The 230686-nt window shown below is 63.6% G+C and carries 204 protein-coding genes, 7 tRNA genes and 1 riboswitch (1 of these 212 running past the window's edge); of the genes, 116 read left to right on the top strand and 95 right to left on the bottom strand.

What is annotated here, in order from left to right:
* The 5 genes in view from ACVCMJ_RS01340 to ACVCMJ_RS01320 are tightly spaced (at most 46 nt apart) and all read right to left on the bottom strand, a layout consistent with a single transcriptional unit that may run on beyond the window.
* A protein-coding gene (locus tag ACVCMJ_RS01340; RefSeq protein ID WP_447082555.1) for a tryptophan--tRNA ligase crosses the window boundary here: on the bottom strand, positions 1-297 show its 5' end (the start). It extends 1029 nt beyond the left edge of the window; only the first 297 of its 1326 coding nucleotides appear in the window; its start codon is at positions 295-297; its stop codon lies beyond the left edge, outside the window.
* A 37-nt stretch (positions 298-334) separates the two neighbouring features.
* Positions 335-1429, bottom strand: coding sequence for a cell division protein ZapE (gene zapE / locus ACVCMJ_RS01335; RefSeq protein ID WP_447082554.1), 1095 nt, complete (start codon positions 1427-1429; stop codon positions 335-337).
* Between the two features lie 9 nt (positions 1430-1438).
* Complete coding sequence (gene lpdA, locus ACVCMJ_RS01330) at positions 1439-2866, bottom strand: dihydrolipoyl dehydrogenase (RefSeq protein ID WP_447082553.1); 1428 nt, start codon at positions 2864-2866, stop codon at positions 1439-1441.
* Positions 2867-2880: 14 nt separating this feature from the next.
* A complete protein-coding gene (gene odhB, locus ACVCMJ_RS01325; protein WP_447082552.1) occupies positions 2881-4101 on the bottom strand; it encodes a 2-oxoglutarate dehydrogenase complex dihydrolipoyllysine-residue succinyltransferase in 1221 nt (406 codons plus the stop codon).
* Between the two features lie 46 nt (positions 4102-4147).
* A complete protein-coding gene (locus ACVCMJ_RS01320) occupies positions 4148-7027 on the bottom strand; it encodes a 2-oxoglutarate dehydrogenase E1 component (protein WP_447082551.1) in 2880 nt (959 codons plus the stop codon).
* A gap of 259 nt (positions 7028-7286) precedes the next feature.
* Between ACVCMJ_RS01320 and ACVCMJ_RS01315 the strand changes: the two genes are divergently transcribed.
* A complete protein-coding gene (locus ACVCMJ_RS01315) occupies positions 7287-9581 on the top strand; it encodes an NADP-dependent malic enzyme (protein WP_447082550.1) in 2295 nt (764 codons plus the stop codon).
* A gap of 114 nt (positions 9582-9695) precedes the next feature.
* On the opposite strand, the gene gltA is transcribed toward ACVCMJ_RS01315, so the two are convergent.
* The 7 genes from gltA to ACVCMJ_RS01280 all read right to left on the bottom strand — a co-directional run bounded on the left by gltA (position 9696) and on the right by ACVCMJ_RS01280 (position 15425).
* Entirely contained in the window at positions 9696-10991 is a 1296-nt protein-coding gene (gene gltA / locus ACVCMJ_RS01310; protein ID WP_447082549.1) for a citrate synthase, read from the bottom strand.
* 16 nt (positions 10992-11007) lie between these two features.
* Positions 11008-11271, bottom strand: a complete 264-nt coding sequence (locus tag ACVCMJ_RS01305) for an FAD assembly factor SdhE (protein WP_447082548.1) — start codon at positions 11269-11271, stop codon at positions 11008-11010.
* A 12-nt stretch (positions 11272-11283) separates the two neighbouring features.
* A complete protein-coding gene (locus tag ACVCMJ_RS01300; protein ID WP_447082547.1) occupies positions 11284-12000 on the bottom strand; it encodes a succinate dehydrogenase iron-sulfur subunit in 717 nt (238 codons plus the stop codon).
* 13 nt (positions 12001-12013) lie between these two features.
* Complete coding sequence (gene sdhA, locus ACVCMJ_RS01295; protein WP_447082546.1) at positions 12014-13789, bottom strand: succinate dehydrogenase flavoprotein subunit; 1776 nt, start codon at positions 13787-13789, stop codon at positions 12014-12016.
* A gap of 1 nt (position 13790) precedes the next feature.
* Entirely contained in the window at positions 13791-14171 is a 381-nt protein-coding gene (sdhD, locus tag ACVCMJ_RS01290) for a succinate dehydrogenase, hydrophobic membrane anchor protein (protein ID WP_447082545.1), read from the bottom strand.
* Entirely contained in the window at positions 14171-14584 is a 414-nt protein-coding gene (gene sdhC, locus ACVCMJ_RS01285) for a succinate dehydrogenase, cytochrome b556 subunit (protein WP_447082631.1), read from the bottom strand. Before sdhC ends, sdhD begins: the two co-directional genes overlap by 1 nt.
* Positions 14585-14654: 70 nt before the next feature.
* Positions 14655-15425, bottom strand: a complete 771-nt coding sequence (locus tag ACVCMJ_RS01280; protein WP_447082544.1) for a GntR family transcriptional regulator — start codon at positions 15423-15425, stop codon at positions 14655-14657.
* Positions 15426-15629: 204 nt separating this feature from the next.
* Between ACVCMJ_RS01280 and ACVCMJ_RS01275 the strand changes: the two genes are divergently transcribed.
* From ACVCMJ_RS01275 to efp, 9 genes are all read left to right on the top strand, one after another.
* Positions 15630-16619 (top strand): malate dehydrogenase, encoded by a 990-nt coding sequence (locus ACVCMJ_RS01275; protein ID WP_447082543.1) that lies wholly within the window; start codon positions 15630-15632, stop codon positions 16617-16619.
* Between the two features lie 180 nt (positions 16620-16799).
* Entirely contained in the window at positions 16800-17693 is an 894-nt protein-coding gene (prpB, locus tag ACVCMJ_RS01270; RefSeq protein WP_447082542.1) for a methylisocitrate lyase, read from the top strand.
* 44 nt (positions 17694-17737) lie between these two features.
* A complete protein-coding gene (gene prpC / locus ACVCMJ_RS01265; RefSeq protein WP_447082541.1) occupies positions 17738-18928 on the top strand; it encodes a bifunctional 2-methylcitrate synthase/citrate synthase in 1191 nt (396 codons plus the stop codon).
* Positions 18929-18951: 23 nt separating this feature from the next.
* Positions 18952-20403, top strand: coding sequence for a bifunctional 2-methylcitrate dehydratase/aconitate hydratase (locus tag ACVCMJ_RS01260; RefSeq protein WP_447082540.1), 1452 nt, complete (start codon positions 18952-18954; stop codon positions 20401-20403).
* On the top strand, positions 20393-20701 hold the full coding sequence (locus ACVCMJ_RS01255; RefSeq protein ID WP_447082539.1) for a GNAT family N-acetyltransferase: 309 nt from the start codon (positions 20393-20395) through the stop codon (positions 20699-20701). Before ACVCMJ_RS01260 ends, ACVCMJ_RS01255 begins: the two co-directional genes overlap by 11 nt.
* A gap of 174 nt (positions 20702-20875) precedes the next feature.
* Positions 20876-23461: a bifunctional aconitate hydratase 2/2-methylisocitrate dehydratase gene (gene acnB, locus ACVCMJ_RS01250; RefSeq protein ID WP_447082538.1), complete on the top strand. Its 2586-nt coding sequence runs from the start codon at positions 20876-20878 to the stop codon at positions 23459-23461.
* A 265-nt stretch (positions 23462-23726) separates the two neighbouring features.
* Entirely contained in the window at positions 23727-24920 is a 1194-nt protein-coding gene (locus ACVCMJ_RS01245; protein WP_447082537.1) for a DUF2863 family protein, read from the top strand.
* A 57-nt stretch (positions 24921-24977) separates the two neighbouring features.
* Positions 24978-26069, top strand: coding sequence for an elongation factor P maturation arginine rhamnosyltransferase EarP (gene earP / locus ACVCMJ_RS01240; RefSeq protein ID WP_447082536.1), 1092 nt, complete (start codon positions 24978-24980; stop codon positions 26067-26069).
* Between the two features lie 98 nt (positions 26070-26167).
* A complete protein-coding gene (gene efp / locus ACVCMJ_RS01235; protein ID WP_447082535.1) occupies positions 26168-26725 on the top strand; it encodes an elongation factor P in 558 nt (185 codons plus the stop codon).
* An 80-nt stretch (positions 26726-26805) separates the two neighbouring features.
* On the opposite strand, the gene ACVCMJ_RS01230 is transcribed toward efp, so the two are convergent.
* From ACVCMJ_RS01230 to ACVCMJ_RS01220, 3 genes are all read right to left on the bottom strand, one after another.
* Positions 26806-27285 (bottom strand): DUF1178 family protein, encoded by a 480-nt coding sequence (locus ACVCMJ_RS01230; protein WP_447082534.1) that lies wholly within the window; start codon positions 27283-27285, stop codon positions 26806-26808.
* A 2-nt stretch (positions 27286-27287) separates the two neighbouring features.
* Positions 27288-27878 (bottom strand): thermonuclease family protein, encoded by a 591-nt coding sequence (locus tag ACVCMJ_RS01225; RefSeq protein ID WP_447082533.1) that lies wholly within the window; start codon positions 27876-27878, stop codon positions 27288-27290.
* 141 nt (positions 27879-28019) lie between these two features.
* A complete protein-coding gene (locus tag ACVCMJ_RS01220) occupies positions 28020-29669 on the bottom strand; it encodes an acyl-CoA dehydrogenase family protein (protein WP_447082532.1) in 1650 nt (549 codons plus the stop codon).
* A gap of 136 nt (positions 29670-29805) precedes the next feature.
* Between ACVCMJ_RS01220 and ACVCMJ_RS01215 the strand changes: the two genes are divergently transcribed.
* From ACVCMJ_RS01215 to ACVCMJ_RS01205, 3 genes are all read left to right on the top strand, one after another.
* Positions 29806-30849 (top strand): adenosine deaminase, encoded by a 1044-nt coding sequence (locus ACVCMJ_RS01215; protein ID WP_447082531.1) that lies wholly within the window; start codon positions 29806-29808, stop codon positions 30847-30849.
* A 7-nt stretch (positions 30850-30856) separates the two neighbouring features.
* Positions 30857-31528 (top strand): DNA-3-methyladenine glycosylase, encoded by a 672-nt coding sequence (locus ACVCMJ_RS01210; RefSeq protein WP_447082530.1) that lies wholly within the window; start codon positions 30857-30859, stop codon positions 31526-31528.
* A gap of 186 nt (positions 31529-31714) precedes the next feature.
* Positions 31715-31791: transfer RNA gene (locus ACVCMJ_RS01205), tRNA-Arg, on the top strand.
* 76 nt (positions 31792-31867) lie between these two features.
* Here the strand turns inward: ACVCMJ_RS01205 and ACVCMJ_RS01200 are convergent.
* The 4 genes from ACVCMJ_RS01200 to ACVCMJ_RS01185 all read right to left on the bottom strand — a co-directional run bounded on the left by ACVCMJ_RS01200 (position 31868) and on the right by ACVCMJ_RS01185 (position 35995).
* Positions 31868-32482 (bottom strand): 2OG-Fe(II) oxygenase, encoded by a 615-nt coding sequence (locus ACVCMJ_RS01200; RefSeq protein ID WP_447082529.1) that lies wholly within the window; start codon positions 32480-32482, stop codon positions 31868-31870.
* Positions 32483-32552: 70 nt separating this feature from the next.
* On the bottom strand, positions 32553-34286 hold the full coding sequence (locus ACVCMJ_RS01195) for a 5-oxoprolinase subunit B/C family protein (protein WP_447082528.1): 1734 nt from the start codon (positions 34284-34286) through the stop codon (positions 32553-32555).
* A 4-nt stretch (positions 34287-34290) separates the two neighbouring features.
* Positions 34291-35055, bottom strand: a complete 765-nt coding sequence (locus tag ACVCMJ_RS01190) for a LamB/YcsF family protein (RefSeq protein ID WP_447082527.1) — start codon at positions 35053-35055, stop codon at positions 34291-34293.
* 91 nt (positions 35056-35146) lie between these two features.
* The gene (locus ACVCMJ_RS01185) at positions 35147-35995 is read right to left on the bottom strand and encodes an oxidoreductase (protein WP_447082526.1); all 849 of its coding nucleotides are present in this window, start codon (positions 35993-35995) and stop codon (positions 35147-35149) included.
* A 158-nt stretch (positions 35996-36153) separates the two neighbouring features.
* Here ACVCMJ_RS01185 and ACVCMJ_RS01180 point away from each other — a divergent pair, with 158 nt between their 5' ends.
* From ACVCMJ_RS01180 to ACVCMJ_RS01145, 8 genes are all read left to right on the top strand, one after another.
* Complete coding sequence (locus ACVCMJ_RS01180; protein WP_447082525.1) at positions 36154-37377, top strand: ABC transporter substrate-binding protein; 1224 nt, start codon at positions 36154-36156, stop codon at positions 37375-37377.
* Positions 37378-37458: 81 nt separating this feature from the next.
* The gene (locus ACVCMJ_RS01175; protein ID WP_447082524.1) at positions 37459-37974 is read left to right on the top strand and encodes a MarR family winged helix-turn-helix transcriptional regulator; all 516 of its coding nucleotides are present in this window, start codon (positions 37459-37461) and stop codon (positions 37972-37974) included.
* A gap of 81 nt (positions 37975-38055) precedes the next feature.
* Positions 38056-39246: an efflux RND transporter periplasmic adaptor subunit gene (locus tag ACVCMJ_RS01170; protein ID WP_447082523.1), complete on the top strand. Its 1191-nt coding sequence runs from the start codon at positions 38056-38058 to the stop codon at positions 39244-39246.
* A 12-nt stretch (positions 39247-39258) separates the two neighbouring features.
* Entirely contained in the window at positions 39259-42420 is a 3162-nt protein-coding gene (locus tag ACVCMJ_RS01165) for a multidrug efflux RND transporter permease subunit (protein ID WP_447082522.1), read from the top strand.
* 480 nt (positions 42421-42900) lie between these two features.
* The gene (locus tag ACVCMJ_RS01160; RefSeq protein ID WP_447082521.1) at positions 42901-44136 is read left to right on the top strand and encodes an ATP-binding protein; all 1236 of its coding nucleotides are present in this window, start codon (positions 42901-42903) and stop codon (positions 44134-44136) included.
* A 26-nt stretch (positions 44137-44162) separates the two neighbouring features.
* On the top strand, positions 44163-45500 hold the full coding sequence (locus ACVCMJ_RS01155) for an HD domain-containing phosphohydrolase (RefSeq protein ID WP_447082520.1): 1338 nt from the start codon (positions 44163-44165) through the stop codon (positions 45498-45500).
* On the top strand, positions 45497-48694 hold the full coding sequence (locus tag ACVCMJ_RS01150; RefSeq protein ID WP_447082519.1) for an EAL domain-containing protein: 3198 nt from the start codon (positions 45497-45499) through the stop codon (positions 48692-48694). Before ACVCMJ_RS01155 ends, ACVCMJ_RS01150 begins: the two co-directional genes overlap by 4 nt.
* Positions 48695-48858: 164 nt before the next feature.
* Positions 48859-48943 (top strand) — tRNA-Leu (locus ACVCMJ_RS01145).
* A 175-nt stretch (positions 48944-49118) separates the two neighbouring features.
* On the opposite strand, the gene secG is transcribed toward ACVCMJ_RS01145, so the two are convergent.
* Genes secG through ACVCMJ_RS01130 form a run of 3 tightly spaced genes read right to left on the bottom strand, consistent with a single transcriptional unit; the run spans position 49119 to position 52051 of the window.
* Complete coding sequence (gene secG / locus ACVCMJ_RS01140; RefSeq protein ID WP_447082518.1) at positions 49119-49604, bottom strand: preprotein translocase subunit SecG; 486 nt, start codon at positions 49602-49604, stop codon at positions 49119-49121.
* 26 nt (positions 49605-49630) lie between these two features.
* On the bottom strand, positions 49631-50374 hold the full coding sequence (gene tpiA / locus ACVCMJ_RS01135; protein ID WP_447082517.1) for a triose-phosphate isomerase: 744 nt from the start codon (positions 50372-50374) through the stop codon (positions 49631-49633).
* 51 nt (positions 50375-50425) lie between these two features.
* Entirely contained in the window at positions 50426-52051 is a 1626-nt protein-coding gene (locus ACVCMJ_RS01130; protein ID WP_447082516.1) for a methyl-accepting chemotaxis protein, read from the bottom strand.
* A 565-nt stretch (positions 52052-52616) separates the two neighbouring features.
* Between ACVCMJ_RS01130 and ACVCMJ_RS01125 the strand changes: the two genes are divergently transcribed.
* Positions 52617-52979 (top strand): glycine zipper family protein, encoded by a 363-nt coding sequence (locus tag ACVCMJ_RS01125; protein ID WP_447082515.1) that lies wholly within the window; start codon positions 52617-52619, stop codon positions 52977-52979.
* A 771-nt stretch (positions 52980-53750) separates the two neighbouring features.
* Here ACVCMJ_RS01125 and ACVCMJ_RS01120 read toward each other — a convergent pair.
* Positions 53751-53835 (bottom strand) — tRNA-Leu (locus tag ACVCMJ_RS01120).
* A 117-nt stretch (positions 53836-53952) separates the two neighbouring features.
* Between ACVCMJ_RS01120 and ACVCMJ_RS01115 the strand changes: the two genes are divergently transcribed.
* Both ACVCMJ_RS01115 and hppD read left to right on the top strand, forming a co-directional pair.
* Positions 53953-54327 (top strand): DUF423 domain-containing protein, encoded by a 375-nt coding sequence (locus tag ACVCMJ_RS01115; RefSeq protein ID WP_447082514.1) that lies wholly within the window; start codon positions 53953-53955, stop codon positions 54325-54327.
* A gap of 18 nt (positions 54328-54345) precedes the next feature.
* Positions 54346-55431: a 4-hydroxyphenylpyruvate dioxygenase gene (hppD, locus tag ACVCMJ_RS01110; RefSeq protein ID WP_447082513.1), complete on the top strand. Its 1086-nt coding sequence runs from the start codon at positions 54346-54348 to the stop codon at positions 55429-55431.
* Positions 55432-55486: 55 nt separating this feature from the next.
* Here hppD and ACVCMJ_RS01105 read toward each other — a convergent pair.
* The 8 genes from ACVCMJ_RS01105 to ACVCMJ_RS01070 all read right to left on the bottom strand — a co-directional run bounded on the left by ACVCMJ_RS01105 (position 55487) and on the right by ACVCMJ_RS01070 (position 63397).
* Positions 55487-55576, bottom strand: a tRNA-Ser gene (locus ACVCMJ_RS01105).
* A 140-nt stretch (positions 55577-55716) separates the two neighbouring features.
* A complete protein-coding gene (pnp, locus tag ACVCMJ_RS01100; protein ID WP_447082512.1) occupies positions 55717-57861 on the bottom strand; it encodes a polyribonucleotide nucleotidyltransferase in 2145 nt (714 codons plus the stop codon).
* Between the two features lie 94 nt (positions 57862-57955).
* Positions 57956-58225 (bottom strand): 30S ribosomal protein S15, encoded by a 270-nt coding sequence (gene rpsO, locus ACVCMJ_RS01095; protein ID WP_447082510.1) that lies wholly within the window; start codon positions 58223-58225, stop codon positions 57956-57958.
* Between the two features lie 155 nt (positions 58226-58380).
* Complete coding sequence (gene pssA / locus ACVCMJ_RS01090) at positions 58381-59172, bottom strand: CDP-diacylglycerol--serine O-phosphatidyltransferase (RefSeq protein ID WP_447082630.1); 792 nt, start codon at positions 59170-59172, stop codon at positions 58381-58383.
* Positions 59165-59860 carry a phosphatidylserine decarboxylase gene (locus ACVCMJ_RS01085; protein ID WP_447082508.1) on the bottom strand — a complete coding sequence of 232 codons (696 nt, stop codon included), beginning with the start codon at positions 59858-59860 and terminating at the stop codon, positions 59165-59167. The genes pssA and ACVCMJ_RS01085 overlap by 8 nt, the downstream gene beginning before the upstream one ends.
* 232 nt (positions 59861-60092) lie before the next feature.
* The gene (gene ilvC / locus ACVCMJ_RS01080) at positions 60093-61109 is read right to left on the bottom strand and encodes a ketol-acid reductoisomerase (RefSeq protein ID WP_447082507.1); all 1017 of its coding nucleotides are present in this window, start codon (positions 61107-61109) and stop codon (positions 60093-60095) included.
* Positions 61110-61170: 61 nt separating this feature from the next.
* The gene (gene ilvN / locus ACVCMJ_RS01075) at positions 61171-61662 is read right to left on the bottom strand and encodes an acetolactate synthase small subunit (RefSeq protein ID WP_447082506.1); all 492 of its coding nucleotides are present in this window, start codon (positions 61660-61662) and stop codon (positions 61171-61173) included.
* 13 nt (positions 61663-61675) lie between these two features.
* The gene (locus ACVCMJ_RS01070; RefSeq protein ID WP_447082629.1) at positions 61676-63397 is read right to left on the bottom strand and encodes an acetolactate synthase 3 catalytic subunit; all 1722 of its coding nucleotides are present in this window, start codon (positions 63395-63397) and stop codon (positions 61676-61678) included.
* A 485-nt stretch (positions 63398-63882) separates the two neighbouring features.
* On the opposite strand from ACVCMJ_RS01070, the gene ACVCMJ_RS01065 reads away from it, so the two are divergent.
* Positions 63883-66117, top strand: a complete 2235-nt coding sequence (locus ACVCMJ_RS01065) for an FUSC family membrane protein (protein WP_447082505.1) — start codon at positions 63883-63885, stop codon at positions 66115-66117.
* Positions 66118-66162: 45 nt separating this feature from the next.
* On the opposite strand, the gene yaaA is transcribed toward ACVCMJ_RS01065, so the two are convergent.
* Entirely contained in the window at positions 66163-66939 is a 777-nt protein-coding gene (yaaA, locus tag ACVCMJ_RS01060) for a peroxide stress protein YaaA (protein ID WP_447082504.1), read from the bottom strand.
* A 120-nt stretch (positions 66940-67059) separates the two neighbouring features.
* Positions 67060-67126, top strand: a riboswitch (Fluoride riboswitch).
* A gap of 88 nt (positions 67127-67214) precedes the next feature.
* On the opposite strand from yaaA, the gene crcB reads away from it, so the two are divergent.
* The gene (crcB, locus tag ACVCMJ_RS01055; protein ID WP_447082628.1) at positions 67215-67604 is read left to right on the top strand and encodes a fluoride efflux transporter CrcB; all 390 of its coding nucleotides are present in this window, start codon (positions 67215-67217) and stop codon (positions 67602-67604) included.
* A gap of 75 nt (positions 67605-67679) precedes the next feature.
* Here the strand turns inward: crcB and ACVCMJ_RS01050 are convergent, their stop codons facing one another.
* The 3 genes from ACVCMJ_RS01050 to ACVCMJ_RS01040 form a co-directional block, all read right to left on the bottom strand.
* The gene (locus ACVCMJ_RS01050) at positions 67680-68465 is read right to left on the bottom strand and encodes a lipoate--protein ligase family protein (protein WP_447082503.1); all 786 of its coding nucleotides are present in this window, start codon (positions 68463-68465) and stop codon (positions 67680-67682) included.
* The gene (locus ACVCMJ_RS01045; protein WP_447082502.1) at positions 68462-68758 is read right to left on the bottom strand and encodes a biotin--protein ligase; all 297 of its coding nucleotides are present in this window, start codon (positions 68756-68758) and stop codon (positions 68462-68464) included. Before ACVCMJ_RS01045 ends, ACVCMJ_RS01050 begins: the two co-directional genes overlap by 4 nt.
* Before the next feature lie 92 nt (positions 68759-68850).
* Positions 68851-69633: a 3-hydroxybutyrate dehydrogenase gene (locus ACVCMJ_RS01040; protein WP_447082627.1), complete on the bottom strand. Its 783-nt coding sequence runs from the start codon at positions 69631-69633 to the stop codon at positions 68851-68853.
* Between the two features lie 190 nt (positions 69634-69823).
* On the opposite strand from ACVCMJ_RS01040, the gene ACVCMJ_RS01035 reads away from it, so the two are divergent.
* Entirely contained in the window at positions 69824-70444 is a 621-nt protein-coding gene (locus ACVCMJ_RS01035; protein WP_447082501.1) for a GNAT family N-acetyltransferase, read from the top strand.
* Positions 70445-70500: 56 nt separating this feature from the next.
* Complete coding sequence (locus tag ACVCMJ_RS01030; RefSeq protein ID WP_447082500.1) at positions 70501-71988, top strand: catalase; 1488 nt, start codon at positions 70501-70503, stop codon at positions 71986-71988.
* Positions 71989-72116: 128 nt separating this feature from the next.
* Here ACVCMJ_RS01030 and ACVCMJ_RS01025 read toward each other — a convergent pair whose 3' ends face one another.
* Both ACVCMJ_RS01025 and ACVCMJ_RS01020 read right to left on the bottom strand, forming a co-directional pair.
* Positions 72117-72248: a type II toxin-antitoxin system HicB family antitoxin gene (locus ACVCMJ_RS01025; RefSeq protein ID WP_447082499.1), complete on the bottom strand. Its 132-nt coding sequence runs from the start codon at positions 72246-72248 to the stop codon at positions 72117-72119.
* Positions 72249-72275: 27 nt separating this feature from the next.
* Positions 72276-72437, bottom strand: a complete 162-nt coding sequence (locus tag ACVCMJ_RS01020; protein ID WP_447082498.1) for a type II toxin-antitoxin system HicA family toxin — start codon at positions 72435-72437, stop codon at positions 72276-72278.
* A 24-nt stretch (positions 72438-72461) separates the two neighbouring features.
* Here ACVCMJ_RS01020 and ACVCMJ_RS01015 point away from each other — a divergent pair, with 24 nt between their 5' ends.
* Positions 72462-72584 carry a hypothetical protein gene (locus ACVCMJ_RS01015; RefSeq protein ID WP_447082744.1) on the top strand — a complete coding sequence of 41 codons (123 nt, stop codon included), beginning with the start codon at positions 72462-72464 and terminating at the stop codon, positions 72582-72584.
* Between the two features lie 17 nt (positions 72585-72601).
* On the opposite strand, the gene ACVCMJ_RS01010 is transcribed toward ACVCMJ_RS01015, so the two are convergent.
* The 3 genes from ACVCMJ_RS01010 to ACVCMJ_RS01000 form a co-directional block, all read right to left on the bottom strand.
* A complete protein-coding gene (locus ACVCMJ_RS01010; protein WP_447082743.1) occupies positions 72602-73228 on the bottom strand; it encodes an SDR family oxidoreductase in 627 nt (208 codons plus the stop codon).
* 416 nt (positions 73229-73644) lie between these two features.
* Positions 73645-74052, bottom strand: a complete 408-nt coding sequence (locus ACVCMJ_RS01005; protein WP_447082496.1) for a DUF2231 domain-containing protein — start codon at positions 74050-74052, stop codon at positions 73645-73647.
* Positions 74053-74087: 35 nt separating this feature from the next.
* Positions 74088-74178 (bottom strand) — tRNA-Ser (locus tag ACVCMJ_RS01000).
* Positions 74179-74246: 68 nt separating this feature from the next.
* On the opposite strand from ACVCMJ_RS01000, the gene hutC reads away from it, so the two are divergent.
* From hutC to hutH, 8 genes are all read left to right on the top strand, one after another.
* Positions 74247-74978 (top strand): histidine utilization repressor, encoded by a 732-nt coding sequence (gene hutC, locus ACVCMJ_RS00995; protein WP_447082495.1) that lies wholly within the window; start codon positions 74247-74249, stop codon positions 74976-74978.
* Positions 74979-75399: 421 nt separating this feature from the next.
* A complete protein-coding gene (locus ACVCMJ_RS00990) occupies positions 75400-76230 on the top strand; it encodes a transporter substrate-binding domain-containing protein (RefSeq protein ID WP_447082494.1) in 831 nt (276 codons plus the stop codon).
* Between the two features lie 113 nt (positions 76231-76343).
* Complete coding sequence (locus ACVCMJ_RS00985) at positions 76344-76994, top strand: amino acid ABC transporter permease (protein ID WP_447082493.1); 651 nt, start codon at positions 76344-76346, stop codon at positions 76992-76994.
* Between the two features lie 21 nt (positions 76995-77015).
* Entirely contained in the window at positions 77016-77657 is a 642-nt protein-coding gene (locus ACVCMJ_RS00980; RefSeq protein WP_447082626.1) for an amino acid ABC transporter permease, read from the top strand.
* Between the two features lie 12 nt (positions 77658-77669).
* Entirely contained in the window at positions 77670-78488 is an 819-nt protein-coding gene (locus ACVCMJ_RS00975) for an amino acid ABC transporter ATP-binding protein (RefSeq protein ID WP_447082492.1), read from the top strand.
* An 11-nt stretch (positions 78489-78499) separates the two neighbouring features.
* Positions 78500-79870: an FAD-binding oxidoreductase gene (locus ACVCMJ_RS00970; RefSeq protein WP_447082491.1), complete on the top strand. Its 1371-nt coding sequence runs from the start codon at positions 78500-78502 to the stop codon at positions 79868-79870.
* A 212-nt stretch (positions 79871-80082) separates the two neighbouring features.
* Positions 80083-81807, top strand: a complete 1725-nt coding sequence (gene hutU, locus ACVCMJ_RS00965) for a urocanate hydratase (protein WP_447082490.1) — start codon at positions 80083-80085, stop codon at positions 81805-81807.
* Between the two features lies 1 nt (position 81808).
* Positions 81809-83350, top strand: a complete 1542-nt coding sequence (gene hutH / locus ACVCMJ_RS00960; RefSeq protein ID WP_447082489.1) for a histidine ammonia-lyase — start codon at positions 81809-81811, stop codon at positions 83348-83350.
* Positions 83351-83366: 16 nt separating this feature from the next.
* Here hutH and hutI read toward each other — a convergent pair whose 3' ends face one another.
* Together hutI and serS are read right to left on the bottom strand one after the other, a co-directional pair.
* Positions 83367-84593 (bottom strand): imidazolonepropionase, encoded by a 1227-nt coding sequence (gene hutI / locus ACVCMJ_RS00955; protein WP_447082488.1) that lies wholly within the window; start codon positions 84591-84593, stop codon positions 83367-83369.
* Positions 84594-84607: 14 nt separating this feature from the next.
* Positions 84608-85948: a serine--tRNA ligase gene (serS, locus tag ACVCMJ_RS00950; RefSeq protein WP_447082487.1), complete on the bottom strand. Its 1341-nt coding sequence runs from the start codon at positions 85946-85948 to the stop codon at positions 84608-84610.
* Between the two features lie 114 nt (positions 85949-86062).
* Here serS and ACVCMJ_RS00945 point away from each other — a divergent pair, with 114 nt between their 5' ends.
* On the top strand, positions 86063-86683 hold the full coding sequence (locus ACVCMJ_RS00945) for a HutD/Ves family protein (RefSeq protein ID WP_447082486.1): 621 nt from the start codon (positions 86063-86065) through the stop codon (positions 86681-86683).
* Here ACVCMJ_RS00945 and ACVCMJ_RS00940 read toward each other — a convergent pair.
* Positions 86662-87702, bottom strand: coding sequence for a LysR family transcriptional regulator (locus ACVCMJ_RS00940; protein WP_447082485.1), 1041 nt, complete (start codon positions 87700-87702; stop codon positions 86662-86664). The genes ACVCMJ_RS00945 and ACVCMJ_RS00940 overlap by 22 nt on opposite strands.
* Before the next feature lie 97 nt (positions 87703-87799).
* Between ACVCMJ_RS00940 and ACVCMJ_RS00935 the strand changes: the two genes are divergently transcribed.
* The 8 genes from ACVCMJ_RS00935 (at position 87800) to ACVCMJ_RS00900 (ending at position 96615) form a co-directional block, all read left to right on the top strand.
* A complete protein-coding gene (locus tag ACVCMJ_RS00935) occupies positions 87800-89305 on the top strand; it encodes an aldehyde dehydrogenase family protein (RefSeq protein WP_447082484.1) in 1506 nt (501 codons plus the stop codon).
* Positions 89306-89389: 84 nt separating this feature from the next.
* Positions 89390-90352, top strand: a complete 963-nt coding sequence (locus tag ACVCMJ_RS00930) for an ABC transporter substrate-binding protein (protein WP_447082483.1) — start codon at positions 89390-89392, stop codon at positions 90350-90352.
* Between the two features lie 41 nt (positions 90353-90393).
* On the top strand, positions 90394-92223 hold the full coding sequence (locus ACVCMJ_RS00925; RefSeq protein ID WP_447082482.1) for a thiamine pyrophosphate-binding protein: 1830 nt from the start codon (positions 90394-90396) through the stop codon (positions 92221-92223).
* Positions 92224-92227: 4 nt separating this feature from the next.
* On the top strand, positions 92228-93094 hold the full coding sequence (locus tag ACVCMJ_RS00920; protein WP_447082481.1) for an ABC transporter ATP-binding protein: 867 nt from the start codon (positions 92228-92230) through the stop codon (positions 93092-93094).
* Entirely contained in the window at positions 93081-93854 is a 774-nt protein-coding gene (locus tag ACVCMJ_RS00915; protein ID WP_447082480.1) for an ABC transporter permease, read from the top strand. Before ACVCMJ_RS00920 ends, ACVCMJ_RS00915 begins: the two co-directional genes overlap by 14 nt.
* Positions 93830-94609: an ABC transporter permease gene (locus tag ACVCMJ_RS00910; protein WP_447082479.1), complete on the top strand. Its 780-nt coding sequence runs from the start codon at positions 93830-93832 to the stop codon at positions 94607-94609. Before ACVCMJ_RS00915 ends, ACVCMJ_RS00910 begins: the two co-directional genes overlap by 25 nt.
* Before the next feature lie 32 nt (positions 94610-94641).
* Positions 94642-95604 (top strand): ABC transporter substrate-binding protein, encoded by a 963-nt coding sequence (locus ACVCMJ_RS00905; RefSeq protein WP_447082478.1) that lies wholly within the window; start codon positions 94642-94644, stop codon positions 95602-95604.
* A gap of 18 nt (positions 95605-95622) precedes the next feature.
* Positions 95623-96615, top strand: a complete 993-nt coding sequence (locus ACVCMJ_RS00900; RefSeq protein WP_447082477.1) for an ABC transporter substrate-binding protein — start codon at positions 95623-95625, stop codon at positions 96613-96615.
* Positions 96616-96656: 41 nt separating this feature from the next.
* On the opposite strand, the gene ACVCMJ_RS00895 is transcribed toward ACVCMJ_RS00900, so the two are convergent.
* The 3 genes from ACVCMJ_RS00895 to ACVCMJ_RS00885 all read right to left on the bottom strand — a co-directional run bounded on the left by ACVCMJ_RS00895 (position 96657) and on the right by ACVCMJ_RS00885 (position 101191).
* Positions 96657-98057, bottom strand: a complete 1401-nt coding sequence (locus tag ACVCMJ_RS00895) for a replication-associated recombination protein A (RefSeq protein WP_447082476.1) — start codon at positions 98055-98057, stop codon at positions 96657-96659.
* Positions 98054-98767, bottom strand: coding sequence for an outer membrane lipoprotein chaperone LolA (lolA, locus tag ACVCMJ_RS00890; protein WP_447082475.1), 714 nt, complete (start codon positions 98765-98767; stop codon positions 98054-98056). The genes ACVCMJ_RS00895 and lolA overlap by 4 nt, the downstream gene beginning before the upstream one ends.
* A gap of 66 nt (positions 98768-98833) precedes the next feature.
* Complete coding sequence (locus tag ACVCMJ_RS00885) at positions 98834-101191, bottom strand: DNA translocase FtsK (RefSeq protein WP_447082474.1); 2358 nt, start codon at positions 101189-101191, stop codon at positions 98834-98836.
* A 45-nt stretch (positions 101192-101236) separates the two neighbouring features.
* Between ACVCMJ_RS00885 and trxB the strand changes: the two genes are divergently transcribed.
* Genes trxB through ACVCMJ_RS00870 form a run of 3 tightly spaced genes read left to right on the top strand, consistent with a single transcriptional unit; the run spans position 101237 to position 103210 of the window.
* On the top strand, positions 101237-102196 hold the full coding sequence (trxB, locus tag ACVCMJ_RS00880) for a thioredoxin-disulfide reductase (protein ID WP_447082473.1): 960 nt from the start codon (positions 101237-101239) through the stop codon (positions 102194-102196).
* Positions 102183-102884, top strand: a complete 702-nt coding sequence (locus ACVCMJ_RS00875; protein WP_447082472.1) for a Smr/MutS family protein — start codon at positions 102183-102185, stop codon at positions 102882-102884. The genes trxB and ACVCMJ_RS00875 overlap by 14 nt, the downstream gene beginning before the upstream one ends.
* Positions 102881-103210: a DMT family transporter gene (locus ACVCMJ_RS00870; RefSeq protein WP_447082471.1), complete on the top strand. Its 330-nt coding sequence runs from the start codon at positions 102881-102883 to the stop codon at positions 103208-103210. The genes ACVCMJ_RS00875 and ACVCMJ_RS00870 overlap by 4 nt, the downstream gene beginning before the upstream one ends.
* Positions 103211-103441: 231 nt before the next feature.
* Here the strand turns inward: ACVCMJ_RS00870 and ACVCMJ_RS00865 are convergent, their stop codons facing one another.
* Positions 103442-104365 (bottom strand): LysR substrate-binding domain-containing protein, encoded by a 924-nt coding sequence (locus ACVCMJ_RS00865; RefSeq protein WP_447082470.1) that lies wholly within the window; start codon positions 104363-104365, stop codon positions 103442-103444.
* A 168-nt stretch (positions 104366-104533) separates the two neighbouring features.
* On the opposite strand from ACVCMJ_RS00865, the gene ACVCMJ_RS00860 reads away from it, so the two are divergent.
* The 6 genes from ACVCMJ_RS00860 (at position 104534) to ACVCMJ_RS00835 (ending at position 110345) form a co-directional block, all read left to right on the top strand.
* Positions 104534-105319, top strand: a complete 786-nt coding sequence (locus ACVCMJ_RS00860) for a class II aldolase/adducin family protein (RefSeq protein WP_447082469.1) — start codon at positions 104534-104536, stop codon at positions 105317-105319.
* Between the two features lie 40 nt (positions 105320-105359).
* Positions 105360-106334, top strand: a complete 975-nt coding sequence (locus ACVCMJ_RS00855; RefSeq protein ID WP_447082468.1) for a Bug family tripartite tricarboxylate transporter substrate binding protein — start codon at positions 105360-105362, stop codon at positions 106332-106334.
* A 2-nt stretch (positions 106335-106336) separates the two neighbouring features.
* Entirely contained in the window at positions 106337-107254 is a 918-nt protein-coding gene (locus ACVCMJ_RS00850) for an amidohydrolase family protein (RefSeq protein ID WP_447082467.1), read from the top strand.
* Positions 107255-107329: 75 nt separating this feature from the next.
* The gene (locus tag ACVCMJ_RS00845; protein ID WP_447082466.1) at positions 107330-107797 is read left to right on the top strand and encodes a tripartite tricarboxylate transporter TctB family protein; all 468 of its coding nucleotides are present in this window, start codon (positions 107330-107332) and stop codon (positions 107795-107797) included.
* Positions 107794-109329: a tripartite tricarboxylate transporter permease gene (locus ACVCMJ_RS00840; protein WP_447082465.1), complete on the top strand. Its 1536-nt coding sequence runs from the start codon at positions 107794-107796 to the stop codon at positions 109327-109329. The genes ACVCMJ_RS00845 and ACVCMJ_RS00840 overlap by 4 nt, the downstream gene beginning before the upstream one ends.
* Positions 109326-110345 carry a hydroxyacid dehydrogenase gene (locus ACVCMJ_RS00835; protein WP_447082464.1) on the top strand — a complete coding sequence of 340 codons (1020 nt, stop codon included), beginning with the start codon at positions 109326-109328 and terminating at the stop codon, positions 110343-110345. Before ACVCMJ_RS00840 ends, ACVCMJ_RS00835 begins: the two co-directional genes overlap by 4 nt.
* 278 nt (positions 110346-110623) lie before the next feature.
* On the opposite strand, the gene ACVCMJ_RS00830 is transcribed toward ACVCMJ_RS00835, so the two are convergent.
* Together ACVCMJ_RS00830 and icd are read right to left on the bottom strand one after the other, a co-directional pair.
* Positions 110624-111649, bottom strand: a complete 1026-nt coding sequence (locus tag ACVCMJ_RS00830; RefSeq protein WP_447079836.1) for an IS110 family transposase — start codon at positions 111647-111649, stop codon at positions 110624-110626.
* A gap of 130 nt (positions 111650-111779) precedes the next feature.
* Complete coding sequence (icd, locus tag ACVCMJ_RS00825) at positions 111780-113036, bottom strand: NADP-dependent isocitrate dehydrogenase (RefSeq protein ID WP_447082463.1); 1257 nt, start codon at positions 113034-113036, stop codon at positions 111780-111782.
* A gap of 244 nt (positions 113037-113280) precedes the next feature.
* Here icd and ACVCMJ_RS00820 point away from each other — a divergent pair, with 244 nt between their 5' ends.
* Positions 113281-113712: a DUF1841 family protein gene (locus ACVCMJ_RS00820; protein WP_447082625.1), complete on the top strand. Its 432-nt coding sequence runs from the start codon at positions 113281-113283 to the stop codon at positions 113710-113712.
* A 45-nt stretch (positions 113713-113757) separates the two neighbouring features.
* On the opposite strand, the gene ACVCMJ_RS00815 is transcribed toward ACVCMJ_RS00820, so the two are convergent.
* The 6 genes from ACVCMJ_RS00815 to ACVCMJ_RS00790 form a co-directional block, all read right to left on the bottom strand.
* Positions 113758-114129: a c-type cytochrome gene (locus ACVCMJ_RS00815; protein WP_447082462.1), complete on the bottom strand. Its 372-nt coding sequence runs from the start codon at positions 114127-114129 to the stop codon at positions 113758-113760.
* Between the two features lie 12 nt (positions 114130-114141).
* On the bottom strand, positions 114142-114498 hold the full coding sequence (locus ACVCMJ_RS00810) for a c-type cytochrome (protein ID WP_447082461.1): 357 nt from the start codon (positions 114496-114498) through the stop codon (positions 114142-114144).
* Positions 114499-114748: 250 nt separating this feature from the next.
* Positions 114749-115471, bottom strand: coding sequence for an SDR family oxidoreductase (locus tag ACVCMJ_RS00805; protein ID WP_447082460.1), 723 nt, complete (start codon positions 115469-115471; stop codon positions 114749-114751).
* A gap of 80 nt (positions 115472-115551) precedes the next feature.
* Positions 115552-118074, bottom strand: coding sequence for a branched-chain amino acid ABC transporter ATP-binding protein/permease (locus tag ACVCMJ_RS00800; RefSeq protein ID WP_447082459.1), 2523 nt, complete (start codon positions 118072-118074; stop codon positions 115552-115554).
* Positions 118075-118084: 10 nt separating this feature from the next.
* A complete protein-coding gene (locus ACVCMJ_RS00795) occupies positions 118085-118960 on the bottom strand; it encodes a branched-chain amino acid ABC transporter permease (protein ID WP_447082624.1) in 876 nt (291 codons plus the stop codon).
* An 80-nt stretch (positions 118961-119040) separates the two neighbouring features.
* Positions 119041-120309 (bottom strand): ABC transporter substrate-binding protein, encoded by a 1269-nt coding sequence (locus tag ACVCMJ_RS00790; protein WP_447082458.1) that lies wholly within the window; start codon positions 120307-120309, stop codon positions 119041-119043.
* A gap of 206 nt (positions 120310-120515) precedes the next feature.
* Here ACVCMJ_RS00790 and ACVCMJ_RS00785 point away from each other — a divergent pair, with 206 nt between their 5' ends.
* The 11 genes from ACVCMJ_RS00785 (at position 120516) to ACVCMJ_RS00735 (ending at position 133394) form a co-directional block, all read left to right on the top strand.
* A complete protein-coding gene (locus ACVCMJ_RS00785; protein ID WP_447082457.1) occupies positions 120516-121454 on the top strand; it encodes a LysR substrate-binding domain-containing protein in 939 nt (312 codons plus the stop codon).
* Between the two features lie 129 nt (positions 121455-121583).
* A complete protein-coding gene (locus ACVCMJ_RS00780; RefSeq protein ID WP_447082456.1) occupies positions 121584-123056 on the top strand; it encodes an aldehyde dehydrogenase family protein in 1473 nt (490 codons plus the stop codon).
* Positions 123053-124840, top strand: coding sequence for a thiamine pyrophosphate-binding protein (locus ACVCMJ_RS00775; RefSeq protein WP_447082455.1), 1788 nt, complete (start codon positions 123053-123055; stop codon positions 124838-124840). The genes ACVCMJ_RS00780 and ACVCMJ_RS00775 overlap by 4 nt, the downstream gene beginning before the upstream one ends.
* A gap of 1 nt (position 124841) precedes the next feature.
* Positions 124842-126347: an FAD-dependent oxidoreductase gene (locus ACVCMJ_RS00770; protein ID WP_447082454.1), complete on the top strand. Its 1506-nt coding sequence runs from the start codon at positions 124842-124844 to the stop codon at positions 126345-126347.
* Positions 126344-127186 carry a sugar phosphate isomerase/epimerase family protein gene (locus ACVCMJ_RS00765; RefSeq protein ID WP_447082453.1) on the top strand — a complete coding sequence of 281 codons (843 nt, stop codon included), beginning with the start codon at positions 126344-126346 and terminating at the stop codon, positions 127184-127186. The genes ACVCMJ_RS00770 and ACVCMJ_RS00765 overlap by 4 nt, the downstream gene beginning before the upstream one ends.
* Positions 127187-127273: 87 nt before the next feature.
* Complete coding sequence (locus ACVCMJ_RS00760; protein ID WP_447082452.1) at positions 127274-127666, top strand: cupin domain-containing protein; 393 nt, start codon at positions 127274-127276, stop codon at positions 127664-127666.
* Between the two features lie 13 nt (positions 127667-127679).
* Positions 127680-128660, top strand: a complete 981-nt coding sequence (locus ACVCMJ_RS00755) for an NAD-dependent epimerase/dehydratase family protein (protein ID WP_447082451.1) — start codon at positions 127680-127682, stop codon at positions 128658-128660.
* A 138-nt stretch (positions 128661-128798) separates the two neighbouring features.
* On the top strand, positions 128799-129986 hold the full coding sequence (locus ACVCMJ_RS00750) for an amino acid ABC transporter substrate-binding protein (RefSeq protein ID WP_447082450.1): 1188 nt from the start codon (positions 128799-128801) through the stop codon (positions 129984-129986).
* 74 nt (positions 129987-130060) lie between these two features.
* A complete protein-coding gene (locus ACVCMJ_RS00745; RefSeq protein WP_447082449.1) occupies positions 130061-130936 on the top strand; it encodes a branched-chain amino acid ABC transporter permease in 876 nt (291 codons plus the stop codon).
* A complete protein-coding gene (locus ACVCMJ_RS00740) occupies positions 130933-132657 on the top strand; it encodes a branched-chain amino acid ABC transporter ATP-binding protein/permease (protein WP_447082448.1) in 1725 nt (574 codons plus the stop codon). Before ACVCMJ_RS00745 ends, ACVCMJ_RS00740 begins: the two co-directional genes overlap by 4 nt.
* On the top strand, positions 132654-133394 hold the full coding sequence (locus ACVCMJ_RS00735) for an ABC transporter ATP-binding protein (RefSeq protein WP_447082447.1): 741 nt from the start codon (positions 132654-132656) through the stop codon (positions 133392-133394). Before ACVCMJ_RS00740 ends, ACVCMJ_RS00735 begins: the two co-directional genes overlap by 4 nt.
* A gap of 149 nt (positions 133395-133543) precedes the next feature.
* On the opposite strand, the gene tcuB is transcribed toward ACVCMJ_RS00735, so the two are convergent.
* From tcuB to ACVCMJ_RS00720, 3 genes are all read right to left on the bottom strand, one after another.
* Positions 133544-134719, bottom strand: a complete 1176-nt coding sequence (tcuB, locus tag ACVCMJ_RS00730; protein ID WP_447082446.1) for a tricarballylate utilization 4Fe-4S protein TcuB — start codon at positions 134717-134719, stop codon at positions 133544-133546.
* Positions 134720-134728: 9 nt separating this feature from the next.
* Positions 134729-136132, bottom strand: coding sequence for an FAD-dependent tricarballylate dehydrogenase TcuA (gene tcuA / locus ACVCMJ_RS00725; RefSeq protein ID WP_447082445.1), 1404 nt, complete (start codon positions 136130-136132; stop codon positions 134729-134731).
* 81 nt (positions 136133-136213) lie between these two features.
* Positions 136214-137143, bottom strand: a complete 930-nt coding sequence (locus tag ACVCMJ_RS00720) for a LysR family transcriptional regulator (protein ID WP_447082444.1) — start codon at positions 137141-137143, stop codon at positions 136214-136216.
* 224 nt (positions 137144-137367) lie between these two features.
* Between ACVCMJ_RS00720 and ACVCMJ_RS00715 the strand changes: the two genes are divergently transcribed.
* Entirely contained in the window at positions 137368-140151 is a 2784-nt protein-coding gene (locus ACVCMJ_RS00715; RefSeq protein WP_447082443.1) for a M16 family metallopeptidase, read from the top strand.
* Positions 140152-140227: 76 nt separating this feature from the next.
* Here the strand turns inward: ACVCMJ_RS00715 and dnaJ are convergent, their stop codons facing one another.
* The 5 genes from dnaJ to hrcA form a co-directional block, all read right to left on the bottom strand.
* A complete protein-coding gene (gene dnaJ, locus ACVCMJ_RS00710; RefSeq protein ID WP_447082442.1) occupies positions 140228-141355 on the bottom strand; it encodes a molecular chaperone DnaJ in 1128 nt (375 codons plus the stop codon).
* Between the two features lie 97 nt (positions 141356-141452).
* Positions 141453-143381: a molecular chaperone DnaK gene (gene dnaK / locus ACVCMJ_RS00705; RefSeq protein ID WP_447082441.1), complete on the bottom strand. Its 1929-nt coding sequence runs from the start codon at positions 143379-143381 to the stop codon at positions 141453-141455.
* 104 nt (positions 143382-143485) lie between these two features.
* A complete protein-coding gene (gene grpE / locus ACVCMJ_RS00700; RefSeq protein ID WP_447082440.1) occupies positions 143486-144073 on the bottom strand; it encodes a nucleotide exchange factor GrpE in 588 nt (195 codons plus the stop codon).
* Between the two features lie 106 nt (positions 144074-144179).
* Positions 144180-145226 (bottom strand): ferrochelatase, encoded by a 1047-nt coding sequence (hemH, locus tag ACVCMJ_RS00695; protein WP_447082439.1) that lies wholly within the window; start codon positions 145224-145226, stop codon positions 144180-144182.
* A gap of 72 nt (positions 145227-145298) precedes the next feature.
* Positions 145299-146312: a heat-inducible transcriptional repressor HrcA gene (gene hrcA, locus ACVCMJ_RS00690; RefSeq protein ID WP_447082438.1), complete on the bottom strand. Its 1014-nt coding sequence runs from the start codon at positions 146310-146312 to the stop codon at positions 145299-145301.
* A 119-nt stretch (positions 146313-146431) separates the two neighbouring features.
* Between hrcA and ACVCMJ_RS00685 the strand changes: the two genes are divergently transcribed.
* Together ACVCMJ_RS00685 and recN are read left to right on the top strand one after the other, a co-directional pair.
* Positions 146432-147331: an NAD kinase gene (locus ACVCMJ_RS00685; protein WP_447082437.1), complete on the top strand. Its 900-nt coding sequence runs from the start codon at positions 146432-146434 to the stop codon at positions 147329-147331.
* 5 nt (positions 147332-147336) lie between these two features.
* Complete coding sequence (gene recN, locus ACVCMJ_RS00680) at positions 147337-148986, top strand: DNA repair protein RecN (protein ID WP_447082436.1); 1650 nt, start codon at positions 147337-147339, stop codon at positions 148984-148986.
* 105 nt (positions 148987-149091) lie between these two features.
* On the opposite strand, the gene fur is transcribed toward recN, so the two are convergent.
* Complete coding sequence (fur, locus tag ACVCMJ_RS00675; RefSeq protein ID WP_447082435.1) at positions 149092-149517, bottom strand: ferric iron uptake transcriptional regulator; 426 nt, start codon at positions 149515-149517, stop codon at positions 149092-149094.
* 168 nt (positions 149518-149685) lie between these two features.
* Between fur and ACVCMJ_RS00670 the strand changes: the two genes are divergently transcribed.
* Positions 149686-150282, top strand: coding sequence for an outer membrane protein assembly factor BamE (locus ACVCMJ_RS00670; RefSeq protein WP_447082623.1), 597 nt, complete (start codon positions 149686-149688; stop codon positions 150280-150282).
* Positions 150282-151070, top strand: a complete 789-nt coding sequence (gene dapB / locus ACVCMJ_RS00665) for a 4-hydroxy-tetrahydrodipicolinate reductase (protein ID WP_447082434.1) — start codon at positions 150282-150284, stop codon at positions 151068-151070. Before ACVCMJ_RS00670 ends, dapB begins: the two co-directional genes overlap by 1 nt.
* Before the next feature lie 92 nt (positions 151071-151162).
* On the opposite strand, the gene murB is transcribed toward dapB, so the two are convergent.
* Positions 151163-152260: a UDP-N-acetylmuramate dehydrogenase gene (gene murB / locus ACVCMJ_RS00660; RefSeq protein ID WP_447082433.1), complete on the bottom strand. Its 1098-nt coding sequence runs from the start codon at positions 152258-152260 to the stop codon at positions 151163-151165.
* Between the two features lie 201 nt (positions 152261-152461).
* Here murB and ACVCMJ_RS00655 point away from each other — a divergent pair.
* The 7 genes from ACVCMJ_RS00655 to ACVCMJ_RS00625 all read left to right on the top strand — a co-directional run bounded on the left by ACVCMJ_RS00655 (position 152462) and on the right by ACVCMJ_RS00625 (position 157038).
* A tRNA-Gly gene (locus ACVCMJ_RS00655) sits at positions 152462-152537 on the top strand.
* Positions 152538-152781: 244 nt separating this feature from the next.
* Positions 152782-153048 (top strand): DUF1330 domain-containing protein, encoded by a 267-nt coding sequence (locus ACVCMJ_RS00650; RefSeq protein WP_447082432.1) that lies wholly within the window; start codon positions 152782-152784, stop codon positions 153046-153048.
* Between the two features lie 383 nt (positions 153049-153431).
* The gene (locus ACVCMJ_RS00645) at positions 153432-154511 is read left to right on the top strand and encodes a hypothetical protein (protein ID WP_447082431.1); all 1080 of its coding nucleotides are present in this window, start codon (positions 153432-153434) and stop codon (positions 154509-154511) included.
* A 27-nt stretch (positions 154512-154538) separates the two neighbouring features.
* On the top strand, positions 154539-155090 hold the full coding sequence (locus tag ACVCMJ_RS00640; RefSeq protein ID WP_447082430.1) for a DNA-binding protein: 552 nt from the start codon (positions 154539-154541) through the stop codon (positions 155088-155090).
* 134 nt (positions 155091-155224) lie between these two features.
* Positions 155225-155476 carry a multiubiquitin domain-containing protein gene (locus ACVCMJ_RS00635; protein WP_447082429.1) on the top strand — a complete coding sequence of 84 codons (252 nt, stop codon included), beginning with the start codon at positions 155225-155227 and terminating at the stop codon, positions 155474-155476.
* Positions 155451-156653: a ThiF family adenylyltransferase gene (locus ACVCMJ_RS00630; RefSeq protein WP_447082428.1), complete on the top strand. Its 1203-nt coding sequence runs from the start codon at positions 155451-155453 to the stop codon at positions 156651-156653. Before ACVCMJ_RS00635 ends, ACVCMJ_RS00630 begins: the two co-directional genes overlap by 26 nt.
* The gene (locus ACVCMJ_RS00625; RefSeq protein ID WP_447082427.1) at positions 156643-157038 is read left to right on the top strand and encodes a DUF6527 family protein; all 396 of its coding nucleotides are present in this window, start codon (positions 156643-156645) and stop codon (positions 157036-157038) included. The genes ACVCMJ_RS00630 and ACVCMJ_RS00625 overlap by 11 nt, the downstream gene beginning before the upstream one ends.
* Positions 157039-157326: 288 nt before the next feature.
* On the opposite strand, the gene ACVCMJ_RS00620 is transcribed toward ACVCMJ_RS00625, so the two are convergent.
* The 3 genes from ACVCMJ_RS00620 to ACVCMJ_RS00610 form a co-directional block, all read right to left on the bottom strand.
* On the bottom strand, positions 157327-157995 hold the full coding sequence (locus ACVCMJ_RS00620; RefSeq protein WP_447082426.1) for a dihydrofolate reductase family protein: 669 nt from the start codon (positions 157993-157995) through the stop codon (positions 157327-157329).
* Positions 157996-158029: 34 nt separating this feature from the next.
* A complete protein-coding gene (locus ACVCMJ_RS00615; protein ID WP_447082425.1) occupies positions 158030-158809 on the bottom strand; it encodes an SDR family oxidoreductase in 780 nt (259 codons plus the stop codon).
* Between the two features lie 114 nt (positions 158810-158923).
* Positions 158924-159853 carry a DMT family transporter gene (locus tag ACVCMJ_RS00610; RefSeq protein ID WP_447082424.1) on the bottom strand — a complete coding sequence of 310 codons (930 nt, stop codon included), beginning with the start codon at positions 159851-159853 and terminating at the stop codon, positions 158924-158926.
* 257 nt (positions 159854-160110) lie between these two features.
* Here ACVCMJ_RS00610 and ACVCMJ_RS00605 point away from each other — a divergent pair, with 257 nt between their 5' ends.
* Positions 160111-161370 (top strand): FAD-dependent oxidoreductase, encoded by a 1260-nt coding sequence (locus ACVCMJ_RS00605; RefSeq protein WP_447082423.1) that lies wholly within the window; start codon positions 160111-160113, stop codon positions 161368-161370.
* Positions 161371-161383: 13 nt separating this feature from the next.
* On the opposite strand, the gene ACVCMJ_RS00600 is transcribed toward ACVCMJ_RS00605, so the two are convergent.
* The 6 genes from ACVCMJ_RS00600 to ACVCMJ_RS00575 all read right to left on the bottom strand — a co-directional run bounded on the left by ACVCMJ_RS00600 (position 161384) and on the right by ACVCMJ_RS00575 (position 166539).
* Complete coding sequence (locus tag ACVCMJ_RS00600; protein WP_447082422.1) at positions 161384-162328, bottom strand: LysR family transcriptional regulator; 945 nt, start codon at positions 162326-162328, stop codon at positions 161384-161386.
* Entirely contained in the window at positions 162325-162912 is a 588-nt protein-coding gene (locus tag ACVCMJ_RS00595; RefSeq protein WP_447082421.1) for an isochorismatase family protein, read from the bottom strand. Before ACVCMJ_RS00595 ends, ACVCMJ_RS00600 begins: the two co-directional genes overlap by 4 nt.
* A 183-nt stretch (positions 162913-163095) precedes the next feature.
* Positions 163096-163923 carry an ABC transporter permease gene (locus tag ACVCMJ_RS00590; RefSeq protein ID WP_447082420.1) on the bottom strand — a complete coding sequence of 276 codons (828 nt, stop codon included), beginning with the start codon at positions 163921-163923 and terminating at the stop codon, positions 163096-163098.
* Positions 163920-164711 (bottom strand): ABC transporter permease, encoded by a 792-nt coding sequence (locus tag ACVCMJ_RS00585; RefSeq protein WP_447082419.1) that lies wholly within the window; start codon positions 164709-164711, stop codon positions 163920-163922. The genes ACVCMJ_RS00590 and ACVCMJ_RS00585 overlap by 4 nt, the downstream gene beginning before the upstream one ends.
* Entirely contained in the window at positions 164708-165490 is a 783-nt protein-coding gene (locus ACVCMJ_RS00580) for an ABC transporter ATP-binding protein (RefSeq protein WP_447082418.1), read from the bottom strand. Before ACVCMJ_RS00580 ends, ACVCMJ_RS00585 begins: the two co-directional genes overlap by 4 nt.
* Positions 165491-165537: 47 nt before the next feature.
* Positions 165538-166539, bottom strand: coding sequence for an ABC transporter substrate-binding protein (locus ACVCMJ_RS00575; RefSeq protein WP_447082417.1), 1002 nt, complete (start codon positions 166537-166539; stop codon positions 165538-165540).
* 617 nt (positions 166540-167156) lie between these two features.
* On the opposite strand from ACVCMJ_RS00575, the gene ACVCMJ_RS00570 reads away from it, so the two are divergent.
* Positions 167157-169385, top strand: a complete 2229-nt coding sequence (locus tag ACVCMJ_RS00570; RefSeq protein ID WP_447082416.1) for a TonB-dependent receptor — start codon at positions 167157-167159, stop codon at positions 169383-169385.
* Between the two features lie 50 nt (positions 169386-169435).
* On the top strand, positions 169436-170707 hold the full coding sequence (locus ACVCMJ_RS00565) for a PepSY-associated TM helix domain-containing protein (protein WP_447082622.1): 1272 nt from the start codon (positions 169436-169438) through the stop codon (positions 170705-170707).
* Between the two features lie 81 nt (positions 170708-170788).
* Here ACVCMJ_RS00565 and ACVCMJ_RS00560 read toward each other — a convergent pair whose 3' ends face one another.
* The gene (locus ACVCMJ_RS00560; protein WP_447082415.1) at positions 170789-171928 is read right to left on the bottom strand and encodes a metallophosphoesterase; all 1140 of its coding nucleotides are present in this window, start codon (positions 171926-171928) and stop codon (positions 170789-170791) included.
* Between the two features lie 267 nt (positions 171929-172195).
* Between ACVCMJ_RS00560 and ACVCMJ_RS00555 the strand changes: the two genes are divergently transcribed.
* A tRNA-Cys gene (locus ACVCMJ_RS00555) sits at positions 172196-172269 on the top strand.
* A gap of 221 nt (positions 172270-172490) precedes the next feature.
* On the opposite strand, the gene ACVCMJ_RS00550 is transcribed toward ACVCMJ_RS00555, so the two are convergent.
* Both ACVCMJ_RS00550 and ACVCMJ_RS00545 read right to left on the bottom strand, forming a co-directional pair.
* Positions 172491-172700 (bottom strand): cold-shock protein, encoded by a 210-nt coding sequence (locus ACVCMJ_RS00550; protein ID WP_447082414.1) that lies wholly within the window; start codon positions 172698-172700, stop codon positions 172491-172493.
* Between the two features lie 86 nt (positions 172701-172786).
* On the bottom strand, positions 172787-173725 hold the full coding sequence (locus ACVCMJ_RS00545; RefSeq protein ID WP_447082413.1) for a LysR family transcriptional regulator: 939 nt from the start codon (positions 173723-173725) through the stop codon (positions 172787-172789).
* Between the two features lie 277 nt (positions 173726-174002).
* Here ACVCMJ_RS00545 and ACVCMJ_RS00540 point away from each other — a divergent pair, with 277 nt between their 5' ends.
* Positions 174003-175361 (top strand): MFS transporter, encoded by a 1359-nt coding sequence (locus ACVCMJ_RS00540; RefSeq protein WP_447082412.1) that lies wholly within the window; start codon positions 174003-174005, stop codon positions 175359-175361.
* A gap of 11 nt (positions 175362-175372) precedes the next feature.
* Positions 175373-176017 carry a 3-isopropylmalate dehydratase small subunit gene (gene leuD / locus ACVCMJ_RS00535; RefSeq protein ID WP_447082411.1) on the top strand — a complete coding sequence of 215 codons (645 nt, stop codon included), beginning with the start codon at positions 175373-175375 and terminating at the stop codon, positions 176015-176017.
* A 64-nt stretch (positions 176018-176081) separates the two neighbouring features.
* On the opposite strand, the gene ACVCMJ_RS00530 is transcribed toward leuD, so the two are convergent.
* Positions 176082-177551, bottom strand: coding sequence for a M20 family metallopeptidase (locus ACVCMJ_RS00530; protein WP_447082410.1), 1470 nt, complete (start codon positions 177549-177551; stop codon positions 176082-176084).
* Between the two features lie 159 nt (positions 177552-177710).
* On the opposite strand from ACVCMJ_RS00530, the gene ACVCMJ_RS00525 reads away from it, so the two are divergent.
* From ACVCMJ_RS00525 to ACVCMJ_RS00485, 9 genes are all read left to right on the top strand, one after another.
* Entirely contained in the window at positions 177711-178388 is a 678-nt protein-coding gene (locus tag ACVCMJ_RS00525; RefSeq protein ID WP_447082409.1) for a DUF2946 family protein, read from the top strand.
* Complete coding sequence (locus ACVCMJ_RS00520; RefSeq protein ID WP_447082408.1) at positions 178385-178972, top strand: NUDIX hydrolase; 588 nt, start codon at positions 178385-178387, stop codon at positions 178970-178972. The genes ACVCMJ_RS00525 and ACVCMJ_RS00520 overlap by 4 nt, the downstream gene beginning before the upstream one ends.
* A gap of 5 nt (positions 178973-178977) precedes the next feature.
* On the top strand, positions 178978-179760 hold the full coding sequence (aat, locus tag ACVCMJ_RS00515) for a leucyl/phenylalanyl-tRNA--protein transferase (protein WP_447082407.1): 783 nt from the start codon (positions 178978-178980) through the stop codon (positions 179758-179760).
* Positions 179761-179842: 82 nt separating this feature from the next.
* Positions 179843-180607, top strand: a complete 765-nt coding sequence (locus ACVCMJ_RS00510) for an arginyltransferase (RefSeq protein ID WP_447082406.1) — start codon at positions 179843-179845, stop codon at positions 180605-180607.
* A 43-nt stretch (positions 180608-180650) separates the two neighbouring features.
* The gene (locus ACVCMJ_RS00505; RefSeq protein ID WP_447082405.1) at positions 180651-181697 is read left to right on the top strand and encodes a quinone-dependent dihydroorotate dehydrogenase; all 1047 of its coding nucleotides are present in this window, start codon (positions 180651-180653) and stop codon (positions 181695-181697) included.
* A 338-nt stretch (positions 181698-182035) separates the two neighbouring features.
* Positions 182036-183514: an ABC transporter substrate-binding protein gene (locus ACVCMJ_RS00500; protein WP_447082404.1), complete on the top strand. Its 1479-nt coding sequence runs from the start codon at positions 182036-182038 to the stop codon at positions 183512-183514.
* Positions 183515-183534: 20 nt separating this feature from the next.
* Entirely contained in the window at positions 183535-184557 is a 1023-nt protein-coding gene (locus ACVCMJ_RS00495) for an ABC transporter ATP-binding protein (protein WP_447082403.1), read from the top strand.
* A 3-nt stretch (positions 184558-184560) separates the two neighbouring features.
* Positions 184561-185484 carry a carbohydrate ABC transporter permease gene (locus ACVCMJ_RS00490; RefSeq protein ID WP_447082402.1) on the top strand — a complete coding sequence of 308 codons (924 nt, stop codon included), beginning with the start codon at positions 184561-184563 and terminating at the stop codon, positions 185482-185484.
* Positions 185485-185486: 2 nt separating this feature from the next.
* Positions 185487-186353: a carbohydrate ABC transporter permease gene (locus ACVCMJ_RS00485; protein ID WP_447082401.1), complete on the top strand. Its 867-nt coding sequence runs from the start codon at positions 185487-185489 to the stop codon at positions 186351-186353.
* Between the two features lie 88 nt (positions 186354-186441).
* On the opposite strand, the gene ACVCMJ_RS00480 is transcribed toward ACVCMJ_RS00485, so the two are convergent.
* The 6 genes from ACVCMJ_RS00480 to ACVCMJ_RS00455 all read right to left on the bottom strand — a co-directional run bounded on the left by ACVCMJ_RS00480 (position 186442) and on the right by ACVCMJ_RS00455 (position 194430).
* Positions 186442-189603, bottom strand: a complete 3162-nt coding sequence (locus ACVCMJ_RS00480) for an efflux RND transporter permease subunit (protein WP_447082400.1) — start codon at positions 189601-189603, stop codon at positions 186442-186444.
* The gene (locus ACVCMJ_RS00475; RefSeq protein WP_447082399.1) at positions 189600-190841 is read right to left on the bottom strand and encodes an efflux RND transporter periplasmic adaptor subunit; all 1242 of its coding nucleotides are present in this window, start codon (positions 190839-190841) and stop codon (positions 189600-189602) included. Before ACVCMJ_RS00475 ends, ACVCMJ_RS00480 begins: the two co-directional genes overlap by 4 nt.
* Before the next feature lie 225 nt (positions 190842-191066).
* Complete coding sequence (locus ACVCMJ_RS00470) at positions 191067-191639, bottom strand: phasin family protein (protein ID WP_447082398.1); 573 nt, start codon at positions 191637-191639, stop codon at positions 191067-191069.
* A 145-nt stretch (positions 191640-191784) separates the two neighbouring features.
* A complete protein-coding gene (locus tag ACVCMJ_RS00465; RefSeq protein ID WP_447082621.1) occupies positions 191785-192507 on the bottom strand; it encodes an IclR family transcriptional regulator in 723 nt (240 codons plus the stop codon).
* 177 nt (positions 192508-192684) lie between these two features.
* Positions 192685-193503, bottom strand: coding sequence for a competence/damage-inducible protein A (locus ACVCMJ_RS00460; protein WP_447082397.1), 819 nt, complete (start codon positions 193501-193503; stop codon positions 192685-192687).
* A gap of 135 nt (positions 193504-193638) precedes the next feature.
* Positions 193639-194430 (bottom strand): EI24 domain-containing protein, encoded by a 792-nt coding sequence (locus tag ACVCMJ_RS00455; protein ID WP_447082396.1) that lies wholly within the window; start codon positions 194428-194430, stop codon positions 193639-193641.
* 56 nt (positions 194431-194486) lie between these two features.
* Between ACVCMJ_RS00455 and ACVCMJ_RS00450 the strand changes: the two genes are divergently transcribed.
* On the top strand, positions 194487-194861 hold the full coding sequence (locus ACVCMJ_RS00450) for a thioredoxin family protein (RefSeq protein ID WP_447082395.1): 375 nt from the start codon (positions 194487-194489) through the stop codon (positions 194859-194861).
* A 43-nt stretch (positions 194862-194904) separates the two neighbouring features.
* Here ACVCMJ_RS00450 and ACVCMJ_RS00445 read toward each other — a convergent pair whose 3' ends face one another.
* Positions 194905-196278: a DEAD/DEAH box helicase gene (locus ACVCMJ_RS00445; protein ID WP_447082394.1), complete on the bottom strand. Its 1374-nt coding sequence runs from the start codon at positions 196276-196278 to the stop codon at positions 194905-194907.
* A 124-nt stretch (positions 196279-196402) separates the two neighbouring features.
* Here ACVCMJ_RS00445 and ACVCMJ_RS00440 point away from each other — a divergent pair, with 124 nt between their 5' ends.
* The 3 genes from ACVCMJ_RS00440 to ACVCMJ_RS00430 are packed head-to-tail and all read left to right on the top strand — an operon-like array spanning position 196403 to position 198016.
* The gene (locus ACVCMJ_RS00440) at positions 196403-197323 is read left to right on the top strand and encodes a branched-chain amino acid transaminase (protein ID WP_447082393.1); all 921 of its coding nucleotides are present in this window, start codon (positions 196403-196405) and stop codon (positions 197321-197323) included.
* A gap of 50 nt (positions 197324-197373) precedes the next feature.
* On the top strand, positions 197374-197586 hold the full coding sequence (locus ACVCMJ_RS00435) for a zinc-finger domain-containing protein (protein WP_447082392.1): 213 nt from the start codon (positions 197374-197376) through the stop codon (positions 197584-197586).
* A 7-nt stretch (positions 197587-197593) separates the two neighbouring features.
* Positions 197594-198016 (top strand): YybH family protein, encoded by a 423-nt coding sequence (locus tag ACVCMJ_RS00430; RefSeq protein ID WP_447082391.1) that lies wholly within the window; start codon positions 197594-197596, stop codon positions 198014-198016.
* Positions 198017-198041: 25 nt separating this feature from the next.
* On the opposite strand, the gene ACVCMJ_RS00425 is transcribed toward ACVCMJ_RS00430, so the two are convergent.
* Both ACVCMJ_RS00425 and ACVCMJ_RS00420 read right to left on the bottom strand, forming a co-directional pair.
* Positions 198042-199535 (bottom strand): M48 family metalloprotease, encoded by a 1494-nt coding sequence (locus ACVCMJ_RS00425; protein ID WP_447082390.1) that lies wholly within the window; start codon positions 199533-199535, stop codon positions 198042-198044.
* A 9-nt stretch (positions 199536-199544) separates the two neighbouring features.
* A complete protein-coding gene (locus tag ACVCMJ_RS00420) occupies positions 199545-200399 on the bottom strand; it encodes a cytochrome c oxidase assembly protein (RefSeq protein ID WP_447082389.1) in 855 nt (284 codons plus the stop codon).
* A gap of 86 nt (positions 200400-200485) precedes the next feature.
* Between ACVCMJ_RS00420 and ACVCMJ_RS00415 the strand changes: the two genes are divergently transcribed.
* The 13 genes from ACVCMJ_RS00415 (at position 200486) to ligD (ending at position 215948) form a co-directional block, all read left to right on the top strand.
* On the top strand, positions 200486-201664 hold the full coding sequence (locus ACVCMJ_RS00415; RefSeq protein ID WP_447082388.1) for an FAD-dependent monooxygenase: 1179 nt from the start codon (positions 200486-200488) through the stop codon (positions 201662-201664).
* A gap of 24 nt (positions 201665-201688) precedes the next feature.
* Positions 201689-202702 carry a tRNA dihydrouridine synthase DusB gene (gene dusB / locus ACVCMJ_RS00410; RefSeq protein ID WP_447082387.1) on the top strand — a complete coding sequence of 338 codons (1014 nt, stop codon included), beginning with the start codon at positions 201689-201691 and terminating at the stop codon, positions 202700-202702.
* Positions 202703-202719: 17 nt separating this feature from the next.
* Positions 202720-202956: a helix-turn-helix domain-containing protein gene (locus ACVCMJ_RS00405; protein ID WP_447082386.1), complete on the top strand. Its 237-nt coding sequence runs from the start codon at positions 202720-202722 to the stop codon at positions 202954-202956.
* Between the two features lie 44 nt (positions 202957-203000).
* A complete protein-coding gene (purH, locus tag ACVCMJ_RS00400; protein ID WP_447082385.1) occupies positions 203001-204593 on the top strand; it encodes a bifunctional phosphoribosylaminoimidazolecarboxamide formyltransferase/IMP cyclohydrolase in 1593 nt (530 codons plus the stop codon).
* A complete protein-coding gene (gene ruvC, locus ACVCMJ_RS00395) occupies positions 204593-205141 on the top strand; it encodes a crossover junction endodeoxyribonuclease RuvC (RefSeq protein WP_447082384.1) in 549 nt (182 codons plus the stop codon). The genes purH and ruvC overlap by 1 nt, the downstream gene beginning before the upstream one ends.
* Before the next feature lie 16 nt (positions 205142-205157).
* On the top strand, positions 205158-205739 hold the full coding sequence (ruvA, locus tag ACVCMJ_RS00390) for a Holliday junction branch migration protein RuvA (RefSeq protein WP_447082383.1): 582 nt from the start codon (positions 205158-205160) through the stop codon (positions 205737-205739).
* 10 nt (positions 205740-205749) lie between these two features.
* Entirely contained in the window at positions 205750-207612 is a 1863-nt protein-coding gene (recQ, locus tag ACVCMJ_RS00385; RefSeq protein WP_447082382.1) for a DNA helicase RecQ, read from the top strand.
* 201 nt (positions 207613-207813) lie between these two features.
* On the top strand, positions 207814-209088 hold the full coding sequence (locus tag ACVCMJ_RS00380) for an ABC transporter substrate-binding protein (RefSeq protein WP_447082381.1): 1275 nt from the start codon (positions 207814-207816) through the stop codon (positions 209086-209088).
* A gap of 87 nt (positions 209089-209175) precedes the next feature.
* Positions 209176-210054 carry a branched-chain amino acid ABC transporter permease gene (locus tag ACVCMJ_RS00375; RefSeq protein WP_447082379.1) on the top strand — a complete coding sequence of 293 codons (879 nt, stop codon included), beginning with the start codon at positions 209176-209178 and terminating at the stop codon, positions 210052-210054.
* A 16-nt stretch (positions 210055-210070) separates the two neighbouring features.
* Positions 210071-211039 (top strand): branched-chain amino acid ABC transporter permease, encoded by a 969-nt coding sequence (locus ACVCMJ_RS00370; protein ID WP_447082378.1) that lies wholly within the window; start codon positions 210071-210073, stop codon positions 211037-211039.
* Entirely contained in the window at positions 211036-212505 is a 1470-nt protein-coding gene (locus tag ACVCMJ_RS00365; protein WP_447082377.1) for an ATP-binding cassette domain-containing protein, read from the top strand. The genes ACVCMJ_RS00370 and ACVCMJ_RS00365 overlap by 4 nt, the downstream gene beginning before the upstream one ends.
* Positions 212506-212625: 120 nt before the next feature.
* Entirely contained in the window at positions 212626-213495 is an 870-nt protein-coding gene (gene ku / locus ACVCMJ_RS00360) for a non-homologous end joining protein Ku (protein WP_447082376.1), read from the top strand.
* The gene (gene ligD, locus ACVCMJ_RS00355) at positions 213492-215948 is read left to right on the top strand and encodes a DNA ligase D (RefSeq protein WP_447082375.1); all 2457 of its coding nucleotides are present in this window, start codon (positions 213492-213494) and stop codon (positions 215946-215948) included. Before ku ends, ligD begins: the two co-directional genes overlap by 4 nt.
* A 20-nt stretch (positions 215949-215968) precedes the next feature.
* Here the strand turns inward: ligD and ruvB are convergent, their stop codons facing one another.
* From ruvB to ACVCMJ_RS00335, 4 genes are all read right to left on the bottom strand, one after another.
* Positions 215969-217036, bottom strand: a complete 1068-nt coding sequence (gene ruvB / locus ACVCMJ_RS00350) for a Holliday junction branch migration DNA helicase RuvB (protein ID WP_447082374.1) — start codon at positions 217034-217036, stop codon at positions 215969-215971.
* 77 nt (positions 217037-217113) lie between these two features.
* Positions 217114-218868, bottom strand: coding sequence for a ClcB-like voltage-gated chloride channel protein (locus ACVCMJ_RS00345; protein ID WP_447082373.1), 1755 nt, complete (start codon positions 218866-218868; stop codon positions 217114-217116).
* 3 nt (positions 218869-218871) lie between these two features.
* Positions 218872-219921 carry a cytochrome d ubiquinol oxidase subunit II gene (locus tag ACVCMJ_RS00340; protein ID WP_447082372.1) on the bottom strand — a complete coding sequence of 350 codons (1050 nt, stop codon included), beginning with the start codon at positions 219919-219921 and terminating at the stop codon, positions 218872-218874.
* Positions 219918-221246 (bottom strand): cytochrome ubiquinol oxidase subunit I, encoded by a 1329-nt coding sequence (locus tag ACVCMJ_RS00335; RefSeq protein WP_447082371.1) that lies wholly within the window; start codon positions 221244-221246, stop codon positions 219918-219920. The genes ACVCMJ_RS00340 and ACVCMJ_RS00335 overlap by 4 nt, the downstream gene beginning before the upstream one ends.
* 33 nt (positions 221247-221279) lie before the next feature.
* On the opposite strand from ACVCMJ_RS00335, the gene ACVCMJ_RS00330 reads away from it, so the two are divergent.
* The 4 genes from ACVCMJ_RS00330 to minE all read left to right on the top strand — a co-directional run bounded on the left by ACVCMJ_RS00330 (position 221280) and on the right by minE (position 225053).
* Positions 221280-223031 carry a glutamine--tRNA ligase/YqeY domain fusion protein gene (locus tag ACVCMJ_RS00330; RefSeq protein WP_447082370.1) on the top strand — a complete coding sequence of 584 codons (1752 nt, stop codon included), beginning with the start codon at positions 221280-221282 and terminating at the stop codon, positions 223029-223031.
* A 6-nt stretch (positions 223032-223037) separates the two neighbouring features.
* A complete protein-coding gene (minC, locus tag ACVCMJ_RS00325; protein ID WP_447082369.1) occupies positions 223038-223850 on the top strand; it encodes a septum site-determining protein MinC in 813 nt (270 codons plus the stop codon).
* A gap of 112 nt (positions 223851-223962) precedes the next feature.
* Positions 223963-224778: a septum site-determining protein MinD gene (minD, locus tag ACVCMJ_RS00320; protein ID WP_447082368.1), complete on the top strand. Its 816-nt coding sequence runs from the start codon at positions 223963-223965 to the stop codon at positions 224776-224778.
* 2 nt (positions 224779-224780) lie between these two features.
* Positions 224781-225053: a cell division topological specificity factor MinE gene (gene minE / locus ACVCMJ_RS00315; protein WP_447082367.1), complete on the top strand. Its 273-nt coding sequence runs from the start codon at positions 224781-224783 to the stop codon at positions 225051-225053.
* A 58-nt stretch (positions 225054-225111) separates the two neighbouring features.
* On the opposite strand, the gene ACVCMJ_RS00310 is transcribed toward minE, so the two are convergent.
* Positions 225112-225999 (bottom strand): AEC family transporter, encoded by an 888-nt coding sequence (locus tag ACVCMJ_RS00310; protein ID WP_447082366.1) that lies wholly within the window; start codon positions 225997-225999, stop codon positions 225112-225114.
* Between the two features lie 325 nt (positions 226000-226324).
* On the opposite strand from ACVCMJ_RS00310, the gene ACVCMJ_RS00305 reads away from it, so the two are divergent.
* A complete protein-coding gene (locus ACVCMJ_RS00305) occupies positions 226325-226867 on the top strand; it encodes a hypothetical protein (RefSeq protein WP_447082365.1) in 543 nt (180 codons plus the stop codon).
* 70 nt (positions 226868-226937) lie between these two features.
* Here ACVCMJ_RS00305 and ACVCMJ_RS00300 read toward each other — a convergent pair whose 3' ends face one another.
* The 3 genes from ACVCMJ_RS00300 to ACVCMJ_RS00290 all read right to left on the bottom strand — a co-directional run bounded on the left by ACVCMJ_RS00300 (position 226938) and on the right by ACVCMJ_RS00290 (position 230655).
* On the bottom strand, positions 226938-227924 hold the full coding sequence (locus ACVCMJ_RS00300; RefSeq protein WP_447082364.1) for a serine hydrolase: 987 nt from the start codon (positions 227922-227924) through the stop codon (positions 226938-226940).
* Between the two features lie 115 nt (positions 227925-228039).
* Complete coding sequence (locus tag ACVCMJ_RS00295; protein WP_447082363.1) at positions 228040-229989, bottom strand: hypothetical protein; 1950 nt, start codon at positions 229987-229989, stop codon at positions 228040-228042.
* A gap of 39 nt (positions 229990-230028) precedes the next feature.
* Complete coding sequence (locus tag ACVCMJ_RS00290) at positions 230029-230655, bottom strand: TadE/TadG family type IV pilus assembly protein (protein ID WP_447082362.1); 627 nt, start codon at positions 230653-230655, stop codon at positions 230029-230031.
* Between the last annotated feature and the right edge of the window lie 31 nt (positions 230656-230686).

Below are 230686 nucleotides of genomic sequence, written 5' to 3'. Positions count from 1 at the left end.
CAGCATCCAGCACAGCTCGGGAATCTCCGGCACGTCCGACTGGCGGTAAAAGGTGACCCGATCGGAATCCAGACCGGCCGCCAGCCAAGTGGCGGCAATCTCCATTCGCGACCGCGCCACCACGACCGGGTCGGCGCACTTGATGAGCGCATGGAAATCGGCCAGAAAGAAAAACGCGTCCACCCCGGACCGGGCACTGGCCTCGATCGCCGGCCGTATGGCACCGGCATAGTTGCCCAAATGGGGAGTGCCCGACGTCGTGATGCCCGTCAGGACCCGCGTGACTGCTGTGCTCATGACTTTGAACTCCGCAAGTTCGGGTCCGCCCCCGGCCCTATAGAACCACCGCCATCCGGCGGGCTTCGGCCAGGTATTCACGCGACTGCATTTCCATCAGCCGCGACACCGTGCGCGAGAACTCGTTGGACATGGGGCCCTGAGTATAAAGCTCATCGGCGGGGCACTGCGCCGAGAGGATCAGCTTGACCTTGTGGTCGTAGAACACGTCAACCAGCCAGGTGAATCGACGCGCCTCCGAGGCCTGGCGCGGTGCCATGCGCGGCACGTCGGACAGGATGATCGTCTGAAACCGGTCCGCCAGGTCGAGATAATCGTTCTGTGAACGGGGCGTGCCGCACAGGGACGCGAAATCGAACCATACGACTGTGCCCGCCAGCGCAATCGCGCGGACTTCGCGCCCCTCCACCATCAGCACCGGAGGTTTCTGCTCGGCCGTATCTGCCAGCCGATCGAAGGCCGACCGCAACTCGTCATGGGTGGAAGCCACGACAGGAGTGATATAAGTGCGGATCTCGGCCAGCGTGCGGCGGCGGTAGTCGACGCCGGCGTCCACGTTCAGGATGTCCATCTTGTCCTGAATGAGCGCGATGGCGGGAAGAATGCGGTCGCGATGCAGGCCATCCGGATACAGCTCGGAAGGCTCATAGTTGGAGGTCATGACGAAGGACGTGCCATATTCGAACAGGCGCATCAACAACCGATACAGGATCATCGCATCGGCCACATCGGAGACGTGGAATTCGTCAAAACAGATCAAGCGGTACCGCTTGACGATATTGCGGGCCACGTGATCCAGTGGATCGGCTTCGCCGCTTACCGCGCGGATCTCGCGATGCACCCCACGCATGAACTCATGGAAATGCAGCCGCACCTTGCGCTTGACCGGCACGGTCAAGTAGAACGCGTCCATGAGGAAACTCTTGCCGCGCCCCACCCCGCCCCACAGGTAAATCCCGCGAGGCACGGGAGGATGCAGGAAGAGCTTCTTCAGACGGCTGGACCGCTGCCGCTTGAACTCGATCCAGTCGTCGAAATAACGCTGCAGACGTTCGACCGCCACGCGCTGCGCGTCGTCGGCAACAAAGCCCCTCTCGCGCAGCGCCTGCGTGTAATACTCGCTGACGTTCATCGAGACGAATTACAGGTTCAGCGTGCGCTTGTCCACCGCCAGGGCCGCTTCCTTGACCGCCTCGGACAGTGTCGGGTGCGCATGGCAGATGCGCGCGATGTCTTCGGCGGCCCCCCGGAACTCCATGATGGTGACGGCTTCGGCGATGAGCTCGGATGCCATCGGCCCCACGATATGCACACCCAGGACCTCATCCGTCTTGGCGTCCGCCAGGATCTTCACGAAGCCGGTCGTATCACCCAGCGCCCGCGCGCGGCCATTGGCCATGAACGGGAAGCTGCCTGCCTTGTAGTCGCGGCCGGCAGCCTTCAGGGCCTGCTCGGATCTGCCCACCCAGGCAACCTCGGGAGAGGTATAAATGACCCACGGAATGGTGTCGAAGTTCACATGGCCGTGCTGGCCGGCAATGCGCTCGGCCACCGCCACGCCTTCTTCTTCGGCCTTGTGCGCCAGCATGGGACCGCGAACCACATCGCCCACCGCCCAGACATTGGGAAGATTGCTGCGGCAGTCCTCGTCCACCACGACAAAGCCGCGGTCATCGAGCTTCAGGCCTACGGTCTCGGCCCCAAGGCCCTGCGTGTTCGGCACACGGCCAATGGAGACCATCAGATGGTCCACCGTCAGCTTCTGGTCGGCGCCCGCCGCGTCCGTATACTGAACCGTGACCGCCTTGGCCGACGATTTGACCTCGGTGATGCGCACACCGGTGTGGATGTCCAATCCCTGCTTGGTCAGCGCCTTCTGGGCTTCCTTGGCAACATCGCGGTCCACGGCACCCAGGAAATCGGGCAGTGCTTCGAGGACGGTGACTTCGGCGCCCAGGCGGCGCCAGACGCTGCCCATCTCAAGCCCCACGACGCCAGCGCCGATGATGCCGAGCTTCTTCGGCACGGCAGCCAGACGCAGCGCGCCATCGTTGGACAGGATGCGATCCTCGTCGAAAGGAGTGCCCGGCAGTTCACGCGCGTTGGAACCCGTCGCCACGATCACGTGGCGCGCCTCCAGGTCCTCTTCAGTCGCACCCGAGACCTTGACCGCCCAGCCGAAATCGGTCTTGGCACCCAGGGAACCGGTCCCGTGGAAGAAGGACACCTTATTCTTTTTGAACAGATACAGGATGCCTTCGTTGTTCTGCTTGACGACCGTGTCCTTGCGGCCGATGAGCTTGGCCAGATCCAGGGAAACACCTTTGACCGTGATGCCGTGGTCGGCGAAATGCTCGTTCACCTGCTCGTAGTGCTCGGACGACTGCAGCAGCGCCTTCGAGGGGATGCAACCCACATTGGTGCAGGTGCCGCCCGGCGCCGGCTTGCCCGCCGGGCTCGTCCAGGCGTCCACACACGCCACTGCCAATCCCAACTGGGCGGCGCGGATCGCCGCAATATAACCGCCGGGGCCGGCACCAATGACGACCACATCAAATTGCTTTGCCATGATTATCGTGTCCCTCAGATGTTCAGCAACAGGCGTTGCGGATCTTCCAGGGCTTCCTTCATGGCGACCAGTGCCAGGACGGCTTCGCGGCCGTCGATCAGGCGGTGATCATAGGACAATGCCAGATAGTTCATCGGACGGATCACGACCTGGCCGTTTTCCGCCACCGGTCTATCCTTGGTTGCGTGAATGCCCAGGATGGCCGCCTGCGGCGGGTTGATGATGGGAGTGGAGAGCATGGAACCGAACACGCCGCCGTTGGAGATGGAGAACGTGCCGCCCGTGAGTTCGTCCAGCGTGAGCTTGCCGTCCTGGGCACGCTGACCGAAGTCGGCGATCTGCTTTTCAATGTCGGCCAGCGTGAGCTGGTCCGCATTGCGCAGGATGGGCACCACCAGGCCGCGTGGACTACCCACGGCGACACCGATGTCGAAGTAGCCGTGATAGATGATGTCCTTGCCGTCGATGGACGCATTGACGATGGGGTAGCGCTTGAGGGCCGCAACCGCCGCCTTGACGAAGAACGAGGTAAAGCCCAGCTTGACGCCGTGTTCCTTCTGGAAGGCGTCCTTGTATTTCTTGCGCAGGTCCATGATGGCCTGCATGTTGACCTCGTTGAAGGTCGTGAGAATGGCGTTTTCAGTCTGCGACTGGATCAGGCGTTCGGCCACGCGGGCGCGCAGGCGGCTCATCGGCACGCGTTGCTCGGGGCGACCGTCCAGCCCGACGGGTACGGGAGCGGACGGCGTCGCGGGCGCTGCCGGCGCGCTGGTGGCCTGCAGGGCGTCGCCCTTGGTCACGCGGCCATCCCGCCCGGACCCCTGTACCGAGGCGGGATCGATGCCTTTTTCAGAGAGGATCTTGCCGGCAGCCGGCGAGGCCGCGGATGACTTGGCGCCCGTCTTCGGCGCCTCGGCGGCGGCCGCAGCAGCCGGTGCCGCAGCAGCCGGTGCCGGCTCGGCCTTGGGCGCTTCAGCAGGCGCCGAGGCCTTTGCGGCCGTATCGATGCGGGCCAGGACCTCGCCCGCCGTGACGGTGCTGCCGTCGCCCTTGACGATCTCGGTCAGCACACCCGACGCCGGTGCCGGGACTTCGAGCACCACCTTGTCGGTTTCGACTTCGATCAGGATCTCGTCAGCCTCGACGCTTGCGCCAGGCTGCTTCTTCCAGTTCAACAAGGTAGCTTCGGAGACCGATTCCGAAAGCTGGGGAACGACGACTTCTTTGATAGCCATGATAATTTTCCGTATTGTGCAATTTTCTGGGTAGGGATCGGTCCGATCACTTGATCATCGAGAGGCTCTTCAGCTTGGGCGAAAAGGCCTGTTCGACCAATGCGCGCTGCTGCTCCTGGTGTTTCGCCAGGTAACCCACGGCAGGCGAGGCCGACGCCGCCCGCCCCGCGTAACCGAGCCTTTGCCCATCACTCATGTTTTCGTAGAGGTGGTGCTGGATGTAGAACCACGGGCCCTGGTTCTGCGGCTCATCCTGCACCCACACCAGTTCCTTCGCATTCGAGTATTTCTGCAGCTCCGTCTGGAACGATTTATGCGCAAACGGGTAGAGTTGCTCGATGCGCAGAATGGCAACATCCGTCCGTTTCTGGTCGGCACGCGCCTGCACCAGGTCGTAGTAGACCTTGCCGGAACACAGCATCACGCGCTTGACGTCACTGGCCACGATAGCGGAATCGACTTCGCCGATCACCGGCTGGAAGGTGCCAGTCGCCAGGTCTTCCAGCGGGGAAGTGGCATGCTTGTTGCGCAGCAACGACTTCGGCGTGAAGATCACCAGCGGCTTGCGGAACGGCCGGATCATCTGGCGGCGCAGCACGTGGAAAATCTGTGCGCCATTGGTGGGCTGCACGACCTGTATATTGTTGTCCGCACACATCTGCAGGAACCGCTCGACACGGGCGGATGAGTGCTCGGGGCCTTGGCCCTCGTAGCCATGCGGCAACATCAGCGTCAGCCCGCATTGGCGGCCCCACTTGGCTTCACCCGAGGTAATGAACTGGTCGATCACGACCTGGGCCCCATTGGCGAAATCGCCGAACTGGGCTTCCCAGATGGTCATCACGTTGGGCTCGGCGGTGGCATAGCCATATTCGAAGCCCAGCACGGAGAGCTCGGACAGTACGGAATCGATCACCGTGAAATTCGCCTGATTGTCCGAAACGTGCTCCAACGGCACGTAAACGCCCGCGTCCCAGCGTTCGCGATTCTGATCGTGCAGGACTGCGTGACGATGGCTGAACGTGCCCCGTCCTGAATCCTGCCCGGTGATGCGAATCGCATAGCCGTTCGTCAGCAGCGTCGCAAAGGCCAGGTGTTCGCCCATGCCCCAGTCGATCGCATGTTCGCCATGCGCCATCGCCAGGCGATCGGCCAGAAGCTTTTTCACCAGCGGGTGCACGGTGAATCCGTCAGGGACCTGGGTGATCCTTTCGCCGATGCGCGTCAATTCCGCCAGAGGGACACCCGTATCGGCATGATCCGTCCACTTCGCCCCCAGGAACGGCGACCAGTCGGTGGAGTATTTGTTCTTGTAGTCGGTCAGCACAGGTTCCACCGTATGCTGGCCGTCTTCCATGAGCTGACGGTAATCCTTGACCATCTGGTCGGGCTCGCCTTCAGCCAGCACGCCCTGGGCCACCAGCCGGTCGCCATAGACCTTGCGCGTGCCGGGGTGCGTGCCGATGCTCTTGTACATCAGCGGCTGGGTCAGCGATGGGGTGTCCTGCTCGTTGTGCCCCAGCTTGCGGAAGCAGACGATGTCCACCACCACGTCATGGTGAAACTGCAGCCGGTAATCCAGTGCGATCTGCGTCACGAACACAACGGCTTCGGGATCGTCGCCATTGACGTGGAAGACCGGGGCCTCGATCAGCTTGACCACGTCCGTGCAATACGTGGAAGAACGCGTGTCGCGCGGGTCGGAAGTGGTGAAACCGATCTGGTTGTTGATGACGATGTGCAGCGTGCCGCCAGTACCATAGCCTCGGGTCTGGGCCAGATTCAGCGTTTCCATCACCACGCCTTGGCCGGCAAAGGCGGCGTCGCCGTGCACGAGCACCGGCAGCACCTGGCTGCCCTCGTGATCGCCGCGGCGATCCTGGCGGGCGCGTACGCTGCCCTCGACCACCGGGTCGACGATCTCCAGGTGAGACGGGTTGAAGGCCAGCGACAGATGGACCGGCCCGCCACGCGTGGACAGATCGCTGGAGAAGCCGTTGTGGTATTTGACGTCGCCGTCACTCAGGCCCTGGGTGTGCTTGCCCTCGAATTCGGCAAACAGGTCCCCGGGCATCTTGCCCATGATGTTGACCAGCATGTTGAGGCGCCCGCGGTGGGCCATGCCCACCACGATATCCTGGACGCCGTTCTCGCCGGCGTGATTGACGACCTCGTCCATGGACGCGATGAAGCTCTCGCCGCCTTCGAGCGAAAAACGCTTCTGGCCGACGTACTTGGTGTGCAGGAAGCGCTCCAGACCCTCGGCCTCGGTCACCTGGCGAAGGATGTTGCGCTTCTGTTCGCTGGTATATTCGGGTACACCCAGCGTCGATTCGAGACGTTCCTGGATCCAGCGTTTGACCGCCGGATCGGTGATGTGCATGAATTCAGCGCCGACATTGCGGCAATACGTGTCCTGCAGGGCCTTGAGGATGTCCCGCAGGGTCATCGTGTCGGCCTTGGTGAAATACGTGTTGGTCGCGGAATAGATCTGATCCAGATCAGCCTCGGACAGTCCGTAGAAAGCGGGATCGAGCTCGGGGATTTCCGGGCGATCGCGGCGCTTCAGCGGATCTAGCTGCGCCAGGCGCAGGCCCAATGACCGATAGGCGGCGATGATGGATTGGACGTAGACTTGTTTGCCGGCGATCGCCAGCGACTGGTCCGAGGCAACCGCCGGACGCACATGGAAGGTGTTTTCGCGGGCTCGCTGTGCGAAGGACGCAACGATAGGCGCATGCGCCTGGTCCCGCGTGGCCTCGCGGCCGTCAGCCGCCGGTTGATGCTGGAGCTGGTCGAAATAGCTGCGCCACTGATCCGGAACCGCACCCGGATTGCCTAGATACGATTCGTAGAGTTCTTCTACGTAGGGAGCGTTTGCGCCAAAAAGATAGGAATTAGACTGGAGTTCTTGTTCCGTTGACATTTATGCTTCACCTGACGGGTGCTTCACCCGAACGATGCAGATTGCGAAACCTTCCGCGGCTCGGCCCGACCGATAAGCGGATAGCAGGGGCAGAAGGCTGATGTACGACGCCTTACATATGCCGTATTAAGGGTGAAGTATACCCGGGTTGGAACTGGGGTATACACTTGACGGCTTGAAACGCCGCATTCGCGCCGTTTTACGTTGGCTTTACAAAACAACCGGGACCCGCCAAAAGCAAGCAGGAGCATGAGCCGCTATGAACCTCAATGACGACCGCGCCAGGATGGCGCTGGACTACCACGCCTACCCGACGCCTGGAAAGATTTCCGTGGTGCCCACCAAGCCGCTCGCCAACCAGGATGACCTGACACTGGCCTATTCCCCAGGGGTCGCGGCCGCCAGCATGGCCATCCACGCCGACGGCGAACCGGCAGCGACCAAATACACGTCACGCGGCAACCTCGTCGGGGTAGTGACCAACGGTACGGCCGTTCTGGGCCTGGGCAACATCGGTCCCATGGCCGCCAAGCCGGTGATGGAAGGCAAAGGCTGTCTCTTCAAGAAATTCGCCGGCATCGACGTGTTCGACATCGAGCTGGACGAGCACGATCCCGACAAGCTGGTGGATATCATCGCGGCGCTCGAGCCGACCCTGGGCGGGATCAATCTCGAAGACATCAAAGCGCCGGAATGCTTCTATATCGAGAAGAAGCTGCGCGAGCGCATGAAGATACCGGTCTTTCATGACGACCAGCACGGCACCGCCATCATTTCGTCAGCCGCCATCCTGAACGGCCTGAAGGTTGTCGGCAAGAAGATGGGCGAGGTCAAGCTGGTGTGCTCCGGCGCAGGCGCTGCCGCCATCGCCTGCCTGGATCTGCTGGTCAAACTGGGCATCAATCACCAGAACATCTTTGTCGTGGATTCGCGGGGCGTCATCTGGAAGGGCCGCGACGAACACATGGAGCCCAACAAGGCCCGCTATGCCCAGGACACCCGATCGCGCACGCTCGCCGACGTGGTGAAGGACGCCGACGTCTTCCTGGGATGCTCCGCCCCGGGCGTGCTCACGCAGGACATGGTCCGTTCCATGGCCGGCCATCCGATCATCCTGGCGCTCGCCAACCCCGACCCTGAGATTCGCCCTGAGGATGCAAAGACCGCTCGCCCGGACTGCATAGTGGCCACGGGCCGCTCCGACTACGCGAACCAGGTCAACAACGTCCTGTGCTTCCCCTTCATTTTCCGCGGGGCCCTCGACTGTGGTGCCAGCGTCATCAACGAAGACATGAAGCTCGCGTGCGTGAAGGCGATTGCCGAACTCGCGGAAGCGGAGCCCAGTGCCGAAATGGCGGCGGCCTACGCCGACCAGGATCTGAGCTTCGGACCGGAATACATCATTCCCAAGCCTTTCGATCCACGCTTGATTCTGAAGATCGCTCCCGCCGTTGCGGAAGCGGCCGCTACTTCCGGGGTCGCACGCCGCCCGATCCAGGACATGGATGCCTACCGGCAATCGCTGATGAGCATCGTGTACCACTCCGGCCAGCTCATGCGTCCCCTCTTCAACCGGGCCAGGGTCTCGCCCAAGCGCGTCATCTACGCCGACGGCGAGGACGAGCGCGTGCTGCGGGCCGCTCAGACCGTCCTGGAAGAACGGATCGCCCGCCCTATCCTGGTCGGCCGCCCGGCCGTCATCGAGATGCGCATCCGCAAGTTCGGCCTGCACCTGGTGCCGGGCCAGAACATCGAGATCGTGAATCCGGAAGACGACTCGCGCTTCAATGAAACCTGGAATGCTTACTTCAAGCTGCTGGGGCGCGAAGGCGTCACGCCGGACATCGCCAAGGCCATGGTGCGCAAGCACAATTCGCTGATCGGCGTGATGCTGCTGCAGCGGGGCGATGCCGACGCCATGCTGTGCGGCGTGGCCAGCCGCTTCGACAATCAGCTCAAGTACGTGGATCAGGTCATCGGCCTGAAGCCGGGCGCCCGGACTTTCGCCGCGATGAACGTCCTGATGTTGCCGATGCAGACGCTATTCATCTGCGACACGCATGTCAACGAGGACCCGACCGCCGAGCAGATTGCCGACATGACGATTCTCGCGGCCGAGGAAGTCCGGCGCTTCGGCGTGGTACCGAAGGTCGCGCTGCTGTCGCACTCCAACTTCGGCAGCCGACCGACCGCCTCGTCCCGCAAGATGGCCGAGGCGCGCCGCCTGATCACGCAACGCGCTCCCGACCTGGAGGTCGACGGGGAAATGCACGCCGACTCGGCGCTGTCCGAAGCCATCCGGCTGAAGTCCTACCCCGACTCGACGCTGAAGGGCCCGGCCAACCTGCTGATCACGCCCAACCTGGACACAGGGAACATCACGTACAACATGTTGAAGATGACCGGCAGCCACGGTGTGGCCATGGGTCCGGTGCTGCTGGGAGCGGCCCGTCCCGTCCACATCCTGACGACCAGTTCCACGGTTCGTCGCATCGTCAACATGACAGCGCTGGCGGTGGTGGACGCCCAGCAAGAGGCCGGCGAACAGGTGTAGGAACCGGCGGGCGGGCTGCTTGCCGGCTCGAAGCAGCCGGCCTCACCTTTTTCGATCCGGCAAGCGCCCACGAAAAACGGACCCGAAGGTCCGTTTTTCTTTGCAGGCGACGGCTTATTTCACGTCGCGCTTGGCCGAACCGGTGTACAACTGGCGGGGCCGACCGATCTTGTATTCCGGATCGGAGAGCATCTCGTTCCATTGTGCGATCCAGCCTGCCGTGCGAGCCAGCGCGAAGATCGCGGTGAACAGGGACGAGGGAATGCCGATGGCGCGTTCCACGATGCCCGAATAGAAGTCCACGTTCGGATAGAGCTTGCGATCCACGAAATAGCGGTCTTCCAGCGCGATGCGCTCGACTTCCATCGCCAGCTTGAAGAGCGGGTCATTGTGCAGGCCCAGTGCGTCGAGCACTTCGCGGCACGTTTCCTGCATGAGCTTGGCGCGGGGATCGTAGTTCTTGTAGACGCGGTGGCCAAAGCCCATCAGGCGCACGCCTGAATCCTTGTCCTTGACCTTCTCCATGAACTCGCCGACCTTGGCGATGCCGCCGTTGGCCTGCAGATGCTCCAGCATGTTCAGGCAGGCCTCGTTGGCGCCGCCGTGCGCGGGACCCCACAGGCAGGCCACGCCCGCCGCAATGGCGGCAAACGGGTTCGTGCCAGAAGAACCGCACAGGCGCACCGTGGAAGTGGAAGCATTCTGTTCATGGTCCGCATGCAGGATGAAGATGCGGTCCAGCGCGCGTTCCACGACGTCGTTGACCTGATAGTCGTCGCACGGGGTGGCGAACATCATGCGCAGGAAATTGCCCGTATAGGACAGATCATTGCGCGGGTAGATGAAGGGCTGCCCCACCGAATGCTTGTATGCCATGGCCACCAGCGTCGGCATCTTGGCGATCAGGCGGATGGCCGAGATCTCGCGATGGCGCGGGTTGGTGATGTCCGTGGAATCGTGGTAGAAGGCCGACAGTGCCCCGACCAAGCCAGTCAGGATCGCCATGGGGTGGGCGTCGCTGCGGAAACCGCGCAGGAAGATGTGCATCTGCTCATGCACCAGCGTGTGATGCGTGACCAGATTGTCGAACTCCTGCTGCTGCGCCTCATTGGGCAGCTCCCCGTTCATGATCAGGTAGGCGACCGACAGGAAGTCGCAGCGGTGGGCCAGTTGCTCGATGGGGTATCCGCGGTACAGGAGCTGGCCTTCTTCGCCATTGATGAAGGTGATGGCCGACTCGCACGAGGCCGTCGACTTGAACCCCGGATCGAACGTGAACAGGCCCGTCTTGCCGTACAAGGAACGAACGTCAACCACATCCGGGCCGATGGTGCCCTTGTACATAGGAAATTCAACGGAAGGGCTGCCATCGGAAAACGATAGCGTGGCTTTCTTATCGGATAACTGCATGTGATTTTCCTTAAATTTACAGCGATTTCATGCGCTCGACGAGGGTGCGAATCCGCGGGTCGTCATACGCCCCGGCCAGATCCGCGCGATCCAGGAAGATGTCGAGCAGGTCGGTATCGTCCATCTCGAGCAGCCGCGTCAGCGCGCCGACATCCTCCTCGGTCAGATCCGCTTCATAGGCATCGAAGAAGCGCTGGAGGATGAGGTCGTTTTCGAGTAAACCGCGGCGTGCGCGCCAACGCAGGCGCGCACGCTCCAGATGAGTTAGATCGCCAGACATGCTGCGAAGTTCCTATACAGTCCGGCGCACCAGCATTTCCTTGATGCTGCCGATGGCCTTGGAAGGATTCAGGCCCTTGGGACAGACATCCGTACAGTTCATGATGGTGTGGCAACGGAACAGACGATACGGGTCCTCGAGGTCGTCCAGACGCTCGTCGGTCGCCTGGTCCCGTGAATCCACGAGGAAACGATAGGCCTGCAGCAGACCGGCGGGACCGACGAATTTGTCCGGGTTCCACCAGAACGACGGGCAGGCCGTCGAACAGCAGCCGCACAGAATGCATTCGTACAGGCCATTGAGCAGTTCGCGTTCCTCCGGCGACTGCAGGCGCTCCTTCTCGGGCGGCGGGTCGTTATTGATCAGGTACGGTTTGATCGAATGGTACTGGTCGTAGAAGAAGGTCATGTCCACGATCAGATCGCGCACCACGGGCAGCCCGGGCAGCGGCTTGAGCACGACGGGCTCGGTCACCGTCTTCAGGTTCGTGATGCAAGCCAGGCCGTTCTTGCCATTGATGTTCATCGCATCGGACCCACACACGCCTTCGCGGCAGGACCGGCGAACGGCCAGGCTGTCGTCCAAATCGTTCTTGATGCGCAGAATGGCGTCCAGCAGCATCCGGTCCGTCGGCTGCAGCTCGACTTCGAATTTCTGCATGTAGGGCCGCTCGTCCTTGTCCGGATCGTAGCGGTAAATCTCGAACTTCATGACACGTTTTTCACTCATGACACTATCCAGATTAGAAGGTACGGGCTTTGGGCGGGATGGTATCCACCGTCAGCGGCTTCATGTGAACCGGCTTGTATTCCAGGCGGTTGTCGTCAGCGAACCACAAGGTATGCTTGAGCCAATTCACGTCGTCGCGCTCGGGATACTCGTCCAGCGCATGGGCGCCCCGCGATTCGAGGCGATTGGCCGCCGAGGTGGTCGTGGCCCGTGCGACCTCGATCATGTTGGTCAGTTCGAACGCCTCGAAACGGGCCGTGTTGAACGTCCTGGATTTGTCCGCGAAGTGAACGTCGTTGACCTCCGATACCAGGTCGGCAATCATCTTCTGGCCTTCCTTGAGCATGTCCAGCTTGCGGAACACGCCGCAGTGCGACTGCATGATGGTCTGCATCTTTTGAGCCACGTCCTGGGCCTTGGTCCCCGAAGTGCGGCTTTCGATGCGGTCAATCCGGTCGCGCGAGGCCTCGACGTCGGTCTCGGGAAGCACCTCGTGCGAGTGCTGCTTCTCCGGGTGCTGGCCGATGATGTGATTGCCGGCCGCGCGGCCGAATACGATCAGATCCAGCAGCGAGTTCGTCCCCAGGCGATTGGCACCGTGAATCGAGATCGCCGCGCATTCGCCGATGGCGTACAAGCCATTGACGACCTTTTCCTCGCCATTGACGTGCGTGACCACCTGGCCGTGGATGTTGGCCGGGATACCGCCCATCTGATAGTGGATCGTCGGCACGACCGGGATGGGATCATGAATCGGATCGACGTTGGCGAACCGGATCGCGATCTCGCGAATCGATGGCAGGCGTTTCATGATGGTGTCGGCGCCCAGGTGATCGAGCTTCAGCAGGACGTGGCTGCCGTCGCCGCACCCGCGGCCTTCCTTGATTTCCTGGTCCATCGAACGCGATACGAAATCGCGCGGTGCCAGATCCTTCAGCTGGGGCGCATAGCGCTCCATGAAGCGTTCGCCGTCCTTGTTCAGCAGGAAGCCGCCTTCGCCGCGCACACCTTCGGTGATGAGCACGCCCGCGCCCGCCACCCCGGTGGGGTGGAACTGCCAGAATTCCATGTCTTCGAGCGGAAGCCCCGCGCGCGCCGCCATGCCCAGACCGTCGCCCGTATTGATGAAGGCGTTGGTCGTGGCCGCCCAGATACGGCCCGATCCGCCCGTCGCCAGCACGGTCTGCTTAGCCTCGAGCACAAACATCTGGCCGGTTTCCATCTCCATGGCCGTCACGCCCAGGATGTCGCCGGCATTATTGCGCAGCAGATCCAGCGCCATCCATTCAACGAAGAAGTGCGTGCGGGCGGCCACGTTGCGCTGATACAGCGTGTGCAGCATCGCGTGACCGGTCCGGTCAGCCGCCGCACAGGCGCGCTGCACGGGCTTTTCGCCGAAGTTGGCGGTGTGGCCGCCAAACGGGCGCTGATAGATGGTGCCGTCGGCATTGCGGTCGAACGGCATGCCGTAGTGTTCGAGCTCGTAGACGGCGTTGGGCGCCTCGCGCACCATGAATTCGATGGCGTCCTGGTCGCCGAGCCAGTCGGAACCCTTCACCGTATCGTACATGTGCCACTGCCAGTGGTCTTCGCTCATGTTGCCCAGCGAAGCGCTGACGCCGCCCTGGGCCGCCACCGTGTGCGAACGCGTCGGGAAGACCTTGGAGACAACAGCCACGGTCAGGCCGGCATGGGAGAGCTGAAGCGCACAGCGCAGCCCGGCCCCGCCAGCGCCGACGATCACAACGTCGAATCGGCGGTGCGGAATAGATGTCTTGACAGCAGCCACGTTACAGACTCCAGAGAATTTGACCAAAAAACACGACCGATGCCACGATCCACAGAACCGCCACGGCTTCCAGGAACAGGCGCAGCCCGTCCGCGTGCGCGTAATCCATGAAAATGTCGCGAGCCCCTACCCAGGCATGCCACGCCAACGACAGGAACGCGACCGAACCGAGCATCTGGCCCACCGGCAGCGTACCGACCTTGAACGCGAAAAAGGCACGCCAGGATTCGAAATCCAGGCTGGGAACGAACACCGCGTAAAGAACCAGCGCCAGCGTGTACAGAGCCATGATGACGGCCGTCGTACGCTGGACGATGAAATCGCGGGTCCCGTAATGCGCACCGACGACACGACGCCGGCGACCAATGCGTGCTTCTGCCATTACCAGACTCCAAAAAGTTTCAAACCGAAGACGACCGTCAGCCCCAGGGCCACACCAATGACGACCGCGCCCGAGCGCTGGGAATCGGCGCGCGAATTGCCGATATGCAGATCCAGCGTGAGGAAACGGATGCCTGCGCAGAAGTGATGGAAGTACCCCCACATCAGCACCAGGAGGACGATCTTGCAAAGCGGCGTCGCGACCCACGCTTTCATGGCGGCAAAGGTCTCCGGGGAATGGACGCTCTGGCCGAACAGGGGCACAATCACCAAGGGGAGGGCCAGGAGCAGCAGCGCCCCGCTGATCCGGTGCAGAAAGGATGTTTTCGCAGCCGGCGGCAGGCGGTAACTCATGAGGTCGGTCACCCCCAGATTACGGAACTGCGGGCGTGGCTTCGTTGCTGATTCAGACATGATGCCCTCGTAGTGAATAAATGTAAAAATCTCTGGTGCACCGCAATGGGCATTTTCGCCCATTGCGCGGTCAATTCAAACTGTTCCGGTAATGATAGCGTTCGGTCACATAGTGCCCGCGGCGCAGCTCCACGGGCCGGTCCCCGTAGGTGTAGGCCACGCGCTCGACCTGCAGCAATGGGCTGCCCGTCCCGACATGCAGCAGCTTGGCCTGAGCCTCACTGGCAGCCACCGCGCGGATCTTTTCGTCCGCCCGCACCATGCTCACCCCGAATTCGGTCTCGAACAGGGCATACATGGGGCCACGATACCTCAACAGCGATTCCAGCGTCAGCCCTTTGAAAGGGTTGCCCGGCAGCCAGATGTCGTCCAGGATGGTCGGGATGTCGCCAAAGGACAGGACCCGACGCAGACTCACGACGGCATCACCCGTGCGAAGCCCGAGCGCACCCGCGATTTCGACGGTGGCCTTGATACGGTGGCAGTCCAGGATCTGACTGGAGGAAGGCTGCGGCCGGGCATCATCCGGCGTCAGGCGCAGGAATCGATACCGGACCCGGGCTTCGTTGTGGGTGGCGACATAGGTGCCCTTCCCCTGGCGGCGGATGAGCAGATTGTCCGCCGCAAGCTCGTCGATGGCCTTGCGCACGGTGCCCTGGCTCACCTGGAAGCGGGCCGCCAGTTCGAGTTCGCTGGGGATGGCTTCGCCAGGCTTCCATTCGCCCCGGTCCAGTCCCTGCAGGATCAGCGCCTTGATCTGCTGATACAGCGGGCTGAACGCGGCGCTGTGGGAAGTGCGACCCAGGGGCTGCTTGCGATCAATGAGGCGCGAATCGGACATGTCGGACGAAGGTGCGGCAGGACGGCCATGCTACAAAATGAGACCTGCGCATTTTCGCATTTCCACGTCGGGATGTCTAATACTCTTCTGTCTTATATAAGATATAAGAGTCTTGACGCTGCGCGATGAAATACACTAACCTCTTCGCCGTTTGTGGGTACCGCCCCGATATTCTTTTGTATCACCATTGATTGGAGAACCACGATGTCCAAACCCGCCATGCGCGTTGCCGTCACCGGCGCAGCCGGTCAGATCGGCTATGCATTGCTGTTCCGCATTGCATCCGGAGAAATGCTGGGCAAGGACCAGCCCGTCATCCTGCAGTTGCTGGAGATCCCCGCCGAGAAAGCCCAGAATGCCCTGAAGGGCGTCATGATGGAACTGGAAGATTGCGCCTTCCCGCTGCTCGCCGGCATGAGCGCGCACAGCGACCCGCGCACCGCGTTCAAGGACGCCGATGTGGCGCTGCTGGTGGGCGCGCGCCCCCGCGGCCCCGGCATGGAGCGCAAGGACCTGCTGCAGGTCAACGCCCAGATCTTCACGGAACAGGGCAAGGCGCTGAACGAAGTCGCCAGCCGCAACGTGAAGGTGCTGGTGGTCGGCAACCCGGCCAACACCAATGCGTACATCACCATGAAGTCGGCACCTGATCTGCCGGCCAAGAACTTCACGGCCATGCTGCGCCTGGACCACAATCGCGCACTGTCGCAGATCGCCACCAAGACGGGCAAGGCAGTGGGTGACATCGAGAAGCTGGTGGTGTGGGGCAACCACTCTCCCACCATGTACCCGGATACGCGTTTCGCCACCATCGGCGGGAAATCGGTGCAGTCGCTCATCAACGACCAGGCCTGGATCCGCGACACTTTCATCCCCACAGTGGGCAAGCGCGGTGCCGCCATCATCGCGGCACGCGGTCTGTCGTCGGCTGCGTCCGCGGCGAATGCGGCGATCAGCCACGTCCGCGACTGGGTATTGGGCAGCAACGGCAAGTGGGTCACCATGGGCATTCCGTCTGACGGCTCCTACGGCATTCCCGAAGGCATCATCTACGGGGTGCCCGTGACCACGGCCAACGGCGAATACACGCGCGTGACCGGCCTGGAAATCGACGCCTTCTCGCGCGAGCGCATGGACCATACGCTCAACGAACTCCTTGAAGAACGGGACGGCATCAAGGATCTGCTGAAATAAGCCGGCCGGCGAACGGCGCACGTCCCCGCGGGCTGCTCCGGTCGCCGCCGAATGTCCAATCAACGACAGACAAACCCGGTCCCCGTCTTCACAATGGGCCGGTCCACCCCTGATGCGGGGTGATTGCTGTCGTGCCCGCGGCTCCGTCCGGCGGCACGGCAGTCTTCCGGAGTGCGCACCATGACTCGTCCTGCCTCACCTGGCGCCCTGCTGCGCCAGGCCCTCATTGAAGAATCCCCGCTGCAGATCATCGGCGCGATCAACGCCAATCATGCGCTTCTGGCCAAACGGGCGGGCTATCGCGCCATCTACCTGTCCGGCGGCGGCGTGGCAGCCGGGTCGCTGGGGCTCCCGGACCTGGGCATCAATACGCTCGACGACGTGCTGACCGACATCCGTCGCATCACCGACGTGTGCGATCTGCCCCTGCTGGTGGACATCGACACGGGCTTTGGCCCTTCCGCCTTCAATATCGCCCGCACCGTCAAGTCACTGATCAAGTTCGGCGCCGCCGGTTGCCACATCGAGGACCAGGTCGGCGCCAAGCGGTGCGGCCACCGTCCGGGCAAGGAAATCGTCACTACCGAGGAAATGGCCGACCGGGTCAAGGCGGCGGCGGATGCACGCACCGACAGCGATTTCTATCTGATCGCCCGCACCGACGCGATCGCCGTGGCCGGTGTGGACGCTGCCCTGGAACGCGCGCACGCATGCGTCGAGGCCGGCGCGGATGCGATCTTCGCGGAGGCCTCCTACGATCTGGAGACCTATGCGAAGTTCACGCAGTCCCTGGACGTGCCCGTCCTGGCGAACATCACCGAGTTCGGCAAGACTCCGCTGTTTTCAGTGCAGGAACTGGCCGGCGTGGGCGTGGGCATCGTGCTCTATCCACTATCGGCCTTCCGCGCCATGAACAAGGCCGCCGAGACCGTATACAACGCCATCCGGCGCGATGGCCACCAGCGCGATGTGGTCGACCTCATGCAGACCCGCGAAGAACTCTACGACCGTATCGGCTACCACCGCTTCGAAGAGCAGCTCGACGCCCTGTTCCGGAAGAACAAGGCATCCTAACCCTGGCTGCTGCTTCGCACCCTCACTTATCAAGGAGACTCCTCATGGCAACAAGATCCAGCGCCGCAGCCAGCAAGGCGGCGACTCCAGCCGCCCCCACCGGCTTCAAACCCAAGAAGTCGGTCGCGTTGTCCGGCATCGCCGCCGGCAATACGGCGCTGTGCACGGTCGGCCGCAGCGGCAACGACCTGCACTACCGCGGCTACGACATTCTGGACATTGCCGACACCTGCGAATTCGAGGAAGTCGCCCATCTGCTGATCCACGGCAAGCTGCCGAACAAGGCGGAACTAACCGCCTACAAGGCCAAGCTGCGCCGCCTCCGAGGCCTGCCCGCCCAAGTGCAGGACGTGCTGACCACGCTGCCCGCCTCCAGCCACCCCATGGACGTGATGCGCACCGCCGCATCGGTGCTGGGCTGCGTACTGCCCGAAAAGGACGATCACAATCTGCCCGGCGCGCGCGACATCGCCGATCAGCTGATGGCCAGCCTGGGTTCCGCGCTGCTGTACTGGTACCACTACAGCCACAACGGCCGCCTGATCGACGTGGAAACGGACGACGACAGCATCGGGGGCCACTTCCTGCATCTGTTGCATGGCGAGCCCCCTTCGGACGAGTGGGTGCGCGCCATGCACACTTCGCTCATCCTGTACGCCGAACACGAATTCAACGCCTCGACCTTCGCGGGGCGCGTCATCGCCGGCACGGGCTCCGACATGTACTCGGCCATCACCGGTGCGATCGGTGCGCTGCGCGGTCCCAAGCACGGCGGCGCCAACGAAGTCGCCTACGAGATCCAGAGCCGCTACGACACGCCCGACCAAGCCGAGGCCGACATCCGCCGCCGTATCGAGGCCAAGGAAATCGTGATCGGTTTCGGCCACCCCGTCTACACGGTATCCGACCCGCGCAATCAGGTCATCAAGTCCGTGGCCAAGCAACTGTCGAAATCGGCGGGCTCCACCAAGCTGTTCGACATCGCCGCACGGCTGGAATCGGTCATGTGGGACGCCAAGAAAATGTTTCCGAATCTGGACTGGTTCTCGGCCGTGTCCTACCACATGATGGGCGTACCGACCAGCATGTTCACGCCCCTGTTCGTGATCGCCCGCACCGCCGGATGGTCGGCCCACATCATCGAGCAGCGTGTGGACAACAAGATCATCCGGCCGACCGCCAACTATGTGGGTCCCGAGGACCTGAAGTTCGTTCCGCTGGCCAAGCGCAAATAAGCCGCAACCTTTCAGGAACCATCATGTCTGCGACTCTTTCCAACGTGCGTCCCCAACCCGACCAAGTGCTGGTGGACATCGTCAACTACGTATTCGACTACAAAATCGACAGCGCACTGGCACTTGAAACCGCCCGCAATTGTCTGATCGACACGCTGGGCTGCGGTCTGGAAGGCTTGGAATACCCCGCCTGCCGCAAGCTCATGGGTCCCATCGTTCCCGGCACCATCGTCCCCAACGGAGCGAAGGTCCCCGGTACGCAGTTCCAGCTCGATCCGGTCCAGGCAGCCTTCAACATCGGCTGCATGATCCGCTGGCTGGACTTCAACGACACCTGGCTGGCCGCCGAATGGGGCCATCCTTCCGACAACCTCGGCGGGATCCTGGCAGTGGCCGACTGGCTGTCTCGCAACGCGGTCGCGGCCGGCAAGGCGCCGCTGACCATGCGCGCGGTGCTCGAGGGCATGATCAAGGCGCACGAGATCCAGGGTTGCATCGCACTGGAGAACTCCTTCAACAAGGTCGGCCTGGATCACGTGCTGCTGGTCAAGGTCGCGTCGACCGCCGTAGTCTCCCAGATGCTGGGCCTGTCGCGCGACGAGGCCACCAATGCGGTGTCACTGGCGTGGGTGGACGGACAAAGCCTGCGCACCTATCGCCACGCGCCGAACACCGGCAGCCGCAAGTCCTGGGCGGCAGGCGACGCCACTAGCCGTGCGGTTCGCCTGGCGCTCATGGCGCGCACCGGCGAGATGGGATATCCGTCGGTATTGACGGCTCCCGTCTGGGGCTTCTACGATGTCCTCTTCAAGGGCCAGGCGTTCAAGTTCCAGCGTCCGTACGGCAGCTATGTCATGGAAAACGTGCTCTTCAAGATCTCGTTCCCGGCCGAATTCCATTCGCAAACGGCTGTGGAATGCGCGATGCAGATCCACGACAAGCTGAAAGCGCTGGGCAAGACCGACGCGGATATCAAAAAGATCACAATCCGTACGCACGAGGCCTGCATCCGGATCATCGACAAGAAGGGGCCGCTGAACAATCCGGCCGACCGCGACCACTGCGTGCAGTACATGGTTGCGGTGCCCATCCTCTTCGGGCGGCTGACGGCGGGCGACTACGAGGATTCCGTGGCCGCCGACCCGCGCATCGACGCATTGCGCGCGAAGATCACTTGCGTCGAAGACCCCGCCTTCACACACGACTATCACGATCCCGACAAGCGTTCCATCGCCAACGCGCTCACGGTGGAATTCAACGACGGCACGAAGATGGACGAGATCGTCTGTGAATACCCGATCGGCCACAAGCGCCGGCGCAAGGACGGCATCCCGCTGCTGGAGGCCAAGTTCCGCACCAACCTGGCACGTCAGTTCCCGGCGAGGCAGCAGCAGCGCATCCTGGACGCATCGCTGGATCAGGCACGTCTGGAGGCGATGCCGGTGCACGAGTACGTGGATCTATATGTCATCTGACCAATCGACGGTTCCCGGGTCGGGCCGCGTCATTACGCACAATGAGGCGGCCCACCGGTTCGAGACGACGCAGGAGGGCCACCTGTGCGTGCTGGATTACGCGCTGGAAGGCCTGGTGGCGGAGTATTACCACACGGGTGTGCCGGCCGCCGTGGGCGGGCGCGGCATCGCGGCGGATCTGACGCGGGTGGCGCTGGAAACTGCGCGGGCACGAGGCTGGCGGGTGGTGCCGACGTGTTCGTATGTGGCCGCGTATGTGCGGCGGCATCCGGAATATGCGGATGTCGTGAGCCGCTAGACGGCGGCTGTTTTCACACGGACCGGTCGCAGGCTGGCGACCTGGTGCGGATATCGGCTCGACCCGTTAAAGTGAAACACCAATGTCTTATATCTTATATAAGACTGTTGCCGAAACAGCTTTCCCCCCGTACAATGGCGGCGATTTCAAACATCCATTTTCGGGGCATCCGACATGCTGGACTCTTACCGCACTGAAGCCGCCGCCCGTGAAGCGATCGGGATACCGCCGCTTCCACTGACGGCCCAACAAACGGCCGATCTGATCGAGCTGCTGAAAAACCCGCCGGCCGACGAGGCACAGTTCCTTCTGGATCTGTTCACCCACAGGGTGCCGGCCGGAGTGGACGACGCCGCGCATGTCAAAGCGTCGTATCTTGCAGCAGTCGCATTGGGCAAGGAAAAGTGCCCGCTGATCAATGCGAAGCATGCGACGGAACTGCTGGGGACAATGCTGGGCGGGTTCAACATCAGTGCCTTGATCGAGCTGCTGGACCATGCGGAACTGGCGGGGATTGCGGCTGAAGGCCTGAAGAAGACGCTGCTGGTGTTCGATGCCTTCCACGACGTGGAGGAAAAGGCGAAGGCCGGCAACGCACATGCGCAAGGCGTGCTGCAAAGCTGGGCGGATGGCGAATGGTTCACCAGCCGGCCGGAAGTGCCGAAAAGCCTGACATTCACCGTTTTCAAGGTGACGGGCGAGACCAATACGGACGACCTGTCGCCCGCACCGGACGCGTGGAGCCGCCCGGACATTCCGCTGCACGCGCTGGCGATGCTGAAGAATCCGCGCGACGGGATCACGCCTGACGTGCCCGGCAAGGTCGGCCCCATCAAACTGCTGGACGAGCTGAAGGCGAAGGGTCATGTCGTCGCGTACGTGGGCGACGTGGTGGGAACGGGTTCGTCGCGCAAGTCGGCGACCAACTCGGTGATCTGGCTCACCGGCGAAGACATTCCGTACGTACCCAACAAACGCTTCGGCGGGGTGTGCCTGGGCGGGAAGATCGCGCCGATCTTCTACAACACCATGGAAGACTCCGGCGCACTGCCGATCGAGCTGGACACCTCGGCCATGAACATGGGTGACGTGATCGAATTGCGCCCCTACGAAGGCAAGGCGCTGAAGGACGGCAAGGTCATCGCGGAATTCAAGCTCAAATCCGATGTGCTGCTGGATGAGGTCCGGGCTGGCGGGCGTATTCCGCTGATCATCGGTCGCGGCCTCACGGCCAAGGCTCGCGCCGCGCTGGGCCTGCCTGCAACGACGCTGTTCCGCCTGCCGGAGGCGCCTGCCGATTCGGGCAAGGGGTTCTCGCTGGCGCAAAAACTGGTGGGTCGCGCCTGCGGGCTGCCGGAAGGCCAGGGTGTGCGCCCGGGCACCTATTGCGAACCGCGCATGACCTCGGTAGGCAGCCAGGACACCACCGGCCCCATGACGCGCGACGAGCTGAAGGATCTCGCCTGCGTGGGCTTCTCGGCGGATCTGGTGATGCAGTCCTTCTGCCACACAGCCGCATACCCCAAACCGGTGGACGTGAAGACCCACCATGAGCTGCCTGCCTTCATGAGCACGCGCGGCGGCGTATCCCTGCGCCCCGGGGACGGCATCATCCACTCGTGGCTGAACCGCATGCTGCTGCCCGACACCGTCGGCACCGGCGGCGATTCCCACACTCGCTTCCCGATCGGCATCAGCTTCCCGGCGGGTTCGGGGCTGGTGGCCTTCGCGGCCGCCACGGGCGTCATGCCGCTGGACATGCCGGAATCCGTACTGGTGCGCTTCAAGGGCAAGATGCAGCCGGGCGTGACGTTGCGCGACCTGGTCAACGCCATTCCGCTCTACGCCATCAAGCAGGGCCTGCTCACGGTCGAGAAGAAGGGCAAGAAGAACATCTTCTCCGGCCGCATCCTGGAGATCGAAGGGCTGCCGAATTTGAAGATCGAGCAAGCCTTCGAACTGACCGACGCATCGGCGGAACGGTCGGCCGCCGGCTGCACGGTACGGTTGAACAAAGAACCCATCATCGAATACCTGAACAGCAACATCACGCTGCTCAAGTGGATGATCGCCAACGGCTATCAGGATGCCCGCACGCTCACGCGCCGGATCAAGAACATGGAAGCCTGGCTGGCCGACCCGCAGCTCGTGGTCCCCGACGCGGACGCCGAATACGCCGCAGTCATCGACATCGATCTGGCCGGCATCCAGGAGCCCATCGTCGCCTGCCCGAACGATCCGGATGACGTGAAGACGCTGTCGGACGTCGCCGGGACGAAAGTCGACGAAGTCTTCATCGGCAGTTGCATGACCAACATCGGTCACTTCCGGGCGGCCGCCAAGCTGCTGGAGGGCCAGCGCGACCTGCCGTCCAAGCTCTGGGTGGCGCCCCCCACCAAGATGGACGCGAGCGAACTCACCAAGGAAGGCCATTACGGTACGTTCGGCACCGCGGGTGCCCGCATGGAAATGCCGGGCTGCTCGCTGTGCATGGGCAACCAGGCGCAGACTCGCGAAGGCGCCACCGTGTTCTCGACCAGCACGCGGAACTTCCCGAACCGGATGGGCAAGAACACCAATGTGTTCCTGGGGTCGGCCGAGATGGCCGCCATCTGCTCGCGCCTGGGCCGGATTCCGACCCGGGAGGAGTACCTGAAGGACATGGGTGTGCTGGCGCAGGACGGGGAGCGCATTTACCGCTACATGAACTTCGATCAGATCGAAGACTTCACGCAAGTGGCCGACACGGTCCAAGCCTGACAACGCCCGTTCCCGCCTTCGCGCGGGAAAGCCGGCCAGCCTCGATCCGTCCGGCGGATCGAGGCTTTTTTTGCGTTCCGGCCCAGGCAGTACACTAGTACAACCGTCAAGCCCGGTCGAGCCACCCCATCGTGTGACTCGACGGACCGGACGCAACAGTCTGCCGCACCGTTTGGGCCTGATCGCCCGGACCGGACGCAACTCCCGTATAGTGCAGGTTTTCCGCCGCCATCGGCGGGGACCCGACCGCCCACCTCCGTTTGCCATGCCCTCCCGTTCATCCTCCGCTCCCTCCAAGGCATCACTCGCGCTGATTTCCCTGGCCGAGGCCCTGTCGCGTTCCGGCAGCCAGCTCGAAGACCTCTTCTGGGAAGAACGTCTGGGTCAGGCGCTGGACAAAGCGCTCGCCACCCGTCATCGGCGCACGGTGGAGACCGCACTGGACAACCTCCTGGACCAGCACTCCCCGGCCTACGACGTGCTCATCGAGCAGGCCGAAACACACTCCGAGTCCCTCCGGCTGACGCACGACGACCAGGAGTGGGACGCGCTGCTCTTTTCAGCGCCCTCCCTGGCCTGGACCCGCTATCAATTGCCGGAAGGCAGGCTGCGCGAGGCTCAGGCGCAACAGCTCGCTGAACTGCTGCGAACCGCGATCCTGGCACCCCAGGCGCACGCCGCACTGCTTCCCGAACTCGTCCGGTTCGATCGCTTGCCGCAGTCCTTCCAGGAAGCTCGTGGCTGGGTCCAGTCCATGGCCGCGCAGGCGCTGGGTCGACGCGACAGGCCCGCAGTGCGCGATGCGGAGTCCCCGGCGGATCTGCTGGCCGACGCATACTTCCTGGTGGGCGTGATCGTCGTACCCCGCGGCGAAGCCCTGTTTCAATGGCAGACGGCAGAACCGGAAGCCGAGGCCCGCAAGGCCATCGCAGCTCGATGGGCCGAAGGGTGCGCCCAGATCCTGGATCCGGTCTTCACGGGCTGCCGCATGGAATATCTGGCTCCCGATGCCTACTACACCAGCACGCGCCAGGCGGACCAATCCATCCGGCCGCTCACGCTCAAGGCGGCCATCACCTGGCTGCAGACCGCCGCCAAGCTGCCCACAGCGGACCTGCGCTGCGCCATCGTGGCCTGCGGCGAACAGTCGATCGAAGAATACCGCATCGGGTTTTGTACGCGCACCAGCAACGACGTGATCTATGGCTGCGTCTGGCCGGCGCTCAGCCGCGAAGAATCCGCCCCCGACCAGGCCCAGGAAGGCGAAGTCGATACCTGGGACGCCATCGCCGCACTGCTGCGCGAATCCGGCATCCTGGACATCCGCCGCCTGCCCGGGATGCAGGGGTTGGATTACTGCGAAGACTGCGGCGCGCCCTATTTCCCGAACATGCTGGGCGAAATGCAGCATCCGGAACTTCCCGAAGAGATCGATCCGGAACCGTTGCAATTGCACTGACGCGGGCGGTTTTCCGCCTTCACGCGATTTGCGCACCTCCCCGGAAACGAGGCCATCATGCAGCCCGCATTCGACCTTTTTTGCCGCGTCATCGACAATTTTGGCGATGCGGGCGTCTGCTGGCGGCTGGCGCGCCAGCTTGCCGCCATGGGCTACCCCGTACGCCTGTGGATCGACCGGTTGGACGTGCTGGCGCAGTTGCTGCCGGATCTCGATCCCGCCGGGAAAGGGCAGCGGATCGATGGCGCCGAGGTCCTCCCCTGGCACTTGGCGGACCAAGCCTCCCCGCCTCGCCATGGGATCGTGATCGAGGCTTTTGCGTGCGCCTTGCCACCGTCTTACGAGGCCCGCATGGCACAACAAGGTTGCCTGTGGATCAATCTGGAATACCTCAGCGCGGAAACCTGGGTGACCGGCTGCCACGGACTTCCATCACCGCAGGCCAACGGAGTTCCGAAATATTTCTACTTCCCGGGATTCACGCGAGCAACCGGCGGGCTGTTGCGGGAACCCGGCCTTAAGGACCGACAGACACGGGCGCAGGCAACCGATCGCCGGGGGCGCTTGCAGGCCCTGACGGGCATCGACGCTGCCAGGATCCCGGCGAATGCATGCTGCGTATTGCTATTCGGATATCCGGATGGGCCGTACGCAGGACTGGCCGATGCGCTGGCCGCGCATCACACCCCTGCCTGGCTGCTGGTGCCTGGGGATCCGCCGCCCGGCCTGCACAGCCGGGGCAACCTGACGGTAGCCGCCGTCCCGTTCGTCCCTCAGGCCCGCTTCGACGAATTGCTATGGTGCTGCGACCTGAACTTCGTGCGCGGCGAAGATTCTCTGGTCCGTGCTCAATGGACCGGCAGCCCGCTGGTGTGGCAGATCTACGCTCAGGACGGCGATGCGCACCGTATCAAGCTGGAGGCCTGGATGCAAGCGGCTGGCTGGCCGGATGACGTGCGCGCACTACACCGCGCCTGGAACGGCCATGATGACCGCCTGATGGCGCAGGCGCTTTCCGCCGTCCTCCGGCCCGCGGCGTGGGCCGCCTGGAGCGAACGCAGCCATGGGTGGTCCCAGGAGCTGACCCGATTGCCGGATATGGCGAGCAGTCTGGTGGAGTTCTGCCAGAGCAGGCGCCAAAAGGGTTAGAATATACAGTTAATTTTTTTCGCGCTGCCTCGGAGTAGTGCGGGGGCGCCCTGCGCGCACCCATTCCGGGGCGCTTGAACCCCCGGAGTCCTACCCCTATGAAAATCGCACAGGAACTGCGCGTCGGCAACGTCGTCATGGTCGGCCACGACCCCCTGGTCGTCCAGAAGGCCGAATACAACAAATCGGGCCGCAACGCGGCCGTGGTGAAGCTCAAATTCAAGAACCTGCTGACCAACAGTCCCAGCGAATCCGTCTACAAGGCTGACGAAAAATTCGAGCAGGTCGTGCTCGAGACGAAGGAGTGCACCTACTCCTACTTCGCCGACCCGATGTACGTATTCATGGACGAGGAATACAACCAGCACGAAGTCGAAGCCGACAGCATGGGCGACGCGCTGAACTACCTCGAAGAAGGCATGACGGTCGAAGTCGTCTTCTACGAAGGCCGTGCGATTTCGGTGGAACTGCCCACCATCATCGTGCGCGAAATCATCTACACGGAACCTGCGGTCAAGGGAGATACCTCGGGCAAGGTCCTGAAACCCGCGAAGATCAACACCGGCTACGAAGTGCAGGTGCCCCTGTTCTGCAATATCGGCGACAAGATCGAGATCGATACCCGCACCAACGAATATCGCAGCCGGGTCATGTAATGTTCGGCGCGCGCCGCTCACAGCGGCGCGCCGGGGCTCGCCGCCCCTTTGAGATTACCGCTACAGGGTCTGCGCGTCTGCTACTGCAGCCGGTCGTCGTCAAGAATGTCGGGGATGGGCATGATGGTGATGCCTTCCTCGGCCAGTTCCACGCATTCTTGAGCTGAAGCCGTCCCCCGGATGGGCCGCTCTTCAATTTCGCCACTGTGCATGCGGCGCGCCTCATCGGCAAACTGCGCACCCACGTCGTCGGTCTGGCGCACGATGCGGCGGATCTGCCTGAGCACTTCGGCCTGCAGCCGGGACATCTGGTCGCCCGAGGGAGACGCCACTGCGGCTCGCCCCTCCGGGAGGTTCTGCTCCCGGGTCCCGGGATCGGCACGCAAATGGCTGACGTTGAGATGCGGCGCGGACACGCGCCGCGTGATCTCCGTGCTGTCGCATACAGGGCAGCGAACCAGCCCGCGCGCGAGCTGGTCGTCATAGCTTTCCGCAGAAGCGAACCAGCCCTCGAAGAGGTGCTCGTGCTCACACGCGAGATCGAATACTTTCAGTGCCATGATCAGCAAATGGGGGTCGAATTCCCGGATTCAAGAGCCTTCCAGCATTCCTGGCGCCATTCCCAAGGAGGCACCGGGGCCTTGTCCCGCCACAGCCCCAGCCGCTGATCGCGCGCCTGCCTTTCCATCGCGAGCAGGCCGCGGTCCCGCAGGTATTTCCCGCCGCCCTGCAGGTTGGCCCAGGCCATGCCCGTCGCCACCTGCACCTGGCTCGCTGTGCGGCCCTCCTCCAGCGGCACATCGCAGACGTCCCGCCCGTAGTGATCCCGCTCATAGCACCGCAGAACAACGGATTTCCCGGCCACCAGACCCGACAAGGATCGGCGAGACGCCTCACCATAGGGTTGATTGGGCCGCTTGCGGCCATGCCCTGTTTCAGGTGCGTCGATACTGGCCAGGCGAATACGATGCTGCACGCCCGAGATCAGCAACGTGAGGGTATCGCCATCGGCGACACGGACCACGCGGCCCGCCAGGGTATAAGTGGTGGACGCGGCCTGAGCCGCACAGGCGACAAAGAGCCAGACCAGCCACGTCCAGCAAAGGCGGCAGGCGGCCGCGCGTCTGGAGACTGCAACGCTGGACTTCCGCATCAATAGACCTCGCCAACGGAAATGGGCATCAACAAAGGCACCTCTGGGTAACTGGCGATTGTAGACGAACAGACCGCCCTCTTGCGGCACCACGACGACCGTTTCCGCCTGCGCGCCGCGATAGGTGACGCGCGAATGGCTTCACGCCGGCCACGCGCGCTCGAACAATGCCTCGGAGGCGAGCGCACCCGAACGAGCTCCGTAGACCTGATCCCCGCCCTCCCCCAGGCGGCTCTGAATGAAAGGCCCCGATATGTCCCCAGGCGCATGACGCAGCAGCAGGTCCGCCTGAACCAGCAACACCACATCACGCGCAACCAGCCGGGCTTGGCGCTGCTGGGCATCCTCGTCCGCCTGAAGAACCCGCAGCAGGCGATGCGCCACCGGCCCCAACAGGCCCGTACCGGAATGCGCCGCCGCCAAGGCATCGACGAATTGGGCTGTACGTTGCGGATTCTGGCGCGCAGCACGCAGCACGTCCAGGCACATGACATTGCCGGAACCCTCCCAGATCGAATTGACGGGGGCCTCGCGGTAGAGGCGCGCCAGCGGGGCATCCTCGACATAGCCGTTGCCGCCCCACACTTCCATGCACTCTGCGACGGCCGTAACGGCGCGCTTGCAGATCCAGAACTTGGCGGCCGGCGTCAGGATGCGGCGCAAGGTCTGTTCGAACAGGCTTTCGGGGTGATCGAAAGCAGCCGCGAGGCGTAACGCCAAGACATTGGCTGCTTCGCTTTCAAGGACCAGATCGGCCAGTACCTGTCGCATGAGCGGCTGATCGATCAGGAAGCGGCCAAAGGCGCGGCGATGGCGGGCATGGTGAATGCCCAGTACCACCGCACGCCGCAGGAGCGCGGCACTGCCCAGAACACAATCCAGGCGGGTGTATGAAGCCATCTCGACAAGCGTTGCGATCCCGCGTCCCGGCTCCCCGACGCGCCGTCCGAGCGCGCCTGCGAATTCGACCTCGGCACTGGCGTTGGAGCGGTTGCCCAGCTTGTCCTTCAGACGCTGGATATGCACCGGATTGCGCTGGCCATCATCCAGCCAGCGCGGCACATAAAAGCACGAGTGCCCATCGGGTTCCCGGGCCAGCATCAGATGGGCATCCGACATCGGAGAGGAAAAGAACCACTTGTGCCCGGTGAGCCTGAGCCACTCATGTTCGCCGGCAATCGGCTCCGCCTGGGTGGCATTGCTGCGCAGGTCGGATCCTCCCTGCTTCTCCGTCAGGCCCATCCCTACCATCATGGACCGTTTCTCGACCACTGGCCGATCGGCCGCATCGTATTCCCGGCTGGACAGCTTGGGGCGTATCGCCTCGAACCAGGACTCGCGCGCCAGCAACGGGATCGCGGCGCTGGTCATCGTGACGGGACACAACGACCCCGCCTCGACCTGGCCATGCATCAGATAGTGGACGGCGCGGGCTACCTGCGCACCGGGCCGGCGCGCCGTCCAGGCACTATCGTGCATGCCCTGCGCAAACGCCAGAGACAAAAACTGCTTCCACCCAGGATGGAAATCGACCGCATCGATGCGATGCCCCGTGCGGTCGAACGCCCGCAGCACTGGAGCGTGCCGATTGACCTGGTCGGCCAACGCTGCCAGATCGGCTCGACCCAGGCGTTCCCCCCACGACTCGAGCTCCGATTCGTAGTCCTGAGCGCCCTCGCGGCGCACCCCCTCCGTGAGCACCACGTCGGTCAGGAATAAATTGGACTCGGGCAGGTCGGGCACCTGGTTGTCGATACGGTGCGTAGCCTGCAGGTCTTCCACAGAAGCCATTTCAGCCTCCTGGCGTGCGTCGTTGCCCCCAGTCTACGCGCGACCCGGAGATTGACCAAGACGACAGCGTAATGGCAGCGCCCCCTCCCCGGGCCACTGCCTATAATCACGACATCGACGGTTTTACCAAACCCCCATGTCCGAACACGACGACAACACCCATCTGCGCACTTGGCTGAGAACCCTGCCCAAGGCCGAGCTGCACCTGCATATCGAAGGCACGCTGGAGCCGGAGATGATGTTCGAGCTGGCACGACGCAACGGCGTGACGCTCCCGTACTCCAGTGTGGGCGCGGTACGGGCGGCCTACCAGTTCACCAGCCTCCAGTCCTTCCTGGACCTGTACTACGCTGGAGCCGGTGTCCTTCGGACCGAGCAGGATTTTTACGAACTCGCCATGGCTTACTGGCGGCGCGCGCATGCCGATGGCGTGGCGCACGCGGAAATCATGTTCGACCCGCAGACGCATATCCATCGTGGCGTCGCGATCGAGACGGTGTTCGCGGGCCTGGCGCGGGCGCTGCGAGAGGTTCGGGATGCCTGGGGGGTCAGCAGCTTCCTGCTCCTGAGTTTCCTCCGCCACCTGAGCGAAGAAGACGCCATGGCGACGCTGGAAGCGGCCTTGCCCTTGCGCGACGCCTATCGGGACCTCTGGATCGGCGTCGGGCTGGACTCCTCCGAGCAGGGCAATCCGCCCGAAAAGTTCGCGCGGGTCTATCAGCGATGCGCCGAACTGGGATTCAAGCGCGTCGCGCACGCGGGCGAGGAGGGCCCCGCGCAGTACGTGCGCGACGCCTTGGACATCCTGGGTGCGGACCGGATCGACCATGGCGTCCACAGCAGCGACGACCCCGAACTGATGGCCGAGATCATCCGCCGCGGGATCCCGCTGACCGTCTGCCCGCTGTCCAACCTCAAATTGGGCGTATTCAAGGATCTGCATGATCACAATCTGGCGCGCATGCTGCGCGCCGGGGCCATGATCACGATCAACTCCGACGATCCGGCGTACTTCGGCGGCTACGCGCTGGATAACTATGTCGCCACCGCACAGGCGCTGGATCTGTCGCACGATGAACTGCTCACCCTGGTCGCCAACAGCCTTAAATCCACTTTCCTTCCCTCCACCGACAAGACCCGCCTGCTGGACAGCCTGGCCCACGCCGCAAGCCGGTCCTGACCCCCAGATGCCCGCCTTTTCTCCTCTCAGCAAACTCAATCTGTCGACCGACGCCATCCAGGGCAGTTGCCACAAGTTGAGACGATCATTTTTCAATCGCCCGGCGGCCGAAGTCGCCCCAGATCTCCTGGGCCGTCTGCTCGTGCACCGGATGCCGGACGGGCGGCGACACATCGGTCGCATCGTGGAGGTCGAGGCCTATCTGGGCCCCAGCGATCTTGCCGCACACACGTCGAAGGGCCGCACCGCCCGTACGGAGGCGATGTTCGGGCCGCCTGGCCACGCCTACGTCTATCTGATCTACGGGATGCATCACTGCATCAATGCCGTCACCGGCCCCCGCGGCAGCGGCACTGCAGTATTGCTGCGGGCGCTGGCGCCGGTGCGAGATATTGCAGCCGGCACCAACGGCCCCGGCCGCCTGTGCAAGGCGATGGACATTACGATGGACCACTACGGCCACGATCTGTGCGGCAGCGGAACGGACCTGTGGATCGCACGCGACGAGTGGCCGCAGCCCCCGGTTATCGCCACCAGCCCCCGCATCGGGGTGGATTATGCCGGCGAGGAATGGGCGAGCAAGCCGCTGCGCTTCTACATCGAGGGGCACCCCGCCGTCAGCCGCAGGCCATCGAGGAAAAAAGCGCCGGTGGCGGCCGAGACGCTCAGCCTCATGTGAGGCACAACGAACTCCCGAAGGCCATCACATGTCCCTGGAGGCAAAGTGACAGGCGCCGGTGTGCTAAACTACGCGCCTTCCGGGCGATGGCGTGGTCTGATGTTTGGTGCAGTCCACGCGAGCTGTCCACCGGAGGTTGCGATTTATGACAGGTCCTGAAAAACATGTTATAGTTTCGCCTCTATTGCGCCTGTAGCTCAGTTGGATAGAGTACTTGGCTACGAACCAAGGGGTCGTGGGTTCGAATCCTGCCAGGCGCACCAGAATTACACTGTTGTTTCAACAGGTTTGGAAACCGCCTAGGGCCCAACGCCTAGGCGGTTTTTCTTTGCCTTTCAACTAGGCGTGCGGGCGCGTCAAGTCCGTGCGCAACCACCCGGCGATGCTCCAGCGCGGTTTGCGGCATGGCAGCACGGCATGCGGAATCATGCCGCTTACGAAGACAGCCAGCCGTGCCCCCAGCGGCAGGATACGCTGCATTTCGTCGTCCGGATGATAGGGCTGGTACAGGCACAGCTCGCCGCCGTCGGTGGCGTCCCATTCCGGGTTCAGATACAGCACGATGGAAACCTTGCGGTAGTCGGTGCCCCGATGCTGGTCAATGTGCTTTTGGTAGCCCTTGCCCTCCGCATAACGGGCAAAGTGGAATTCCTGGCTGCGCAAGCCCATTCCGAACCGCTCGTTCAGCGCCTCGCGGAACCGGGTCATCCACACGAAGAATGGGTGTGCTCCCTCCGGTGAGTCGGCTTCGATCCAGTGGATCCAGTCGCCCCGCACTTCCGGCAGGTTGACCTTCGCCTCACGGCCGACTTGCCCGGCCCGGAAGCTGCCGTGCTCCCACAGCTGCCGGCTTTGGGCCAACAGGTCCGATTGCCATTCCGCCGGGATGGCGGAATCGGAAATCGCCCAACCCTGCCGATTCAGCAGATGGATGATCTCGTCATATTGATCCATGAAACGCACCCCTGGCCCAAAGGCCCGACACCGCCGAATTCTACCCCGGAGCCGGCCGCCCCTGCGGGACTCAAGCGACCCGAAATTTCAGCCGAACGCCCGGAGACACCTGTGCCAGCTTGTTCAGGTCCCGGCCCATGGCAACGGCAACCACGGGATAGCCGCCCGTCAACGGATGATCGGCCAAAAACAGCACCGGCTGCCCGCTGGGCGGCACCTCGATGGCGCCCGCCACCATGCCTTCGCTGGGAAGCTCGCCACCCTTCGCCCGCGTCATCGGCTGCTCGCCTTCGAGACGCAGACCCACCCGGTTGGACTGCGGTGTGACGGTCCAGTCCTGACGCCGAAGCCGGTCCAGGCTCGGCGCATCGAACCAGTCATCACGTGGTCCCAGAATGATATCCAGCAAGACCTGATCGCCGGGCCGAGGAAAGAACCACGCCGGGTCGGCTTCATTTTCGACGTCAACGCCGGGATTCGGAGCGCCAGCGCCGCGTCCGCCTGCGGCCCGCGCGCCGAGCGTCGGATCCGCGATCTTCAGCCGGCTGCCCTTGCTCACGATGGCCGGCCCAATTCCTGACAGCACATCCGTCGATCGGCTGCCCAGCACAGGAGGCACATCCCAGCCTCCCCGAACAGCCACGTAACAGCGCATGCCGGCGCGCGGCCGGCCCAGCCGCAACGTCTGCCCGTCTTCGATCAACAGGCCGCTTCCCCCGGCTGCCGGAATCCGCATGCCCGACGCCGTGGTCAGGACGACGGCGACCGGCGCCCCCGTCACCGCGACGACAGCTTGTCCCCCGTGGCAGACCATCGTCAGCCCACCCCAGACGTTCTCCAGCACTGCCGTTTCGGGCGGATTGCCGGCCAAGCGATTGGCCGCCGCCATCGACGCACGGTCAAGGGCACCGGAACCTGATACGCCGAGCGCGGTCATGCCCGGTCGCCCGCAATCCTGGAACAGCGTTTGAGGACCCGGAGTCAGGACCTCGAACCAGGTCTGATCCGATGTAGCGCCGGAGTCTTCATCCGAGCGCCTCCCGCGAGCGGAGCGAATGGCCCCATTGCCTGCATGCGGCGCCTCCTCACCGGCAGAGGGGACGTCTTCACATGCCGGCGGCCGCGACTCCCCGTTGGACCCGTTTGGCAGGCTGTAACGCACATCGGGCGCGGCCAGGTCCCGAAACCGGACTCCGAAACCGGGCTGCAGAAGCGCGGGCGCATCGCGATCCAGATCCCACATCCGCAACGGCGTCACGCCCAGCAGCCGCCAGCCTCCCGGACTGTCCGAGGGATAGACGGCACTGAAATCCCCCCCTATGGCGACAGAACCGGCCGGCACACGTGTGCGCGGCACGGCCCGGCGCGGCGTCCCGGCGAAGCAGGGATCCCCCCCCGTCAGGTAGACAAAGCCCGGCGCGAAGCCCGTAAACGCAGCGAGATAGTCGCGGCCGGTGTGCCGCTCGATCACCTGCGCAGGCGACAGGCCAAGCATGCCGGCCACTTCATCCAGGTCTTCCCCGGTGTAGCGCACCGGGATCTCCACGCGATGTGACGGCCGGGACAAGACCGACGCCACACCTTCCGTTTGCATTCTGCGCGACAGGCTCCGCAGCCAACCAGAGATGGCCAAAGGCGATGCGGCTTCGGGATCGAACTGGACCAGCAGCGTCCGGGCGGCCGGAACGATTTCCCGAATTCCCTGTGGCGGACACCCGGCCGCTTCGCGAAACAACGCCAGGACCTCGGCCAGCGAACTCAGTTCCACCAGCAACGCGCAGTCACCCGATGGCAGGACGCGCATGAGCTCAAGCTCCCGCGGAAGGGGCAAACGCCTTCAACACAACGCCGGCAGCGTCAAAGCGGGCCCGCAGCGTCTGCGCCATGACCACGGCGCCAGGGCTGTCCCCGTGCACACAAATGGAATCGGCGTGCAAGCGGATCCTGCTGCCATCGATTGCGGTGATCCGACCGGTCCGCACCAGGTCCAGCATACGATCGGCCACCTGGACCGGATCAGTCAGTACGGCACCGGGTTCACGCCTTGACACCAGCAGGCCTTCAGGGGTGTAGGCCCGATCCGCAAAAGCCTCCGCCGCGACCTGCAGGCCGCGTTCCCGGGCCCAGTCAAGAATGGGCGTGCCGGCCAGTCCCATCAGCACCAGCGTCGGATCCACCGTCAGGATCGCGGTAATGACATCCGCCGCCTGACGCGGTTCACCGGCGATGGTGTTGTACAGGGCACCGTGAGGCTTCACATAAGTGACGCGCGTGCCTGCCGCAGCGGCGAGACCCTGCAGTGCGCCAATCTGGTAAATCACGTCGCTCACCAGCTCGCGGCTGGTGGGGTCCAGGTTGCGCCGACCAAAACCCACGCGATCCGGATAACTCACGTGCGCCCCGACGGCTACGCCCTGGGCAGCCGCCGCACGCAGGGTGTCCAGGATTCCCGCCGGATCGCCGGCATGGAAACCACACGCCACATTGGCGCTGGTGACGACGCCCAGCATGCTGGCATCGTCGCCCATGCGCCAGGCACCGTAGCCTTCGCCCAGATCGCTGTTCAAATCCATGATGCTTCCTCGCCTTCGTGCGCGCTGGCCGCCGGGCATGGCGGGGTTACAGAGGGAGCCGCGCCACCGCACCCGCCGCTCGCCAGGGCGATCAGGCCTTGGGGAAATCCGTAGCCAGGCTGCGCGCGCGCCACGCTTCGATGTCGGCCAGCTTCTGCCGCAGACGTTCCGTGCCACGCTCCATCGCCATCCCACCCAGCGCGACATTGCGCGGCGGGTCGGGCAGCTCGCTCAGGTCCAGAATCAATTGGGCCGCGCGGACCGGATCCCCGGCCTGGTGGCCGCTGATGCTGGAGGTCAGATCCAGCCGCTTGCCCACCGTATCCACATAGTCGGCAATGCGAACCTGCGTTTGATGCAGCGAACGACCGGCCCAGTCCGTGCGGAACGGCCCCGGCTCAATGCAGGTGACGTGGATGCCCAGCGGGCCGCCCTCTACTGCCAAAGAATCGGCCCAGCCTTCCACCGCATGCTTGGACGCCGCGTAATAGCCCGACGCCGCGAACCCGTTCAAGCCGGCCAGCGACGTAATGTTCACCACATAGCCCTTGCGGCGCTCGCGCATGCCCGGCAGCACGGCACGTGTGAGCGCGAACAAGCCAAACACATTGGCGTCGAAAAGTGCGCGAATCTCGGAATCTTCGCCCTCCTCGACCGAGCTCTGATAGCCGTATCCGGCATTGTTCACCAGCACGTCCACAGCTCCGAACGCCTTCCGGGCGGCGGCCACCGCAGCCTCAACCTGGTCCGCCCGGGTGACGTCGAGCTCCAGCGCGAGGGCGTGAGACTCGTGCCCCACCACCAGGTCGGCCACCCGACTGCGGTCCCGCGCCGTCACGACCGTGCGCCACCCACGGGCCAGCGTCAGACGGGCGATCTCACGACCAAAACCGGTGGAACATCCGGTGATGAACCACACTGGGGAATCATTCTGCGACATGGACCGCCTCGAAAAGAAAGTGAAGGGAACCTGCAGCCCATTGTACGGTGGACGGGCCTCGCCCATACACACAACGCCGGGGAATGTACCGGGCCGTTCGTCCCGGCGGCATGGCACCATGACGACCGGCATTCTCAAACAACGCTTCGGGAGGAAGCATGAAGAACATCAATCCTCGCTGGCACATCGCGATGGGCGCCCTATTGGTGCTGGCGGCCGCGCACGCCGCCGCAGCCGCGCTTTCCGATGACGTGATCCGCATCGGTTTCATCACAGACATGTCGGGGGTCTACGCCGACGGCGACGGCCCGGGGGGCGCCGAAGCCATCCGCATGGCCATCGCCGATGCCGGAGGCGCCGTCGACGGCAAAAAGATCGAGCTGATGGTGGCAGACAGCCTCAACAAGCCCGACGTCTCGGCAGCCCTGGCCCGCGACTGGTTCGACAACAAGAAGCTGGATCTGCTGATCGGAGGCACCAATTCAGCCGCCAGCCTCGCCATGTCGGCTGTTGCAGCCGACAAGAAGAAACTGTTCATCACCTCCGGCGCAGGGGCGTCGGCCTTCACCAACGAGAAGTGCACGCCCTATTCAATCCAATACACTTACTCCACACGCGGCCTCGCACGCGGTACCGGTTCAGCGGTCGTGGCACAGGGCGGGAAAAAATGGTTCTTTCTGACCACCGACTACACATTCGGCCATGAGCTGGAACACGACACGGCCGCGGTCGTCCAGAAGGCAGGCGGAAAAGTCCTGGGCAACGTGAACACTCCGTTGGGCACATCGGATTTTTCATCCTTCATCCTGCAGGCACAGGCTTCCGGAGCCCAAGTTCTGGCATTGGCCAATGCCGGTGCCGACTTTGTCCGCTCCTTGAAGGCCGCCGCGGAATTCGGATTGACGCGCACGATGACGCCGGTGGGACTGACGGCGACCCTGAACGACATCCATTCGCTGGGGCTGGAGGCGACCCAGGGCATGTACCTGACGGTGCCCTGGTACTGGAACAAGGACAAGGCCTCCGAGGCCTGGTCGCGGCGCTTTTTCGCCAAGATCGGTCGCATGCCCACTTACGGCCAAGCGGGCGACTACTCGGCAACCGCCAGTTATCTGAAGGCCGTTCACCACACAGGGACTGACGAGACACAGGCCGTCATGGCGTGGTTGAAGGCGCACCCGGTCAATGATTTCTTCGCGCAGAATGCCACCATCCGCGCCGACGGTCGGCTGATGAACGATCTGACGCTGCTGCGGATCAAACAGCCGGCCGAAAGCACGGGGCCATGGGATTACCACAGGGTTATCGCCACGATTCCGGCGGAAGTCGCCTATGGCCCGCTTGCCGAGTCCACGTGCCCGTACGTCAAGACGCACTCGTGAGGGGCGACGCTGCGACTTGAACGCTATACAGATTGTTCACTACACTAATATTTCGTTGGCTAAATATACATTGGCTAAACAATGAGCAATCTGGCACGACACCTGCAGAAGATGGAGGCCAGCCTGAACCTCGTCGCCCGCAGCGTGACGGATTTCCCGTTGCAGGACGCCGAGCTGGCAGGCTGGCTGAATCTCGCCGCCGCGGGCTCGACCGACTTGTCAGATGCGGCATTGGGCCCTTACGACATGCATCAGAGCGACTTCCGCGCGCTCGTGTATTTGTTCGTCAATGCCAACGACCCTGTTTTTCCGAACGAGCTGGCCGCTTACCTCGCACAGACCCCGGCCAATGTCACGCGGATCGCAAGCCTCCTCGTCGACCGCAGGCTGGTGGACCGCGCCAACAGCATCGAAGACCGGCGCAGGGTGGAACTGCGAATCACCAATGCCGGCCGTCAGTTCGTCCTCGAGCTTCTACCGAAATTCTTCCCGCCGTTGCGCGAAACATTTTCCTGTTTCAGTGCGTCTGAAAAGCGCGTACTGCAGCACCTGTTGCAACGCCTCGTCAGTTCGATGGACACAGTGATCGACTCCTGATACGGACCCGAAGCCCTACCGCCGAGCACCGCCGGCCATTGGGGCGGGCTTGGAAGACGGGCCCCTCATGCCACCACTTCCATGAAAAACTTTGTTTTGCGCGCCGCCCCCTTGTGCCTGGTGCTGCTTTTGACGGCCTGCGGTGAAAGCTCGAAACAGGCTCCGGCATCGCCCCCGCCTCAGGTCGGCGTGGTCACGGCGCATCCATCGAACGCACCGCTCGTCCGGAGTCTGGTGGGGCGCCTGTCGGCATTCCGCAGTGCCGACGTCAATGCCCGAGTAGCAGGCGTCCTGCTCAAGCGCGCCTACGTCGAGGGCAGCGAGGTGAAGAAAGGGCAACTGCTGTTCGAAATCGATCCCGCTCCCCTGAAAGCGGCCCTGGCGAGTACCGAGGCACAACTGTCAAAAGACCGCGCGATTCTCGGTCAGGCGCAAGCTGATTTTGCCCGGTACCAGCAACTGCACCGGCAAAAATCCATCGCGGAACAAACCTACACCGATCAAAAGTTTCTGGTGCAACAGCAGGAAGCCACGGTGAAGGCCGATCAGGCGAGCGTGCAGATGGCGCGCATCAATCTGGGCTATGCCTACGTCACCTCGCCCATAGACGGCCGCGCAGGCCAACAGCGTGTCACGGAAGGCGCGCTCGTGGGCCAAGGCTCTGCCACCCTGCTGACGACGGTGAGCCAACTGGACCCGCTGTATGTCAACTTCACCCTGGGCGTCAACGACCTCAACGCTCTGCAAATGGCCGCCGAACAGGGCGACATCCAGCTCGCCGAGCCCAACAAGACCACCGTCAAGGTGACGCTGCCGAACGGCACGCCGTACCCGCTGCCGGGCACGCTGGACTTCTCCGCGCCCACGGTCGACCCCGCCACGGGGTCGGTCACATTGCGGGCCCTGCTGCCGAACCCGAAGTTCCGGCTGCTTCCGGGCAGCTACGTCAACCTGCAATTGGCGCTGGGTGAACGCCATCACACTTTCCTGATTCCGCAAGCCGCCGTTCAGCGTGACATCACCGGCACTTACGTGCTGGTGGTCGGGAAAGACGGCAAGGTCACTCACCACAACGTGGCGACGGACGGCACACAGGGCCTGGACTGGGTTGTCACGTCCGGGCTCGATGACGGCGACCAGGTGATCGTGTCCGGGCTGCAGACGGTACAGGTCGGTGCGCAGGCCAGGACGGAACCCTGGCAGCCGCCGGCGCCGGCGGCAAAAACGGCGGGCGACGTGGCTCGCTCCTCCCCGGCCGCAGTTGGCGACTAACGGAATTCTTCCATGTCGAATTTCTTTATCGACCGGCCCATTTTCGCGTGGGTGATCGCAATCCTGATCACGCTGGGCGGTGTGCTCGCGATCGACAACCTCGGCGTCCAGTCGTACCCGAACATCGCGCCCCCGCAGGTTTCGATCGTCGCCCATTACCCCGGCGCCAGTTCCAGCACCGCCGAAGGCTCCGTGACCGAAGTGATCGAGCAGCAGCTCACCGGCATCGACAACCTGCTCTACTTCAGTTCATCGACGAGTTCCAGCGGCCGTGTAGCCATCACACTGACCTTCAAGCCCGGTACCGATCCCGACATCGCGGCGATGCAGACGCAGAATCAGGTGACGCGGGCCGAGCCCCGGCTTCCGCCCGCAGTGCTCGCACAGGGCATCGTGGTCGCCAAGACGAATCCCGACACCCTGATGGCCATTGCGTTGAGCTCGGATAACCCGACCATCGGCCGTGACCGGCTGAACGACATCATCGCCTCACAGGTGCTGAACCCGATTTCACGTATCGCCGGCGTGGGAGCCACCAATCAGTTCGGCGCCGAATACGCCATGCGAATCTGGTTGAACCCGGAGAAGATGCACGGCTACGGCCTGTCGGCGACCGACGTGATCGGCGCGCTGCAAACGCAGAACATCCAGGTGGCGGCCGGTACGCTGGGGGCCGACCCGGCGGTCAAGGGCTGGGGCTTCACCGCCAACGTAGCCGGCGCAGGGCTGTTTTCAACACCCGAACAGTTTCTCGGAATCATCCTGCGCGCCAATGCCGACGGCACCGTGGTGAAGCTCGGCGACATCGCGACGGCGGACTTCGGGCCCCAAGGCTATGGCTTCGACACCCTCTACGATGGCAAGCCCATCGGCGCATTCGCGATCCAGACTTTGCCGGGCGCCAATGGCCTGGCCGTCGCAAAGGCAGTGCGAGCCGAAATGGCAAAGCTGCAAGTGGGCTTCCCGGAGGGGGTGAGCTGGTCTGTCCCCTATGACACCACGACCTTCATCACGATTTCGATCCAGGACGTGCTGACGACGCTCGTCGAGGCGCTGGTCCTGGTATTCCTGGTGATGCTGGTTTTCCTGCAGAACTTCCGTGCCACCATCATCCCGGCCATCGTGATCCCGGTGGCCCTGTTCGGGGCGTTCATCGGCATGAACGCGCTCGGATTCACCATCAACCAGCTCAGCCTGTTCGGCATGGTGATGGCAATCGGGATCGTGGTGGACGACGCGATCGTCGTGATCGAGAACATCGAACGCATCATGACGGAACAGGGACTGTCCCCCAAGGAAGCCGCACGCAAGGGCATGAGGGAAATTTCGGGCGCCGTGGTGGCGATCACGGCGGTGCTGCTGGCGGTGTTCGTGCCTTCGGCGCTGCAATCCGGTTCGACCGGCATCATCTATCGCCAATTCGCCCTGACCATCGCCGTGTCGATGTTCTTCTCCGCGTTCCTCGCGCTGACTTTCACGCCGGCGCTGTGTGGCCGCTACCTGAAGGCGCAACATGAGCGCAAGAAAAACGTCTTGTTTCGCGCATTCAACAGCCTGTTCAACTGGACACATCACACCTATGTCGGCCACGTCGCTCACGCCGTGCGCCACGCGCCGCGCTGGATGATGGTGTTCGCGGTGGTGGTGGCCGCGGCCGGGTTCCTCTATCTCAAGCTGCCGGGCAGCTTTCTGCCACAGGAGGACCAGGGCTACCTGCTCGCCATGGTGCAACTGCCGCCAGGTGCGACCAAACAACGCAGCCAAGCGGTGATGGACCAGGTGTGGGACACACTGCGAAAGGACCCGGAGATCGAGCATGTAATGCAGATCATCGGTTTCAGCCCGGTGGGTTCGGGTGAAAACAACGGCATGGCGTTCATCCAGTTGACGGACTGGAGCAAGCGCGACCTCCCGGCGGAGCAGTTGATCCCGAAACTCAATGCGCAACTGCACAAAAGCATCCGCGACGCGTCCATCGTCGTCGTCAATCTGCCGACGGTTCACGGCCTGGGACAGTTCGGCGGCTTCGACATGTACCTCGAGGACACCGGCGGCCTCGGGCGAGAGGCACTGGGCCAAGCGCTCCAGACCGCGCAGGCCAAGGCCAGGCAGGACAAGGTGCTGGTGAACGTACGCGCCAATCAGTTGCCGCCAGCGCCGCAACTGGACTTCGACATCGACCGCGTGCAGGCGGCCTCGATGGGGCTTTCGGCGGCTGACGTGGCCAGTGCCGCGAGCCTGATGCTCGCGCCCACGCAGGTCGGCCAGATGTTTGCCGAGGGCCGCGTGAAGTTCGTGATGCTGCAGGCAGACGCGCCCTATCGCATGAACCGTTCCGCCTTCAACGAGTTCTACACGCCCAGCACCACGCAGAAGAATCCGGATGGCACGCCGGCCATGATCCCGATTTCCAGCGTCATCAAGAGTCACTGGGATCTGGTATCACCCTCGCTGGCGCGCTTCAATGGAAATCCGGCGACCGAAGTCGTAGGCGACGCAGCGCCGGGCTTCACCTCAGGCCAGGCGATGGATGCGATGCAGGGCATCGTCGCGCATGACCTCCCGCGTGGTTTCGGATTCGACTGGGCCGGCGAGTCATTCCAGGAAGTGGCGTCGAGCAGCGGTGCACCCATGCTGATGGCGTTATCCATCCTGGTCGTATTCCTGGCGCTGGCAGCCTTGTACGAAAGCTGGTCGGTCCCGATCGCCGTCCTGCTGATCGTGCCGCTCGCGCTGCTGGGCACGGTGCTGTTCACGATGGGGCGTGACCTCGCCAACGACGTATTTTTCAAGATCGGCCTTGTGACCGTGATCGGGCTGGCTGCCAAGAACGCCATCCTGATCATAGAGTATGCCGTCGCAGCGCAGGAGGAAGGGAGGACTCTTCGCGAAGCCATCCTGACCGCGGCGAGGCTGCGATTCCGCCCCATCCTCATGACCTCGTTCGCATTCATCCTGGGCGTATTCCCGCTCTTCATTTCCACCGGCGCGGGCGCCAATGCGCGCCACGCGATCGGCACCGGCGTGATCGGCGGCATGCTGTTCGCAACGTTCTTCGGTCTGTTGCTGATTCCAGTGTTCTATGTGATCGTGCGGCGACTGGCGGGCGACAAGCTCGATGGCGCGAAATCAACGAACGCCGAACCGGCAACGACACCAGCAGAGCGGACGTGATGCAATCCTGCGGCGCCACATGAGAGGACCGGCGCCGGCAGCGACCGGCAAACTGCCAGAATAGATATTCACTGGTGAATACCGGCGGCCCGGGTTGGCCGGGCAAAACCGCATGAGGAAATGGGGTCCGGTCAATACCTCCTGATTGCGGTGTTCTTCAAAGCCGGACGCGAGGCGTACGTCAAAATCCGCGCGGGGCAAGGTTTCAGCGACCACAGAGCCATTCCGGTCCAGGCAGGTACTGGGCGGACTCTGCCGGAGAAAGATCATAAAATAATCGGCAGAGCGCGTTTCAATAGCAGCGCAAGCACCGTGCATACGGACACCGTCCATATATGCGGGTGTTGCCGTTCTGCACTACCGCGGCCTCGCTCGGATGCGTGCACCTTCCCACCGGAGACCATCAGCAACCTATACGGAAAGGGATCGTGGCGCGCGCCATGCATTGGCCCACGCAACAATCTATAGGGGTATCGATCCATGCAGCATATTTGGGAACTGATTGGCGCCGACGCGCCATTGGGGCTCGTAATCCTCCACAACGATGGAGAAATCACGTACATAAATGGGCGAATGCTGTCCTGGATCAAGAAGACAAAGGAAGAATGCCTGAACAGGCCATTCTTGTCACTTTTTCCCGAGGCCGAAAGCGCGGATTGGCCATACCCCCATGGAGAAAAGTTCGACTGTGGGTCGATTGCCACGGTTTCACCAAGCCAACAGGAAAGTACCCACGACCAAACGATTCTCATAAATCAGGGTCGCCGTCAATTGACCTGTCTGCTGCGGTTCCCGTTTAGGGACGAAGAAGACCGGAAAAATTGTGCTTTGCTGTTCTACGACGCCGATGAACAGACCGGATTTCAATTGGGGCTGGCTCTCACAATAAAGAGATTGCAGGAGACCCAACTCGATCAGCGCCGCTTGCTCACGGAGCTCGAGCATGCAAGCAGCCATTTGATACGTGTCGAGAAGATGGCTGGCATCGGTCAGTTGGCAGCCGGCGTCGCCCACGAAATCAACAACCCTATTGGCTATATTTTTTCCAACCTGAAGACATTGGCCGGCTACATGCAGAACATGATCAAGATCATAGACGCCACGGACAACGTAAAATCGATCGAGGAACTACGCATACTGAAACAGACGCTGGATTACGACTATATTCGCAATGATGTCGAGGCGCTCATCGACGAATCGCAGGAAGGCATCGACCGCGTGAAAAAGATCATCACAGCCCTGAAGGATTTCTCCCATATCGACGAAGAGGGATTTCACCAAGCCGATCTGCATCATGCGATAGAAACCACACTCAGCGTCGTCAACAATGAGCTCAAATATAAAGCGCAATTGAAAAAGTCATACGGTACCCTTCCCTTGGTCGATTGCGACATTTCGCAGATCAAGCAGGTCATCATGAATCTGCTTATGAATGCCGCACAGGCTCTGGACGAGTTCGGGGTCATAACCATTCGCACAGGATGCGAGCGCGAATGGGCATGGTTTGAAGTGGAGGACGACGGCAAAGGCATGGAACCGTCGATACAAGACAGGATATTCGAACCGTTCTTTACCACGAAACCGCTCGGTCAGGGGACCGGCCTGGGCTTGTCGCTCTCCTACAGCATAGTCCACAAGCACCAGGGCCGAATTGACCTCACCAGCGAGCCTGGCAAGGGTTCATGCTTTCGTGTGTGGCTCCCAATCGCACATTAATATAAGAATCCCAAAGGACAACTAACATGAATGATGACGCCTTCCCGGCCGGTTCTGCGACCCTGCTCTTGGTGGATGATGAAGTAAACGTCGTGAAAAGTCTGCATCGGGCACTGAAAAACCACCCCTATAGGATCCTGGTCGCCTGTAGCGGCGAAGAGGCTCTGGCCATCCTGGAAAGGCAGGATGTTGACGTGGTCATTTCAGATAGTCGGATGCCCGGCATGGACGGTCCCACCCTACTGAGTCACGTGCAGGATCGCTGGCCCGACCGGATGCGCATCATGCTTACCGGATATTCCGATATGAAGGCGACCATCAGAGCCATCAACGACGGAAATATCTATCGATATATCGGGAAGCCCTGGGACGATTTCGAACTGGTGCTTGCGATAGAACAGACGCTGTCCTACAAGCATCTGAAAACCGAGCGAGCGCGGCTGCAGCAATTAACGCAGCAGCAGAATCTCGCGCTCCAAGAAGCAAACGCTACGCTTGAAGCCAGGGTCCTCGAGCGGACGCAGGATCTGGCCCGCACAGCGGAGCTGCTCAGCGTGGCCAGGGATCACCTGCACCGAAGCTACATAACAGCAACGGAGGTCTTTTCATCGTTGATAAACCAGCGGCTTCCGCCAAGCCGGCAAACCAATCAACAAGTAATCGCTCTGGTACGTGCTTTCTGTCGCGCCCAGGCGCTACCGCAGGAGCTGACCGACGACCTTGCGATGGCCGCGGCTTTTTATAACTTGGGAAAACTGACCTGGACCGATACGCTCATTGCGTTGCCTCCCGAACGCATGAATAGAGAACAGCGTGGCAGCTACCGCCAGTATCCCGAAATCGGGGAGAGCCTGCTCATGGCCCTGGAGCCCGCTCAAGAGGCAGCCCGATTCGTACGCCACCACCAGGAGCGGTGGGACGGCGCCGGATTCCCCGACGGGCTGTCAGGCCATGCAATCCCGCTAGGCGCTCGAATTTTGAAGATGGCAGTGGACTTTGTCGAAATGCAGATGGGAATGGTCCTGCCCCGAAAGCTGGCCCTGGAGGAGGTACTGTCCGGCATGCCGCGATATGCGGGTCGCCTGTACGACCCTGCGCTTTGCGCTGAATTCGTCGATGTTGCCTCAAAGATGCAACAGGAAGAAGCCGGGGGGCAGGAAGCTACCCTTGTGATGGACTCGGCGGCCATCGAGCCCGGGATGGTCATGGTGCGCGATTTGTGCTCTGCGGGGGGAACTTTGCTGTTGAAAGCGGGTACGGTCCTCACCGAGAAGATGATTGAGAAATTGCAGGCCTTTGAGCACAACGAAGGAAAGCCCTACACGTTCTACACTGTGAGACCCGAAAGCGAGGACGGCGAATGAATACGGACGACGCGACCCATTATTCCATTTCCGCTCGCGTCGAGCCGATGTGTGATGCGATCATCGAGGAAAACCCGGATCAGGCAGGATATTTCCCTGTCCTCATATGTGGATGGATACTGATCTGGACGGGAAGCGTCGGTTATGTCGAGCATCTGCTGACCGCATCAACCACCAGCCCCTCATCTTCGCTCTCCATAGTCTTCGCCATCGCCTTCGCGGCGTGCGGAACGGCCATGATCATGGTATTGCGCCAGCCCAAGGGGTCGCTGATCCTGGCATTGGTCGCACTGGGGCTCAGCATCTACGGCTCTATTTCTCCCGCCTCGCTGGCATCCCAGCAGGACTTTCTCGTTTTCGATAATCCCCTGCACGTCAACAGGGCATGGACATTATTGCTCGCCAGCCTGTCGGTCAGCATCGTGTTGGCAAGTTCGGGGCGGCAAGGCGCGAAGGTCGCCCGCCTGTCGGGCATCTGCATCATTCTCGGTTCGATGGGATTTCGGTTCTCCACCTATTGGATAGGCAACCAGAGTTATCCGATTGCCGCCGTCGCCAATTTAACCATGTCGGTCGGGATCATAGGGGGAGTTGCGGTCCTCGCGATGAGCCTTAGAAAGGACAGGATAAAGCCAGTGCTGTACGGGCGCATCGCCTTCATATGCGCTGCCGGCACGCTGCTGGGCCTCCTGGCGTGGTACACGATGATCAGCGGCAACAGGGACCGTACGGCGGACCACGCCGAAGCCGTAGCCGACCGCGTAGTGTCGGCCGTGAACGACGTGATCAATCAACAGGAATCAAGAGTAGCCAGAATGGCCGAGCGCTGGGACCTGCTGGGAACCCCCTCTGAATCGCTGATCCACCAGGAGTTTCAAAGCTATCTCAGAGATATGCCCGCGCTGAATCTGATCGCCGCTCTTGACGCCGACGACAGGATCCGCTGGGTCTCGGGCGACTCGGACGCGGAAACGTGGCTCGTTAAGGTCCTTGGGAATCCTTCTTTGCGCCTATGGCTGGATCACACCCGTAAATCCGATAAAGCTCGCTTCAAGTCGGTGGGCGTAGGCAATACCGGGCCGGCACGCGGTGTCGCGGCGGCTCCTTTGTCAGGACCCACTATGCGCGGGTGGACCATCGTCACCGTGAACGACGTCCGCCTCCTCCTGAAGGAAGCACTGGATCGAACCCAAGGCCCCATCTATTTCCAGCTCGCAAACGGCAGTCGGCTGTTGTACAGCGGCGCCAATATCGACAGCATGGGGCCGATGATCTGGGAGAGGACCATACCCCTACTCGACGGCCTGGACTGGCATCTATCCGCATGGACCGGCGCTCCCAATCTGCACCCGTTGGCCGACCCATTGCCCGATATCTCTTTCTGGATCTGCCTGATTTTTACATACCTGCTCGCTCGTTCGCAGCGACTTACCACGACGCTGGCAAGACGTTCCGAACAACTTTACTACAGCTCTCTGCATGATGGCTTGACGGGCCTGCCCAACAGAAGGCATTTGATTCTGAAGCTGAAGGAGCTTTCCATCCATGCTCCCCCGGGACGGCGCCTGGCCGTCCTGCTGCTCGATATGTATGGCCTGAAGCTGATCAATGACACGATGGGCCATCATGTGGGCGACAAGGTCCTTTCGATGGCGGCCGCGCGCATACAGTCCGAACTCGGCACGGACGAGTTTTTCGCGCGAATGGACGGAAATGAATTCGCCGTTATTTTCTTGACCGATGTCTCGCTTGATGGCCGGCAAGAAGTCATTGACAGAATCATAGAGTCAGTCGCCCAGCCGTATATGGTGAAGAACACCGAACTCCGCCTTTCCTCGAATGGCGGACTGACGGTTCAAGACAAGCTGATAGGAAACCCGATACAGTTGCTGCGCGAAGCCGATCTGGCCATGACGCGATCAAGAAGAGACGGCAGCAACTCCTGGTACCGCTACTCCGACGAGCTGGGCACCGAAGTCGCAGAACGGCTCGTCCTGCGCAACGACCTGCAAAAGGCCGTGGAAAATGATCAGCTTCGACTTCACTACCAGCCTTTGGTCGACGGCCACACGGGGCGGCTGACGGGTGTGGAGGCGCTTCTCCGTTGGCCTCACCCCGAAAAAGGCGACCTTGCTCCTTCCACTTTTATCCCTCTGGCTGAAGAAACGGATCTCATCATCCCGATCAGCCTATGGGTCCTGGATGCCGCATGCCGCGACATTGCCCGCCTGAAGACGAGGAATTCATCTGATCTACGGGTCATGATCAATATCTCGCCCTCGCTGTTCCGGCGCCAGGATTTCATCGCGAGCATCAAGCAATGCCTCCACAAGCACGTCCTTCCAGCCGAGAGTCTCGAGTTGGAAATCACCGAGAGCGTCCTGCTCGAAGGTTCCGATCGCGTCATTGAAAAGTTGCATACATTGCAGGATCTCGGCATCACGATATCAATCGACGATTTCGGCACCGGTTATTCAAGCCTGAGCTATCTGAAAAATCTCCCGATAGACAAGATCAAGATCGACCGGTCATTTGTGAACGAGATAATAAGTGACCGGCATGATGCGGCGATCACAAGAGCGATCATTTCGTTAGCCCACCATCTGAATCTGAAAGTAGTGGCTGAAGGAGTCGAAACAGAGTCCCAATACTGGTTTCTGAAGCGCAATTCCTGCGATGAATTCCAGGGATTCCTATTTGCACGTCCAATGCCCTTGGATGAGCTGGCCTTGCGCCTGCAGGAACAAGGCGGACGCGAATCCCTGCCGCTCGCACCCGACAGACGGGAATATGAGCGTACCCTGCTGATTCTGGATGACGAAGAAAACATATTGCGCGCATTGACCCGGTTGCTCCGGAAGGACGGGTATAGGATATTGTCGGCAAAAACAACGTGGGAAGCTTTTTCAATTCTTGCAATAGAAGACGTGCATGTCATCATATCCGATCAACGCATGCCCGGCATGACTGGCACAGAATTCTTCAGTCGGATAAAAGAGCTCTACCCGGAAAAAATAAGGCTGATCCTTTCGGGATATACCGACCTTCGCTCCGTCACAGAAGCCATCAATCGCGGTTCCGTATACCGGTTTCTGACGAAGCCATGGGATGACCAGGAATTGAGAAACGAGGTGGCTCAGGCCTTCAGGAAAAGAAACTTATATGACGCCAGCGCAGCCTCCGGCTCGTCCTGACGTCTCTACCCTCTTGATCGGCCGGTAACCGGAGTACCCGTCACGAATGGCGCGGGCCGCCCCGGGCGGGCTTTCCGCGACGGACGCGCAGGACGGCGAGACGAGGCCCACGACGCCCACATTGGACCACAGACATGGTATATTCTCTCCTCTTTAGAGAAATTGCCCGGATGGCGGAATTGGTAGACGCGCAGCCTTGAGGTGGCTGTGCCGAAAGGTGTGGGGGTTCGAGTCCCCCTTCGGGCACCAGACACCCGCGCGATCTCCGGCTTTCCCGGACGAGGCGTGCGAGTTGGGTGAAATGAAGGCTTCCACATGGAAGCCTTTGGTTTATGCGGGACCGCCATCCCAAAAACAAGGCGAGGCCCTGAACAGGACCTCGCGGTGGGGCGAAAAATTTTTGTATTCGTCTGCTGCGATCCGCCTACTTTTTGGCTGGAGGAACGCTGGGCACCGCGCTGCCCACGCCCGAGGCCGGAGCGGCGGGTACGGCGGCAGCTCCGTTCTGCGGTGCGGCCGCGCCAGAAGCCGGCTCACGGGTCGAAGGCGCCACGCTCCTGGAGGGTACATTCGGCACAGCCGTGCCGGTGGGCGCCGGTGCGGCGGCTGGCGCCTTCTTCGCCGGTTCGGAAAATCCCGACATGATGCCGGATTCGATCGGCGAGCTGGACGGATGGTGCGCGACCCAGGCCAGACCACCCGTCGTCACAAAGAAGATGATGGCCGCCCACTTCGTCATGCGCGACAGGAAGTTCGCGGCGCCCGCCGAGCCGAATACACTGCCTGCCGACCCGCTGCCGAAGGCGGCTCCCATGTCGGCCCCCTTGCCCTGCTGCAGCAGCACCAGAACAATGATCAGAATCGACGAGATGATCTGCAGCGTCAGCAGGATCGAGTTAAGCAATTGCATGTTGACAGGGCTCCGGGCTGCGCGGTTTACGCAGCCGCAATTTTCAAAAATTCATCGGCAACCAGAGAAGCTCCGCCCACCAGTGCGCCGTCGATATCAGGCTGAGCAAAGAGCGAGGCCGCATTGGCCGCCTTCACGCTGCCGCCGTACAGGACACGCGTCTGACCGGCGCCGTGGCGGGCCAGAGCCGCACGGATGAATGCATGTACGGCCTGGGCCTGATCCGGCGTGGCCGTACGGCCCGTCCCGATGGCCCAGACGGGCTCATACGCGATCACCATTTGGCTCAAAGCCTCGGCGCCCAGCGCCAGGACAGGATCGAGCTGATCGCCGATCACGCATTCCGCGCCACCGGCATCCCGATCCGACAAGGTCTCGCCCACGCATACCACCGGAGTCAGTCCGCAGGCCAGCGCACTGGAAGCCTTGGCAGCCACCAGGCTGCTGGATTCCGCATGCATGGCCCGGCGTTCGGAATGCCCGCACAGAACCCACGAGCATCCGAAATCAGCCAGCATGGCTGCGGAAATCTCGCCGGTGTAGGCGCCATGGTCATGGACACTGACATCCTGGGCACCCCACGAAATACGCGAACCGGCCAGCGACGCCTGGGCCTGGGCCAGATAAGGGGAAGGCACGCAAACCGCAAGCTCGGTATCGCCGGCGCGGCCAGCGCCAGACAGCAATGCGCCCAACAGCGCTGCATTATCCTGCAGGCTGCCGTGCATTTTCCAATTGCCCATGACAAGGCGCTTGCGAGGGTGGCTCATGAGAGTCGAAGCAGGCAAATAAAAATCGAGTAACCCTGAATTGTAGCGTGTTTACCGAGCAGGTGCTCCCAAGAGCGGCGTCAGGACCGGTGCATCCAGCAGGGGCCGTTCAACAGCGGCATCTTCCGCCAACTCCTCGGCCGGCTGGCCCAGATTGAAGGTGGCCACCAGGCGCGCCAGCGTATCGGCCTGGTCTTGCAGACTGGTCGTTGCCGCGGCGGACTCTTCCACCAGGCTGGCATTCTGGCGCGTGACTTCATCCATCTGCGTCACGGCGGTATTGACTTCCTCGATGCCGGTGGTCTGCTCGCGATTGGCCGCGCTGATCTCGCCCATGATGTCCGTCACCCGTCGGATGCCGTCCACGATATCCTGCATGGTCGCGCCCGCATGGCTTGCCTGGTCATTGCCCCGGGAAGCCGATTCCACCGAAGCCACAATGAGCGTCTTGATTTCCTTGGCGGCTGCGGCGCTGCGCTGGGCCAGCGCCCGCACTTCGGACGCCACCACCGCAAAGCCGCGCCCCTGTTCGCCGGCGCGCGCGGCTTCCACCGCCGCATTCAACGCGAGAATATTGGTCTGAAAGGCAATCGAATCAATAACACCGATGATGTCGGTGACCTGCCGTGATTTCTGGTTGATCTCGCTCATCGTGGACACGAGCTGCGAGACGATGGCACCGCCATCCGTGGCTGTCCGGGCAGCCGCTGCCGCCAGCGAGTTGGCCTGGTGCGTGTTGTCGGCATTCTGCCGCACCGTGGCCGTCAGTTGTTCCATGGTGGCCGCCGTCTGCGCCAGAGAGCTGGCCTGATGTTCGGTGCGCGAAGAAAGATCCAGATTGCCGGCCGTGATTTCCGCCGCCGCCGAGGCGATCGCGTCGGAGCCACTGCGGACCTCTCCCAGGGCGCCTCGCAAATTGCGCGCCATCGTCCCAAGAGCCTCCAGCAACTGTGCGACTTCATCACGGCCGCCCGCATTGATTTCCACGCTCAGGTCGCGCCGAGCGACCGCCCCGGCGAGATCCACCGCGTGGCGCAGCGGACGCGTCACCGAACGCGTCACGCGCCACGCGAACAGCGGCCCGAGCAGAAGCGCCAGCAGCGTGGCCACAGCGAGCACGGACAGCCCCAGCCGGCTGGATTGAGCGCTTTGGTTAAACAGTTCCTGCACCGAATCGTCCTGGAACCGGGACAGCCGGTCGACCCGATCCAGCAGACCGGTCGTCACCTTCGGAAGCTCTTGATTGAAGAAGGCGTCAGCGGCACCATAGTCCCCGCCATCCAGGCTCTTGAAAGCCTGGTCGCGCGCCTTCAGAAAGACCTCTCGCGCCTGGCGGAATTGCTGCAACAGTGCGATCGATTGAGGGTGGGTAAGCTCCTGTGCCAGCGCCTCGCCGAGCTTTTGCATCTGCTGGTCCGAGGCCAGAATGGACGACTTCAGCTTGCGCAGCGTGTCAGGGTCCGCCGCCAGAGTGGCCTGCGTCTGGTTCGCGCCCATGCTGATCTGGCGCGTCAACTGCTGGATCAAGGCATTGGTCTGAAGCCTGTGATTCAGCGCCTGATTGTCTTGCTGAGAATTGATGATGCGCCAGGCGCCAATCCCCGACATCACGAGCAAAAGGATGATGACAAAGCCAAATCCCAGGCCAAGCCGGGTGCCGATTTTGAAATTGCGCATAGGAGAGTCTCGATGTGGCCGGAGCCCGACAGGGACACCAGCGCTGAGGCGCGTCAAGGGAACGATGAACCATTAACGGCAGGACTTCGGAATTTCTTATGGTGCTCCCAGCCGGGGTCGAACAGCTAGTATTTATGCGGTTTTCCAAGAGGTTTGGGGACAGTTTTGTCCCCAAATTCATTTTTTGAGGCCAAAACTCCTGAAAATGCCACGTGGTCAGAATCACTACGAAGTAATAAAAAGGACTACAGTGTGTGACGCAAAGGATGGCCTTGGCCCCGTCAGGTCGCGACCACGGCGACCGGGTCCCGTTCTGATCCCGAGACTCGTCAGCACCTTTAGGACAGGTGTTTGGCTTAGGGCTATCTCGTCCGCACCCGATGCGGTCTTATCGGCACATTAAAAATTCAAGGGAGACATTGAGATGAGCGAGGATGCAAAGAAGCTACTTCACTACGTAAGCAACTGGCGCAAATGCGGCTCGAAAGAAGGCGACGGAACGACGTGCCATCACACCGCGAGCGTGTGGGCCGAATACATCATCGCCGCGTAACGGGGCCCCATCATGAAACGAGTGATCCTGGCCGTTCTGTGCGCCGCCATCGCAGGCTGTGCGTCCTACCGCCCGGTGGTTGACACACAAGGCGTGGACCCTGCCCAGTATGAGAAGGACCTGAAGGAGTGCCAAGCATACGCCAAGCAAGTCAACCCCGGCGCACAAGCAGGGGTGGGTATGGCACTCGGCGCCGTGCTCGGCGCGCTGCTGGGTGCCGCTGTTGGAGGCAACAACGCGGGCTACTACGCGGGCGTCGGCGCGGCTTCGGGCGCTGTCACAGGCGGTGCCTACGGCGCAGCGGGTGGCGCGGGTGATCAGAAGACCATCATCGTGCGATGTCTCATGTATCGCGGATACCGCGTGTTGGGGTGAACGCCTGAAACTGTCGGGCATGATGAGCGCATAACTCCGATTTCGTCCCATTTCGATTGTCGCAGGACTGCTAGCCGAGCAAAGGCCATCTGCACTTACTGCTTGCCCGGCCGGCAGACGCGACCGCGACCATCCCCAGCCGCCGGAAATGCAGGGTCGGTTAACTGCGTCTGGTTAGAAACGGGTCCAGGTTCTTGGAATCGACGGCCGGTGGCAGTGTGATCATGTCCAGATATCTGTGCAGGCGAGCTGCTGTTTCGTTCTTGGTGTCGTTAAATATCAAGTCTTCAGCTTCAGACCCGTTGCGGCACTCGCGTCAGTTGGTGCCGCCCTGCTGATCGGTCAATCTCACAATCTCAGGGTGTTTCGTGTTGCGCTGCTTCAGAAGCTGCGCGATACGCCAGTCATACTACCCTTTCCGGGGACCCAGCGTGTCCGTTAAGGCTAACCTACACTTCACCTTTCCGACCCACCACTACTGACAATGGTGTCGAAGGTGACGACAGTCTACTTGCGCTGCCTGGCGTATACACAGTGGCCCTCATGGATGCGCCGCGCATCTCATACAAAACCACGGCTCTGCCATTGGATTACTCAAAAAATTTTGGGGACAATTTTGGGGACACTATGGGGACAGGCGAACAGCTTCCCCAGGAGAAATCAGGGAAAAATCGAGGGTTTTGCGGCCCAAACCGTCCCCACGAGTCTTGTGTTGAATATAAAAATATTCATATAAATCAACTAATTACAGATTATTCTTCAAGTTTTTTCTGGTGCTCCCAGCCGGAGTCGAACCGGCATGACCGAAGTCGAGGGGTTTTAAGCCCCTTGCGTCTACCAATTCCGCCATGGGAGCCGCCCGTCGGCAGGCTCGGCGCATTGTACTCGAACCCTGCCGCCCGGCATGGGGTCGCCCGGTGAATCATCGCGGGCCTCCTCTACAATCGGGGCTGACCTTTGAATGGAACCGACCATGAACCCACGCATGCTGATAGTTTACGGCGCACTGGTGCTCGCACTGGGTGTGGCGGCGGGCGCCTTCGGCGCGCACGGGCTGCGCCGCATCGCCTCGCCTGAATCGCTCGAGACTTGGCGCACCGCCGCCCATTACCAGATGCTGCACAGCCTGGGGCTCCTGTTGATCGCCGCGATCTGGTCTCATGTCTCGCCAACGCCGGCGTCCTGGGCCGCCGGCCTGATGCTGGCGGGTATAGTGGTATTCAGCGGCAGCCTGTACGCACTGGTCCTCACGGGCACCCGGGTGCTTGGGGCCATCACGCCCGTTGGCGGGCTGCTCATGATCGCGGCCTGGATTGTGCTTGCGTGGGCTGCGTGGCGGGGGCGTTAGCTCCCAGAGGAGCACACCATGACCGATCTGTTCGAGAACCCCATGGGACTGACGGGGTTCGAATTCGTCGAATTCGCATCGCCGACTCCGAACGTCCTGGAACCGCTTTTTGAGAAACTCGGGTTCACGCTGGTGGCGAATCACCGATCCAAGAACGTCGCGCTTTACCGCCAGGGCGACATCAACTTCATCGTCAACCGCGAGCCCAGGAGTCCGGCCGCCTATTTTGCCGCCGAACACGGTCCCGCCGCCTGCGGCCTGGCGTTCCGCGTGAAGGACGCCCACCACGCCTATGAGCGCGCGCTGACGCTGGGCGCCCAGCCCATCGATGTGCCCACCGGACCCATGGAATTGCGCCTGCCCGCCATCAAGGGAATCGGCGGCGCTCCGCTCTACCTGATCGACCGGTTCAGGGACGGGGAATCCATCTACGACATCGATTTCGAATTCATTGCGAACGTCGACCGACACCCAAAAGGGCACGGCCTCAAGATCGTCGACCATCTCACGCATAACGTCTACCGCGGCCGGATGGAATTCTGGGCCGGCTTCTACGAAAAATTGTTCAATTTTCGGCAGATCCGATATTTCGACATCACGGGCGAATATTCCGGCCTGACATCCAAGGCCATGACGGCACCCGACGGCCTGATCCGCATTCCGCTGAACGAGGAATCCTCGAAGGGCGCGGGCCAGATCGAAGAGTTCCTGATGAAATTCAACGGCGAAGGCATTCAGCACGTCGCATTGCTCAGCGACGACCTGATTGCCACGATCGATAGACTGAGAGCTGCCGGCGTACCGCTGATGGCCGCGCCTCCGGACACGTACTATGAATCGCTGGACACGCGCCTGCCCGGCCATGGCCAGCCTACCGCGGCCCTGAAGGCGCGGGGCATCCTGCTGGACGGCAACACCGGCGAGGGTGGGCCCAGACTCCTGCTGCAGATTTTCTCCGAGACGCTGCTGGGCCCCGTTTTCTTCGAATTCATCCAGCGCAAGGGCGACACCGGCTTCGGCGAAGGCAACTTCAAGGCTCTGTTCGATTCCATCGAGCGCGACCAGATCCGCCGGGGTGCGATCAAACCGGCCCAGGACCTCTAGGGAGCCGGCGCCATTTAGCAGGCGCCGTTTCACCGGCCAAGGCCGGGCAGGCAACTGGCGGAAGCGGTGAGATTCGAACTCACGGATGGGTTGCCCCATCGCCGGTTTTCAAGACCGGTCCATTCAACCACTCTGGCACGCTTCCATGGATGGCTGCACCGGCGACGACCGCGCTGTGCAACCATGAAGACCGCAAGTGTAGCGCATAGTCGTGCATGACAATGAAGGCGCCGCCAGGCGCCTTCATGGGTGGATCGTCCCCCTGGAGGGGACGCTGCTATGCGATCACTCGCCAGCCGGCGCAGGAGCGGAGGGGCCGCCCTGCGCTTCGATCCCGCCGATGGCCTTCACCGACAGGCGCAAGCGACCGCGCTCGTCCGCTTCGATGACCTTCACGCGCACCGACTGACCGACCTTCAGCACGTCGTTGATGTCGGCGATGCGATAGTTGGCGATCTCGGAGATGTGCAGCAACCCGTCGCGTCCCGGCAGCACCTGAACGATGGCGCCGAAATCCAGCAGGCGCTGGACTGTGCCCTGGTACTCCTGGCCAACCTCGACGTCAGCCGTGAGTTCCTTGATCCGGCGCTCGGCTTCGTGGGCCTTGTCCAGGTCCGCACTGGAGATCACGATACTGCCATCGTCGCTGATGTCGATGTGCGTGCCGGTTTCCTCGGTCAGCGCGCGGATGGTCGCACCGCCCTTGCCGATCACGTCACGAATCTTCTCGGGGTTGATCTTCATCTGCAGCATGCGCGGCGCAAAATTCGACAGCTCGGTGCGCGAGCCCTCGAGAGCCTTATGCATCTTTTCCAGGATATGCAACCGGCCTTCGCGCGCCTGCGCCAGGGCAATCTGCATGATTTCCTTGGTGATGCCTTGGATCTTGATGTCCATCTGCAGGGCCGTGACACCGTGGTCGGTGCCCGTGACCTTGAAGTCCATGTCGCCCAGGTGATCTTCATCACCCAGGATGTCCGTCAGGACGGCGAACTTGTTGCCTTCCTTGATCAGGCCCATGGCCACGCCAGCGACGTGATCCTTGATCGGCACGCCGGCATCCATCATGGACAGGCAGCCGGCGCAGACCGACGCCATCGAGGAGGAACCGTTCGATTCCATGATTTCGGACACCACGCGAATGGTGTACTGGAATTCTTCCGGGGCGGGCAGCAATGCCAGCAAGGCCCGTTTGGCCAGACGGCCATGGCCGATCTCGCGGCGCTTGGGCACGCCGAAGCGGCCCGTCTCGCCGGTCGCAAACGGAGGCATGTTGTAGTGCATCATGAATCGATCACGGTATTCGCCCATGATGGAATCAATGATTTGTTCGTCCTGCTTGGTCCCCAGCGTAGTGATCGCCAACGATTGGGTTTCCCCACGCGTGAACAGCGCCGAGCCGTGGGCGCGCGGCAGCACGCCCAGCCGGATGCTGATCGGGCGCACGGTGCGCGTGTCGCGCCCGTCGATACGGGGCTCACCGCGCAGGATACGGCCGCGGACGATTTCGGATTCCAGATCGAACAGGAGATTTTCGACTTCGACGCCGTCGGGCGCGTCATCGCCGCGGGCGGCGGCGTGCTCGGCCAGCTTCGCCTTCACATCGGCGTAGGTCTGGCGCAGCGCGGTCGTACGTTCCTGCTTGTCATGAATCTTGTAGACGCCTTCGAGCGCCTCGAAGGCGGCGCTGCGCACGGCCGTCGACAGGACTTCATTCACCGGCGCGGGCTGCCAGTCCCATTCGGGCTTGCCCGCTTCGGCCACCAGGTCGTCAATGGCATTGATCGCCGCTTGCAGTTGCTCGTGACCGAACACTACGGCGCCCAGCATCACGTCCTCGGGCAACTGCTTGGCTTCGGATTCCACCATCAGCACCGCGGCTTCGGTTCCGGCAACCACCAGGTCGAGCTGCGATTCTTTCAGCTGGGAGACGGTCGGATTGGCCACGTACTGGCCGTTCACGTAACCGACGCGGATGCCGCCCACCGGGCCATTGAACGGAATGCCGGACACGGCCAGCGCCGCGGACGCCCCCAGCATGGCCGGGATGTCGGGATCGACTTCGGGATTGACCGACAGAGTGTGGATGATGATCTGGACGTCGTTGTAGAACCCGTCAGGGAACAGCGGGCGCAGCGGACGATCGATCAGGCGCGAGGTCAGGATTTCCTTTTCGGAAGGCTTGCCTTCGCGCTTGAAAAAGCCGCCCGGAATCTTGCCGGCGGCGTAGGTCTTCTCGACGTAATCGACGGTCAGCGGGAAGAAGTCCTGGCCAGGTTTGGCGGTCTTGGCAGCGACCACCGTCGCCAGCACCACGGTATCGTCCACCGACACCAGCACCGCACCGGAGGCCTGACGCGCGATTTCACCCGTCTCCATCACCACCGTGTGGTCGCCGTACTGAAACGACTTGCTCACTTTGTTGAACATTACGTTATTCCTTTTGCTTACGAAAAAACCGTGTACCCCGCGCACGAAATCGCGGCATACACGGTTCAACCATGGGGCACCAGACCCCTGGGCATTACTTACGGAGCCCGAGCTTTTCGATCAGGGCGCGATACGAATCCGGCTTGCTACCCTTCAGGTAGTCCAGCAGCTTGCGGCGGCGGCTCACCATGCGCAGCAGGCCGCGGCGGGAATGGTGGTCCTTGGTGTGCAGCTTGAAGTGACCGGTCAGCTCATTGATACGAGCGGTCAACAGGGCGACCTGGACTTCGGGAGAGCCAGTATCACCGGCAGCGCGCTGGAATTGCGCAACGATGTCAGACTTGACAATATCTGCTACAGACATGCTATGAACCTCTGGGACAGGCGGCGGCACCGAGGCGTGCGGCCGTGAAATGAAAAAAGCGCCACGCAGGTGTGGCGCGGCGCTCATTATAGCGGATCGGCCGCGATTTCGCGCGCAGCCTGTGGAAGGATTGGAAACGCCCACGGCGGGGCGACTCAGTGCGGCACGCCGCCGCCCGCGTCGCCGCCGCCCCGCATGCGCTGTCCCAGTCGCCGAGCACGGCGCACCCGCCACAGCCAGGCGACCCAGCCGGAAAGGCTATAGAGGATGAACAGCCCGAACAGCACAACGGGCGGATCGCTGGACACGAACACGAAGACAGCCACCAGGGCGATCATGACCCAGAACGGCACGCTGCGCCCCAGGGCGAAGGACTTGCCACTGAAAAACGGTGCATTGGACACCATGGCGATCCCCGCATACACCGTCAGTCCAAAGGCGGCCCAAGCGACCGGACCGTCCGAAAGCGAGAGCCTGTTATCCACGGACAGCCACACGAAGCCGGCGACCAGTGCCGCCGCCGCAGGACTGGGCAGCCCCTGAAAGTACTGCTTGTCGACCTTGCCGATATTGGCATTGAACCGCGCAAGCCGCAGCGCCGCCCCCACCACGTACACGAAGGCGGCCAGCCAGCCCCAGCGACCCAGCCCCAGCAACGACCACTGGTAGACCACCAGAGCGGGCGCCATGCCGAATGAAACCATGTCTGCCAGCGAATCGTACTGTTCGCCAAACGCCGACTGGGTGTGCGTCAACCGTGCGACTCGGCCATCCATGCTGTCGAATACCATCGCCAGGAAGATCGCCATCGCCGCGACTTCGAAGTTATGGTTCATCGCCTGAACCACGGCATAGAAGCCGGCGAAAAGATTTGCTGTGGTAAAGGCGTTGGGCAACAGGTAAATGCTGCGGCGTCGCTGAGGTTCGTCAGGCATGGATTCAGGCAACGGATTCATCGATATCCAAAGTAGCAGGCAACCCGGTAGCAGGCAACTCGGCAAGGATCGTGCTGGTCGCCTGGACTTTGTCGCCCAGGGCAACCCGGGGGCGCGAGCCCGGAGGCAAGTATACGTCTACCCGCGACCCGAAGCGGATGAAGCCATAGCGCTGGCCGGCATAGAGCCGCTGGCCCACGTGCGCGTGGCACAGGATGCGCTTGGCCACCAGCCCGGCGACCTGTACGGCCGTCACCGTCTGTCCATCGGACGTGCGCAGCACCATGGCATTGCGCTCGTTTTCCAGAGACGCCTTGTCCAGGGAAGCATTGAAGAACCGGCCGGCAAAGTACGTGAGGGACTCGACTTCACCATCGACCGGAACCCGGTTCGAATGGACGTTGAACACATTCATGAACACGCTGATCCGGAGGGCGGCTCGATCTTCGGCATACGGATCCGTCGCCTCCTCCACAGAAACGACACGCCCGTCGGCCGGACACAGCACAAGGCCTTCGCCCTCGGGCGCCTCGCGCACCGGATCGCGGAAGAACTGCAGCGCAAACAGGGTAAAGATCCAGAACGGGATGGAGGCCCAGCCCGACCAGGCACTCACCAGGAGCGACACAATCACGCCGCCCGCGAGAATGGGCCAGCCCTCCCGGGCAATCAGGGGATGGGGATAAGGAGGAATCTTCATGGTGCGCAAGAATAACTCATTTCACCATGTTGACACAGAATGCCTCCCCCCGGTATCACCGGCGGCGCGCGACGGATCAGGGGTTGGCCGGGCATGCAAAAGGCCGATGCGGGTGGCGAGGGACGGGCGCCCCGTCCATCACCACCGCATCGGCCATATCGCCGCCGAGGCCCCAGCCTAGAACAGGAGCGACCGCCCCCTGCCCCGGCGCGAACCGCATGCCTGCGCGAGATCAGTTCTTGGTCTGATCCACGAGCTTGTGCGCCGCGATCCAGGGCATCATCGCCCGCAGCTTGCCGCCCACCTGTTCGATCTGCAACTCGGACGTGAGGCGACGGCGCGACGACAGCTCCGGCGCACCCGCCGCGTTTTCCAGGATGAACTTCTTCGCGTAGACGCCGGTCTGGATGTCGCGCAGGACATCCCGCATGGCTGCACGCGACTCGTCATTGACCACGCGCGGGCCGCTGACGTACTCGCCGAACTCCGCATTGTTGGAGATCGAATAGTTCATGTTGGCGATGCCGCCCTCGTAGATCAGGTCGACGATCAGTTTGAGCTCGTGGCAGCATTCGAAATACGCCATTTCGGGCGCATAGCCGGCATCCACCAGCGTCTGGAAGCCCGATTTGATGAGTTCCACGGCGCCGCCGCACAGCACGGCCTGTTCGCCAAACAGGTCCGTCTCCGTCTCTTCACGGAAAGAGGTTTCGATGATGCCGGCACGACCGCCGCCATTGGCCATGGTGTAGGACAACGCCAGATCACGCGCCTTGCCGGAATGATCCTGGTGCACCGCGATCAGCATGGGCACGCCGCCGCCCTGGGTATAGGTGCTGCGCACCGTGTGGCCCGGGGCCTTCGGGGCGATCATGATGACGTCGATGTCGGCGCGCGGCACGATCTGCCCATAATGGATGTTGAACCCGTGAGCAAAGGCGAGCGCGGCGCCCGACTTCATGTTGTCGGCAATCTGCGTGCGGTAAACCTGGGCGATGTGCTCGTCGGGCAGCAGCATCATGACGACATCCGCGCTCTTGACGGCGTCGGCGACTTCTTTGACTTCCAGACCGGCATTGACAGCCTTGTTCCATGAAGCGCCACCCTTGCGCAGCCCCACCGTGACATGCACTCCTGAATCATGCAGGTTCAGTGCGTGCGCATGGCCCTGGGAACCGTAGCCGATGATGGCTACTTGCTTGCCCTTGATGAGGGACAGGTCACAATCTTTGTCGTAGAAAACTTTCATTGGATACTCCGTTGATTTTTTGCAATTCGGAAAAAGAGAGATTCGGGGTTGCCCCCGACGGTTACAGTTTGAGGACGCGCTCGCCTCGCCCCACCCCGGACACGCCCGTGCGGACCGTTTCCAGGATGGCGCTGCGATCCAGCGCGTCAATGAAGGCGGCGATCTTGTCCTGCACGCCGGTGAGTTCGATGGTGTAGGTCTTGTCGGTGACATCGATGATGCGCCCGCGGAAGATCTCCGCCATGCGCTTCATCTCGTCGCGTTCCTTGCCCACGGCGCGCACCTTGATGAGCATGAGCTCGCGCTCGACGTGGGGCCCCTCGGACAGGTCCACGACCTTGACCACATCCACGAGACGATTCAGGTGCTTGGTGATCTGCTCGATGACTTCGTCGGGCCCGACCGTCACGATGGTCATGCGCGACAGCGTCGGATCCTCGGTGGGAGCCACCGTCAGGGTTTCGATGTTGTAGCCGCGCGCCGAAAACAGGCCCACCACGCGCGACAAGGCGCCCGGCTCGTTTTCCAGCAGAACGGAAATGACGTGTTTCATGATTTCGATCCCCTCACAGATCCTCGGAACCCAGCAGCATCTCGGTCAGGCCGCGGCCCGCCTTCACCATGGGCCAGACGTTCTCGGTCTGATCGGTGATGAAATTCATGAACACAAGGCGATCCTTGTGTTTCGTGAATGCCTCGCGCAGCGCGGGTTCGACATCGGCCGGCTTCTCGATTTGCAGACCGATGTGCCCGTAGCTTTCCGCCAGTTTGACGAAATCCGGCAGCGCTTCGACATAGGTTTCGGAATACCGTGACCCATAGTCGATCTGCTGCCACTGCCGGACCATGCCCAGATACCGGTTGTTCAGGCAGAGGATCTTGGGCGTCAGGCGATACTGCTTGCAGGTCGACAGCTCCTGGATATTCATCTGGATGGAGCCTTCGCCGGTAATGACCGCCACGTCGCGTCCCGGGTTGGCCATTTGCACGCCCATGGCGAACGGCAACCCCACGCCCATGGTGCCCAGACCGCCCGAATTGATCCAGCGGCGCGGTTCCGCAAAGGGGTAATACTGCGCGGCCCACATCTGGTGCTGCCCCACGTCCGAGGTCACAAAGGCCTGTCCGCGCGTGACTTCCCAGAGCTTCTGGATCACGAACTGCGGCTTGATGATGGTGTCGGAATGATCGTAATCCAGGCATTTGCGCGCGCGCCACCCATCGATCTGCTTCCACCACGCATCCAGCCGACGCTCGGTGCCGCCCTGTTCGGCAAGCGCCTGCGCGTACAGGCCAATGAGGTCCTGGAGGACTTCCTTCACGTCGCCCACGATAGGCACGTCCACACGCACCCGCTTGGAAATCGAAGACGGGTCAATGTCGATATGAACGACTTTGCGCGGGACCTGCGCGAAGTTGCGAGGGTTGCCGATCACGCGGTCGTCAAAACGCACCCCGATGCCTATCAGCACGTCGCTGTTCTGCATGGCCATGTTGGCCTCGAAGGTGCCGTGCATGCCCGGCATGCCGACGAACTTCTCATCGGTTCCCGGGAAGGCGCCCAGCGCCATCAGCGTCGTGGTGCAAGGAGCCCCCGTGACGCGGACCAGCTTGCGCAGCTCGTCGGACGCATTGGAGAGCACCACCCCACCGCCGGCATAGATCATGGGGCGCTCGGCCGCCAACAAAAGTTGCACGGCCTTCTTGATCTGGCCCTGGTGTCCCTTGGTCACGGGCGAATACGACCGCAGCACCGTGGGGCCCCGCTTGGGCATGAACTTGCAAGTCGCCACCGAGACGTCCTTGGGAATGTCCACCAGCACCGGACCGGGACGCCCCGAGCGGGCGATGTAGAAGGCGCGGCGCATGGTTTCAGCCAGATCCTTCACGTCGCGCACCAGGAAGTTGTGCTTGACGCAGGGCCGGGTGATGCCCACGGTGTCGCATTCCTGGAACGCGTCCTGGCCGATCGCGTGGGTCGGGACCTGGCCGCTGATGATCACCAGGGGGATCGAGTCCATGTAGGCCGTGGCGATGCCGGTGATGGCATTGGTCACGCCCGGACCGCTGGTGACCAGGCAGACGCCAGTCTTGTCGGAAGAACGGGAATAGGCATCGGCTGCGTGAACGGCGGCCTGCTCATGTCGCACGAGAATGTGCTGGAATTTATCTTGCTTGTAGATCGCGTCGTAGATATAGAGGACCGCGCCGCCGGGGTAGCCAAAGAGATGGTCTACGCCTTCCTCGATCAGACAACGCACGACGATGTCGGCGCCATTGAGTTCCATCATGGGTTCCTTTCATGACCAGTGCTTCGCACCAAGCAGTCGACAATCGACCTGGGCCACGACCGATGATCCACGACACGGCCGACGCTCGACGGTTCACGGAACCGCTTGGCTCGACCACCTCGTGGGAACGGCCTGCACCCCTTGGCACAAGACACGAGCGCTCTGGGAGCGCGGGAGGTAGAAACGGACGCTTCGGGCGACGCTTGTGGCGCTCCCTGAAGCATTGGACAGGTAGAGTCCCGGGCGCGTGGCCCGTGTGTCTCCTGGTTGATCTGCCTGGATGCAACAAATCGAGGCACTAATTTAATGCATCGCAACATTTGCCGCAACCGAAGAGCGGGTTGTCAACCAACTGGCGACGAAGCAACGCCATGGCGCGGCCGCAGCCGAATTCGAGTTGCTGACGTAAACGTCAACTCGAGTCTGGCGCTTAATTCCCTATACTTGACAGAATCGCCACAGGCGCCTGGACGACCGGCCGCATGACATCGACCCTTTCCCAGTTGCAGCGTTTTTTCTACAGCCACTACTTTTTCGGCGGTCTGCGCCAGTCCGTGGGCGTCCTGCTGCCCGCCTTCGTGCTGTGGGGAATCTTCGGCTGGATCGCCGGCGGCTTCGTGGCGGCCGTGGGGGCGGGCTGCGTCGCCATCCTGGACCAACCAGGCGGCCCGCGCCGCTATGGCCTCAACGGCATGGTGGCGGCCCTGTGCCTGAGTTCGCTGACCACGGCGATCACGGGACTGGCCTCCAGCTACGCGCTGGTGATCTGGCTGACGGTTCCGGCACTGTGCTTCGCCTTCTCGATGCTCACCGTCTACGGCAAGCACGGCGGCCTGCTCGGGTTCGCCTGTCTGCTCATCATGACATTGACGATGCGCATCCCGATGGCGCCGGCCGACGTCTGGGAGCACACGCTGACATCATTCCTGGGCGGCGCCTTCTACCTGGGATATAGCGCCATCGCGCACCGCGTCCTATGGCACCGTGAAGAACAACAGGCCCTTTCGGTGGCGCTCTTTGCCACCGCCGACTATATCGCCGCGCGCGCGCGCTTCTATGACGTTCATCTGGATCTGGAGGACAGCTACCGGCAGCTCGTACGCCACCAGGCCGCGATGACGGACGCCCACCAGGCTGCGCGTGACATGGTACTGCGGGAGCTGCCGCGCGGTACGCGATCGCGCGGCGACCGCCTGCGCCAGGGGCTGTTGAATCTGTTCGTGGACATGGTGGGCCTGCTCGACAGCATGGTGGCCACCCACACCGACTACGCCACGCTGCGCCGCGCGCTGCCCGAGAGCGATTTCCTGCTGTTCGCACGCGACGCCATGATCAAGCTGGCCAACAACATCGGGGGGCTTGCGCTGAACGTCGCGCGCAACCGGAACACCCGTGTGCGCAACAGCGTCAAAGCCGAGCTCAGGGCCATGGAGTTCGAGCTCCAGCAACTGCGCGAATCGGGAATGGCGCAGTCGGATCCCGAGCTGTACGCCCTGCTGCTCCAGGTTCTGCGCAGGCTGCGCAACATGACCAATCGCGTGGACCGCATGGCGGCGCACACCCAGAGCCAAGTGTTGCCGATCGCCGACAACACTCGCGAAAACAAGACGCTCAACCGCTTCCTGACGCGCCAGAAATGGCGCTCGGACATGCTGCTGCGCAATCTGAACATGCAGTCGGTGCACTTTCGCTACGCGCTACGCGTGGCGGTGGCCGCCATGGTGGCCATGGCCATCGGCCTGGCCATGGGTCACGCGCCGGTCGTGCGCACACTGGACCCGGGCATGGCCGGCCACAGCTATTGGATCATCCTGACGGTGCTCATCATCATGAAGCCCGGCTTCGCCTTGACCCGCCAGCGCAACGGCTGGCGGCTGATGGGCACGTTGCTCGGGTGCGGCCTCGCCCTCATCCTGTTCGCCGTGGTGAAGAACCAGGCGGTCTTCCTGCTGATGCTGGTGGTATGCAGCGTTTTGGGCTATGCGCTGGTCCAGGTCAATTACACCCTCTCGGCACTGGCCAATACGACGCTGGTGCTGCTGGTGTTTCATCTGCTCATCCCGGGATCGAACGCCGTCGTGGGCGAACGCCTGATCGACACGCTGATCGGGAGCGCCCTGGCGCTGGGCTGCAGCTACATCCTGCCGGCCTGGGAACGCCACAATCTGGACGCGCTGGCGCGGGCGCTGCAAACCGCCAACCTGGAGTTCCTGCGCACCGGGCTGGAGTACGTGAGCGCCGAGCGCCGCGCCCGGGCCAGCGGAATCGCATCGCCCACCGACACGCCGACGGAAGCCCAGGTGAACTGGAGCGTGGCCCGCAAAAACGTACACCTGGCGTTCAGCAACTACACCGCCGCTTTCTACCGCATGATGGACGAGCCCGTGCGCCGGCAGCGCCACGTCCCGGAACTGAATCGGTTGCTGATCCAGCACCACACGCTGGCCTCGCAGATCGCAGCCGTCATCCCGCATCTGGCGCGCATGGATGCCGAGCCCGGCGGGATCGCGCGTGCCATCGAGACCACACAGGACCTGCTTCAGGACCGCGATGCCACGCCGCCCAACGTGATCGAAACCGAAGGGGACCTTGCGAGCATCGCCTATCCGCTGAGACAGATGACCAAGGCTGCCCGAATCATCCGCGAGAACATGAAGGCGCTGGAAACAGCGCCCGCACCGGAGTCTCTGCCGCAGAGCCGCGTGCCGGCGGCCTGAAGCCCTCGACAGGCCGCGAGCGCCGCCCGCGGCCGTGCGCCGATATCAGCAATGCGAGCGCCGGAAGACCAGCCGGTCGGCGGTCGATTCATCGGCTGCATAGCGATATCCGCCGGCATCGAACGCACTCAGATCGGCTGCCGAGTCGATCTGCCGATCGATCACGAACCGCGCCATGAGCCCCCGGGCGCGCTTGGCGTAGAAACTGATGACCTTCCAGGCGCCGTTTTTCTCGTCCTGGAAGACACATTCGACCACCCGCGCCTGCAGGGTCTTCAGAGCCACCGACTTGAAATACTCCTGGGATGCCAGGTTCAGCAACACCCGTTCGCCCGACGCCTGGTCCAGTCTCCGGTTCAGCTCCTGTGCGATACGATCCCCCCAGTACGCATATAGCGTGCTGCCACGCTTCGTGTGCAATGAGGTCCCCATTTCGAGACGGTAGGGCTGGATCAGATCCAGGGGCCGCAACACGCCATACAAGCCGCTCAGAATGGCGAGATGGTCCTGTGCCCACGAAAGCCGGTCGTCCGACAGATCCGGGGCCCGCAGACCGTCATAGACGTCGCCATTGAAGGCCATCGCCGCCTGGCGGGCGTGGCGTGCATCCGGTTTGTCCACCCAGGCCGCATAGCGCTCGGCATTCAGGCGCGCCAGCGCGTCCGACAGATCCATGAGGCGGGACAGGCTGGCGACCGATTGCCGCCGCATGACCCGGACCAGCTCCAGTGTCTGCTCGGGAAATACGGGGTAGGTCTGCAGCGTGGTACGCACCGGCGTGTCATAGTCCAGCTTCTTCGCCGGCGACAGGACCATCAGCATGAGGAAGACTCCGTGAGTTTGGCGACCTGAGCGGCCCACGCAGGTCGAGTACGCCATTAAAGCAGATCAGGCGCGGGTGTGCCGTGCTTGTTTTCCCGGCGAGCGGGCTGCTAATATTGATGCCGCACTGGAGATGGCATGCCTCCATGAACCGCCCGACCATCGGGCTGATGAGGCCTACAACCACCGGAGACGGGTTGTAGGCATTTTTGTGCCGCCCGTGCCCGGAATACCTGCTTCCTCCAACTGACAAAAGGATTCCTGTGCCGACCGCCGTGACTTATTCGCTGATCGCTATCGTTCTGGGTGCGGGCGCTGGCGCCGTACTGCGCTGGTGGCTGGGGCTCACGCTGAATGCCATTCTGCCGACCCTGACGCTGGGCACACTGGCCGCCAACCTGCTGGGCGGCTACATCATCGGGGTCGCGGTCGCCTGGTTCGGCGCCCACCCGGGGTTCTCCCCGCACCTCCGACTGTTCATCATCACGGGCTTCTGCGGCGGCCTGACCACGTTCTCGACCTTCTCGGCCGAACTTGCGTTGCTGCTGCAGGAAGGGCGCTATGGCTGGATGGCCACCTCCATGGCGATCCACGTCGGCGGATCGCTGGCCATGACGCTGCTGGGCATTGCAACCGTGGTGACACTACGCACGGCTCAGGGCTAGAGGCATACCGAGGACCGGAGCCACGTCGTCCGTGGCACCTCTCCCGCCAGCGGGCCGGCGATACCACAGGTCTCTTCAGACGACCTTGTTCAACCAGGCCCGAGTCGCGAATTTCTCTTCGATGAGCCGATCGGCCGCAGTCTGCTCGGCGGCCGTCAGCGAACCCGCTCGCAACCCATGCCGCTGCCGGAAGACCTCCAGCATGCACGCGATGATGTCCTCGCGCGGCAGGCCGGTCTGGCGACGCAGCGGATCCACGCGCTTGGCCGCCGACGCGGTGCCCTTGTCCGACAGCTTTTCCCGCCCGATGCGCAGCACCTGCACCATCTTTTCCGCGTCCATGTCATAGGCCATGGTCACATGGTGGAGGACCGCGCCGCGCCGGCGAGCCTGGGCCGCGCCCCCGATCTTGCCGTCTCGCGACGTGATGTCGTTCAGCGGCTGGTACCAGGCGTCGATGCCGACCTTTTCGAGCGCTTGCAGCGCGAAGGCGTCCATGCTGGCATACGATTCCTGGAAGCTCATGCCCGCGACCAGCGCCTCGGGGGCGTAGATCGAATAGGTAATGGCGCTGCCAGGTTCGACGAACATGGCGCCCCCGCCGCTGATGCGCCGCACGACCTGGACGCCGAAGCGCCTGGCCGCTGCCTCATCGACTTCGTTTTTCAGCGACTGGAAGATGCCGATGATGATGGCCGCCGCAGACCATTCCCAGATCCGCAGCGTGGGGGCGCGGCGCCCTGCCGCGACCTCGTCGAGCAGGACCTCGTCCAGTGCCAGATGCTGCAGCGGGGTCTGCGGCGGCAGATGGATGAGCTGCCAGTCATAGTCCGTCCACTGCCGGCGCGCCTTCTCCGTCATGACAGCGCCCTCTGGATCACCACGGCAATACCCTCGACGGTAAGGCCGTACATCATGACATCCGGATTCAGCACCGCCTGAACTGCCCGCCCGATGCGCTCCGCATCACCGTCAGCCGGCAAGCCGACCAACGCGGCATTGATGGCGTCCAGCGTCTCGGGGGGCTCCAGGAAGAAGTCGCCCGACAGCTGGACAGCCTTCAGGGATCCATCGGCCACCTGAAGATCCACGACCAGAAGCTTTCCCCCTGGGATTTTGTACTCGGCATGGCGCACCGCGCGGAAATCGGGCATCTCGCATTCCCCCGTCTTGGATGAATGGTGCCCATTATGCCTTCACCGCGCGCAGCCTCCGCCAATTTCCATGAACCGGAGTCGGCGAAGCTTCACTGCATGAACCAGCCGTGGCTCACTACCAGCGATTGGCCGGTCAAGGCGTTGCTCGGGAACGCGGCAAATGTCAGCGCCACTTGAGCGACGTCATCCACCGTCGTGAATTCGCCGTCCACCGTGTCCTTCAGCATCACGGTCTTGATGACGTCCTCTTCGCTGATGCCAAGCTCGTGGGCCTGCTCCGGGATCTGCTTTTCCACCAGCGGCGTGCGCACGAAGCCCGGGCAGATCACGTTGGTGCGGATGCCATAAGGCGCGCCTTCTTTGGAGATGACCTTGGCCAGCCCTTCGAGGCCATGCTTGGCGGCCACGTACGGGCTTTTGAGCTTGGAGGCCTCTTTGGAGTGCACCGAACCCATGAACAGGATGCAGCCGCCGCGCTTGGAGGCAATCATGTGGCGCACCGCCGCGCGCGAGGTCAGGAACCCGCCATCGAGATGGACGGCCAGCAGCTTCTTCCAGTCGGAAAATTTGAAATCCTGAATGGGTGCCACGATCTGGATGCCCGCATTGCTGACGGCGATGTCGACATAACCCAGTTGCTTCTGGACCGCGTCGAACCCGCCGTCCACCGCGGATTCATCCGTCACGTCCATGGCGATTGCCAGGGTCTTCACGCCTTTCCTGGCAATGGCATCGGCGGTCGCCTGGGCCGCATCCAGCTTGAGGTCCGCGATGATGACGTTGGCGCCAGCGTCAGCGAAGACCTCGGCGATCCGCTTGCCCAGACCACTTGCGCCCCCTGTCACCAGGGCATTCTTGCCCTTCAGGCTCAGCACGGGACTGGCATGGACTTCGGCGGACGATTGCGTGCTCATGATGCTTTCTCCAGGAAGAATGATTGATCAAACAGAGCATACAGCGATTCGCTGACCGTCCGATTACACTGGAAACGCGGCGGCAGGATGGCGGCCGCTCGCTCTTCCAGTCATCGCCGTTGCCCTCCCCGACCCACGGAACGTCCGTATGAACAGCGCATTCACTCATCTGCCGCAACCCGTCACGCTGGAGGGCCACGGCGTTCGCCTGGTCCCGCTGTCCCCAGCGCACGCACCGGGATTGCGCGCCGCGGCGGCCGATGGCGCACTCTGGAACCTGCGCATCACGTCAGTCCCGGCCCCCGACGAGACCGAAAGCTACATCGCCCAGGCACTGCAGGCGCAGGCCGAGGGCCGCATGCTGTGTTTCACCGTGCTGGAGGCCGATCACGAAACCATCCTGGGCACGACGAGCTATCACGACATCGTTCCGGCCGTTGCGCGCCTGGAAATCGGCCATACATGGTACGCCCGATCGCACCAACGCACCCACGTGAACACGGCCTGCAAGCTCCTGCTGCTGCAGCATGCCTTCGACGGCTTGGGCGCCGCCGTCGTAGGCTGGCGAACGGACAATTTCAACCTGGCCTCCCAACGTGCCATCGAGCGCCTGGGCGCCCGGCGCGACGGTGTGCTGCGCCACCACGCGCTGCGCCGGGACGGGACGGTGCGCGACACCGTGATGTACAGCCTGCTGGCGGGAGAGTGGCCGGAAGTCCGGGCGCACCTGCTGTATCTACTGGGGCAGAAGCGTCGACCGGTTCCCTAATCGGGAGCGAAGTGGTAGCTTGAAGCTACCACAGCTCCGTGCAGGAGGGACTCAAAATGTCCGACTCGAAAGGCAGATCCACGACGAGCACGGGCGCCCCGGCGCCCAGTGATCGCCACTCACTGACGATTGGCCCAAATGGGCCAATTCTGCTCCACGACGTGCACTTTCTGGAACAAATGGCACACTTCAACCGTGAGAAGGTGCCGGAGCGGCAACCACACGCCAAAGGCGCGGGCGCTTTCGGGGTGTTCGCCACCACCGAGGACGTCTCCGCTTACACCCGCGCGGCGCTTTTCCAGAAAGGCGCGAGTACCGACATGCTCGCGCGTTTCTCGACGGTGGCAGGCGAATCCGGCAGCCCTGACACATGGCGCGACGTGCGCGGCTTTTCCCTGAAGTTCTACACCGACGAAGGCAACTACGACCTGGTGGGCAACAACACACCCATCTTCTTCGTGCGCGATCCCATGAAGTTTCCCCACTTCATCCGCAGCCAGAAGCGCTTGCCCGACTCGGGTCTGCGCAACAACCATATGCAGTGGGACTTCTGGACCAGCAACCCCGAAAGTGCCCACCAGGTCACCTACCTCATGGGGGAACGGGGACTACCTCGGACCTGGCGCCACATGAACGGCTACGGGTCACACACCTATATGTGGATCAATGCCGCCGGCGAGAAATTCTGGGTGAAATATCACTTCCACACCAACCAGGGCATGCAGTTTTTCAATAACGCCGAGGCAGCCGCCATGGCCGGTACCGACGCGGACTTTCACCGGCGGGATCTGTTCACGGCCATTGCCGGCGGCAACTACCCGAGCTGGACGCTGTCCGTGCAGATCATGCCCTATGCGGACGCCAAGACCTACCGGTTCAATCCCTTCGACCTGACCAAGGTGTGGCCGCACGCGGACTATCCCTTGATTCGGGTGGGAACGATGACGCTGAACCGCAACCCGGAAAACTTCTTCGCCCAGATCGAGCAGGCTGCCTTTTCCCCGGGCAACACGGTCCCCGGCATCGGACTGTCACCCGACAAGATGCTGCTGGGCCGCGCGTTTGCCTATAGCGACGCGCAGCGCAATCGCATCGGCGCGAACTTCCACCAGCTTCCCGTAAACCAGCCCAAAACTCCCGTCAACACCTACCTGTTCGATGGCCATATGGCGTTTGAGCATAGCGGCAACGCGCCCGTCTATGCACCCAACAGCGGCGGGCGGCCGTACGCCGACGACACTGGGCCCGCCCCGGATGGGTGGGAAGCCGACGGCGACATGATGCGCAGTGCCTACTCCTTGCACGCCGAAGACGACGACTTCGGCCAGGCGCACGCGTTGGTGCGCAACGTATGGAACGACGCGCAACGCCAGCAATTCGTCGACCAGGTGGCCGGCAGTCTGCTGGATGGGGTGTACGGCACCGTGCTCGAACGCGCCTTCGAACTCTGGAAGAATGTCGACGCCGAGGTCGGGCGACAAATCGAAGAGAAAGTGAAATCCGGCGCTGCGCCCAAACCGGCCGAGGGCATGGGCGAGGCTTAGCGCGCAACGCCCGATATGGTCATGTTTCGATCATGCGCGGCCGCAGAGCTTCTCATGTCAGGCTTCCGCCATTTCCCGCTCCGCCGCCTTCGCCAGGAAGGCGGAGCGCGACAGGCGTTGATCGTTAGCTACCGCGTGAATACGGCAGCGCGAGGCGGACCCTGTAGGTCCTCGGCGCCGGCGAAGCATCCGGGCAAGTCGGTAAAAGACGCGCCGTAGGCACTGTCTTGGTCCTTGTCCACATGGATCGGATAGAGCATTTTGTTTTCTCCTGGCGGCCTTGCTTATCACAGGCCCGCTTGTTTGAGGATGCTGCGCTGCGTCGCCACCGGCAGGTCCTTCTTGGGGTGCGGCACTGTGACCTTGCCAGGCTTGGTTGGATGCCTGAACTGGTGATGTGACCTAACGGTATGCACCAGATACCAGCCGTCGGCCGCATCGACTCTCAAAAGATCGAAAGGGCACTCAGGGGAATGGCGGATCCGTTGTTCTATCTGGCGGGTCCTCCCGACATGGTCGGGGCCACCTACGAATTGCTCGAACGCATGGGCATCGCCGATAGCGACATCCGTGAAGAAGGGTTCTACGGTTACTGAAAGCCCCGTAACAAGGCTCAGGGATTCGAACGATCCACGGCGGCCGCATTGATGGCCGTATTGTCCAGCACCGCGGGCATAGGTGTCATGCGGGCGGCTTGCAACATGGCTTGTCCGATCGCCCGGGTGGTCGTGAACTGTTTAGGAGCCATCCGACAAAATAGTGCCAGAATCGGGTCCCCAAGCCTGTAAACCCATTGGCGGGCCGGATAAGGGGAAGTTTCCCCTTGCACCGGACGAGCCCCGCCAGGACGGAGGCAACATACCGGAATCCCCAGTGCGCGCAGGGCCTGCTCGGCTTCTCCCTTGATCCTGAACGGCATCAGGCGGCTATTGATATCGGCCCCCATGCCGGAGACATACAGGAATCTGCCCCGGGGATTGCCGGCGGCATAAGCAGACGCAACCCGTACGGTCATCTGAACGGTCAGCTCGCGGTAGGCCGCCTCGCTCACGCCCAAAGGCAATGGTCCGGCGCAATAAAAACAGGCGTCCAATCCGCCCCATTCCAGCCGGCGCAGGTTGTCCTCAGAAAACACATCAGCCTGCAAGAGCGAGACCCGCTCGTCCGCGACCTGGATCGGGCGCCGCACCAGCAGAACGATCCGGTTGATCGATGCGTCCTGCAGGACCACCTTGAGCACGCCTTGTCCGACCAAACCGCTAGCCCCGACAATCAAGATACCTGGTCCCATAGCGCCACCTGCGATCCGCCGACGCCCCCCCCCGGGAAGCGCGTCTTTCCTGGAAAACCCAGCAGTTCTACACAGTGCGATGGAACGCGTTGTGTGGAACTCCTTGGCGCAATCTTAGGCGACATCTGGAGCTCCGACAACCCGACCCGCCCCCCTCTTTACCTGGGCTATGGTGTGTGGAGGCCTGGATATTCCAACAGGTGACTCCCAATCAGCTCTCGCAGCGCCTTCTCAGCAACGCACCGATGCGCGGGCACGGGTCATCGAGAGTTGATGCCCGGCCGCGATTTCGTTCATCAGGTCGATGGGACCCACCAAGGCGGTATCAACCCACCGCGTAGTCGCCGGTCGCCTCGAGGATCGGTTTACCGGCCGATGCCGTAACCGAAGACAAGCCGCCCTCCCAGCCAGCCACCGGCGAGGAGCACGATGAACGCTGCTGCGTCGATTGACAGAGAAAGCGCGTCAGGGGGCAAAGGATGCGCATGATCCATCCGCAACACCAAGCGGAAGGCGTACAGCAAGAACGCCGCCAGCATAAGGCTCAAGTGCAGAAAGGTGTCACGCAGAGCCGCGCCATTCGGAACGCGTGAAAATTCGAGCAGGCCCGCCAGCATGGCCGCCAAGGCGATCAAGCAGCCGACGGACAGCAAACCTGCGGACCAATGCCATAAGGACTGGCCTGACCGCAGGCTCGCGAAGTCTGCAAAGGTCGCGAGGGACCAGCAGGCGATGGGGAAATGAACCAGAACAGGATGAAGGGGATGGCGCATGACTCGAGAGTAGCAGCCCGATTTTATTGACGTTCTGGCGGAGAGGGTGGGATTCGAACCCACGGTACGGGGAAACCGTACGCCTGATTTCGAGTCAGGTACATTCGACCACTCTGCCACCTCTCCGGCACGACTGCGGTCAAGGCGCGCATCTTAGCATAGAATGAGCCCCAACCCCCAACAGGACGCTTGCCATGCACCGCAAGGCACAGGTTTCCCCGCCTGCCGATCGGGCCATCCCCGCCTACCAGCGCGTCAAGGACTACGTGCTCGCACAGGTTCAACAGGGCGTCTGGACCGAAGGCGACCTGATTCCGACGGAACTGGCGCTGTGCCGGCAGTTCGGCGTGTCACGCATGACCGTGCACCGCGCATTGCGGGAGCTGACCGCCGACCAGATCCTGGTACGGTACCAGGGGTCGGGAACATATGTCGCCGCAGCCAAGATTCCTTCCACACTGATCGAAATCCGCAGCATCGCGCAGGACATCAGGGATCGAGGGCATCGCCATTCCTGCCGGGTGCTGCACCTGGATCGCACGCAGGTCACAGCCAACCAGACACAGCGCTTTCATCTGGGGGCAGGGGCGCCGCTCTTTCGTTCGATCATCGTGCATTACGAAAACGCCATGCCCATCCAGCTCGAAGATCGCGTGGTCGACGCCCACCGCATGCCGGATTACCTCGATCAGGACTGGACCGATACCACCCCCAACGAATACCTGATGCGGGCGGCTCCCGGACCCAGCGGGCTCTATACCATCGAGGTCAAGCTGCCGCCCGAAGAAATTGCCACCCCGTTGGACATCCCGCCGGCTCAACCCTGTCTGGTGCTGGACAGAACGACGTTCTCGGGCGGCGCGTTCGCCTCACAGGCCACCATGTGGTACCCCGGGAATCGCTACAAGCTGGCCGGCCGGACCTAGCGTCCGCCGGGATCGCCGGGACCTGGGCGCCAACCGAGTCCGTGAACAATCGCGGCAAGCCGGACAGCCAACTGACCGATTCCGCGGACCTCAAGGCTGAAGCAGCATCCACATCAACCGCGCCACCACGCGGGCCGTGTGCTCATCGTCTGGTAGAGCCTGCGCGTATCCCCACTCTCGGCGGAATCATCACGTCCGGTCCAGAGTTCTTCGCGATCCATAGTATCCTTACACGCCAGCCGCGCGGCGAGCCCCTCCGCATCTGCCGGGAAACCCCGCTGCAACGCCGACGTTCGTTGACAGCACATTGCCAATGTATATACTTTTTCAGGGCCTTGAAAAGCCCTCATTCCGCCGCTGACACATAACGATTGGTACAGGCGCGGCTGACGCTGCGCAGGCATCAGGAGGAGCTCACATCATGCGCATGACCCGGACGTTCAAATGGCTGCTGGCCAGTACCTGCCTTGCGGCCGCTTCCTTCACCCTGCCCGCGCAGGCCGGCCAGCTGGCCGATGTCCACAAGGCCGGAGAACTGGTCATTGGCACCGAAATGCAGTTCGCGCCGTTCGACTTTCTGAAGGACGGCAAGCAGGAAGGCTTCAATAAAGAATTCTTCGCCGAGGTCGGCAAGGCGCTGGGCGTGAAAATCCGCTTCATCGACCTGCCGTGGGCCAGTGTGCTGCCCGGGCTGGACGCCAACAAGTTCGACTTCGTGGCGGGACCCTTGAACGTCACCAAGGCGCGCAAGGAGCGCTACCACTTCACGCTTCCCATCGCCGACGGTACCGTGGCGCTCCTGAAGAGCGCCAAGAACACGGCCTTCACCAAGCCCGAAGACATTGCCGGCAAAGTGATCGGCAGCCAGCGAGGATCGGCGCAGCTGGATCAGACCAAGACGTACGCCAACTCGCTGAAGCCGGCTCCGGAAGTTCGCGAATACGTGGATTTCAACCAGGCCTACGCAGACCTGGCGAACGGACGTATCTTCGCCGTGGGCAACTCCATCACCAACATCGCCGTGGTCGCCAAGGAGCGCCCCGACACGTTCGCGGTGGTCCAGCCCAGCATCGGGAAGAAGGTCTACTTTGCCTTCATGGGCCACAAGGGCGCGAACAGCGACTCGCTCATCAAGGCGATCGACGACGTGATCCTGACCATGCACAAGGACGGCCGGCTGGCGGCCCTGCAGAAGAAGTGGTTCGGCATGGAGATGGACGTCCCGACGGCGGACTTCGTTCCCAACGTCTGATCGCGGATCCCGCTGACCGGCCCGCATACGGCCGGCCGCGCGGCTCGATGAGGGGGGCGCACGGACCTGACGCGGTGCGCGCGCCCCCCTCACGTTGCACTTCAGTCGACCTGATGTTTGACGCCCAGTCTTTCCTGCATGCCCTGCCCCTGCTGCTGCGCGCGGCGCAGATGACCGTGTTCGTCTCTGCGGTCGGGCTGCTGATTGGATTCCTGATCGCCATCGCCGTGGTCAGCGCCTGCCTGTCGCCTCGTCCGCCGATGCGCCGGCTGGGCAATTTCTACACCTTCGTCTTCCGCGGCGTGCCGCTGCTGGTGCAGCTCATGCTCGCCTACTATTTCCTGCCCACCCTGGGAATCAACGTCTCCCCGGACGTCGCCGCCATCGCGGCCGTTTCGTTGTGCGAAGGCGCCTACCTGGGGGAGATCCTGCGGGGCGGCTTCCTGGGAATCCCGCGTGGGCAGATCGAGGCCACGCAAATGCTGGGCATCTCGCGGTTCGCCACCCTGGTCCACATCGAGATTCCCCAGGCGCTCAAGCTTACAGCGCCCTCGCTGGTCAATGAAATGATCCTGCTGGTCAAGGCGTCGTCGCTGATCTCGGTGGTCGGTGTGGCGGAGATCACCCGCACGGCCCAGAACATTGCGGCCAGCACTTTTCGTCCGCTGGAAGCCTATGTCGCGGCGGGCCTGATGTACATGGCCGTCAACGGGATCCTCTCCGTGCTGGGCCACTACGCCGAGCGGCATTTCGAGCGCGCGTAGATGACGGCCAGCCTCTCCCTGATCCAGCAATACGGGCCACAGGTGCTGTCCGGATTCGGCATCACCATCGTGAGCTGGCTGGGCGCGGTCGTGCTGGGCATGGCGCTGGGGTTCCTGATCGCGGTCCTGCAGCTCTTCGCGGGACGCTGGGTGCGCACGGTCCTGCGCATCTACATCGAAGTCCTGCGCACCACGCCCTTCCTGGTGCAGCTCTTCATCCTCTACTATGGCGGGCCGAATTTCGGTCTCTCGCTGCAGGCGCTGGATGCCGGGATCATCGCGCTGGCCATCTACGGCAGCGCCTACTTCGCCGAAGTCTTCCGCTCGGGCTTCACATCGGTTCCGCGTGGCCACCTCGAGGCCGCGCAATGCCTGGGCATGTCGCGCCTGACGACCATCTGGCGCGTGCAGCTTCCACAGATGCTGGTCATCATCACCCCGTCGCTGGTGAACCTGATCATTATCCTGAGCAAGGAAACCTCGGTCCTGTCCATCGTCACGGTCCCCGAGCTGACCGCGATCCTGACCCAGATCGGCTCCGAGCAGTTCATCTACGTACAGACCATGCTGATCCTGAGCGTCTGCTATCTGCTGCTGGTCGGCGTCACACAGAAACTGGGAAGCTGGGCCGAAGCCAGGGCCAGCCGATTCCTGCAGCATTGAGAGAACCGCACCATGACGCCCACGGCAACCCAGCCCCTCAGCCCCGACGCGCCGCTGATCGACATTCGCGGCATCAGCAAGCACTTCGGACCCAACCGTGTGCTCGACGGCATTTCGCTGGGAGTGCGCCGCTCGGAGGTCATCTGCATCATCGGCCCGTCGGGTTCGGGCAAGAGCACGCTGCTGCGCTCCATTGCCTTCCTCGAAAAATACGACGCCGGCGAGATTTTCATCGAAGGCCAGCTTCTGGGCTACGTGAATCAGGGCCAAGGGCGGCGCGACGCCACGACCGCCGAAATCAACCGCGTGCGCCAGCACGTGGGGATGGTCTTCCAGCACTTCAATCTGTGGCCCCACATGACGGCGCTGGGGAACGTGGCCGAGGCGCTGATCCGCGTCAAGCGGCTGTCGCGCGACGAGGCCCGCCGCAAAGCGATGGCCATGCTGGAGCGGGTGGGCCTGGCCGCCAAGGCGGACGCCTATCCCATCCGGCTGTCGGGCGGCCAGCAGCAGCGCGTGGCGATCGCGCGAGCGCTCGCCATGGAGCCGCACATCATGCTGTTCGACGAACCCACGTCCGCGCTGGACCCGGAACTCGTGGGCGAAGTGCTGCAGGTCATGAAGAATCTGGCGCACGACGGCATGACCATGATGGTCGTGACGCATGAAATGGGCTTTGCGGCACAGGTTGCGGATCGGGTGATTTTCCTTGACCAGGGCAAGATCGCGGCCAGCGGCCCGCCCGCCACACTCTTTCGCGATGTGCAGCAGGAACGATTGAAGCAGTTCCTGCAGAATTACCTGGACCGCAACGCGTTCTGGGAACGATGAGAGGAAACGGGATGCCTACCTTGCAAACGCTATCGAAGAGGATCTCCAGCCTGGGGCCCGACGACGACCTGTCGCGCTACCTGCAGGACGGCAGCGGACTGAAGGCCGAAGGTCTGCCTGCACAGGTGCTGCGCCCGCGCACGACGGCCGAGGTCGCCGCCATCGTCCGGGCCTGCGTGGCGGAGAACCAGCGGATGACGATCCAGGGCGGCCGCACTGGCATGGCGGGGGGCGCCATCCCTGATCCCGGCGACGTGGTGCTATCGCTGGAGCTCATGGATAAGGTCGAGGCGCTGGATGCCGTCAGCGGCACCGTGACGGTGCAGGCCGGCGTGGTGCTGGAGGCTCTGTGCCAGCAGGTGGAAGCCCAGGGCTGGTATTTCCCCATGGACTGCGGGGCGCGCGCTTCCTGCCAGATCGGCGGCAACATCGCCACCAACGTCGGCGGCAACCGGGTGCTGCGCTACGGCACCATGCGCGAACTGGTGCTGGGCCTGGAAGTCGTGCTGGCCGACGGCACGGTACTCACCATGATGAACCAGGGCCTGAAGAACAACACGGGACTGGATCTGAAGCACTTGTTCATCGGTACGGAGGGCACGCTGGGCATCGTCACACGGGCGGTGCTGCGGCTGTTTCCCAAGCCGGTCGAACGCCACAGCGCTCTGGTGGCGCTGGCCGACTTCAACCAATTGACGGAACTGCTGAAAGCCGCTCGCAGTACGCTGCCCACGCTGTCCTCGTTCGAGGTGATGTGGCGCGGCTACCTGCAGGCCGCCGCGCAGACCTTGGGCTCCCACGAGCCCTTCGACGGCGCCTACCCGCTGTGCGTGCTGCTGGAAGTCGAAAGCGGCCGGCCGGACGACGGCGACGGCAAGGCGCTGCACCATTTTCTGGAAGAGCGTATCGCCAGCGGACGGGCGCTGGACGCCATCCTTCCCCAGAGCCGGCAACAGGCCGCGCAACTCTGGCGCCTGCGCGATGCCATCGGCGAAATCCTGCACGGCATGCAGCCTTACGTCGCCTTCGACGTGGGGATCCCGCTGCAAGCCCTGCCGGGATTCATGGAACGCGCCTGCGCCCGGCTGGATGCCCGCTGGCCGGACGCGCGTCGGCTGCTGTTCGGGCACCTGGGCGACGGCAATCTGCACCTGTCTACCGGCCCCCACCCGCCGGTGGACCTGGGCGCGGTCGAGTCGCTGGTGTACGAGGAGGTTGAACGTGTGGGCGGCAGCATCTCGGCCGAACACGGCATCGGCCGCATCAAGAAGCCCTTCCTGCACCACAGCCGCTCGGCACCTGAACTGGCGCTGATGCGCCAGATACGGCAGTTGCTGGACGGGCGCGAGCAGTTGAACCGGGGCCGCGTCCTCGACCTCTGAACAACGGGGCGCACCGGCTGGGCCGCGTCGGGCCGCACCGGAGTCCGCAAGGGTTCCTCTGATTCCGGGCTACCGGGCAGCAGGTTCGCGGACTTATATGTATAGACATTTAACAAAGCCCACTATACATTTGATCCTGTTCTTTTCTTCCAGGCGGTCGGGCCCCGGCTAGCCGCGCGCCAGCACCGCCCAGCCCTTTCATGGAGCAGACCATGAGCCCCGCAGATCCCTCCGACGATCCCCGCTACGACGACGGCCGTGAAATTCACGCGCCTACCGGCGGGCAACTCCACTGCGGCAACTGGGTGATCGAGGCCGCCTATCGCATGATCCAGAACAACCTGGACCCGGCGGTCGCCGAAAATCCCAAGCATCTGGTGGTCTACGGCGGGATCGGACGCGCGGCCCGCAACTGGGCCTGCTTCGACGCCATTCTCCAGAGCCTGCGCACACTGGGCGAGGACGAGTCGCTGCTCATCCAGTCGGGCAAGCCGGTCGGGGTCTTCAAGACCCACCCGGACGCCCCGCGCGTACTGATCGCCAATTCCAACCTGGTTCCGAAATGGGCCACCTGGGAAAAGTTCAATGAGCTGGACCGCGCCGGTCTGTTCATGTTCGGCCAGATGACGGCCGGGAGCTGGATCTACATCGGCACCCAGGGCATCGTCCAAGGCACCTACGAGACCTTCGCCGAGGCTGCCCGCCAGCACTTCGGCGGATCCATGCGCGGCCGCTGGATACTGACGGCCGGATTGGGCGGCATGGGGGGCGCGCAGCCCCTGGCGGCCAGCTTCGCGGGCGCCTGCTCGCTGACCGTCGAATGCCAGCAGGACCACATCGATTTCCGGCTGCGCACGCGCTACCTGGACCGACAGGCCAGCAATCTGGACGAGGCACTGGGCCTGATCCGGCAACACACCCAGAGAAGTGAAGCCGTCTCCATCGGACTGCTGGGCAATGCCGCCGACATCATCCCCGACATCGCCCGGCGCGCCCGGGCGGGCGGCCTGTGTCCGGACCTGGTCACCGACCAAACGTCGGCGCACGACCTCATTCACGGCTACCTGCCGGCCGGCTGGACGGTGGAACAATGGCGGGCCGCACAGAACGATCCGGCACAGCACGAACGGCTGCGCGCGGCGGCCGGCCAGTCCTGCGCCCGCCACGTACAGGCCATGCTGGACTTGCACGCGCTTGGCATCCCCGCCGTGGACTACGGCAACAACATCCGCCAGGCGGCCTTCGACGCCGGGGTGCAAAACGCCTTCGACTTCCCCGGTTTCGTGCCAGCCTACATCCGCCCGCTGTTCTGCGAAGGCAAAGGGCCATTCCGCTGGGTGGCCCTGTCGGGCGATCCGCAGGACATCTACAAGACGGACCAGAAGCTGAAGGAGCTGTTCCCGCGCAACACGCACATGATCCACTGGCTGGACATGGCCCGCGAGCGCATCGAATTCCAGGGGCTGCCGGCCCGCATCTGCTGGCTGGGGCTGGGAGAACGCGACGTGGCCGGCCTGGCCTTCAACGAGATGGTGCGATCGGGCGAATTGAAAGCGCCCATCGTGATCGGCCGTGATCATCTGGATACCGGCTCGGTCGCCAGTCCCAACCGGGAGACCGAGGCCATGCGCGACGGCACGGACGCGGTCTCCGACTGGCCGTTGCTCAACGCGCTGCTGAACACGGCCAGCGGCGCGAGCTGGGTGTCCTTCCACCACGGCGGCGGCGTAGGCATGGGCTACAGCCAGCACGCCGGCATGGTCATCGTGGCGGACGGCACGGACGCGGCGGCCCGCCGCCTGGCGCGGGTATTGGTCAACGATTGCGCCAGCGGCGTGATGCGCCATGCGGACGCCGGCTATCCCGCCGCCATCGCCAAGGCCCGAGACTACGGGCTGAATCTGCCGATGGTTTCGGGGACTTCGCGGGGGACCTGACATGGCGGACACGCTGATGCTGGAGCCGGGGGCGGTCGACTTGCACCAGTTGCGCCGCATCTGGCGCGGCGAGGTGGCGCTGACGCTGCCCGCGCGGGCCGAAACCGCCATGGAGGACTCGGCGGCCATCGTGCAGACCATCATCGTGCAGGGCGCGCCGGCCTACGGGATCAACACCGGCTTCGGCAAGCTCGCCAAGACCCGGATCGCCGATGAACAGCTCGAACAGCTCCAGCGCAACCTTATCCTGTCCCATTCCGTCGGCGTGGGCGAACCGCTGGAGCCGCGTATCGTGCGCCTGGTGATGGCACTGAAGATCGGCAGTCTGGCGCGCGGCTATTCGGGCATCCGGACACACGTCGTCAGGGCACTGCTGGGCATCTTCAACGCCGGGCTCATCCCGCATATCCCCGAACAGGGCTCGGTCGGCGCTTCGGGCGACCTGGCGCCTCTGGCGCACATGACACTGGCGCTGATCGGCGAAGGCCGCATCCTGGCGCACGGCCAATGGCTGCCCGCCGACCAGGCCCTGTCGCAAGCGGAACTTGCACCCGTCCACCTGGCCGCCAAGGAAGGCCTCGCACTCATCAACGGCACCCAGGTATCCACGGCGCTTGCGCTGCACGGGCTTTTCCTGGCGGAACGCCTGTTTCACAGTGCCGTGCTCGCCGGTGCCATGAGCGTGGACGCCGCGAAGGGCAGCGACGCACCGTTTGATCCGCGCGTGCACGAGATCCGGGGGCAACCCGGTCAAACCCGCGCGGCGCACATGTACCGCACACTGCTGGCCGACAGCGCCATCCGCAAGTCGCACATCGTGGCGGACGACAAGGTGCAGGATCCATACAGCCTGCGTTGTCAGCCGCAGGTGATGGGCGCCGCGCTCGATCTCATGGAGCAGGTCGCCCGCACGCTGCTCATCGAAGCCAACGCCGTCACCGACAATCCGCTGGTGTTTCCCGGACAGAACGGCCTGCCGGACCAGGTGATCTCGGGCGGAAACTTCCACGCCGAACCGGTGGCCTTCGCGGCAGACATCCTGGCCCTGGCCATCGCGGAGATCGGCGGCCTGTCCGAACGACGCGTCGCCCTGCTGATCGACGCCAGCATCTCGGGCCTGCCGCCCTTCCTGGTCCCGTCCGCGGGGTTGAATTCCGGCTTCATGATTGCCCACGTCACGGCTGCGGCGCTGGCCTCGGAGAACAAGTCCCTGGCCCATCCGGCCAGCGTGGACAGCCTGCCCACATCCGCCAACCAGGAGGACCATGTCAGCATGGCGACCTTCGCCGCGCGCAGGCTCGTACCCATGGCCCGCAACACGGCTCACATCATCGGCATCGAACTGATGTGTGCGGCGCAGGGCATCGATTTCCACGCACCGCTGAAAACGTCGGCGCCACTACAGGCGCTGCATGGGCAGATCCGCAAGGAAGTGCCGTTCTATCAGCAGGACCGGCTGCTCGCTCCCGACATCGAAGCCCTGTCCCGCCATGTGCTGGACGGCTCGTATACCGTGGATCAGCCCGAACTGCTGGTCCCTTGATCCAGCGCCCTGCCGATCAGAGGGCCGCCTCATGCACAACCTCGCCGTGTCGCACGACCAGACCGCAGCGAGGCAGGCCGGTCCAGTAAGCGAGCTCGGCCGGACTGTCGACGTGCCAGGCCACAAAGTCGGCCAGATGTCCCACCGCCAGGCGGCCGCTCACGCTGGGGGCGCCCAAGGCGTCCGCCGCGTGCCGCGTCACCCCGTCCAGCGCTTCGCCCACCGTCATGCGAAACAACGTGCAGGCCATGTTCATCATGAGCAGCAGGGACGTGCTCGGAGAAGTCCCCGGGTTGCAGTCGGTCGCCAGTGCCATCGGTACGCCGTGGCGACGTAGCAGATCGATGGGCGGACGGCGCGTTTCACGCAGGAAATAGAAGGCCCCCGGCAGCAGCACGGCCACCATTCCGGCATCATGCATGAGCTTCACGCCGGCTTCGTCCAAATATTCCAGATGATCGGCGGACAAGGCCCCGTAGCGCGCGGCCACCGCCGTGCCGCCCATCAGAGACAACTGCTCGGCATGCATCTTGACAGCCAGGCCCCGCTGCGTGGCGGCCTGCAGCACCCGTTCGGACTGCGCCAGCGAAAACCCGATGTTCTCGCAGAACACGTCCACGGCGTCGACCAGCCCCTCCTCGTCCAGCACCGGCAGCATGATGTCGCACACCAGGTCAATGTATTCATCGGCGCGACCTGCATATTCCGGGGGCAGTGCATGGGCCCCCAGGAAGGTCGTACGCACCGTCACGGGGCGGACTTCTCCCAGCCGCCTGGCCACCCGCAGCATCTTGCGCTCCGTCGCCAGATCCAGCCCATAGCCCGACTTGATTTCGATGGCCGTGACACCCTCGGCGCGCAGCGCATCGAGCCGGCGCAAGGCCCGGGCAAACAGCTCGTCCTCGGATGCGGCACGCGTGGCACGTACGCTGGAAAGGATGCCGCCGCCCTGCCGCGCAATCGCTTCGTAGCTCGCGCCGGCCAGCCGCATGGAAAATTCGTCGGCGCGCTGGCCGCCGTGAATGAGGTGGGTATGGCAATCGACCAGCCCCGGAGTGACCAGCGCGTTGCCCAGATCGCGGTGAGCCGCGCCGGAAGCGAGATCAGCAGGCGCCTCCCCCGGCGCGCCCAGCCACACGATGCGGCCCCCTTCGGTGAGCAGATCGCAGGCCGGTATCTCGCCCGCGCTCCAACCGGGCGGCACCAGGCGAAGGTTTTTCCACAGGGTTGGACCAGTCGCCATGAGGAGATCTCCGATCAATCCGCCCGGATGACTTCCAGGCCGCCCATATAAGGCCGCAGCACGTCGGGCACGACAATGCTGCCGTCCGCCTGCTGGTAGTTTTCCAGGACTGCGACCATGGCGCGGCCCACGGCGAGCCCCGAACCGTTCAGCGTGTGGACGAACTCCGGCTTGGCCTTGGGTCCCGCCGGACGGAAACGCGCCTGCAGGCGCCGTGCCTGGAAGCCCAGACAATTGGACACGGACGAGATTTCCCGCCAGGTATTCTGCGCCGGCAGCCAGACTTCCAGGTCGAAGGTCTTGGCCGAGCTGAAGCCCATGTCGCCCGTGCACAGCAGCACCACCCGGTAGGGCAGACGCAGCGCCTGAAGCACATGTTCCGCATGCCCCACCATCTCGTCCAATGCCTTCCAGGACTCGTCCGGATGCACGATCTGCACCATCTCCACCTTGTCGAACTGGTGCTGGCGGATCAGTCCGCGCAGGTCGCGGCCGCCACTGCCGGCCTCGGAGCGAAAGCACGGCGTATGCGCCGTCAACCGGATGGGCAGGTCTGCGGCATCCACGATGCGGTCGCGCACGGTGCCAGTCAGCGGAATCTCGGCCGTGGAAATCAGATAGAGCTCTTCGGCCTGCCCCTCGTCATCCGGCGTGCTGCCCTTGCCGCCACGCGTCACCCAGAACATGTCGTCCTTGAACTTGGGAAGCTGCCCGGTCCCGAACAGCGTCTCGCTGTTCACGATGTACGGGGTATAGCATTCCTGGTAGCCATGCTCGCCCGTCTGCAGATCCAGCATGAACTGCGCCAGCGCCCGGTGCAGCCGGGCAATGGGGCCGCGCAGCATCATGAAGCGCGCACCGACCAGGGCACGCGCCGATTCGAAGTCCAGCCCGAACGGCTCGGCAAGGTCCACATGGTCCCGGGGCTGGAACGCGAGCGGCGCCGGATTGCCATTGGCGTCCGCCGCAGCGGGCAGCCAGCGCCGCACTTCAACGTTGTCCGCATCGGACAGGCCGTCAGGCACGCTGTCATCAGGCAGATTGGGAATGGTCATGAGCCAGTCCCGCAGTTCTTGTTGCACGGCCGCCAGGTCCTGCTCCAGCACCTTGAGCTGATCGGGGATGGACTGCGACTCAGCCAGCAGGCCGGATGCGTCTTCGCCACGCGACTTCAGTTGGCCGATCTGCTTGGCCAGCGCGTTCCGGCGAGCCTGAAGTTCCTCGGTGCGCACCTGGACGGACTTGCGTCGGGCTTCCAGCGCGTGATAGCGATCCGCGTCGAAAACAAAGCCGCGGCGAGCGAGCGTGCGAACCACGTGGTCCAGGTCCTTGCGCAGCAGATTGGTGTCTAGCATGGTGTCAAACGGAATAGGGAAATCGGGGAAACAAGGCCCGTATTGTATTAAATTCAGGAGTCGACCCGTCACCCGACGGCGCGACGCAAAACCCGCACCGTCACCACCGCCCATATGCACGACCAGATCCGGATCACCACCGCCGAGGAAATTCGGCCGCAACCCTGGAAGAACGGCGGCGGAATCACGCGCCAGCTTGCCATCCATCCCGAAGGCGCGAGCCTGGAGGACTGCGTCTGGCGCGTGAGCGCCGCCGAGATCAATGCGCCGGGTCCGTTTTCAGCCTGGGAGGGCTACGACCGCATCCTGATGGTGACCGACGGGGGCGCCGTGCGCCTGACGCGGACCGACACGGGGGCCGTCACGCTGCTGGAACCGGGCTCAAGACTGTACTTCGCGGGTGAGACGCCCTATACCGCCGAGCTGCTCGGCGGCCCGGCGCGCGACTTCAACCTGATGCTCCGGCGCAAGCACGCCCATGGCTGCATCGATCTGCGGCGCGGTACCCAGGCCATCGCACTGCGCCCCGGCGACACCATCCTGTACTGCACGCAAGGCCGGTTCAGGCTGGATTTTCCGCCACGGATGGGCGGCTCCCGCACGCTGGCCGCCGGCGACACGTTGCACCTGACGCTGGATTACATCCCCGCCTTCCGGCTGGACATCCACCCCGAGACTCCCGATGCGTGCCTGGTCGATGCCCGCGTCAACCTCTACCCCGGCGCCACGCGATGAAGGTCATGAACCAGATCGCCCTGCTCCCGCGCGAACTGGTCCACCATGGCATTGATGAACGCCAGCACGGCAGATTCCGCCTGCAGCGGCTGCCGCTGGGCACGTTCGATCAGGTAGAGCCGCCGGCACAGCGTCGGTTTGACGATCCTGCGCATTCGCAGGGCGCCTGAGCGCAACTCCGCCATCACGGTGCCGCGCGGCAGGATGCCCGCGGCCTCGCCGTGCAGGATGATGTTCTTCATCGTCGAAATGGAGGATGCCTCGTACGCCACGCTGAACACGCAGGCCAGCCGCCCCGCCTCTCTCTCGATCAGGCGGCGGACGGGATCGCGCCCGTCGGCCAGGACCAGCGGGTGCGACACAGCCTGCGCCAGCGTGATCTCCGCCGCCCCGCCTTCGTCGCATTGCGAGAAGGGAGACGACGGCTTCGAGACAAACACCAGTTCTTCCTGGAGCAACGCGGTGCTCCGCAACGCAGGCTTGTCGCCGACCTCGTAGGCCAGCGCCAGATCCACATCCGCGCGCATCACGGCATCGGCCAGCACGTAGCTCATTTCCTCGACCAGGCTGATGTGCACGGTGGGAACGGCGTCGCGCGCCTGCACCAGCAGGCCGCTGCCCAGGACGTTGGCGATTCCGGGGGTCACCCCCAAAACCAGGCTTTCCCGACGGCCATGGCCCGATGCCATGACCTCCTGGCGCAAGGACTCCAGATCCTGGAGGATGGGCAGCGCGCGGCGGTAGAGCAGATCCCCCGTCGGCGTGGTGCGGACTCCGCGCGAATGCCGCTGCAGCAGGTTGACGCCAAGCTCGGCCTCCAGCAGGCGCATCTGAGAACCCAGGGCCGGCTGTGCCACATACAGTTCATTGGCGGCCTGCGTGATGCTGCCGGCTTCGACGATGCGGGTGAAATAGCGGAGTTGGCGTAGATTGATGACGGCCCCCTGAGCAAAGCGGATCGGAACATACGGCCACGTTGCCGCCTCGTGGAGGCGCCAGCCCACTATAGCACGAGCCATACAAAATACTTTGAGCAGAGCAACAAAAGCCGTTCTGGACGCCCACCCTACCCGTTCTTAACATGAACCTCATTCCGAGACGCCTCAGGACGATCCCATGCCACCCACCCCCACGCCCGCCCTCTCATCTTCGCTCCCGCCCGTCCTGCCCGCACACCGGCAGCTGTTCTACGGCGGCGAGTGGCACGAAGCCGAGCGTGGCGCGTCCTGGGAACTCTTCAGTCCCGGAGATGGAACGGCACTCGGGCCGTGCGCCGATGCTTCGGATCGCGACGTGGACGCCGCCGTCCGGGCCGCAGATACGGCTTTTCGCCAATGGCGCGACACGCCGCCGTTCGAGCGGGCGCGCGTCCTCCGCCACGCGGCTGACGTCATCCGCCGCCACCGCGACGAGCTGGCGCTCATCGATGCCTACGACGGCGGCAATGCCATCACCCCCATGTCAGGCGACATCGAAGCCGCCGCCCAGCAGCTCGAGTTCTTCGCGGGCCTGATCACCCAAGTCAAGGGCGAAACGATCCCCATGGGTAGCGGGCGGTTCAACTTCACGTTACGTCAGCCGCTCGGCGTCGTAGCCCGTATTGGGGCGTTCAACCATCCCGTCATGTTTTCCGCCGGAAAAGTCGCCGCGCCGCTGGCGGCCGGCAACACCGTGATCGTCAAGCCGCCGGAACAGGCGCCCCTGTCGACGCTGCGGCTGGCCGAACTCTGGAACGATGTGTTCCCTCGCGGGGTCTTCAACGTCGTGACCGGCCACGGAAAGGAAACCGGAGAGGCGCTGGTGCGGCACCCCGGCGTAGCGAAGATTGGCCTCATCGGCAGCATCGTCGCGGGCCGCGCCGTAATGAAGGCCGCTTCGGACACTCTGAAACCGGTTCTACTCGAGCTCGGCGGCAAGAACGCGCTGATCGGCTTCCCCGACAGCGACCTCCCGGCGCTGGCGGACGCCATAGTCGCCGGGATGAACTTCGCCTGGTGCGGCCAATCCTGCGGTTCGACCAGTCGGGTGTTCCTGCACGAAGCCATTCACGACCAGGTGCTCGCTGCCGTACTGCAGCGCTTGCCGGAATTCAAGCCGGGCTTGCCACAACTGTCCGCCACGACCATGGGAGCCATCGTGGACGCGCGGCAGCATCAGCGGATTCTGGAATACATCGAGCATGGCAAGCGCGAAGGCGCCACCCTGGCCTACGGTGGACGGGTCCCGGATGACCCCGCGCTCTCAAAAGGCCTGTTCGTCATGCCCACCATCTTCAGCGACGTGACGGCGGACATGCGCATCGCCCGGGAAGAAATCTTCGGACCCGTGCTGTCCGTCCTGCGCTGGAACGACGAGGAAGCCGTCATCTCGCAGGTCAATGCGCTGGAGTACGGACTGACCTGCTCCATCTGGACCAACGACCTCTCCACGGCACTGCGCACGGCCGAGCGAATCGAAGCGGGCTACGTCTGGGTGAACGAAGTCGGACGCCACTTCCTCTCGGCCCCGTTCGGCGGCTTCAAACAATCCAGCACGGGCCGGGAAGAATGCTTCGACGAGTTGATTGGATTCACGCAGACAAAGAACGTTCACGTACGTTTCAGGGGGGCCGTCGCCCGCTAGCACCCCCGAAACTCACGGCCTGCAAACGCGCGCCGGCCGAGCAAACACATAAATGAATAAATAAATAAACCACCAGGAGACACCATGATGATCAAGCCCTTGACCTCGATGCTGGGTGCTGCCCTGCTGGCCTGCGTGTGTTCGTCGTCCGCGTTCGCGGCACAGACGCTCAAGGTCGCCATCGGGCAGCACGGAAATTGGGACACAGGCATTGTCCAGCTCGGGACTGATGCCGGAATTTTCAAGAAGCACGGACTCGACCTCGAGCTGCTCTACACGCAGGGCGGGGGCGAAACCATGCAAGCCGTCATTTCGGGCAGCGTGGACATCGGCACCGGGGTGGGGACCATCGGGGTATTTGCGGCATACGCAAAAGGCGCGCCGGTGCGCATCATCAGCTCGGAAGCGACAGGGTCTGGAGAGTTCTGGTATGTACGTTCCGACTCCAAGCTGAAAAGCATCAAGGACGCGGCGGAGGACACCACCATCGCCTACTCTACACACGGGTCTTCCACCAACAGCATCGCGCTGGGGTTCGCGAAGGCGTATGGCCTGAAATCGAAGCTCGTTCCCACCGGGAACGCCGTATCGACGCTCACGCAGGTCATGAGCGGGCAGGTGGATGTGGGCTGGGCTTCGCCGCCATTCGGCTTCAAGGATCTCGCCAACGGGAAGATCCGGATCGTCGGCAAGGCCTACGACCTGGACGAAATCCGGCACGAGAGTGTCCGGGTCAACATCAGCAACGCATCGGCCCTGAAAGACAAACACGATGCCATCCAGAAGTTCATGGACGCCTATCGCGAAACGCTGGATTGGATGTACAGCGGGGATGATGCCCTGAAGGCGTACGCCAAATTCGCAAAGGTCGACCTGGATACTGCGCGCCGGGTCCGCGATGAGTTTCATCCAAAAGCCATGCTGGATCCGGACAAGGTCAATGGAATCGATGCAATGGTCCGCGAAGGCACGGCATTCAAGACGCTGTCTTCCCCGCTGACTCCTCAGCAGATCGGGACACTCATTCAGATTCCGCCACAGCAATGAGCCGTCTCCAAGCCGCCTCCACGCACAACACGAACCCATTTATGCAAAAGCCCGTCAGCACCGCTCCGGACCGTACGCCGGCACCGCTCCTGAATCCCGGGGAGCAGCCAGCCTCATACAGCCCGGGCCAACCCATGTTCGGCAGCGACGTCATCGCCGAGACCCTTCAGGCTCTGGACCTTCCCTACATCGCCCTCAACCCCGGGGCGAGCTATCGCGGCCTGCATGACAGCCTGGTGAACCACCTGGGCAATCGCGCACCACAGATGCTGCTGTGCCTGCACGAAGAGCATGCGGTGGCGATCGCCCACGGTTATGCCAAAGTCACAGGCAAGGCCATGGCTGTGGCCGTGCACGCGAACGTGGGATTGATGCATGCCACGATGGCGGTCTTCAACGCGTGGTGCGACCGCATGCCGCTGCTGCTGCTGGGCGCGACGGGCCGCCTGGATGCCGCCCAACGGCGGCCCTGGATCGAGTGGATCCACACAGCGCGCGACCAGGGCGCTCTGGTGCGCGGTTACACCAAATGGGATGATCTGCCCGGGTCACCCGCCGCCGCCCGGGAGGCACTGTACCGGGCGAGATGGCTCACGGAGTCCGCGCCCCGGGCGCCGGTCTACGTCAACCTGGACGTCAGCGTGCAGGAGCAGGCTCTCGATTCACCTTTGCCACCGTCAAGTCCAGCCGACTTCATCCCGGCCACGCAAGCCGGCGCCTCTGCCGATCAGATCGCGGAACTGGTCCGGCTCATTCATGACGCGCGCCACCCTGTCATCCTGATGGGCCGCGTTTCGCGCGACACCTCATGCTGGGCACAGCGAGTGAGCCTTGCCGAGGGCATCGGAGCTCAGGTGCTGACCGACCTGAAGGTCGGCGCCGCGTTCCCGACGGACCATCGGCTGCATGCCGGCGCTCCCGGCATCTTCGCCGATGCGGCCTCTCTGGAAGCCGTGCGACGGGCCGACCTCATCATCAGCCTGGACTGGGTGGACCTCGGGGGCCTGCAACAGACCGCCTTCCCGAATGCCCGCCCGAATGCCCGAATCGTTCAGATTTCGGTTGACCACACGCTCCATCGGGGCTGGAGCATGGATTACCAGGCGCTTCCGGTAGTGGATCTCCATATCCAGGCCGAACCCGACTTGCTGGTCAACAATCTGAACCGGGCGTTGGGGTTTACGCCGGACGACACGCTTCCACCCTCCGCCGTCGGGGTCCCGACCCTTCCGGCGGCCCCCGCCCCCCAACCCTCCTGGCTCTCCATGGCCGAGCTCGCCCGCGGCTTGCGCGCATGCCTGGCTGGCCGCCAAGTCTCGCTCACGCACCTGCCTTTGGGGTGGGACGGCTCCCTGTGGCCCTTCCACCATCCGCTGGACTTCCTGGGCTCGGATGGCGGCGGCGGCGTGGGCGCGGGTCCCGGCCTGACCGTGGGGGCGGCGCTGGCGCTGCGAGGCTCCTCCCGCATCCCGCTTGGAATCTGCGGCGACGGCGATTTCCTCATGGGGGCAACCGCCCTGTGGACGGCCGTACACTATCGCATCCCGCTGATTTGCGTGGTGGCCAACAACCAGTCTTTCTTCAACGACGAAGTGCACCAGGAACGTGTCGCCCGAGCCCGCGGACGCGCCGTGGGCAACAAATGGATCGGCCAGCGCATCGCCGATCCCGACGTGGACATTGCGAGCCTCGCGCGAGCCCAAGGAGCGGTCGCCTACGGACCGGTGGAAACCGTGCAGGAGCTGGACCGGGTCTGCGCCGACGCACTGAGGGACTTCGACCAGGGTCGCGTGGTCGTCATCGACACCCGGGTCGCCTCGGGCTACACACCGGCCATGACGAACGCACTGACTGAACAACAGGCGGACTGAGTCCATGAATACTGCCAGCAGACAGCCCGGCAGCGCGGCCAGCGCGCGGACCCCGGCACCCATCCTCACCGTGGACCAGGTCAGCCGGCATTTCGACACGGCCGATGGCCGGATCGACGCCGTCAGCGACATCTCGCTCTCCGTCAGCCGCGGGGAATTCGTCTCCATCATCGGACCTTCCGGCTGCGGGAAGTCCACGCTGTTCAGCATGATCGGCGGCTTGTTGCCAACGAGCGCCGGAGCCATCCGCATCGAGAACGAAACCATCCGCGGACCGCACCCCGCCATCGGGATGGTGTTCCAGGAGGACTCCACGTTTCCCTGGCGCACCGTCATCGAAAACGTCGCCTTCCCACTGGAGCTGCAGGGGATGCCCAAGGCCTCCCGGTTGGAAAAGGCCCGGCACTTCATCGATCTGGTGGGATTGTCAGGCTTCGAGCGCAGCTATCCCGCGCAGCTTTCGGGCGGCATGCGTCAGCGAGTGTCCATCGCCCGCACACTGGTCTTCGAGCCCAAGCTGCTGCTCATGGACGAGCCCTTTGCCGCCCTCGACGAGCAGACCCGGCTGTTGCTGGGCGACAAGGTCTCACAGATCCAGGCCGCGCTGAACCAGACCGTACTGCTCATCACGCACAACATCGCCGAAGCCGTGCAGCTCTCGGATCGGGTGATGATCATGACCTACAGGCCGGGCCGCAACAAGCGCATCCTGCCCATCGATCTGCCACGCCCGAGAACGTCGGAGATGCTGAGCAGCGATGCCTTCGGACACTACGTCGCCCAGATCTGGAGCGACCTGCGCGAAGAAGCCGGCCGCGGCATGCGAGAGTCCGAGGCTCAGGCACAGGGAACCGCTCATGCGCAGGCCTGAATCCGCAGCCCTCCGCTTCGGGCCGGAACTGGCTGGCCTGGCCGTACTCGTTGCGTTCTTCGGGATCGTCGAACTGATGGTCCGATCGGCCCTGCTCAACCCGTTTCTGGTCCCACAGCCATCGGCGGTGGTGATGGCGTTCGGCCGAATCATCACGCAGGAAAACGTGCTGCACCGGTTCCTCATTACTGGCAGCGAGGCCGGCATTGCCGCCGTGCTGGTCGCCTGCATCGGTGTGCCGTTGGGGGCGCTGCTCTACAGCGCTCACCTGCTGCGGCAGGCCATCGGCTCCTGGATCGCGGCGCTCGCGGCCGCACCCATTGTGCTGGCCTACCCGCTGTTTCTGGTCATGTTCGGGCGCAGCGCCTCGACCATCATCGTGATCGGCGTGCTCTCCGGTCTGCCGCCGGTGATCCTCATGACGACCGACGGCCTGCAGTCGGTACGCCCCGCCCTGATCAACGTGGGCAAGAGCCTGCGGCTGGGATCCTGGGCCCTGTTCTGGAAGATCATGTTTCCCGCCGCCCTGCCGGGCATTTTCTCGGGGCTGCGCATCGGCCTGATCTTCGCGCTCATCAATGTGGTGGGGGTCGAATTCCTGATCAACTTCGGCGGCCTGGGACCCCTCATCAACGAACTGGCCGAGCGCTATGACTTGCCCGGCACCTATGCCGCGATCGGATTCGTGATCCTGGTGAGCATCATCGTTTTCGTCATCCTGGAGAGCCTGCAGAAATGGCTAAGCCCCGGAAACCGCTGACGCGCGACGCGGACACACGTCGCCGCGTCCTCCGGCTGCGCCTGTTCATCATTGCCATCCTGCTGCTGGCCTGGCAATTGTTGGCCCAGTCGGGGCTGTTCTACCAGGACGTGGTGCTGGGTCTGCCCGACATTGCGGTCGGCCTGTACCAGCTTCTGCTGGACCCTGATTTCTATCGGAACCTCTGGGTGACGCTGGCGGAAGTCATCGGAGCCTCTCTCATCGGCACCGTGGCGGGACTGGCCTGCGGCATGCTGCTGGGAGCCAGCCGCATTCTGGAGCGCGCTTTCGAGCGCTACCTGTACTACCTGGGTCCGACACCCAAGATCATCTTCTTTCCGCTAATGATCCTGTGGTTCGGTGTCGGTCCCGGCTCCAAGGTCGCGTTGGGAGCGCTGTCGTGTTTCTTTCCGGTTGCTCTGGCCGTGGCGGCCGGCATGCGGGAAATTCCCTTCATCCTGAAGTGCGTAGGCGTCAGTCTGCGTGCCACCACCCTGCAGAAAGTGCTGAAGATCTACCTGCCCGCCATGCGCGGCCCCGTCATCAACGGCCTGCGCATGGGTTTCGGGGTGGCCGTGATCGGTGTCCTGCTGGCCGAAACCAAACTGTCCAACCGGGGACTGGGATACCTGGTCATCCAGAACTATCAGCACTTCGACATGCAGGCCATGTATGCCCTGCTCATCGCCATCTTCGGCCTGGCCGTGCTGGCCAACTCTGCCCTGAGCCACTGGGCCGCGCCCGACCGTCGCTAACCCCCAAAGACAACACCAAGGAGACATCTGCCATGCGAAACTCTCGCCCCTTACTGGGCATTCTCGCCCTTGCTTCAGCTTGCGTCTGCGCGACACCTGCCCAGGCCAACGACACGCTCAAACTCGCCGTCGGCCAGCGCGGCAACTGGGACACCATCGTGGCCCAGCTCGGCCAGGATGCCGGGATCTTCAAGAAGCATGGACTGGACCTGGAGATCCTGTACACCCAAGGCGGCGGTGAAACGCTGCAGGCCGTGATCTCCAACAGCGTGGATATCGGCGTGGCCGCCGGCACCATCGGCGTGTTCTCCGCCTTCCAGAAGGGGGCCCCGGTGCGCATCATCGGCGCTGAAGCCACGGGTGCCGCTGACTTCTGGTATGTGCGTTCGGACTCGCCGCTGCACAGCATCAAGGATGCCACGCCCAAGACCACGATCGCCTATTCGACCAACGGCTCATCGACCAACAGCGTGGTGCTGGGCTTTGCCAAGGCCTATGGCATCAAGTCCAAGTTCGTGGCCACCGGCAGCCCGTCGGCCACCTTCACCCAGGTCATGACGGGGCAGGTGGACGTGGGCTGGTCCGCGCCGCCCTTCGGCTTCGATGCCCTGTCCAAGGGCAAGATCCGCATCGTCGCCAAGGCCAACGACCTGGACGAGATTCGCCACGAGTCCATCCGCACACTGGTCGCCAACGTGAACGTCCTGGAGCACAAGCAGGACCAGCTCAAGCGCTTCATGGCCGCATACCGTGAAACCATCGACTGGATGTACAACGGGGATGCACCGCTGAAGGCCTTTGCGACGTTCAACAAGACGGACATCGCCACCGCCCGCAAGGTGCGCGACGAATTCTTCCCGAAAAGCCTCATCGATCCCGACAAGATGATCGGCCTGGATCTGCTGAACAAGGACGGGATCGCGTTCAAGGCGCTGAGCCAGCCGCTGACCCAGCAGCAGTTCGATACACTGATCCAGATCCCGCCCCGCCAGTAAATCCAGGAGCCCCTAGCCATGTCCAATCTGAAACTGTCCTTTGCCATCGGGGACTATGATCGCAACCGCGCCATCATCGACGGGCAGGTTCTGGTCGACGGCGTAGATCCCGTCGTCATGAAGCTCTCGCCCGAGGAGATCTTCTTCCGGGCCATGCGCCACGAGTCCTTCGACGTGTGCGAGCTGTCCCTGAGCAGTTTCACCTTGCGCGTGGCGCGGGGCGACAATCCCTACGTCGGGATCCCGGTGTTTCTATCCCGCGCCTTCCGCCACGGCTCGATCATCGTTCACACAGACAGCGGCATCCGCACACCGGCCGACCTGGCCGGAAGGCGGGTCGGCACTCCTGAATGGCAGCTCACGGCCAACGTCTGGACGCGGGCGTTCCTGCAGGATGACTTCAACGTGCACTCCCGGAACATTCACTGGCTGCGCGGCGGGGTGGAAGACCCGGGACGCGTGGAAAAGCTGAAGACGAACCTGCCCGACGGCGTCGTGATGGAGGACATCCCTGCCGACCGGACGCTGGGAGACATGCTGGATCGCGGCGAGATCGACGCCTACATCGGCCCCAGGGCGCCGCGCTGCTTCACCACGGACAATCCGCGGCTGCGCTGGCTGTTCGACGATCCCACCGAAGCGGCGCTGGACTATTACAAGCGCACGAAGATCTTCCCCATCATGCACTTGCTGGGCGTGCGCCGCAGCCTGGCCGAGGCCCATCCCTGGTTGCCCGTCGCGCTGCAAAAAGCCTTCAATCAGTCCAAGGCGCTGGCGTTGGAAGCGCTGGCCGACACCTCGGCCACGAAGGTTACGCTGCCCTTCGTCGAAGAACAGCTGCGGCTGGCCCAGACGCATATGGGCATGGATTTCTGGACCTACGGGGCCCACGAAAATCAGCATGTCCTGGAATATTTCCTCGCACACCACCATGCCCAGGGCGTCTCCAGCCGGCTGGTGGACGTCTCCGAACTGTTCCACCCCGCCACGCTGGAAAGCTACCGGATCTGAGGCGGCGCCGGGTCGGCCGGACGCGTTCTGGCGCCCGGATTTCAGTCCCCGGGCTCGTCCTTGTCCAACTGGCGCAGGTGCGCCAGCTTCTCGGCAATCCTCGCTTCCAGCCCGCGCGGCGTGGGCTGGTACCACCCAGGCTCGGCCATGCCATCGGGAAGATAAGTCTCGCCGGCGGCATAGGCCTCGGGTTCATCATGCGCGTAACGGTAGTCGTGACCGTAGCCCAACTCTTTCATGAGCTTGGTCGGGGCGTTGCGCAGGTGGACGGGCACTTCCCGGCTCTTGTCCTGCCGGATGAAGGCGCGCGCCCGGTTGTACGCCAGGTAGCCGGCATTGCTCTTGGCGGCGACGGCCAGGTAGATCACCGCCTGGCCCAGCGCGAGTTCGCCTTCGGGGGAACCCAGCCGCTCATAGGTGGCTGCCGCGTCATTGACGATCTGGATCGCCCGGGGATCGGCCAGGCCAATGTCTTCCCACGCCATGCGTACGATGCGCCGCGCCAGATAGCGCGGATCGGCGCCGCCGTCGAGCATGCGGCACAGCCAGTACAGCGCCGCATCGGGGTGCGAGCCTCGCACCGATTTGTGCAAGGCCGAAATCTGGTCGTAGAAGTTGTCGCCGCCCTTGTCGAATCGGCGGCTGTTGAGCGTCAGCGCATTCCGGACGAAGGCCGCGTCCACCCGGGTAACGCCGGCCGCGCCGGCCGCCGTGTGGCATTGTTCCAGCAGGTTCAGAAACCGCCGCGCGTCGCCATCCGCATAGCCGATGAGCGTATCCACCGCCAGGTCATCGAATTCCAGATCGCCCAGCGCCTGCGCCCGCGCCCGCACGAGAAGCTGCCGCAAATCGTCATCGGTGAGCGGCTCCAGCACATAGACCTGGGCGCGCGACAGCAATGCCGAATTGACCTCGAACGACGGGTTCTCCGTCGTGGCGCCCACCAGCGTGACCAGGCCGCTTTCGGCATACGGCAGCAACGCGTCCTGCTGCGATTTATTGAAGCGGTGGATCTCATCCACGAAAAGAATGGTCTGGCGGCCTTCGGCCTGGTGCCGCTGAGCCTGCTCCATCGCGGCCCGGATGTCCTTGACGCCCGAGAACACCGCCGACAGCGCGATGAACTCGCAATCGAAGGCATCCGCCATCAACCGCGCCAGCGTGGTCTTGCCCACGCCCGGCGGGCCCCAAAAGATCATGGAATGCGGCTTGCCGGCCTCGAACGCCAGGCGTAGCGGCTTGCCTTCGCCCAAAAGCTGGGATTGGCCGACGACATCCGCAAGCGTCCTGGGCCGCAAAAGCTCTGCCAGCGGCGCGCTCAGCACGGGGCCCGGCGCGACGGCGCCCGGTTGACCGGATGCTGGGCTCCGTCGGGAGTGAGCCGGCCGCGGCCCCGTGGGCGGCGGCGGCTCCATGCCCGGCAGGTTATCCTGGGTGCTCATTCATTCATCTTGACCAGCGCCGCACCCTGGGGCACGGTGAACTGAAACTGATCTGCCGCGATGGCCGGATTGGCTTTCATCTGGCTCAGCACAATGCGTGTGGTCTGCCCAAAGGCGTCCAGCAATTCCAGCCGCACCGGCACCCCCGCAGAAAATGCAATGTCTACATGGGCGAAACCGGCATCGGTACTCTTGGGCGTCGCACGCAGCCACTGGAACCCGTCCCGATCGGGCTGGTCCTTCAGCGTGAAGGCATCGCCCAACGACCCGGAACCAAACAGCAACGCGGCAGGCGATGCCCCCACGGCCTGGCTGGCCTTGCGTTCAGTCACCTGCTCCAGATCGGGATCGTACTGATATACATGCCGGCCATCGGAGACGATGAGCTGCGCATAGGGTTTGGTCACCTGCCAGCGAAACTTGCCGGGCCGCTGGAAAGCGAACGTGCCGCTTTGCGAACGCTGCGCGGCCGCGCCATCACCTGAGCGATCCTGCTGGAACTGCCCAGTGGCCGAGTGGACCTTGTCCACGAAGGACTGAAGCTGTGCACTGGCCGTGGCCGCTACGGACGACAACGGCAGCGTCAGCAGCACTGCGGCCGCAAGGCCACCCAGGACCCGGCGCCCGCGCGCGACCGCGCCACGCCCGGCAGTCCGCTGTTTCCACCGCAGAGAGGACTGAACATTCCCTCGCATCTGCAAGATTTCCATCAACGCATTTCCTGAAAGGTCCGTCTGAAGCGGGGCGCCGGTCGAACCGCTCACCCCAACCGTATGTCAATCATCGTCGGCCGCGCTACTCGCCGGCGCCAGGATCTCGCGGTTGCCATTGGGCTGCATGGCCGACACCAGGCCGGAACGTTCCATTTGCTCCAGCAGGCGCGCGGCGCGGTTGTAGCCGACCCGCAAATGCCGCTGCACCGAGGAAATCGAAGCCCGGCGGTTGCGTAGGACGATCTCGACCGCCTGATCGTACAGCGGGTCGGATTCCTGGTCGGTGAAACCGGTGACCGAACCCACTCCGTCTCCGGTTTCACCCGGCACCGTGCCATCCAGCACGCCGTCGATGTAGTCGGGTTCGCCGTCCGCCCTGAGTGCATCGACCACGCGGTGGACCTCATCGTCGTGCACAAAGGCCCCATGCACCCGGGTCGGCACGTTGGCGCCGGGCGGCTGGTACAGCATGTCGCCCTGTCCCAACAGCGCTTCGGCTCCCATCTGGTCCAGGATGGTGCGCGAATCGACCTTCGAGGACACCTGGAAAGCAATGCGTGTCGGGATGTTCGCCTTGATGAGGCCCGTGATCACGTCCACACTGGGACGCTGAGTGGCCAGAATCAGGTGGATGCCGGCCGCCCGCGCCTTCTGGGCGAGCCGGGCAATGAGTTCTTCGACCTTCTTTCCGACTACCATCATCAGGTCGGCCAGCTCGTCGATGATCACCACGATCATCGGCATCGTCCCGAGGGGCTCAGGCGCGTCCGGCGTCAGGGAAAACGGATTGGGGACCGGTTCCTCGCGCTTCTGGGCTTCGCGGATCTTGGTGTTGTAGCCCGCCAGGTTCCGCACCCCCAGCTTGCTCATGAGCTTGTAGCGCTTTTCCATCTCGGCCACGCACCAGTTCAGCGCATTGGCCGCGTGACGCATGTCCGTGACCACCGGCGCGAGCAAGTGGGGAATGCCTTCGTAGACGGACATCTCCAGCATTTTCGGGTCGATCAGGATCAGGCGCACCTGACTGGCGTCGGCCTTGTAGAGCAGGGACAGGATCATGGCGTTGATCCCGACGGACTTGCCCGACCCCGTCGTTCCGGCCACCAGCAAATGCGGCATCTTGCCCAGATCCGCCACGACAGGATTGCCGGCAATGTCCTTGCCCAGCGCCATGGTCAGCAGGGAACCGCTGGCGTGATAGATCTGGGACCCCAGAATTTCCGACAGGCGCACCATCTGGCGGCGCGGATTGGGAAGTTCCAGTCCCATCAGGTTTTTCCCGGGAATGGTCTCTACCACCCGGATCCGCACCAGGCTGAGAGCCCGAGCCAGATCCTTGGCCAGATTCACGATCTGACTGCCCTTCACGCCGGTGGCGGGTTCGATCTCGTAACGCGTGATCACCGGGCCGGCCTGTGCCGACACTACGGTGACGCTGACCCCGAAGTCGGACAGCTTCTTTTCAATCAGACGCGAGGTGAATTCGATCGTCTCGGGCGAGACGGTCTCCTGGGTCTGCTCCACCGGATCCAGCAGCGACAGCGGCGGCAGTCGTCCGACCATATCGGGCTCTTCGCGCGCGGTGAACAGTGTTTGCTGTTTTTCCTGCTGCACGCGAGGCGACCTGGGGACCGTGGTGACGGAAGGTTCGATACGGACTGGCTGCTCATGGACGAACTGCGGCTGGCGCGTCTCGACCAGCTCCTGGCGCTCCGCCTGTGCCGTGACCCCCGCCCGCCGATCCTGCCAGGCGTTCTTCACGTCCAGCGCCCCGCGGATGCTGCGTTCCAGCCAGAGCCCGATCCGTTCCGAGATGTTGAGCCAGGAAAATCCGAAGAACAGGCTGGACCCCATGACGATGAACGCCAGCAGCAACAGCGTGCCGCCGGCGGCGCCCATCAGCTCGGCCAGGCTACTGGCCAGCAGGCGCCCCAGCTGCCCGCCGGCACCCGCCGGCAGCGCCGCACCCCAGGCCTTCAGCCGCAGCGCTTCGATGCCCATGCATCCCAGGAACAGCAGCGTGAAGCCGATACCGACCTCCCAGCGCACGCGCGGCAGGATCTCGGGGACCTTGGTGGGGAGGACGACACGGGTAAGCCGGTAGAAGCCCGCCGCCACGCGCCGCCCCAGCCACAGCACCCAGAGCCACGCTGTCGCCCCGAACAGGTACAGAAGCAGATCCGCGACATAGGCGCCAAAGGTGCCGCCCCAGTTCAGCGTGGATCCGCTGTAGACGGAGTGTGACCACCCGGGATCCGATTTATGCCATGTGGCGAGCACCAGGACGAGCCAGACGGCGACCACCGCCATCAGGATCCACCGAGCCTCACGCAGCAGGCCTGAGAGCCGCGTCTGAAGGGGCGACGGGCCGTTGCGCACGTTGCGCGAGGAGCGGGACGAGGGAGCCGGAATTCTTGCCATCGCATCATTATAATTGCGGGGTCATTGATGAATGGATTTTCTGTGATGTCTACCGCAAAACACGCGAAAGTGATGATACTGGGCTCGGGACCGGCCGGCTATACCGCTGCCGTCTACGCCGCGCGGGCCAACCTGTCCCCCGTCCTGATCACGGGGCTTGAACAGGGCGGCCAGCTCATGACCACCACCGAAGTCGACAACTGGCCGGCCGACGTGGCCGGCGTCCAGGGTCCGGACCTGATGCAGCGGTTCCTGGAACACGCCCAGCGCTTCAATACGGACATCGTCTTCGACACGATCGCCAAGGTAGACCTGTCGGTGCGGCCGTTCGTGTTGACGGGAGACACCGGCGAGACCTACACGTGTGATTCGCTCATCATCGCCACCGGCGCCTCGGCGCAGTATCTCGGGCTGCCGTCGGAGCAGCACTTCATGGGGCGCGGGGTCTCGGGCTGCGCCACGTGCGACGGCTTTTTCTACAAGAACCAGGATGTGGTCGTAGTGGGCGGCGGGAACACCGCCGTCGAGGAAGCCTTGTACCTGGCAAACATCTGCAGGACCGTGACGCTGATCCATCGGCGGGACAAATTCCGCGCCGAACCCATTCTGGTCGACAAGCTGATGGAAAAGGTCGAGCACGGCAACATGCGCCTCAAGCTGTTTCGCGAGCTGCAGGAAGTACTGGGCGATGATTCCGGCGTGACCGGCGTGCGACTGCGCAACAAGCAGACCGACGAGACAGAGGACCTGGCCGTGACCGGTGCCTTCATCGCGATCGGCCACAAGCCCAACACAGCCATCTTCCAGGACCAGGTCGACATGAAGGATGGCTATATCATCACCCGCGGCGGCCTGCAGGGAATGGCCACCATGACATCGGTACCCGGCGTGTTTGCCGCTGGCGACGTACAGGATCACGTCTACCGCCAGGCGATCACCAGCGCCGGAACCGGCTGCATGGCTGCCCTGGATGCACAGCGCTGGTTGGAGAATGAAGTCCTCTAAACCCACGCTGGCGGACTTGCGGCGGCTGCAGGCGCAGCGGGCCGAGGACCCCGCCCCATCCGCTCCGGATCCTGTTCGGAATTCACGTACTGAAGCGCGGGCTGCCGCGCCAGCGGCGCCTGAGCTGGCCACCGAGGACCGGGCCTTGTTCCGGCAGGCCATGCGATTCGTACAACCGCTGGCTCGCCACGGCGGGCGTGCGCGCCGAAGCGCCAAGCGGGTCCCGGAAGGCCTGTTGCGCGAGCGGCGCGCCCACGCGCAGGGCGAGGAGGCACGGCAGGAACCCCCACCGACGCGCAGCCGGCGCAGGCCAACCGCCGCCCCCGACCCCGAGGCCAGCGAATTCCTGCAGCCGGGATGCGGCACCGATCTGCTGCGCGGTTTGAGGCGCGGCAAATGGCGGCCACAAGCCATTCTGGACCTGCACGGCAGCACCGAAGACCAGGCGCATGAGCGGCTGGATCGCTTCGTGGCGACCTGCGTGGAACACGACATCCGCTGCGTGTGCATCGTCCACGGCAAGGGCATCGGATCGCGGCATGGCACGCCCGTCCTGAAATCCGCCGTGCGGCTTCACCTGTGCCGTTTGCAAGCGGTACAGGCCTGGGTACAATGCGCCGAACCAGACGGCGGAGCAGGCGCCGTCACCGTTCTCCTTCGCCTTCCACGGGAAACAGGATCCCCATGAGCTGGCTGTACCTGGCCATTGCAATCGTCGCGGAGGTCGTCGCCACCACCGCCCTGAAGGCGTCGGACGGCTTTACCCGTATGGGGCCCACCGGCATCACGGTCGTCGGCTATGGCATTGCGTTCTATCTGCTGGCCCTGGCACTGAAGACCATTCCCGTTGGCATCGCATACGCAATCTGGTCGGGCGCCGGCATCGTGGCCATTGCCGCCATCGGGTATTTCATCTTTGGACAAAAGCTGGATGCGGCCGCGCTGATCGGTATTGCGCTGATCCTGGCGGGAGTCCTGGTGCTCAACGTATTTTCGAGCACCAGCGCACATTGAGCATCCGGAAATGGAAGGGGCCGACGACTTCTGTCATCGGCCCCACCAGGTTTTCATTATTATGAATACTGCCACTAATGATGGCGCCGTCTTCGTGCGCCGGTGCCCGCGCAGGGCTGTCTCCTCACCTGCATGAAGCGATTATGCCGCCCAGGCATTTGAATATCACTTAGGGAAGTCCCTACAACTGGGGCATTGGGCCGCAAGCCGGGAAATGCCGACCTCCCGCTCTCACTGCATCACGTACGCGCCGCCCCACTGGCCGCTGCGGATGAGATCCCGGGCCACCCACTTGAGCGTCACGCGTGTCGCCAGGGCCGCAGGCGAAAGTTCGTCGTCGGGCTGGCTGGTGAGGATGCTGCACCGGAAAAGTGTCTTGTCCGCAATCGGCACGACCCGCACATGGTCACTGCGCAGCATCAAGGCCGCCGAACTGGGATGAATCGTCGCGCCAATGCCCGCCTCCACCGCGCCCATCAAGGTGTTCAGCCCATCGATTTCTTCGACCACGTTGGGTGTCATGTTGCGGCGCTTGAACGCATTCAGGATGATGCTCGCCAGCGTATGCCGGCCGCTGGGCAATATGAGCGGCAGATGCCCAAGGTCCAGCAGCCGGGTCTGGCCACCCGGCGGCATGCCCGAAAGATCTCCCCGGCCGATGACGAAGAGATATTCCTTGAGCAGCGGCACCGTCCCCAGCCGGCTGTCTTCGCCCATATCGAACCGCATGCTGAGATCCAGCCTGCGTGAGTCCAGCAATGACGTCAGGTGCGCCGAAAGGCCCTCCACGATGTGCACGCGAATCTTGGGGTAGCGTGCACGCATCTCCTTGAGCAAAGGCAGCGCGAGCATGAGAGCGGTGGTCGGGGCCATGCCCACGCTCACCCTGCCGGAGAGGCGCTCGCCCTGAGCGGCCTCGGCGGCCACCTCGACCTGGCGCAGCACCGTCTGTGCATGCCGATACAAGACGACCCCTGCGCCCGTCGGGACCACCCCGGTTGGAAGGCGCTGCAGCAATCGCGTCGAAAGCTCGCTCTCCAGGTGGCTGATCTGCTGGCTCATGGTGGACGTCGTGACGTTGAGCGCATGCGCCGCCTTCCCCATGCTGGAGAGCTCGACCACCCTGACAAAGTAACGCAACTGTCTAAGTTCCACGCGCGCCCGCCCCTCTCATCAGACCCAAGCTGTTCACTTAAATTAAATACCCATTCAAGGGTCGAGGCTAGCTCCCCACAGAAGACCGGACCTAGACTCGGAGGAACTGAAACAACGGTTGGACCTGCACGTGCCGCACGCCTGACCACTCGCGGGAGGCTTGCGCTCATGAATGGGTACGAACTGAAAATCACGTCGATGCGGGAGCACTGTTCACCCGAGGAATGGCAGCAACGGATCGACCTGGCGGCCTGCTACCGCCTCGTGGCGCTCTACGGGATGTCGGACATGGTCGCGAATCACATTTCGTGCACCGTCCCGGGCGAAGCCGGCGCTTTTCTCATCAACGCTTACGGCATGCTCTACGAGGAGATCACCGCATCGAGCCTGATCAAGGTCAATCTCGCCGGCGATGTGCTGTCCAAACCGGATTTGGGAGGCCTGGAATACGGCGTCAATCGTGCCGGATACGTGATTCACAGCGCCGTCCACGAAGCGAGGCCGGACGCGACCTGCGTCATCCATACGCATAGCTGGGCATCCATGGCGGTGTCGGCACTGGAGTGCGGACTGTTGCCCATCACGCAGACCTCCATGCGATTTTTGAAAATCGCCTATCACGACTATCAGGGCGTGGTCCTGAACGCGTCCGAGAAACAATCCCTGGTGAACGACCTGGGCGACGGCGAAGCCATGTTCCTCAGGAATCATGGAGCGCTCGTAGTGGGGCACAGCATCGGCGAGGCCTTCAACTGGCTGCACCGGCTGGAACTGTCCTGCCGAGCCCAACTGGCAGCCATGGCTTGCCACACACCGCTGGTCCACGTCGAGCGCTCGGTGCTGGAGGAAACGTGGAACAACTATCAACCCGGAACCAGAAGACCGTACGGCCTGATGGAATGGCCCGCGCTCCTGAGAAAACTCGATCGCCTGGATCCGTCCTACCGCACCTAGCCGCCATTCGCGCACCCATCCAAAAAACCAGGAGACAACCGTGAAAAACAGTCATTCAATTGCGCAGTACGCGCGCGTCACCGTCTTGGGCGTAGCTCTCGCCCTCCCTTTTTCGTCCCAAGCGGAATACCCCGACAAGCCGATCACCCTCGTTGTCCCCTTTGCACCGGGCGGCAATCTTGACATTACGGCACGCACATTCGCGCCGGAGCTTTCCAAGGCACTGAAGGTGGATGTCACCGTCGAGAACAAACCGGGCGGCGGGGGAGCCATCGGCGCCGGCTACGTCGCCCACGCGCACGCGGACGGCTACACGGTCCTGGTGTCCACACCCAACGCGATCGCCGTGGTCCCCCATATGACCCGGGCACCCTACAAGCCGACGGACTTCCAGGCGATCGGCCTCATGGCCACCACGCCGCTCCTGATTGAGGTCAACAAGGACAGCAGGTTCAAGGACTTCAAAGGCCTGTTGGATTACATATGCGCCAATCCCGGGAAACTGACCGTAGGGCACTCGGGCATTGGAACCACCAACTACATGGGGTTGATCGCCATGGAGGAAGCATCGAAGTGCGAGGTGACCCCAGTTCCCTACAAAGGCTCGGGCCCCGCGCTGGTCGATTTGCTTGGCGGCCAGATTGATGCCGTGGTGGATCAGCTCAGCAGCTCGTCCGGAATGATTCACTCCGGGAAACTCAGGGCGCTCGCCGTACTGACTGCGAAACGCGTCAGTGCCCTGCCCGACGTTCCGACCGTCGCGGAATCAGGCATCAAAGGCATCGATGCCGCAACGGATACCGGCCTGCTCGTCGCTGCCAAGACACCCTCTGCCATTACAGAGCGTCTGAACAAGGCGATGCACGACGCAAGCAGCAGCCCACGCGTCCAGAAGGCAATGGAGAATATCGGCAGCGCCGCGATCGCGTCGACTCCCGATCGGTTCGCGGCCATGATCACGGACGAAGACGCATTCGCCGGCAAGCTCAGTGCCGAAGGCAAGCTGAAGAGGTGATCGTGCCGGCTATCCAATCCGCCATCGCCCCCTCCTGTTGCAAGCCGCGCGACGCTTTCACGCCGCCCGGCTACGCAATCCCGGCGCTGGCATGCGACTCACACGCACACGTCTTCGGGCCGTTCCAGCGTTTTCCCCTGGATGAAAACCGCAGCTACACCCCCGAAGAAAACAGCATCGAACGCTTCCGCTGGCACTTGTCGCGATTGGGTCTGCAGCGCGGGGTCCTGGTCACGGCCAGTGCGTACGGGCTGAACAACAGCATCCTGCTGGATGCGCTGGGCCGCTATCCCGACCAGCTCCGAGGGGTTGCGGTGGCGGATCGCCATACCTCGATCGCCACGCTGATCGCCTGGAAGGAAACAGGCGTTCGTGGCCTGCGATTCAACCTCTATTCCATCAGCGGCCAGAAAATCTACCGGAACGGCGTGGGCCTGGAAGCGCTGGAGGCGCTCGCACCCGGCATGAGAGAAGCCGGGATGCATGCGCAAATCTGGGTCCATGCGCCCGACCTCGTCGAACTCGAGCCGCGATTCCGGGCTCTGCGCGTCCCAGTCGTCATCGACCACATGGGACGCATGAACGTTTCGTACGGAGCGGACAATCCGGGCTTTCTGCGATTGTGCGCCATGCTGGCCGATGGCGTGGCCTGGACAAAACTGTCCGGAGCCGACCGAAACACCGGCGGCCAGCCCGGCTACCGGGACATTGACGGGTTTGCCGCCCGCCTGATCGCCGCCAATCCGGAACGTCTGGTCTGGGGAAGCGACTGGCCGCACATCAACTACTTCAAGGACAGCGACGTCCCGGACGACGGGATCCTTCTACAAGCCCTCAAGCGGTGGCTGCCCGACGGGACACGGCGCAACGCTGTTCTGGCCGACAATCCCGCCACGCTCTATGGTTTTCCAATGCTTTGACGCGAAAGGAGCCCTCACCGAAGCGGCTGCCCGCCTCCACGGGGTGCCGCTGGCCGACAGGGCGGAAGGAGACCGATGAAAAAGCGCGAAATCAACAAAGACTATTACGGCGGCGCTCTCATGATTCTGATCGGGCTGGGAGCGACGTTCGAAGGGGCGAGCTACCACCTCGGGACGTTGATCCGGACCGGCCCCGGATTCTTTCCGACGACCATCGGCATCCTGCTGGTCGTGACGGGCGCGATCATCGCCATCGAGGGCATCAATCGTGCGAACGTCGTCACCGCCGAGGCACGCGCGCAGGCCGAGTGGCGCGGCTGGCTATGCATCCTGGGAGGGATCGTGGCCTTCATTGTCCTCGGAAAATACACCGGCCTGCTCCCTGCAACCTTTGCGGTCGTCTTCATCTCCGCACTGGGAGATAACCAAAACACCGTGAAGGCCGCCGCGCTCCTCGCCAGCGCCATGTGCGTGATTGCGATCGTCGTGTTCTGGTGGATGCTGCAACTGCAGTTCCCGCTGCTCACCTGGGGGCAATCATGATCGAAAAGGCTGCACTCGACCTTCTTTACGGGTTTCAGATCGCCTTCGAGCCGCACAATTTCATGTGGTCGGTCTTCGGAGTCGTGGCCGGCAATCTGGTCGGCGTGCTGCCCGGGCTCGGCGCCCTGGCCGCCATCTCGATCCTGCTGCCCATCACCTACACGATGTCCCCCGTTGCCGCCATTCTGATGCTGGCGGGTATCTTCTACGGTTCCATGTACGGCGGAGCCATCGGCGCCATTCTCCTGAACCTGCCCGTCCATTCGCCGCACGCCGTGACCTGCCTGGACGGCTACCCCCTGACACTCAAGGGGCGGGGCGGCGCGGCGCTCGGAATTGCCATGATGGCCTCGTTCGTGGCGGCGTCCGTCGGCATCCTGGTGATGGTGTTTTTTTCGCCCGTCCTGGCCGAGATCGCGTTCAAGTTCGGCCCCACTGAAGTGTTCTCGATCATGCTGCTTGGCCTGCTGGCGGGATCGACGATGTCCAAGGGGTCGGCTGTCAAAGGTGTCGCCATGACGCTGATCGGACTGTTGCTCGGGATCGTCGGCACGGACGTCAGCACGGGCGATCTGCGCTTCACGTTTGGGCTGATCCCGCTCGACGACGGAGTGGACCTGGTCGCGATGGTCATGGGGCTCTTCGGCGTCGCGGAATTCCTGCGCAGCGTCAACCACATGACCGCAATCGGCGGCGGCCTGAAGATGCGCTTTCGCGATCTCATCCCTACCAAAGAGGAACTCAAGCGCTCGTTCTGGCCCATGCTGCGCGGTACGTCGGTCGGAACGTTCTTCGGCGTCCTGCCGGGCACGGGGCCCACAGTGGCATCGTTCGTCGCCTACGCAGTCGAACGAAAGGTCACGAAGAAGCCCGAGACGTTCGGCCATGGCGCCATCGAGGGCGTGGCGGCCCCGGAAGCCGCGTCCCACTCCAAGACCCAGGTCGATTTCATTCCGACCATGACCCTGGGGATTCCCGGCGACGCGGTGATGGCGCTGATGCTGGGAGCGCTGCTCATCCAGGGGATACAGCCGGGCCCGCAACTCATCACCGCGCACCCGGATATTTTCTGGGGACTGATCGCCAGCTTCTGGGTCGGTAACCTGCTGCTGGTCGTGCTGAACGTGCCGCTCATCGGTCTATGGGTCAAGCTCCTCAGGGTGCCTTATAAATACCTCTATCCGTCAGCGCTGTTCTTTATCGCGGTGGGCTGCTACAGCACGCAGAACAGCCTCTTCCAGGTCGGGGAGGTTCTGGTGTTCGGGATCGTCGGCGCGGTCTTCGCGTATCTGGAATTCTCCGCGGCGCCCATTCTCCTGGGCTATGTCCTGGGTCCCATGGTCGAGGAGAACTTTCGCAGGGCTCTCCTTATCTCACACGGCAATCTGTCCGTATTCATCGATCGCCCGATCAGCGCGTCCTTCCTGGCCGCCTCGATCCTGTTGATACTGGCTCAGGTCATCGCGTTCGCGGTTCGAAAGAGGCGGTCGGGGCAAGCCGCAACGACCGGTCAGGAGAGCCCCTGCACATGATCAACATCCTCCGTACGGACCGCTGGATTCATCCGATCTTCGATGAGACGCTCGCGGAGAACAAGGCGGTCGCGCTCGACATCATGCCGCTGCTGAAGGCCGACAAGACCAAGGCGCCCCAGCTCGAACTGGCGGACATTTACCTCGTCCCCTCAACTCGGACGGACATCCCGGAACGATGGCAGGTGACGGCAAGCCTGCTGTCCGCATGCCCCAGGCTCAAGGTCGTCTCCAGCACGGGATCGGGCGTCGACACCATCGACGTCGACGCCTGCACCAAGGCGGGAGTACTGGTCGTGAATCAAGCGGGCGGCAATGTCGATTCGGTAGCCGAACACACGATGGGCCTGCTGCTGGCACTGAGTCATCGGATCGCGGAAGCCGACCGCTCCCTCAGGACCGGCCCCCGAGTGTCTCGGGAAGCGCTGATGGGCCATGAGATCGCCGGGCTTACGCTGGGGCTGGTCGGCATGGGGCAAGTAGCCTGCAGGGTCGCCGAACTGGCCACCGCGTTTCACATGAAAGTGATCGCGACCGATCCGCTCCTGAGGGACACCACCATCAAGGCCAGGGGAGCCATTCCCGTCTCCATGGGTGAACTGCTGGATGCCAGCGATGTCATCAGCCTTCACTGCCCGCACCGGTCAGCCACCACACACCTGTTCGGCGACGCTCAATTCGAGCGAATGAAGCAGGGATCCTGGTTCCTGTCCACTGCGCGCGGCGGCATCCACGACGAAGCTGCGCTGTATCGTTCGCTGCTCTGCGGCCACTTGGGCGGTGCCGGCCTGGACGTGTGGAAACCCGAGCCCCCGCCGAAGGATCACCCCTTGCTCAGCCTGCCCAATGTCGTGGCGACCTACCATACGGCCGGCGTCACGCACGAGGCACGTAAAAAGATGGCCTTGATCGCAGCCCGCCAGATTCTGGACATCTGCTCCGCCCGCCGGCCACCGCGGCCCATCAACCCGGAGGTCTGGCCGACGGTGCTCGAAAGACTGGATGCGCAACGGTAGGGGTCCGACGAAAATCTATGGTCAGCCCGATTTTTGCAAGCGGGACGACGTTGACGTAAATTGGGCTTGCTTAAATCTATCCGGGGTCGTGGTGGAGGAATCCCCCCGCCCCATGATGAGAGCCGCGCCGGACAAACCTCAAAAAGCCCTCAGTGTCATGCACTGTTTTTTGTGCCAGGTTCGTTGTCCGGCCGTTGAGCCGTTTATGTCTTCACGTATCTCGCGTCGCAAAACCAGGAAGTGGGTACTGCTGAAGGTTGCTGTGTAAACGGTGTGCGTCAGGCTGCTGTCACAGCCTGCTCGCTACGGTAGTTCGTCCCTCTGGCGAGGATGGCCCAGGCTATCCTCGCCAATTTGTTGGCCAGCGCGCAGGCCACGACATTCGAGTGGCGTCGGGTTAATAGGCTGCGGACCCAGACGCCCAAAGTATCGGTGCGTTTGTCGACGCGCTGCATGATGGTCCGCGCGCCTTGCACTAGCAGCCGTCGCAGATTCTTGTCGCCGCGCTTGCTGATGCCCAACAGCGTAGGCTTGCCGCCGGTGCTGTACTGGCGTGGCACCAACCCCACCGAGGCGGCAAACTGTCTTGCCGAACCGAACTGTCGAGCGTCGCCCAGCTCGGTCGTCAGCACGCTGGCGGTGATCGGCCCGATGCCGGGTATCTCCAGCAGCCGCTGGCCGCGCTCGTCCTGGCGCAGTTGTGCCGACAGCTCTCGCTCTGTCTGGGCGATCTGCTCATCAAGGTATTTGAAGTGCGCCTGCAGCCGTTCGAGCAGCGCCACCAAACGCGGCGGCAGTTCATGCGCGACCAGTACCGCCGGTAATTTGCGGATGATCGCCGGCCCCTTGGGCAGGCCCACACCAAACTCCAGCAGGAAGGCGTGGATTTGGTTAATAGCGCCGGTTCTGTCGCGTACCAAAGCCTCGCGCACCCGGTGCAACATCGATACCGTCTGCTGAGCCTGATTGCGCGGGCTCACGAACCGCATACTCGGGCGACTGGCTGCCTCACAGATCGCTTGCGCGTCGGCGAAATCGTTCTTGTTGCCCTGCACGAAGGGCTTCACGAACTGGGGAGAGATCAGCTTGGCCTGGTGACCCAGATCTTGGACTCTACGGGCAACCCAGTGTGCCCCAGCACACGCCTCCATCACGACGGTACAGGCCGGCGTATTGCCTAGCAGCGTGAACATCTGGCTGCGCGTGAGCTTCTTGCGAAACACCATCCTGCCAGCCCTATCCTGACCGTGAAGGTGAAAACTATGCTTGCCCAGATCAATGCCAATCAGCGCGACGGTGCTCATGACGGTCTCCAAGAAAGAACAATCCCCACTCAGCGTACCGCTTCGTGGGGATCGGGCTGACCATCTCATTAAGCCCCGTCCTCTGACGGGGACGGGGCTATCCGTTCCGGCGCAGCCGCGCAGGCCTCGATCACATATTGTTGATCATCACCTGGCCGAAGCCAGAGCACGACACCTGGGTGGCGCCTTCCATCAGACGCGCGAAGTCGTACGTGACCTTCTTCGACAGGATGGACTTTTCCATGCTGCTGATGATCAGATCCGCGGCTTCCGTCCACCCCATGTGGCGCAGCATCATCTCGGCCGACAGAATTTCCGAACCCGGATTCACGTAGTCCTTGCCCGCATACTTCGGCGCGGTGCCGTGGGTCGCTTCGAACATCGCCACGGAATCGGACAGATTGGCCCCCGGGGCGATGCCGATGCCGCCGACCTGCGCGGCCAGCGCGTCGGAGACATAGTCGCCATTGAGGTTCAACGTGGCGATGACATCGTATTCCGCCGGACGCAGCAGGATCTGCTGCAAGAAGGCGTCGGCGATGACGTCCTTCACCGTGATGTCCCGTCCCGTCCGCGGGTTCTTGAATTTGCACCATGGGCCGCCATCGATGAGCTGGGCGCCGAATTCGCGCTGCGCCAGGGCATATCCCCAGTCGCGGAAGCTGCCTTCGGTGTACTTCATGATGTTGCCCTTGTGCACCAGCGTCACAGTCGGGCGGTCGTTGTCGATCGCATACTGGATCGCCTTGCGCACCAGACGCTCGGTGCCCTCGCGCGAAACGGGCTTGACGCCGATGCCGGACGTCGCCGGGAAGCGGATCTTTTTCACGCCCAGCTTGTCCTGCAAGAACTCGATGAGCTGGCGGGCCTTGTCGGATTCGGCCTCGAACTCGATGCCGGCGTAGATGTCTTCGGAGTTTTCACGGAAGATGACCATATTGGTCTTTTCCGGTTCGCGCACCGGCGAAGGCACACCCTTGAAGTAGCGCACCGGCCGCAAGCAAACGTACAGGTCGAGTTCCTGACGCAGCGCCACATTCAGCGAGCGGATGCCGCCGCCCACCGGGGTGGTCAGCGGACCCTTGATGGCGATGACATACTCGCGCACAGCCTCCAGTGTTTCTTCGGGCAACCAGACGTCCGGCCCATAGATCTTGGTGGATTTTTCACCGGCATAGACCTCCATCCAGTGAATCTTGCGCTTGCCGCCATAGGCCTTCGCCACCGCCGCGTCCACGACCTTCAGCATCACCGGAGTGATGTCCTGACCGGTGCCGTCACCCTCGATATACGGGAGAATGGGCTCGTCTGGGATATTGAGGGTGAAATCGGCGTTGACCGTGATTTTCTGCCCGCCGGCCGGGACCTTGATGTGCTGATAAGACATGGATGCTCCAGTGACTCCGGAATGATTGGTATGAAAAGCGAAAGAAGTCGAGTCTTATATAAGAGTTTAACGTAAACTGGACCGGCTGCTGCCGCAACGACCATGATTGCACAGCAGAAACCACAAAAAAGTTGCAAGCCCGCCGATAAAATGAAGGCTGGCACAGGCGCGCCAGTGCTTCTGGCCGCATGCTACCCGAACCACCCTATCGCTGCCTGACCAGGGCACCGCATTTCTCATGGCTATCTTCAACCCCTCGAAAGACCAGGTCCGCAGCTTCTTCACCGAGGCCTGGCGCAAGCGGCGCGCAGCCGGAGTGCTTACCCCGCTGGAGACCATGGCTGCCGATCTGATCGCCCAGCATCCGGAGTACCACTCCGATCTGGAAGACCCGGATGCCGGGCAACGCGAATACACGGTAGAGGACGGCCGCACCAATCCATTCCTGCACCTGTCCATGCATCTGGCGATCCAGGAGCAGCTGTCCATCGACCAACCGCCCGGCATCCGGACGGCGTGGGATCAATTGTTGCGCAGCCACGATGAGCACGAAGCCGCCCACATCATCATGGAGGCGCTGGGCGAGGTCGTCTGGGAGGCCCAGCGGTTGGGAAAACCGCTAGACAACGACCATTATCTCGATCTGATTCGCCGACAGGCCACGCGCGACCGCTAGGCCAAGCCGGAAGCGCCGCGGGCGGCAAGCCGCCCGCCGACATCGCTAGCGGAATTCGTTGGGATGCACCGAAAGCGGCGTGGGCAGGCTGGACAGCCACGACGTGATGTTTTCGATGTCGGTCGCCGAGAGCTGCATCGCCATGCCGCCCATGATGGCGTTCTTGCGCACATTGGCCGACGCCGGTTCACCCTTCTGGCCACGCTGGTATGCGACGAGCGCATGCTTCAGGTAGTCCTGATGCTGGCCGGCCAGAACAGGGTAAGTCGGCAGAATGGGAGATTTGGCATCCGCCCCATGGCACGATGCACAGTTGAACTTTTCGAAGCTGGCCTTGCCGGCCGCCAGGTCTGCGGCCTGGGCCGTACCGACCATCAGCAGGCCACACCCAAGGGCTGCGATCCAGAATTTACGCATGATGTCTCCCGATCATTTGAGGCTGGAATAATAGGCGGCGACGTCAGCCATGTCCTGTTCGGACAGGCCTCGCGCAATGGCTCCCATGGTCGGGAAGGTTCGGGAACCATCCGCGTATTCCTTCAGTGCGGCGACAATATAAGGGGCGTTCTGCCCCGCTATCATGGGCACGTGGTACAGCTCCGGGTACGCTGTCTTGTAGCCCTGGATCTGATGGCATCCGATGCACATGGATACCTTATGGGCGCCCGCCTGGGCGTCTCCCTTGATGGCCGGGGCGTCTGCCGCAAACGCAGTTCCAGCAAACAGACAGGATGCCGCAACCAGCACGGAACCTACCCCACGATCAAGCAATTGTCGCGACTTCATATGGCCTCTAGTCTCCAGAGTTCATTCTTAAACGGTCGGGCATCGGCTACCCTTTTGCCAGCCGATGAGGCACTCCGATTGTACGATAATTATCCTTACACGCAGTAAGCCGATCGCAAGCCTATACCATGGCAAACCCAAAGGGGAATCGTGATCTCCCCTACTGTGCCATCGGGCCGGTTTGTGCCATTCGCTCCGGATACAGGTGCGCGGTCCGCGCAACCGGCCAGCCGCCGGGCGCTCAGGATCCTTAGACGAGGCCGCCATTGGGCTGGACAATCTGCCCGTGCACCCACGAAGCGCGGTCCGATGCCAGGAAGCTCACCACGGCGGCAATCTCGGCGGGCTCGCCCACCCGATTGAAGGGACTCATGGCTGCGGACCGCTGCAGGGCTTCCGGTCCCTTGCCGGACCGGAACAGGTCCGTGTCCACAGGGCCGGGGGCCACCGCATTGACCCGGATCTTGCGCGCCGCCAGCTCGCGCGCAAGCGACCGCACCAGACACTCCACCGCCGCCTTGGTCGCGCTATAGGGTCCGATCCCGGGGACCGCGCACCGCACCAGCGAAGTCGTCACCGCAATGATGGTGCCGCCGTCCTTTACGTTGCGGGCCGCCTCGCGGAGCACGTTGAAGGCGCCGACGATATTGACTTCCACCAGCCGCCGGAAATTGTCGGTATCGAACTGGGCAAGCGGGCTGGGAGGAACATTGATCCCGGCATTGGCCACCACGCAGTCCGGCGCGCCGCCAAAATCCTTCGCCACGAAGGAAAAGACCCCGGCCACCTGCTCGGGGTCGCGAATGTCGGCGGCATAGCCGTTACAGCGGCGCTGACCGAGACGTTCTGGAAAATCGCCGGCCTTGGTGACGTAAGTGTAAGCGACGTCAAAGCCGTCGCTGGCCAGCGTCTGGACACACGCGGCCCCTATGCCGCGAGAGCCGCCAAAAATCAGGGCTGTCTTGTTGCTCATGGGAAATCCTCACTGAAAGGGGTTTAAGGAAAGTCATGTCCCGGCGGGGGCGGGACGCCATATCCGGCAGCCGCTGGCCACTACAGCCATAGGATCTGCTTGCGATAATCGAGATCCGTGAGCAGAGGCTGGGCGGGTCCCTCGTGGAAGACCGAGCCGCGCTCCAACGCGTAGACGCGGTCCGCCAACGCCAGGACCAGATCCAGATTGTGCTCGACGATAACGATCGAAAGATGCTGCCGCAGTCTATCGAACACAGTGAACAGCTCCTGCACGACGGCCGGAGCCAGGCCCTCGAACGGTTCATCGAGCAGCAGCAGGCGGACATTGCCGGAGAGCGCGCGGGCGACCGCAACCATCTGCTGCTCGCCACCCGACAGGTAATCGGCTTCCACATCCATGCGCTCACGAATGCGCGGAAAATACTCGAAGATCCTGGCTTCATCCCACACTACACCCGTGCTGCCATCCGTGGGACGGGCCTGGCGACCCAGCGCGAGATTCTCGGCCACGGTCATGCCCGCAAACAGGCCACGCCCCTGCGGCACATATCCGATGCCCATGCGAGCGATATCCGGAGCCGCCATCTGCGCGATGTCTTGTCCCGAGAATTCGACGGCCCCCGAAACCGCGCGCACCAAGCCCACCATGGTCTTCAGCAGCGTCGACTTCCCTGCGCCGTTACGGCCCAGCAGCGCCACGATTTCGCCTTCCCGGACATCGAGCGAAGCCTTCTGCAAGATGTGGCTCTTGCCATAATAGGCGTCCACCTGATCGAAATGCAGCAGCGTCGGCCGATCGGCATCATTGCCCCCGGACCGTCCCGTCACCGGAGGAGTCCCGGTACCGGTGTAGATCTCCTGAACATTCCGGTCCTGACGAATGGTCTCGGGATCGCCGGTGAGCAGGACCTCGCCCTGATTCATGACCGTCACCTGATGCGACATCGCCAGCACGCGATCGATGTCGTGTTCGACAATCAGGACCGGAATATTGCTGGCGATCGTCTGGACCAGCCGCGACACTCGCTCGCGTTCCGCGGCGGCCAGCCCGGCCAGCGGTTCATCCAGCAACAGCAGCCGCGGCTTGGATCCCAGCGCGATACCCAGATCCACCAGGCGTTGTCCGCCGTAAGAAAGCTGGTCTCCCCGCACTTCCTCCATGCCCTCCAACCCAAGAAAGCGCATGAGCTCGGTCGTCTCGGCATGAACCCGCGCATAGTCGTCGCTATCCCGCCACAGGTTGAAGCGGCCGGGGCTGCAAGACTGCAGCGACAGGCGCAGGTTCTCGTAGATGGTGAGCCCCTTGAACAAGTTGGTGATCTGGAAGGAGCGCGTCAGTCCCATCCGGCAGATGGCCTGCGCATGTTCGTTCTGGATCTCCCGCCCGTGCAGCAGCACACGTCCCGACGTCGGCATGAACATGCCGGAGATCAGGTTGAAGGTCGAGGTCTTGCCCGCGCCATTGGGTCCGATCAGCGCATGGATTTCGCCTGACCGAACCGTCAGGTTCACATCCTGGACCGCATGAATGCCACCAAATCGCACATTGAGGTCGCGCACCTGCAGCACATCACCTCTGCGGCCATCCGGGTGCAGGAATTGGGGCAACGGCAGGCCTTCGTAAATCTTGCGCTTGCTCATCGCGGCGCTGTCCGTGGGCAGCGGCCGCAACACGCCCCGCACTTTCTCCCAGATACCCGTGAGGCCCGTGGGCGAAAACAGCACGAAACCCATGAACACCAGGCCGAACCACAGCAGCCAGTTGTCGGTATAGATGGAGAACAATTCACGGAAAAGCTGATAGAACAGCGCGCCCAGGGCCGGCCCCAACAGACTGTGCATGCCGCCGATCACCACCATGGCCAGCAGTTCGCCGGAGAACTCGACCGTCGTCGACTCGGCCGCCGCAATGTGATGCAGGAAGACCAGCAATGATCCGGCCAGTGCCGTGATGCAGGCCGACAGCACGAACGCGACCAGTTTGTAGTATTCGGTGGTGTAGCCCTGGAAAACCGCACGCTGCTGGTTTTCGCGGATCGCCACCAGCACGCGGCCGAAAGGCGAACGCACGACCCGCAGCAACAGGTATAGCACCAGGGTGGCAATGACCGCCGTGAAGACGTAATAGGCCAGATAGCCTTCCAGCGCGAAGGGCCCCAACACGCCACGCTGGAGTCCGCCCAGCCCCCCTTCACCGCCCGTCACGCTGGTCCACCGGAAAGCCACGGAGAACGTCAACGCGCACAGGGCCAGCGTCAGCAGCGCGAAATAGACCCCGCGCCGCCGCAGGATCAGATACCCCACGATCACCGCGGCGATAGCGGTGAACAGCACCGAGCACACGATGGGCAACAGCACCTGATCCGGAAACAGGTAGAGCTGCGCCAGCGCGGCCACATACCCGCCGATGCCAAACCATGCACTATGGCCGAAGGACACCAGGCCGGTGTAGCCGACCAGCACGTTCAGCCCCATCGCCGCCATGGCCAGGATCACCACCAGCGTGGCGCTATCCAGCGTCAACCCCAAAGCCTGGAAGACGAACGGCAGCAGCACCAGACCCAGAACGCCGACCCAGAGCGGCTGATATTTACGCATCATTGCCCGCTCCTTAATCGAAACGCTCGATGCGTTTGCCCAGCAGCCCGCGCGGCCGGAACATCAACACCAGGAACATCAATACATACATGGAAGCCTCACCCGCGGCCGAGTCGAAATAGATAGTGACGCCACGAACGACGCCCACCAGGACCCCCGCCAGCACCACCCCCCAGAAACTTCCCAGTCCCCCGATGACGACCACCACGAAGGCGACCGTCATGATGTCGGTCCCCATGGCGGGCTGAACTACGGCAATGGGCGCGAAGAGCACCCCGGCCAGCGCCGCCGTGGCCACCCCCAGCATGACAATGGCCGTCAGGTAGGGCTGCAGGCGAATACCGAGCACCGCGACCATATCGGGCTTCTGCACACCGGCGCGAATCACGCGGCCAAAGGGAGTCTTGTTCAACAACATCCAGATTCCCACCATCAGAACCAGCACGACCAGCAGGATGAAGAGGCGGTACTTTGAAAGGAAGAAACTGCCCAGCACCACGGAGCCCTTGAAGGATGCCGGCATGGACAGGAACAACGGCGCCGCTCCCCAGGTCATGCGGATCGCCTGCTCGACCACCATGGCCAGCGAGAATGTGACCAGCAACCCGAGGATGGGATCCGCCGTATAGAATCGCCGCAGCAGGAAACGCTCGAATACGATACCCAGCAGTCCGACCAGCACGGGGGTGATGACGATGCTGCCGCCAAAGCCCACATACTTCATGAGTTCGAACGAGACGTAGGCGCCAATTGCGTAGAAGGCGCCGTGCGCAAGATTGACCACGCCGCCGACGCTGAAGATCAGCGACAGGCCCAGTGCGATCAGGACGTAATAGCCGCCCAGGACCAGGCCATTGACGACCTGCTCGAATAAAAAGAGGAGTTGCATGGTGAACCGGAAGGTAAGGGGTACGGCCACGAACCGCATCCGCTGCAGCCCTCAGGCCGCGGCGGATGCGCGCGGTAGCGTCACATATGACACAAGCTCTCGGACCTCGACGGCGCGAGGATCTCGAGCGGCTGGTTGGCGCCCGGAACAGAGTCGCCCAGCACCAGGAAGTCATGCGGTCCCTTCGCCTGATCGGGCGGCATGACGGTGTACGTGTAGGCCTCTTGCATCAATTGATGGTCCCACGACCTGAAGTACGCCTCGCGCGCCTTCAGGATGTCGAACTTGGCCTCGGATTCCAGATAGGCGATGAGCTTGTCGGTATCGGTCGATTTCGTCGCCGTCATGGCCTGCGCCAGGATCTTGAGTGAAACGTATTCCACCCAGGCGTGGTTTTCAGGCTGCGTGTGGTATTCCGCCTCGAAGGCCTTCACAAAAGCGGCCGATCCGGGCGTCTTCAGCTTGTATTGCCACACCGTCGGCCAGATTCCCGACAGATTGCCGGGCCCCGCCGCCCAGGCATCGGCAATATTGAGATTGAAGCCGGCCAGGGGAATCTTCAGGCCGAATTCCGCATATTGCTTGATGAAGTTGGTCACCTGGTTGCCGGCCAGATTGCATGCGATCACATCGGGATTCGCCTGGCGAATCTTCAGCAGATAAGGGCTGAAGTCCGTCACGTCGGTTGCCACCAGCGCATTGCCGATCATCTTTCCGCCGTGCGAGCCGACAAACTTCTCGACGGCCTTGGCCAGATCGTGGCCGAACAGGTAATCGGCCGTCAGCCCATAGAGCTTCTTGCCCTTGATCAGCCCGGCACGGTCGAGTGCCAGACCCGCCGCATTGGCCAGGACGGTGACCGGAATATCGGCGTGGAAGGTATAGCGGTTGCAATCCTTGCCGCGCAGTGAATCCGAACGCGCGCCGGTATTCAGGAAGAGAATCTTGTTACGGGCGGCGACCTGGGAAATCGCCAGGGCCGAAGCCGAACTGATTTCGCCCAGGAGCACCACGGCCTTGTCGCGCTCGATCAACCGCTGGGCCTTGGTCGAGGCCACCTGCGGATTTACCGAGTCCTCGGAGATGACCTCGATCTTGCGCCCCAGCACCCCGCCCGCGGCGTTGATCTGCTCGGCCTGCAGTTGAATGCCTTTGACCGCGTACCCGCCCAGTGCCCCCAGGAACCCGGTCAAGGGTGTCAGGTGCCCGATCTTGATGGGGCCAGACGAGTCGGCGCTCCAGGCCCAGGGGCTGAATCCCAGTGCCGTACTGCCTATCAATGCCGCGCCGGACTTCAGCACGGCCCGACGCGACAGGGTCGCGTCCGTGATCCGCTTGCCGTTTTTCATGGCTTTGTCTCCGATGATGGAATATGCAGGGTGCTGCTGTCTTGCAGGGAGCCGCTTCTTGTGAGAAATGACGATTTGATGATAGGGGTTTCTTCCTTTTCTGATGAAATACTGTTTTTCAAGGTAAGGCATAGGCAAATCTTATGGGAGCGCCTGCGCGCCCCCGAATGACCCATAATGGCCGCATCCGCCACGTGGAGGCCGCCATGAACCTGAAGCAGCTCCAGTACTTCGTTCAGACCGTTGAAAGTGGAAGCATGACCAAGGCTTCCCTGCAGCTTTTCATCGCTCAGCCGGCGCTGAGCCAACAATTGACCAAACTCGAAGACGAGGTGGGAAAGCCGCTGCTGGTGCGCTCCGCGCGGGGCGTCACCCCCACGGACAACGGGCTGGCGCTCTATCACCACGCCAAATTCATGCTGCGGCAACTGGACCAGGCGCTGTCGATCGCTCGCCAGGAAACCATGGAAACATACGGGATGGTGACTGTCGGGCTGGCCGCCACCACCGTTTCGGCGCTGGGGCTGCCATTGGTCAAGCGGATCCGGGAGCGCTACCCGCGCATTCTGCTCAACGTCGTCGAAGGGATGAGTGGCCACCTCGGGCAAATGATGCGCATGGGGCAGCTCGATATTGCCATCCTGTTCAAGGCCAACGTCGCGCCCGACCTGACCGCCGTCCCCATCCTCGAGGAAGAGCTGTTCGTGCTGCTGCCCAAAGCGAGCCCTCTGGTGCCGCCGGACCAGAAAGAAATCACGCTGGCCGAAGCCGCCAGCCTGCCGCTCATTCTTCCCACCGGCAAGCATGGCCTGCGCCAGCGCATCGAAAGCGAACTCGAAGCGCGCAGCCTGAATTCGCGCATCGTGGCCGAGATCGATTCGCTGTCGCTGCTCATGAACTGCGTCTATGGTGGCATGGGCGCCACCATCAAACCGATCTCGGCGCTCGTCCTGGAAGGCGAACGGGGCAAGGAATGGCGGGCGCTGTCCATTTCAGACGCGCGCATCAATCGACGCAACTACCTCTACACGATTTCACACGAAATGCTGTCGCCGGCGACGGCCCTGATCGCCTCCGAAATCAAGAACACGATCCGCTGGCTATCCAAGACGCGGAAGTGGCCGACCATCAAGCTCCTGTACTGAGGTCTTGCCGCGGCGCCCGGGACCCGTTCCTCTGTTTCGCTTATACCCTTCCTTAAAAAACAGTATTTTTCTTTCGACGACCAGCTCCTTATCCTGTCCTTATCCACTCATCGAACAAGGCGGACTTCAATGGAAGCACAGGTCGCTCACCACCTTGAGACAGGTTGCAGCCTGCTCATCGCAGGCAAATGGACGCAGGGGTCCGCGGCGCCCTTCAAGGTGCTGAACAAATTCGATCAACAGGTGCTCGCCGAAATTGCGACGCCGACGGCCACGGAGATCCACGCGGCCGTGCAGGCGGCCGTGCAAGCCTTCCACGACAATCGGACGCTCAGCCCGCGCGACCGGGGCCAATTCCTGGACGACGCGGCCTCGGTGCTGGAGGCCCGCACCGAGCGCCTGCAGCACATCATCTGCGCCGAAACGGGGTTCACGCTCAGCGACGCCGCCGGGGAAATCCGGCGTACCGTCCAGACGATGCGGCTGTCCGCCGAGGAAGCACGGCGCTTCGTGGGAACGCTGATACCCGTGGAAGGAACAGCGGGCCAGGCGGGTCGGATGTGCTGGACGCAGCGCGTGCCCTTGGGCGTCGTGGCCGCCATCACGCCCTTCAACGCGCCCCTGAACACCGTGGTGCATAAAGTCGCGCCCGCGCTGGCGGCCGGCAACGCCATCATCCTGAAGCCGTCGCCCCACACCCCGCTGATTGCGTGTGAACTGGCGGACGCCCTGATCGAAGCCGGAACTCCGCCGGGGCTCATCACGGTGCTGAATGGCGGCACCGACGTCGTCAACGCACTGCTCGACGAACAGGACATCCGGTTCTACGCGTTCACCGGCAGCACCGAGGCGGGGCGCGCCATCCAGCAGCGAGCGGGCCTGCGGCGCACCCAGATGGAGCTCGGCTCCATCGCGTTCGCCGTCCTTTGCGACGACGCCAATCTGGATTTCGCCCTCCCGAAGATCATCAATGCCGCCTACCGCAAGGCCGGCCAGGTCTGCACTTCCATCCAGATGCTGCTGGTCCATGAGAAGATTCTCCCGACGGTGGAACGCAAGCTCACGCAGCTCGTGAAAGCACTGAAGGCCGGCGACCCCGCCGACCCCGCGACGCAGGTCGGCCCCGTCATCAGCACGCAGTCGGCCGATCGCATCGCCGACTGGATCGCTCAAGCCACCAGGAGCGGCGCGGCCTGCCTCGCCGGGGGCACGCGCCAAGGCAACGTCATCGCGCCCACATTGCTCAAAAACCTGGCTCCTGACACGCCGCTGGGCTGCCAGGAAGTCTTCGGCCCCGTGATGTCGCTCATGCCGTTCTCCAGCATCGACGCGGCCATTGCGCGGGTCAATGACACGCCGTTCGGCCTTGCGACCGGAATCTTCACCAACCGCCTCGACGACGCATTCCGCTTCATCCGCGAACTCGAGGTCGGCGGGGTTCACATCAACGAAACGCCCAGCTCCCGCGTCGACATGATGCCGTACGGGGGGTCCAAAGCCAGCGGTTTCGGCCGCGAGGGCCCGTACTACGCCATGCGCGAGATGAGCGAGGAGCGCGTTGCCACCTTCATTCCCAATACCAGTCCAGGAAAACGGCCATGACCAAGCGAAAAGGCGGAGAAGTCATCGTTGACTATCTCATCCAGCAAAAAGTGCCTTACGTGTTCGGCATCTGCGGACACGGCAACGTGGGCATCCTCGATGCCCTGCACGAGCGCAAGGATGAAATCAAACTCGTGGCGCCGCGCCACGAACAGTGCGCCGGCCACATGGCCGACGGCTACTTCCGGGTGAAACATGCGCCAGCCGCCACGCTGACGTCCACCGGACCGGGGTCGGCCAACCTCGTGATGTCGCTGGTCACCGCGCTGTCGGACTCGTCCGCCTTCCTGGCGATCACCGCCAACGTCCCGACCTCGCAGGCCAATCGCGCCCCCTTCCAGGAACTCTACAGCCACAACCAGGCCGATTTCGCCCAGGTCCTGCGCCCGGTCGTGAAACGCAGCTTCCAGCCGACCCGCGTGGACATGCTGCCGCTCGCGCTACGGCAGGGTTTCAACACCATGCTCACGGGCCGGCCCGGCCCCGTCAACCTGGACATTCCCTACAACGTCTTCCAGGAAGAAGACGAAGTGGAGACGCCAGCCGACGCACATACCTTCGGGTCGCACCGGCCCGCCGCCAGTGAATCCGACCTGGCACAAGCCGTCGCGCTGCTGGCGGACTCCCGCCGCCCGGTTTTCTTCATCGGCCAGGGCACCACGCTCTCGGGGGCCGGCGCGGTGCTGTCCGAGCTGCAGGCCACACTGGGCATCCCCGTCATCACCTCGCCCAACGGCATGGGCTGCGTGCCCGCCGACGACCCGCTGACGCTGGGCTTCATCGGCCGCAACGGCGCTTACCCGGCCAACCAGGCCGGACGGCACGCCGACCTGGTGCTCTGTGTGGGCACTCGCTTCGATGACCGCTCATCGTCGACCTGGAAAACCGGCTACTCCTGGAATTTCCCCAGCACGAAGCTGATTCAGGTGGACCTGGATCCTGCCGAGATCGGCCGCAACTACCCGCCCACTCTGGGCCTGGTGGCCGACGCGCGAACATTCTGCGAGCAACTCCAGGGCGCCATCCAGCGCCATGGATCGATTCGCCGCGAGCAGTTTTCCTCCTGGCGCGACGAGATCGCGGGCTGGCGAGGCGAATGGGACCGATTCGTGGCGCCCAACTTCAGCGCCATCACGACGCCGATCCGCCCCGAGTACGTAGTCGGCACCTTGCAGAAAGTCCTGCCCGAGGACGTGATCCTGACGCTGGACTCCGGCGTGCACCACAACTGGTTCATGCAGTTCTGGCAGCCGCGCCGGCCCGCCAGCATGCTCAATAGCTGGGGATACTCCTCCATGGGGTTTGGTGTCTGCAGCGTGCTCGGCGCCCAACTGGCCGCGCCCGATCGGACCTGCGTGGCCGTGGTCGGGGACGGCGGCTTCATGATGGCGCCCTACGTGGTCGCAACCGCGGTGGAATACCAGCTCCCCTGCATCTGGATCGTCTGGAACAACTTTGCCTGGGGCGCGATCCGCGACCTGCAGTACGGCCTGTTCGAGGGGCGCGAGCTGGGCACCGCCTTCTATAAGGGGGCACAGGGCCCGGGGGGCCAGCGCTACAACCCCGACTTCGCTGTCTGGGCGCATGCCTGCGGTGCCGACGGCGTGACCGTCACCCGCAGCGAGGATCTGGCGCCCGCGGTCGAACAGGCGGTCCGCAACCGCCGCCCTTGCGTCATCGACGTCCATGTGGACGGCGAAGTCCGTCCACCCTCGACCGGCACCTGGCAACTTCCGCCGATCCCCTATCCAGAACCGCTTTTCGGTAAACCCTGGGTGGCTTGAGATGGCCGGGAATTCGACCGAAGAGGTGTTCGACGTCGTCGTCATCGGGGGCGGCGGTTCGGGCCTGGCGGCCGCCATCGAGGCGCGCGAAGCGGGGGCCCGCGTCGTGCTCCTCGAGAAGAATCCGAAACTGGGCGGCTCGACCGCCTGGTCCATCGGTTCGATCTCGTCGACGCAGACACCCCACCAGCGCGCCAAAGGCGTGGACGACAACCCGCGGCAGCATTGGGAGGACATGCCCAAGTTCGCAACGGGGATGAACCGCGAAGACAACGACGCCTTGCGCAAGATCCTGTGCGACGAGGTTCCAGCGGCGTTCCAATGGCTGCTGGATTCGGGGGTGCGCTTCATGGGACCCATGCCAGAGCCGCCGCACCGGTTGCCGCGCATGCACAACGTGCTGCCCAACTCGCGCTCCTATATCTATCATTTGGAACGGCGCGCGCGCCGCGCCGGCGTGGACATCCGCTGCAACGCGCCGGTGCGGGAACTGGTGCTCGACAAGGGGCGCGTGATCGGCGCCAAAGTCCAGCTCGATGGGCGCGACGCATTCGTTCGAGGCGTCAACGGGATCATCCTGGCCGCCGGCGATTTCACCAACAGCCCGGAACTGAAGGCGCGCTTCATGGGCCCGCGCGAAGCCAAGGTCGAAGCCATCAACATGACCGCCACCGGCGACGGCCAGAAAATGGCCGAAGCCCTGGGCGCCACGGTGCTGAACGGCGATCTGGCGCTGGGCCCCGAACTGCGCTTCATCCCGCCGGCGAAGGAAACACTGGTCCGCCGCCTGCCCCCCTGGCGCGCGCTGGCGGTCTTCATGCAGTGGTCCATGTCGCACGTGCCGCAGGCTGTCCTGCGCCCATTTCTCATGCAGTTCCTGACCACCGCGCTGGCGCCCTCGCTGTCTTTGTTCGAAGCGGGCGCCGTGCTGGTCAATCAGGACGGCAAGGCAGTGCGGGATGTGCCCCAGAAGCTGGCCTTCGCGCTGGCCGACGAGCCGGGCAACCGTGGCTGGATCATATTCGGGAGCGAGATCGCCCGGCGTTTCTCGGCCTGGCCGGACTTCATCTCCACGGCGCCGGGCGTCGCCTACGCCTATCTCGCCGATTACGCCCGCAACCGCAAGGACATCTACACCCGCGCGGATGCCATTCCGGCCCTGGCGGCCCAGCTCCACATGCAGGATGCGCTGCTGCGGGAAGCGCTGGGCGAGCATCCCATGCCGGGCCCCTATGTCGCCCTGGGTCCAGTGCGGTCCGTCTTCGTCCACAACGAGGGCGGACTGAAGGTTGACACGTCCCATCGGGTATTGGGCGCCGACGACCAACCGATCGAGGGCCTGTACGCCGTCGGTTCCACTGGCCAGGGCGGCCTGCTCCTGAAGGGACACGGCCACCATATCGCCTGGGCCTTCGTCTCGGGACGCCGCGCCGGGAAGCTGGTGGCTTCGCTGCCGCGCGGGCGCCGGCAACCGCGGGCCCCAGCCACACCCGAGGAGGCCGCGTGACGTCCTGCCCACCTGCCAGCATCAATACCTACAGCTACATCTGGAGCCACCCCCTGCGGGCGTGTCTGGAGCAGCTTGCACGCTATGGATATCGCCAGTTCGAAGGCGTCATCAACCCCCCCCATCTGGATGTGGAGGCTTCGGCGACCGAGCGCCGCGAACTCAGGGCCTATATGCAAAGCGAGGGGCTGTCCTTCACTTCCCTGAATCTGCCGAGCCTGGACACCAATCTCGCCAGCCCGTTTGCCTATACCCGCGAATACACGGTCGCACTATTCCAGAAGGCGATGATCCTGGCGGCCGATCTGGGCGCACCGCGCCTGGTGACGGTACCGGGGCGCGTGAACCCACTGCTGCCCTGCCCGCCGGAGCGGTCCCGCGCGATCCTGCAAGAGACGATAGGCGCCCTCCTTCCGCTCGCTCGCGAACTGGGCATCAAGCTGGCCATCGAGAACGTCCCTTTCGCTGCACTGCCGCACTGCCGGGACATCTGCCGATTCCTGGATGACATGAACGACCCGGCGTTGTGCGCCTGCTACGACGTGGCCAACGCCCACTTCGCCGGGGAATCGCCGGCCGCCGGAGTAGCGCGCCTGAACGGCCGGATCGAGCTGGTGCATTGCTCGGACACGACCCGCAACGCATGGCGCCACGATCCCGTCGGCGCGGGGAACGTCCCCTTCGATCTGCTGATGGACGCCCTGCAGGCCCACGGCTACGACGGGCCGCTGCTCCTCGAAATCATCGCACCCGACATCCTGCCCTCGATTCTGTCCAGCCATGACGCGCTTGCCGGAGCGGGGCTCACCCAGGAGCGGCCAGACCTGCAAGACCGCTGATTTTCCGCGCGGACAGCGCGAACCCCTCACCCGGCGCGGCGGCGCCTGAATGAAGGGATGCCCACATTCAAAAACAAGGAGAGACACATGACGATATCAACCACACGCAAGGCGACCCGCAAAAAGGCGGCCATCACTCGCAACCTCGCCGAGCTGTTCTGGACGGAGTACCCGGGACACCATCACCAGGCGCTTTCCAAGGCCATCGTGACGCCGGAGCTCAGCGGAAGCCGGTTCTTCGACCACCGCATTTCCTGCTATGAACCGGGTGCCTTCGTGGAAAGCCACGTCCATAAGGTCCAGGAGCAGATCTACCATTTCCTGAGCGGCGAAGGCGTACTGATCACCGACGGAGAAAGCCGGGTCGTCCGAGGCAACGACGTGGCTTTCATTCCCCCGGGGGTCGTGCACGAACTGCACTGCACGGGAACGGACACCCTGGTGTTCCTGGTGATTACCACACCGCCGACGGATGAGTGAAGGCGAGGCCCCCATGGCACAAGGCATTCTCGTCACAGGCGCCTCCGGCTGGCTGGGTTCGGCCATCGTCGAGGCATTGCTGGCGCGGGGCGACGCGGTCACAGGCCTGGATCTGCGTTCCTCGGCGGCGGCGCTCGCCCTCGCGCAAAAATACCCCTCGCTGTCCCTGGTGGAGGCGGACTTGGGCGAATGGGGACAAGTGGTGGATGTATTCGGATCCGCGCAGCCGCGCGCCGTCATCCACACGGCCGCCATCGTCGGCGTGGCGCCAGCGGCCGATATCCCGATCAAGGCGTTGCGCGTCAACACCGAAGCCTCCGTCAATGTGCTCGAGGCCATGCGGCTGAGTGGGACGCGGCGGCTGATCTACGTCAGCACGGAAGAAACCTACGGCGACTTCACGGCCCCGATCATCACCGAGGATCACCCGCAAAAGCCCAACAGCATCTACGGACTGACCAAGCTGGCGACCGAGCACTACGGCCAGATCTTCGCAGAGCGGTATGGCCTGGAGTGCATCAACGTGAGGACCTGCTGGGTCTACGGGCCCGACATCCCCAGGGCGCGGGTTCCGAAGATCTTCATCGATGCGGCGCTCGACGGCGTGCCCTGTCATCTGGAAGAAGGCGGCGACCTCGCGGTGGATCAGGTCCACATCAGCGACACCGTGGCCGGGGTCCTGCTCGCGCTGGACAAAGAGCACCACCGGTACGACGCATACCACATCGCCACCGGACAGGCTCCCACCATCGCCGATGTCGCCCGCATCATCGGCGAACTCATCCCCGGCGCGGACCTCTCCGCGGCTCCCGGCCGCTATCTGCATGGGGGCCGCTTCCCGACCGCGCGTAAAGGCGCACTGGACATCTCCCGCGCACGGAGAGAACTGGGCTATGCGCCTCGCTACGATCTTCGGGCGGGACTGGAACAGACCGTTCTCGCGACGCGGGCCGAGCGGGCCGCCCGCACGGGCAACTACCCGCCGGACCCATAGAAACACCCACCCCGTCAACATCAAAGGGATTCCGCCCCGCAGGCGACGACTTCCCGCAGCAAAAAGAAGGGACCGGCAGGGCAACGCCCTGAACGCGTTCCACAGCCTGCGCCATCCGTTCCCATACAAGGAGACACTATGCTTAGCTCTTACAACGGCCGCTTTTCCCCGCGGCTCGTCGCCGGCGCCATGCTGCTGGCCGCCACCAGCCTGGGAAGCGTCCAGGCCGCACCCGCCAACATCAAAGTCGGCCTCTCCATCACGCAGACAGGGCCGTATTCGCCACCCGCCATTTTCGAACTGCGCGGCTATCAGCTTGCGATCGACGAAATCAACCAGTCGGGCGGCCTGCTGGGCCGCAAGCTGGATCTGATCAAATACGACGACCAGGGAAATCCCTCCACCGCCGTGCAGCTCTACCAGAAGCTGCTGACGGATGACAAGGTGGACCTGCTCGTCAGCCCCTACCAGACCGATCTGACGGCTGCGGTGGCGCCCATCGTCAACCGCGCCAAGAAGGTCATGCCCTCGCTGGCCGCCAACGTCGAAAACTACTCCGGGAAGTACCCGTATCTCATCCAGGCCATCACCCAGACGCCGCAGTACATGACGCCGGCGCTGGATCTGGCAGCCTCCAAGGGCTACAAGACGGTCGCGCTGCTGATCCAGAATACCCAGTTTCCGATCCAGCTCGCGGGCGGGATCGAAGACGAAGCCAAGAAGCTCGGCATGAAGATCGTCTTCAAGGAATCCTACGATCCCAGCACGACGGACTTCAGCGCGCTGGTCCTGAAAGCCGGCAATCTGCACCCCGATGTGATCGTGGGGGCCACCTACCTGGCGGACGCGGAAGGCATCGTGCGAGCTGCGAAATCGCAGAACGTGGGGGCCAAGATGTTCGCGTTCAGTATCGGCCCCGTGGAACCGGAGTTCCACAAATCGCTGGGCGCCGCCGCAAACGGCATATTCGGCACCACGCTCTACTTCCCGTCGCTGAAGACCCAGGGCAACGCGGAATTCGTCAAGGCCTTCCAGGCGAAATTCAATGTGGCGCCGGACTATCACGCCGCGGTTGCCTACGCCAGCATGAAGCTGTTCGGCAAGGCCGTCACTCAGGTCGGCAGCCTGGATCAGACCAAGATCCGCGACGCGTTCCTGAAACTGTCGGAAGACACCGTCGTCGGACACTTCAAGCTCAGCCCTACCGGACTGCAGACCGGCTACCGCAGCTATGTCCTGCAATGGCAGGACGGCAAGCAGGTCCTGGTATGGCCCACGGAAGACGCGCAGGCCGCACCGGTGCTTCCGCACGGCGGCTGGAAATAGGCGGCTGACCGATCGTGGCCGGATTGCAGGCACACCGGCCATGACATGACAAACCCTCAGGGATAGACCCAGACATGTGGATCACCATCATCAACCTGCTGCTCCTGGGCTTGCTCTGGGGCGGCGTCTACCTGCTCATGGCCACCGGTCTGAACCTGATCTACGGGGTCATGAAGGTCGTCAATCTGGCGCATGGCGACATGATCATCGTGGGCGGGCTGCTGGCCTTCACGCTGTTCTCCGCCCATGGCATCTCGCCCATCATCGCGTTTCCGCTGGCCGCCGCGCTGCTCTTCGTGATCGGCGTGGTGGTTCAGTTCGTGATCCTGGAGCGCATCCCTGTCAAGGGATCCCTGGGAGAGCTGCGGACGCTGCTGGCAACCTTCGGGCTGTCCTACGTCATCGCCAATACCAGCTTCCTGATCTGGGGTTCGCAATTTCAATCCCTGCCGTTTCTCCAGGGATCCGTCCAATTGGGCCGCATCGCGCTGCCGCAGGCCCTGGTGGCCGCGTCCGTGCTGGCCTTCTGTGCCGCGCTGGTGCTGCACCTGTGGCTGACCTACACCATGCTGGGGAAGTCGGTGCGCGCCACGGCGCAATCCGGACTGGGCGCCGCCTGCTGCGGCCTGAACAGCCGATTGATCCGCGTCATCACCTTCGGCGTAGGCGCCGCGCTTGCGGGAGCCGCCGGCTCGCTGGTCATCACCCTGATCCCGTTTCAGACTACGGCCAGCGGTGAACTGACGATCCAGGCGTTCACCATCATCGCTCTCGGGGGCCTGGGGAATTACATGGGCGCACTCATTGCCGCCGAAATCCTCGGCATCGTGGAGGTCTTCACGCAATACTACCTGGGGTCCAACCCCGCCAGCGCCGCCATCTACGTGATCTTCATTGCCGTCCTGATCTTCAGGCCGCAGGGTCTGTTCGGCAAAGTGGGGCGCGTATGAAGAGCAACATCATCCAAGGCGTCTGCCTGGTCCTGCTCACCCTCGCCGGCGTCGGCATTGCACTGGGCGGCTCCGGGTACTATGCGCAGACACTGTTCACGATCGCGCTCTACATCGTGCTGGCGCTGGGGTGGAACATCATCAGCGGCATCGCCGGCTATGTGTCCTTCGGGCAAGTGGGCTTCTTCGGCTTTGGCGCCTATGCAGCAGCCCTGGCGATGATCCACCTGGAGGTCGAGTGGTACCTGGCGGCACCGCTGGCCGCCGGCGCCTCCGCCCTTCTGGCACTGGTCCTGGGCGGGATCATGCTCCGGCTGAACGGCATTTTCTTTGCGCTGGGCATGTTCGGCCTGGCGCGCATCCTGCAGATCACCGCCAGCAGCCTGTCCATCACCGGCGGCCCCATGGGCACCACCGTCCTGCCCGCCGAATCGCCCAACGAAAGCGCGCTGATCATGGTCCTGGTGGCGGCCGGCGCGATCCTCATCGTTCACGCCCTGAGCCGCTCGCGACTGGGCCTGCGGCTGATGGCCACCCGCGACGATGACTTGGCTGCACAGTCTTCAGGCGTCAACACCTTCAGGGCGAAACTGCGGGCACTTTGCCTGAGCGCGGCTTTCGGCGGCGTGGGCGGCGCCCTGTATGTCTGGAACATCGGTTACCTGGATCCCAACAGCGCCTTCAACGGCAACATCGAGCTGCAGACCGTGCTCATGGTGCTGGCCGGCGGCATCGGAACTGTCTGGGGCCCAGTCATCGGCGGAATCCTGATTTCCCTCATCGGTACCTTCCTGTGGGCCCGCTTCCCCACCGAACAACAGGTCATCCTGGGAGCCCTGACGATCTTCATCGCCGTCGTCATGCCGGGCGGCCTCACGGCCTTCTTCGAGAAACTCGGCTGGTGGCGGCGCCAGCCGATCTGGAGTCCACCGCCCGCCGCATCGCTGAAGCCCGCCCCCAGCCCCCGCACCGGGGCAACGGCGGACGAGCATTCCGTCGCACTCTCGTGCCGCGGGCTGGGCATCCGCTTCGGCGGCGTCACGGCAGTGGACGACGTGGATCTGGAAGCGCGGTCGGGTGAAATGCTCGCCATCATCGGCCCCAACGGGGCCGGCAAGAGCACGTTGTTCAGCCTTATGTCCAATTACCTGACGGGCAGCGGCGCGACCCGCTTTGGCGAGCGCGACATCCATGGACTGAAACCCTACGCTCTGGCCCAGATGGGGCTGGCCAGGACATTCCAGTCCAGCCGACTGTTCCCGTCCCTGACCGTGTGGGAGACCGTCCTGGTCGCCGCCTCCTCTGGGCGCGTGCCGCGCCAGACCGCCATCCACATCACGACGGAGCTCCTGAGAGAAACGGGTCTTCTGGACCACTGGTCCGAACAGCCCGATACGCTGCCCCCGGGGCTGCAACGCCTGCTGGAGATTGCCCGCGCCCTGGCCCTGCGGCCCAAGGTGCTGCTGCTGGACGAGGCAATGGCCGGCATGACGCTGCACGAGATCGAACAAGTCCACGCGGCACTGCGCCGCGCCATGTCCGGCGGCTGCGCGATCGTCGCGATCGAACATGTCCTGCCCGCCATCGTGGATCTCGCCAGCCGCGCACAGGTACTGGATTTCGGCAGAATCATCGCAAGCGGGACGCCGCACGAAGTGCTGCGCAATCCCGAAGTGATCAGCGCCTATATGGGTGCCGACTACGAAGGCGGAACACAATGAACACCACCCCATGCCTCACACTGGAATCCGTGGCGGCCGGCTACGGCAAGGTCCCCGTGATCTCCGGCATCGATCTGCAACTGAACGCCGGCGACACCATCGCGGTGGTCGGTGCCAATGGGGCGGGAAAGACAACCCTGCTGCGCACCATCATGGGCGAGGTTTCCACCTCCCAGGGAACCGTGGTCTTCGACGGTCAGCCCCTGGCGGATCTGCCGACCTATCGGCGCTGCAAGATGGGAATAGGCTACGTCCCCGAAGGGCGCCAGTTGTTCCCCGACATGTCGGTCCGTGAAAACCTGGAACTGGGCGCGGCCCGCGAGACGGGGACTGAAAGAAACCGCAGGATAGCCGAGACCCTGCAGGTCTTTCCGAAGCTCCAGCCGCTGATCCGTGGACGCTGCGGACTGCTGTCGGGCGGAGAACAGCAGATGGTCGCGATCGCCCGGGCCCTCATGGGGAAGCCTCGGCTGCTCCTGCTGGACGAACCGTCCACCGGGCTCGCGCCGAAAATCATCTCGGAGCTGTATGCGACGCTTTCGAGCCTGCTGAAATCGGGGCTCACCATCATGGTCGTGGAGCAGAACGCCCGCGCCGCGCTGCGCTTTGCCAGTCGCGCACTGGTGTTCGAACAAGGACGAATCGCAGCCACCGGCACCTCGAAGGAGCTGCTGGCCGACGCGCGTATGGTCGAGGCTTACATGGGAATGGCGGGCGCGCGCCCGGGCCAAGCCTGACAAGGGGCCAGGGTCCCGCCCTTGTGCGCGGCTCGCGGCCCTCGGGCCTCAAACCTGGAATCTGGAACCTGGAACCTCGAACGTCGGACCTCGGACCCGAGATTTCGGGAGAACCGGGCCGGGCCGGGCCCGGCCCGCCCGCCCGCCGCTCAGTGTGCCGCTGATGCGGCCGTCGCCGCCGCGTCCATCCGCTTGTCCACGGCATTCTTGAGCAGCGAGGCCGAGCGGAAGACGCCATGCGCGAACTTGCCATACGGCATGGTGAGGAAGAAGGCCATGACCGTCCCGAGGTGGACCGCCAGCAGCAATCCCATGGCGCCCGTATCCCGCCCGATCAGCAGGGCCAGACCGGTGACGCTGACCAGCATCAGAAGCGCGATGAACCCCAGGTCCATGGGCTGCTGCGCCTTGACCAGATGCTGTGGATTACGGTGCTGGTTGAGCCACAACAGACCCGCCGGGCCGACCAGCAGACCGATGCCGCCCACCGTGCCAAACAGCACCGGTGCGCTGAAGAAAGGATACGGCGCCGGATCACCCAGGTAGTGATAGATCGTTCCCAGCGAGGTCGCTATGAAGCAGCACAAGAAGCCGTAGAAGGTGAAGTGGTGGAACACCCGCCGGCGCAGCGTGAAGCGATCGTCCTCGTCATTGCACCCCAGCCCGTGGCCGCCATCCAGGTACTTCAGCGTCACCACGTTGCCGGTCGCCTGAAGCCCCGCAATGGCCATCGTCTCGTGCGGGACCGCGGCCGGTGAAATCATGCGCCAGAACGACGTGACGCCCATTCCCAGGGCGACGATGGCATACAGGAAGACGATGCCAAACATCGCCACCAGCATGTTGTGCGGAAAGATCGCATAGAAATTGCCCGCTAGCGGCGGGTGCAGCCACGATCCTTGATTGACGAGCAGCACGAGCACGAGGAATAACGCCAGGCCGCCGGCCGTGGCCAGTGCCATGGTCAAGCCGGCCCGATCATACAGGCGCCCCAGGGCACGCGGCCAGGCGAATTCGGAGTAGGTCTTGGGCCGGACCGCGGCCATGGCCTGCGGGACGTTGACGCCGAATTCGTGCGGCGGCGCGTACTGACAGGAATGCAGACAGGCGCCGCAGTTGAAGCAGACATTGGCCAGATAATGAATGTCCGCCTTGCCGAATTCCAGCAGCCGGGTCATCGCCGGAAAGACCGCGCAATAGCCCTCGCAATAGCGGCAGGCATTGCAGATGGTCATGACCCGCCGGACTTCCTCTTCCTCGGGCGACAGCATCAGGGTGGAGACGGCGTCATGCGTCAGAAGCTGAAGATCTTGCAAAGTATCCATGAAATTCTCCTACGCGGCGACCGGGGCCGCCTGCTTGAGCGCCGCCGCCGCGGCCTGCGTGCCGGCGATGCGGCCAAAGGCGGTCCCGATGCTCATGCCCACGCCCGCGGTATAGCCCTGGCCCAGGACGTTGCCGGCCATGACCTCGCCCGCCGCGTACAGGTTGTCGCTGGGCTGGCCCCCAAAGTGCACGGTGGCACGCTCGTCCACACGCACGCCAAGATAGGTGAAGGTAATGCCCGGTCGCAGGGCATAAGCATAAAAAGGCGGCGTATCCAGCGGTAGCGCCCAGTGCGTCTTGGGCGGCGCCAGGCCCTCGGTGTGGCAGTCGTCCAGGACCTGGTGATTGAAATCGCCGACCCGGCACGCTTGGTTGTATTCCCCCACCGTCGCGGTGAAAACCTGGGGGTCCAGCCCGATCCGGGTGGCCAGATCTTCGAACGTATCGGCCTGATCGCCTTTGAAGACCGGCGGCATGAAGCGCCCGATGGCCTTGCGGTCGATGATCGAGTACGCGATCTGCCCGGGCTGCCCGGCGACCAGCCGCCCCCAGATGGCATAACGCTTGGGCCAGAAATCCTCGCCCTCGTCGTAGAAGCGGCGTGCTTCGCGGTTCACCACGATTCCCAAGGACACGCAATCGATGCGTGTGCAGATGCCGCCGTCATACAAAGGCGCACGGGCGTCGATGGCGACCGAGTGGCATTGCGTCGGATCGCCGATCCGGTCGGCACCCTGATCCAGCAGATCGCGCAGCAGGACGCCCTGGTTGAACCGCGTGCCCCGGATGAGAAAGTTGTCGGCCGGCCACTCGCCAGCGGCGTTCCGACCCCAGGCTTCGCGCAGCCATTCCCGATTGGATTCGAAACCGCCCGCTGCCACGACACAGGCCCGGGCCTCGATGCGTTCCCGACCCACCCACGCGGCACGGAAATGACCGTCGTCGAGTTCCAGCCTGTCCACCGGCGCCTCGTAGCGAACCTGGACACCCAGGGCCTCGGCGCTGCGATAGTAGGCATTCACCAGCGCCTTGCCGCCACCCAGGAAAAACGCATTGGTGCGTGCCACATGCAACGCCCCCGACAGCGGCGGCTGGAAGTGCACCCCGTGCTTGTGCATCCAGGGTCGACAGGTCGATGACGCCCGGATGGCGATCCGCGCGAGCGTCTCATTGGTGCGCCCGCCCGTGACCTTCAGCAGGTCCTGCCAGAATTCCTCTTCGGGGTAGGCGTCAACCAGCACGTCCTGCGGCGCGTCGTGCATGCAGCGCAGATTGCGCGTGTGCTGGGAGTTGCCGCCGCGCCAGACCTTGGGGGAAGATTCCAGAAGCAACACGCTGGCGCCCGCCTCGCGAGCCATCAGCGCTGCGCACAAGGCGGCATTGCCACCACCAATCACCAATACATCGAGCATGGGGCGCCCCCATCGTTGGAACGGCTATCAGGATAGACACCCAGTCGGGTGGCGCCTAGTCGGTCACCGAACAACGGGTATTCACGAATCGTGAATGTCGCGCGCGCCCACCCACTCCTGCCGCTGCATGAGCTCGCGTGCCACGTCACGCATCACGACACGGGCCGCCAGCGCGGCCGGCGACAACTCGTCATCCGACAGACTGACCAGCAAGTTGCGGCGCATCAAGCCGGGATCGGAAACCCGGGCCATGCACAGGTCCGCGTGCGCCACCCTCCGGATGGCGACCCCCGGCTGGATCGTAGCCAACAGCCCCGCACCGACCACATCCATCAGCATGGCCAGCGAATCGATCTCCAGGGCGATCTTCAAGCCCAGGAACTGGCGGTCGGCCACCGACGTCAGCACGCTGCGCAGCCCATGCAGGTGTGTGGGCATCGCCAGCGGAAGATCCGCAAGATCGGCCAGAGCCACCTCGTCGCCGGGCGGAAAATGCTCGAATCCGCGCGCGGCGATGAGATAGAGATTTTCTTCCAGCAGCGGGGTCACGTTCCAGCGATGACCGGCCTCGTCGTTGAACAGGATGGCCAGATCCAGTTGCCGTGCGTTGAGCATGGCCGCCAGATGCCCCGACAACGATTCCACCAGATGAAAACGAACGTCCGGATAGCGATGACGCATGGCACGGATGAGCGGCAGCCCCATGACCGATGCCGTGGTGGGGGCCAAGCCGACACTGACGTAGCCCGACAGGCGCGCCTGCCGCGCCGCGCGCGCCGCTTCGTCGATGTTGCGCAAGGCAAGCTGGGCCTGGCGGAAAAAAGCGATCCCCGCATCGGTGGGAATGGCCCCCAGATGAGTGCGCTGCAGCAGCCGGGTGGACAGTTCCGATTCGAGCCGGCTGATCTGCTGGCTGAGCGCCGAAGTCACCACCCCGAGCTCCCGGGCGGCCTTGCCCAGACTGCCGCGCTCGACGACACAGACGAAATAACGCAGTTGACGAATTTCCATCGCCCGATCTTATCGGGGAAGCGCGGGCCGCGTCCACCCGGCCGGCAGCAAGCCGGCGGGCCGGATCGCCGAACCGGTCCGCGCCACGCTTTCGGAACCAATCCGGTCTCCCGGCCGTCAAACAGTCCCACCGGACGCGACGGCGCAGCACAAATAGTGCCGGACGGCTACAGTGTCTCCATCGCGCACTTTCCGGCGTGCCGACCTTCCCTACACGGCCTCTCATGACATCTCTCAAAGCGATCTTCCTGTTGACTGCCCTGCTGTTGCTGCCCGGCCTCGGCCGCGCCGCGCCGCCGCAACCCGCCGGTACCCCGCCGCCAGCCGCCGCGATACCGCTTCCGGGAGGGATCCATGAAGTCGTCCTCATTCAGGGCGTCACCGAATACACATTGGACAATGGCCTGACGGTCCTGCTCGCACCCGATGATTCGCGGGCGCAGACCACGGTCAACATGAGCTATCGCGTGGGTTCGCGCAACGAGGGGCCCGGGGAGACGGGCATGGCCCATCTGCTGGAGCACCTCCTGTTCCGGGGCACACCGACCCATCCCGATGCGCTGGCTGAATTCTCGCGTAAAGGCTTGGCGGCCAACGGCTCCACGACCGTGGATCTGACCAACTTCTACGCCACATTCGCCAGCGACGCCCGGACGCTGCGCTGGTTCCTGAGCTGGCAGGCCGACGCCATGCTCAATGCTCCAATCACCAAGGCGGACCTGGATGCGGAGATGACGGTGGTGCGCAACGAAATGGAGCGCGATGAAAACAGCGCCTTCAGCTCTCTGCTGCAACAGACGAACGCGGCGGCGTACGTCTGGCACCCCTATGGGCGCGCCGTCGTGGGGGCACGCTCGGACGTGGAACATGTGGACGTCACGCAGTTGCGCGCCTTCTACCACCGGTACTACCAACCCGACAACGCCGTACTCATCGTCGCCGGACGCTTCGACCCCCATCAGGCCTTGCAGTGGATTGCGCAGGACTTCGGGTCCACGGCCCGGCCCACACGCACGCTGCCCCGGGAATACACCATTGAACCCGTGCAACAGGGCGCGCGCGCGGTGACGCTGCGCCGCATCGGCGGCAGTCCCATCGCGATTGCCCAATACCATATCCCGGAGGCCGCCGGCGACGCGTTCACGGCGCTGTCGATTGGCAGCGACATGCTGGCCGACAGTCCCTCGGGGCCCTTGTACCAGGCGTTGGTCCAAAGCGGCGAAGCGAGCAGCGTATTCGGCTTTGCCCGGGCAATGAAGCAGCCCGGCTACATGATCTTCGGCGCTCAGCTCCAACCCGGCACCGATGCCCAGGCGGCACTTCACACGTTGGAGACCACGCTGGAGTCGGACGGCATCGCCCGGCTGGATGAAGCCTCGCTCACGCGGGCGCGAACAGCGTGGCTGAATCAATGGAAGCAGACTTACAACCAGCCGGCCAGCCTCGCCGACGCGCTCTCGGACGCCGTCGCAGAGGGCGACTGGCGGCTCTTTTTCATCGAGAAGTTGCGTGTACAAGCTTTGACTCTGGACGCTGTCCGCACTCAACTGAGGACATGGCTGCTGCCGGCCAACCGCACCAGCGGCCTCTATCTGCCTACCGCCGCACCCAAGGACGCGCCTACCGCACCGGCAGCAGCCCTTGCCCCCTGGATCAGCAAGCTCGGGACCGGGACGACGCGGACCGCGGTCGCCGCCTTCGACACCAGTCCAGAAGCCGTCGATGCCGCCACGCAACGCAGCACGCTGAAGCTCGCCAACGGCGCTGTCAAGCTTGCACTTCTGCCCAAACCGTCAGCCGGCGAGCGGGTACAGGCGGTATTGCAGCTTCGATGGGGCACCGCGGAGCAGTTGCGTGGACTGAATCTGGTCCCCGAAGTCACGGCGGCCATGCTGACGCGCGGAACGCGGGACATGAGCCGCCAGCAGATCGAAGACCGGCTCAATACGCTGGACGCGGAGTTGTCCTTCCGCGCCGACGGCAACGTGCTGACGGCACGCCTGTCCAGCGGACGCGCGCAGTTTCCGGACCTGCTGGATCTGACTTTTCGTCTGCTGCGCGATGCGTCCTTTCCGGCACCGGAACTGGCCAAGATCCAGCGCAGCCTGGCGGTGAACGTCGAGAACCAGTCGTCCAGCCCGAGCTTCCTGGTGCGCAACGCGCTGGACCGGCACGACCAGCCGTGGAAACCGGATGACATCCGCTACGAAGCCACACCGCAGCAGACGCTCGAGTGGTCCAAAAAACTGACCTCGCAAGACCTCCAACACTTCCACGACGAATTCTACGGTGCGGGCGACATCACCATGGCTGCGGTGGGCGACTTCGACCCGGCCACCGTCACGCAACATCTGAAGGCCGGCCTGAGCGGATGGAGAGCCGCACCGCCCTATCAGCGGATCCCCGACCCCTGGTATGCCATGAAGCCGGACGTTTTCCGCATTCCCACGCCCGGCAAGGCGAACGCCGACTACCGGGCTACATTGCCCGTGAAACTGCAGGACACCGATCCCCGATGGCCGGCCCTCTTGCTTGCCAACTATCTGTTGGGCGGGTCGGAGGACTCATTGCTCTGGCAACGCGTACGGGTCAAGGACGGCCTGTCTTACAGCGTCGGGAGCAATCTGAGCGTCTCTTCGTGGGAACCGTCGGGCGACTGGACCTTCTTTGCCAGCATGGCTCCGCAGAATGCCGACTCTCTGAAACGGGCCGTACGGGATACGCTGGATGCGGCACTCCAGACCGGCTTCACGCAAGCCCAGGTGGATCAGGGCGTCAAGTCGCTGCTCAACTATCTGCAGCTTGGACGCTCCAGCGACGGATACCTGAGCAGCCGTTGGAGCGACTACCTCGAAACCGGTCGAAGCTTTGCCTGGCAGCAGCATATCCAGGAAAAACTGCAGGCATTGACAGCCGATCAGGTCAACGCCGCGATGCGCGACATCCTGAAGCCCGACGCCCTGAGCATTGCCATTGCCGCAGCCCCCGGCATTGCCACCGAGCACTGACCCGGCATGCAAAAGCCCCCGGATAGTACTTTCCGGGGGCTTTCTCAAAGACATCCACAGGGCGGTACATAGGCCGTCACGAGAAAAAGTTCTTCACCTTGTCGGTCCACGATTCGCTTTTGGGAGAATGGCGGTCGCCGCCGCTTCTGAGCGAGGTCTCGAACTGGCGCAACAGCGCCTTCTGCTCATCATTCAGGCGCACAGGCGTCTCCACCGTCACGTGGCAGTACAAGTCGCCCGGGTAGCTGGAACGGATGCCCTTGATGCCCTTGCCACGCAGCCGGAACGTCTTGCCGGCCTGGGTGCCTTCCGGAATGGTGATCTCCCCGCGCCCGGCCAGCGTGGGCACCTCCAGCGTGCCGCCCAGCGCCGCTGTCGTGAACGGGATGGTCAGTTCGCAGTGCAGGTCCTCGCCGTCGCGCTGGAAGATGCCGTGCGGCTTGATGCGGATCTCCACATACAGGTCGCCCGCCGGCCCCCCATTGACGCCGGGCTCGCCATTGCCGGATGACCGGATGCGCATGCCATCGTCGATCCCCGAGGGAATCTTCACCTGCAGCGTCTTGTTCTTGCGGATGCGTCCCACCCCGTCGCACTCGGGACACGGGTCGGTAATTTCCTTGCCGGTTCCATGACAGGTCGGACACGTCTGCTGAACGCTGAAGAAGCCTTGCTGCATGCGGACGGCGCCGCTGCCGCCGCACGTGTGGCAAGTGCGCGGCTTGGTCCCGGGCTTGGCGCCGGAACCGTGGCAAGTCTCGCAAGGATCCCAGCTCGGGATACGGATTTCCGTGTCGAAGCCGTTGGCCGCCTGCTCCAGGCTGATCTCCAGGGAGTACTTCAGGTCGGCCCCCCGGTATACCTGCGGCCCGCCGCCGCCCCGGCGCCCCGCCGCGCCACCAAAGATCTCGCCGAAAATGTCGCCGAAGGCATCGGCGAAGCCACCTGCCCCCGCCATGCCGGCACCCGCAGCGTTCGGATCCACGCCCGCGTGGCCGAAACGGTCATAGGCCGCACGCTTCTCCGCATCCGACAAGACCTCGTAGGCCTCCTTGACCTCTTTGAATTTGTCTTCAGCCTCCTTGCTGCCCGGATTGCGGTCCGGGTGGTATTTCATCGCCAGCTTTCGGTAGGACTTGCGGATCTCATCGTCCGAGGTGTTCTTGGCAACGCCCAGGACCTCGTAAAAATCTCTTTTTGACATGGATGTCGTTTGCTTGCAAAAGGCTGCTCGTTTCAGAAATCATGCCCGGCGAGGCACGAAGCCATCGCCGGGCACACGCATTTCACCCTGAAGGGGTTTAGTCGCGCTTGACTTCCTTGAAGTCGGCATCCACGACGTCGTCCTGGGCCGGCTTGGCGTCATCCGCCGCAGCCGCTGCCGCGCCATCCGCAGCCGACTTTGCCTGCATGTCGGCGTACATCTTTTCGCCCAGCTTCTGGGACGCCGAGGACAGCGCCTCGACCTTGGCATCGATGGCGGCCTTGTCGTCGCCGCGCGCCGCGTCTTCCAGATCCTTGATCGCCGCCTCGATGCCTTCCTTCTCGGATGCATCGAGCTTGTCGCCATACTCGGTCAACGACTTGCGGGTGGCATGCACCAGTCCATCGGCCTGGTTGCGCGCCAGCGCAAGCTCGGCCACGCGGTGGTCTTCCTCGGCATTGGCCTCGGCGTCCTGCACCATGCGCTGGATTTCATCCTCGCTCAGGCCGGAGCTGGCCTTGATCGTGATCTTGTTTTCCTTGCCAGTGCCCTTGTCCTTGGCCGACACGTGCAGAATGCCGTTCGCGTCGATGTCGAAGGTGACCTCGATTTGCGGCAGGCCGCGCGCCGCCGGCGGGATGCCTTCCAGGTTGAACTCGCCCAAAGCCTTGTTGCCGGCCGCCACTTCGCGCTCACCCTGGTAGACCTTGATGGTCACGGCCGGCTGATTGTCGTCCGCCGTGGAGAACACCTGCGAGAACCGCGTCGGAATCGTGGTGTTCTTCTTGATCATCTTGGTCATCACGCCGCCCAGGGTTTCGATCCCCAGCGACAACGGGGTGACGTCCAGCAGCAGCACATCCTTGCGGTCGCCCGAGAGCACGGAACCCTGGATCGCGGCGCCAGCGGCCACGGCTTCGTCCGGGTTCACGTCCTTGCGCGGATCCCGGCCAAAGAATTCCTTCACCTTGTCCTGGACCTTGGGCATGCGGGTCATGCCGCCCACCAGAATCACGTCATCGATGTCGGACACCTTCACGCCGGCGTCCTTGATGGCCACGCGGCAAGGGTCGATCGTGCGATCGATCAGGTCCTCGACCAGAGCCTCAAGCTTGGAGCGGGTGATCTTCAGGTTCAGGTGCTTGGGGCCCGAGGCGTCGGCCGTGATGTACGGCAGGTTGATCTCGGTCTGTTGCGTCGAAGACAGCTCGATCTTCGCCTTTTCAGCGGCTTCCTTCAGGCGTTGCAGCGCCAGCACGTCCTTGGACAGGTCGGCTCCGGATTCCTTCTTGAACTCTGAGATGATGTAGTCGATGATGCGGCGATCGAAGTCTTCACCACCCAGGAAGGTATCCCCGTTGGTCGACAGCACTTCGAACTGCTTGTCGCCATCTACGTCGGCAATTTCGATGATGGATACGTCGAAGGTGCCACCGCCCAGGTCATAGACGGCAATCTTCCGGTCGCCCTTCTCGGACTTGTCCAGGCCAAACGCCAACGCGGCCGCCGTGGGCTCGTTGATGATGCGCTTGACTTCCAGGCCGGCGATGCGGCCCGCGTCCTTGGTCGCCTGGCGCTGGCTGTCATTGAAGTAGGCCGGCACCGTGATCACGGCCTCGGTCACTTCCTCGCCCAGATAGTCTTCGGCGGTCTTCTTCATCTTGCGCAGGACTTCGGCCGACACCTGGGGGGGCGCCAGCTTCTTGTCCTGGGCTTCGACCCAGGCGTCGCCATTGTCTGCCTTGATGATCTTGAACGGCATCAGGCTGATGTCCTTCTGCACGTATTTTTCGTCGTATTTGCGCCCGATCAGGCGCTTGGCCGCGTATATCGTGCTCTTGGGATTCGTGACGGCCTGACGCTTGGCCGGAGCACCCACCAGGATCTCGCCATCCTGCATGTAGGCCACGATGGACGGCGTGGTGCGCGCGCCTTCGGAGTTTTCGATGATGCGGACCTTGGACCCGTCCAGCACCGCCACGCAGCTATTGGTCGTGCCCAGGTCGATCCCGATGATCTTGCTCATGTTAGTGAATCCTGTCGATATTTGAAGAGAGGGGCAGGCTGATCCTGCCGTTGTTTCTTAAGTGGAGGCAACCGGTGCTTTTTCAAGTCCGCCGCACGGCCGGATCAGCCCTGGCCGGCCGACACCATCACCAACGCGGGGCGCAATACGCGGTCCGCGATCAGATAGCCCTTTTGCAGTGTCTGCGCGACGGTTCCTTGCGCATGTTCCGACGGCACCGTGGAAATCGCCTGGTGGCGGTGGGGGTCGAACACGTCGCCGGGTACCGGCGCGATTTCGTGCATCTGATTGCGCTCGAAAGCATTATTGATCTGGCGCAGTGTCGATTCGACGCCCTTTCGCCAGTCCTCGACGCTCTGGTCTTCGTGGGCCAGCGCCGCCTCGAGGCTGTCGCGCACGGGAATCAGGCTCTCGGCAAATGATTCCGTGCCGAACTTGCGGGCCTTGGAGATGTCCTCCTGGGCTCTGCGCCGGACGTTTTCCACCTCCGCGCGCGCCCGCATCAACTGGTCGTGATAATCCGCGATCTGGGCCTGGGCCTCGGTGAGCAGGGCGGCCAGATTGTCCTCTGGAATGGCGGTCACGCCTTCGGTCGCCTCAGGGACATCGGGGGTGCCGCCTTCCGGAACGGTATCCTGCGCCTGCTGGCCGGGCGGGGCCTTGGGGTCCTGATCTTCCTGGGATGCCGACATGCTGAAATCTCCAAAACAATAAGATGACGCGAATATTCAAAAGATGGGGTGCGCCCGCAATTCTTCAAGACCCGTGAGGGCAATGCGCCGACAGCCCGTGTCCGGATCACCGCCAGCCGGCGAGATTATCCACCAGAAGGCGAGCGAATCCGTCCACCCACCGAGATTCGGCGTTGAGGCACGGAATATAACGAAACACTTTTCCGCCCGCCTCCAGAAACGCCTCGCGGCAACCCATGTCGATTTCCTCGAGCGTTTCCAGGCAGTCCGCCACAAAACCGGGACACATCACATCCACGGTTTCGATCCCCTCTCGGGCCCAGGACTCCAGTGTGGGCTGGGTATAGGGCTGCAGCCACGGCGCCCCCCCGAACCGGCTCTGGAAAGCCACATGGAGCAAAGCCCCATCCGCCCCCAGGCGCCCACGCAAGGTCTGCGCGGTCTGCATGCACTCGCGAAAATACGGGTCCCCCCGGCGCACCGCTTCCTGTGGCAGGCCATGGAAACTCAGCAGCAGGCGGTCCGGCTTGCCGGACCGTTGCCAATGCCCCTGCACCGCGTGATACAGCGCGTCCTGATAGGCCGGCGCCTGGTGAAAACGATCCAGAAAACGCAACGTGGGTTGATGCCGCATGCGGCCCAAGCTGGCACTCACGGCGTCGACCACCGTACCCGTGGTACCGGAGGCGTACTGGGGGTACAGCGGCACCACCAGAATCCGGCCGCAGCCGGCTGCGCGCAATTCCTGCAGCTGTTCATCGATGGCGGGCCGCCCGTAGCGCATGGCCAGTGCAACCCGCACCGGCACGCCTTGGTCCGTCAGGGACCGCGCCACCGCATCGCGCAGATCCTCGCCGTGCACCATCAGGGGCGACCCGCGCGCCATCCAGATGGATTGATATTTGGGCGCGATGACGGCGGGACGCCGCGTGAGGACGAACAGACGCAGAATGATCTGCCAGAGCCAACGCGGCAATTCCACCACGCGCGGGTCGGACAGGAACTCGGCCAGATAGCGGCGCACGGCAGCCGGGGTGGCGGCATCGGGGGTGCCCAGATTCACCAGCATCACGCCCAGCGGCCCGCGCTCGGGCGCAGGCCCATCCGGATTCAGCGCCTGCGGATCGGCAGGCTCCGGCAAGAAGCGATTCATGAATTGATAGACTCACGATTCAAAAGAGGGGGAAAAACATGACGCACCGGCAGGAATCCAGCAGCCACCCCGTCAGGAAGCCGCATGCCCCAGCGCATTGGACAGCATGCGGGCGGTGATATCCACGATGGGAATGACGCGCTCGTACGCCATGCGGGTCGGACCGATCACTCCCAGCGTTCCCACCACCTGGCCGTCGACCTTGTAGGGTGCGGTGATCACGGACACGTCTTCGAGCGGCACCAGGCGTGAATCCCCGCCAATATAGATCTGAACGCCCTGGGCCTGGCTGGAGACGTCCAGCAGGTGCAGCAGGTCCGTCTTCTGCTCGAACAGCGCAAACAGCCGCCGCAACCGCGCCATGTCAGCCGTCATCTCCGAAATGTCCAGCAATTTGCCTTCGCCGGAAATGACCACCGATTCGTCGACCGTGTCCGGCGTGCCGATGCCCGCTTCCACCGCCTGCTGCATGAGACGCGAGATGTCGGACCGCAGCGAGGCCAGTTCCGCGGCCAGCGCGATCCGCACTTCATGGAAGGACCGGCCCGAAAAGTGATGATTGAAGAAATTGGAGGCCTCGAGGAGCTCCACTTCGGTGTACTCGCGCGGGACGAACAGAATGCGGTTCTGCACATCGCCATTGGGCGTCACGATGATGAGCAGCACGCGCTTGTCCGACAGGCGGATGAATTCGATATGCCGGAAGACCTGTGTCCGCTTGGGGGTCAGCACCACGCCCGCGAATTGCGACAGATTGGACAACAGCGACGCCGCCGCCATCACCGCGCGCCCCGGTTCGGCCGCCGGCAGGCAATCGGCGATTTGCAAATCCGGGCTGAGTTCGTAAGGCCGCACCGTCAGAAGACTATCGACGAACAGCCGATAGCCGCGGGGCGTGGGGATCCGGCCGGACGACGTGTGCGGACTATGAATCAGCCCGAGGTCCTCGAGATCCGACATGACGTTGCGGATGGTGGCAGGCGACAGATCGAAGACTTTCGACAGGGTGCGCGAACCCACCGGCTGTCCGTCCGCGATGTAACGCTCCACCAGCGCCTTGAGCAATGCCTTGGCTCTATCATCCATGACCGTTCATCCACTGTGCAGGATATTTGCAGCGCGGCGACCCCGACAAGGCTGCAACCATCCCCCTATAATCGGATAGTCCCCTATTATTCCATCATTTGCTCGAGGTACCCCTCCCCATGCACTTTCACACGGTCGCCTTGGTCGGTCGGCACCAGGACAGCGGCATGGACGCACCCTTGCGGCGGCTGGGCAATGTCCTGCAAAGCGCCGGATGCACGGTCCTCATCGAGGCCGAAACCGGTCACCGCACCGGCGTGACCGATTTCGAACAGGCCAGTTTCCAGCAGATCGGCACGCGCGCGGATCTGGCGGTGATCATGGGCGGCGACGGCACCATGCTGGCGGCCGCGCGCCAACTGGCCACCACGGACGTGCCGATGATCGGCATCAACCACGGGCGCCTGGGCTTCATCACCGACATCCCGCTGAACAGCGCGGCCGAGGCCATCACCAGCGTGCTGAACGGCGCCTTCGTCCAGGACGAGCGCATCCTGCTGGAAGGCCGGGTCATGCGCGGGGGTCAACAGATCTTCTCGGGCATGGCGCTGAATGACGTCATCATCAACCGCGCGGGGCGCGGCGGCATGATCGAACTGCGCGTGGAATGCAACGGCGCCTTCATGCACAGCCAGCGGGCCGACGGCCTGATCATTGCGACGCCGACCGGCTCCACCGCCTACGCGCTGTCGGCGGGCGGACCGATCCTGCATCCGCAGGTTCCCGCCCTGGTACTGGTCCCGGTGGCACCCCAGACACTGTCCAACCGGCCCATTACCCTCCCGGCGGACAGCGTGCTCAGCATCACCATCCTGGCGCTGGGCCGCGTCGAATCGGGCGCGAGCGTGCATTTCGACATGCAGGCCCTGTCCAACTGCCAGGAAGGCGACCGCATCGACGTGCGGCGCAGCCCCTACCGGGTTCGCTTCCTGCATCCCCAGGGCTACAGCTACTTCGCCACCCTGCGCAGCAAATTGAACTGGAACCGCATGCTGCACCCCTGGGACGAACCGGACTGACATCCATGCTGCGCGCCCTGCACATCCACGACTTCGTCATCGTCGATCAGGCCGAGCTCGGCTTCGAAACGGGGTTCACGGTATTCTCAGGGGAAACCGGGGCGGGCAAGTCGATCCTGATCGACGCCCTGTCGCTGGCTCTCGGCGGCAGGGGCGACCCGACGCTGGTGCGCGAAGGCGCCGCCCGCGCCGACATCAGCGCCGTTTTCGAGGCCCCGCGGATGGCGACCGACTGGCTGGCCGAACAGTCGCTGGACGGCCCCGAAGTCATCCTGCGGCGCGTCATCGACACGCAAGGCCGCAGCAAGGCCTACATCAACGGACAGCCAGCCACCCTCACCCAGCTTCGCGACCTGGGCACGCTGCTGGTCGACATTCACGGGCAGCACGCGCACCAGAGCCTCCTCGAGCCGGTACGGCAGCGCGCCCTGCTCGACACACAGGGCGGCCATGCCGACCAGGCCGCGGCGCTCGAACAGGCGTGGGCCCAGTGGCGCGATGCCCGGGCGGCGCTGGAAAAGGCACAATCCCAGGCAGCCGACCAGACGGCCCTCAGGGACCGCCTGATTCAGGACGTGGCCTTTCTGGACGAACTGGCGCCGCAGCCCGAAGAATGGGCCGACCTTTGCACACGACAATCCCGCATGGCCCACGCCCAAGCGCTGCTCTCGGGCGCGCACCAGGCCGTCGAGGCGCTGGACGGCGAATCCGGCTCGGCCATCCAGGCGCTGCGGGCCGCCCACCAGGCGTTGCAGTCGCTGGTTCGCCACGACCCGGGGCTGGCCGAGCACTGCCAGGCCATGGAATCCGCCCAGATCCTCTGCAGCGAGACGGTCTCGGGACTGAACGCCTATGCCGACCGCCTGGAACTGGACCCCGACGCATTGGCGCAGGCCGAAACGCGGATGAGCCACCTGTTCGAGGCGGCCCGGCGGTTTCGCATCGAGCCCGAGGACCTTCCACACCATCACGAAACGCTGCGGGCCCAGTTGCAACAGATCGAGGCGAGCCGCGATCTACAGGCGCTGGCACAGGCCTGCGAACGCGCGGAGGCCGATTACCGGATCCGGGCAACGGCGTTGACCGCCGCCCGCAACGCCACTGCCCAGCGGCTATCGGCCCAGGTCAGCGAAGCCATGCAGTCGCTTTCCATGAAGGGCGGCAGCTTCCAGGTGGCACTCGAACCCTGCAAACCGTCCGCGCACGGCATGGAAACAGTGGAGTTCCTGGTATCCGGCCACGCGGGCGTCACACCTCGTCCGCTGGCCCGCATCGCCTCGGGAGGCGAACTGGCCCGCATCTCGCTTGCCCTGTCGGTCATCGCCAGCCAGGCGGCGCGCGTGCCCACGTTGATTTTCGACGAGGTGGACGCCGGCATCGGCGGCGCCGTCGCGGAGGTCATCGGGCGCTTGCTTCGGCAGCTGGGCCGGCGCCATCAGGTGCTATGCGTGACCCACCTGCCCCAGGTCGCGGCCTGCGCGAGCCACCATTTCCAGGTCAGCAAGACGACGCACCAGGGACGGACGGCCTCTTCCATTCGCGACCTGCCCGACGACAGCCGCGTGGACGAAATCGCCCGCATGCTGGGGGGCCTGAAGATGACGGCCGCAACCCGCGACCATGCCCGGGAGATGCTGAAACTGTCCGCGGTTTAGGGATTTCGTGTGCCGGACCGGCGGCTGAGGTCGACCGGCTGCTGTGTGCCGCCGGTTGTCTGGTGCCGGTTACCCGCTGCGGGCCACGCCGACATCAGCTTCGAATCAGGCTTTCTTGGCGGCCTGGCACTTCGGGCAAATACCGTAGAGCATCATGTGATGGCTCTCGAGCGCAAAGCCGTTGTCCTTGGCAACGCGCTGCTGGCGTCTTTCGATTTCGGGGTCCGAAAATTCCACGACCCGGCCGCAGTTGGTGCAGATCAGGTGATCATGATGATCGCCGTCATTCAGTTCAAAAACGGCCTTGCCGCCATCAAATTGACTGCGCAGCAGGATGCCCGCCTGCTCGAACTGAGTGAGCACGCGGTAGACGGTCGCCAGCCCGATGTCGACGTCCTCTGCGATCAAGGCGCGGTACACGTCCTCTGCGCTGTGGTGCCGGGTTTCGGCCTTGCGGAATACATCGAGGATCTTCAGGCGGGGAAATGTCGCCTTCAGCCCCATGTTCTTGAGCTCAGTCTGGTCGTTCATGATGAAAGTATCCCGGGTCGAGGACGGGAAAGCAAGTCGCGGCGACGATCGCCGCACGCCGCCCGCACGGGACCCCGCACGTGCGTGAATCGGAATTCCCTTTATGATAGCGGTTTTGGGGCCTGCGGACCGCAGGTCGCTCATCCGTTTACGGGGGGTTTTGTGCGTATCCTAGCGAGTACCCATTCTCACAGAGTGAAGATCGGCCTGGCGACAGGCTTGCTGGCCATCAGCCTGACAGGATGCGGCTCGACCCACTGGGGATTCCCCTATCGTCCGACGGTCCAGCAAGGCAACTGGGTCACATCCGAACAGGTATCGAAGCTCGAGGTCGGAATGACCCGCGACCAGGTCCGCTTCGTACTGGGCACCCCGACGCTGCAGGACGCCTTCCACGCCGATCGCTGGGACTACCCCTTTTACAACCAGCCCGGCTACGGCAAGGACGAACTGCGGAAATTCACCGTCTGGTTCCAGGATGACAAGCTGGTCCGATGGGACGGGGACCGGCAGCCTGACCGGCAACCCTTCCAGAAAGTCGACAGCGGTCGTGAAGCCATTCAATCGAGACCGAGTGCTGACAAAGACGCCCAGAAAGCCGCTTCGCCTGGCCTGAGTTCGCCGGGGGCGCCCAACCAGCCGAGCCTGGACAATACGACGGCGGCACCCTCGGCGGTGACCGTGCCGGTTCACCAGGCGGGCACTCCGTCTGCCACTCCGGCCCCTGCCGCCCCCTCCACCCCTTCTTCCGGAGACAAACAGTAATGCGGATCGCCATTGCCGGGGCCTCCGGCCGCATGGGACACATGCTGATCCAGGCCGTACTCGATGCTGAAGACCTGACGCTGACGGTCGCGCTGGACCGGACGGGCGGCGAGACCATCGGCCAGGACGCAGGGCTGTTCCTCGGACGCGAGACGGGCGTGCAGGTCACCGACGACCTGGGCGCGCTCGCCCAAGCCGACTGCCTGATCGACTTCACGCGCCCGGAGGGCACGCTGGAGCACCTCCAGGCCTGCGTCGCGCACGGCGTCAAATGCGTGATCGGCACGACCGGATTCGACGCCCAAGGCAAGCAGGCCATCCGGGCGGCCGCCCAGAAAATCGGGATCGTGTTCGCTCCCAACATGAGCGTGGGGGTGAACGTCACGCTGAAGCTGCTGGAGACCGCAGCCAAGCTGCTGAACAGCGGCTACGACGTGGAGGTCTTCGAGGCCCACCACCGCAACAAGGTCGACGCCCCGTCGGGCACCGCGCTCGCCATGGGCGAAGCCGTGGCGCAAGCCTGGGGAGTCCCGCTCAATGACGTGGCCGACTGGGCCCGCCACGGTCACACGGGGGCGCGCGAAACGGGCCACATCGGCTTTTCGGTGCTGCGCGGCGGCGACATCGTGGGCGACCATACCGTGTACTTCTGCGGAACCGGCGAGCGCATCGAGATCACCCACCGGTCCAGCAGTCGCGCCACCTACGCCCAGGGCAGCTTGCGCGCGGCCCGCTACCTGGCTCGCAAGCAGTTCGGCCTGTTCGACATGCAGGACGTGCTGGCGTAGGGCGGCACCACAAAGCCCGGCAGACCCGAAATTTTGTCGGCCACTGGCCGGGGCCTGTCCGGCCATGCTCACCGGTCGCCCGACACCGGTCGTCAATCCAGTTGGACCGGTTCCTGCTCCAGCTCCACGCCAAAGCGGGCCTGCACATCCCGCTGCACGGCCGTGGCCAATGCGCGCACATCGGCGGCCGTAGCGCCACCATGATTGACCAGCACCAGCGCCTGCCGCTCGTGCATGCCCACTGGCCCCAGGCGCTTCCCCTTCCAGCCCGCGTGCTCAATCAACCAGCCGGCGGCCAGCTTGGCCCGGCCATCGGGTTGGGGATAGATGCGCACATCCGGGAATCGCAGCCGCAACGCCTCCGCCTGCGCCACCGGGACCAGAGGATTCTTGAAGAAGCTGCCGGCATTACCCAATACCGCCGGATCGGGAAGCTTGCGCCGCCGAATCTCGCACACGGCATCGAACACCTGATTGGGGGTCGGGCCGGACACAAGCGTTTCCCCTGTCCGCCGCTCCCGGTCGCGGGGTTGCAACAGCGCGTGCTGCCGCAGATCCGGATAGTCCAGGCGCGGCTCCCAAAGCTTGGGGAGCGACACGCGCACGCGCACGATCAGCCAGCGACCGGCCCCTGCCCGCTTGAACAGACTGTCCCGATAGGCGAACTGACAATCCTGGGGCGACAGCTCGCACTCGCGGCCGGCCTGCAGGTCCCAGGCCACCACGGAATGCAGCCGGTCAGCCAGTTCCACCCCATACGCGCCAATGTTCTGTACCGGCGCCGCTCCCACGGTCCCGGGAATCAGCGCCAGGTTTTCCAGGCCCGGCCAACCATGGGCCAGGCAATGCGACACGAAGCCGTGCCATGACTCCCCCGCCGCCGCCTCCACGATCCAGTGCGTCGCCGTCTCGCGCCACAAATGAATGCCACGCAACGCCACCCGCAGTATCCGATGCCGCGTATGGACCTCCGCGACGACGTTGCTGCCGCCCCCCAGCACGAAAAGTGGCGACTCCGTCTCGTCAGCGGCCGCAAGCGAGCGGGACAGATCGGGAATGCCCGTTTCATCCTCCAGGACCGCCGTCAGCGCACGCACCGGCAGACCCAGCGTGTTGCAGGGCTGCAGATCCTGTTCGACAAACGTCAGTGGCACGGCAAGGGCCTGTATGGGATGGGAAGGCGTAAGCATACCCCGCTTCCTTTTCCGGGCGGCCTCTTTCGGTGAATTTGACAGGCGCCGGAGCGATCCCGTATAGTTCGCTTCCTGCAAGATTTCGTGTCGGTCCGGGCTCCTCCGGAAGCGCCTTCAGGCCGCGATCAGCGCGACAGTGATTTGACGAGCTGATGGGTACAAGATAAAATGCAGAGCTTAGCTTGATCAGCAAGCAACGCGGGAATAGCTCAGTTGGTAGAGCGCAACCTTGCCAAGGTTGAGGTCGCGAGTTCGAGACTCGTTTCCCGCTCCAGATTCAAGAAAGGCCCAAACTTCGGTTTGGGCCTTTTTGCGTTTTGAGGTGTCTACGGCGATTGTCGGCGCTGCTTACGACCATGGGCAGTCATAGCCATAACGTCAGTTCGGGACACTCGGCTCCGACGCCTCTTGAGATCATGAATCAAAATCGGCCGCGTCCACTTCGTTGACAGTACTACGGTCACGCAATAGTGTATATATGAAGGAGCGACCATGCCAGCATATGTCCACGTCAATCTATGGATCATCGACCCGCTAAGCAAGCCGCACTCGCGCCAAGTTTTCAGGCCGCTCTAAGAGAAGCAGGCGGGCAGATTCTACATTTCGGTCCGGTTGCGCAGATTCTGGAAGGGGACGACACGCCCTTGCCGATGGCCGGAGTGTTTGAATTTCCGACACTTGACCAAGCGCTTGCCTTCTACCACTCCGAGAAATATAAGCCGATCAAGATCCAACTCCAGGAAGCTCAGCAAGCACGAATGTTCATAGTTGAAACGCAGTCGTGAATGACCGCCTTCGGAACACCCAACTGTCTGGAATGAGTCGGTGTCGGTTTCCACGCCTTGGCTACTATCGGCCAGCCGCCGACATTCGCGGTTCACTGAAATTGCCAAAATAAACGGCAGCAGCACCGGGCTGCGGTCGTTCAAAATATCGCCATCAATGAGTGCTCATCGGCCAAAGCGGGCATCAAGCCTCCTCACGTCCAGTGCAGGTATATGATCATAAACGGCCGTAGAGAGATAACCGCTTGTAAACAAAATTATGAGCGCCGTCTTGTTTCGGTGTTGCCTCATTACATCGCACGGTAGAAAACTATGTCAGAATTCCAGTCCAGATGCGAGGCTCAATAGCCTACACTATATTTAGTGATTCTATGTGAATAGTGATGCTCGCACGAATACAAGCCCTCCTAGAGCGCAAACCTGGTCAGAAAGCCAAGTCAATAGCTGCAAAGCTTCGAATAGACAAATCAGATGTCAGCCGGCTCTTGCACGAGCATAAGGACCTTTTTACCCAAGATCCGCAAGGGTTCACATGGTCGCTGGCAGAGGTACGTGTTACCCTCGGAAGCCACTGCTGGCTCGATGCCCGATCCTTTGAAAGCGCCGTACTGGCGGCCGGGTCACCACTTGATTCGGCAACTCATCTGGTGACGTTTGTTGTGGGCGATGGCTGTAAGGTATTGCTTGAAGCCCTGGCCCGACTACTCGCAATTAGCAATCAATTGGCAGCTCTCGGCAAAATCGTTTCGATAGATTTCAGCACGTCGCAATCGACGTTGAGCTACCTGAACCGCATCGGCTTCATTGACCTTCTGCGTCATGACGTGAAGATCTTGCCGAAGCGTCCACCCATTTCGGCAGCCGCTACATATGAGGGTAACAACCACGCCGTTGTTGAGCTGAGAGCTATTGATCATATACATCCTGATGACGATATTCCGGGTCTATTGCGGCAAAGCTTCGTTTCTTGCGCTGGGAGTCAATACAATGTCGCTGCCCACACTGTCATATCGGAGCTCTATGGAAATGTCACTGAGCATTCAGGCGCGACATCAGCAGGTTTTGCGGGCCTTCAGTACTATGCTGGGGGCAGGAGGCCACATATACAGACGGTGATCTCAGATGGAGGTCGTGGGATTGTTGGAACACTGATGCCGATCTTGAAGCAAAAGTATCCCGAAGTTGCGAGGAAGATCAACAAATCCGCGCTGGATCCCCGTGTTACCCTCCTGCAAGAGGTATTTTCGGAAGGAGGCATTAGCCAAGCAAGCGGGTCTGGCCGAGGACTTGGGCTCAAGGAATCGGGCCAATATGCTCAGAAGTACAACGCGCTTATCTCAGTAAGGCAAGAGACCTTCGAACTGAAGATAACACATAATGGTGAGCAGATACAGTTTTCTAGCCGCATGGAGTTGGCTAGGATCGCGGGTACGCACATCTGCTTTGATTTCTTCCTTGACTGAGTTCACAAATCCGGTTAAATTAAGGCAATGAACCAGAAGACACTCGTCGTAAGGCTAAGGGACTTTACGAAGAACGCCCATCCTTTCGGTAACAGCGAAGGGAAAGAGGTTTTCCGAAAGCTTCTGGACTTTGTCGAGCAAAGGCCGGATACCGACGTATTCGGTATCTCCCTTGATGGGATCGAAGCTACAGACGCATCGTTTCCGCGTGAAAGTGTCATCTCGGTAGCGAAGCAACTAAGGGGCGAGAAAGGATTCTACCTTGCAGATCTAGTCAATCGGGATCTGATCGACAACTGGAGTTATGCTGCAAAAGCAAAAGAGCAGCCCCTGGTGATCTGGAGCAACAGTGAATTTGAAATCATTGGCCCCGAACTGAACAAGTCCACGCGAGATCTTGTCCAGTACGTCCTTGCCAAGAAATCGGTATTGGCCTCTCAGACAGCTAGCGACCTCGGATTGTCGGTGGCCAACGCGAGTACCCGCCTGAAGAACCTTGTTTGGCAAGGCTTCATCCGGCGCACGGAAGACGCGGCCGACTCCGGCGGCATCGAGTACCGCTACATGGCGATAAAGTAGGCTGGTTAAACAGCTTGCTTTAACGAGATTACTCGGTATATACTATGGCTGTCCTCGGGTTGCGTTGGTCCAGATGAAGTTAAACTGGATCATTTAACCAGAATTTACAACTTCACCTGGTAAACGAGACTTTTATGTCAGAGCATCCAAAGAAGTCGATCATCATCGTTGTCGAGGCGACCGCCCATGAGTGGCCAAAGGACGAAATCACATATGCCGAGGTCGTCACACTGGAGGATCCGACCTTCCCACAACATCCCGAGCGCGTCTATTCGGTTACCTACCAAGGGGCACATGGGAACAAGAGCGGCGTCCTGTCTCTTGGTGGCTCTGTCAAAGTTAAAGAAGGAATGATGTTCTATGTTAAAGACACTGGCGAGTCATAATCCTGATCTGCAGCGGCTTCTCGAAAAAGGCTATGCCCTGACGATCGATAGCAATTACTTGGTCGTACGGGACATTCCGTATATTGATTCGGCCGGGCACTTGCAGTGGTCAGCCTTCGTCGGAAAGCTGGTCTTGGAGGATCAGACCAGGGTTCGCCCAGAAAATCATCAAATCTTTTTTGCGGCGCCGCGCCCTTTTGGGCTTGACGGCCAAGTCGTTCGCGGCTTGGGGGGAGGTGCGGCAACACTAAGCCTGAGCGACAGTTGTTCAGACATTATCGTCAAGCAGAGCTTTTCGCATAAGTTAAAGGAGTGCGGCCAGCTTCGCGACTATGTCGATCACTTTGAAAAGATCGAGAGCTACGTCGCGATGGTTTGCGGCCCCGCAATGGAGCGGTTCGGGGTCAATCCCTATACTTTCCACGAATACGAAGAGGAAACGCCAAACTCGGTTTTCAAGCTGCGCGACACGATGACAAGCCGGGCGGAAATCTCCGATTTGGCCAAGCTGCTTGAGAACGACGTGGTTGCCATCATCGGCTTGGGCGGAAGCGGCGGCTACGTGCTCGACTTCATGGTGAAGACGCCGGTTCGGGAAATTCGCGGGTTCGATCCAGACAGGTTCTTCGTGCATAACGCCTTCCGCTCACCAGGACGGCTGGACGCGGAGGACGACGCCGAACTACGGCAATTCAAAGCCGAGGTTTTCAGGAAGCGCTACGAAAACTTTCGCCACGGGCTCACCATCAAGCCGCTGTTCATTGACGAAACGTCGGCTGCGGAGCTCGACGGTGTCACCTTCGCGTTCGTGGCGGTCGACAAAGGAAGCTCTCGTAAGCGCATTATCGAATTGCTGATAGCAAGGAACATTCCATTCATCGACGTGGGGATGGGCCTGAAGCGACATGGCGGGCCTATCAGCGGAACGGTGCGAACGACCTACTTTCCCCACGATAGTGGTCAAATCGTACGGAGCAAATGCTATGTGCCGGAGACCGATCCGCCGGATGATGTCTACAGGAGCAACATTCAGATCGGCGAACTCAACGCTCTGAATGCGGCGTTGGCCGTGCTCCGATTTAAGCAGATTCGCGGGTTTTATGCGGGGCCCGCACGCTCCAATCAATTGCTTTTAACTCTGGATAACCTTTCGCTGTTGGCCCCCGATGAAAATTGATCGCATACGCCTAGAACTCGTCGAGTTCATGCCTTCGACACTGGAGTCGGGAGTGCTTTACGTCTCGGAGAAATATCGGACTGCGGCGCATCTGTGCGCCTGCGGCTGCGGCGAAAAGATACGTACGCAGCTCGGTCCGTTGGGCTGGAAATTTGTTAATCATCGCCAAGGCCCCAGCCTATATCCATCGATCGGCAACTGGCAAAAGCCTTGTCGCTCACACTACTTCATCAAGAGAGGCGGTGTGGTTTGGGCGCCAACTCTGGCAGAAACCGACGTTCTCTATAGGCGCCGAGCGGAGGTCCAGCGTCGCGATGCCTATTTCCGCGAGCAAAATTCTGGCTGGTGGGCACGACTGAAGCGGCGGTTGAACGCAGGTCGTTAGCCGCGATCCCAGTATGACACGGGATATGACGAGGTTGGCAATGGGCAACGTTGTTTGTCGCCGGTGGAGGGTCCATTCGTATCGCGCATTGTCGTAGCGGCGTCTGTGAGTAGCCTCTGCGGCGGCCGGCTTCACTGCCGGAGCGGCCCCTCAAGCTCAACGTGGACCTTCACTTTCCCTTCGCGAAGGCCAGCTTCCAATTTCCTGCCCGACGACCAAAGCAAATGCCAAATTCACGCAAATGAAAACGGCCCGTTCATCGAACCGACGAACTCGCAGAGACCCCCCTCAGTCTTCCCCGCGCGCCAATTTCGCACGCCTCTTCACTTCCTTCGCGCTCGGCTTGGTCTGCGCAAACGACCCGATCGGGACGTCGCCGGTCGGCACATAGGTGCTCATCACGACCCCGGTGGTCGAAGTCTGCGAAGCGACAAGTCGCAGCGCACCGGGCTTTGCTCCGGCTTCGAACAGCCGTTTACCATGTCCGAGCACGACGGGAAAGGTCCACACGTTGTACTCGTCGATCAGCGATGCGGCCCGCAGTGTCTGGATCAGGTTGCCGCTGCCGATGATCTGCAGGTCCAGTCCCGGCTCTGCCTTGAGTGCCGCGATTGCCGAGGCAGCGTCGCCGCGCAGGAGCGTCGAGTTGTTCCAATGCAGCTTCTTCAGCGTGCGCGAGGCGACGTGTTTCCGGGTCGCGTTGAACGTCCGCGCGATCGGGTCGTCGGCCGGCTGATACGGCCAGTACGCCTCGAAGATCTCATACGTCCGGCGGCCGAGCACCAGCTCGCGGTCCTTGCCGTCGAAGCCGCTCATGGAGCGGCCCATGGCCTCGTCCCAGTAGTTGAACGTCCAGCCCCCGAAGGTGAAACCGCCGGTGGGGTCTTCCTCCGGGCCACCCGGTGCCTGCATGATGCCGTCGAGCGAAACGAAGGTGGATGCGATGAGTTTTCTCATGGCGCGACTCCGAAATTAAGAGGGTCGAGCGACGTCAGTAGGTCCCCGGGTAGGCAGCACCGTCAATGAGCAGGTTCAAACCAGAAATGAAACCTGCATGGTCGCTACAGAGAAATGCACAGGCCTTCCCAAACTCGTCAGGCTGGCCAAAACGTCCGGCGGGGACATGATTCAGCCGCTCGCGCCGCACGGCTTCCATGCTGCGGCCCGTGGAATTCGATACGGCGGTCAACACGGACGTCAGCCGGTCCGTCTCGAAAGACCCGGGCAGCAAATTGTTGATGGTGACGTTTCGCGCAATCGTTTTGCGCGCCAGGCCCGCGACGAATCCGGTCAGGCCGCTTCGGGCGCCGTTGGACAGGCCCAGCACATCGATGGGCGCCTTCACCGACGAGGAAGTGATATTGACGATACGCCCGAAATTCCGGTCCATCATGCCGTCGACAGTCCGGCGGATCATGTCAATGGGCGCCAGCATGTTCGCGTCCAATGCGGAAATCCAGTCGTCGCGGCCCCAGTCCCGAAAGTCACCCGGCTTTGGACCGCCGGCGTTGTTCACAAGAATGTCGGGCGCCGGACAGGCCTGGAGGGTCCGATCGCGTCCCTCGGCAGTCGTGATGTCCGCCACCACGATCTGCACATTGACACCCGTCGAGTCCCGAATGAACTGCGCGGTCTGCTCCAACGGCTCGCGGTGACGAGCGACGATGGTGACGTTGACGCCATCCTCGGCGAGCGCCACGGCGCAGGCGCGTCCCAGTCCCTTGCTGGCCGCGCATACGATTGCATTCCGGTTGCGGATGTTCAAGTCCATGAGTTCCGACCTCCATCTGATGGGACGAGCGGACTTCACTATACAAGCTGGATGCAGCCGCGCCCAGCGTCACCCCCAGCCTCTTCGTCGCCGCCAACGCGGGAAGCACGGCCCTTACGCAGGCGCCGCGCGCTGACGACCTCCATGCTCCCGCCGCCATTCGACCAGCGTGATGGTCAGGCCGCTTCCCACGATGATGGCGATACCCAGCCAGCTTGCGAGGTCGGGCATGTCGCCCCAGATCAACCAACCCAGAATTGCGGCGCTCAGGATCTCCGAGTAGAAAAACGGCGAGAGCAGCGATGCCGGGGCATTGCGGTAGGCCTGGATCTGCAACAGGTGCCCCAAGGCCCCCCAGAACCCGGTCGAAATCAGCACCAGCCACTGCCCCACCGACAACGTCGATACCAGGTCGGGCACCGAGGGCAGGAGCGGAATCAGAATGGCGGAGACCGTGACGCTGCCGACCAGACCGCTCCAGACCAGCGTGGTGAATGCGTTGTCCTTGTAGACCAGACGATTGACGGTGTATTGGCCCGCCATGAGGCAGGCGGTCAGCAGCCCGAAGAGTGTGCCGATCGGACTCAGACCTGAACCCGGTCTCACGACGATGAGTACCCCCACAAAGCCGGCAAGAGCCGCGAGCCAGCGTGAGATTCTGGGAGGTTCCTTCAAGATCCATGGGGCCGCCGCCAGCACCAGGAGCGGGGCCAGAAAGCCAATGGCCGTGGTCTGCGCCTGAGGCAGATAGCTGAGCGCCGTGAAACCGGCCATCGTGGCGGACAACATGAACGCGCCCCGCAGAATCTGGTAACGCGGATGGACGCTTCTCAGAATCTGTTTGCCTTTGGCGGGCACGACGATGGCCAGGCCCAGGATCAAATGCACGACGTAGCGGAACCAGACGACCAGCAGCAGCAACGTGCCCGATTCCAACAGCCACTTGGCGCTGGAATCCAGTCCCGACAATGCGAAGCACGACAGGACCAACTGAGCAATGCCGACAAACGCGCCGCCGCCTGCGGGAAGAGGACCGACTTTCAATTGATCTGGTGCTCCGCTACGGGGTGAGAGGATCCATTCCACGGGGGCGCCCCCGCCGATGAAGCATCGTAGCATCCGCGCGGCCCCGGGATCAGCGAGCGGCAGCGCTCCTCCACCGACGGCGGACGAGAGACCCGCCTGGGCAAATGGCGTAAGCTGTTCAACGTTGTTCCCGCATCCGTTCAGCGATAGGCAGCCCCTTCGCCTGGAGATTCTGGAACCTGCGCAGGCGGACTCACAGTCTGGGGCATACTTCCATGCAACTCGACGCAAGATCCCACCCTCCTGCCCGCTGCTGCATCGTGGGCGGCGGCCCGGCCGGCATCATGCTGGCACTGCTGCTCGCGCGGGCGGGCGTACCCGTAACCGTCCTGGAAAAGCACGGCGATTTCCTGCGCGACTTTCGCGGGGATACCGTGCATCCTTCGACCCTGCAGATCCTGAAGGAACTGGGACTGCTGGAAAAGTTCGAGCAACTGCCCCAGCGGCGCGAAAGCCATTTGACGGGTCTGATTGGCGGACACGACCAGCCGGTGGTGGACTTCCTCGGGTTGCACCCCTTCGACTATCTGGCACTGGTCCCGCAATGGGATTTCCTGGACCTGCTGGCCGATGCGGGCCGCCACTATCCGACGTTCGACCTGCGCATGCGCCATCAGGCCACCGGGCTGATCGAGGACAGCGGGCGCGTGGTCGGGGTCCACGTCGAGTCCGCCGACGGCGATTACGAGCTCCACGCGGACCTAGTAGTTGCCTGCGACGGTCGGCACTCCGCCCTGCGCGAGGCAGCGGGACTGAAGGCCATGGAATACGGTGCCCCCATGGACGCCCTCTGGTTCCGGATTCCGCGTTCGGAGGCCGACCCGCAAGGCACCTTTGCCATCGCCAATGGCGGACATCTGATGGTCCTGCTCAACCGGAACGATTACTGGCAGACCGCATTCGTGGTGCCCAAAGGCAGCGACACAAAACTGCGGGCCCAATCGATCAGCAGCCTGCGCGATGCGGTGGTCCGGCTCGCCCCATTCCTGTCCGACCGCAAGGACAGCATAGCGAGCTGGGACAAGGTCAGCACGCTGGCGGTGCAGGTCGATCGGCTCCGCCGCTGGCACAAGCCGGGACTGCTATTGATTGGGGACGCAGCCCACGCCATGTCGCCCATCGGTGGCGTTGGCATCAACCTCGCGATCCAGGACGCCGTGGCGGCCGCCAACACGCTGGCGGTGCCGCTGCGCGAGGGCACCGTCGACGAAGCGCTGCTCGCGTCCATCCAGGAACGGCGGGAGATGCCGGTGCGCGTGGTGCAAAAGGTACAACTCATCCTGCAGAACCGCATCATCAGCCCGGCACTGGAGGAAAGGGACCAGCCGCCGCGCCTGCCGTGGCTGCTGCGCTTTTTGCTGAAGTTCCGCATCGTGCGCAACCTGCCGGCCCGGTTGTTCGGTTATGGCATTCGCCAGGAGCACGTGCGAACTCCCGAGCTGGCCGCCGACACAGGCACCACCGCGCAGACATGAAGCATAAAGCGCACTACGAAACCAGCCGGGCAAGCCCCTTCTGGCGTTCGACGATCAGCCCGGCCAGGGCGGACAGATAGTCCATGATGGCGGGCTCGAACTCCGCAAATGCATCCATGCTTTTCATGGACCGCGCAACGCTCATGATCTGTGTCAGGCACGGATCCACTATCCGTCTGGCGGTCAGCCGTTTGTTGTGGATCTCATGGGCCACCGCACCATAGGGCATGACCGTCGCAGCCATTCCGCGCAACACGATCTCGCGAATTCCCGCGATGGATCGCATCTCATAGGCAATATTCAACGCGCGTCCCCGCTCATGGGCCACGCGTTCCATCAGGCAGCGCGCCACGTCTCTACGCCCGCCAAACACAAAATTGAAGCCCAGCGCCTCATCCAGGGAAATGGTGTCCCGCCCGCTGTGCTCGCTCGGGTGGGTCACGAACAGAATGTCTTCCTCGACCATGGGAATCAGGCTCACGCCGGGCCGCTCCGTCGCACTGTAGGCGAGGGCAAAATCGAGCTCCCGATTCTCGACTGCATCAACCAGTGCGAAACTCGGGTCCTCCCTCAGGGAGAACGAGAAACGGGGAAGATTCTTTTCGGCCGAAACGACGGCGTCCGCGCCGACGAGCAATACCAGGCTGGACGGCATGCCGAGAGAAAAGAACCTTTCGGCGGAATGCCCCAGTCTGGAGACGTCCTTGACGGTGGTCTCAAGGAGTTCGAACAACGAGGTGACCCTGGAATACAGCAATTCACCCGCCGGCGTGACTTCGACCCCCCGAGCGTGGCGGGTGAGCAGCGCCACGCCCAGGACGTCCTCGAGCTGTTTGATGTTGAGACTCAGCGCGGGTTGGGCGATGCACAGCAATTCCGCCGCATGGGTAATGCTGCCTAATTCAACGGTCCTCACGAAGCATTGGAGCTTGCGCAATGTCAAATTGTTCAGATTCATACAAGCGATTGGGCTGAATCCGGGTTGTTGCGTTGAGTCTGGAGGCCTTTCAGATAATCCAGGGTTTCAGTCAATGCGACGACATCGCAGTATTTTGCCTGCAAATCAAACAGGCTCTGCCGGTGCGCGATTTCTGAACGGTCGCCGACCGCTTCGGTCACGATGATGGGCCTGAATCCGTTTTGCACGGCATCGACCGCAGTGCCGCGGACGCAGCCGCTGGTGGTGCACCCGGCAATGAGGAGCGTATCACAGCCATGGGAAACCAGCCGGGACAGCAGGTCGGTACCGAAAAAGCATGAGGCGTACTTTTTGACCAGCATCGAATCGTGCGGATGATGATGCAGGCGCGGGTCGAGCTCCACCGCGGCGCTACCGCTGCGCAGCGTGGCGGCGCCCTTTTGTTTCAGTACCCAAATCCCGCCGTCCTTCAACGAGGCATCATCATAGGCAGTCGTGGTGAAGAAAACAGGAGCGCCGGTTTCCCGGCAAGCGTCGATGAGGTGATTCGTCGCCTCGATCTCGAGGTCCATGTTCGATCCCAGCGGCATATCGGGATCGGTGAAGGCCCGGATGATGTCCACGATGATGAGGGCCGGCCGCCGGCCAAAGCCGATTTTCAACCCGAATCCGCGCTCGCGAAAAAACTTTTCGTCGGCATGAACCATTTCGCTCATTGCATTACCCTCGTCCGACAAGGCGGAAGCTGAAAACACTTTTTGTCATCACCATCGTGCACCGATCCGCCGGCATGCTCCGGGCACCGGTCACTGGTAGCGCGACACCCGCTGCTCCACCCACCTCAGGAGCAGACCCGGAACCACGGCCAGAATGACGATGAAGATGATCTGGCCGGTAATCCGGTCGACCCGCGCATTCGCGATATTGTTCACGAGCTCGTGGCCGAGTCCGCTGGTCGCCGACACCATGCCCGCCAGAATCAGGCCGATCATCGTCAGGCCCAGCGCGATACGCGCACCGCTGGCCAGCGTCGGAATGAGCGCGGGGATGATGATCTTCGTCAGCCGGGCATGCCAAGGCAGGGTCAGCGCGTCCGCGAGCTTGAGCAGGTTCTTGTCAATGCTGACGGTCGCGCCCATGACGAGCAGCGCCATAGGCGGAAGGGCGTGCGCAATGGCAAAGACGACTCGGACCTGCTCACCAATGCCAAGGAAAAGGATGAACACCGGATACAGCGTCACGAGCGGCACGCAATAGAAGGCGAACATCGGTGTCGCGAAGACGCGCGACCAGAAGGCCGACAGGCCCAGCCCGAAGCCGATCAGCGCGCCCCCGACGACCGAGATGACCCAGCTCAGCAAAAGCAGCCTGACCGTCGTGAGGATACTGGCGCGATAACCCTCCCGCCCCAGGTCCAGGAGCAACCCCCGGATGGCCTCGAGCGGGCCGGGAAACACCAGATTGTCGACGACGGCGGCAGTGATGGCCCACACCACGACGACGAATGCCGGCAAGGCGAGCACCACGAGCACCTCGATCAACGCCCGGGCCAGGGGCATCAATGGCGGGACCCCTGCCCCCTTCACTGCGCCAGGAGCGTCGCCCACGGGCGCCGACAATGCGATCCTTTTCACAGTGATACCCTCATGCTGCGTCCCCGCAGCAGCAAACCGAACAGGACGTTCACCGCCACAGCCAGGAACAACACAATGACGATCCCGGCGTACATATCGTTCAGCGAGAAATGATCGTAAGCGTAGGAGATGAAATAGCCGAGACCGTATGTCGAAAGGATGAATTCGCTCGCCATGACGCCGATGATGCTGAAGGACAGCGCCAGCCTCAGGCCCACGACGATCTGATTGATGGTAGACGGTATGAGTATCTTCAGCACGTAATCCATCGTTGAGAGCTGGAGCGCCCGGGCCAGCTTGATCGTGATCCGCGGGATGGAATCGAGGCCGTCGAGCGTGGTCGTGATCACCGAGACAATAGCCAGCAGAGCGCCCAATAGAATCACGGGAACCAGGCCGATACCGGCAAGGACCACCAGCAAGGGATACAGCGCGAACGTGGGTATGGCGTAGTAGATCGAGAGCCAGGGATCGAATATCCGCCGCATGAAGGCAAACCGCCACAGAAGCAGCCCGACGGCGATCCCGCCTATGGCGGCAATCACGAATGCAAGCAGGATCGCCAACAGACTGGGCCCCAGATAGCGGTACCAGAACGCCTGATCCACCAGCAGCTGTGCCGCGCGAGGCAGGATCACACTCAGCGGCGGCAGCGTGAACGCGTCGATCAGGCCCGAGCGGGGCCCGATCTCAAGAAGCCCCAAAAGGATCGCCGCGCCAACGAGCATCCAGGCGCGGGGGCCAAGCCCGAGGCGGCGATCCTGCCGCAGGATGGATTCCCGCCTCACAGCACGGCCCCCTGTCTCGACAGCGCCTCCTCGGCCTCGGTGCGAAGCAGATCCCAGACCTTCTCGATGAGGCGCGCGGCCTCCTTCGTGCCCAGAACGGATGGACTTCTGTCCGGAGGCAGATCCACCATCGCATCGAGGATGATGCGGCCGGGCCGCGCGCTCATGACGAGAATGCGATCCGACAGCAAGACCGCTTCCTGGATGCTGTGCGTGACAAAAATGACGGTGGCCCCCACCTGGCGCACCATCTTCAAGAGCTCGAGGCCGAGCACCACGCGAGTCTGCTCATCCAGGGCGCCGAAGGGTTCGTCGGCCAAGACAAGATCGGGCTCCGTACTCAGTACGCGAGCAATGGCGGTACGCTGGCGCATCCCACCGGACAACTGATGCGGATAATGCCCGCCAAACTCTGAAAGACCGACACGGCGCAAGACGTCGGCCGCCACGGCCTGCCGCTCGGCCTTCGGGACCTTTCGGGCTTCGAGGGCAAAGGCGGCATTGTCGAGTACGGTCCGCCACGGCAATAGCGCGGCTTCCTGAAAGATGATGCCCGTATCCCTGCGCGGAGCGGAGAGAACCTGCCCTTCGATCAGCACGCTACCGTCGTTTCCCCGATTCAGCCCGGCCACGATATCCAGCAGCGTGGACTTGCCACATCCACTGGGCCCGACAAGGGTCGTGAAACTTCCGGGCAAGAATCGGGTGGACGTCCTGTCCAGCGCCACTACATCCCCATAGACTTGGCCGACATCTTGCAATTCGATCAGGACGCCCATGTGCAACTCGCTTTCAAATGAAAATCACGATATATGGCTGAAGGCGTTCAATCGGGAATCTGACCCTTGTGTCCCTCTGGCAAATAAGCATCCGTCAGCAGGCCTTTCCAGTCGACGTGCTGAATATTGTCGGTATAACGCAGGCCTTCGGCGGCAACCGCCAGCGGCTTGGGATTGAAAGCAAGCGACAGCACATCCAGCTCGATATACTTCCTGATCAGCGCGGTTCCGATTTTCGGATCCACGTTCACGCTGGCCGCATACATGGCACCGGCCTCGGAGGGATTGGCCTTTATCCACTCGATTGCGCTCTGAAGGGCGCGCAGCATCCCGCGAGTCACTTCCGGATTCTTTTCCGCATAATTGCGGCTGCTGACGATCATCGTCAATTGGTAATACGGCACGAAGTCACTGGCCCGGGCCACGACCCTGAGATCCTTTGCATGCGCCTGTTCCACCAGCGGCGGCAGGAAGGTGATGTCGACATCGCCACTTTGCAGCAGCGCGATCCCCGCCCCTACGCCGCCCGTGGCCACCCGCTTGGTGGTTTCCATGTTGAGGCCGGCATACTTCGGCACCAGGAAACTCATCGCTTCGGTCACGGATCCCGCGTTGGTGGCGCCCCAGGTCTTGCCCTCGAGATCCTTTACGCTCTTGATCGGAGAATTCTTCTGGACACCCCAACCGATCTCGAACGGCACCTGGGTGGCGCCTGCGATGATCTTGATCGGCGCGCCCTTCATGTGGGCATTGACGAGCGAGGACGTGGCGACCTGTCCGAATGGCAGATTCCCCGCGATCACATTATGCAAGGTGGCCCCGCCGCCTTCCGCCGGCAGCACCTTGTCGAGCACGATGCCCTCGCGCTCGAAAAAGCCCTTCGTCTGTGCGACCTTCCAGGGCATTCCATTGATATCGGTCGCCTGGGCCACCGATACCGTTATATGGGTAAGTTCCTTGGCAGCGCTCACGGACGGTGATGTCGTCGCCACCGCAAATGCCAATGCGCCGGCACATGCAGACAGTGTTTTTCTCCAGTTCTGGCTCATGTCAAAGTCTCCTCCGGCATTACATGCCTTGTTTATGGCTTCGTATGAATGCTGGAAGTTATTGCAGCTTCGCCTGCGACGTTATCGTTTTTATCCAGCACGAACACTGATAAACCGTGGTGCGGCGCGTCAGTTCCGGTTTTGTAGCATGGTGGTCGATTGAGGGTCCAATACCGTTTGGACGCGCGCAACCATATTTAAATATTATGGGCAGTTCCGGCCTCTTTCCCGACGCCACTCCTCTCGATCGCCCCCTCACCGCTCTTTCAGCATCTTGTCAGGAATTGAATAGTAATATCCATAATGATAATCATTACTATTCATAATTTCAGGGAGGGGGACCACCAGCATGCTGGCTACGCGATCATCGCCCTGCGCGAGGGGCTGGAAGGCGCCCGCACCCCCGCCGCGCGACCGCGGACACTACATCGGCGAAGCGATGTTCGCCTGACGCGGGTGGGCCGGTGCGGCAAGCCAGGACAGAGCGTCGCAGCGCATCTGCATACGAGACACGGCTTCACCGCCCCTAGAAAAATTAATACAACTCGTTCTTGTTTGAGTTTTCTTTTATCAAATCTATCAAACCGACCATAAGAGCACAGAAGGAGCCCGTCCCCATGAACCCCACGACCACCGATCTGGCCGCCCCGCCGCTCGTTGCCGCGCGGCTGCGCAAACGATCACAAAGAGACTTCAGCCACATCCTCGGCCACACCCTGCCGCTGCTACTGTCCACGACCGTTTCGACCGCGCTTCACGCGCAGACCGTCACGGCGCCCACCGCCACACTGCAGGCCGTGACCGTCACCGGCCAGGCGCCGCTGGATAGCGAAACACCGCCGCCTTACGCCGGCGGCCTGGTGGCAAGCGGCGGCCAGGCAGGAATCCTGGGCAATCTGGACTACATGGACATGCCCTTCAGCCAGACGAGCTACACCTCGACGCTGATCGACAACCAGCAAGCGCGCACACTGGGCGAAGTGCTCTCGGTGGATCCTTCGGTACAAGTGGGCAACGGCTACGGCAACCAGGCCGAGACCTTCGTCATCCGCGGCTTGCCGCTGTACAACGACGACCTGTCGTTCAACGGCCTCTACGGCATTCTGCCCCGCCAAGTGCTGCCCACCGAGATGATCGAACGGGTGGAGGTCTTCAAGGGTGCCAGCGCTTTTCTGAATGGCGCGGCCCCGGGAGGCAGCGGCCTGGGCGGACTCATCAACATCCAGCCAAAGCGTGCGCGGGATGAGCCGCTGACCGGCCTGAACCTGGATTACACCGGCATCGGCCGATTCGGCGAGGGCGTCGATATCGGCCGCCGGTGGGGTGAAGACAATCAGTATGGCATCCGTATCAACGCCGCCAAACGCGACGGCGATGGAAGCGTCACCGATGCCGATACGCACACGATCCTGGGCACCATGGGGCTCGATTACCGCGGGGAGCGCCTGAGGGCATCCCTGGACCTAGGGCATCAGCAGGTGCGCTTCGATCGACCCCGACCCACCGTCTACCTGACCGGGCCGGTCCCAGCCGTGCCCGACAACCGCCTCAATTACGGAGAACCCTGGACCTACAGCAACCTGGACAGCACCTTCGGCGTTGTGCGCGTCGAATACGATCTTTCTCACCGCTGGACCGCGTACGCGGCCTTCGGCATGAGCCGCGACAAAGAAGACGGTATCTACTCGTCACCCACCGTGGGTGGCGACGGCACCGGCACGGCGGGGCTGCTGGGCGTCACGGCCCAACGGGACTCCACGACCGGCGAAGCCGGATTGCGGGGCACCTTCGAGACGGGCGCGGTCGATCATCGCATCAACCTGGCGTACTCCGCGCTCAACACCACGACTCGCAACGCCTGGGAAATCGGCTCGGTTGCCACCCCGGTGAGCCTCTACGAAACCGGGTGGGCGGCGCGCCCCGCAGGTTTCCTCTATGGAAACCTGAACGATCCGGCCGTCGCCCGGCGCACCCAACTGCGCGGCATGGCGCTGTCGGACACCTTGTCGCTGCTGCACGGCGACGTGCTGCTGACGCTGGGTGCCCGCCATCAGGAGATCATCGACCATGGCTACGATGTCGCCTCCACCCGGCAGACCAGCCGCTATGACGAGTCCGTCGTCACGCCAGTGGCGGGCCTGGTCCTGCGGCCCTGGGACAGCGTGTCGGTATACGCCAACTACATCGAGGGCCTGACCCAAGGCGACGTCGCGCCGCTGGATCACGTCACCAACCCCGGCGAAGTGCTGGCGCCCTATCACACCCGCCAGATCGAGGCGGGCGTCAAGTTCGATCTGGGCAAAATCGGCGGCTCCCTAGGCGTGTTCCAGCTCCAGAAGCCGCAAGCCTACACCAACGCCGCCGGCGTCTTCGGCACCCACGGCGAACAGCGCAACCGCGGGGTGGAACTGAGCGTCTACGGCCAACCGCTGGCCGGCTGGCGCGTGTTGGGCGGCGTCACGCTGATGCAGCCGCGGCTGCGCCACACAGCGGACGGCAACGACGATGGCAACGACGCAGCCGGCGTATCGCGCCTCATCGCCACGCTGGGCACGGAATGGGATGTGGCCGCCGTGAACGGACTCACCCTGCAGGCCAACCTGCGCTACCAGGGGCCTCAATACACCAGCGCCAGCAATGACTACCAGATCCCCGGCTGGACCCGGCTGGATCTGGGCACCAGCTACCAGACCAGGATTTCCGGCCATCACGTCAAACTGCGTGCGGGTGTGGCCAACGTAGCCAACCGCCGCTACTGGGCCACGGTCGGAAGCATGGCGCCGGACGGCTACCTGACCCAGGGGGCGGGCCGCACCTACAAGGTGTCGGTTTCCACCGACTTCTAGGTGACAGCGCGATGATCCGTCAGACCTTTCCAGACGGGTGCACCTTCAGGCTGCGTCCGCTCTATGTCGTGATGCACCGTTGGGTGGGCCTGTCGATCGCCGCATTCGTCGTCATCGCGGGCCTGACGGGCGCCATCATTTCGTGGGACCGGGAGATCGACGAATGGCTGAACGCCGACATCATGAGGACGCAGGCCGACGGCCCCCTGCTTGATCCGCTGGTACTCGGAGCGCGCGTCCTGGCCTCCGACCCTCGCATCGAAATCAGCTACATGCCGCTTGCGCTGGAGCCCGGCCATGCGGCGAGCTTCCTGGTGCGTCCACGTCCGGATCCCGCCACCGGAACGCCTTTCAGGCTCGATTACGACAATGTGTTCGTCGATCCGGTCACCGGCCGAATCACGGGCCGGCGCGACTCGCGGGCCGTGTCGTTCTCGCGCCGCAATCTGATGCCGTTTCTCCGCAGCATCCACGAAAGCCTGCACCTGCCCGCCTTTTTGGGCACGGACCGCTGGGGCTACTGGATCACCGGCAGCGTCGCGCTCCTCTGGGTGCTGGACAGCCTCGTGGCCATGTGCCTGACCTGGCCGCTACCGCTGAAGAAGGCAGTGCAACCCGTTCGGGCGCCGGCGCATTGGCTGCGCCGCTGGCGCCCTTCGTGGGGCGTCCGTTGGCGCGCGGGTGGTTACAGGCTGACCTTCGACGTGCACCGCGCCGTGGGCCTCTGGGTATGGGGCGTCATACTCATCATTGCCTTCACCTCGTTTTCGCTGAACCTGTACCGCGAGGTGTTCTACCCCGCCCTGTCGCTGCTTTCGCAGACCACGCCGGGCCCCTACGAAACCCAGGTCCCCGCGCCTTACGGCACCCGGATCCAGCCCAAAATCGGCTTCGCCCAAGCCGTTGAGATCGCCCGCCAGGAAGCCAGACGGCGAGGGTTCCCATTTCCCCCCGCAGGCATCTATTACGGCGGCGGATATCGCTTCTACAACGTGTCGTTCTTCGACCCCGCCGACGAGGCCGGCGCCCAGGGCATGGGCCTGTCGAACCTCTACATAGACGGCGACGATGGTTCCGTATTGGGCGAATATCGCCCCTGGCACGGGACGGCGGCGGATGTGTTCGTGCAGTTGCAGCTGCCGCTGCACTCGGGGCGCATCCTGGGATTGACCGGCCGCATCCTGATGTCCTTCATGGGCCTGGCCGTGGCCCTGCTGGCGCTCACCGGAATCATGATCTGGAACCGGAAACGCAAGGGGCGAAGCAGGAAACCCCCGGTTGCGAGGACCGCGCGGGATGGATACCAGGCCAGCCCCATGTGACCCACAGGCCATGTCGAAGCGCACGCCGGCAGTTTTGGATCAGCGCCGCCCGGCTTCACTCCCCGGCAGCCTGCGCTTGAGCTATCGCGGCCCCGCGTGCAGGACGATTTGCGTAATCTCCGACGGCCGACCCAGCCGAATGGCCAGCCCATTCCACAAACCGGTACCGTTGCTGACATGCAGGACCATGTTGCCAACCGAGTACAGGCCCGACAGAAAACCGTTATTGTCGCGCTTTACCAGCAAGTCCGGCCCCCGGATCTGCCCGCCATGGGTGTGGCCGGACAACTGCAGCATGATCCCCGCTCGGGCGTTCGTTGGCGCATCGCCTGGCCGATGTTCCAGCAAAATAGTGGGCGTGCCAGCGGGAATACCATCCAGCGCTGCCTGAAGATCGGGACGCGGCAGGCCGAAGGACGCTGCCTGGCGATCCGTCAGTCCGGCAACCGCCAAAGGGGCCCCGCCGTGCTCGATGATCACATGCTGATTCTCCAGCATGCGCAGCCCCAGCGCCCGATACGCGATCATCCAGTCGCGGTAATCGGAGTAGTACTCGTGGTTGCCCGGGATCGCCAGCACGCCGTCCGTCGCATGGAGATCCCTCAGCGGACTTACGTCGGCGGCCCGCTGCGCAGGTGTGCCGTCGGCAAGATCACCGGTAAGGACGATCAGGTCCGGCTTCAGAGCATCCGCCCGGGCGACCACGGCGGCCTGCCAGGATTTCGGCAGGAGACGGCTGGCATGCAGGTCGGTGAGCTGGACGATGCGATAGCCCTCGAAAGCGGAGGGCAGCCCGCTCAGCGTCACATTGACGGTTTTCACCGCCGGGACACGCACCGCTTGCCACACGCCGACTGCGGCCAGCACGACGGCCAATATCCCGATGGCGAGGTGCAGCGCCTGGCCAGACAGGATCGCGAGCCCGGGTCCACGAGCCGCCATGAATACGAACACGCCCGCGACATCCCGCAGAAGTACCAGCAAAAAGAGCAACAGGACGACGCCAAAAGCCCACGCCAGGACAATCAGGATCCACTGAGGCAGGTCGGGCGAAGCCAGCGTCCCGAAATAGCGGGCGGTGATCCAGTGATACTCCGCCGCAAGCAGCAGCACCACTGCCAGAAGCAGCCGCAACCCGGCGGACACCGGCAACGGCCATACGAACCGCGCCAGCAGATACAGCCACATGAAGCCCGTCACCAGCGGCAAGATACTGCCCATGAACCACCCTACCCGATGCAAAAACGGAAACGACCCATCTTAGCCTCTGAATGACCCGGGTGCCCGTCACTGAAGGGCAGCGGAGACCTCGCGTGCGGGGCGGTCACCGTGCCAAGCAGTTCTCCTGACCGGTGCATCCTTGGCCAGCCGGCACCATCCATCCGTGACGTCGGCAATGGGCTGCATGGCGGCAGCCGGAGAAGGGCACGATAAAACTATCGTATAATGCCGGACTTGGCTAGGGATGGCTGTTCTCCCCAACCCATCGGCGCAATGGCAGAGTGGTCATGCAGCGGACTGCAAATCCGTGTACCCCGGTTCGATTCCGAGTTGCGCCTCCAGCATCCATGCGGTTCTCCCGGTAACGGTAGCCGGCCGACATTTCCGCAATTCGGGCTTTTTCCGCACAGCCATCCGTACAGACACGCGGCCCGCGTCAATGCGGGCTTTTTTGCGCCTACTTCAGGCAATGCCGGGAGGCCGCACAACGGAAAAGCGGGACCCTATGCTTCATAGAGGTCCCGCCCCACTACCCTGTGTTCGCCTGGGCAAACGGTAGTTCTTAGATCGCTACGACTTGAGTCGCGCAAGGGCCTTTCTGCCCTTGGCCGGTCACGAAGGAAACGCGCTGGTTCTCTTCGAGGGTTTTATGACCGGTTCCTTGAATTTCGCTGAAGTGTACGAAAAGATCTTTTCCGCCGTTATCCGGCGTAATGAAGCCGAAGCCCTTGTCGTTGTTGAACCACTTCACGACACCTGTTTCTGTTTTCAATGTAAATCCCAAGTTTTGTGCAGGGAAAAAATGCCCTAATAGGCAATGTCGCCGATAATCGCCAATAAATCCAGATCTGTTTCAAACTAACACATCTCGGCCACCGGCAACCCCCGGCTACGCGCGAGGTGCCGGACCAGCAGCTGGGACGGCAGGGGCAAGGTCTGGAAGCGCCGCGCCACGATGTTCAGGGGCCGCTTGCTCCAGGAGTCCTTCAGCGGGACCATGCGCAAAGGCATGATCTCCAGATAAGGCGACACGCTGGGAGAAGGCAGGATTCCGATGCCCAAGCCGGACGCTACCATATTCCTCATCGCCTCGAAATCCGTCACCTCCATGCGCACACGCAGCGTGCGCCCCAGCTGTTCGGCGGCGGAGGCGCAAAGCTTGTGAATCGACGTGCCGTACGTCAGGCTGATGATGTCCTCGTCCAGGATCTCGCCGAAGCGCACCGCCCGACGCCGTGCCAGCCGATGGTCCGCGCGCAGCACCAGCACGAGCTGGTCCATGCCGTACGGCAGCACCTCCAGATCCATGGCCGGATCGGGGGTGGCTGAGCAGATTCCGATATCCGTCAAGCCGGCCATGACCGCCTCCACGACCCGGTCGCTGGTCTTTTCGACCAGGTCGAGGCGGATCTGCGGGTTCTCCTGCAAAAAGGAATACAGGTCCCGGGGCAGGTACTGGACCATGGCGGTCAGGTTGACGTGGATGCGGACGTGGCCCCGCACGCCGTTGGCGTATTCCGACAGCTCATCCGAAATACGGCGCAAATGCTCTTCCAGGCGCTTGGCGTGGTGATACAGGGCCTCGCCGGCGGGGGTGGGCCGCACCCCTCGGCTGTGGCGATACAGCAGCGCCGTCCCCGCCCGGTCCTCCAGGACCGAGATCCGCTTGCTGGCGGCCGAGGCCACGATGTGGTTGCGGCGCGCCGCCGCAAAGATGCTGCGCTCCTCGACCGCCGCGAGGAACACTTCCAGGGACTCGAAATCAAATGGGATCGGGTCCCGCGCCTTTTGACTCATCCATGCCTCCCCCTCGGATGCGTGCCATCGCCAGGCATCGTCTTTCGCGATGTCTGGCGTGATGATCCATCAATATTCAAATCCGGCTTGGTTTCGTAATATTTCTTCCGTCGCAGGGGTCTTCGACCGCTTCGGGGCGGACGAGTGCTCCTGCGCGCGCATTCCTGTCACCACGGCGCTGGGTCTGTGTGTATCGGACGATACACCAAACGCGCGGGGGCCACTCGCCCAGCCAGCACCGCGACGACACACCAATGGCACCCTACAGGAGACAAACATGATAGAGCAAACGGCTGTCGCAGCGCCTTCGACGCGCTGGCACGACGGCCTGACCCGGAAACACTGGCAGGTCCTGCAGGCGGGTTTTCTGGGCTGGATATTCGACGGCTACGAAGCCATGGCCATCATCGTCGTGCTGGGTCCGATGATGCACTCCCTCCTGACACCCGCGCAGGCGGCCTCGTTCAGCATCTACGCAGGCAGCGTGATCGGCATCACACTGCTCGGCTGGGGCCTGGGCGGCATCGTCGGCGGCGTGCTGGCCGATTACATTGGCCGCAAGCGCATGATGATGTGGTCTATCTTCCTGTATGCCCTGTTCTCGGGGCTGACCGCCTTCGCAAACGGGGTCGTGGTGCTGTGCGCGCTGCGGTTCCTCACCGGCCTGGCGATGGGCAGCGAATGGGGCACCGGCGTGGCGCTGGTGTCGGAAACTTGGCCGGACCGGGCACGCGCCAAAGGACTGGGCTTCCTGCACTCCGGCTTCGGCTGGGGCACGCTGGTGGCCGCCATCGTCTGGTACGTCCTGTCCTCCACCCATCCGCTGGGCCACGAAACCTGGCGCTTGGTCTTTGCCGTCGGCGCGCTTCCGGCACTGGGTGTCCTGTATCTGCGGCGCGGTCTGGAAGAATCGGAACAATGGCAGAAGGCGGTCCGGGAAAAGCGCTGGAACGCCACCAACAACGAGGCACACCGCCCCGTCCAGCAGTCCGCCGGCAATGACCAGCGCCCCTTCACGCTGAAACTGCTCTTCACGGAACCCGAGGCGCTGCGGCGTACGGTCGTGGCCATGATCCTGTCGGCCGTCACCACCGTCGGCTGGTGGGCCATTTCGAGCTGGCTGCTGACCTACACCGTGACGCTGGGCAAAGCAGAGGGAGTCGCAGACCCCGCCGCGTGGGGTTCCCGGGTATCCATCACCTATACCATCGGTGCCATCGTGGCCTACATGCTGTCGGGTTTCATCATCGACGTCCTAGGGCGCAGGCTTTTCATGTGCCTGACCTTCCTGGGTTCGCTGCTGGTGACCGTCGCAACCTACAAGCTGACGAGCACCGTCGAGGGGATGGCCATCCTGGCCCCCATCAACGGCTTCTTCACGCTGGGCTGCGCCTTCGCATGGATGGCCATCTACCCGGTCGAGCTGTTCACGCCGACCGTGCGCACCTCCGCCATCAGCATGATCTTCAACGGCGCACGGTTGATCGCGTGGGTTTTCCCCATCATCGCCGGCACCCTGATCAAATCATTCGGCGGCATCCCCAACACCGCGATGACCATGGGCTCCGTGTATCTGCTGGGTATCCTGCTGCCGTGGTTCCTGCCGGAAACGACAGGCAAGAAGCTGCCGGAATAAGGCACGCGACCATGCAAGCCTTCACCACGCACAGGGGGGTGGTGGCCCCCCTGGACCGGGAGAACGTCGACACCGACCTCATCATCCCGAAGCAGTTCATGAAGTCGATCAGGCGTTCGGGGTTCGGCGCGAACCTGTTCGATGAACTGCGCTATCTGGACCACGGCGAGCCGGGCATGGACAACAGCCGGCGTCCCGTCAATCCGGACTTCATGCTGAACCAGCCCCGTTACCAGCAAGCGTCGATTCTCCTGGGGCGGCGAAACTTCGGCTGCGGCTCCAGTCGCGAACATGCCCCCTGGGCCTTGCAGCAGTACGGATTCCGGGCGTTGATCGCCCAGTCCTATGCGGACATTTTCTCCAACAATTGCGTAAAGAACGGCCTGCTGCCGATCACGCTGCCCGAGCCCGTCATGGACCGGCTCTTCCGGGCCGTGGCCGATACGCCCGGCTACTCGTTGACAGTGGATCTTGCCCGGCAGACCGTATCGGCGCCGGACGGCGAGACCTGGGGATTCGACATCGACAGCTACCGGCGCGAGTCCTTGCTCAAGGGGTTGGACGAAATCGGCCAGACGCTGATGCATGCCGATGAAATCCGCGCCTTCGAGGCGCGGCATTTCGCCCGCCATCCCTGGCTGCTCAGGTCACACTGAGTTCACAAGGGCCACTACGGGACATACGGCGATCGCCTGTCGCGCGATCGCTATCCCGCTCGGTTCACGCAGGCAGCGCGGCGATAGCCTGAGCCACCGACGCCGTCAAGCGCTTGGCGTAGGGCACATGCAGGAATTCGTTGGGACCATGCGCATTGGACTGAGGCCCCAATACCCCGCACACCATGAACTGCGACTTCGGGAAACCCTGGAGCAGCAGATTCATGAGCGGGATGGTGCCGCCCTGTCCGATGTAGCCACACGATGCGCCATAGAACTGCTGCGAAGCCACCTCCAGCGCGCCCGTCAGCCACGGGGCGGACTGAGGCGCATTCCAGCCGCTGGCAATCCCGGGATCCGGCCTGAAGGCGACCTTCGCATGATAAGGGGCGTCCTGTTCGAGCAAGGCCTGGAGCTCACCGGCCGCAACCGCGGCATCCACCAGGGGCGGCAGTCGCAGCGACAGTTTGAAAGCCGTGCGAGGGCGCAGCACATTGCCCGCGCTGGCCAACGGCGGCAGGCCCTCCGCGCCGGTGACAGACAGGGCCGGCCGCCAGGTGCGGTTCAGCATGGCCTGCTCGGGATCGGTGGTCATCGGCAGAACGAAACCGCCGTCCGCGCTGCACGCCCACGGAAACCGCCGCCAGACTTCATCACCCAGAATGCGGGCCGCCGCGCGCACCTGTTCCACACGATCAGAGGGAACTTCGCACTGGAAGCTCCGCGGCAGCACGCGGCCGGTCTTGCTGTCTTCGAGACGGTCCAGAATCTGCCGCAGAACGCGAAAGCTGGAAGGAACCACGCCGCTGGAATCCCCCGAATGCACACCCTCGTCCAGGACCTGGACCTCGAGCGTGCCGGTCACCAGTCCGCGCAGCGAGGTCGTCATCCAGAGCTGGTCGTAGTTTCCGGCCCCCGAATCCAGACAGACGACCAGCGCGACCGGGCCCATGCGGCCCCGCAGTGAATCCACGTAGGGCAGGAGATCGTAGCTGCCCGATTCCTCGCAAGTCTCGATCAAGCCGATGCACCGCGGACGGGGAATGCCCAGCCGGTCCAACGCCATGATGGTGGTCAGCGAAGCGTAAACGGCATAGCCGTCGTCGGCTCCGCCTCGCCCATAGAGTTTGCCGTCCACATATTTGGGCGTCCAGGGTCCCAAGCCCGTGCGCCAGCCCGAGAATTCCGGTTGCTTGTCCAGATGGCCATACATTAGGACCGCATCGCCGCCGTCCTGGCGGGTTGCGGGCGCCTCGAAATAGATGACGGGCGTACGACCCGGGAGGCGCAGGATTTCGACCGTCAGGCCGCGCACGGACTGGGACTCCATCCAGCGCACCGCGTTGCGCACGACCTGGTCGATGTATCCGTGAGCCACCCACTCGGCATCGAAGGCCGGGCTCTTGGCCGGGATCGCAATGTATTCGGTGAGCGCGGGAACGATTTCACGATCCCATTTCTCGTCCACGAACGCCTGAAGCGCCTTGGCGTCCGGCCTCGCCGTGCCAGCGTTTTCCTGGGTGGCCCCGCTCATCGCGCTTCATCCCGCTGAGATTGAACTCCTGATATTCTACGCGCCACCGTGGCTAAAATTCACCCATGGAGCGCATGGGGTACCTCTAGTCCGAAACCCGCCGCCGAGCCCGGCGGAGCGCCCCAAGGCGCGGCGCTTCGACGCGTTGAAGGAGTCTGCATGGACGAACAAGTGCTGGCCGCCATGGCCCGGTGGCCCAATGTTCCGGATGTCTACGGCTGGCTGTCCCTGTCGGCACGCGGCATCTGGCACCTGCATCCGGACGGGCACGGATGGGATGCTTCGGGACTGCGCAACGCAGACGCCTCCGCAACCGGTGCATCGGCGCCGGATCCGGTGGGGGAACCCATCACCAGTCCGCAGATCGCCGCCTTCATCGGCCGCAATTATGCATCGGCTCCGAACGGACAGTGGTACTTCCAGAATGGACCTCAACGAGTTTACGTCCGCCTGGATGCGGCCCCCTGGATCCTGCATACGGAACAGGCCCCGCAAGGCGCCCCGGGACTCGCAACGCACGCCGGGCGACCCTATGGGCCCGTCACGCACTGGTGGTTCGACGAGGCCGGGCGACTGTTTGCGCAGGCCGGGCAAGGCGCCGGGATGATCGAAGGCAGGGACCTGCCGCCGCTGCTCGAACGGCTGCGTGTTGAAGGCAAGCCTCTCATTCGCATCCTGGAGGAGGGCCATTGGGACGAATGGCTCCGGTCGGACCGGCTGCATCCCAGCCTGGATGGCGCCGCCCTCGTTCCGCTTGGCTTGCTGCCGGCCGGGCGGGAGGCCGACCGCCTGGGATTCGTCCCCAAGCCGCGGCCAGACGCTAAAATCCCCGCATGACGTCCACCGCCCCCACCTTCTACCATCCGGCGCCGCGCGCGCAGCAATTCTGCTCGCAGTGCGGGCACGCACTCTCGCGCGAAATCCCGCCCGACGACAATCGCGTCCGGGATCTCTGCCAGCATTGCGGGGCCGTCCACTACCAGAATCCGCGCAACGTCGTGGGCATTGTGCCGATCTGGCATGATCAGGTGCTGCTGTGCCGGCGGGCCATCGAGCCGCGCTATGGCAAATGGACGCTGCCGGCCGGTTTCATGGAGCTGGGCGAAACAACCGAGCAAGGCGCGGCCCGCGAGAACCAGGAAGAGTCCGGCGCCCGCATCCGCATCCAGTCCCTGTTCACGGTCATCGACGTGCCGTCCGTCAATCAGGTCCACCTCTACTACCTGGCGGAGGTCCTGGGGCCGCAACTCGATCCAGGCCCCGAAACGCTGGAGGCGGCTTTCTTCAAACTGGACGACATCCCCTGGCAGGAACTGTCCTTCCGGTCCGTGAGCACGACACTGGAACACTATCTGCAGGATCGGCCGTCGGGCGTCTTCACCACCCACCACTACGCGATCGATCTGCGCTTTCCCGACTAGCGCCCATGCCGATCGCCTGGGTCGAACCTGATACGCCATTGCCGGATCCGGAAGCTGCCGGCCCGACCGGCCTCATCGCGGCCGGTGGCGACCTGTCGTCCTTCCGCCTCAACGAGGCCTATCGCAAAGGCTTGTTCCCCTGGTTCAACCCGGGCGACCCGGTCCTGTGGTGGAGCCCGGATCCGCGCATGGTCCTGCGCTGCAATCAATTCCACGTCAGCCACTCACTGGCCAAGCGGATCCGCCAGTTCGGGCGCGCAACGGAGCCCGCTGCGCTGCGTGTGACGCTCAATCAGGCCTTCCCTGCCGTCATCGCCCACTGTGCACAACGTGGGGCCGCGAGGGTGGGCCTGGGAGCCGTCCACAGCGGTCATCCCGACATCCCGACCCCCGAGGTTCCCGAGGGGACCTGGATCACGCCCGACATCGTGCAAGCCTACAGCGAATGGCACCGCCAAGGCCGCGTGCAGAGCATCGAAACCTGGGTGGACGATCAGCTCGTGGGCGGCCTCTACGGCGCCAGCCTGGGGCAATGCTTCTTCGGCGAATCCATGTTCAGCCTGGCCGCCGATGCCAGCAAAGTGGCCCTCGCCTACCTGGTAGCCTACCTGAAGCGATGGGACGTCGCCTGGATCGACTGCCAGCAGGAGACTCCCCATCTTGCAAGCCTGGGCGCTCGCCCCGTGTCGCGCCACCAATTCCTGACCATGCTGGGACAGGATCTGCGGGGCCCCACCCCGCCGTGGGGCCGGGGACGCCTGATGCCGGACGGGACGCTGCTGGCCTAGACCGCTCACGAAGCAGTCGGCCGCTGGCATCCTGGCGAAGCGGGTGTCACAATGAAGCGTGCCCATCCCACCGACCGCGGCCATGAGCAAACCCAGCGAATCGATCTTCCGCCACCTGCAGTTCTACACCACCGCATCGTATCCATGCAGCTACCTGCCCGGGCACATGGCCCGGTCCGAAGTCGCCGCGCCCGCACACCTGGTCGATGATGCGGCCTATTCGCGCCTGATCGAACAGGGATTCCGCCGCAGCGGCCTGTTCACCTACCGACCGTCCTGCGGCGAATGCCAGGCCTGCATTCCCATTCGCGTCGACGCGCGGCGGTTCCGGCGCGACCGAACGCAGCGCAAGCTCTGGAATCACATGCAGCCGCAGCTCACCGTCCGGTGCTCGCCGCTGCATTGGAATCCCGCGCATTTCCAGCTCTACCAACGCTATCAGCGCAAGCGCCATCCGGGCGCCGGCATGGATCAGGACGACCAGGAACAATACACGCAGTTTCTGCTCGCCAGCCGGGTCCATTCCGAAATGGCGGAGTTCCACGACACGGCCGGTTCGCTGCGCATGGTGGCCATCATGGACCACGTGGATACGGGGATTTCCGCCGTCTACACATTCTACGATCCGGATTTTCACGGCAGCCTCGGAACCTACGGCATTCTCTGGCAGATCGACCACTGCCGCGCTTTGGACCTGCCGTGGCTATACCTGGGATACTGGATCCGTGAAAGCCGTAAAATGGCCTACAAGTCCCGGTTCCGTCCGCACCAGATCTTGCGTGGCGGCGTCTGGATGGAACCCTCCTACCCATCGCACGAGGCGCCCGCGGCGACCTCTGCAACGTAGTACCACCCTTCGCCTCTGGCGCGGGACCCCTCGGAAGCCATTCATGTCGCTCCTCTTTCAGGCGTATCCCTTGGCGCGTGCTGCGCTGTTCTCCGTGGATCCTGAAAAAGCCCATGAATGGACGCTGCACACGCTCAAGCGCATGGAAAGCTGTGCGGCCACGCGCGCCGTGGTGGACACCCAGGCTCTCCTGCTGCCCAAGACCGTCATGGGTCTGCCGCTTCGCAATCCGGTCGGGCTGGCAGCCGGCCTGGACAAGAACGGCGCCTGTATCGATGGCCTGGCCATGTTGGGATTCGGTTTCATCGAGGTGGGCACGGTCACCCCGCGTGCGCAACCCGGCAGCCCCGCGCCGCGCCTGTTCCGCCTGCCCCGCGCCCGCTGCCTGATCAATCGCATGGGGTTCAACAATGCCGGGCTGGCGTCCTTCGTCGCCAACGTCCAGCGCAGCCGCTGGCGGCACAACGGCGGGATCCTGGGACTGAACATCGGCAAGAACGCGGACACGCCCATGGACCATGCGGTGGACGACTACCTGGCCTGCCTCGAAGCGGTCTACCCGCACGCCGACTACGTGACGGTCAATATTTCCTCGCCCAATACCCGTGGCCTGCGGGGCCTGCAGGACCACGACGCCCTGGACGCGCTGCTCGCGGCGCTGTGCGAGCGACGCGAAGCGCTGTGCGACCGATATGGGAAACGCACGCCCCTGGTCGTCAAGATCGCCCCCGACCTGGACGAAGCAGCGGTGGACGCAATTGCCGACATTGTCCCGCGCCACGGACTGGAGGGCATCATCGCCACCAACACCACCCTGTCCCGGGAAGCGGTGCGGGGCCTGCCTCACGCGGATGAAACGGGGGGGCTGTCAGGTCCACCCGTCCATGAGATGTCGCTCAGGGTCATCCACCGGCTGCGCGCGCGGCTGGGGGCCGACGTCGCACTCATCGGCGTGGGCGGGATCGAGTCCGGACAGCAGGCCCGCGAGAAGATCCAGGCAGGCGCCGACGCGGTGCAACTCTACACCGGCCTGATCTATCGGGGCCCGACACTCGTGAGCGAATGCGTGCAGGCGTTGAGACAGGCCTGATGCCCTGCTCCGAGTGGGTTTTTTTTCCGGATCCAGGCCCGGAGAGTCGCGCCAATACTGGCGAATGCCGCAACGCTGTCGGCACTGCCGCTATTTCATTAGGGGTATACCCTGCTCTTCCTTGGAGAGCGCCTTCCTCTGCGTGTTTCCACGCTATTGCGTTCCTGAGGATCCGCGTTACACTTTGCGCAGGTTCCAGGGTTCGGCTGCTCACGTTCCCGAGGTAATGAGCCTGTTGAACACGTCGCATCAAGCTCTCTTCCCATCTCGGGGGAGTAGCGCCGCCGAATGTGGTTCTCATGACGACCTACTCCCTCCCCTCTCCAAGGAGGCAGGTCATGTCGCACACTTCTCGCGGCCCCGGTCAGGACCGTACCGCTCCCGTCGCAACCCGTCACTCGGCTACCCGGCGCCAGGTCCTCAAGGCCGGCGGCCTCGCGGGCCTGGCCGCCATCGGCGCCCCGCTGTTCCCGCTGAATGCTCTGGCTGCGGACAAAACCCTGAAGATCCTGCAATGGAGCCACTTCGTTCCGACCTATGACAAATGGTTCGATGCCTTCGCCAAGTCGTGGGGCGATGCCAACGGGGTGAAGGTCACGGTTGATCACATCAATATCGCTGACCTGGTGACCGCGACAACGTCGGAAATGTCCGCCAATTCCGGCCACGACATTATCGAGCTTGGACCGGAGGCCGCGCAGTTCACCCCCAACGTCCTGGACATGGCGGACGTGAACCAGGAAGCCGCGAAACAATTCGGCGCGATCTTCGATGTCATCAAGCGGGTGTCCTACAACCCGGTCGTGAAACAGTGGTACGCGTTCTGCCACGGCTGGACCATAGACTGTGGCGACTACCGCAAAAGCCTGTGGGAAAAGGCCGGAATGGCCGACGGTCCCGACACCTATCAGCAACTGCTCGACGTCGGCGAGAAAATCCGCAAGGATCAGGGTGTTCAGGTCGGCATCGGCATGTCCCAGGAACTGGACTCCAACATGGTGGCGCGCTCCATCCTGTGGTCCTGGGGAGCCTCGGTCCAGGACGCGGAGGACAACGTCATCCTCAACAGCGGCAAGAACCGCGAACGGGCCATCGAGGCCGTGAAGTACATGGCGGACCTGTACCACCGCACCATGACACCGGCCGTCTTCGCCTGGAATGCAGCATCGAACAATCAGGACCTGATTGCCGGCAAGGCCTCGTATATCGTCAACTCGATCTCGGCCTACCGCTCGGCACAGGCCACCAAGCCGGATATCGCAAAGGACGTCTTCTTCCTCGGGCCGCTGGCCGGACCCTACGGGGACCGATGGGCGAACGTGCACGTGCTCTACAACTACATCATCCCGAAGTTTGCCAAGGCACGCGAAGACCTCTCCAAGCAGTTCATCCTGCACCTGGCCGCGAACTACGACCAGGCCATGTACCACAGCAAGCTCTACAACACGCCCAGCTACATCGGCACGCCCGTCCCTTCGGGGGATCGTGGGTATCCGGCCGTGCAGGGGGCCAAGACGGCAAAGGACCTGAACGACGCCTGGTTCGCCAACGATCCGTTCAAGCTGCCCGGCGAGGCGGACGGCAAGCTGAAACCGCTCATCCCCGCCGAGAAATGGACCACCAACCTGGGGCACCCGGGGTATTCGAATCCGGCCGTGGGCGAAGTCTTCAACACCTTCATCCTGCCCAACATGATGGCCAAGGCGGCGCGCGGCGATCTCACGCCCGAGCAGGCCGTTGAAGAGGCGGCCAAACAGGCCGAAGCCATCTATGCCCAATGGCGCGGCCGCGGCCTGATCGGCGGCAAGAAAGCCTGAACCACTGAAAGGGAGACCAAATGGCCAGCCTGAGCATCGAACACCTGTGCACCACCTATGACCACGGTCGGGTCAAAGCCGTCAATGACGTCAACATCGAGGTTCCCGACGGGGAGTTTCTGGTACTGCTGGGGGCCTCGGGCTCAGGCAAATCCACGCTGATGCGGACCATCGCGGGACTGGAACATCCCACGAGCGGAATCATCCGCATCGACGGCCGGGTGGCCAACGAAGAACCGCCACGCACGCGCAACATCTCGATGGTGTTCCAAAGCTATGCGCTCTACCCGCACAAGACGGTCAGGCGCAACATCTCCTTTCCGCTCGAGGCCAGCCGCATGCCGGCTGCTCAGATCCAGGAAAAGGTTGAATGGGCTGCCAAGCTGTTCCACATCGAGGGCTACCTGGACCGCAAGCCGCGGGCGCTTTCCGGGGGGGAGCGCCAGCGGGTCGCACTGGCCCGTGCGCTGGTCCGCACGCCTACGCTGTTCCTGATGGACGAGCCGCTCTCCAACCTGGATGCGAAGCTGCGCCATTCGGCGCGCCGCGAATTCAAGCGCCTGCACCAGCAGACCGGCATCACCACGCTGTACGTCACCCACGACCAGGTCGAGGCCATGGGCCTGGGGCAGCGCATTGCCGTCATGAACCACGGCGAGCTGCAACAGATTGGCACTCCTCACGAGATCTACCATGAGCCCGCCAATACATTCGTGGCGCAGTTCATGGGTTCGCCGCCGATGAACCTGATTCCGGAAGGCGACTGGCTGATCGGCTTTCACGCCGAAGATGCCTGGTTGCCGCCGCAAGGCGCCGACCTGACCGGACAGCGCCCGATCGCCATCGCCATCCAGCAGGTAGAAGCGCTGGGTGCCGACGCCTTGATCTACGGGGTGCTCGAAGCGACCGGCACGGACGTCATCCTGAAGCTGCCCGAACGGCTCTCCCAGGCACTGTCGGCGGGTCAAACCGCTACTTTCTATGTCCCAGGCGACAAGATCCGCCGCTTCGACCCCCGCAGCGGTCTGCGCGCAAAGGACTGAGCCATGGGGACTGCACGCCGTCTGACTCTGGACCAGCGGGACACGCTGCTTGCCATGGGCATGGTCCTGCCCGCCATCCTGTACATCGTTTTGCTGCTGGGTGTTCCGGTCATCCTTGCCATCGTCTACAGCCTGAATGACGTGACGACCGGCAGCCCTGTCATGCGTTTCGTGGGCCTGGGGAATTTCACCGCGCTTCTCGGGACGCCGGACTTTCTCCGCTCGATCAGCAACACCTTCGTCATCACGACCTGCACGTTGATCGGTGTGCTGGTGCTGGGCACCATCCAGGCCGAACTGCTGGTGCGCCCCGTGCGCGGCAAATGGCTGATCCGGTTCCTCATCCTCCTGCCGTGGACTGCGCCCGCATCGCTGTCCGCGATTGCCTGGCTCTGGATGCTGGATTCCACGTTCAGCCCGCTGGACTGGATCCTGCGCGGAATGGGGTGGCTCGGCCACCCCGGCGCCCTGTTCGGTGATTTTGCCAATACTTACTGGCTGGGGCGCAGCGGCTATGCGCTGTTTTCCATCATCCTGGTGAATGTCTGGCGTCTGCTGCCGCTGGCGACCGTCATCATCCTGGCGGGCCTGAACGGCGTGCCGCGCGACATCCTGGAGCAATCTGAAATCGACGGGGCGGGGTACTTCCGAAGGCTGTTTCACATCGTGCTTCCCATGCTGGTGCCGGTGTTCGGGGTCGCCATCCTGTTCACGTTCGTGTTCGTATTCTCCGACATCATCACGGTCTTCATCCTGACGCGAGGCGGACCCGCCAACGCCACCCAGGTGCTGCCGTCACTCGCCTTCTTCACCGGCGTGCAGGGCGGCGCATTGGGCCGCGGTGCGGCCACGGCACTCTTCCTGCTGCCGGTGCTGGCCGCCATATCCATCCTGATCCTGTCCCTGATCCGCCGCCGGGAGATCTGACCGTGCCATCCACACCCACCGCCGCGACTCAACCTTCTCTCCATCTGGGCCGCAAGAGTGCCGTCTACATCGGGACGCTGCTGTTCGTGATCTTCTCGGCGCTGCCTTTCTACGTGATGCTCATCACGGCCTTCAAGACCCAGGCCGATATCTTCACACCCTCCGTCAACCCCTTCTGGTTCCATCATCTGCCAACCCTGGACAACCTGCGCCTGCTGTTCGAGCAGACGCAGTACGTCCAATGGCTGCTGAATACCGTCTACGTGGGAGTCGCCGTCGTTCTGATCACGCTGGTGCTCTCGGTGCCGGCCGCCTATGGGCTGGCCAGGATTGCCGGCGGCTGGGGGGAAACGCTGGGGATCGGCATCTTCCTGACATACCTGATCCCACCCACCCTGCTGTTCATCCCGTTCTCCAAGGTCATCGCCTTCCTGGGGCTGCAGAACTCCATGACCGCGCTCATCGTGGCCTACCCGACCTTTACCGTGCCGTTCTGTACCTGGCTGCTCATGGGTTTCTTCAAGGGCATCCCGCGCGACATTGAAGAACAGGCCATGATCGATGGCCACAACCGCTTCAGCGCCTTCCTGCATGTCGTGCTGCCGCTGGCCGTCCCCGGGATCCTGACGGTCATCGTGTTCGCCTTTACCCTGTCCACCAGTGAATTCATCTACGCGCTTGCGTTCGTGACCCGCTCGGCCGACAAGACCATCAGCATCGCGGTACCAACCGAATTGATCCGCGGCGACGTCTTCCACTGGGGTCCCCTGCTCGCCGGCGCGCTGATCGCGAGCATCCCGATTGCGGTGCTGTACACCTTCTTCATCGACCAACTGGTGGCGGGCCTGACGGCCGTGGCGCGGGACTGAGGGTTTCGGCCGAAGGCGCGGCCCGGGCGGCGGGTCGATGCCGCTGCGAGCGGGTGCGACCGCGGCGGCGGCCGTAGCCGCCCGGCTCTCAGAGGGAACGTTGCACTGCCCTCAACCGCCGCAGCTTGCGAGCCTGTCTCAGGGCCCGGCCGCGCATGTAGTGATGGTGCAGGCGATCCAGATACAGATAGACCACCGGCGTGGTGAACAGCGTAAGTACCTGCGACAGGATGAGTCCGCCCACCATGGTGTAGCCCAGCGGCTGGCGCAGTTCCGAGCCCGCTCCGCTGCCCAGCATGAGCGGCACGCCGGCGAACAGGGCGCACAGCGTCGTCATCAGGATGGGGCGGAATCGCAACAGGCAAGCCTGGTAGATGGCGTCGCGCGGCGACAGGCCCTGCTCCCGCTCGGCCACGATGGCAAAATCGATGAGCAGGATGCCATTCTTCTTCACAATGCCGATGAGCAGCAGGATGCCGATGAGCGCGATCACGCTCAGGTCGAATCCGCTCGCCATCAGGATCAGCAGCGCGCCAACTCCTGCCGCCGGCAGCGTGGACAGAATGGTCAGAGGATGGATGTAGCTCTCGTAGAGCAGGCCCAGCACGATGTAGACCGCGACCAGCGCCGCCGCAATCAGGTAGGGCTGCGTCGCCAGCGATTCCTGGAACGCCTGGGCCGTGCCCTGGAATGACCCGTGGATCGACAGGGGCACCGCCATGGAGGCCTCGGCCTTGTTGATGGCATCCACCGCCTGTCCCAGGGCATAACCGGGTGACAGATTGAACGAAATCGTCACGGCCGGGAACTGCCCCTGGTGGTTGATCGACAGGTACCCGGGTTTCGAGGTATCGACCTTCACCAGGCTGGAGAGCGGCACCTGCTCGCCGGTCAGGGGCGACGTGATGTACAGATGCGAGAACACGTCGGGCTGCTGCTGCCATTGGGGCGTGATCTCCAGCACGACGTTATAGCTGTTGACCTGGGTGAAATACTGCGCCACCTGGCGCTGGCCCAGCGCATCATAGATGGTCCCGTCTATCATGGCCGGCGTGATGCCGAACATGGCCGCCCGCGCGCGATCGATCGTGACGACCGCGGTATTGGCCCGGTTCTGCTGGTCGGTCGCCAGGTCCGTGAGCGGCGCCAGCGTATGAAACCGCTCCAGCAGGCGCGGCGCCCAGACGTTGAGTTCGTCCAGGTCCGGGCTGGTGAGCGTGTACTGGTACTGGGTGCGCGACAGCCGGCCGCCCACGTTGATGTCCTGGCCGGCCTGCATGAACAGGCGCACGCCGGGAACCTTTTCCAGTTTGGGACGCAGGCGGCGGATGACCTGATCGGCCGAGGCCTTGCGGCCCTGCTCACGCGGGCGCAGGCTGATGAAATAGCGTCCGTTGTTGAAAGTTGGCGCATTGCTGGTCATCCCGAACGCCGCCACGTCTGGATCCTGGCGCAGAACGTCCGCCAGCGCCATCATGCGCTGGTTCATGGCGTCAAAGGAACTGTCCTGCGAGGATTCCGCGATCCCGAAGATGGCCCCGGTATCCTGCTGCGGAAAGAAGCCCTTGGGAATCACGATGAACAGCACGGCTGAGGCCGCAACCGTCGCCAGGAACACCAGCAGCGTGATGAACGAGTGGTTCAGCACCACGTCCAGGCCCCGGCGGTAACCGGCGAGCAGCAGCTCGAAGCCGCGCTCGAAGCCGCGATACACCCGGCCATGCCGCACGTGCTGCAGATCTCGCAGGAACCGGGAGCACAGCATCGGGGTCAGCGTCAGCGTCACGACCACGGAGATCATGATGGTCATGACGACCGTGACGGCGAATTCACGGAACAGCCGGCCGACGATCCCGCCCATGAGCAACAGGGGAATGAAGACCGCCATGAGCGACACGGAAATGGACACAATGGTGAAGCCGATTTCCTCGGAGCCCTTCAGGGCCGCCTCCAGGGGCTTCATGCCTTCTTCGATGTGCCGCCAGATGTTCTCGAGCATGACGACCGCGTCGTCGACGATGAACCCCACCGAAATCGTGAGCGCCATCAGCGAGAGGTTGTCCAGGCTGTAGCCCACCACGTACATCAGAGCGAAGGTCCCCATCAGCGCGAGCGGCACCGTCACGCTGGCGATCAGTGTCCCTGCGACATTGCGCAGGAACATGAAGATCACGCCCACCACCAGGGCAATGGACAACAGCAGGGTGAATTCGACCTCGTGCACCGAAGCCTGGATGTTCTGCGTACGATCGATCAGCGTGCTGACATGAACGCTGGCCGGCATGGAGGCCATGATGCCCGGAAGGTCCGCGCGGATACGCGCGACCGTGTCGATCACGTTGGCACCGGGCTCCTTGGTCACCCCCACCACCAGCGACCGGCCGCCGATCACCCGGTCCGAAGCATCCGCGCCGGCCCCCGCAAACGCCCAGGCGGCCTGCTTGGCGTCCTCCGGGCCGGCCACAGCCTGCCCGATGTCCCGCACACGGACAGGAGCGCCCTTGCGCCAGGCGATGATGGCGTCGTTCCAGGGGCCGGCGTCCACGATCTGGTCATTGGTATAAATCGTGTAGCTTTGCCGCGGGCCGTCGATGGTGCCCTTGGGCTGGCTGACCGTCATGTTCGCGATCACCCCGCGGATGGATTCCAGGTCCAGCCCCAGCGCCGCGATCTTGCGCGGGTCGACCTGAATGCGGATGGCGGGCTTCTGCTGGCCGAAAATATTGACCTGGCCCACGCCCTGCACGCGCGAGAGTTGCTGCGCGAGGATGTTGTCGGCATAGTCATTGACCACCGTAATGGGCAGCACATCGGACTGCACCGACAGAATCAGGATGGAAAAGTCCGCCGGGTTGATCTTGCGGAAGGTCGGCGGGCTGGGCAGGTTGGCGGGCAGTTGCCGGGCCGCTGCGTTGATGGCCGTCTGCACGTCCAGCGCCGCGCCATCGATATCGCGGCCCAGGTCGAACTGCAGCGTGATGCGCGAATCTCCCAGCGCGTTCTGGGAACTCATTTGCACCAGGCCGGGAATGGTGGAGAACTGTCGCTCCAGGGGCTGCGCCACGCTGGTTGCCATGGTCTCCGGATTGGCGCCGGGCAGCTTGGCGGTCACCTGGATGGTCGGAAAATCGACCTGGGGCAAGGGCGCCACCGGCAGCAGATTGAAGACTGCCGCTCCCACCAGGAACAGCGCCAGCGCCAGCAGCGATGTCCCGATGGGGCGCCGGATGAAATGCGTGGAGATACTCAAAGCGCTGTCCCCGATCGGGCGGGTTCGGCGGGAGCCTCAGCGATCTTCAGGCCCGGCCGCAGCTTGTACTGGCCATCAACCACGACACGCTGTCCGGCCGACAAGCCTTTGGAAATCACAGACAGGCCATCCTGGGACACCAGCACGGAGACGGGCTGCACCCGCACCGTATTGTCGGCCTGGACCACGTATACGTAAAGGTCATCCGCACCGCGCTGGACGGCTGCATCCGGCACGATCAACGCACCCTTTCTGTCACCCAGGATCAGGCGCACATCCACGGTCTGCCCCGGCCAGAGCCTATATGCGGGATTGTCCAGCCGGGCCTTCAGGCGCAGCGTGCCGCTGGCGCTGTCGATCTGGTTGTCGACCAGCACCAGGGTGCCGCTGCCCAAAAGGTCTGTCGTGCCCTGGGCATAGACTTCGACGGCCAATGGCCGGATTTGGGAGGCTGCCGGGTTCTTGCCGCCCGCGCCGCTCGGAGCTGCCGCAGGCTGCGAAGCGGCCTGGACCTCGGAAAATGCGGTATCGGGAACGGTGAAGTTCACCGCGATGGGATCCATCTGATTGATGACCACCAGACCGCCGGCGTCCGCGGCATGCACGAGATTGCCCGGATCCACCTGCAGGGCGCCGGTGCGCCCCGTCAGCGGCGACACGATGCGCGTGTAATCAAGCTGCACCCGAGCATATTGCACCTGGGCCTGATCCGCCTGCACGGTGGCCTCCAGCGTGGCGACCTGTGCGCGCTGGGTGTCCAGGGTCTGGCGCTGAATGGCGGACTGGCGGACCAGCTCGGCATAGCGCGCCAGGTCCCGGCGCGCATTGTCCAGTTGTGCCTGATCGCGCGCCTGCTGGGCACGGGCCTGGGCGAGCTGGGCTTTCTGGACGCGGTCGTCGAGCTGCGCCAGGAGCTGGCCTTGGTGGACCATGCCGCCCTCGTGGAAGCCCACCGATTCGAGCTGGCCATCGATACGGGAGCGCACGGTCACCGTGGACCAGGCCTGCACCGCGCCGATCCCGAGGACGCGAGCCGGGACATTCCGTGCAACCACCTGGGCGGTATGGACGAGCACGGCATCCGCCGCGGGCGCCGCCGATGGAGCGGAAGACGCCGCGGAACGGCTCAGCCACCAGAGCGCGCCACACAGCAGTAGAAACAACGGCAGCGCAAACAGCAGGAAGGAACGGCGCACGGAAGACATCGGCGAGGGCTCTCTCAGATCGACAGTCACCACGAACAAATCCGCGAGGCCCCGACCAGGCCTGCGCGGAAGAGACTGATGCGCAACGCAGCGCGAAGTCCTGAGCGAGTATACGAGCAACCATCGGCCAATGTAGTCCCCGTGAAAAATTTTTATGAACGCCCATGAAAAAACCCCGGAGCATGAAGCTCCGGGGTTTCATCGATACCAATAGCCGTGCAACAGGACCGGCTGTCGGCCCGCGCAAGGCTCAGGCCATCAGCTGGCCGAGCGACGCGCGCGCGACGAGGCCTTGGTGGCCTTGCTCGCGTCGGCAGCAGCCTTCAGGGTGGCGTTGGTCGCGGCGGCAAAGTTCGATTCCGCGGCGTTGGCGGCCTGACGGGCGGCCTTGGCGGCAGACTCATACGCATTGGTGGCCGTGGCCAGCGAGGACTTCAGCAGCGCGACCGCGCCTTCGGAACCCGTCGGCGCATTGCGGGCGAATTGCTCGACCGCGTCGGCGACTTGCTGCTGGCTATGAGACAGTTGCGATTCGGTCAGCTTGTTCAGGTCGCCCTGAATGCCGGCGACGATCTCGCAGAAGTCCTTGCCATACGAGACAGCGGACTCGGGACGCACCAGCGATGAGGTGAACGCCAGAAGTTCCTGTGCGTCCTTCAGTTCGACGGCTTCCTGCGACTTTTGTGCCACGTCTTCCAGCGCAGCCCGGGTGGCCTTCAGGTTCAGATCCACCAGCCTTTCAAAGCCGTCGAAGAACGTGCCTTGCACGGCCAGCAGGTTGTCGATGATGGCCTTTTGACCGGCCAGCAGGTTTTGGGGGGTGGCGCTCATGATGACTCCTTGTCGATGAATAGAAGGTTTCCTCTGAGGCACAATGCCCGGCACCTTCTCGATCGCAGCGAATTGCTGCAACGCACAATTGAAATTCTACCCGATTGCACAGAGGTGTCAAGCATTTTTGTTGCAACGCAACAAATCAATGCCTGGGCTCATATCCGAGCGCCTCGGAGATGCTGGCCGCCGTCGACAGGAGCAATGGAATCCATTCATCGCGCATGCGCTCGGCCGGTGCCGAGAGCGACAGCCCGGCCAGCAGGGCCCCGGTGTCGTCATAGACCCCCGCAGCAATGCAGCGCACTCCGAGCTCGAGTTCCTCGTTGTCGCGCGAATAGCCGTGGCGCCGCACCAGCGCTAGCTCGCGCTCCAGCGGATCGACCTGGGTGATGCTGTTGCGGGTGGTTCCCGCCAGACCGGTGCGCATCGCATAGCTGCGGATGCTGCGGGCGTCCCAGGTAGCCAGGAACAGCTTCCCTGTGGACGTGAGGTGAAGCGGGGCACGGCCGCCAATGGCGCGCACCACCTGCATGCCGGAACGCTCGCTCCAGGCGCGCTCGATATAGACGATCTCGTCGCCTTGCGCGAGGGAAAGATTCACCGTCTGGCCCGTCTTCTGGTGCAATTCACGCATGGGCCCCACGGATGCGGTGCGCACGTCCAGCCGCCCCTTCACCAGCGAGCCCAGTTCCAGGAGCCGCATGCCCAGCCGATACAGGCCGCTGTCCACACGCTCCACATACCGGCCAACAGACAGGTCCGCCAGGATGCGGTGCGTTGTCGAAGCATGAAGCCCGGTAGCCGCCGACAGGTCCTTCAGCGTGACGGGGTCCCGCTGCCCGGCCAGCACATCCAGAATCCGCATCGCCCGGTCCAGCACCTGGATCGTCACCGCGGCAGAGTCATGGTGGGGCGACACGACGCCCGGGACGTGGGGAAGAGAAGCGGATGCGGAAGAAGTCGGAAGGTGGGCCATGAGAGGATTATGTTGCATTGCCACAATTCCATACTATGGAATTCTGGCGCGCATGGCAAGCACTTTTCAGGCCGGTGGATTGAGTCGTCCCCCCACCCGGAGAACTTCGGCCCGCAGCCATTCCAGTGCCTCAGCCGCCGCATCCGGGGCGCCTTTCACGCCCAGCTCGATGTGAGGATGGCCGCCCGCCTCGCCCACGCTGGGCAGGCTGAAGATGTGGATGCCGGACCAGCGCTGCTCGAGATGCTCCAGCGCGGGCGTGATGCGCGATTCGGGCAGGCCGAACACCAGGAAGGAGTGCTCCACCCATGCCTCGTGATGATGCCATTGCGGATAACGCGTATCCAACGTCCAAGCCATCATTTCGTGCGCCATGACCGGGAATCCGGGCATGAAGCTGTGATTGCGGATGAAGAACCCCGGAATGCGGTTGTAGGCGTTGGGAATGATCTCGGCGCCCCGGGGAAACATCCCCATCTGCAGCCGCTGGCGGTTTTCGGGCGTGGTCATGTCGGCGCTGCCCTGCCCTTTGGCCGCCATTTCGGCACAGCGTTCACCGATGAGGCGCTCGGCTTCAGGATGCAGCACCAGCGGCACACCCAGCGCGCGGGCGGCCGCCTGGCGGGTACGGTCGTCCGGCGTCGCGCCGATGCCGCCACAGCAGAACACGATGTCGGTCGTGGCGAAACTGCGGATAAGGCAGGCCACGATATCGTCCTCATCATCCGAGATGAACTCCGCGCCCCGCAGCTTCAGCCCGCGAGCCTGCAGAAGCTCGATCAATTTGGAAAAGTGCTTGTCCTGACGGCGCCCCGAGAGAATCTCGTCGCCAATGGCAATCAGGCGAACATGCGGCACCGGGGCATTCCGGGTATCGACGGTCATGAAGACCACTCCAGTGAAAGGCGGTCCTGCGTGTGCGCAGGGGAACGAAGTTACATCCTACATCGAACCCGCCCCCGGACGCACAGCGGCCGCGTCGCGCCGTGATCATGGCTGGGGCCGGCGGAGGGCGCCCGATCAGGTTTCGATCACGGTTTCCGCCCGCAAGCGGCGCAGCGAGTCCAGGCAGAAATGCGCATAGACCAGCGCCGAATAGACCGGCATGAACAGCCAGAACAATGGAATCAGATTCAGGACCGCCAAGCCGCCCGCCAGCAGCCAAAGCTGGCGGCTATACCGACGCCAGAGCAGACGGCGCTCGGCCGGGCTGGCATGTTCGACCATGGCGTCGACCCGCAACATGCGGTTCAAGGCAAAGGCCCACCAGAAAATCGGCAGCACGAGAGCGAACGGCGGCACCAGCCAAAGCGGCATGGTAAGGAGCCATCCCAGGCAGAACAGCACGCCCACCCAGATCGCATTCCAGGTCCCCAGCGCCGTGGCGTGCACCCCAAGGCGCGACAGCCCCCGATAATCGCGAGCCTCCAGGTGATGCAGGACAATCGGCATGACGAAAATCGCAGCAATCACCAGACCGAGAATGCCGGCCATAGGCAGCAGCAGCGCGGCCGACAGCAGCGGAATGAGCCAGAGCTTCAATGAAAACAGGCCCAGGGCCACCAGCCAGCCATCGACTGCGTTGAACGCCGTCCAGGAAGAGGCTTCCTGATCCATCCAGCCCGTCAGGGGCGTCCAGAACACCCACAACAGGACGACTGCCCCCAGTAACGCGATGATGAAGGGCAGAAACAGCGCAGCGATCATGCGCGGGTGGAACTGGCTGGCGACGGCACGGCGAAAGGCCTGGCCAACCAGGGCGAGGCCATTCGGGGCTCTGGATTCGCGCAGCACGAGATCTTGGTGGCTCATTGGGCACTCCGGGCAAACATTTACAATGTTACGGAATTCATTCGAGTGTTGTCTGCATGAAATTGTTCAATCCCGCAACCGACCCGGATGCCCTGCGCGCGCGGCTGGCCGCCGACTCGGGGAATCGCGTCGCCTGCTACTGCGCCGCCTGGTGCCGAACCTGCGATGCCTACCGGCCCGCCTTCGAGACGCTGGCCGACCAGCTTCCGCAATGGACGTTCATCTGGGTGGACGTCGAAGACAGCCCCGAATGGCTGGGCGACGAAGACGTGGAAAACTTCCCGACCATCCTCATCCAGGACCGCGAGGGCACCCGTTTCTGGGGAACGCAACTCCCCCGCGTGGAACAGCTGCGAAGACTCATCGAACAAGCGCCGCAGCTGCCCGTCCTGGAGAACGGCCCGGGAAATCTCGACGAGCTGGGGGCCTAGTGTCCCGTTCGGTTGACTAGCGTACGGCCAGCCCGCCGCAAGGCTATTTCTTGCCGCCCAGCAGCACACCCACCGTGCGGCGGCCCGGAGTCACCGCAAGCTGGCGATCTTCGACGGACGCGGGATGGCTGGCCGGCGAAGGCACATAAGGCCTGGAGAAGAAGTCGTCAACGGGCGCCTCGGCCGGACGCCATCCCCCGCCGTGGCTGCGCCGCGCGGGCACCGGACTGCGCCGGGGCGCGCGGGGCAGATCCAGTTCGCCGCGCGGAATCTGGATCTTGATGAGCTTCTCGATTCCCTGCAGATAGCGCTCTTCTTCAGCGGTATACAGCGCGATGGCTTCGCCCTGAGCACCCGCGCGCCCCGTGCGGCCGATGCGGTGCACATAGTCCTCGGCGTTGTGCGGCAGATCGTAGTTGATGACGCAGGGAATGCCGGCCACGTCCAGGCCCCGCGCGGCCACGTCGGTGGCCACCAGGACCTCGAGGGTGCCGGCCTTGAAGGCATCCAGCGCCTTCATGCGCTCGATCTGGGACTTGTTGCCGTGAATGGATTCGGCACGCACGCCGTCCTGCTCGAGCTGGCGGGCCAGCCGGCTGCAGCCGATCTTGGTGTTGGAAAAAACGATGACCTGGGTCAACTGGCGGGATTTCACCAGATGCACCACCGCGCGCCGCTTGGCCTCGCCTTCGAGCTGATAGGCAATCTGGCTGACCGTGTCGGCGGTGGCGTTGGGCGGGGCGACCTCGATTTCCACGGGAGAACGCAGGAAACTGCGACCAAGCTTGCGGATTTCCGGACTGAACGTGGCGGAAAACAGCAGGCCCTGATGCCCGGCGGGCAACAAACGCAGAATGCGGTCCAGGTCCGGCAGAAACCCCATGTCGAGCATGCGGTCGGCCTCGTCAAGCACCAGGATGCCCACCTGGCCCAGGTTCACGTTGCGCTGCTCGACGTGGTCCAGCAGCCGCCCCGGCGTGGCGATCAGGATCTCGCAGCCCTCGCGCAGGGCATCCCGTTGCGGGCGGATGTCCACGCCGCCGAAGACCACCGTCGTGCGCAGTGGCACATGGCGGCTGTACTGCTCGACGTTGGCATGGATCTGGTCAGCGAGCTCGCGCGTGGGCGTCAGGATCAGCGACCGCACCGGATGGCGCGCCGGGGATGCGCTGGCATTGGCGAACGGCATCAGCCGATGCAGGATGGGCAGCGCGAACGCGGCGGTTTTGCCGGTCCCCGTTTGCGCGGCACCCATGACATCGCGCCCCGACATGACCACCGGGATGGCGCGGGCCTGGATGGGCGTGGCCGACGTGTAGCCGGCATCGGCCACGGCCTGCATGATACCGGCGTGCAGGCCGAATTGTGCGAACGCCACGGCGGGTTCGGAAGAATCGTGGGAAGTGGAATCGGTCATTCGAATCAAAAGGTGCGCAGCCGCAAAAAGCGGCGCTGCGCGTTCGTTAGCCGCTCATTTTACAGTGCATCGCGACAGGCCGGGCAATTGCTACAATGACGCCATTCCCTCCTAGGAGACGACCATGTCGATGGCTGATCGCGATGGCTTCATCTGGTATGACGGCAAGTTCGTGCCCTGGCGCGACGCGACCACACACGTCCTGACCCACTCGCTGCACTACGGACTGGCCGTTTTCGAGGGCGTACGCGCCTACAAGACCGATCACGGCACGGCGATCTTTCGTCTCGAAGACCACACGCGGCGCCTGTTCAATTCGGCGCACATCTACCAGATGAAAATCCCCTACTCGCACGAGGCCATCTCCGACGCCCAGATCGAGGTCGTGCGCCGCAACGAGCTGGAATCCTGCTACATCCGGCCGCTGGTATTCTACGGCTCCGAAAAAATGGGCGTTTCCCCCAAGGGCGCTTCCGTCCACGTGGCCATCGCGGCCTGGCCCTGGGGCGCCTATTTGGGCGAAGAAGCCCTGAAGCAGGGCATCCGGGTCAAGATCTCCTCCTTCGCCCGCCAGCATGTGAACGTGACCATGCCGCGCGCCAAGGTCGCCAGCACTTACGCGAACTCCATCCTCGCCAACGCGGAAGCGCTGGACGGAGGCTATGACGAGGCCATTCTGCTGGACACCGAAGGCTTCGTGGCCGAAGGCTCGGGCGAGAACATTTTCATGGTGCGCGATGGCGTGCTTTATGAACCCGATATCGCCTGCGCCCTGACGGGAATCACACGTGCGTCGATCCACCAACTGGCTGACGACATGGGCCTGAAGGTGGTGTCGCGCCGGCTCACGCGCGATGATCTGTACATCGCGGACGAAGCGTTCTTCACCGGGACGGCGGCCGAAGTCACGCCCATCCGCGAAATCGACGGCCGCCAGATCGGCGCCGGCGAACGCGGCCCCATCACGGGCCAGCTTCAGAAAGCCTTCTTCGATGCAGTGTCCGGCAAGACCCCCAAGTACCACAACTGGCTCTTCAAAGTCTGACCGCTTTCGGCGGGCCGCCGGCTCGCCACCTCTTTTTTCAGGAATTTCCCATGAGCAGCGCTCCCGAATCCGCCAAGCAACAGGACATCGTCTACGTCGGCGCCGAAGATCTGCCGGTCTACTGCCCGGGCCCCAACGCGCCGCTCTGGAGCATGCACCCGCGCGTCTACATCGAAGTCGTGAAAAACCGGGTCGCGCGCTGCCAATACTGCGGGGCGCAATACGCCCTGCGCGAGGGCGAGAAGGTCCACGGACACCACTGAGCCCGGCATGTTTGCCACTCCGGAGGAAGCCGAATCGGCATTCTATGAAGCCATGCGCCAGGGTGATGTGGCGCTCATGATGCGCGTCTGGGGAGACGACGAAGACGTCGCTTGCGTGCATCCGGGCGGCCTGCGCACGCTGGGCCCGCGCGCCGTCCAGGAAGCCTGGGAACACATCTTCGCCAATGGCCCGGTTGCGGCTTTCCCGGCCCAGGTCCATGCCGTCGCGGGGGTGATGAACGCCGTGCATATCCTGATCGAACAGATCGCCGTCGACACACCACAGGGCAAGGACACGCTGAACTTCTTCACCACAAACGTCTACCAGAAGGGGCCGGACGGCTGGCGCCTGATCGTCCACCACGCCTCGCCCGCGCCGCGCGAAGCGGCGTTGCTGGACGCGCCCAGCACATCACGCATGATTCACTGAAGGGCGGGGAGTCCACCCCGGAGCATCACTGATCGTCCGACTTGGTCTTGTACGGGGCCAGCAGCGCCCGCTGCGTCTTCAGCCGCTCCCTCACCTGGCGGATCTCGGCATCCAGTTTCGATTGCGCGTAGAAATCACGCGAGAGCCTGCGGGCCTGCTCCAGGTGCTCCACGGCTGTGGGCAGCGCACCGGTCTGCTCGAAATACGAGGCCATGGCCTCGTGCGCCTCGACGGTGTGACCCTGGCGATCCAGCCCATCAGCCAGGGCCTTCTGGAATGTGGGAACGTCCGGCCATTGTTGAATCCGGGCCCGCAGGAAGGCGATGGCCTCCGTATCCTTCCCGGCGGCTTGCAGCGTGCGGGCCCGCTCGTTGGCTACCCCCTGGCTGTCCGGCCAGCGCTTCCACGCGGCCGCGCTGGCATCCGCCGCAGCCGCCGGGTCGTGGGCGGCCGCAAGCTGGATCGCCAGCATGGCGAGCTGGGGTGAATCCTGCAGCGCCTGCGCCTGAGCGACGTAGGATCGCGCCCCTGCAATATTCCCCGATTGCTGATCGAGCAGGGCCAGCCCATACAGGGCAGCGGCCTTGCGCATACCCTGCTGCGTACCCGCCTCGCTGCGAAACGACTGCTGAAGGGTGCGCCGGCCGTCGCTGCCACGCGCCTGTATCAATGCCAGCCGGGTTCGCACGAACCAGAATTCGGGGTCGGGCGTGGCCTGCACCGGCGGCAATTCCGAAAGACGATTCTCGATATCGGATAACCGCTGGATCGACAACGGGTGCGTGGAAGCATAGCCGCCGCCGCTGCCTTCGTTCAGGCTGGCGGCATTCATCATCCGGCGGAACATGTTCAGCATGCCGCGCGGATCGAACCCGGCGGCCCGCATCATCTGGAAGCCAGCCCGGTCAGCTTCCTGCTCGGCGCTTCGCGAAAAACCCAGTTGCCGGTCGATGGTCGCCGCTTGGCCGAAGGCAGCCACGCCCATCGCGAGATCCCCCTGGCCCGCCAGGGCCGCCAGCAACGCGCCGACCAGGGTGGCCACCATCATCCCCGTGCCCTGGGATTGCTGAGCGATGCCGCGGGCGATGTGCCGCTGCATGACGTGGCCGATTTCATGCGCCAGCACACCCGCCAGTTCCGACTCGCTGCGCGCGGCCACGACCAGGCCGCTATTGACGCCGATGTAGCCGCCCGGCAACGCAAACGCATTGACGGCGGGATCGCGCACGGCAAAGACCGTGATCGGCTGGCTCAGCGCCTGCGGCGCATGGGAGGCCAGGCGGCGCCCGAGCCCGCTCAGATACTGGTTGATGTCCAGGGCCGAGACATAGGTCGGATCATGGCGGCCCTGCTCCATGATGGCCTCGCCCAGCATGCGCTCCACAGCGGGCGACAGCTCCGCCGCCGAGGTGGCGCCCATCGAAGGCAAGCCGACCGGCTGCGCCCAGACCGGCAAGGACACCGCCACCGCGGCCGTCAGGCACAGGCCGCATCCGGTGAATCGGATCCAGTGCTTCAAGGCTGCTCCTCAGGCCTCGCCCACGACGCGACGCGCCGCCCGCTTGGGCGGCGGCAAGCGATTTCGATCGGAGAGCCGCATGAGCGTACCCAAGGCATAGAGCAGCCCGAAGGCCTCGATCAGCCCGGCGGGCACCCACATGATCAGCCCGCCCAGAACCTGGTCGTCCATCGCCGTGATACCCGGCAACGCGCGGCCGCACAGGTCGAAGACGGGGTACAGATCGTGCCCCGAGAGCGCGATCACGGCCCCCACGATCATCTGGGGAACCATGGTGAAGACGGGTGAGAATACCCGCCATCCGGCCGCCATGGCCGCCGGGGGATGCGGCCGGCGGTCCATGATCAGGTTCCAGTACAGGATGCCGCTGACGACTACGCCCCAATTCATGAAGCGATAAAGGCGCCAGTCCAACATGGAGTAGAACTGGACGGTGGGTTCGACCCAGACCAGGACATACAGCAGGAACAACAGAGGAATCAGGATGGGATGGGTGGCCAACGATTCCAGCACACGCACGGGCCCGCGCCGCCGGCGCGCCCGTGCCAGCCAAGTGCGCCACGATTGCGGCAAGCCCGCGCGCAACACCTGCCCCGGGTAGCTGCCCATGATGATGAGCGGCCCCAGGTGATGCAGCACCAGATGCTGCGACCGGTGGATGAAGAACATGCGCTCGGCAAAATAATCCAGGCGCGTATGCAGCGACAGATACAGGATGACCCAGCCCAGCCAGAACAGCGTTTGGCGCACCTTGCCCACATGGTGCGTCCCGCAGCCACGGGCGTACAGCCAACCAGACACCAGAAACGCCAGCACCAGGGTGGGCGAAAACTCCCAAGGTTGCAGCCAGGCAAGCAAATCCATGATGATGGCAATGTCCTATCGAGCCCGAACACGCGTGGTCCGGCCAAGGTCCATTTCAGAGGACCCTTAGTTTAAAGCATTCTAAAATGGCTGCTTTTCGCCATTGCCACTCCATGCCACGCACCACCTTTGACATCGTGATCCTGGGCAGCGGCCCGGTGGGGTGCGCACTGGCACTCGGCCTCGCCCGCCACGCGCCCGACCCGGCGCGCATCGCGCTCATGGGTCCGGAGCCCCGGCTACGCCCTTCCGGCGGATCCGTGGACCCGCGTGCCCTGGCGCTGAACCACGGCAGCCGGCAGTGGCTGGAGCCGCTTGGCGCCTGGCCCGCCCGTTCGGCAGACATCCTGACGGTGCATGTATCGCAGGCTGGCCATCTGGGCCGGACGTTGATCGACCACGCCGAACTGGGTGCGCCGCGCCTGGGCAGCGTGGTGGCCTACGACGATCTGCTCGACGCCCTGCACGGGGCCGTGGCGCGCAGCGGGGCCACGCGCCTCTTGCAGCGCCCTTCCCGGCCCCGGCCCGGCCAGCCTGTCCGGTTGCAGGGCGCCGACGGCGAGATCACCGCTTCGCTGGTACTGCTCTCGGATGGCGGACAACCGCAGGGGCTCGTCCGCGGATATGGCCAACGCGCCGTGCTGGCGACCGTCAGTGTGCAGGCTCCGATCGCTGGACGCGCTTTCGAACGCTTTACCCGCACAGGGCCGCTGGCGCTGCTGCCGCATCCCACCGGCGGGGACCTCTACAACGTGGTGTGGTGCGTACCGCCCTCCCGCGCCGAAGCGCTGACGGCGTTGCCCGCAGCCGCATTCGACGCCGAACTGCAGGCCGCTTTCGGCCAGCGGCTGGGGCGCCTGCAGCGGGTCAGCGACACCCACGCCTTTCCGCTGTCCCTGCACGCCGGACCCAGCCTGCAGGGAGCCGGGATCGTGGCGGTGGGCAACGCCGCGCAGACGCTCCATCCCGTCGCCGGACAGGGCCTGAACCTGGGGTTGCGTGACGTGGCGCAGTTGTCGTTCGTCCTGAGCCCATGGCTCGCGGCGACGGAGACGCCCGTCGGACATCTGCTCGAGCGCTACGCTCACCAGCGGCGGCTGGATCGCGGCCTGACGGTGGCCATCACCGACAGCCTCCCCCGGCTTTTCGCCACCGGCAATCCTCTGCGGCGCCACGCCTGCGGGCTGGCGCTGTTCGCGCTGGATGTCCTTCCGGTGCTGCGCAAGCCGCTTGCGGGCCACCTGATGCAGGGCCAACGACTCTAGGGTCCCACGCTCTACAATCCCGCCATGCGCATCGGAACCTGGACCCTCCCGCACCCCGTCTGCGTCGCCCCCATGGCGGGGGTGACCGACCGCCCCTATCGCCGTCTGTGCAAGGCGCTGGGCGCGGCGTACGCGGTTTCCGAGATGGCGGCCAGCAACCCCGCGCTGTGGGACAGTGTGAAGACGTCCCGCCGCCTCGACCACGAGGGCGAACCGGATCCGGTCGCCGTCCAGATCGCCGGCGCAGACCCCGACATGCTGGCGGAAGCGGCGCTGCACAACATCCGCAAGGGCGCCCGCATCATCGACATCAACATGGGCTGCCCGGTCAAGAAAGTGTGCCAGGTGGCCTCCGGTTCGGCGCTGCTGCGCGATGAGCCGCTGGTGGCGCGCATCCTGGGCCGGGTGGTGGAGGTCTGCCGACCGCTGGGCATCCCGGTCACCTTGAAGACGCGCACCGGCTGGGACCGGGACAGCCGCAATGCCGTGCGCATAGCCCGGCTGGCCGAAGAATGCGGCATTGCCGCACTCACCCTGCACGGCCGCACGCGCTGCGACCTGTATACTGGCGAGGCCGAATACGAGACCTTGCGCGAGGTCCGTGCGGCCATCCACATCCCCCTGATTGCCAACGGCGACATCACGACTCCCGAGAAGGCGCGCCAAGTGCTGGACTACACCGGGGCCGACGCCATCATGGTGGGGCGCGCGGCCCAGGGGCGACCCTGGATTTTTCGCGAGATCGCGCATTACCTGGAGCACGGAACCTACCTGCCGCCGCCCACTTACGGAGAACTGCGCGAACACCTCCTCAGCCATCTTGAAGATCATTACACGTTCTACGGTGAGCGCACCGGCGTCCGCAGCGCACGCAAGCACATCGGCTGGTACCTGGGCGACCTGCCGGACTCGGAACCATTGCTGACGGATATCATGGCGGTGGACAGCACCACACTGCAGACATCGATGCTGCGCCACTGGCTCGACGAGCATGCCTGGGATGCGCCCGTAGTGCCCCGAACGACCGAACTCCACTGAACCTTCAAACCTTCGACATGAGAACCACCCCCCTGGAACAAGCTGTCCGCGACCAACTGGAACGCTACTTTGCCGATCTCGGCGATTCGACTCCGCACGATCTGCTGTCCATGGTCAATCTGTGCGTCGAGCGAACCGTCCTGCAGGTCGCACTGGAGCGCAGCGACGGCAACCAGACGCGCGCCGCCGACATGCTGGGCATCACCCGGGGCACCTTGCGCAAGAAGCTTCAGATACACCAGTTCTCAGCCTGAAGAGTTACGCAAGCCATTCCATTCCTTCCTATCGCCTCATCGACATGACAATCCAGACCGCCTTGATCTCCGTGTCCGACAAATCGGGCATCGTCGAATTCGCCCAGGCACTCGCCCAGCGCGGCGTATCGCTGCTATCCACGGGCGGTACCGCCCGCCTGCTGCACGAAGCGGGGCTGACGGTGACTGAGGTGGCCAACCACACCGGTTCGCCGGAAATCCTGGATGGCCGCGTGAAGACACTGCACCCGCGCATCCATGGCGGCTTGCTCGCCCGCCGCGACGATCCCGCGCACCTCCAGACGCTGAAAGAACAGGACATCGTTCCCATCGACTTGCTGGTCGTGAACCTGTATCCGTTCCGGCAGACCATCGAGCGCCCCGACTGCCCGCTGGCGGACGCCATCGAAAATATCGATATAGGCGGCCCCGCCATGCTGCGCTCGGCCGCCAAGAACCACGGCTCGCCCCAAGGAGGCGTCACGGTGGTGATCGACCCGGCCGACTACCCCCGTGTGCTGGCTGACATGGACGGGCCTGCCCGCCAGCCGTCGTACGGACTGCGGCTGGAGCTGGCCACAAAGGCCTTTGCCCACACGGCCGCTTACGATGGTGCCATTGCCGCCTATCTCAGCAGCCTAGCGGCCGCCGAACCGGCACCGGAAGCGGTGCCCGAGCGCGAGGCCTGGCCGCGCGTGCTGACGGTGCAGATGCGGCGCGAGCAGACGCTGCGATACGGTGAGAATCCGCATCAGGATGCCGCGTTCTACCACGACCCGCAGGTCGGCGAGGGGCTGCTGGCGGGCCTGCACCAGATCCAGGGCAAGGAACTCTCCTACAACAACATCGCGGATGCCGATGCCGCCTGGGAATGCGTGCGCAGCTTTCCCAGCACCGCCTGCGTGATCGTGAAGCACGCCAATCCCTGCGGGGCGGCGCTGGCGGGCACGACGCTGCAAGCCTACCAGCAAGCTTTCAAGACGGATCCCACCTCGTCGTTCGGAGGCATCATCGCCTTCAACGACACCGTGGACGAGGCAACGGCGCACGCCGTCAGCCAGCAATTCCTGGAAGTGCTGATCGCCCCGGCGTATACCGGCGCCGCGCTGAGCGTGCTGGCCGCCAAGAAGAACGTGCGGGTGCTGGAGGTCAAGCCAGGCCAGGCGCACAACCGGTTCGACGTCAAGCGCGTGGGCGGCGGCTGGCTGGTCCAGCATCCGGACAACCGCGTGGCACAGGAGGCTGACTTCAAGATCGTGACGCGCCTGGCGCCGACCCTGGAGCAGATGCGGGACCTGTCCTTCGCCTGGAATGTGGCCCGTTTCGTGAAGTCCAACGCCATCGTGTTCTGCGGCCAGAACCGGACATTGGGCGTGGGTGCGGGCCAGATGAGCCGCATCGACTCGGCCCGCATTGCCGCCATCAAGGCCGAAAAGGCCGGCCTGAGCCTGCAAGGATCCGCCGTCGCATCCGACGCCTTCTTCCCGTTCCGGGATGGGCTGGACGTGGTGGCCGAGGTCGGCGCCACCTGCGTGATCCAGCCGGGCGGCAGCATTCGCGATGCGGAAGTCATCGCAGCGGCGGACGAGCGCGGCATCGCGATGGTCTTCACCGGCACGCGGCACTTCCGCCACTGATGCGCATTCTGGGCATCGATCCTGGTCTGCGGCGCACGGGCTTTGGCGTCATCGAAGCCAACGGCGTGAAGCTGCGATACATCGCCAGCGGCACCATCGTGGTGCCCGCGGGTCAGTCCCTGTCCGAGCGGCTGAAAGTGATCCTGGACAATGTGCGTGAGGTCGCCCGAGACACGCAGCCGGACCGGGCCGCCATGGAAAAGGTCTTTCTGAACAAGAACCCGGCCTCCACGCTGCTGTTGGGACAGGCGCGCGGCGCCGCCCTGTGCGCGCTGGCCGACACGGGGCTGCCGGTGCAGGAATACACCGCGCTGCAGATCAAGAAAGCCGTGGTGGGCACCGGCCATGCCAGCAAGGAACAGATCCAGGTCATGGTACGTCACCTGCTGGCCCTGGACGGCACGCCCGCCCCGGACGCGGCCGATGCGCTGGCCTGCGCGATCTGCCACGCTCATTGCGCGCCCCTCGCCGGGCGGCTGCAGGCGCTGGCACCCGAAGTCCTCTCACACCGCACCCGGCGCCTGCGCACCGGGCGGCTCATTTCCTGAAAGGAGCCACGACGCCATGATAGGACGCATCACCGGGATCCTGCGCGAAATCACCCCGCCGACACTGTGCGTCGAAACAGGCGGCCTGGGCTACGAAATCGACGTTCCCATGAGCACGCTCTACAAGCTGCCGGCCGTGGGCCAGACCGTCAGCCTGCATACGCATCTGGCGATCCGCGAGGACGCGCATGTGCTGTACGGATTCGCCACGCCGGCGGAGCGCCGTGCGTTCCGCGCCCTCATCAAGGTCACCGGCATCGGCGCTCGCACGGCACTGGCCGTGCTGTCGGGATTGAGCGTCGAGGATCTGGCCGACGCAGTGGAGCGGCAGGAATCCGGCCGGCTCGTGAAGGTTCCGGGGATCGGCAAGAAGACAGCCGAACGCCTGCTGCTGGAACTGCGCGACAAGCTCGGCTCCGTCGCTCCGGCACCGCGCGCCGACGGGACGTCGGCCGCGGGCGACGACGACGTGCTGCACGCACTGCAGGCCCTGGGTTATTCCGTCGCCGAAGCCCGCAAGGCAATGGGCTCGCTGCCGCCAGGCCTGGGCCTCTCGGACAGCATCCGCCATGCGCTGAAAGTACTGTCACGTGCCTGACTCCGCCTCAATGCTCTCCGACCCTACCCTGGACTCCCCGCCGCTGGCAACGGCGCTGGATACGCTGCGCCAGGTCTTCGGCTACGACTCGTTTCGCGGCGAACAGCAGGCCATCGTCGAACGGCTGATCGAAGGGGGCAACGCGCTCGTGCTGATGCCCACCGGGGGCGGAAAGTCGCTGTGCTACCAGATCCCGGCGCTCGTGCGCCCAGGCACCGGCGTGGTCATTTCGCCGCTCATCGCCCTGATGCAGGACCAGGTCGATGCCTTGCAGGAACTGGGCGTGCGCGCCGCGTTCCTGAATTCCTCGCAGACACCGGGCGCGGCCCGCAGCGTGGAACAGGCCTATCTGCACGGGCAGCTCGACCTGCTCTACATCGCCCCCGAACGATTGCTCACGCCGCGCTGCCTGGAACTGCTCGCGCGCGGCCGCATTGCGCTCTTTGCCATTGACGAGGCCCACTGCGTCTCGCAGTGGGGGCACGATTTCCGGCCCGAGTACCAGCAACTGAACATCCTGGCAGACCGCTGGCCGACGGTTCCGCGCGCGGCGCTGACGGCCACCGCGACCGAAGTGACCCGCGCCGACATCATCACCTGCCTCAGCCTGCAGGATTCGCCGCAGTTCATTGCCAGCTTCGATCGCCCCAACATATGCTACCGCATCGTCGAAAAGCACGAAGTCCGGCGCCAGCTGCTGGACTTCATCCGCGAAGAACACAAGGGCGACTGCGGCATCGTCTACGCCCTGTCGCGTTCACGGGTCGAAGACACGGCGGAATTCCTGAATCGCAACGGACTCACGGCGCTGCCCTACCACGCCGGACTTGCCGCATCGGTACGTGCGGACCACCAGGCCCGATTCCTGCGCGAAGATGGCATCATCATGGTCGCCACGATCGCCTTCGGCATGGGCGTCAACAAGCCGGACGTGCGCTTCGTCGCGCACATCGATCTGCCCAAGTCCATTGAAGGCTACTACCAGGAGACGGGGCGCGCCGGACGAGACGGCCTGCCGGCGGATGCCTGGCTCGCCTACGGGCTGCAGGACGTCGTCCAGCAGCGGCGCATGATAGACGCCTCCGAAGGCGATGCGCTGCATCAACGCCGCCAGGTCCGGCAGCTCGATGCCATGCTGGCCCTTTGTGAGGCCATCACCTGCCGTCGACAGCAGCTCCTGGCCTATTTCGGACAGCATGTCGAACCCTGCGGCAATTGCGATACCTGCCTGGAGCCGCCCGCCACCTGGGACGGCACGATTGCCATCCAGAAGCTGCTCTCCGCGATCTACCGGCTGTGGCGCGAACGCGGCCAGCGCTTCGGTGGCGGGCACGTCATCGACATTCTGCGCGGCCAGATGACGGACCGCGTCAAACAGCACGAGCACCAGACGCTGACCGTCTTTGGCGTAGGCGCCGACCTTTCGGCCGAAGCCTGGCGGGGAATCCTGCGCCAGGCCCTGGCGCTGGGGCTGCTCACGGTCGATCTGGAAGGCTACGGCACGCTGGCCCTAACGCCTGCCAGCCGGGAGGTGCTGAAAGGCGAACGGACGCTGATGCTGCGGCCGGTTGCACACAAGACCCATACGAAGGCCGGCCGGCGATCCGCGCGCAGCGCTGACCTGGCCGCGGCGCTCCCGCCCGATGCGCAGCAGCGTTTCGAGCGGCTGCGCGCCTGGCGGGCACAGGTGGCACGAACGCACAGCCTCCCGGCGTACGTGATCTTTCACGACGCGACCCTGCGCGACATCGCCTTGCAGCAGCCTTCCACCCTGGAAGCGCTGGGCACCATCAACGGCGTGGGAGCGCGCAAGCGCGAGGCCTACGGCCCGGACGTCATCGCCTGCGTGGCGGCTGCGGACGGCGAGCGCTGACACGAGCCGCCGGGGCATGGCATCCAACGCCGCCGGCCCATATCGCTCAGGACCTTCCGTTCTTTTCAGACATCCGTAAGAGCCGCCCTCCTACACTGGACGTCACCTGTCGTCGCGGGTCACCGCTCGCGCAACCGAACCAAACAGGCGCCCGGAATTTCCGGCAAAACTCGAAACGGTTCAACGTGGCAAGGAGACTTCATGAGCGTTCCAAAACTTCGGCCCTGGCTTGCGGCGACCGCCGCAGCTCTCGGCGTGTCCGGCTATGTCCTGGCGATACCGCAGGCGCTGGCGGCTCAGCCGATCGCCGTCGGTGTGCTGGCGCCAAAGAGCCAGATCCTGGGAAAATCGATCTTCAACTCGGCCGAGCTGGCGGCGGCGGAGATCAATGCAAAAGGCGGGATAGCCGGACGCCCACTCGAACTGCATGAATACGACACGCAGGAATCGGCCACCAATGCCGCCCAGGCATTCCAGCGGACCGTGCAGCAGGACCATTCGGTCGCAGTCGTGGGCATTTTCGAAAGCGAAGTCGGCCTGGCTCTGATGCCTTGGTCCTCGCGCCTGAAAACGCCGCTGCTGGTGACGGCCACCGCGTCCCCGGAGATCTCGGGCCGCACGCACGCCCAGCCGGACCGATTCAAGTACACCTTCTCCTTCTGGTTCAACTCCGAGATCCAGGCGCGGCAGATTTGCGAAATCGGGCACGACACCCTGACCCAGAATCCGCAACTGGCCCACTTCAACCGCGTGGCCATCCTGAGCGAGGACGCAAACTGGACCAAGGCGGTGGACAAAACCTACGAAGCCTGCCTGCCCAAGGCAGGCTTCAAGGTCGTCAACCACACACGCTTTGCCCCCAGCACCACCGACTTCACCCCGATCTACAGCAAGATCAAGAGCGACAAGGCCAACATCATCATGGCGGGCGTTGCCCACGTCAGCGTGCCGCCCGTCGTGCAATGGCACCAGCAGCAAGTGCCGGCGCTGTTCGACGGGATCAACGCCGCAGCCAGTTCGTCCGACTTCTGGTCCGCCACCAACGGCGCCACGAACGGTCTGATCACGACCAGTGCGGGCCTGTCGGGGGCCGCCGTCACCAGCCGCACGGCCGCGTTCTACAAAGCCTATCAGCAACGCTTCCACATCAACCAGCCGGCCTACGGCGCGTATTCGACCTATGAAGCCATGTACGCGCTGGCCGATGCGCTCAAGCGGACCCAGGGCAAGGCCAAGGGCGACGCGCTCGTGAAGGCGCTGGAGACCACCGACACCGAAGGCGTGATGGGGCGCATCCGGTTCTACGGCTTGGACAGCCCGTTCGCGCATGAGCTGATGGCCAATGCGGATCCCGCAAAAGGCGCGTCAGTCGTCGCCTTCCAGTGGCAGAACGGCAAGCAGGTGATCGTCTGGCCGCAACGCCTGGCAACCGGCAAGATCGAGGTTCCCAGCTTCGTTCCCTCGCCGAAATCCTGACGGGTATCGCCATGCACCGACTCCGGCCGCGCGCCGGAGCCGAACCGTCCGCGGGCAACCGGCGGACCGATTCTCTTTGTCCGGACCATGGATCTCCTCATTCAAATCCTGATCAGCGGCTTCATCATCGGTGCCATCTACGCGCTGGGAGCGGCCGGGATGGCCGCCATCTTTGGTATTTCCGGCGTGCTCAACCTGGCGCACGGGGCCTTGATCGTGCTGGCGGCCATGGTGGCGTGGTATGTGGGGCATCACACCGGCCTCGGGATCTATCTGTCGGCGCTGACGGGGATCCTGGCGGCCATCGTGGCGACCTACATGCTGTACGCGGGAGTGATCCTGCCGCTGGAACGATTCCGGCACATCCCGCCGGAGGAAAAGCACGTCTTCCAGCTCGTGGCCACACTGCTGGTCGCCATCATCATCCAGGGCGTCCTCGAATGGACGTTCGGCGCGACCCCCGTCACCACGCCGCCCATGATCGACGGGGTCCTGCGGATTGGCGGCAACACCGTGCCGCTCAACAGCCTGCTGATCGGCGCGGTCGCGTGGCTGGTCCTGATCGGCCTGTGGCTGTTCATTTCGCACACGCGCCTGGGCAAGGCCATGCTGGCGGCCTCCATGAGCCCCAAGGGCCTGGCCATCGTCGGTTATGACATCGGCCGCATCCACATTGTCGTCTGGGGACTGTACGGGCTGGTGGTGGGCATCGCTGGCGTGCTGCTGGCGTCCTTCACCAGCGCGAGCGGCGAGGTGGCCACCAATCTTACGGCCATCTCCTTCACCATCGTGGTGCTGGGCGGCTTGGGCAATATCCTGGGCTCGCTGGTCGGCGCCTACATTCTCGGTTTCCTGAGCACCATCACGGCGTTTTTGATTTCACCCGCCGTCAGCGAACTGCCGGGACTGGTGCTGCTGGTGCTTGTTCTGTACATCCGGCCACAGGGTCTGTTCGGCCGCCGTTAACCACCAGGACACCGTCATGCCCGCTTCTCCCTTCGCCCCCCGCCAGGTGCCGGCCCCCCGTCATCGGCCGCTGTCCTGGCAAACCGCGCTCGCGCTGCTTTTTTTCGCCGCACTGGCGTGCATTCCCCTGCTGGCCACGGGCTATTACCTGGGCGTGCTGACGTTCGCCTTCTACGTGGCGGTCTACGCCATGAACTGGGACCTGCTGTTCGGCTATCTGGGCGAGGTCAACTTCGGCCCCACCTTCCTGATCGGCCTGGGCGCGTACGGCGCCGGGCTGTGCAACACGCTGCTGAACTGGCCCGTCTGGGCCTGCATCCCGATCGGCATCGTCGCGGCCATCGCCGGCGGTCTGCTGCTGGCGGGGCCGGCGTTGCGGCTGAAGGGTCCTTACTTCGGCCTCGTCACACTGGTGGCGCTGCTCATCCTGAGCGACCTGATCACGATCTTCGCCAACTATACGGGCGGCGAAATCGGGCTCGCACTTCCCGACATCCTGACCGACAGCAGCTCGGTGAATTTCTACTACGCCTGGGGCCTGATGGTGGTCACGGCGCTCATCCTGCGGGGCGTCGTCCATTCGCCCCTGGGGCTCATCCTGCAAGCCATCGGCCAGGATACGGACGCGGCGAGGACGCTGGGATTCAATGTCGCCAAGTTCAAGATCTTCGCCTTCGTGCTCAGCGCCTTTTTCTCGGGGCTGGCGGGCGCCATGACGGTCTTCTACTTCGGCACGGCCTCGCCGGGGACCGTCGTGGCGCTGTCGGTGGTCGTCCAGATCATCATCGCCGCCATCCTGGGCGGGCGCCGTTCCATCGTCGGTTCCGTACTGGGGGCGATCTTTCTCATCGTGGCCGGGGAACTGCTGCGCCCGTTCGGGCAACTGAGCAATGCGGCCGTGGCCGTCGCGGGGCTGCTTGTGCTCCTGTTCGCGCCCGGCGGCTTCGTCAGCCTCTTCAATTCCCACACGGAGCGCAAGGCATGACCACCCTGGAAGTCTCGGGCCTGTCCAAGCACTTCGGCGGGCTGCAAGCCGTGGACGGCATGGCCTTTTCGGTCGACAGCGGCGAGATCCTGGGCCTGATCGGTCCGAACGGGTCCGGCAAGTCCACCACGCTGACTCTGACCATGGGCATCAACCGGCCCGACCGCGGCGTGATCCGGCTGGGCGGCCGCGATATTTCGAGGCTGCCCGCCCACGCCATCACCAAGGCCGGCATGACCATGGTGTTCCAGCATTCCCGGCCGCTGCGGCGCCAAACGGTCCTAGAGAACATTCAGCTCGCGCTGCTCCCCGATTCGCTCCTGCAATGGCGCATTGGACCGGACGCCCGCGAACAGGCGCTGGCAGTCGCCCACCGCGTCGGACTCGATCACGTCCTGTACCAGCGCCCGGAGTCCCTGCCCTTTGCCGACCTGCGCCGGCTGGAGGTGGCCAAGGCGCTGGCTTCCAGCCCGCGGGTGCTGCTGCTCGACGAGCCCTTTGCCGGCCTGGCGCCCCGCGAAACGAGCGAGTTTTCGGCGCTGTTCGTGTCGATGCGGGAGGCGGGCTGCGCCATCGTGCTGGTCGACCACAACGTCAAGGCCGTGGCCGAGCTGGTCGACCGCATCGCCGTCATGCACGCGGGCCAGAAGATCTTCGAAGGCACGCCCGCCGAGGCGACGAGCAACGAACGCGTCCGTGAGGTCTACTTCGGCCGATCGCTGGACACGGCCCAGCCGGCACGGGATGCGCCCCGTACCGGTCCTTCGCCCTCCCCGCTGCTGCAGGCCTCTATCGGATCGGTGCATTACGGCAAGTCGCAAGCCCTGCGGGAGGTCGATCTGCGAGTGGATGAAGGGGAGTTCGTCTCCATCGTCGGCCTGAACGGCGCCGGCAAGACCACGCTGTTCAACAGCATCCTGGGATTCGTGGGCTACACCGGCGATATTCATTTTCGGGGCGATCCCCTGTTCGGCCACAAGCCCTCGGACATCGCATCAAGAGGCATCGCGCTGTGCCCGGAGACCCGCGAGCTGTTCTCCTACATGTCGGTGCGTGAAAATCTGGAACTGGGCGGCCACGCGCTGGAAGCCGCAGCCCGGCATCAGCAGCTCGAATGGGTGTACAGCCTGTTCCCGATCCTGCGCCAACGCGCGGGCCAGAGCGCCCACACGCTCAGCGGCGGCGAGCAGCAGATGTTGACCATCGGTCGGGCACTCATGCAGCAACCCCGCCTGCTCATGCTGGACGAGCCCACGCTGGGGCTGGCGCCGTTGGTCCTCGAAGACATCTCGGCCGTGCTGACCCGGTTGCAGCATGAAAGCGGACTGACCGTCCTGCTGGCCGAACAGAATCTGACCTTTTCGCTGAAACATTCCGATCGGATCTACCTGCTCGAAACAGGCGCTTTGCGCTGGAGCGGTCCGGCGGCGAACTTTGCGGCCGAAGTGGGAGAAGACCTGCTCTAGGGGTCGTGCCGCGGCGTGGCGCCTGGCCGCCCCGACCGGTGCCGTCATCGCACGCGTGCCACAATCCCGGCACGATTCTTGCCGCTGCCATCGATATCGTATCGGCTCGGCGAGGCGCTGATGGCAACGCGGACAATCTGGAAGGGGGCAATCTCGTTCGGGCTCGTGCATATCCCGGTCGCCCTGTATACGGCCTCCAGGGACACCGGCATCGATTTCGATTGGCTCGATCGGCGCAGCATGGATCCGGTGGGATACAAGCGGGTCAACAAGCGCACCGGCCGGGAAGTGGACGGTGCGGATATCGTCCGGGGCGTGCAGGTCGAAGACGGCCAATACGTCATCGTCTCGGCGGAAGAAATCGAAGCCGCCTATCCCCGCACGACGCGGACCATAGCCATCGAGCGCTTCGTCAAGGCCGAAGAGGTGTCGTTCGTATACCTGGAGCGCCCCTACTACATCGAACCCGTAGGACAGAGCGAGAACGTCTATGCGTTGCTGCGCGACACGCTGGCGGCCACCGGCAAAATCGGCATTGCCAAAGTCGTCATCCAGACACGGCAGCATCTGGCCGCGCTCGTCGCGGCGGGCGACGCACTGATACTGGACCTGATGCGATGGGGGGACGAGATCAAGCCCATGGACGACCTGACGCTGCCGGAGCGCAATGCCTCAGCGACCTCGCGCAATGCCAGCGAGCGCAAGATGGCCAGGCTGCTGGTGGAAGACATGACCGCATCGTGGAAGCCGGAAGAATTCCGGGATGAATTCAGCGACGCCATCATGGCGCTCGTGCGCAAGAAGGTAAAGGCAGGAAAAACCAAGACCGTATTCGAGCCGCAGGAAGAGAAGCCGGCCTTTGGGGACAACGTGGTCGATCTGACTGAACTGCTGAAGCGCAGCCTGAAAGGCGGCCAGCGCCCGAAGAAAGAAGCCCCACCGGCTCGCAAGCCCTCCGGCGCCACCCGCAAGGTGGCCCGCAAGGCATGAGCGCGCGCGCCCGATCGCCGGAGGGCGGCGCGCTGAAACGCTATCGCGAAAAGCGCGATTTCACCCGCACGCCGGAACCCCCGGGCGGCGGAGAACGACAGCAGGCGCTGAGCTTCGTGGTCCAGAAACACTGGGCGAAGCGCCTGCACTACGACTTCCGGCTGGAACTCGATGGCGTGATGAAAAGCTGGGCTGTACCCAAAGAGCCCAGCCACGATCCCCATATCAAGCGCATGGCGGTCCAAGTGGAAGACCACCCTATTGCGTACAACACGTTCGAAGGCGAGATCCCTCCCGGACAATACGGAGCCGGCAAAGTCATCATCTGGGACAAGGGCAACTGGACGCCGCGCACCGACCCGTTCCAGGGTCTGAAACGCGGACGACTGCGGTTCACACTGCACGGATCTAAACTGCAGGGCGACTGGACGCTGGTACGCCTGAGCGACGCGGACGGCCGGACGCAACCCCACTGGCTGTTGATCAAGGACGACGAGTCCCGATCCCCGGCGCCGTCGGCGCCCCCCGCCGGCACGGCCGCGCCGCCGCGCGAAATGGCGCCGCAACTGGCCACCCTCGTGGACGGACTCCCGGCCGACCCGGACGCCTGGATCTACGAAATAAAATTCGACGGTTATCGGATCATGACCCGGATCGATACCGACGACATCCGGCTGTTCACCCGCAACGGCCACGACTGGAGCGCGAAGATGCCGCAGTTGATCCAGGCGCTGCAGGCACTGGAACTCCCCTCCGCGTGGCTGGATGGCGAGATTGTCGTGCTCGATGACAAGGGGACGCCCAGTTTCCAGGCCTTGCAGAACGCGTTCGAGGGCGGACAGGGCGGCGGAATCGTCTATTACGTCTTCGACGCGCCGTTTCTGGCCGGGCGCGACATGCGGGGCGAGCCCCTGAGCACGCGCCGCGCATCCTTGCGACAGGTGATCGAGGGCCACGCTTCCCGGCTGAGCGGACGCGTGCGGTTCAGCGAGGCGTTCCAGGCGGTCCCCAGCGAGTTGATGCGCATCGCTTGCGGACTGGGGCTGGAGGGCATCATGGCCAAGCGCGCCGATGCGCCCTACGTGTCGCGCCGCACGAGAACGTGGCTCAAGGTCAAATGCAGCCTGCGCCAGGAATTCGTGATCGTGGGCTATACGAAGCCGCGCGGCGCACGCAAGCACCTGGGCGCCCTGCTGATGGCCGTCCATGACGAAAAAGCGGGTCCGCTGCGGTATGCCGGCAAAGTCGGAACCGGTTTCGACGAGCGGCGGCTCGGCGATCTGTCCGAACGCCTCGCGCTCCTGCGAGTGCCCCGGTCCCCGCTCGCCGACGCCGCAAATGCGCCATCGGACGCCCTCTGGGTGAAGCCCGTCTTGCTGGCCGAGGTCTCCTTTCGCTCGTGGACCCAATCGGGGCACATCCGGCAAGCGTCGTTCGTGGGCCTGCGCAGCGACAAACCGGCACGATCCATCGTGCGCGAAACGGCGATGCCGGCCAGCGTCGTACCCGGCCATCAGCCCCCCCCGCCGCGGTCCCGCCGCGCCGCGAGAATCCGCTCCACACTGACGGAGGCGCCCATGCCGTCGAGACTGACTCATCCCGACCGTGTCATCGATCCTTCAACCGGGCTGACCAAGCGGGATCTTGCCCAATACGATGAGACGGTTGCACCGCTGCTGCTGCCCCACCTGAAAGGCAGGCCCGTTTCACTGGTTCGCGTACCGACGGACGTGAATGGAGAGCACTTCTTCCAGAAGCACCCCGAACAGCTTTCGCTGGCGGGTGTTCGGCTGCTGCCGGAAAGCCTTTATCCGGACCACCCCCCGCTGATGGAGATCGCCACGGCACAAGGCATCCTGTCGGCAGCGCAGATGAGCGTGGTGGAATTCCATACCTGGAACGCGCTGAAGACCGCCATCCAGAAACCGGACCGCATGGTGTTCGACATCGATCCGGGAGAAGGCGTGACATGGTCCGCCATCCAGCAGGCCACCGAACTGGTCCGGGTGCTGCTGCAGGAACTGGAGTTGGACGCCTGGCTGAAAACCAGCGGCGGCAAGGGGATGCACGTGGTCGTACCGCTGCGCAAGCAGTACGGCTGGGACGTGGTAAAGGGCTTTTCGCGCGCTGTCACCCAGCATCTGGCCCGGACGATGCCCCGAATCTTCGTCGCCAGGAGCGGGCCGCGCAACCGGGTGGGAAAGATTTTCGTGGATTATTTGCGCAATGGCTTTGGCGCCACTACCGTCTCGGCCTGGTCGGCCCGCGCCCGGCCGGGCATGGGCATCTCGGTGCCGGTGTCGTGGGAAGAGCTGCCGCGGCTGACGTCCGGCGCTGAGTGGACACTGGAAAACATCCACGCCCGGCTGGCCGTGGGAAACTCGCCGTGGGAAGCGTACCGCCCGCAGCCGCTGGCCCGCGCGATCAAGATCCTGGGGTATTCCGAAGACTGAGCGCAGCGCCCGATGGAGAGTTATTCGGGGAACAGATCCGGCCCGCCGCCCGCCGTCGGCGCCTTGAGCCCCAGATGTTGCCAGCAGCGGCGCGTGGCCATGCGTCCGCGCGACGTGCGCTGCAGATAACCGTTCTGGATCAGGTAAGGCTCGATGACGTCCTCGATGGTGTCGCGCTCCTCGCCGATGGCAGCGGCCAGGCTGTCCACCCCCACCGGACCACCATCGAACTTGTGCACGATGGCTTCGAGCAGCTTGCGGTCCATCAGGTCCAAGCCCTGCGGGTCGACTTCCAGCATAGCCAGGGCCGCCCGGGCCGTCGCCACGTCGATACGGCCCCTCGCCTTGACCTCGGCGTAGTCGCGCACGCGGCGCAACAGACGATTGGCAATGCGGGGCGTCCCGCGCGAACGGCCGGCAATTTCGGCGGCGCCTTCCGGAGAAGTCTCGGCGCCCAGCAGACCCGCACTGCGCTGAACGATGTGGGTCAGGTCCTCGGCCGAATAGAATTCCAGTCGCGACACGATCCCGAAGCGGTCTCGCAGCGGGTTGGTGAGCATGCCCGCCCGGGTGGTGGCGCCGACCAGCGTGAAGGGCTGCAGATCGATCTTGACGCTGCGGGCCGCCGGACCCTCGCCGATCAGGATATCGATCTGGAAGTCTTCCAGGGCGGGATAGAGGATTTCCTCGACCACTGGGGAAAGCCGATGGATTTCGTCAATGAACAGGACGTCATTGCGTTCCAGGTTGGTCAGCATGGCGGCCAGATCCCCCGGCCGCTCCAGGACGGGGCCGGAGGTCTGGCGCAGTTGCACGCCCATTTCGTGGGCAACGATGTGCGCCAGCGTGGTCTTGCCCAAGCCCGGCGGGCCAAAGAGCAGCACGTGATCCAGCGCCTCGCCGCGCTGGCGCGCGGCCGCGATGAAGATGCCAAGCTGCTCGCGCACCCGCGGCTGGCCGACATAATCCTCCAGCGACTTCGGACGCAGGGCCCGTTCGATGGAATCCTCGGCGAACGACTCCACGTCGGGCGCCACCAGACGGGTGTCCTGGGAAGAAGACGACAAGGAATCCGCTTGAATGGCCATGAAAATGCTGTGCTGATATCCAGTAGATGGGGGGTATGCTAACACCTGCGCCCCCGTACCGGAAGCGCCTGGCGGACTCAGTGCTGGGGACGCCTCGGCGACAGGACAAAATCGTCCTCGCTATCGACGGCCCGCTTCAATTCGGAATAACGCTCCAGCAGCTCGGACTTGTACACCACGCCCAGCAGCCGAGGCGGGTCCTCGCGGCTGACGACCGGCAGCCGCTCCCCGCGAAAGGCGCTGAACTGGGTCTGGGCCTCGTCCAGACTCAGATCGGGGTGCAGCGGCTTGACGAAATCCAGCCGCAGCACTTCGCCGCATGTCTTGGATTGCACATCGACCTCACCCAGCATCATGCGGGTGAGATCCTGCTGCGCGATCACTCCCTGCCAGACATCCTGGGCATCCGTGACATACAGATAGCGAACCGGGTAATCCAGAAACATTTCCTGCGCCCGACGCACCGGGGCGTCCGTGTGGATCACCGTCTGCGCCGGCCGCATGAGGCTGTCCAGCCGCGCCGTCCGCAGCCGCTGGCGCAGCGCCTGGCTCTCTTCGTGGTGCAAAGTCACCTGGTACATCACGGCCTGGGCCAAGCTGCGAGAGACGAAATACGCCACCACGCAGGCGAGCACGAGCGGCAGCACCATCTGGTAGTTCATCGTCATTTCGAACACCATCAGTATGGCCATGAACGGCGCACTGGTGGCCGCCGCCAGAAAGGCCCCCATGCCCACCAGCGCCAGCGTGGTGCCATGGCCGGCCAGCACCGGCCAGGCGGCCGTGAGTCCCTGGGCGAACAACATGCCCAACGCCGACCCCACGAACAGCGTGGGTGTGAAGACGCCACCGATGGCGCCCGACCCGGCGGTCAGCGCCGTGGCCAGCACCTTGCACAGCAACATCCAGAGCACGGTCTGCCACACCCACGATCCGTGCAGCAGCGACACCACCACGCTGTTGCCGTTGCCCGCCATCTCGGGGACCTGGGTGAGCACGCCGCCGAGCAGCAGCCCGCCCAGGCCGAGACGCAAGGACAGCGGCAACTTCGTGCGCGCAAACAGGATCTTCACGCCATGCACGAAACGCAGGAACTGCGCGGCCCCAATCCCCGCGATGACGCCCAGCGCGAGACAAGGCAGGACGATTTCGGCCGACACCGCTGGCAGGTCGGGCATGGAGTAGCGCACCCCGTATTCGCCGGTCAGGTGCATCACCAGGCTGGACACCGTGCCGGCCATCAGCAAGGGACCAAAATTCTGGAACGACATGGACCCGAGGATGATCTCGCCGACGAACACTGCGCCGGCAATCGGTGCGCCATACGCCGCCGACACCCCCGCCGCCGCTCCGCAGGCCACCAGCAGGCGCAAACGGGCCGTATCGATGTGCAGGAATCGCCCCAGACCTGACGCTGCCAGCGATGCCAGGTGCACCATGGCGCCCTCGCGCCCGATGGATCCGCCGGTGGCGACCGTGAACAGAGATGACAACGAGCGAAGAATCCCCTGGCGGATCGACATGTGGCCATCGCCGATGGCCACGGCCTCCATGTAGCCCGAATGCGGATCATGGGAGACCTTGTGGGCCGCCTGGAGCAGCAACCCCGCGACCAGGCCGCCCAGCGCGGGGACGGCCAGGCGCGCCTCCCAGCCGAGGGTCCGCGTGACCTGCACGATGGAGCCGGACCGGCCGGCATAGAGCTGCTGGATCAGGTGGATGCCGGCATGAAAGGCGATGGTGACCAGCGCCCCGCCTGCGCCGGCCAGAGCAGCCCAGCACAGCATGGCGGGAATGCCGTCCGCACGCAGCAAGGCTTCAGGACGACGCATGGATCAGCCCGGGAAATCGGGGGGACGCGGCGGACGCGACAGACCCAGCATGCGCCAGTACACCCAAAGATTGAAGATCAGGGCCACCGGCAACGCCACGACGGTGGCGGACAAGGCCAGGCGCAGCGTGGCCACGGGGGCGGCCGCGTCCCAGAGGGTGACTTCGTCCAGCACCAGATACGGGAAGAAGCTGTAGGCCAGTCCGCCCAGCACCACCAGAAAGATCAGCAGCACCAGAACGAACGGCACAGCCGAGGCCCGATAGCTGCGGTTCATCAACCGCTGCAGCGTCATTTCCGTCAGGACGAAACACAGCAGCAATGTCCCCCAGACGAAGCCCACGGCACGCCAGTGTTCCCCATCGCCCCACTTGAGGAAGACGCCCGCATTGGAGAAGTCCAGCACCACCGCAACCCCCACCGCTCCCACCGCGCTCCAGCGCAAGGTGCGGCGCGCCCAGTGCAACGCGCGGATGCGCAGTTCGCCCGCCTCGCGCATCATCAGCCAGGTCGCCCCCAGCAGACTGTAGCCGGCCACGGAGCAGGCCCCCATCAGCAGCGCAAACCCGGTGTAGGCGGACCCGCTTTCGTACGCCACGCTGACCCGCGCGAGCAGATACCCATGGGAAAACGCCGTGAGCACCGACCCCGCACCAAACCCCAGTTGCCAGCGCCGCTGCCGCTGCGCGGGGGCCCTCAGCCGCCACTCGAAGCACACCGAGCGCAGCAGCGTGCCCAGCGCCAGCAGCGACAGCGGGACATACAGGCGTCCCAGTGTCTGGGACCAGGCGTAAGGGAATGCCCCGGCGAACAGTCCGACCGCCAGGAACAGCCAGAATTCATTCGCATCCCGCCACGGCGCAAGCAGCGACAGCATACGGGGCCGCAGCGCGCGCGGCGCCACCAGCGACACGCAGCCCACACCGATGTCGAAACCGTCGAGCACCACGCCCGCCACCACAGTGGCGAAAAACACCGCCATCAGCGCGAGCGGCATCCAGAAAGCGGGGTCCTGCGCGCCAAGTCCCATGACCGCCGCCAGAGATTCGATCATGCGCGCCCCCTGTAGCGGGCTACTGGCACCACGCCAAACCGCGTGGTGTGCCGCAGCAACTGCAGAAAGCCCAGCGCGAGGACGGTGTAGACGATCACATGCAGCACCAGCCCGCCCCAGAGCGTTTCCTGGTTTTGGCTCGTGCCCACCTCCCGCAGCGTGATCGCGCCGTAGACCGCGTAGGGCAGGCTGCCTACCAGCACATGGCCCCAGCCCACCGCCTGCAAGGCCACCGCTGCCCACATCATGATGCGCAGCCGCAGGCGGCCGCCCGCCGTCAGCACGTCCGGCTCGTAGCGCTGGCGCGATCCCTGCCACAGGCTCCACAGCGCCGCCGCCACCAGCAGCATCGCCAATAGCGCCGCGAGGCGGGCCGATGCATAGGTGAGCCAGACCGGCGGACCGAGGGGAGCCAGATCATTCAGCCCCTTCAGCGGACCCGGCATCACGGGCGGCAGCCAATCCGAAGCCTGGGGGCCGTACAGCGCCCAGACGTTGCGCAGCGCATCCACATCCAGCCACGCCAGCAGCGTCAGGCGATCCGGTGGCCCGCTATGCCACTGAGGAATCACAGCCGCCAGCCGTGCCGGCTGTACCGGCAGCAACTCGCGGCCGAGCTGGACCGCCAAGGCCACCTGCAGCAGCAGCGCGGCCACCAGCAGCCAGAGGCCGATCGCGTACACGCTGCGGTCCCCCTCGTCGCTGGGCCGCGTATCGGTGCGCCCGGCGGTCACCGCCAGCATCAGCGTCGCGGCCAGCACCATCCCGCCCGTCAGCAGCACGCCAAAGAGCACCGGTGCCGCGCCCCCCACAAGGGCAAGCCAATCCGCGATCTGGTAGTGATTTTCGGACAGCGCCGTACCCACCGGCCATTGCATCCAGGCCAGAAGCGTCACGATCCAGTAGGCGGTCAACGAGGTCCCGATGGCGACCATGGTCACGACCAGGGTGTGCGCCCAGTCCGACAGCGAGCGCTGCCCGTACAGCATGGCCCCGAGGAAACAGGATTTGAAGACGAAGGCCGTGAGCACTGTCATGGCCACCAGCGGGCCCACGACCTCGCCGGCGCGATCCATGATGCGCGGCCACAGGGTACCGAACTGCAGCACCAGGGGCAGGCTGGCGCCAAACCCCAGCATCAGCGTGAGCGCGAACACCCGCACCCAGAACCGATAGGCGAGCAGCGCCGCCGTGCTGCCGTGCGCACGCAACCGGAGCCCGAACAGCACCCAGGTCAGGCCCAGCTCCAGAGCGAGGAAAAACAGGACGAACCCCAGGCTCAGGTAAAACTGGGTCAGCGACAGAACCCATGCGGTTTGCGTCATAATGTGCGCTAGTTTAGATTATGACTCTGAAGTATGACCACCGATACCGCGCCCGCCTCGAATTTCCTGCGCACCATCATCGACAATGACCTGAGCTCGGGGCTGTATCGCAACCGGCACTGGTCACCGCCCCCCAGTCCGGCCGAGGTCCGACAGGCGGGGGCGATCGATCCGGCGCGCATTCGCACACGATTTCCGCCCGAGCCCAACGGCTATCTGCACATCGGGCACGCCAAGAGCATCTGCCTGAATTTCGGCCTGGCCCGCGACTACCAGGGCGTCTGTCATCTGCGGTTCGACGACACCAATCCCGAAAAGGAAGAAGACGAGTACGTCCATGCCATCGCCGACATGGTGCGCTGGCTGGGCTTTGACTGGACGCAGAACGGCGTCGAACACCGCTACTTTGCCAGCGATTACTTCGAGACGCTCTATCGTTTCGCCGAGGCCCTGGTGCTGGCTGGCCACGCCTACGTCGACGAGCAATCGGCCGACGAAATGCGAGCCACGCGCGGCACCCTGACCGAGCCGGGCACCGACTCGCCGTGGCGCAACCGCCCGGTGGCCGAGTCGCTGGCGCTCCTGCGCGAAATGCGCGCCGGCCGCCATCCGGACGGCAGCATGGCGCTGCGCGCGCGCATCGACATGGCTTCGCCCAACATCAATCTGCGCGACCCGGTGCTGTACCGCATTCGCCACGCGAGCCACCACCGCACGGGCGAGGCCTGGTGCATCTATCCCATGTATGCCTGGGCCCACCCCGTCGAGGATGCGCTGGAAGGCATCACCCACAGCATCTGCACGCTGGAATTCGAAGACCAGCGCCCGTTCTACGACTGGATCCTGCAAAAGCTCGCGGACCTCGGAGAACTGGCGCAACCCCTGCCCCATCAGTACGAGTTCGCCCGCCTGAACCTGAGCTACGTGGTCACGAGCAAGCGCAAGCTGCGGCAACTCGTCGAAGAAGGCCACGTGAGCGGCTGGGACGATCCCCGCATGCCCACCCTGGTCGGACTGCGCCGGCGCGGGTACACGGCGGGGGCCATCCGCCTGTTCTGCGAGCGCCTGGGGGTCTCCAAATCCGACTCCCGCATCGACTACAGCCTGCTGGAACAAGCCCTTCGGGACGATCTGGACCCCGTGGCGGCCCGGGCCGTCGCCGTCCTGGATCCCATCCGCCTGATCCTGACGAACTTCCCGGCCGGACACAGCGAGCTCTGCTCGGCGCCCAGCAACCCGCACGATCCGCAGAGCGCCCGTCGCGAATTCCCGCTGACTCGAGAACTGTGGATAGAGCGCGACGACTTCCGCGAGGAGCCGCCTCGCAAGTATTTCCGCCTGTACCCCGGCAATCTGGTGCGGCTCAAATACGGCTATGTGGTGCGCTGCACGGGTTGCGTCAAAAATGAGCGCGGGGAGGTCATCGAGGTCCATGCGGAATACCTGCCCGATACCCGCAGCGGCACCCCGGGGGCCGACAGCGTAAAGGTCAAGGGCGCCATCACCTGGATCAGCACGGCGCACGCCGTCCCCGCCGAGATCCGCCTCTACGATCGCCTGTTTGCCGACCCCCACCCGGACGGTGGCGACCGCAACTTCCTCGAAGCGCTGAACCCGAACTCATGCCACACGGTCCAGGCTTGGCTGGAGCCCGGGATACGGGCCGTCCCCGGCGCCACCTGGCAGTTCGAACGGCTGGGCTACTTCGTGGCTGACCGCGAACTGTCTTCGCCGGATCACCCCATTCTCAACCGCGCGGCCACGCTGCGCGATACCTGGGCGTAACACACGATGGCCAAAGCCTCCACCGCCCTGGATTTCAAGAGCGCCACCCTCTACGCGCTGCGGGCCGTCCTGCATGAGCCGGACACGGACACACTGGTGGCGGCGCTGGACGCCCGCATGCGCGAGGCGGGCGCCTTCTACGAAAACGAACCCGTCGTCATCGACGCCCAGGGGCTCACCGAATCTCCCGACTGGCAGGCGTTGGCCGAGGCGCTGCGCCGGCACCATCTGCACCCCATCGGGGTACAGGCCAGCGCCGAAATGCAAGCGCAGGCGGCCCAATCCGGCCTGGCGCCGCTGGACGCCTCGGCGGGTCCGGCGGCTTCTGCCGCAGCCCAGCCAGACGCCGCGGAGCCCGCTCGGGCGTGGCCAGCCGGCAAGGCACCCGCCGCCCCGCAACCATCGGCCGGCAAGGGCTCAGCGGCTGGAAAGAAGCCGATCACCCCCGACACCCCCGCATCTCCTTCCGGCGAAACACTGGTGGTTCGCCATCCGCTGCGGTCGGGGCAACGCATCTATGCCAAGGGCAGCGACCTGATCGTCATGGGCATGGTCAGCCAGGGTGCCGAGGTCATCGCCGACGGAAACATTCACGTCTACGGGCCGTTGCGGGGAAAGGCCATGGCAGGCGCGCACGGCCGCACCGACGTCATGATCCTGACCACCCACCTGGATCCCGAGCTGCTCGCCATCGCGGGCGTCTATCGCGTGATCGAAACGCGCCTGCCCGACAGTCTGCAGAGCCGGCCGGCGCAGGTGACACTGGACGGCGACACCCTGCGCATCCGCGGGCTGGACGAATCAGGCGGGTTTCAGTGAACTCGGCGCGAGTGGATACCATCCGTCACGCGATGAAGGCCGGTATTTATTCGAATCGCCGCTTTTTGCTTTACGATGTCATGAATTTTGAACAGAGGGGAAACCATTCACCATGGCGCGCATCGTTGTAGTCACCTCCGGCAAGGGGGGCGTGGGCAAGACAACCTCCAGCGCAAGCTTTTCGGCCGGGCTGGCCATGCACGGTCACAAGACGGTGGTCATCGATTTTGACGTCGGCCTGCGCAACCTGGACCTCATCATGGGCTGCGAACGCCGGGTGGTGTACGACTTCGTCAACGTCATCCAGGGTGAAGCTTCGCTCAACCAGGCCCTGATCCGCGACAAGCAGCTCGAAAACCTCTACATCCTGCCGGCTTCCCAAACACGCGACAAGGAAGCCCTGACTCGGGAAGGCGTCGGCAAGGTCCTGGAAGACCTGGCCGCGATGGACTTCGAGTACATCGTCTGCGACTCCCCGGCCGGCATCGAGACCGGTGCGCTCATGGCGGCGTATTTTGCGGATGACGCCCTGGTGGTCACCAATCCGGAGGTCTCTTCGGTCCGCGACTCGGATCGCATCCTGGGCATCCTGTCGGCCAAATCCCGCCGCGCGGAACGAGGCGAAGACCCCGTGAAAGAGCACCTGCTGCTCACGCGCTACAACGCCAAGCGGGTGTCCGAAGGTGAAATGCTGTCATTGAGCGACATCGAGGACATCCTGCGCATCCGGCTGATCGGCGTCATCCCCGAATCGGAGATCGTGCTGCAGGCCTCGAACCAGGGCATTCCGGCCATCCATATCCGCGACAGCGACGTAGCCGACGCCTACCAGGACGTGGTGGCACGCTATCTCGGCGAGGAAAAGCCGCTGCGTTTCGTCGATTACGAGAAACCTGGCCTGTTCAAGCGACTGTTCGGGGGGAAATGAACATGTCTTTCCTGGATTTTCTGCGCGGCCAGAAAAAATCCTCCGCCAGCATTGCGAAGGACCGGCTGCAGCTCATCCTGATCAATGAGCGCGGCAGCGGCCGCAACGGCCCCGATTTCCTGCCGCAGCTTCAAAAGGAACTCATTGCGGTGATCTCCAAGTACGTGAAGATCGATCCTGGAGACATCAGGGTCAACCTGGACCGCCAGGATTCCCTGGAAGTCCTGGAGGTGAAGATCGAGATGCCGCAGGCGGAGCCGCGAGCGTCAGCCTGAGTCGCGCATGGCACGGCCGGGCCTTCAGCGGGGCTTGCAGGCCGGATCGGAAGCGCCGCTACGCCACCCCGATCAGCGTGGCCCACACGACCAGTGGCACCGTCGCCACTGACAGAATATTGCCCAGGAGCACCACGCTGGCCACGGTCCGGGGCTCCACCCGGTACTGTTCGCACAGCAGGTAATTCAGGACTGCCGGCGGCAGCATGGCCGACAAGGCCACCAGCCGCATCCACTCGGGCGTAAGCGGAAGCAACCAGAATACGATGGGAAGCGTGGCCAATCCCGCCAGCAGATACAGGCCATTGACCTTCAGCGCCAGCCCTATCCGGTCGATGCGATCCTGCGACAGCCGCACCCCCAGGCCAAACAGCATGAGCGGAATCGCGATCTGTCCCGTGAGATCCACAGAAGTCGTGACGAACGGCGGGATCCACGCCCGATAGGGCGCCAGCGCTATCCCCAGGACGGCCGCCCAGATATTCGGATTCCTCAGCCACAGCCAGCGGTTCCCACCCGGAGCCAGCAGCACCAGGCCCACCGAAAACTGCAGCAGGTTGGAGATCACGAACAGGATGACGATATCGCCGAGCACGTCCTTCCCATAGGCGAGCATCATGATCGGAATGCCGATGTTGCCGGTATTGCGAAACATGCCGGGCACCAGAAATCCGGCGCGCGTCTGTGTGGGCGACTGGATCACCGCGAGGAGCAACCCGGGGATGAGGATGATCAGGGCGGCGGCCGCGACCAAAGGCCAAGCCTGCAGCATACTCATAGGGTTGTCCAAGAGCGCGGAAAACACCAGCGCGGGACAAAACACCATCACATTGGCGTGATTGATGAACCCCATGTCGGGGTGCCGAGCCTGGCGGCGCCCGAAAACGTATCCCAGCGCCGCAATTGCAAAGACGGGCAGGACGATGTTCAGCAGGGTGATCAACATGGAAGGCCGTCAGGGAGCGGATCGGTCGACACAAAGCATGGAGTGTACAGCGTGCCACACCGCGCCCTGCCGGACGGCCTGGCATCCCCTTTGAGCCGTGGGCGAGACGGGAATCGGCCCGGCAAGCCATGCGCCTGTGATAAATGGCAATACATCGGTAACATCTGGTATGCTGAACAGACCGTCACGGCCACTCGGCGGACGTGGCGAAACAGGATAGGGGCGGGGCATGCGGATACGTCAGGCGGCTGCACTTGCGGTGATAGGCCTTTCCGGGTGTGCCGGCCGGCTGACATACGCGCCTCCGGCCGTACAGCCGCCCATCATGAGCGACACCACCATCGCAGCGCCCTACGCCCAGGTGTGGAAGACCTCGACGCAAAAGCTCGCCAGCGGCCCCTGGGTCATCGAGCGCCAGGATCCCACCACGGGGCTCATGGTGTTGCACTTCACAGGCAACCCTGAAAGATACCTGGATTGCGGCACCGTGGAGTCCGACGTCACGAATCCGCGCGCGCAGCTCACACGGCATTACCGCTTCCCGGGTTCTTCGCCTCATCAGTCCTACGAGCAGATCGTTTATGGCAATCTGTACGACGTGGACCGGGCCATGGAAGTCGCCGGCACCATCAACGTGCTGTTCAAGGCCTCGGGCGCCCGGTCGACGCGCGCACAGGTGAACGCGCACTATGTGGTCACCCGCACCGTGAGCCTCGGCAACACACCCACAGGCAGGTTCTACGCGCCCATCAAGGATACGGTGGCATTCTCCAGCGGTTCCGCCGCCACGCTTCCCGGCCCCGGACGCTCGGCACAGTGCGTTGCCACCGGCGCACTGGAACGGGACGTCCTCGCGGCGATCCACTGAGGCGACTGCTCGGCCAAGGCGCCTTGCAGTCGTTGCGCCACTCCGGATAGCGGGTGCCGGAGGCGCCACCCTATTTCAAGGCCATCTGGCTGTTGAGGATACGCCGCAAGCGCACCGCATCACCAAAGCGCGTGCCGCTCGTTCCATGGGCATTGAGCAACACCATTGCCAGATTCCGATCGTCGACCCGAACCATCATGACCAGGCAGTTCCCCGCCTCCCGGGTGGTTCCCGTCTTGGACGCCAGGATGTCCCAATTCGGGCGGCCCACCAGCATATTGGTATTGCGAAAAGTCCGTCCGCCAACACGGTACCGCGCATCGGTCGTGAACGCTTGGATCAACGGCTGGCGCGACGCCGCGTAGACCAGCTTCGCCAGATCGCGCGCCGAAGACACATTGCCGTTGGACAGTCCGACGGGACCGACGAAACGGGAGTCCGCCATGCCCAAGACACGGGCCTGAGCATTCATGGCCTCGACGAAGGCGGCCATGCCGCCCGGGAAAGTACGCGCCAGCGCATGCGCGGCGCTGTTCTCGGACGATGCCAGGGCCAGGTGCAGCAGCTCCGTCCGTGTCAGGCGCGCGCCCGCATCCAGACGCGCCGGCAATTCGCTGGGCACATTGCGGTCGCTGGCGTCTATGGTCAGCATCTCGTCCATGGGCAAGCCGGATTGGACCACCACCAGCGCCGTCATGAGCTTCGTAATCGACGCGATCGGCCGCACGGCCGCTTCGTCACGCGCGAACAGGACCTCGGACGTGTCCATGTCTTCCACAAACGCGGTGCTGGCCTTGAGCTTGCCGATTTCCCGGGCGACGTCGCGCGTGACCAGGGACGCCCCCGCCACGGCATCAGGGTCCAACGGCTCGGGTGGCGCCCCCCACCGCGCGATGGCGATCCGCCGACCATATCCGTGCAAACACATCGGCAGCGACGGCTGGGAATTGCAGGGGTGGAAATTGGCCGCCTGGGCGGACGCACGCGGCGACCATCCGACCGCTGCGAACAGCAGCGCCAACCCGCCGAACAACACCCATCCCGATCGCCACGCCATGGTCACTCGCCTCCCCGGCAGAGGCAGACCGGCCACGTTGTGCCCAGCCGCCCTTTGTTGACGCACATTGCAAAGCACCCTACTACCGCTCACCTGGAACGACCATCGGGCGCAATCATGACCCGGACGACGTGCCCGGATCCTGGGTGAGCCGCAGCTCGGTGAGCGCCCCGGCGATTTCATTGAACACTTGGGGCAGATCCGCGGCGTTGCTCACGTCGAAATATGTTTTGGTCGGATCCGAGGCGCAGCCGCGCATGACGGCCCGAGCCTCATCCGAGACGTCCATACCCAGCGTCAGGGTGAACAGTGTGATGTTATTGGGATCCGCCTTGATGTTGGCGCACAATTGGGCGCCGTAGGCGTCCAAAGAATTCGAGTTGATCGTGGTGCCGCTCTTGGACCCGTCCGGATAGCCGATGGTCGAACTGTTGGGGCCGCTGGACGCGCAACTGTTGTCGTAATTCGCAGGCGTGATCTGGGCAGGATCGACCGATCGCAGGCCGATGATGGGACACTGATTGAAGGACGACAGCTTCACCCGCCCCGATTCATTGGAAACGCGCTTCACAGTGTTGGAATAAGTCTGGCAAACAGTTTGCGCGTTCCGGCCGCTGCCCACACTCTGAGTTTTTGTGCACTCCTGATAGGCATAGCTCAACTTGAACCATTCGTCCGTACCGGGGGAATTGCTTCCGCGTCGCACAGTGGGATCATTGTCGCCGTCACTGAGCAGAATGATGACCTTGCGCAGCTTCGAATCCCCATCTCGCGGCAGCGTTGAACTTCCCCAGCCGGCAGCGCCTCGCCATTGCGGACTGAGCATCCGCCACGCCCAGATCAGTCCCGTCGGCACCGCCGTGCTGCCGCTACCCTTCATCGCCGCCACGGCCGACAGCAGTGCGGTCTGGTCCTTCGTCAGGAAATACGTCGGTGCCAAAGTGCAGTTGGACGGTTCCTGGGCCAAGTTGACGGTGAACGTCTGCGGGTTGGTGCTCCAGGCTGCGACATCGGCCGTGACGCGGCGGTCCTTTGAGGCACTGGTCGGCGCATTGAAGGCGAAACCGCTCGGCAACAACGTCGAATCCTGGACAAGCCGGTTGTAGGCCCGGGTGCTGTTGCCTCCGGTCGATGTCAGCGTCGGCGGCGCATAGTCGAAGCTGTGGACGGACAGCATGGGCTTGAAAAGGCTTGCCGGGGACAAAAGGGTGGCTGGCAGCGGATTGGCCGCCGTCCAGTTGCCGCCCGACGCTGGGCCCGGCTCGACGATGCAACCGGTCCAGAGCGACTGGATGTAATTCTTCTGCGCGGGCGTCGCGCCGTTCAGCCAGCCTGGCGATGAGGCGATGCCCCCCACGTTCACTGAATCCGTGAAGGGCACCAGCCCGATGTAGGCGCCACTGGTTCCGTCGGTCTGCCCGCCCGCCGCCGACGCCGCCATCACGGTATTGATCAACTGCGTCGCCGAATCGCGCAGCACCTGGATCTTGGTTGAAGTACTCGAGGCCGGGTCGTTCATCGAACCCGTATTGTCCAGCGCCAGCACCAGTTCCAGATCGTTGCGCACCCGCCGTACCGCCCAGTTCTGGGCGTCGATTTCCAGGCCCGTCTCGCGCACGAAGCCGGTGCTCATGAGCGGCAGGGTGCCGGTCACCGACATGCTGATGCGCTGCGCCGACAAGAACTGGCCACTGTCCGAGGTTTGGCCGCCCGCGTTCACGCGGTCTTCGCCATAGTCAATGGTCAGGGCGCCAGCGGGGATGGCCACCCCGAGGAACTTGTCCGGCACGTTCGCCTTGAAATAAGCAGTCGCATCGTCCCGCCAGGCCTGGCCCGGATCGTAGCCCGGCCCGGTGGACTGGTAATTGGCCAGCTTGCGCCCCGCCGAGATCACCGCCGTGTCCAGCGCGTTCTGGATGCGGGCCTGCGCGACGTTGTAGCGCACGAAATCAAGCGCCATCAGGGAACTGCCCAGCATCACCGAGAAGGTGACGGCAAAAGTCAGCGCAATGACGCCGCGCTGGTCGCGCAGCAGGCGCCCAAACAGGCTCGATCGCTTTTCCATGACAGGTCTCCCGGGCCAAGCGCCCGCCTCAGCCTTGCTTCAATACAACGTCTTCAGGTCGTCAAAACGCGGACGATAGAATGCGGTGGCGGTCAGCACCTCGGTGCCGCCCAGACCGGTCCAGAACCGCGAACTGATGACGTACGGCTCATACGTTTGGTAGCCCCGTACCACCAGGATGGTGTCGCCCGGCTGGGCGGGGGGCATGCCGTCCGGCGGCGGCGCCGCCGCGATGTCGCCACAAGCCGCCGTGCTGCCTTCGCATTTCTTGGCCCAGGTCGAACTCTTCCATGTGACGGACGAACCCGACGTCTGCGCCTCGAACAAGCGGATCGTCAGATAGCCCCCGTCCTTGTAGTCGATGGGCTGCATGAGATCCCCCATGATGACGCCGTAGGTACAGAGATGATCCGTCTCATCGCATGGCCCCCCTTCGTACAGTTTGGGCTGCATGGCTACACCATCCGCGATGGAGAACACGGCCCGGTCCAGGATTGCCGCCGCGCGGAAATACTGATAGGTCTCGATCGTGCCAAACAGGAAGAACACCATGATGGGCAGCACGATGGCGGCTTCAATCGCAGCGATCCCCCGGTCGTCACGGCGCAGCCGCCGGAGACCGGAGGCCAGCGATTCAAACGGGAACCGCAACAAGCGTTGTCCCATCACAAAAATCTCCCAGTCCGGCGGCGGCCGA

Source organism: Castellaniella sp. UC4447_H14 (genome assembly GCF_052978285.1).
The sequence above is the reverse complement of the archived record's forward strand: the minus strand, read 5'-3'. Positions and strand labels throughout refer to the sequence as shown.

What these genes read in the sequence shown, in the direction of transcription:
- rpsO (WP_447082510.1), bottom strand. Translation starts at nt 58,225, where the DNA reads ATGTCTGTAGCAGATATTGTCAAGTCTGACATCGTTGCGCAATTCCAG.
- tcuA (WP_447082445.1), bottom strand. Translation starts at nt 136,132, where the DNA reads ATGCTCGATGTATTGGTGATTGGTGGTGGCAATGCCGCCTTGTGCGCA.
- ACVCMJ_RS01245 (WP_447082537.1), top strand. Translation starts at nt 23,727, where the DNA reads ATGCCCTCCCGTTCATCCTCCGCTCCCTCCAAGGCATCACTCGCGCTG.
- secG (WP_447082518.1), bottom strand. Translation starts at nt 49,604, where the DNA reads ATGCAATTGCTTAACTCGATCCTGCTGACGCTGCAGATCATCTCGTCG.
- ACVCMJ_RS01175 (WP_447082524.1), top strand. Translation starts at nt 37,459, where the DNA reads ATGAGCAATCTGGCACGACACCTGCAGAAGATGGAGGCCAGCCTGAAC.
- ACVCMJ_RS01275 (WP_447082543.1), top strand. Translation starts at nt 15,630, where the DNA reads ATGTCCAAACCCGCCATGCGCGTTGCCGTCACCGGCGCAGCCGGTCAG.
- ACVCMJ_RS00450 (WP_447082395.1), top strand. Translation starts at nt 194,487, where the DNA reads ATGAAATTGTTCAATCCCGCAACCGACCCGGATGCCCTGCGCGCGCGG.
- ACVCMJ_RS00345 (WP_447082373.1), bottom strand. Translation starts at nt 218,868, where the DNA reads ATGCGTCGTCCTGAAGCCTTGCTGCGTGCGGACGGCATTCCCGCCATG.
- sdhD (WP_447082545.1), bottom strand. Translation starts at nt 14,171, where the DNA reads ATGGCAGAAGCACGCATTGGTCGCCGGCGTCGTGTCGTCGGTGCGCAT.
- ACVCMJ_RS00785 (WP_447082457.1), top strand. Translation starts at nt 120,516, where the DNA reads ATGAACCTGAAGCAGCTCCAGTACTTCGTTCAGACCGTTGAAAGTGGA.
- ACVCMJ_RS00790 (WP_447082458.1), bottom strand. Translation starts at nt 120,309, where the DNA reads ATGAAAAACGGCAAGCGGATCACGGACGCGACCCTGTCGCGTCGGGCC.
- ACVCMJ_RS01190 (WP_447082527.1), bottom strand. Translation starts at nt 35,055, where the DNA reads ATGGATTTGAACAGCGATCTGGGCGAAGGCTACGGTGCCTGGCGCATG.
- prpC (WP_447082541.1), top strand. Translation starts at nt 17,738, where the DNA reads ATGGCAACAAGATCCAGCGCCGCAGCCAGCAAGGCGGCGACTCCAGCC.
- ACVCMJ_RS01180 (WP_447082525.1), top strand. Translation starts at nt 36,154, where the DNA reads ATGAAGAACATCAATCCTCGCTGGCACATCGCGATGGGCGCCCTATTG.
- ACVCMJ_RS01155 (WP_447082520.1), top strand. Translation starts at nt 44,163, where the DNA reads ATGAATGATGACGCCTTCCCGGCCGGTTCTGCGACCCTGCTCTTGGTG.
- ligD (WP_447082375.1), top strand. Translation starts at nt 213,492, where the DNA reads ATGAGCGCGCGCGCCCGATCGCCGGAGGGCGGCGCGCTGAAACGCTAT.
- ACVCMJ_RS00920 (WP_447082481.1), top strand. Translation starts at nt 92,228, where the DNA reads ATGAATACTGCCAGCAGACAGCCCGGCAGCGCGGCCAGCGCGCGGACC.
- ACVCMJ_RS00530 (WP_447082410.1), bottom strand. Translation starts at nt 177,551, where the DNA reads ATGAGCGGGGCCACCCAGGAAAACGCTGGCACGGCGAGGCCGGACGCC.
- ACVCMJ_RS00885 (WP_447082474.1), bottom strand. Translation starts at nt 101,191, where the DNA reads ATGGCAAGAATTCCGGCTCCCTCGTCCCGCTCCTCGCGCAACGTGCGC.
- gltA (WP_447082549.1), bottom strand. Translation starts at nt 10,991, where the DNA reads ATGCAGTTATCCGATAAGAAAGCCACGCTATCGTTTTCCGATGGCAGC.
- dusB (WP_447082387.1), top strand. Translation starts at nt 201,689, where the DNA reads ATGCGCATCGGAACCTGGACCCTCCCGCACCCCGTCTGCGTCGCCCCC.
- trxB (WP_447082473.1), top strand. Translation starts at nt 101,237, where the DNA reads ATGTCTACCGCAAAACACGCGAAAGTGATGATACTGGGCTCGGGACCG.
- ACVCMJ_RS00760 (WP_447082452.1), top strand. Translation starts at nt 127,274, where the DNA reads ATGACGATATCAACCACACGCAAGGCGACCCGCAAAAAGGCGGCCATC.
- ACVCMJ_RS00805 (WP_447082460.1), bottom strand. Translation starts at nt 115,471, where the DNA reads ATGAGCAACAAGACAGCCCTGATTTTTGGCGGCTCTCGCGGCATAGGG.
- ACVCMJ_RS00895 (WP_447082476.1), bottom strand. Translation starts at nt 98,057, where the DNA reads ATGAGCACCCAGGATAACCTGCCGGGCATGGAGCCGCCGCCGCCCACG.
- purH (WP_447082385.1), top strand. Translation starts at nt 203,001, where the DNA reads ATGACAATCCAGACCGCCTTGATCTCCGTGTCCGACAAATCGGGCATC.
- ACVCMJ_RS00735 (WP_447082447.1), top strand. Translation starts at nt 132,654, where the DNA reads ATGAACACCACCCCATGCCTCACACTGGAATCCGTGGCGGCCGGCTAC.
- ACVCMJ_RS00925 (WP_447082482.1), top strand. Translation starts at nt 90,394, where the DNA reads ATGCAAAAGCCCGTCAGCACCGCTCCGGACCGTACGCCGGCACCGCTC.
- ACVCMJ_RS01045 (WP_447082502.1), bottom strand. Translation starts at nt 68,758, where the DNA reads ATGCCCGATTTCCGCGCGGTGCGCCATGCCGAGTACAAAATCCCAGGG.
- leuD (WP_447082411.1), top strand. Translation starts at nt 175,373, where the DNA reads ATGCAAGCCTTCACCACGCACAGGGGGGTGGTGGCCCCCCTGGACCGG.
- ACVCMJ_RS01300 (WP_447082547.1), bottom strand. Translation starts at nt 12,000, where the DNA reads ATGAGTGAAAAACGTGTCATGAAGTTCGAGATTTACCGCTACGATCCG.
- ACVCMJ_RS00780 (WP_447082456.1), top strand. Translation starts at nt 121,584, where the DNA reads ATGGAAGCACAGGTCGCTCACCACCTTGAGACAGGTTGCAGCCTGCTC.
- ACVCMJ_RS00740 (WP_447082448.1), top strand. Translation starts at nt 130,933, where the DNA reads ATGAAGAGCAACATCATCCAAGGCGTCTGCCTGGTCCTGCTCACCCTC.
- pnp (WP_447082512.1), bottom strand. Translation starts at nt 57,861, where the DNA reads ATGTTCAACAAAGTGAGCAAGTCGTTTCAGTACGGCGACCACACGGTG.
- ACVCMJ_RS00420 (WP_447082389.1), bottom strand. Translation starts at nt 200,399, where the DNA reads ATGGATTTGCTTGCCTGGCTGCAACCTTGGGAGTTTTCGCCCACCCTG.
- ACVCMJ_RS01170 (WP_447082523.1), top strand. Translation starts at nt 38,056, where the DNA reads ATGAAAAACTTTGTTTTGCGCGCCGCCCCCTTGTGCCTGGTGCTGCTT.
- ACVCMJ_RS01115 (WP_447082514.1), top strand. Translation starts at nt 53,953, where the DNA reads ATGAACCCACGCATGCTGATAGTTTACGGCGCACTGGTGCTCGCACTG.
- lolA (WP_447082475.1), bottom strand. Translation starts at nt 98,767, where the DNA reads ATGGAAATCTTGCAGATGCGAGGGAATGTTCAGTCCTCTCTGCGGTGG.
- ACVCMJ_RS01215 (WP_447082531.1), top strand. Translation starts at nt 29,806, where the DNA reads ATGTCCGAACACGACGACAACACCCATCTGCGCACTTGGCTGAGAACC.
- ACVCMJ_RS00650 (WP_447082432.1), top strand. Translation starts at nt 152,782, where the DNA reads ATGGATCATCGACCCGCTAAGCAAGCCGCACTCGCGCCAAGTTTTCAG.
- ACVCMJ_RS00525 (WP_447082409.1), top strand. Translation starts at nt 177,711, where the DNA reads ATGGACGAACAAGTGCTGGCCGCCATGGCCCGGTGGCCCAATGTTCCG.
- hutH (WP_447082489.1), top strand. Translation starts at nt 81,809, where the DNA reads ATGGCGGACACGCTGATGCTGGAGCCGGGGGCGGTCGACTTGCACCAG.
- ACVCMJ_RS00840 (WP_447082465.1), top strand. Translation starts at nt 107,794, where the DNA reads ATGATCGAAAAGGCTGCACTCGACCTTCTTTACGGGTTTCAGATCGCC.
- ACVCMJ_RS00845 (WP_447082466.1), top strand. Translation starts at nt 107,330, where the DNA reads ATGAAAAAGCGCGAAATCAACAAAGACTATTACGGCGGCGCTCTCATG.
- icd (WP_447082463.1), bottom strand. Translation starts at nt 113,036, where the DNA reads ATGTCTTATCAGCACATCAAGGTCCCGGCCGGCGGGCAGAAAATCACG.
- prpB (WP_447082542.1), top strand. Translation starts at nt 16,800, where the DNA reads ATGACTCGTCCTGCCTCACCTGGCGCCCTGCTGCGCCAGGCCCTCATT.
- ACVCMJ_RS00330 (WP_447082370.1), top strand. Translation starts at nt 221,280, where the DNA reads ATGACCACCGATACCGCGCCCGCCTCGAATTTCCTGCGCACCATCATC.
- tpiA (WP_447082517.1), bottom strand. Translation starts at nt 50,374, where the DNA reads ATGAGCCACCCTCGCAAGCGCCTTGTCATGGGCAATTGGAAAATGCAC.
- ACVCMJ_RS00745 (WP_447082449.1), top strand. Translation starts at nt 130,061, where the DNA reads ATGTGGATCACCATCATCAACCTGCTGCTCCTGGGCTTGCTCTGGGGC.
- earP (WP_447082536.1), top strand. Translation starts at nt 24,978, where the DNA reads ATGCAGCCCGCATTCGACCTTTTTTGCCGCGTCATCGACAATTTTGGC.
- ACVCMJ_RS00300 (WP_447082364.1), bottom strand. Translation starts at nt 227,924, where the DNA reads ATGGCGTGGCGATCGGGATGGGTGTTGTTCGGCGGGTTGGCGCTGCTG.
- ACVCMJ_RS00905 (WP_447082478.1), top strand. Translation starts at nt 94,642, where the DNA reads ATGCGAAACTCTCGCCCCTTACTGGGCATTCTCGCCCTTGCTTCAGCT.
- ACVCMJ_RS00795 (WP_447082624.1), bottom strand. Translation starts at nt 118,960, where the DNA reads ATGCAACTCCTCTTTTTATTCGAGCAGGTCGTCAATGGCCTGGTCCTG.
- ACVCMJ_RS00900 (WP_447082477.1), top strand. Translation starts at nt 95,623, where the DNA reads ATGTCCAATCTGAAACTGTCCTTTGCCATCGGGGACTATGATCGCAAC.
- ACVCMJ_RS01015 (WP_447082744.1), top strand. Translation starts at nt 72,462, where the DNA reads ATGGCGGATCCGTTGTTCTATCTGGCGGGTCCTCCCGACATGGTCGGG.
- ACVCMJ_RS00405 (WP_447082386.1), top strand. Translation starts at nt 202,720, where the DNA reads ATGAGAACCACCCCCCTGGAACAAGCTGTCCGCGACCAACTGGAACGC.
- hutI (WP_447082488.1), bottom strand. Translation starts at nt 84,593, where the DNA reads ATGGCGACTGGTCCAACCCTGTGGAAAAACCTTCGCCTGGTGCCGCCC.
- ACVCMJ_RS01260 (WP_447082540.1), top strand. Translation starts at nt 18,952, where the DNA reads ATGTCTGCGACTCTTTCCAACGTGCGTCCCCAACCCGACCAAGTGCTG.
- ACVCMJ_RS00495 (WP_447082403.1), top strand. Translation starts at nt 183,535, where the DNA reads ATGGCCAGCCTGAGCATCGAACACCTGTGCACCACCTATGACCACGGT.
- ruvC (WP_447082384.1), top strand. Translation starts at nt 204,593, where the DNA reads ATGCGCATTCTGGGCATCGATCCTGGTCTGCGGCGCACGGGCTTTGGC.
- recQ (WP_447082382.1), top strand. Translation starts at nt 205,750, where the DNA reads ATGCTCTCCGACCCTACCCTGGACTCCCCGCCGCTGGCAACGGCGCTG.
- ACVCMJ_RS00930 (WP_447082483.1), top strand. Translation starts at nt 89,390, where the DNA reads ATGATGATCAAGCCCTTGACCTCGATGCTGGGTGCTGCCCTGCTGGCC.
- ACVCMJ_RS00715 (WP_447082443.1), top strand. Translation starts at nt 137,368, where the DNA reads ATGACATCTCTCAAAGCGATCTTCCTGTTGACTGCCCTGCTGTTGCTG.
- minC (WP_447082369.1), top strand. Translation starts at nt 223,038, where the DNA reads ATGGCCAAAGCCTCCACCGCCCTGGATTTCAAGAGCGCCACCCTCTAC.
- ACVCMJ_RS01025 (WP_447082499.1), bottom strand. Translation starts at nt 72,248, where the DNA reads ATGCTCTATCCGATCCATGTGGACAAGGACCAAGACAGTGCCTACGGC.
- hppD (WP_447082513.1), top strand. Translation starts at nt 54,346, where the DNA reads ATGACCGATCTGTTCGAGAACCCCATGGGACTGACGGGGTTCGAATTC.
- ACVCMJ_RS00755 (WP_447082451.1), top strand. Translation starts at nt 127,680, where the DNA reads ATGGCACAAGGCATTCTCGTCACAGGCGCCTCCGGCTGGCTGGGTTCG.
- ACVCMJ_RS00635 (WP_447082429.1), top strand. Translation starts at nt 155,225, where the DNA reads ATGTCAGAGCATCCAAAGAAGTCGATCATCATCGTTGTCGAGGCGACC.
- ACVCMJ_RS01065 (WP_447082505.1), top strand. Translation starts at nt 63,883, where the DNA reads ATGACATCGACCCTTTCCCAGTTGCAGCGTTTTTTCTACAGCCACTAC.
- ACVCMJ_RS00335 (WP_447082371.1), bottom strand. Translation starts at nt 221,246, where the DNA reads ATGACGCAAACCGCATGGGTTCTGTCGCTGACCCAGTTTTACCTGAGC.
- ACVCMJ_RS00750 (WP_447082450.1), top strand. Translation starts at nt 128,799, where the DNA reads ATGCTTAGCTCTTACAACGGCCGCTTTTCCCCGCGGCTCGTCGCCGGC.
- ilvC (WP_447082507.1), bottom strand. Translation starts at nt 61,109, where the DNA reads ATGAAAGTTTTCTACGACAAAGATTGTGACCTGTCCCTCATCAAGGGC.
- ACVCMJ_RS00430 (WP_447082391.1), top strand. Translation starts at nt 197,594, where the DNA reads ATGTTTGCCACTCCGGAGGAAGCCGAATCGGCATTCTATGAAGCCATG.
- ACVCMJ_RS01125 (WP_447082515.1), top strand. Translation starts at nt 52,617, where the DNA reads ATGAAACGAGTGATCCTGGCCGTTCTGTGCGCCGCCATCGCAGGCTGT.
- dnaJ (WP_447082442.1), bottom strand. Translation starts at nt 141,355, where the DNA reads ATGTCAAAAAGAGATTTTTACGAGGTCCTGGGCGTTGCCAAGAACACC.
- ACVCMJ_RS01070 (WP_447082629.1), bottom strand. Translation starts at nt 63,397, where the DNA reads ATGGAACTCAATGGCGCCGACATCGTCGTGCGTTGTCTGATCGAGGAA.
- ACVCMJ_RS01255 (WP_447082539.1), top strand. Translation starts at nt 20,393, where the DNA reads ATGTCATCTGACCAATCGACGGTTCCCGGGTCGGGCCGCGTCATTACG.
- ACVCMJ_RS00940 (WP_447082485.1), bottom strand. Translation starts at nt 87,702, where the DNA reads ATGGCTCGTGCTATAGTGGGCTGGCGCCTCCACGAGGCGGCAACGTGG.
- ACVCMJ_RS00640 (WP_447082430.1), top strand. Translation starts at nt 154,539, where the DNA reads ATGAACCAGAAGACACTCGTCGTAAGGCTAAGGGACTTTACGAAGAAC.
- ACVCMJ_RS01230 (WP_447082534.1), bottom strand. Translation starts at nt 27,285, where the DNA reads ATGGCACTGAAAGTATTCGATCTCGCGTGTGAGCACGAGCACCTCTTC.
- ACVCMJ_RS00370 (WP_447082378.1), top strand. Translation starts at nt 210,071, where the DNA reads ATGCCCGCTTCTCCCTTCGCCCCCCGCCAGGTGCCGGCCCCCCGTCAT.
- ACVCMJ_RS01280 (WP_447082544.1), bottom strand. Translation starts at nt 15,425, where the DNA reads ATGTCCGATTCGCGCCTCATTGATCGCAAGCAGCCCCTGGGTCGCACT.
- ACVCMJ_RS00600 (WP_447082422.1), bottom strand. Translation starts at nt 162,328, where the DNA reads ATGAATCTGAACAATTTGACATTGCGCAAGCTCCAATGCTTCGTGAGG.
- ACVCMJ_RS00375 (WP_447082379.1), top strand. Translation starts at nt 209,176, where the DNA reads ATGGATCTCCTCATTCAAATCCTGATCAGCGGCTTCATCATCGGTGCC.
- dnaK (WP_447082441.1), bottom strand. Translation starts at nt 143,381, where the DNA reads ATGAGCAAGATCATCGGGATCGACCTGGGCACGACCAATAGCTGCGTG.
- ACVCMJ_RS00910 (WP_447082479.1), top strand. Translation starts at nt 93,830, where the DNA reads ATGGCTAAGCCCCGGAAACCGCTGACGCGCGACGCGGACACACGTCGC.
- ACVCMJ_RS00570 (WP_447082416.1), top strand. Translation starts at nt 167,157, where the DNA reads ATGAACCCCACGACCACCGATCTGGCCGCCCCGCCGCTCGTTGCCGCG.
- minD (WP_447082368.1), top strand. Translation starts at nt 223,963, where the DNA reads ATGGCGCGCATCGTTGTAGTCACCTCCGGCAAGGGGGGCGTGGGCAAG.
- ACVCMJ_RS00830 (WP_447079836.1), bottom strand. Translation starts at nt 111,649, where the DNA reads ATGAGCACCGTCGCGCTGATTGGCATTGATCTGGGCAAGCATAGTTTT.
- ACVCMJ_RS00685 (WP_447082437.1), top strand. Translation starts at nt 146,432, where the DNA reads ATGCACTTTCACACGGTCGCCTTGGTCGGTCGGCACCAGGACAGCGGC.
- ACVCMJ_RS00860 (WP_447082469.1), top strand. Translation starts at nt 104,534, where the DNA reads ATGAATGGGTACGAACTGAAAATCACGTCGATGCGGGAGCACTGTTCA.
- ACVCMJ_RS00990 (WP_447082494.1), top strand. Translation starts at nt 75,400, where the DNA reads ATGCGCATGACCCGGACGTTCAAATGGCTGCTGGCCAGTACCTGCCTT.
- murB (WP_447082433.1), bottom strand. Translation starts at nt 152,260, where the DNA reads ATGCTTACGCCTTCCCATCCCATACAGGCCCTTGCCGTGCCACTGACG.
- ACVCMJ_RS01005 (WP_447082496.1), bottom strand. Translation starts at nt 74,052, where the DNA reads ATGCGCCATCCCCTTCATCCTGTTCTGGTTCATTTCCCCATCGCCTGC.
- ACVCMJ_RS01085 (WP_447082508.1), bottom strand. Translation starts at nt 59,860, where the DNA reads ATGAAGATTCCTCCTTATCCCCATCCCCTGATTGCCCGGGAGGGCTGG.
- efp (WP_447082535.1), top strand. Translation starts at nt 26,168, where the DNA reads ATGAAAATCGCACAGGAACTGCGCGTCGGCAACGTCGTCATGGTCGGC.
- ruvB (WP_447082374.1), bottom strand. Translation starts at nt 217,036, where the DNA reads ATGGCCATTCAAGCGGATTCCTTGTCGTCTTCTTCCCAGGACACCCGT.
- ACVCMJ_RS00415 (WP_447082388.1), top strand. Translation starts at nt 200,486, where the DNA reads ATGGCTGCTTTTCGCCATTGCCACTCCATGCCACGCACCACCTTTGAC.
- ruvA (WP_447082383.1), top strand. Translation starts at nt 205,158, where the DNA reads ATGATAGGACGCATCACCGGGATCCTGCGCGAAATCACCCCGCCGACA.
- lpdA (WP_447082553.1), bottom strand. Translation starts at nt 2,866, where the DNA reads ATGGCAAAGCAATTTGATGTGGTCGTCATTGGTGCCGGCCCCGGCGGT.
- ACVCMJ_RS00505 (WP_447082405.1), top strand. Translation starts at nt 180,651, where the DNA reads ATGTCGCTCCTCTTTCAGGCGTATCCCTTGGCGCGTGCTGCGCTGTTC.
- ACVCMJ_RS01195 (WP_447082528.1), bottom strand. Translation starts at nt 34,286, where the DNA reads ATGCGCGTCCTGCCATCGGGTGACTGCGCGTTGCTGGTGGAACTGAGT.
- ACVCMJ_RS00560 (WP_447082415.1), bottom strand. Translation starts at nt 171,928, where the DNA reads ATGGGCAGTATCTTGCCGCTGGTGACGGGCTTCATGTGGCTGTATCTG.
- ACVCMJ_RS00575 (WP_447082417.1), bottom strand. Translation starts at nt 166,539, where the DNA reads ATGAGCCAGAACTGGAGAAAAACACTGTCTGCATGTGCCGGCGCATTG.
- ACVCMJ_RS00775 (WP_447082455.1), top strand. Translation starts at nt 123,053, where the DNA reads ATGACCAAGCGAAAAGGCGGAGAAGTCATCGTTGACTATCTCATCCAG.
- ACVCMJ_RS01220 (WP_447082532.1), bottom strand. Translation starts at nt 29,669, where the DNA reads ATGGCTTCTGTGGAAGACCTGCAGGCTACGCACCGTATCGACAACCAG.
- ACVCMJ_RS00875 (WP_447082472.1), top strand. Translation starts at nt 102,183, where the DNA reads ATGAAGTCCTCTAAACCCACGCTGGCGGACTTGCGGCGGCTGCAGGCG.
- ACVCMJ_RS01050 (WP_447082503.1), bottom strand. Translation starts at nt 68,465, where the DNA reads ATGACGGAGAAGGCGCGCCGGCAGTGGACGGACTATGACTGGCAGCTC.
- fur (WP_447082435.1), bottom strand. Translation starts at nt 149,517, where the DNA reads ATGAACGACCAGACTGAGCTCAAGAACATGGGGCTGAAGGCGACATTT.
- ACVCMJ_RS00605 (WP_447082423.1), top strand. Translation starts at nt 160,111, where the DNA reads ATGCAACTCGACGCAAGATCCCACCCTCCTGCCCGCTGCTGCATCGTG.
- ACVCMJ_RS00985 (WP_447082493.1), top strand. Translation starts at nt 76,344, where the DNA reads ATGTTTGACGCCCAGTCTTTCCTGCATGCCCTGCCCCTGCTGCTGCGC.
- aat (WP_447082407.1), top strand. Translation starts at nt 178,978, where the DNA reads ATGCCGATCGCCTGGGTCGAACCTGATACGCCATTGCCGGATCCGGAA.
- ACVCMJ_RS00625 (WP_447082427.1), top strand. Translation starts at nt 156,643, where the DNA reads ATGAAAATTGATCGCATACGCCTAGAACTCGTCGAGTTCATGCCTTCG.
- ACVCMJ_RS00310 (WP_447082366.1), bottom strand. Translation starts at nt 225,999, where the DNA reads ATGTTGATCACCCTGCTGAACATCGTCCTGCCCGTCTTTGCAATTGCG.
- ACVCMJ_RS00720 (WP_447082444.1), bottom strand. Translation starts at nt 137,143, where the DNA reads ATGGAAATTCGTCAACTGCGTTATTTCGTCTGTGTCGTCGAGCGCGGC.
- ACVCMJ_RS00440 (WP_447082393.1), top strand. Translation starts at nt 196,403, where the DNA reads ATGTCGATGGCTGATCGCGATGGCTTCATCTGGTATGACGGCAAGTTC.
- acnB (WP_447082538.1), top strand. Translation starts at nt 20,876, where the DNA reads ATGCTGGACTCTTACCGCACTGAAGCCGCCGCCCGTGAAGCGATCGGG.
- ACVCMJ_RS00295 (WP_447082363.1), bottom strand. Translation starts at nt 229,989, where the DNA reads ATGGAAAAGCGATCGAGCCTGTTTGGGCGCCTGCTGCGCGACCAGCGC.
- ACVCMJ_RS00460 (WP_447082397.1), bottom strand. Translation starts at nt 193,503, where the DNA reads ATGACCGTCGATACCCGGAATGCCCCGGTGCCGCATGTTCGCCTGATT.
- hutC (WP_447082495.1), top strand. Translation starts at nt 74,247, where the DNA reads ATGCACCGCAAGGCACAGGTTTCCCCGCCTGCCGATCGGGCCATCCCC.
- ACVCMJ_RS00580 (WP_447082418.1), bottom strand. Translation starts at nt 165,490, where the DNA reads ATGGGCGTCCTGATCGAATTGCAAGATGTCGGCCAAGTCTATGGGGAT.
- ACVCMJ_RS01150 (WP_447082519.1), top strand. Translation starts at nt 45,497, where the DNA reads ATGAATACGGACGACGCGACCCATTATTCCATTTCCGCTCGCGTCGAG.
- ACVCMJ_RS00800 (WP_447082459.1), bottom strand. Translation starts at nt 118,074, where the DNA reads ATGATGCGTAAATATCAGCCGCTCTGGGTCGGCGTTCTGGGTCTGGTG.
- ACVCMJ_RS00445 (WP_447082394.1), bottom strand. Translation starts at nt 196,278, where the DNA reads ATGACCGATTCCACTTCCCACGATTCTTCCGAACCCGCCGTGGCGTTC.
- ACVCMJ_RS01315 (WP_447082550.1), top strand. Translation starts at nt 7,287, where the DNA reads ATGAACCTCAATGACGACCGCGCCAGGATGGCGCTGGACTACCACGCC.
- ACVCMJ_RS00975 (WP_447082492.1), top strand. Translation starts at nt 77,670, where the DNA reads ATGACGCCCACGGCAACCCAGCCCCTCAGCCCCGACGCGCCGCTGATC.
- minE (WP_447082367.1), top strand. Translation starts at nt 224,781, where the DNA reads ATGTCTTTCCTGGATTTTCTGCGCGGCCAGAAAAAATCCTCCGCCAGC.
- ACVCMJ_RS00465 (WP_447082621.1), bottom strand. Translation starts at nt 192,507, where the DNA reads ATGCGGATTCTGGATGTGCTGGCCGGGCAGCGGGACCCCGTCACGCTG.
- ACVCMJ_RS00810 (WP_447082461.1), bottom strand. Translation starts at nt 114,498, where the DNA reads ATGAAGTCGCGACAATTGCTTGATCGTGGGGTAGGTTCCGTGCTGGTT.
- ACVCMJ_RS00970 (WP_447082491.1), top strand. Translation starts at nt 78,500, where the DNA reads ATGCCTACCTTGCAAACGCTATCGAAGAGGATCTCCAGCCTGGGGCCC.
- ACVCMJ_RS00935 (WP_447082484.1), top strand. Translation starts at nt 87,800, where the DNA reads ATGCCACCCACCCCCACGCCCGCCCTCTCATCTTCGCTCCCGCCCGTC.
- ACVCMJ_RS00870 (WP_447082471.1), top strand. Translation starts at nt 102,881, where the DNA reads ATGAGCTGGCTGTACCTGGCCATTGCAATCGTCGCGGAGGTCGTCGCC.
- hrcA (WP_447082438.1), bottom strand. Translation starts at nt 146,312, where the DNA reads ATGGATGATAGAGCCAAGGCATTGCTCAAGGCGCTGGTGGAGCGTTAC.
- ilvN (WP_447082506.1), bottom strand. Translation starts at nt 61,662, where the DNA reads ATGAAACACGTCATTTCCGTTCTGCTGGAAAACGAGCCGGGCGCCTTG.
- ACVCMJ_RS01200 (WP_447082529.1), bottom strand. Translation starts at nt 32,482, where the DNA reads ATGGATCAATATGACGAGATCATCCATCTGCTGAATCGGCAGGGTTGG.
- ACVCMJ_RS00455 (WP_447082396.1), bottom strand. Translation starts at nt 194,430, where the DNA reads ATGAGCCACCAAGATCTCGTGCTGCGCGAATCCAGAGCCCCGAATGGC.
- ACVCMJ_RS00620 (WP_447082426.1), bottom strand. Translation starts at nt 157,995, where the DNA reads ATGAGAAAACTCATCGCATCCACCTTCGTTTCGCTCGACGGCATCATG.
- ACVCMJ_RS00520 (WP_447082408.1), top strand. Translation starts at nt 178,385, where the DNA reads ATGACGTCCACCGCCCCCACCTTCTACCATCCGGCGCCGCGCGCGCAG.
- ACVCMJ_RS01185 (WP_447082526.1), bottom strand. Translation starts at nt 35,995, where the DNA reads ATGTCGCAGAATGATTCCCCAGTGTGGTTCATCACCGGATGTTCCACC.
- ACVCMJ_RS00510 (WP_447082406.1), top strand. Translation starts at nt 179,843, where the DNA reads ATGAGCAAACCCAGCGAATCGATCTTCCGCCACCTGCAGTTCTACACC.
- ACVCMJ_RS01035 (WP_447082501.1), top strand. Translation starts at nt 69,824, where the DNA reads ATGAACAGCGCATTCACTCATCTGCCGCAACCCGTCACGCTGGAGGGC.
- ACVCMJ_RS00645 (WP_447082431.1), top strand. Translation starts at nt 153,432, where the DNA reads ATGCTCGCACGAATACAAGCCCTCCTAGAGCGCAAACCTGGTCAGAAA.
- ACVCMJ_RS00365 (WP_447082377.1), top strand. Translation starts at nt 211,036, where the DNA reads ATGACCACCCTGGAAGTCTCGGGCCTGTCCAAGCACTTCGGCGGGCTG.
- hemH (WP_447082439.1), bottom strand. Translation starts at nt 145,226, where the DNA reads ATGAATCGCTTCTTGCCGGAGCCTGCCGATCCGCAGGCGCTGAATCCG.
- ACVCMJ_RS00540 (WP_447082412.1), top strand. Translation starts at nt 174,003, where the DNA reads ATGATAGAGCAAACGGCTGTCGCAGCGCCTTCGACGCGCTGGCACGAC.
- ACVCMJ_RS01165 (WP_447082522.1), top strand. Translation starts at nt 39,259, where the DNA reads ATGTCGAATTTCTTTATCGACCGGCCCATTTTCGCGTGGGTGATCGCA.
- serS (WP_447082487.1), bottom strand. Translation starts at nt 85,948, where the DNA reads ATGCTAGACACCAATCTGCTGCGCAAGGACCTGGACCACGTGGTTCGC.
- yaaA (WP_447082504.1), bottom strand. Translation starts at nt 66,939, where the DNA reads ATGCTGATGGTCCTGTCGCCGGCGAAGAAGCTGGACTATGACACGCCG.
- tcuB (WP_447082446.1), bottom strand. Translation starts at nt 134,719, where the DNA reads ATGGATACTTTGCAAGATCTTCAGCTTCTGACGCATGACGCCGTCTCC.
- ACVCMJ_RS00615 (WP_447082425.1), bottom strand. Translation starts at nt 158,809, where the DNA reads ATGGACTTGAACATCCGCAACCGGAATGCAATCGTATGCGCGGCCAGC.
- grpE (WP_447082440.1), bottom strand. Translation starts at nt 144,073, where the DNA reads ATGTCGGCATCCCAGGAAGATCAGGACCCCAAGGCCCCGCCCGGCCAG.
- ACVCMJ_RS01320 (WP_447082551.1), bottom strand. Translation starts at nt 7,027, where the DNA reads ATGTCAACGGAACAAGAACTCCAGTCTAATTCCTATCTTTTTGGCGCA.
- odhB (WP_447082552.1), bottom strand. Translation starts at nt 4,101, where the DNA reads ATGGCTATCAAAGAAGTCGTCGTTCCCCAGCTTTCGGAATCGGTCTCC.
- ku (WP_447082376.1), top strand. Translation starts at nt 212,626, where the DNA reads ATGGCAACGCGGACAATCTGGAAGGGGGCAATCTCGTTCGGGCTCGTG.
- ACVCMJ_RS00915 (WP_447082480.1), top strand. Translation starts at nt 93,081, where the DNA reads ATGCGCAGGCCTGAATCCGCAGCCCTCCGCTTCGGGCCGGAACTGGCT.
- ACVCMJ_RS00545 (WP_447082413.1), bottom strand. Translation starts at nt 173,725, where the DNA reads ATGAGTCAAAAGGCGCGGGACCCGATCCCATTTGATTTCGAGTCCCTG.
- ACVCMJ_RS01210 (WP_447082530.1), top strand. Translation starts at nt 30,857, where the DNA reads ATGCCCGCCTTTTCTCCTCTCAGCAAACTCAATCTGTCGACCGACGCC.
- ACVCMJ_RS01030 (WP_447082500.1), top strand. Translation starts at nt 70,501, where the DNA reads ATGTCCGACTCGAAAGGCAGATCCACGACGAGCACGGGCGCCCCGGCG.
- ACVCMJ_RS00815 (WP_447082462.1), bottom strand. Translation starts at nt 114,129, where the DNA reads ATGCGTAAATTCTGGATCGCAGCCCTTGGGTGTGGCCTGCTGATGGTC.
- recN (WP_447082436.1), top strand. Translation starts at nt 147,337, where the DNA reads ATGCTGCGCGCCCTGCACATCCACGACTTCGTCATCGTCGATCAGGCC.
- ACVCMJ_RS00770 (WP_447082454.1), top strand. Translation starts at nt 124,842, where the DNA reads ATGGCCGGGAATTCGACCGAAGAGGTGTTCGACGTCGTCGTCATCGGG.
- ACVCMJ_RS00835 (WP_447082464.1), top strand. Translation starts at nt 109,326, where the DNA reads ATGATCAACATCCTCCGTACGGACCGCTGGATTCATCCGATCTTCGAT.
- ACVCMJ_RS00380 (WP_447082381.1), top strand. Translation starts at nt 207,814, where the DNA reads ATGAGCGTTCCAAAACTTCGGCCCTGGCTTGCGGCGACCGCCGCAGCT.
- ACVCMJ_RS00435 (WP_447082392.1), top strand. Translation starts at nt 197,374, where the DNA reads ATGAGCAGCGCTCCCGAATCCGCCAAGCAACAGGACATCGTCTACGTC.
- ACVCMJ_RS01160 (WP_447082521.1), top strand. Translation starts at nt 42,901, where the DNA reads ATGCAGCATATTTGGGAACTGATTGGCGCCGACGCGCCATTGGGGCTC.
- ACVCMJ_RS00945 (WP_447082486.1), top strand. Translation starts at nt 86,063, where the DNA reads ATGCACGACCAGATCCGGATCACCACCGCCGAGGAAATTCGGCCGCAA.
- ACVCMJ_RS01130 (WP_447082516.1), bottom strand. Translation starts at nt 52,051, where the DNA reads ATGCGCAATTTCAAAATCGGCACCCGGCTTGGCCTGGGATTTGGCTTT.
- ACVCMJ_RS00470 (WP_447082398.1), bottom strand. Translation starts at nt 191,639, where the DNA reads ATGAGCGCCACCCCCCAAAACCTGCTGGCCGGTCAAAAGGCCATCATC.
- hutU (WP_447082490.1), top strand. Translation starts at nt 80,083, where the DNA reads ATGAGCCCCGCAGATCCCTCCGACGATCCCCGCTACGACGACGGCCGT.
- ACVCMJ_RS00630 (WP_447082428.1), top strand. Translation starts at nt 155,451, where the DNA reads ATGTTAAAGACACTGGCGAGTCATAATCCTGATCTGCAGCGGCTTCTC.
- ACVCMJ_RS00305 (WP_447082365.1), top strand. Translation starts at nt 226,325, where the DNA reads ATGAGCGACACCACCATCGCAGCGCCCTACGCCCAGGTGTGGAAGACC.
- dapB (WP_447082434.1), top strand. Translation starts at nt 150,282, where the DNA reads ATGCGGATCGCCATTGCCGGGGCCTCCGGCCGCATGGGACACATGCTG.
- ACVCMJ_RS01305 (WP_447082548.1), bottom strand. Translation starts at nt 11,271, where the DNA reads ATGTCTGGCGATCTAACTCATCTGGAGCGTGCGCGCCTGCGTTGGCGC.
- zapE (WP_447082554.1), bottom strand. Translation starts at nt 1,429, where the DNA reads ATGAACGTCAGCGAGTATTACACGCAGGCGCTGCGCGAGAGGGGCTTT.
- ACVCMJ_RS00290 (WP_447082362.1), bottom strand. Translation starts at nt 230,655, where the DNA reads ATGGGACAACGCTTGTTGCGGTTCCCGTTTGAATCGCTGGCCTCCGGT.
- ACVCMJ_RS00500 (WP_447082404.1), top strand. Translation starts at nt 182,036, where the DNA reads ATGTCGCACACTTCTCGCGGCCCCGGTCAGGACCGTACCGCTCCCGTC.
- ACVCMJ_RS00490 (WP_447082402.1), top strand. Translation starts at nt 184,561, where the DNA reads ATGGGGACTGCACGCCGTCTGACTCTGGACCAGCGGGACACGCTGCTT.
- ACVCMJ_RS01225 (WP_447082533.1), bottom strand. Translation starts at nt 27,878, where the DNA reads ATGCGGAAGTCCAGCGTTGCAGTCTCCAGACGCGCGGCCGCCTGCCGC.
- sdhC (WP_447082631.1), bottom strand. Translation starts at nt 14,584, where the DNA reads ATGTCTGAATCAGCAACGAAGCCACGCCCGCAGTTCCGTAATCTGGGG.
- ACVCMJ_RS00340 (WP_447082372.1), bottom strand. Translation starts at nt 219,921, where the DNA reads ATGATCGAATCTCTGGCGGCGGTCATGGGACTTGGCGCGCAGGACCCC.